The 185,270-nt window shown below is 60.7% G+C and carries 184 protein-coding genes, 2 tRNA genes, 1 other RNA gene and 1 pseudogene (1 of these 188 cut by a window edge); 91 read left to right on the top strand and 97 right to left on the bottom strand.

Going from position 1 to position 185,270, the window contains the following annotated elements:
* Together ACR0J1_RS04780 and mgtE are read right to left on the bottom strand one after the other, a co-directional pair.
* On the bottom strand, positions 1–211 hold the 5' end (the start) of the coding sequence (locus tag ACR0J1_RS04780; protein ID WP_480730984.1) for a 5-formyltetrahydrofolate cyclo-ligase. Its footprint begins 362 nt before the window's first position; only the first 211 of its 573 coding nucleotides appear in the window; its start codon is at positions 209–211; its stop codon lies beyond the left edge, outside the window.
* The gene (mgtE, locus tag ACR0J1_RS04785; RefSeq protein ID WP_480730986.1) at positions 208–1,602 is read right to left on the bottom strand and encodes a magnesium transporter; all 1,395 of its coding nucleotides are present in this window, start codon (positions 1,600–1,602) and stop codon (positions 208–210) included. The genes ACR0J1_RS04780 and mgtE overlap by 4 nt, the downstream gene beginning before the upstream one ends.
* Before the next feature lie 139 nt (positions 1,603–1,741).
* On the opposite strand from mgtE, the gene guaD reads away from it, so the two are divergent.
* Positions 1,742–3,031: a guanine deaminase gene (guaD, locus tag ACR0J1_RS04790; RefSeq protein ID WP_480730987.1), complete on the top strand. Its 1,290-nt coding sequence runs from the start codon at positions 1,742–1,744 to the stop codon at positions 3,029–3,031.
* Between the two features lie 67 nt (positions 3,032–3,098).
* On the opposite strand, the gene ACR0J1_RS04795 is transcribed toward guaD, so the two are convergent.
* From ACR0J1_RS04795 to ACR0J1_RS04805, 3 genes are all read right to left on the bottom strand, one after another.
* Entirely contained in the window at positions 3,099–4,433 is a 1,335-nt protein-coding gene (locus ACR0J1_RS04795) for an 8-oxoguanine deaminase (protein ID WP_480730989.1), read from the bottom strand.
* A gap of 113 nt (positions 4,434–4,546) precedes the next feature.
* Positions 4,547–5,338 (bottom strand): histidinol-phosphatase, encoded by a 792-nt coding sequence (gene hisN, locus ACR0J1_RS04800; RefSeq protein ID WP_480730991.1) that lies wholly within the window; start codon positions 5,336–5,338, stop codon positions 4,547–4,549.
* A gap of 45 nt (positions 5,339–5,383) precedes the next feature.
* Positions 5,384–5,755, bottom strand: coding sequence for a helix-turn-helix domain-containing protein (locus ACR0J1_RS04805; protein WP_480730992.1), 372 nt, complete (start codon positions 5,753–5,755; stop codon positions 5,384–5,386).
* A 326-nt stretch (positions 5,756–6,081) separates the two neighbouring features.
* On the opposite strand from ACR0J1_RS04805, the gene ACR0J1_RS04810 reads away from it, so the two are divergent.
* Positions 6,082–7,041, top strand: a complete 960-nt coding sequence (locus ACR0J1_RS04810; protein ID WP_480730994.1) for an NADPH:quinone oxidoreductase family protein — start codon at positions 6,082–6,084, stop codon at positions 7,039–7,041.
* Here ACR0J1_RS04810 and ACR0J1_RS04815 read toward each other — a convergent pair.
* Positions 7,028–7,912, bottom strand: coding sequence for a LysR family transcriptional regulator (locus tag ACR0J1_RS04815; protein ID WP_480730996.1), 885 nt, complete (start codon positions 7,910–7,912; stop codon positions 7,028–7,030). The genes ACR0J1_RS04810 and ACR0J1_RS04815 overlap by 14 nt on opposite strands.
* Before the next feature lie 127 nt (positions 7,913–8,039).
* Here ACR0J1_RS04815 and ACR0J1_RS04820 point away from each other — a divergent pair, with 127 nt between their 5' ends.
* From ACR0J1_RS04820 to ACR0J1_RS04830, 3 genes are all read left to right on the top strand, one after another.
* Positions 8,040–8,258: a DUF1127 domain-containing protein gene (locus ACR0J1_RS04820; RefSeq protein ID WP_480531086.1), complete on the top strand. Its 219-nt coding sequence runs from the start codon at positions 8,040–8,042 to the stop codon at positions 8,256–8,258.
* A gap of 173 nt (positions 8,259–8,431) precedes the next feature.
* Positions 8,432–9,169, top strand: coding sequence for a Bax inhibitor-1/YccA family protein (locus tag ACR0J1_RS04825; protein ID WP_480531084.1), 738 nt, complete (start codon positions 8,432–8,434; stop codon positions 9,167–9,169).
* Positions 9,170–9,237: 68 nt separating this feature from the next.
* Positions 9,238–9,717 carry an N-acetyltransferase family protein gene (locus tag ACR0J1_RS04830; protein WP_480730999.1) on the top strand — a complete coding sequence of 160 codons (480 nt, stop codon included), beginning with the start codon at positions 9,238–9,240 and terminating at the stop codon, positions 9,715–9,717.
* A 56-nt stretch (positions 9,718–9,773) separates the two neighbouring features.
* On the opposite strand, the gene ACR0J1_RS04835 is transcribed toward ACR0J1_RS04830, so the two are convergent.
* Both ACR0J1_RS04835 and rpmG read right to left on the bottom strand, forming a co-directional pair.
* Positions 9,774–10,280, bottom strand: a complete 507-nt coding sequence (locus tag ACR0J1_RS04835; protein WP_480731001.1) for a hypothetical protein — start codon at positions 10,278–10,280, stop codon at positions 9,774–9,776.
* Positions 10,281–10,466: 186 nt separating this feature from the next.
* Positions 10,467–10,634 carry a 50S ribosomal protein L33 gene (rpmG, locus tag ACR0J1_RS04840; protein WP_005630270.1) on the bottom strand — a complete coding sequence of 56 codons (168 nt, stop codon included), beginning with the start codon at positions 10,632–10,634 and terminating at the stop codon, positions 10,467–10,469.
* Between the two features lie 352 nt (positions 10,635–10,986).
* Between rpmG and ACR0J1_RS04845 the strand changes: the two genes are divergently transcribed.
* Positions 10,987–11,319, top strand: a complete 333-nt coding sequence (locus ACR0J1_RS04845; RefSeq protein ID WP_480731002.1) for a GYD domain-containing protein — start codon at positions 10,987–10,989, stop codon at positions 11,317–11,319.
* A 10-nt stretch (positions 11,320–11,329) separates the two neighbouring features.
* On the opposite strand, the gene rnpB is transcribed toward ACR0J1_RS04845, so the two are convergent.
* The 5 genes from rnpB to gatC form a co-directional block, all read right to left on the bottom strand.
* Positions 11,330–11,723, bottom strand: an RNA gene (gene rnpB, locus ACR0J1_RS04850) — RNase P RNA component class A.
* A gap of 125 nt (positions 11,724–11,848) precedes the next feature.
* Positions 11,849–12,559 carry an N-acetylmuramoyl-L-alanine amidase gene (locus ACR0J1_RS04855; RefSeq protein ID WP_480734632.1) on the bottom strand — a complete coding sequence of 237 codons (711 nt, stop codon included), beginning with the start codon at positions 12,557–12,559 and terminating at the stop codon, positions 11,849–11,851.
* Positions 12,504–13,208 (bottom strand): hypothetical protein, encoded by a 705-nt coding sequence (locus ACR0J1_RS04860; protein WP_480731007.1) that lies wholly within the window; start codon positions 13,206–13,208, stop codon positions 12,504–12,506. Before ACR0J1_RS04860 ends, ACR0J1_RS04855 begins: the two co-directional genes overlap by 56 nt.
* 41 nt (positions 13,209–13,249) lie before the next feature.
* Positions 13,250–14,737 carry an Asp-tRNA(Asn)/Glu-tRNA(Gln) amidotransferase subunit GatA gene (gene gatA / locus ACR0J1_RS04865; RefSeq protein WP_480731009.1) on the bottom strand — a complete coding sequence of 496 codons (1,488 nt, stop codon included), beginning with the start codon at positions 14,735–14,737 and terminating at the stop codon, positions 13,250–13,252.
* Between the two features lie 3 nt (positions 14,738–14,740).
* The gene (gatC, locus tag ACR0J1_RS04870) at positions 14,741–15,028 is read right to left on the bottom strand and encodes an Asp-tRNA(Asn)/Glu-tRNA(Gln) amidotransferase subunit GatC (RefSeq protein WP_480731011.1); all 288 of its coding nucleotides are present in this window, start codon (positions 15,026–15,028) and stop codon (positions 14,741–14,743) included.
* 209 nt (positions 15,029–15,237) lie between these two features.
* Between gatC and ACR0J1_RS04875 the strand changes: the two genes are divergently transcribed.
* Together ACR0J1_RS04875 and ACR0J1_RS04880 are read left to right on the top strand one after the other, a co-directional pair.
* On the top strand, positions 15,238–15,396 hold the full coding sequence (locus ACR0J1_RS04875) for a hypothetical protein (RefSeq protein ID WP_480731013.1): 159 nt from the start codon (positions 15,238–15,240) through the stop codon (positions 15,394–15,396).
* Positions 15,397–15,550: 154 nt separating this feature from the next.
* Entirely contained in the window at positions 15,551–16,114 is a 564-nt protein-coding gene (locus ACR0J1_RS04880; RefSeq protein ID WP_480731015.1) for a DUF4202 domain-containing protein, read from the top strand.
* Here the strand turns inward: ACR0J1_RS04880 and ACR0J1_RS04885 are convergent.
* Entirely contained in the window at positions 16,111–16,761 is a 651-nt protein-coding gene (locus ACR0J1_RS04885) for a ceramidase domain-containing protein (RefSeq protein ID WP_480731017.1), read from the bottom strand. The two genes, ACR0J1_RS04880 and ACR0J1_RS04885, sit on opposite strands and share 4 nt — an antisense overlap.
* Before the next feature lie 57 nt (positions 16,762–16,818).
* Between ACR0J1_RS04885 and ACR0J1_RS04890 the strand changes: the two genes are divergently transcribed.
* The 3 genes from ACR0J1_RS04890 to ACR0J1_RS04900 are packed head-to-tail and all read left to right on the top strand — an operon-like array spanning position 16,819 to position 19,651.
* Positions 16,819–17,511, top strand: a complete 693-nt coding sequence (locus ACR0J1_RS04890; RefSeq protein WP_480731019.1) for a metal-dependent hydrolase — start codon at positions 16,819–16,821, stop codon at positions 17,509–17,511.
* Positions 17,511–18,686 (top strand): M24 family metallopeptidase, encoded by a 1,176-nt coding sequence (locus ACR0J1_RS04895; RefSeq protein WP_480731021.1) that lies wholly within the window; start codon positions 17,511–17,513, stop codon positions 18,684–18,686. Before ACR0J1_RS04890 ends, ACR0J1_RS04895 begins: the two co-directional genes overlap by 1 nt.
* The gene (locus ACR0J1_RS04900; RefSeq protein WP_480731023.1) at positions 18,683–19,651 is read left to right on the top strand and encodes a nuclear transport factor 2 family protein; all 969 of its coding nucleotides are present in this window, start codon (positions 18,683–18,685) and stop codon (positions 19,649–19,651) included. The genes ACR0J1_RS04895 and ACR0J1_RS04900 overlap by 4 nt, the downstream gene beginning before the upstream one ends.
* 4 nt (positions 19,652–19,655) lie before the next feature.
* Here ACR0J1_RS04900 and ACR0J1_RS04905 read toward each other — a convergent pair whose 3' ends face one another.
* A complete protein-coding gene (locus tag ACR0J1_RS04905) occupies positions 19,656–20,105 on the bottom strand; it encodes a nucleoside deaminase (protein WP_480731025.1) in 450 nt (149 codons plus the stop codon).
* Positions 20,106–20,166: 61 nt separating this feature from the next.
* On the opposite strand from ACR0J1_RS04905, the gene ACR0J1_RS04910 reads away from it, so the two are divergent.
* The 15 genes from ACR0J1_RS04910 (at position 20,167) to ACR0J1_RS04980 (ending at position 37,007) form a co-directional block, all read left to right on the top strand.
* Positions 20,167–20,982 carry a pseudouridine synthase gene (locus tag ACR0J1_RS04910; protein ID WP_480731027.1) on the top strand — a complete coding sequence of 272 codons (816 nt, stop codon included), beginning with the start codon at positions 20,167–20,169 and terminating at the stop codon, positions 20,980–20,982.
* Positions 20,983–21,157: 175 nt separating this feature from the next.
* Positions 21,158–22,072 carry a 5-bromo-4-chloroindolyl phosphate hydrolysis family protein gene (locus tag ACR0J1_RS04915; protein WP_480731029.1) on the top strand — a complete coding sequence of 305 codons (915 nt, stop codon included), beginning with the start codon at positions 21,158–21,160 and terminating at the stop codon, positions 22,070–22,072.
* Positions 22,073–22,102: 30 nt separating this feature from the next.
* Positions 22,103–23,293: a toxic anion resistance protein gene (locus ACR0J1_RS04920; protein ID WP_480731030.1), complete on the top strand. Its 1,191-nt coding sequence runs from the start codon at positions 22,103–22,105 to the stop codon at positions 23,291–23,293.
* Positions 23,294–23,307: 14 nt separating this feature from the next.
* Entirely contained in the window at positions 23,308–24,264 is a 957-nt protein-coding gene (locus ACR0J1_RS04925) for a DUF2927 domain-containing protein (protein ID WP_480731032.1), read from the top strand.
* A 22-nt stretch (positions 24,265–24,286) separates the two neighbouring features.
* Positions 24,287–25,435 carry an SPFH domain-containing protein gene (locus tag ACR0J1_RS04930; RefSeq protein WP_480731034.1) on the top strand — a complete coding sequence of 383 codons (1,149 nt, stop codon included), beginning with the start codon at positions 24,287–24,289 and terminating at the stop codon, positions 25,433–25,435.
* 34 nt (positions 25,436–25,469) lie between these two features.
* Positions 25,470–26,561, top strand: a complete 1,092-nt coding sequence (locus tag ACR0J1_RS04935) for a TFIIB-type zinc finger domain-containing protein (protein WP_480731036.1) — start codon at positions 25,470–25,472, stop codon at positions 26,559–26,561.
* Between the two features lie 56 nt (positions 26,562–26,617).
* The gene (locus ACR0J1_RS04940) at positions 26,618–27,286 is read left to right on the top strand and encodes a nitroreductase (RefSeq protein ID WP_480731037.1); all 669 of its coding nucleotides are present in this window, start codon (positions 26,618–26,620) and stop codon (positions 27,284–27,286) included.
* Positions 27,287–27,317: 31 nt separating this feature from the next.
* Positions 27,318–27,755 (top strand): D-aminoacyl-tRNA deacylase, encoded by a 438-nt coding sequence (gene dtd, locus ACR0J1_RS04945; protein WP_480731039.1) that lies wholly within the window; start codon positions 27,318–27,320, stop codon positions 27,753–27,755.
* Positions 27,755–28,858 carry a glycerate kinase type-2 family protein gene (locus ACR0J1_RS04950; protein WP_480731041.1) on the top strand — a complete coding sequence of 368 codons (1,104 nt, stop codon included), beginning with the start codon at positions 27,755–27,757 and terminating at the stop codon, positions 28,856–28,858. The genes dtd and ACR0J1_RS04950 overlap by 1 nt, the downstream gene beginning before the upstream one ends.
* Positions 28,859–28,903: 45 nt before the next feature.
* Positions 28,904–30,898 (top strand): CocE/NonD family hydrolase, encoded by a 1,995-nt coding sequence (locus tag ACR0J1_RS04955; protein WP_480731043.1) that lies wholly within the window; start codon positions 28,904–28,906, stop codon positions 30,896–30,898.
* 125 nt (positions 30,899–31,023) lie between these two features.
* Positions 31,024–32,610 (top strand): ABC transporter substrate-binding protein, encoded by a 1,587-nt coding sequence (locus tag ACR0J1_RS04960; protein ID WP_480731045.1) that lies wholly within the window; start codon positions 31,024–31,026, stop codon positions 32,608–32,610.
* Positions 32,611–32,625: 15 nt separating this feature from the next.
* Complete coding sequence (locus ACR0J1_RS04965; protein ID WP_480731047.1) at positions 32,626–33,582, top strand: ABC transporter permease; 957 nt, start codon at positions 32,626–32,628, stop codon at positions 33,580–33,582.
* Entirely contained in the window at positions 33,579–34,394 is an 816-nt protein-coding gene (locus ACR0J1_RS04970; RefSeq protein ID WP_480731049.1) for an ABC transporter permease, read from the top strand. The genes ACR0J1_RS04965 and ACR0J1_RS04970 overlap by 4 nt, the downstream gene beginning before the upstream one ends.
* Entirely contained in the window at positions 34,391–36,028 is a 1,638-nt protein-coding gene (locus ACR0J1_RS04975; protein ID WP_480731051.1) for an ABC transporter ATP-binding protein, read from the top strand. Before ACR0J1_RS04970 ends, ACR0J1_RS04975 begins: the two co-directional genes overlap by 4 nt.
* 142 nt (positions 36,029–36,170) lie before the next feature.
* Complete coding sequence (locus ACR0J1_RS04980) at positions 36,171–37,007, top strand: alkaline phosphatase family protein (protein WP_480731053.1); 837 nt, start codon at positions 36,171–36,173, stop codon at positions 37,005–37,007.
* Positions 37,008–37,049: 42 nt separating this feature from the next.
* Here the strand turns inward: ACR0J1_RS04980 and ACR0J1_RS04985 are convergent, their stop codons facing one another.
* From ACR0J1_RS04985 to ACR0J1_RS05005, 5 genes are all read right to left on the bottom strand, one after another.
* Positions 37,050–37,718, bottom strand: a complete 669-nt coding sequence (locus ACR0J1_RS04985) for an HAD family hydrolase (RefSeq protein WP_480731055.1) — start codon at positions 37,716–37,718, stop codon at positions 37,050–37,052.
* A 132-nt stretch (positions 37,719–37,850) separates the two neighbouring features.
* Positions 37,851–38,774, bottom strand: coding sequence for an alpha/beta hydrolase (locus ACR0J1_RS04990; RefSeq protein ID WP_480731057.1), 924 nt, complete (start codon positions 38,772–38,774; stop codon positions 37,851–37,853).
* A 15-nt stretch (positions 38,775–38,789) separates the two neighbouring features.
* Positions 38,790–40,679 (bottom strand): acyl-CoA synthetase, encoded by a 1,890-nt coding sequence (locus tag ACR0J1_RS04995; RefSeq protein WP_480731059.1) that lies wholly within the window; start codon positions 40,677–40,679, stop codon positions 38,790–38,792.
* A gap of 158 nt (positions 40,680–40,837) precedes the next feature.
* Positions 40,838–42,658: an ABC transporter transmembrane domain-containing protein gene (locus ACR0J1_RS05000; protein ID WP_480731061.1), complete on the bottom strand. Its 1,821-nt coding sequence runs from the start codon at positions 42,656–42,658 to the stop codon at positions 40,838–40,840.
* 142 nt (positions 42,659–42,800) lie between these two features.
* Positions 42,801–42,874, bottom strand: a tRNA-Gly gene (locus tag ACR0J1_RS05005).
* Positions 42,875–43,051: 177 nt separating this feature from the next.
* On the opposite strand from ACR0J1_RS05005, the gene ACR0J1_RS05010 reads away from it, so the two are divergent.
* Both ACR0J1_RS05010 and ACR0J1_RS05015 read left to right on the top strand, forming a co-directional pair.
* Positions 43,052–44,695 (top strand): hypothetical protein, encoded by a 1,644-nt coding sequence (locus tag ACR0J1_RS05010; RefSeq protein ID WP_480731063.1) that lies wholly within the window; start codon positions 43,052–43,054, stop codon positions 44,693–44,695.
* Between the two features lie 123 nt (positions 44,696–44,818).
* Positions 44,819–46,708: a PhoX family protein gene (locus tag ACR0J1_RS05015; RefSeq protein WP_480731065.1), complete on the top strand. Its 1,890-nt coding sequence runs from the start codon at positions 44,819–44,821 to the stop codon at positions 46,706–46,708.
* Positions 46,709–46,766: 58 nt separating this feature from the next.
* Here the strand turns inward: ACR0J1_RS05015 and ACR0J1_RS05020 are convergent, their stop codons facing one another.
* Together ACR0J1_RS05020 and ACR0J1_RS05025 are read right to left on the bottom strand one after the other, a co-directional pair.
* Positions 46,767–47,324 carry a tetratricopeptide repeat protein gene (locus tag ACR0J1_RS05020; RefSeq protein WP_480731067.1) on the bottom strand — a complete coding sequence of 186 codons (558 nt, stop codon included), beginning with the start codon at positions 47,322–47,324 and terminating at the stop codon, positions 46,767–46,769.
* Between the two features lie 31 nt (positions 47,325–47,355).
* Positions 47,356–47,841, bottom strand: a complete 486-nt coding sequence (locus ACR0J1_RS05025; RefSeq protein ID WP_480731068.1) for an Lrp/AsnC family transcriptional regulator — start codon at positions 47,839–47,841, stop codon at positions 47,356–47,358.
* A gap of 103 nt (positions 47,842–47,944) precedes the next feature.
* On the opposite strand from ACR0J1_RS05025, the gene putA reads away from it, so the two are divergent.
* Together putA and ACR0J1_RS05035 are read left to right on the top strand one after the other, a co-directional pair.
* A complete protein-coding gene (gene putA / locus ACR0J1_RS05030; RefSeq protein WP_480731070.1) occupies positions 47,945–51,343 on the top strand; it encodes a bifunctional proline dehydrogenase/L-glutamate gamma-semialdehyde dehydrogenase PutA in 3,399 nt (1,132 codons plus the stop codon).
* Positions 51,344–51,385: 42 nt separating this feature from the next.
* Positions 51,386–52,129, top strand: coding sequence for a rhomboid family intramembrane serine protease (locus ACR0J1_RS05035; protein ID WP_480731072.1), 744 nt, complete (start codon positions 51,386–51,388; stop codon positions 52,127–52,129).
* A 37-nt stretch (positions 52,130–52,166) separates the two neighbouring features.
* Here the strand turns inward: ACR0J1_RS05035 and ACR0J1_RS05040 are convergent, their stop codons facing one another.
* Complete coding sequence (locus ACR0J1_RS05040) at positions 52,167–52,952, bottom strand: inositol monophosphatase family protein (RefSeq protein ID WP_480731073.1); 786 nt, start codon at positions 52,950–52,952, stop codon at positions 52,167–52,169.
* Between the two features lie 85 nt (positions 52,953–53,037).
* Positions 53,038–53,943 carry a LysR family transcriptional regulator gene (locus ACR0J1_RS05045; RefSeq protein WP_480731075.1) on the bottom strand — a complete coding sequence of 302 codons (906 nt, stop codon included), beginning with the start codon at positions 53,941–53,943 and terminating at the stop codon, positions 53,038–53,040.
* Positions 53,944–54,038: 95 nt separating this feature from the next.
* Between ACR0J1_RS05045 and metF the strand changes: the two genes are divergently transcribed.
* Both metF and ACR0J1_RS05055 read left to right on the top strand, forming a co-directional pair.
* Positions 54,039–54,905, top strand: a complete 867-nt coding sequence (metF, locus tag ACR0J1_RS05050; RefSeq protein ID WP_480731077.1) for a methylenetetrahydrofolate reductase [NAD(P)H] — start codon at positions 54,039–54,041, stop codon at positions 54,903–54,905.
* Positions 54,906–55,107: 202 nt separating this feature from the next.
* A complete protein-coding gene (locus tag ACR0J1_RS05055; RefSeq protein WP_480731079.1) occupies positions 55,108–55,758 on the top strand; it encodes a DnaJ domain-containing protein in 651 nt (216 codons plus the stop codon).
* A 55-nt stretch (positions 55,759–55,813) separates the two neighbouring features.
* Here the strand turns inward: ACR0J1_RS05055 and ACR0J1_RS05060 are convergent, their stop codons facing one another.
* Complete coding sequence (locus ACR0J1_RS05060; protein WP_480731081.1) at positions 55,814–56,332, bottom strand: YHS domain-containing (seleno)protein; 519 nt, start codon at positions 56,330–56,332, stop codon at positions 55,814–55,816.
* A 245-nt stretch (positions 56,333–56,577) separates the two neighbouring features.
* Here ACR0J1_RS05060 and yghU point away from each other — a divergent pair, with 245 nt between their 5' ends.
* Complete coding sequence (gene yghU, locus ACR0J1_RS05065) at positions 56,578–57,453, top strand: glutathione-dependent disulfide-bond oxidoreductase (protein ID WP_480731083.1); 876 nt, start codon at positions 56,578–56,580, stop codon at positions 57,451–57,453.
* A 12-nt stretch (positions 57,454–57,465) separates the two neighbouring features.
* On the opposite strand, the gene ACR0J1_RS05070 is transcribed toward yghU, so the two are convergent.
* Together ACR0J1_RS05070 and ACR0J1_RS05075 are read right to left on the bottom strand one after the other, a co-directional pair.
* Entirely contained in the window at positions 57,466–58,254 is a 789-nt protein-coding gene (locus tag ACR0J1_RS05070) for an SseB family protein (protein ID WP_480731085.1), read from the bottom strand.
* The gene (locus ACR0J1_RS05075; protein WP_480731087.1) at positions 58,247–58,834 is read right to left on the bottom strand and encodes a uracil-DNA glycosylase family protein; all 588 of its coding nucleotides are present in this window, start codon (positions 58,832–58,834) and stop codon (positions 58,247–58,249) included. Before ACR0J1_RS05075 ends, ACR0J1_RS05070 begins: the two co-directional genes overlap by 8 nt.
* A gap of 210 nt (positions 58,835–59,044) precedes the next feature.
* Between ACR0J1_RS05075 and ACR0J1_RS05080 the strand changes: the two genes are divergently transcribed.
* Genes ACR0J1_RS05080 through ACR0J1_RS05095 form a run of 4 tightly spaced genes read left to right on the top strand, consistent with a single transcriptional unit; the run spans position 59,045 to position 63,605 of the window.
* The gene (locus ACR0J1_RS05080; RefSeq protein ID WP_480731089.1) at positions 59,045–59,704 is read left to right on the top strand and encodes an ABC transporter ATP-binding protein; all 660 of its coding nucleotides are present in this window, start codon (positions 59,045–59,047) and stop codon (positions 59,702–59,704) included.
* Positions 59,682–61,253: a KpsE/RkpR family capsule polysaccharide export protein gene (locus tag ACR0J1_RS05085; RefSeq protein WP_480731091.1), complete on the top strand. Its 1,572-nt coding sequence runs from the start codon at positions 59,682–59,684 to the stop codon at positions 61,251–61,253. The genes ACR0J1_RS05080 and ACR0J1_RS05085 overlap by 23 nt, the downstream gene beginning before the upstream one ends.
* Positions 61,254–61,259: 6 nt before the next feature.
* Positions 61,260–62,093, top strand: coding sequence for a 3-deoxy-8-phosphooctulonate synthase (gene kdsA / locus ACR0J1_RS05090; RefSeq protein ID WP_480731093.1), 834 nt, complete (start codon positions 61,260–61,262; stop codon positions 62,091–62,093).
* A gap of 15 nt (positions 62,094–62,108) precedes the next feature.
* Positions 62,109–63,605 carry a phosphomannomutase/phosphoglucomutase gene (locus ACR0J1_RS05095; RefSeq protein WP_480731095.1) on the top strand — a complete coding sequence of 499 codons (1,497 nt, stop codon included), beginning with the start codon at positions 62,109–62,111 and terminating at the stop codon, positions 63,603–63,605.
* Positions 63,606–63,633: 28 nt separating this feature from the next.
* On the opposite strand, the gene ACR0J1_RS05100 is transcribed toward ACR0J1_RS05095, so the two are convergent.
* Complete coding sequence (locus ACR0J1_RS05100; RefSeq protein WP_480731097.1) at positions 63,634–65,562, bottom strand: AsmA family protein; 1,929 nt, start codon at positions 65,560–65,562, stop codon at positions 63,634–63,636.
* Positions 65,563–65,655: 93 nt separating this feature from the next.
* On the opposite strand from ACR0J1_RS05100, the gene rimO reads away from it, so the two are divergent.
* Positions 65,656–67,053 carry a 30S ribosomal protein S12 methylthiotransferase RimO gene (gene rimO, locus ACR0J1_RS05105; protein WP_480731099.1) on the top strand — a complete coding sequence of 466 codons (1,398 nt, stop codon included), beginning with the start codon at positions 65,656–65,658 and terminating at the stop codon, positions 67,051–67,053.
* A gap of 4 nt (positions 67,054–67,057) precedes the next feature.
* Here rimO and ACR0J1_RS05110 read toward each other — a convergent pair whose 3' ends face one another.
* On the bottom strand, positions 67,058–67,414 hold the full coding sequence (locus ACR0J1_RS05110) for a diacylglycerol kinase (RefSeq protein ID WP_480731100.1): 357 nt from the start codon (positions 67,412–67,414) through the stop codon (positions 67,058–67,060).
* 133 nt (positions 67,415–67,547) lie between these two features.
* Entirely contained in the window at positions 67,548–67,736 is a 189-nt protein-coding gene (locus tag ACR0J1_RS05115) for a hypothetical protein (protein WP_480731102.1), read from the bottom strand.
* Positions 67,737–67,952: 216 nt separating this feature from the next.
* On the opposite strand from ACR0J1_RS05115, the gene ACR0J1_RS05120 reads away from it, so the two are divergent.
* Positions 67,953–68,195 (top strand): CDGSH iron-sulfur domain-containing protein, encoded by a 243-nt coding sequence (locus ACR0J1_RS05120; RefSeq protein ID WP_480731104.1) that lies wholly within the window; start codon positions 67,953–67,955, stop codon positions 68,193–68,195.
* Between the two features lie 6 nt (positions 68,196–68,201).
* Here ACR0J1_RS05120 and ACR0J1_RS05125 read toward each other — a convergent pair whose 3' ends face one another.
* From ACR0J1_RS05125 to ACR0J1_RS05145, 5 genes are all read right to left on the bottom strand, one after another.
* The gene (locus ACR0J1_RS05125) at positions 68,202–68,459 is read right to left on the bottom strand and encodes a DUF6455 family protein (protein WP_480731106.1); all 258 of its coding nucleotides are present in this window, start codon (positions 68,457–68,459) and stop codon (positions 68,202–68,204) included.
* A 9-nt stretch (positions 68,460–68,468) separates the two neighbouring features.
* Positions 68,469–68,729 (bottom strand): DUF6455 family protein, encoded by a 261-nt coding sequence (locus ACR0J1_RS05130; protein WP_480530977.1) that lies wholly within the window; start codon positions 68,727–68,729, stop codon positions 68,469–68,471.
* Positions 68,730–68,745: 16 nt separating this feature from the next.
* Entirely contained in the window at positions 68,746–68,997 is a 252-nt protein-coding gene (locus tag ACR0J1_RS05135; RefSeq protein WP_480731108.1) for a DUF6455 family protein, read from the bottom strand.
* 64 nt (positions 68,998–69,061) lie between these two features.
* Positions 69,062–69,436: a YigZ family protein gene (locus ACR0J1_RS05140; RefSeq protein WP_480731110.1), complete on the bottom strand. Its 375-nt coding sequence runs from the start codon at positions 69,434–69,436 to the stop codon at positions 69,062–69,064.
* Complete coding sequence (locus tag ACR0J1_RS05145; protein WP_480731112.1) at positions 69,436–70,137, bottom strand: M48 family metallopeptidase; 702 nt, start codon at positions 70,135–70,137, stop codon at positions 69,436–69,438. The genes ACR0J1_RS05140 and ACR0J1_RS05145 overlap by 1 nt, the downstream gene beginning before the upstream one ends.
* 120 nt (positions 70,138–70,257) lie before the next feature.
* Here ACR0J1_RS05145 and ACR0J1_RS05150 point away from each other — a divergent pair, with 120 nt between their 5' ends.
* The 3 genes from ACR0J1_RS05150 (at position 70,258) to ACR0J1_RS05160 (ending at position 71,917) form a co-directional block, all read left to right on the top strand.
* Positions 70,258–70,506, top strand: coding sequence for a hypothetical protein (locus tag ACR0J1_RS05150; protein WP_480731113.1), 249 nt, complete (start codon positions 70,258–70,260; stop codon positions 70,504–70,506).
* Positions 70,507–70,643: 137 nt separating this feature from the next.
* Positions 70,644–71,222 (top strand): nitroreductase family protein, encoded by a 579-nt coding sequence (locus ACR0J1_RS05155; RefSeq protein WP_480731115.1) that lies wholly within the window; start codon positions 70,644–70,646, stop codon positions 71,220–71,222.
* Complete coding sequence (locus ACR0J1_RS05160; protein WP_480731117.1) at positions 71,219–71,917, top strand: EI24 domain-containing protein; 699 nt, start codon at positions 71,219–71,221, stop codon at positions 71,915–71,917. Before ACR0J1_RS05155 ends, ACR0J1_RS05160 begins: the two co-directional genes overlap by 4 nt.
* A gap of 3 nt (positions 71,918–71,920) precedes the next feature.
* Here the strand turns inward: ACR0J1_RS05160 and ACR0J1_RS05165 are convergent, their stop codons facing one another.
* Together ACR0J1_RS05165 and mce are read right to left on the bottom strand one after the other, a co-directional pair.
* Positions 71,921–72,196 (bottom strand): DUF1467 family protein, encoded by a 276-nt coding sequence (locus ACR0J1_RS05165; protein WP_480731119.1) that lies wholly within the window; start codon positions 72,194–72,196, stop codon positions 71,921–71,923.
* 5 nt (positions 72,197–72,201) lie between these two features.
* Positions 72,202–72,606 carry a methylmalonyl-CoA epimerase gene (mce, locus tag ACR0J1_RS05170; protein ID WP_480731121.1) on the bottom strand — a complete coding sequence of 135 codons (405 nt, stop codon included), beginning with the start codon at positions 72,604–72,606 and terminating at the stop codon, positions 72,202–72,204.
* Positions 72,607–72,742: 136 nt separating this feature from the next.
* Here mce and ACR0J1_RS05175 point away from each other — a divergent pair, with 136 nt between their 5' ends.
* Positions 72,743–73,459 carry a response regulator gene (locus tag ACR0J1_RS05175; RefSeq protein ID WP_480731123.1) on the top strand — a complete coding sequence of 239 codons (717 nt, stop codon included), beginning with the start codon at positions 72,743–72,745 and terminating at the stop codon, positions 73,457–73,459.
* A gap of 174 nt (positions 73,460–73,633) precedes the next feature.
* Here the strand turns inward: ACR0J1_RS05175 and aspS are convergent, their stop codons facing one another.
* The 4 genes from aspS to ACR0J1_RS05195 all read right to left on the bottom strand — a co-directional run bounded on the left by aspS (position 73,634) and on the right by ACR0J1_RS05195 (position 77,885).
* Positions 73,634–75,409 carry an aspartate--tRNA ligase gene (aspS, locus tag ACR0J1_RS05180; RefSeq protein ID WP_480731125.1) on the bottom strand — a complete coding sequence of 592 codons (1,776 nt, stop codon included), beginning with the start codon at positions 75,407–75,409 and terminating at the stop codon, positions 73,634–73,636.
* Between the two features lie 78 nt (positions 75,410–75,487).
* A complete protein-coding gene (locus tag ACR0J1_RS05185) occupies positions 75,488–76,159 on the bottom strand; it encodes a CPBP family intramembrane glutamic endopeptidase (RefSeq protein WP_480731127.1) in 672 nt (223 codons plus the stop codon).
* Positions 76,156–76,803, bottom strand: a complete 648-nt coding sequence (locus ACR0J1_RS05190) for an aminotransferase class IV family protein (RefSeq protein WP_480731129.1) — start codon at positions 76,801–76,803, stop codon at positions 76,156–76,158. The genes ACR0J1_RS05185 and ACR0J1_RS05190 overlap by 4 nt, the downstream gene beginning before the upstream one ends.
* Complete coding sequence (locus ACR0J1_RS05195) at positions 76,758–77,885, bottom strand: aminodeoxychorismate synthase component I (RefSeq protein WP_480731131.1); 1,128 nt, start codon at positions 77,883–77,885, stop codon at positions 76,758–76,760. The genes ACR0J1_RS05190 and ACR0J1_RS05195 overlap by 46 nt, the downstream gene beginning before the upstream one ends.
* Positions 77,886–78,062: 177 nt before the next feature.
* Between ACR0J1_RS05195 and carB the strand changes: the two genes are divergently transcribed.
* From carB to ACR0J1_RS05210, 3 genes are all read left to right on the top strand, one after another.
* Positions 78,063–81,407, top strand: a complete 3,345-nt coding sequence (gene carB / locus ACR0J1_RS05200) for a carbamoyl-phosphate synthase large subunit (RefSeq protein ID WP_480731132.1) — start codon at positions 78,063–78,065, stop codon at positions 81,405–81,407.
* Positions 81,408–81,646: 239 nt separating this feature from the next.
* Positions 81,647–82,771, top strand: a complete 1,125-nt coding sequence (locus tag ACR0J1_RS05205) for a beta-ketoacyl-ACP synthase III (protein ID WP_480731134.1) — start codon at positions 81,647–81,649, stop codon at positions 82,769–82,771.
* 113 nt (positions 82,772–82,884) lie between these two features.
* A complete protein-coding gene (locus ACR0J1_RS05210; protein ID WP_480731136.1) occupies positions 82,885–83,610 on the top strand; it encodes a hypothetical protein in 726 nt (241 codons plus the stop codon).
* 114 nt (positions 83,611–83,724) lie between these two features.
* On the opposite strand, the gene ACR0J1_RS05215 is transcribed toward ACR0J1_RS05210, so the two are convergent.
* Positions 83,725–84,186, bottom strand: a complete 462-nt coding sequence (locus ACR0J1_RS05215) for a hypothetical protein (RefSeq protein ID WP_480731138.1) — start codon at positions 84,184–84,186, stop codon at positions 83,725–83,727.
* Between the two features lie 358 nt (positions 84,187–84,544).
* On the opposite strand from ACR0J1_RS05215, the gene ACR0J1_RS05220 reads away from it, so the two are divergent.
* Positions 84,545–85,123: a thymidine kinase gene (locus tag ACR0J1_RS05220; protein WP_480731139.1), complete on the top strand. Its 579-nt coding sequence runs from the start codon at positions 84,545–84,547 to the stop codon at positions 85,121–85,123.
* On the opposite strand, the gene ACR0J1_RS05225 is transcribed toward ACR0J1_RS05220, so the two are convergent.
* The 5 genes from ACR0J1_RS05225 to ACR0J1_RS05245 form a co-directional block, all read right to left on the bottom strand.
* Entirely contained in the window at positions 85,120–86,070 is a 951-nt protein-coding gene (locus ACR0J1_RS05225) for a 2-hydroxyacid dehydrogenase (protein WP_480731141.1), read from the bottom strand. The genes ACR0J1_RS05220 and ACR0J1_RS05225 overlap by 4 nt on opposite strands.
* Positions 86,070–86,408, bottom strand: coding sequence for a tRNA-binding protein (locus tag ACR0J1_RS05230; RefSeq protein WP_480731143.1), 339 nt, complete (start codon positions 86,406–86,408; stop codon positions 86,070–86,072). The genes ACR0J1_RS05225 and ACR0J1_RS05230 overlap by 1 nt, the downstream gene beginning before the upstream one ends.
* Positions 86,401–87,216 carry a pyrroline-5-carboxylate reductase gene (proC, locus tag ACR0J1_RS05235; protein WP_480731144.1) on the bottom strand — a complete coding sequence of 272 codons (816 nt, stop codon included), beginning with the start codon at positions 87,214–87,216 and terminating at the stop codon, positions 86,401–86,403. Before proC ends, ACR0J1_RS05230 begins: the two co-directional genes overlap by 8 nt.
* A gap of 32 nt (positions 87,217–87,248) precedes the next feature.
* Positions 87,249–87,749 carry a type III secretion system chaperone family protein gene (locus ACR0J1_RS05240; RefSeq protein WP_480731146.1) on the bottom strand — a complete coding sequence of 167 codons (501 nt, stop codon included), beginning with the start codon at positions 87,747–87,749 and terminating at the stop codon, positions 87,249–87,251.
* A 310-nt stretch (positions 87,750–88,059) separates the two neighbouring features.
* Positions 88,060–88,308 carry an accessory factor UbiK family protein gene (locus ACR0J1_RS05245; RefSeq protein ID WP_010441801.1) on the bottom strand — a complete coding sequence of 83 codons (249 nt, stop codon included), beginning with the start codon at positions 88,306–88,308 and terminating at the stop codon, positions 88,060–88,062.
* Positions 88,309–88,405: 97 nt separating this feature from the next.
* On the opposite strand from ACR0J1_RS05245, the gene lgt reads away from it, so the two are divergent.
* The 4 genes from lgt (at position 88,406) to ACR0J1_RS05265 (ending at position 92,620) form a co-directional block, all read left to right on the top strand.
* Positions 88,406–89,290: a prolipoprotein diacylglyceryl transferase gene (lgt, locus tag ACR0J1_RS05250; RefSeq protein WP_480731148.1), complete on the top strand. Its 885-nt coding sequence runs from the start codon at positions 88,406–88,408 to the stop codon at positions 89,288–89,290.
* Complete coding sequence (locus tag ACR0J1_RS05255; protein WP_480731150.1) at positions 89,287–90,354, top strand: class I SAM-dependent methyltransferase; 1,068 nt, start codon at positions 89,287–89,289, stop codon at positions 90,352–90,354. The genes lgt and ACR0J1_RS05255 overlap by 4 nt, the downstream gene beginning before the upstream one ends.
* Positions 90,351–91,109: a peptidoglycan editing factor PgeF gene (gene pgeF / locus ACR0J1_RS05260; protein WP_480731151.1), complete on the top strand. Its 759-nt coding sequence runs from the start codon at positions 90,351–90,353 to the stop codon at positions 91,107–91,109. The genes ACR0J1_RS05255 and pgeF overlap by 4 nt, the downstream gene beginning before the upstream one ends.
* Positions 91,110–91,837: 728 nt before the next feature.
* Positions 91,838–92,620, top strand: coding sequence for a Hint domain-containing protein (locus ACR0J1_RS05265; RefSeq protein WP_480731153.1), 783 nt, complete (start codon positions 91,838–91,840; stop codon positions 92,618–92,620).
* Between the two features lie 118 nt (positions 92,621–92,738).
* On the opposite strand, the gene ACR0J1_RS05270 is transcribed toward ACR0J1_RS05265, so the two are convergent.
* Positions 92,739–93,239, bottom strand: a complete 501-nt coding sequence (locus ACR0J1_RS05270) for an Lrp/AsnC family transcriptional regulator (RefSeq protein ID WP_480731154.1) — start codon at positions 93,237–93,239, stop codon at positions 92,739–92,741.
* A 227-nt stretch (positions 93,240–93,466) separates the two neighbouring features.
* Here ACR0J1_RS05270 and trxB point away from each other — a divergent pair, with 227 nt between their 5' ends.
* The 4 genes from trxB (at position 93,467) to ACR0J1_RS05290 (ending at position 98,547) form a co-directional block, all read left to right on the top strand.
* On the top strand, positions 93,467–94,408 hold the full coding sequence (trxB, locus tag ACR0J1_RS05275; protein WP_480530923.1) for a thioredoxin-disulfide reductase: 942 nt from the start codon (positions 93,467–93,469) through the stop codon (positions 94,406–94,408).
* Between the two features lies 1 nt (position 94,409).
* On the top strand, positions 94,410–94,868 hold the full coding sequence (locus ACR0J1_RS05280; protein WP_480731156.1) for an RES family NAD+ phosphorylase: 459 nt from the start codon (positions 94,410–94,412) through the stop codon (positions 94,866–94,868).
* Between the two features lie 72 nt (positions 94,869–94,940).
* Positions 94,941–96,626 (top strand): adenylate/guanylate cyclase domain-containing protein, encoded by a 1,686-nt coding sequence (locus tag ACR0J1_RS05285; protein WP_480731158.1) that lies wholly within the window; start codon positions 94,941–94,943, stop codon positions 96,624–96,626.
* A gap of 202 nt (positions 96,627–96,828) precedes the next feature.
* Positions 96,829–98,547 (top strand): bifunctional sulfate adenylyltransferase/adenylylsulfate kinase, encoded by a 1,719-nt coding sequence (locus ACR0J1_RS05290; RefSeq protein ID WP_480731160.1) that lies wholly within the window; start codon positions 96,829–96,831, stop codon positions 98,545–98,547.
* A 72-nt stretch (positions 98,548–98,619) separates the two neighbouring features.
* Here the strand turns inward: ACR0J1_RS05290 and ACR0J1_RS05295 are convergent, their stop codons facing one another.
* The 3 genes from ACR0J1_RS05295 to ACR0J1_RS05305 form a co-directional block, all read right to left on the bottom strand.
* Positions 98,620–99,498, bottom strand: a complete 879-nt coding sequence (locus ACR0J1_RS05295) for a PhzF family phenazine biosynthesis protein (RefSeq protein ID WP_480731161.1) — start codon at positions 99,496–99,498, stop codon at positions 98,620–98,622.
* An 87-nt stretch (positions 99,499–99,585) separates the two neighbouring features.
* On the bottom strand, positions 99,586–99,810 hold the full coding sequence (locus ACR0J1_RS05300; protein WP_480470554.1) for a DUF1150 family protein: 225 nt from the start codon (positions 99,808–99,810) through the stop codon (positions 99,586–99,588).
* Between the two features lie 5 nt (positions 99,811–99,815).
* Positions 99,816–100,229, bottom strand: coding sequence for an Hsp20 family protein (locus tag ACR0J1_RS05305; RefSeq protein ID WP_010441788.1), 414 nt, complete (start codon positions 100,227–100,229; stop codon positions 99,816–99,818).
* 165 nt (positions 100,230–100,394) lie between these two features.
* On the opposite strand from ACR0J1_RS05305, the gene ACR0J1_RS05310 reads away from it, so the two are divergent.
* The 4 genes from ACR0J1_RS05310 to ACR0J1_RS05325 all read left to right on the top strand — a co-directional run bounded on the left by ACR0J1_RS05310 (position 100,395) and on the right by ACR0J1_RS05325 (position 102,991).
* Positions 100,395–100,619, top strand: coding sequence for a YdcH family protein (locus ACR0J1_RS05310; RefSeq protein ID WP_480731163.1), 225 nt, complete (start codon positions 100,395–100,397; stop codon positions 100,617–100,619).
* Between the two features lie 64 nt (positions 100,620–100,683).
* Positions 100,684–101,169 (top strand): 5-(carboxyamino)imidazole ribonucleotide mutase, encoded by a 486-nt coding sequence (gene purE, locus ACR0J1_RS05315; RefSeq protein ID WP_480731164.1) that lies wholly within the window; start codon positions 100,684–100,686, stop codon positions 101,167–101,169.
* A complete protein-coding gene (locus ACR0J1_RS05320) occupies positions 101,166–101,921 on the top strand; it encodes an NAD(P)-binding domain-containing protein (RefSeq protein ID WP_480731166.1) in 756 nt (251 codons plus the stop codon). The genes purE and ACR0J1_RS05320 overlap by 4 nt, the downstream gene beginning before the upstream one ends.
* 2 nt (positions 101,922–101,923) lie before the next feature.
* Positions 101,924–102,991: a 5-(carboxyamino)imidazole ribonucleotide synthase gene (locus ACR0J1_RS05325; protein WP_480731167.1), complete on the top strand. Its 1,068-nt coding sequence runs from the start codon at positions 101,924–101,926 to the stop codon at positions 102,989–102,991.
* A gap of 65 nt (positions 102,992–103,056) precedes the next feature.
* Here ACR0J1_RS05325 and ACR0J1_RS05330 read toward each other — a convergent pair whose 3' ends face one another.
* The 6 genes from ACR0J1_RS05330 to ACR0J1_RS05355 all read right to left on the bottom strand — a co-directional run bounded on the left by ACR0J1_RS05330 (position 103,057) and on the right by ACR0J1_RS05355 (position 108,843).
* The gene (locus tag ACR0J1_RS05330) at positions 103,057–104,208 is read right to left on the bottom strand and encodes an alpha-D-ribose 1-methylphosphonate 5-triphosphate diphosphatase (RefSeq protein ID WP_480731169.1); all 1,152 of its coding nucleotides are present in this window, start codon (positions 104,206–104,208) and stop codon (positions 103,057–103,059) included.
* Positions 104,205–104,978 carry an alpha/beta fold hydrolase gene (locus ACR0J1_RS05335; protein ID WP_480731171.1) on the bottom strand — a complete coding sequence of 258 codons (774 nt, stop codon included), beginning with the start codon at positions 104,976–104,978 and terminating at the stop codon, positions 104,205–104,207. Before ACR0J1_RS05335 ends, ACR0J1_RS05330 begins: the two co-directional genes overlap by 4 nt.
* A 16-nt stretch (positions 104,979–104,994) precedes the next feature.
* Complete coding sequence (locus tag ACR0J1_RS05340; protein WP_480731173.1) at positions 104,995–105,849, bottom strand: DMT family transporter; 855 nt, start codon at positions 105,847–105,849, stop codon at positions 104,995–104,997.
* Positions 105,850–106,029: 180 nt separating this feature from the next.
* Positions 106,030–107,673, bottom strand: coding sequence for a chaperonin GroEL (gene groL, locus ACR0J1_RS05345; RefSeq protein ID WP_480731175.1), 1,644 nt, complete (start codon positions 107,671–107,673; stop codon positions 106,030–106,032).
* Positions 107,674–107,727: 54 nt separating this feature from the next.
* Entirely contained in the window at positions 107,728–108,015 is a 288-nt protein-coding gene (locus ACR0J1_RS05350; RefSeq protein ID WP_480731177.1) for a co-chaperone GroES, read from the bottom strand.
* A 153-nt stretch (positions 108,016–108,168) separates the two neighbouring features.
* On the bottom strand, positions 108,169–108,843 hold the full coding sequence (locus ACR0J1_RS05355) for a DUF2161 domain-containing phosphodiesterase (RefSeq protein ID WP_480731179.1): 675 nt from the start codon (positions 108,841–108,843) through the stop codon (positions 108,169–108,171).
* A 91-nt stretch (positions 108,844–108,934) separates the two neighbouring features.
* On the opposite strand from ACR0J1_RS05355, the gene ACR0J1_RS05360 reads away from it, so the two are divergent.
* From ACR0J1_RS05360 to ACR0J1_RS05390, 7 genes are all read left to right on the top strand, one after another.
* Positions 108,935–109,915 (top strand): TraB/GumN family protein, encoded by a 981-nt coding sequence (locus tag ACR0J1_RS05360; RefSeq protein ID WP_480731181.1) that lies wholly within the window; start codon positions 108,935–108,937, stop codon positions 109,913–109,915.
* A gap of 99 nt (positions 109,916–110,014) precedes the next feature.
* A complete protein-coding gene (locus ACR0J1_RS05365) occupies positions 110,015–110,935 on the top strand; it encodes a manganese-dependent inorganic pyrophosphatase (protein ID WP_480731183.1) in 921 nt (306 codons plus the stop codon).
* Between the two features lie 230 nt (positions 110,936–111,165).
* Complete coding sequence (locus ACR0J1_RS05370; RefSeq protein WP_480731184.1) at positions 111,166–112,041, top strand: HAD family hydrolase; 876 nt, start codon at positions 111,166–111,168, stop codon at positions 112,039–112,041.
* A 101-nt stretch (positions 112,042–112,142) separates the two neighbouring features.
* Positions 112,143–112,586 carry a MaoC family dehydratase gene (locus tag ACR0J1_RS05375; RefSeq protein WP_480731186.1) on the top strand — a complete coding sequence of 148 codons (444 nt, stop codon included), beginning with the start codon at positions 112,143–112,145 and terminating at the stop codon, positions 112,584–112,586.
* Between the two features lie 61 nt (positions 112,587–112,647).
* The gene (locus ACR0J1_RS05380) at positions 112,648–113,580 is read left to right on the top strand and encodes a bifunctional riboflavin kinase/FAD synthetase (RefSeq protein WP_480731187.1); all 933 of its coding nucleotides are present in this window, start codon (positions 112,648–112,650) and stop codon (positions 113,578–113,580) included.
* On the top strand, positions 113,577–114,050 hold the full coding sequence (locus ACR0J1_RS05385; RefSeq protein ID WP_480731189.1) for a YcgN family cysteine cluster protein: 474 nt from the start codon (positions 113,577–113,579) through the stop codon (positions 114,048–114,050). The genes ACR0J1_RS05380 and ACR0J1_RS05385 overlap by 4 nt, the downstream gene beginning before the upstream one ends.
* The gene (locus ACR0J1_RS05390; protein ID WP_480731191.1) at positions 114,050–115,084 is read left to right on the top strand and encodes a threonine aldolase family protein; all 1,035 of its coding nucleotides are present in this window, start codon (positions 114,050–114,052) and stop codon (positions 115,082–115,084) included. Before ACR0J1_RS05385 ends, ACR0J1_RS05390 begins: the two co-directional genes overlap by 1 nt.
* A gap of 85 nt (positions 115,085–115,169) precedes the next feature.
* On the opposite strand, the gene ACR0J1_RS05395 is transcribed toward ACR0J1_RS05390, so the two are convergent.
* Entirely contained in the window at positions 115,170–115,772 is a 603-nt protein-coding gene (locus ACR0J1_RS05395) for a DsbA family protein (protein ID WP_480731193.1), read from the bottom strand.
* A 108-nt stretch (positions 115,773–115,880) separates the two neighbouring features.
* Between ACR0J1_RS05395 and ACR0J1_RS05400 the strand changes: the two genes are divergently transcribed.
* On the top strand, positions 115,881–116,900 hold the full coding sequence (locus ACR0J1_RS05400; protein WP_480731194.1) for a ribose-phosphate pyrophosphokinase: 1,020 nt from the start codon (positions 115,881–115,883) through the stop codon (positions 116,898–116,900).
* 172 nt (positions 116,901–117,072) lie between these two features.
* On the opposite strand, the gene ACR0J1_RS05405 is transcribed toward ACR0J1_RS05400, so the two are convergent.
* From ACR0J1_RS05405 to ACR0J1_RS05435, 7 genes are all read right to left on the bottom strand, one after another.
* Complete coding sequence (locus ACR0J1_RS05405; protein ID WP_480731196.1) at positions 117,073–117,423, bottom strand: H-type lectin domain-containing protein; 351 nt, start codon at positions 117,421–117,423, stop codon at positions 117,073–117,075.
* Between the two features lie 111 nt (positions 117,424–117,534).
* Complete coding sequence (locus tag ACR0J1_RS05410; RefSeq protein WP_480731198.1) at positions 117,535–117,945, bottom strand: F0F1 ATP synthase subunit epsilon; 411 nt, start codon at positions 117,943–117,945, stop codon at positions 117,535–117,537.
* Positions 117,946–117,957: 12 nt separating this feature from the next.
* On the bottom strand, positions 117,958–119,382 hold the full coding sequence (atpD, locus tag ACR0J1_RS05415) for a F0F1 ATP synthase subunit beta (protein WP_480731200.1): 1,425 nt from the start codon (positions 119,380–119,382) through the stop codon (positions 117,958–117,960).
* 20 nt (positions 119,383–119,402) lie between these two features.
* A complete protein-coding gene (locus tag ACR0J1_RS05420; protein WP_480731202.1) occupies positions 119,403–120,278 on the bottom strand; it encodes a F0F1 ATP synthase subunit gamma in 876 nt (291 codons plus the stop codon).
* Positions 120,279–120,293: 15 nt separating this feature from the next.
* Positions 120,294–121,832, bottom strand: coding sequence for a F0F1 ATP synthase subunit alpha (atpA, locus tag ACR0J1_RS05425; RefSeq protein ID WP_480731204.1), 1,539 nt, complete (start codon positions 121,830–121,832; stop codon positions 120,294–120,296).
* Complete coding sequence (locus ACR0J1_RS05430; protein ID WP_480731205.1) at positions 121,833–122,393, bottom strand: F0F1 ATP synthase subunit delta; 561 nt, start codon at positions 122,391–122,393, stop codon at positions 121,833–121,835.
* 301 nt (positions 122,394–122,694) lie between these two features.
* Positions 122,695–123,429, bottom strand: coding sequence for a class I SAM-dependent methyltransferase (locus tag ACR0J1_RS05435; protein ID WP_480731207.1), 735 nt, complete (start codon positions 123,427–123,429; stop codon positions 122,695–122,697).
* A 61-nt stretch (positions 123,430–123,490) separates the two neighbouring features.
* Between ACR0J1_RS05435 and gloB the strand changes: the two genes are divergently transcribed.
* The gene (gene gloB / locus ACR0J1_RS05440; RefSeq protein ID WP_480731209.1) at positions 123,491–124,258 is read left to right on the top strand and encodes a hydroxyacylglutathione hydrolase; all 768 of its coding nucleotides are present in this window, start codon (positions 123,491–123,493) and stop codon (positions 124,256–124,258) included.
* A gap of 173 nt (positions 124,259–124,431) precedes the next feature.
* On the top strand, positions 124,432–126,756 hold the full coding sequence (clpA, locus tag ACR0J1_RS05445) for an ATP-dependent Clp protease ATP-binding subunit ClpA (RefSeq protein ID WP_480731211.1): 2,325 nt from the start codon (positions 124,432–124,434) through the stop codon (positions 126,754–126,756).
* Positions 126,757–126,807: 51 nt separating this feature from the next.
* On the opposite strand, the gene ACR0J1_RS05450 is transcribed toward clpA, so the two are convergent.
* The 3 genes from ACR0J1_RS05450 to ACR0J1_RS05460 form a co-directional block, all read right to left on the bottom strand.
* Positions 126,808–128,508 (bottom strand): peptidoglycan -binding protein, encoded by a 1,701-nt coding sequence (locus ACR0J1_RS05450; protein ID WP_480731213.1) that lies wholly within the window; start codon positions 128,506–128,508, stop codon positions 126,808–126,810.
* 3 nt (positions 128,509–128,511) lie between these two features.
* Complete coding sequence (locus tag ACR0J1_RS05455; protein ID WP_480731215.1) at positions 128,512–129,690, bottom strand: biopolymer transporter ExbB; 1,179 nt, start codon at positions 129,688–129,690, stop codon at positions 128,512–128,514.
* 68 nt (positions 129,691–129,758) lie between these two features.
* Entirely contained in the window at positions 129,759–130,289 is a 531-nt protein-coding gene (locus ACR0J1_RS05460) for a gamma-glutamylcyclotransferase (protein ID WP_480731216.1), read from the bottom strand.
* 67 nt (positions 130,290–130,356) lie between these two features.
* On the opposite strand from ACR0J1_RS05460, the gene ACR0J1_RS05465 reads away from it, so the two are divergent.
* The gene (locus ACR0J1_RS05465; protein WP_480731217.1) at positions 130,357–131,358 is read left to right on the top strand and encodes a DUF2125 domain-containing protein; all 1,002 of its coding nucleotides are present in this window, start codon (positions 130,357–130,359) and stop codon (positions 131,356–131,358) included.
* On the opposite strand, the gene ACR0J1_RS05470 is transcribed toward ACR0J1_RS05465, so the two are convergent.
* The 4 genes from ACR0J1_RS05470 to ACR0J1_RS05485 all read right to left on the bottom strand — a co-directional run bounded on the left by ACR0J1_RS05470 (position 131,355) and on the right by ACR0J1_RS05485 (position 135,652).
* On the bottom strand, positions 131,355–132,173 hold the full coding sequence (locus ACR0J1_RS05470; protein WP_480731218.1) for an extensin-like domain-containing protein: 819 nt from the start codon (positions 132,171–132,173) through the stop codon (positions 131,355–131,357). The genes ACR0J1_RS05465 and ACR0J1_RS05470 overlap by 4 nt on opposite strands.
* Positions 132,170–133,090, bottom strand: a complete 921-nt coding sequence (locus ACR0J1_RS05475; protein ID WP_480731220.1) for a prephenate/arogenate dehydrogenase family protein — start codon at positions 133,088–133,090, stop codon at positions 132,170–132,172. Before ACR0J1_RS05475 ends, ACR0J1_RS05470 begins: the two co-directional genes overlap by 4 nt.
* On the bottom strand, positions 133,087–134,172 hold the full coding sequence (gene hisC, locus ACR0J1_RS05480; protein ID WP_480731222.1) for a histidinol-phosphate transaminase: 1,086 nt from the start codon (positions 134,170–134,172) through the stop codon (positions 133,087–133,089). Before hisC ends, ACR0J1_RS05475 begins: the two co-directional genes overlap by 4 nt.
* A gap of 64 nt (positions 134,173–134,236) precedes the next feature.
* Positions 134,237–135,652, bottom strand: a complete 1,416-nt coding sequence (locus ACR0J1_RS05485; RefSeq protein WP_480731223.1) for an aminotransferase class V-fold PLP-dependent enzyme — start codon at positions 135,650–135,652, stop codon at positions 134,237–134,239.
* Positions 135,653–135,753: 101 nt separating this feature from the next.
* Here ACR0J1_RS05485 and ACR0J1_RS05490 point away from each other — a divergent pair, with 101 nt between their 5' ends.
* Positions 135,754–136,215, top strand: a complete 462-nt coding sequence (locus tag ACR0J1_RS05490; protein ID WP_480731225.1) for an Lrp/AsnC family transcriptional regulator — start codon at positions 135,754–135,756, stop codon at positions 136,213–136,215.
* Between the two features lie 125 nt (positions 136,216–136,340).
* Here the strand turns inward: ACR0J1_RS05490 and rpsD are convergent, their stop codons facing one another.
* From rpsD to ACR0J1_RS05505, 3 genes are all read right to left on the bottom strand, one after another.
* Entirely contained in the window at positions 136,341–136,961 is a 621-nt protein-coding gene (gene rpsD, locus ACR0J1_RS05495; RefSeq protein ID WP_480731227.1) for a 30S ribosomal protein S4, read from the bottom strand.
* Between the two features lie 215 nt (positions 136,962–137,176).
* Positions 137,177–137,629, bottom strand: a complete 453-nt coding sequence (locus tag ACR0J1_RS05500) for a hypothetical protein (protein WP_480731229.1) — start codon at positions 137,627–137,629, stop codon at positions 137,177–137,179.
* Positions 137,630–137,827: 198 nt separating this feature from the next.
* Positions 137,828–140,110: an adenosylcobalamin-dependent ribonucleoside-diphosphate reductase gene (locus ACR0J1_RS05505; protein ID WP_480731231.1), complete on the bottom strand. Its 2,283-nt coding sequence runs from the start codon at positions 140,108–140,110 to the stop codon at positions 137,828–137,830.
* A 115-nt stretch (positions 140,111–140,225) separates the two neighbouring features.
* Between ACR0J1_RS05505 and ACR0J1_RS05510 the strand changes: the two genes are divergently transcribed.
* The gene (locus ACR0J1_RS05510; RefSeq protein WP_480731233.1) at positions 140,226–140,657 is read left to right on the top strand and encodes a DUF1489 family protein; all 432 of its coding nucleotides are present in this window, start codon (positions 140,226–140,228) and stop codon (positions 140,655–140,657) included.
* Here the strand turns inward: ACR0J1_RS05510 and hisG are convergent.
* The 3 genes from hisG to hisS are packed head-to-tail and all read right to left on the bottom strand — an operon-like array spanning position 140,654 to position 143,925.
* Complete coding sequence (hisG, locus tag ACR0J1_RS05515) at positions 140,654–141,349, bottom strand: ATP phosphoribosyltransferase (protein ID WP_480731235.1); 696 nt, start codon at positions 141,347–141,349, stop codon at positions 140,654–140,656. The two genes, ACR0J1_RS05510 and hisG, sit on opposite strands and share 4 nt — an antisense overlap.
* Positions 141,346–142,434: an ATP phosphoribosyltransferase regulatory subunit gene (locus tag ACR0J1_RS05520; protein WP_480731237.1), complete on the bottom strand. Its 1,089-nt coding sequence runs from the start codon at positions 142,432–142,434 to the stop codon at positions 141,346–141,348. Before ACR0J1_RS05520 ends, hisG begins: the two co-directional genes overlap by 4 nt.
* Before the next feature lie 3 nt (positions 142,435–142,437).
* The gene (hisS, locus tag ACR0J1_RS05525) at positions 142,438–143,925 is read right to left on the bottom strand and encodes a histidine--tRNA ligase (RefSeq protein ID WP_480731238.1); all 1,488 of its coding nucleotides are present in this window, start codon (positions 143,923–143,925) and stop codon (positions 142,438–142,440) included.
* 135 nt (positions 143,926–144,060) lie between these two features.
* On the opposite strand from hisS, the gene ACR0J1_RS05530 reads away from it, so the two are divergent.
* Positions 144,061–144,255 (top strand): SlyX family protein, encoded by a 195-nt coding sequence (locus tag ACR0J1_RS05530; protein WP_480731240.1) that lies wholly within the window; start codon positions 144,061–144,063, stop codon positions 144,253–144,255.
* A 14-nt stretch (positions 144,256–144,269) separates the two neighbouring features.
* On the opposite strand, the gene ACR0J1_RS05535 is transcribed toward ACR0J1_RS05530, so the two are convergent.
* The 4 genes from ACR0J1_RS05535 to dnaE form a co-directional block, all read right to left on the bottom strand.
* Complete coding sequence (locus ACR0J1_RS05535) at positions 144,270–145,175, bottom strand: hypothetical protein (RefSeq protein ID WP_480731242.1); 906 nt, start codon at positions 145,173–145,175, stop codon at positions 144,270–144,272.
* A 126-nt stretch (positions 145,176–145,301) separates the two neighbouring features.
* Positions 145,302–145,643: a hypothetical protein gene (locus ACR0J1_RS05540; protein ID WP_480731244.1), complete on the bottom strand. Its 342-nt coding sequence runs from the start codon at positions 145,641–145,643 to the stop codon at positions 145,302–145,304.
* Between the two features lie 29 nt (positions 145,644–145,672).
* Positions 145,673–145,882: a YMGG-like glycine zipper-containing protein gene (locus tag ACR0J1_RS05545; RefSeq protein ID WP_480731246.1), complete on the bottom strand. Its 210-nt coding sequence runs from the start codon at positions 145,880–145,882 to the stop codon at positions 145,673–145,675.
* An 86-nt stretch (positions 145,883–145,968) separates the two neighbouring features.
* Complete coding sequence (gene dnaE, locus ACR0J1_RS05550; RefSeq protein WP_480731248.1) at positions 145,969–149,469, bottom strand: DNA polymerase III subunit alpha; 3,501 nt, start codon at positions 149,467–149,469, stop codon at positions 145,969–145,971.
* 342 nt (positions 149,470–149,811) lie between these two features.
* Here dnaE and xdhA point away from each other — a divergent pair, with 342 nt between their 5' ends.
* The 7 genes from xdhA to ACR0J1_RS05585 all read left to right on the top strand — a co-directional run bounded on the left by xdhA (position 149,812) and on the right by ACR0J1_RS05585 (position 159,230).
* On the top strand, positions 149,812–151,209 hold the full coding sequence (gene xdhA, locus ACR0J1_RS05555; protein WP_480731250.1) for a xanthine dehydrogenase small subunit: 1,398 nt from the start codon (positions 149,812–149,814) through the stop codon (positions 151,207–151,209).
* On the top strand, positions 151,206–153,608 hold the full coding sequence (xdhB, locus tag ACR0J1_RS05560) for a xanthine dehydrogenase molybdopterin binding subunit (protein ID WP_480731251.1): 2,403 nt from the start codon (positions 151,206–151,208) through the stop codon (positions 153,606–153,608). The genes xdhA and xdhB overlap by 4 nt, the downstream gene beginning before the upstream one ends.
* Entirely contained in the window at positions 153,608–154,543 is a 936-nt protein-coding gene (xdhC, locus tag ACR0J1_RS05565; RefSeq protein ID WP_480731253.1) for a xanthine dehydrogenase accessory protein XdhC, read from the top strand. Before xdhB ends, xdhC begins: the two co-directional genes overlap by 1 nt.
* On the top strand, positions 154,540–156,057 hold the full coding sequence (locus ACR0J1_RS05570) for an ABC transporter ATP-binding protein (RefSeq protein WP_480731255.1): 1,518 nt from the start codon (positions 154,540–154,542) through the stop codon (positions 156,055–156,057). The genes xdhC and ACR0J1_RS05570 overlap by 4 nt, the downstream gene beginning before the upstream one ends.
* 63 nt (positions 156,058–156,120) lie before the next feature.
* Positions 156,121–157,203 (top strand): ABC transporter permease, encoded by a 1,083-nt coding sequence (locus tag ACR0J1_RS05575; RefSeq protein ID WP_480731257.1) that lies wholly within the window; start codon positions 156,121–156,123, stop codon positions 157,201–157,203.
* Between the two features lies 1 nt (position 157,204).
* Complete coding sequence (locus ACR0J1_RS05580; RefSeq protein ID WP_480731259.1) at positions 157,205–158,125, top strand: ABC transporter permease; 921 nt, start codon at positions 157,205–157,207, stop codon at positions 158,123–158,125.
* Positions 158,126–158,156: 31 nt separating this feature from the next.
* Positions 158,157–159,230, top strand: coding sequence for a BMP family ABC transporter substrate-binding protein (locus ACR0J1_RS05585; protein WP_480731261.1), 1,074 nt, complete (start codon positions 158,157–158,159; stop codon positions 159,228–159,230).
* A 96-nt stretch (positions 159,231–159,326) separates the two neighbouring features.
* Here ACR0J1_RS05585 and ACR0J1_RS05590 read toward each other — a convergent pair whose 3' ends face one another.
* From ACR0J1_RS05590 to ACR0J1_RS05600, 3 genes are all read right to left on the bottom strand, one after another.
* Positions 159,327–159,968, bottom strand: a complete 642-nt coding sequence (locus ACR0J1_RS05590; RefSeq protein ID WP_480731262.1) for a hypothetical protein — start codon at positions 159,966–159,968, stop codon at positions 159,327–159,329.
* A 111-nt stretch (positions 159,969–160,079) separates the two neighbouring features.
* The gene (locus ACR0J1_RS05595) at positions 160,080–161,312 is read right to left on the bottom strand and encodes an HlyD family secretion protein (RefSeq protein WP_480731263.1); all 1,233 of its coding nucleotides are present in this window, start codon (positions 161,310–161,312) and stop codon (positions 160,080–160,082) included.
* 3 nt (positions 161,313–161,315) lie between these two features.
* Positions 161,316–161,732: a hypothetical protein gene (locus tag ACR0J1_RS05600; RefSeq protein WP_480731265.1), complete on the bottom strand. Its 417-nt coding sequence runs from the start codon at positions 161,730–161,732 to the stop codon at positions 161,316–161,318.
* Between the two features lie 171 nt (positions 161,733–161,903).
* On the opposite strand from ACR0J1_RS05600, the gene ACR0J1_RS05605 reads away from it, so the two are divergent.
* The 3 genes from ACR0J1_RS05605 (at position 161,904) to ACR0J1_RS05615 (ending at position 164,029) form a co-directional block, all read left to right on the top strand.
* Complete coding sequence (locus tag ACR0J1_RS05605) at positions 161,904–162,971, top strand: NAD(P)/FAD-dependent oxidoreductase (RefSeq protein WP_480731267.1); 1,068 nt, start codon at positions 161,904–161,906, stop codon at positions 162,969–162,971.
* Positions 162,968–163,621 carry a DUF938 domain-containing protein gene (locus ACR0J1_RS05610; RefSeq protein ID WP_480731269.1) on the top strand — a complete coding sequence of 218 codons (654 nt, stop codon included), beginning with the start codon at positions 162,968–162,970 and terminating at the stop codon, positions 163,619–163,621. The genes ACR0J1_RS05605 and ACR0J1_RS05610 overlap by 4 nt, the downstream gene beginning before the upstream one ends.
* 72 nt (positions 163,622–163,693) lie before the next feature.
* Positions 163,694–164,029: a carboxymuconolactone decarboxylase family protein gene (locus ACR0J1_RS05615; protein WP_480731271.1), complete on the top strand. Its 336-nt coding sequence runs from the start codon at positions 163,694–163,696 to the stop codon at positions 164,027–164,029.
* A gap of 273 nt (positions 164,030–164,302) precedes the next feature.
* On the opposite strand, the gene ACR0J1_RS05620 is transcribed toward ACR0J1_RS05615, so the two are convergent.
* From ACR0J1_RS05620 to ACR0J1_RS05635, 4 genes are all read right to left on the bottom strand, one after another.
* Positions 164,303–166,810, bottom strand: coding sequence for a GcvT family protein (locus ACR0J1_RS05620; RefSeq protein WP_480731273.1), 2,508 nt, complete (start codon positions 166,808–166,810; stop codon positions 164,303–164,305).
* A gap of 138 nt (positions 166,811–166,948) precedes the next feature.
* Positions 166,949–168,175 carry a hypothetical protein gene (locus ACR0J1_RS05625; RefSeq protein ID WP_480731274.1) on the bottom strand — a complete coding sequence of 409 codons (1,227 nt, stop codon included), beginning with the start codon at positions 168,173–168,175 and terminating at the stop codon, positions 166,949–166,951.
* An 82-nt stretch (positions 168,176–168,257) separates the two neighbouring features.
* A complete protein-coding gene (locus ACR0J1_RS05630) occupies positions 168,258–169,655 on the bottom strand; it encodes an FAD-binding oxidoreductase (protein ID WP_480731276.1) in 1,398 nt (465 codons plus the stop codon).
* A gap of 18 nt (positions 169,656–169,673) precedes the next feature.
* Entirely contained in the window at positions 169,674–170,660 is a 987-nt protein-coding gene (locus tag ACR0J1_RS05635; RefSeq protein ID WP_480731278.1) for a 2-hydroxyacid dehydrogenase, read from the bottom strand.
* A 137-nt stretch (positions 170,661–170,797) separates the two neighbouring features.
* Between ACR0J1_RS05635 and ACR0J1_RS05640 the strand changes: the two genes are divergently transcribed.
* Positions 170,798–171,319 carry an SH3 domain-containing protein gene (locus tag ACR0J1_RS05640; protein WP_480731280.1) on the top strand — a complete coding sequence of 174 codons (522 nt, stop codon included), beginning with the start codon at positions 170,798–170,800 and terminating at the stop codon, positions 171,317–171,319.
* Positions 171,320–171,322: 3 nt separating this feature from the next.
* On the opposite strand, the gene ACR0J1_RS05645 is transcribed toward ACR0J1_RS05640, so the two are convergent.
* Positions 171,323–171,832, bottom strand: coding sequence for a ferritin (locus tag ACR0J1_RS05645; RefSeq protein WP_480731282.1), 510 nt, complete (start codon positions 171,830–171,832; stop codon positions 171,323–171,325).
* A 341-nt stretch (positions 171,833–172,173) separates the two neighbouring features.
* On the opposite strand from ACR0J1_RS05645, the gene ACR0J1_RS05650 reads away from it, so the two are divergent.
* Positions 172,174–172,248, top strand: a tRNA-Gln gene (locus ACR0J1_RS05650).
* 103 nt (positions 172,249–172,351) lie between these two features.
* The gene (locus tag ACR0J1_RS05655; RefSeq protein ID WP_480731284.1) at positions 172,352–173,695 is read left to right on the top strand and encodes a sodium-dependent transporter; all 1,344 of its coding nucleotides are present in this window, start codon (positions 172,352–172,354) and stop codon (positions 173,693–173,695) included.
* Positions 173,696–173,903: 208 nt separating this feature from the next.
* Here the strand turns inward: ACR0J1_RS05655 and ACR0J1_RS05660 are convergent, their stop codons facing one another.
* Positions 173,904–174,275: a helix-turn-helix domain-containing protein gene (locus ACR0J1_RS05660; RefSeq protein WP_480731285.1), complete on the bottom strand. Its 372-nt coding sequence runs from the start codon at positions 174,273–174,275 to the stop codon at positions 173,904–173,906.
* Here ACR0J1_RS05660 and ACR0J1_RS05665 point away from each other — a divergent pair.
* Positions 174,184–175,440: an acetate/propionate family kinase gene (locus tag ACR0J1_RS05665; protein ID WP_480731287.1), complete on the top strand. Its 1,257-nt coding sequence runs from the start codon at positions 174,184–174,186 to the stop codon at positions 175,438–175,440. The two genes, ACR0J1_RS05660 and ACR0J1_RS05665, sit on opposite strands and share 92 nt — an antisense overlap.
* Positions 175,441–175,506: 66 nt before the next feature.
* Here the strand turns inward: ACR0J1_RS05665 and ACR0J1_RS05670 are convergent, their stop codons facing one another.
* The gene (locus tag ACR0J1_RS05670; protein ID WP_480731288.1) at positions 175,507–177,003 is read right to left on the bottom strand and encodes a glycosyltransferase family 39 protein; all 1,497 of its coding nucleotides are present in this window, start codon (positions 177,001–177,003) and stop codon (positions 175,507–175,509) included.
* A gap of 525 nt (positions 177,004–177,528) precedes the next feature.
* Here ACR0J1_RS05670 and ACR0J1_RS05675 point away from each other — a divergent pair.
* The 4 genes from ACR0J1_RS05675 (at position 177,529) to ACR0J1_RS05690 (ending at position 181,272) form a co-directional block, all read left to right on the top strand.
* On the top strand, positions 177,529–178,176 hold the full coding sequence (locus tag ACR0J1_RS05675) for a Crp/Fnr family transcriptional regulator (protein ID WP_480731290.1): 648 nt from the start codon (positions 177,529–177,531) through the stop codon (positions 178,174–178,176).
* Positions 178,177–178,243: 67 nt separating this feature from the next.
* The gene (locus tag ACR0J1_RS05680) at positions 178,244–178,444 is read left to right on the top strand and encodes a YgaP family membrane protein (RefSeq protein ID WP_480731291.1); all 201 of its coding nucleotides are present in this window, start codon (positions 178,244–178,246) and stop codon (positions 178,442–178,444) included.
* Entirely contained in the window at positions 178,441–179,058 is a 618-nt protein-coding gene (locus tag ACR0J1_RS05685) for a rhodanese-like domain-containing protein (protein WP_480731292.1), read from the top strand. The genes ACR0J1_RS05680 and ACR0J1_RS05685 overlap by 4 nt, the downstream gene beginning before the upstream one ends.
* A gap of 156 nt (positions 179,059–179,214) precedes the next feature.
* Positions 179,215–181,272, top strand: a complete 2,058-nt coding sequence (locus tag ACR0J1_RS05690) for an adenylate/guanylate cyclase domain-containing protein (protein ID WP_480731294.1) — start codon at positions 179,215–179,217, stop codon at positions 181,270–181,272.
* 49 nt (positions 181,273–181,321) lie between these two features.
* Here the strand turns inward: ACR0J1_RS05690 and ACR0J1_RS05695 are convergent, their stop codons facing one another.
* The 5 genes and pseudogenes from ACR0J1_RS05695 to ACR0J1_RS05715 form a co-directional block, all read right to left on the bottom strand.
* Positions 181,322–182,074, bottom strand: a complete 753-nt coding sequence (locus ACR0J1_RS05695) for an outer membrane protein (RefSeq protein ID WP_480731296.1) — start codon at positions 182,072–182,074, stop codon at positions 181,322–181,324.
* A 135-nt stretch (positions 182,075–182,209) separates the two neighbouring features.
* Entirely contained in the window at positions 182,210–182,539 is a 330-nt protein-coding gene (locus tag ACR0J1_RS05700; RefSeq protein WP_480731298.1) for a hypothetical protein, read from the bottom strand.
* 53 nt (positions 182,540–182,592) lie between these two features.
* Positions 182,593–184,095, bottom strand: a pseudogene (gene tnpC / locus ACR0J1_RS05705) (IS66 family transposase).
* A gap of 100 nt (positions 184,096–184,195) precedes the next feature.
* The gene (tnpB, locus tag ACR0J1_RS05710) at positions 184,196–184,519 is read right to left on the bottom strand and encodes an IS66 family insertion sequence element accessory protein TnpB (protein ID WP_480731299.1); all 324 of its coding nucleotides are present in this window, start codon (positions 184,517–184,519) and stop codon (positions 184,196–184,198) included.
* Between the two features lie 239 nt (positions 184,520–184,758).
* Entirely contained in the window at positions 184,759–184,935 is a 177-nt protein-coding gene (locus ACR0J1_RS05715) for a transposase (protein WP_480731301.1), read from the bottom strand.
* Between the last annotated feature and the right edge of the window lie 335 nt (positions 184,936–185,270).

Consider the following 185,270-nt stretch of genomic DNA (forward strand, 5'->3'; position numbering starts at 1 on the left):
AGGCTGCGGCCTCGGCCATGGCTGGCAGCGGGTCGATCTCGGTGCGGATGGGCATGTAGCCCGAGATCGGGACGCCGCGGTGCCCGGCGAGAACCTCGGACAAACGTCCCGCCGCGCCTGGTGGCCGCGCATCAAAAGCTGCTTTGCGGCGAGCAAACGCAGCTTTACGCGCGGCTGCTTTGATTTCAGTCAGATCAGTCGTATCGGTCACAGTAGCACCACGCTGGCCAGCCCCAGAAAGATGAAGAACCCCATGACGTCCGTTGTTGTGGTCACAAAGGTCCCCGACGCCAGCGCCGGGTCAACGCCCAAACGGTCCAGCACCACCGGTACTACCGTACCGGCGAAGCCTGCGATGATCATATTCACGACCAAGGCCGACCCGATCACGACACCCAGCAGTGGTGAGTCGAACCACATCATGCCCACGGTGCCCAGCACGATGGCAAAACAGAGACCGTTCAGCATCCCGACCAGAAGTTCCCGCCGAATGACCCGGCCTACGTTCGAACCCGTCAGGTCGCGCGTCGCAAGCGCGCGGACGGCAACGGTCAGCGACTGTGTGCCCGCGTTCCCACCCATCGACGCAACAATGGGCATCAGGATCGCCAGCGCCACGAGTTGATCAATTGCCGCCTCGAACTGCGAAATCACCAGCGACCCACAGATCGCCGTGACCAGATTGACCCCCAGCCACGGCAACCGCCGCCGGCTGGTCGCCGCCACACTGTCCGAGATCGAGCTTTCGTCCGAGACACCGGCGAGGCGCAGCATGTCCTCTTCATACTCCTCGTCCAGCACCACCATCGCATCGTCGATGGTAATGACACCCACCAGCCGACCGTCGCCATCCACGACGGGGGCAGAGATCAGGTGGTACTGATTGAAGGCATAGGCCACATCCTCTTCGTCCTGATCGACGGGGATGGTGTGCAGTTCCTCATCGGCGATGTCATGCAACAGCACCTCGCGGCGCGCGGCCATCAATTTGCCCAGCGTCACCTGCGCGACCGGTTTCAGGCGCGGGTCGACCATGATGACATAATAGAACTGCTCGGGCAGATCATCGTTTGAGCGCATGAAATCAATGGCTTGACCCACGGTCCAGTGTTCGGGAGCCATGACGACTTCGCGCTGCATGAGGCGACCAGCCGAGTTCTCGGGATAGGACAGTGCCTGTTCGGCGGCGACGCGCTCGGAATCCTCCAGCGCGTCCAGGATGGTTTCCTGCTGCGGCTCTTCGAGATCTTCCAGCAGGTCGACCACATCGTCGCTTTCCATGTCCCGGACGGCCTCGGCCAGAACGTCGGGTTTCAGAACGTTGATCACCTCTTCCCGGACGGATTCGTCCAGTTCCGACAGGATATCGCCGTCGAATTCCTTGTCGTAAAGGCGGATCAGCCGCGCGCGGTCATAGGGGTTGATCTGTTCCAGAAGGTCGGCGATGTCGGCGGCGTGCAGCGGCTCCATCAACTCGATCAGCTTGTCACGATCCTCGACATCCAACGTATAGAGGATGGCCGCAACGGCCCGCGGATCCAGCGCATAGGCGTGCTCATCCCGGGGCTGATCGTGTCCGGCTTCGTCGATGCCTGTGGTCATGCTCTGCCCCTTCGTTCCGCGCGATTGCTTCTTGATAGAAGAAGCAGCTACCGGAAAACAATGACAATGCTTGGATTTACCCGCAAGTTTCGCGCCCCTATGCTGCAGAGCGGTCCCAAACAGGCGGAGAACAGGGTAAATGGCGCAAAAGACGCTTCTGAAAGGGCATGTACTGAGCTTTGACGGATCGCCCTTCGAAGGCGAACCGACCGAGGCGGCCACCGTGCATGAGGCACTGGTGATCGAAGACGGGCGCATTGCGGCGGTGGGCACGGCCTCTGACCTTTTGCGCGCGCATCCTGAGGCCGAGGTGACCGACTATGGCAGCCATCTGATCATGGCGGGCTTTGTCGATCCGCATGTGCATTATCCGCAGACTGCGATGATCGCCAGCTGGGGCAAACGTCTGATCGACTGGCTGAACAGCTATACGTTCCCCGAAGAGATGAAATTCGGCAACCCCGTCTATGCCGCGGAGATCGCCAACCGTTATCTGGACCTGACCGCCGCCCATGGCACCACGACGATGTGCAGCTTTTGCACCATTCACCCCGAGAGCGTTGATGCGTTTTTCTCGGCGGCCCAAGCGCGTGGCCAGCGGGTGGTGGCGGGCAAGACCTGCATGGACCGCAATGCGCCCGAGGGGCTGCGGGACACCGCGCAGACGGCCTATGATCACTCAAAGGCCCTGCTGGAAAAATGGCACGGGGTCGACCGGCTGTCCTACGCAATAACGCCGCGGTTTTCGCCAACATCGACGCCCGAGCAGCTGGAGGCGATGGGCGCGCTGTGGGGCGAACACCCCCAGTGCCTGATGCAAACCCATCTGTGTGAACAGACGGACGAAATCGAATGGGTCCGGTCCCTTTTTCCCGACGCGCGGGACTATCTGGACACCTATGAGCAGTTTGGACTGCTGCGCAAAAATGGGCTTTACGGCCATGTCATCCATCTGGAGCCGCGCGAGCGGGACCGGCTGCGCGAGATGGAGGCGGCGCTGATCCATTGCCCGACCTCGAACACGTTCATCGGCTCGGGCCTGTTCGACATGGAGGGCCTGATGCGCGAGGGCCATCGCGTGGGGTTGGCCACCGACACCGGCGGCGGATCCAGTTTTTCGATGTTGCGGACGATGGCGGCGGCTTATGAGATCGGGCAGTTGCGGGGGGCTCCGCTGCATCCGGCGCAGCTGTTGTGGTTGGGAACCGTTGGGTCCGCCCACGCACTGCATATGGACGATTGCATCGGCAATGTCGCGGTGGGAATGGAGGCGGATCTGGTTGTGCTCGATCTCGCCTCCACCCCGGCGATTGCGCAGCGCGAGGCCCATGCCGATCACCTGTGGGAGGCCGTGTTTCCCACCATCATGATGGGCGATGACCGGGCAATTGCCGATGTCTGGATCGGGGGAAGAGCGCGTCTGGGTTGATGGGGGAATGGGCCTGCGGCCCATGCCTCCGGCGGGGATATTTATGGCCAGATGAAGGGGATCCTGCTTAGTCTGCCAGCCTTTCAGCCAGTCGGTTTTGGATTTCGATTGTCTTGGGCAGGTCGATTGTGGTGATCTGGCCGTCACGGACGATCTGGCGGCCTTCGACGAAGAGGTGTTTGACCAGGGTTGGGCCTGCAAGCAGCAGCGCGGCAGGGTCCCAGCTGCCGGCAGCTTCGATACCACGAATGTCCCATATGGCGACGTCGGCGCGTTTTCCTGGCACCAGACGGCCGCAATCGGGGCGGTTCAGCACATCTGCGCCGCCGCGAGTGGCGATTTCGAGCGCCTCGCGGGCGGACATGGTATTCGCGCCGTTGGCAACCCGTTGCAACAGCATCGCCTGACGCGCCTCGGCCATCAGATTGCTGCTGTCGTTGCTGGCAGAGCCGTCGACACCCAACCCAACTGGAACGCCCTGATCGAGCATCGCGCGGATCGGGGCGATGCCCGAGCCGAGACGGCAATTGGAGCAGGGGCAGTGGGCGACGCCGGTCCGGGTGCGGGCGAAAAGATCGATCTCGGAACTGTCCAGCTTGACACAATGGGCGTGCCAGACGTCCGAACCGGTCCAACCGAGGTCTTCGGCGTATTGGCCGGGGCGGCATCCAAAGTTGGCTTGCGAATAGGCAATATCTTCATCATTTTCAGCCAGATGCGTGTGCAGCATCACACCCTTGTCGCGCGCCAGTAGCGCCGTATCGCGCATCAAATCACGACTGACCGAGAAGGGTGAGCATGGGGCGAGCCCGACACGGCACATTGATCCGTCGGATGGGTCGTGGAAGGCGTCTACGACGCGGATCATGTCGTCAAGGATGGCCGCTTCGGACTCGACCACCGTGTCGGGCGGCAGGCCGCCCTTGCTTTCGCCTATGCTCATCGCGCCACGTGTGGGGTGGAAGCGCAGGCCGAGTTCAGCGGCGGCGTGGATCGTATCGTCGAGCCGCGCGCCGTTTGGGTAAAGATAAAGGTGATCAGAACTGAGCGTACAGCCCGACAGCGCCAGTTCCGCAAGGCCGATTTGAGCCGAGACAAACATCTCCTCCGGGCCGAAGCGCGCCCAGATCGGATAGAGCGTTTGCAGCCAGCCGAACAGCAGCGCGTCCTGCCCGCCGGGAACCGCGCGGGTGAGGGTCTGGTAAAGGTGGTGGTGGGTGTTCACTAAGCCGGGGGTCACCACGCAGCCCGAGGCGTCGTGGACCTCTCCGCTGGTGGTCAGGTTTTGGCCGATTTGGGCGATTTCTCCATCGCGGATCAGCAGATCAGCGCCCGAAAGCTCTTGCCGCGTGTCGTCCATGGTGACGATCACATCGGCGTTTTGGATCAGGATTTCCGTCATTTTCGCACTCCCGCACAGGCCCGTCTCATGCGTGAAGTGCGGGGCTGGTGGAAAACGGGCGCAAGAACCAGCCGGGTATAGTTTAGGGGCGCCGCAGCCGTGCGGCAAGTCGGTCAATAGTCGCGCAGGATCTCGAGCGCTGCAGCGTGGAGTTCGGGGGTGGCGGCGGCCAGTGCGCGCCCGCCCTCATGCGCGGGGTTGCCCTGCCAATCGGTGACGATGCCGCCTGCGGCTTCGATCACCGCGATTGGGGCTTGGATGTCATAAGCGTTCAGGCCGGCCTCGATCACCAGATCAATCTGCCCGGCCGCCAACAGCGCATACGCATAGCAGTCCATTCCATAACGTGTCAGTTTCGCTTGCGATGACACCGCGCGAAAGGCCTGCCCTTCGGCCTCGGTTCCCACCTCGGGAAAGGTTGTGAAGACAACCGCCTGATCCAGCCTGCGCGTATCGCGGGTGCCCAGTCTGGATCGACCCAGCGGACCTTTGACAAAGGCCTGCCCGCCGCCGCCAACGAACCGCTCACCGATATAGGGTTGATCGATCACGCCCAGCATCGGGCCAGTTGCCGTGCTCAAGGCAATCAGAACGCCCCAGGTCGGGGTGCCGCTGATAAAGCCACGCGTACCGTCGATCGGGTCCAGAACCCAGACACGCCCACTTGTACCGGCGCTCTGACCGAACTCTTCACCGAAAATGCCATCATCCGGGCGGTGTTTGGCCAGAACGGCGCGCATGGCCTGTTCCGCCGCGCGATCCGCAACGGTGACCGGATCAAACCCGCCATCGAGCTTGTTGTCGGTTTCCAGATTTGTCTGACGGAAAAAAGGAAGAATGGCCGCCCGCGCTGCGTCGGCCATTTCTTCGGCAATCTCTAGGTCGCTTGGTGGGGAGTGCTGCATGGCTTACCCGTGCGTTTACAACCCCGCGAAGTCAAGTCGATTATCTCAGGCGACGTCGCTGAGCACGCGCGCCAGTTCGAACAGGCGGCGACGTTGATTTTCCGGGATCGCGTAATACGACCGCACGAGATCGAGCGCTTCTTTGTCGCCCATCAAATCTGCGGGAACCGATTTCTTGTCAGCGTCAGATTTCTGCACTTCTTCCAGACCTTCGAAGAAGAAGCTGACCGGAACATCCAATGCCTCGGCGATATCCCAAAGGCGAGACGCGCTGATCCGGTTGGCACCTGTTTCGTATTTCTGGATTTGTTGAAACTTGATACCAACCTGCTGCGCCAACTGCTGTTGGGTCATGCCAATCAGCCAGCGGCGATGCCGGACGCGTTTGCCCACATGGACATCGACGTGATGGGTCATTGGTAGTCTCCTTTACACAAACACCTGTCCGGGAAAACGCGACAACAGCCGTCTCCGCCAAGTTAGCGGGTCGCTGCTTAAGAACTCCCTAATTCGGATCGTGCCCCCCGAACAGCACCATAAGGCAATATTGCCGCATTGGAATTTTTTTTCAAGCGGGTTGAGTGACCGAATGCCGACAGGGATTTGCGGTTGTGCGGCCTGACAAGAGCAGTGGAGTTTCTAGCGCGGAAACAGTCGCAGTCTGCTCCCGGCGGCCTCCGGGTTTGGAATTGACAAGCCTGCGCCGGGCACAGCTTATGTGCTCAGCAAACCGGAGAGCATTGATGCTGGCATATCGAATAGAGTCCAAGGGCGCCCCGGCAAAGCTGTGCGAAATCGACCCGCCCAAGCCTTCGGACGGCCAGATTCGCGTGGCGATTCACGCCTGCGGCCTGAACTTTGCCGACCTGCTGATGCAGAAGGGCACGTATCAGGACACACCGGATGCACCTTTCACACTGGGCATGGAAACCGCCGGGATTATTGAGGAAATTGGAAACAATGTCGCGAATCTGAGCCCCGGGGATCGCGTTGCGGTCTTTTCCGGTCAGGGCGGTCTGGCCGAATCGGGTGTATTCGATGCCGAACGCGCGGTCCTCCTGCCCCCGTCCATAAGTTTCGAGGATGCCGCTGCGATCCAGATCGCCTATGGCACAAGTCATATCGCGTTGGAACACAGGGCGCGTCTGCAGCCGGGCGAAACGCTTCTGGTGACGGGGGCTGCGGGTGGGGTCGGACTGACTGCGGTTGAAATCGGCAAGCTGATGGGCGCAACGGTAATTGCGCAGGCGCGCGGTGCCGACAAGCTGGCTGTGGCACAGCAAGCCGGAGCCGATCATCTGGTCGACGCGGGGGAGGATCTGCGCGAACGGGTTCTTGCGCTTGGCGGGGCGGATGTCGTCTATGACGCGATTGGCGGCGACGTGTTCAAGGCCGCCTTCCGCGCGACAAACCCCGAAGGCCGCCTGCTGCCGATCGGCTTTGCCGGCGGAGAGGTTCCGCAAATTCCGGCCAATCATCTGCTGGTCAAGAACCTCAGCGTGATTGGCGTTTATCTGGGGGGCTATCTGAAATTTCGCCCCGCCGTCGTCCGCGACAGTTTCAGTACCCTGTTCCAGTGGCACAGAGACGGACGGATCAAACCCCATATCAGCCATGTTCTGTCGCTGCGGGATGTCGAGCGGGGGCTGGATCTGCTGCGTGAACGCAAATCCACCGGCAAGGTTGTGATCAGGATGCGCTGACCACCTTGAGCGGCTGCCCGCCGGGGCGTGCAAAGTTCTGCCTGATCAGGCTGGCCAGTTCGGCCACATATTCCTCGCGCACACGCTCGGCCCCATAGAGGTTGATGAACTGCGCGGGCAGATCCGGCAGGGCACCAGCATGGTCGATCAGTTCCTGATGGCTGGGCTGCGTGCCTTCCAGCAGGACACCCACCGCCAGATCCGCACTGACCGTGGCCTCGACGGTGCGGTCCGAATCGCTGTCGATGCTCATGTCCCACTCGATCCCCGCATCATCCAGCGCCGAGGTGGCGACCGTCCGGAAGATGCAGTTCCGGCAGAAGCCCAGCCGCAGCGGTCTTTGCCGCCAAGCCGACCCGTTCAACGCCCCGACCCAACGCAGCGGCATATGGAGCAGCGTTTCCGCACCCTCACCCGCACCGGATTCGGTTGTGACGATCAGGTCGAACGCACCGCGCGCAAATTCGTCTTTCAACTGCCGCGTATTCGAGGTGACAAGATTGACCCGGACGCGCGGAAAGCTGGCGTTGAACCGCTGTAGCACGCGCGGGATGAACGGATGCACCACGTCATGCGGCACCCCCAAAGCCACCTCACCCTCAAAGGCCTGATCGGTCAGACGGCCCATCACCTCGTCGTTCAACGCGATCATACGCCGGGCATAAGCCAGCAACTGCTCACCCGAGGCGGTCAGGGCGATGGTGCGGCCTGATCTGTCCAGCAATTCCAGCCCCAGCAACTCTTCCAGACGCTTGAGCTGCATCGAAACCGCCGATTGGGTCAGATGCAGGAACCCTGCCGCCCGTGTCACGCCGCCATGATCAGCAACCGCAACGAACGAGCGCAATGTGGTGATGTCCAGATTTCGCATCTTCACGATTCCTTATGGATTCCGTCAAAAACATTCATTTTCAAAATATGTCAGACTACGCCATATAGATCAAGGAAATTGATTGAAGCACCATGTTTCATCAGAAAACCAGGAAAGGGTAAATGTCATGACCCATATCGTCATTCCAACTTCTCATCACGCGCCCCGCTTCTCGGTGCTGCAATGGGTGCACAACATGCTGAGCCTGGCCCGCCAACGACGCGCGCTTGCAGGCCTGGATGACCGGGGGCTTGAAGACATCGGCATCACCCGCGCCGAAGCGCATACCGAGGCGGCGCGGCCGCCGTGGGATGCGCCCGACAACTGGCACAAACACCTTTACTAATTCAAAAAAACCGACAGTTTGGCGACCTTTTTGCCCGGGTCGCCAAATTTACTGACAGTTTTGCTGAGTTTTGGGCGTAAAACTCTTGAAACGAGGGCTCCACTCTCCGATATTTGCTAAGAAACCGGCCTGCTATCACGGGCTGCACACAGAATATTGAAGGGAGACCCTTTATGGCACAATTCGACACGATCCGGACGGCGTCTGGTGCGCGCGCTGCCGAGATTGATGAGGGCCTGCGCGCCCACATGAACAAAGTCTATGGCACCATGTCCATCGGCATGCTGATCACCTTTGCGGTGGCCTGGGCCGTTGGCACCAGCCCGCAGCTGCTGTCGGTGTTTCGCGATCCGGTGACGCTGAGCCCCAACATTCTGGGCTGGATCGTCATGTTCGCCCCGCTGGGTATGGTTTTCGCCTTTGGCGCCGCCATCAACCGCCTGTCGGCTGCCGGCGCTCAGCTGTTCTTCTATGCCTTCGCTGCCGTTATGGGCCTGTCGATGAGCTGGATTTTCGTCGCCTTCACCGGCATCTCGATTGCACAGGTGTTTCTGGTAACCTCGATCGCCTTCGCGGGCCTGTCGCTTTATGGCTATGTCACCAAGAAGGACCTGTCTGGCATGGGCACCTTCCTGATGATGGGCGTGATCGGCCTGATCGTGGCGATGGTCATCAACATCTTCCTGCAGTCACCTGCGATCATGTTCGCGGTCTCGATTCTGGGTGTTCTGATCTTCGCGGGCCTGACCGCCTATGACACGCAGAAGATCAAGACAACCTATCTGCAGATGGCCCATGCGGGCGATCAGGAATGGCTGGGCAAGGCCGCCATCATGGGCGCGCTGAACCTGTACCTGGACTTCATCAATATGTTCATGTTCCTGCTGCAGCTGCTTGGCAACCGCGAATAACGCGGGCGCATATCACAAGCCACAGGGCGGGTCCGAAACGACCCGCCCTTTTTTTATGGATACCAGTAATGACCATCACCAGACTTTGCCCCGCTCAGGCCGATCGCGTTTTGCCGCTGCTGCATCAGGTTCATGATCTGCACCGGCAACACCAGCCCGAACGCTATGCGCCGCTACCTCCGGACGCCGAGATGGCCGCTTTTCTGGAGAGCTGGCTCAAGCAACCTGATCTGTTCGGACTGATCTATGAGGAGAGCGGCGCGGTGCTGGGCTACGCGGTCTATGAGATCGAGCGCAGAGACGCCTCGCCGTTCCGTCGGGCAGAGATTCGGGCGATGGTGCATCAGATCAGCGTCGACAACCGCCACCACCGACGCGGGATCGGTACGGCCTTGATGGCAGAGGTGCGGGCGCATTTGCAGCGCGAAGGCGGGCAGGTTGTGGCCGCCAGCTACGCGATTTTCAACACCTCGTCTGCCGGCCTTATGGCCAGAGCTGGACTGCGTCCGGTGATGAGTTTCGCAGAGTGGCGGGCGGATGGCGCATAACAAAAAACCGCCCGCCGCAGAGGCAGGGGGTCTAACCTGATCTGGGTTTTGCTGGATCAGCTGCAGTTCAGTGGAACCGCAAAGCCGGAACTGCGCTCGGACGATCCTTTGCGGAACACATCTCCGGCGGGCAAGCAACCCGTGAAGCGTTCGGTCTGATTGCCAAAGGCGGTGCCAATTGAATTGTCGACCTTAGTGCTGTTATTCGGCGTCCGCAGCACGCCGAACAGTTGCCCGTTCACACTTACGGTGCTGAGGAACAGGTTAGTGCTGCTACCTTCCAGCAGAACGGCACTAGTGTCGGTACGACCGCCATTGTCGATCGCGACCCCGGCCACTTTGCCCGGCTCGGTCTTGTCGGACGAGACCTGAACCGTCGGCAATTCGGCCAGCTCTGCCGGAATATTGGTTGCGCGGGGGGCGAAAGCCACGGCACCTTTCACGTCCGAAACGGTACGCGGTTCTCCGTCGATGCCGGTAAAGCCGACACCTTCGCGGTTGAACGGGTCTTCGCAGGCTGACAGGGTCAGAACGGCAAGGGCGGGCAACAAGATTTTTTTCATGGCGGTCAACATTTTGGAAAGCGTTGCTGAAGCGTAGCGGCAGGGGATGCGAAAAAGCAAGCCGCTGCCCGAAAGAACACCCGCAGGGCTGATGCGCCCCTGCAACGCCTCGGATCCGGGCCGCACAACGAAAAAGGACCCTGCCTGAGGCAGAGTCCTTGTTCTGATCTTGGATCAGAAGGCAGATTACTTGATCTTGCCTTCCTTGTACTCGACATGCTTGCGAGCGACCGGATCGTATTTACGAACGGTCATTTTCTCGGTCATGGTGCGCGCGTTCTTTTTGGTCACGTAGAAGTGGCCCGTGCCCGCGGTCGAGTTCAGACGGATCTTGATTGTCGTCGGCTTCGCCATGGTTATCTCCTGCGTCCGAAAAGGCAGGGGCCTTTCGGTTGAATCCTTATGAGCGTGCGCTTTTACCTGCTCGCGCGCCCGAGTCAACCGGAATCGGGCCATTCGGCAAACAATTCACGGCACCCGCCGCGGCGACCGGTTTGGCGCGATCACGGGTCTGTGATAGGGTGCCCAAAATTCGCAGGCCTCTCACGCTCGCCCCTGACGGCGAGGGCCTCGCGCACCAACCGCTCACATCAAAGTTTTGACCGGACGCACCACCGACCGGCGTCGTTTCGCGTTTGCGCGCGGGAATGGCCCTGGGACCGGCCGGAGCACGGGTCCCCATAACAGAGTTCAAATGGAGGTACTCATGCCAATTTTCATCACCTACGCATCCTATTCCGAGGCCGGCGTCAAAGGGATGCTGAAGAAGCCGGCGGACCGGACGGCGCCGGTCAAGGCGCTGCTGAAGAAGGTCGGCGGTCGGCTTCTGGCCTTCTACATTACCACTGGGGATAACGATGTGGTCGTCATCAGCGAGGTCCCGAACGACACTGATGCGGTGGCCGTCGGCATGGCCGTTGCGGCCTCGGGCGCGGTGTCCCGGATTGAGACCGTGTGCGCCTGGAAGGCCAAGGACTTTGCTGCCGTTGCTAAAAAGGCCGCCAAGCTGACCGGTGCCTATACACCACCGGGCCGGTGATCGGAGACAATTGCGCGGAGGGCCTGTAAGCCGGATCCTGTTCCAGGGTTGCCCCCTTCGATGACCATTCCTCTAGGCCGCGCATTGCTGCGCGGCTCGAGCTGCCAACCCGGTCCCTCTCGGCCAAGGCGAGCCTAGCGGCGGTATCGGCTTGCACCGACCGGCCCGCGCGGGGACCCTATTCGGCATTGCTCCCGGTGGGGCTTGCCGTGCCACCGCTGTTGCCAGCGGCGCGGTGGGCTCTTACCCCACCGTTTCACCCTTGCCACACGCATGTGGCGGTCTGATTTCTGTGGCGCTTTCCGTCGGGTTTCCCCGCCCGGGCGTTACCCGGCACCGTTGCCTTGTGGAGTCCGGACTTTCCTCTCGGGTCTTGCGACCCCAGCGGCCATCCGGCCCTCCGCGCGAAGGGTGGGGTATGCGTTGGATCAGGCGGCGTCAAGGGTGGTTGGGGTGGTGAAGGGGCCAGCCCCTTCTTGGCCTGCAGCCAATTCATCCCCGGGATATTTTTGGCCAGATGAAGCTTGGATCAAGTTTGGTCGTGGGTCGGGCCGAGTACCTTGAGGTCATCTGGGTGTATCGGCCCGGTGGCCCAAGGGCGATAGCGCAGGCGGGTGGTGGCTAGGAGTGTGGTGTCATCCGTCGGGGCGGTGTAGCCGCGGGTTTCGGCGAGGGTGCGGAGGGTTGTGTCTGTTGGGGCTTTGGTGCCGCGTGGGGCGGCGAGGTTTTGGCGTTCCAGTCTTTGCCAGTCAAACCGGGGGCCGGGGTCGGATTTGCGGCCCGGGGCCATGTCGGAATGGCCGATCACGCCTTCAGTGGGGATGATCCAGCGGCGCATGATCTGAGGCAGCAGTTGTTCGAGCACCCGCATTTGTGGTTCGGAGAATGGGTGATCGCCGCGATTGTCCAGCTCGACGCCGATCGAGCGGGAATTTATGTCGGTTTGTCCGTGCCACTCCCCTGCCCCGGCGTGCCATGCGCGGTCTTCCTCGCGAACGAGTTGCCAGAGCGTACCGCCGCCGCCGATAAGGTAATGCGCCGAGACTTCAGGACCGGGATCGCAGAGCCGTTCGAGGGCGGCAGAAGCGCTCTCCATCGCGGTATAATGGAGCACGATCAGCGAGGGTTTCAGCCCATCCCGGCGGGGGCCGAAATTAGGAGATGGGTGCCAGATCGGCGAGAGCTCAGTTGTTGACGGCACTGCGGAACGCGCTGGGGTCCCAGCCGCAAGCGTAACCATCACCATCGGGGTCGAGCCCCTTGCGGTCACGCTGCGGGCCGCCGTTCGATAAGAACTCGATCTGGGCCTGATCGGGCGAGGCGAATTGGGCGCAATTGCGTTCGGCCTTGGCCTGCAGGTTGAACCCGGCGCGGCTGTAAAGCTGGGTGCCGACGGGGTTTGAGGTGCTCAGCGCGTATTGCACGATATTGGGCTGCCCGTCCGCGCCGCGCTGGGGCACAGCCGTGGGGGCGACGACCTCATAGGTTTGCCGGTTTTGCTCGATCCGAGCGGCGTCATCATTGATGCTGCGGCGGTTCGAGACGGCCTCGAAATCCTGCTCGTCCGAGATGGCGGTGTTGTTGATCGCGGTCAGAGGTGCGGCAGGCGCGGCCTGGTCAGAGGTGTTTGCCAAGGCAATAGCCGTCTGGTTTGCGATATCCGATGCGTCGCCCACCGGCGCGCCATCAACCGTTCCTTGTGCCGAAAGCGGTTGCTCCGAGATTGCCTCGGGCGGCAAAAGCGGGTTGCCGGCCAAGCCCTGCCCGGCCAGCTGCGCCTCGCGCTGCGCCTGATATTCCGGCGTATTGAAACCGGTTCCCGAAACGGGGGCAACGGTGTCACAGGCCGCAATCAACCCAAAGGCCGGGATCAGAAGCAATTTGCGCATATGGCTGCTCCGGTTGTCTGTTGCTGTATCGGGCCCGAGGCTTACCACCATTTGCCGGGCTTGGCCACAAACCCCGCAGCACTTTCCAGCGCATAGGCGGTGTTGAGCAGATCGCCCTCATCCCATGGGCGCCCGATCAGCTGCAGACCCAGCGGCAGGCCCTGCGCGTCCAGACCCGCGGGGACCGAGATGCCCGGCAGACCGGCGAGGTTGACCGTCACGGTGAAGACGTCGTTGAGGTACATCTGAACCGGATCGGCCTCGGTCATCTCTCCCAACCCGAACGAGGCGGACGGCGTCGCCGGGGTCAGGATCGCGTCGATGCCAGCGGCGAACACGTCCTCGAAGTCTTTCTTAATCAGGGTGCGGACCTTGCGGGCGCGGTTGTAGTAAGCGTCATAGAAGCCTGCGGACAGAACATAGGTGCCGATCATGACACGACGCTGAACCTCATGACCGAAGCCTTCCGCGCGGGTCTTTTCGTACATCTCTGTAATGCCGTCGCCCTGCGCCAGATGCGCGCGGCGGCCATAGCGGACACCGTCATAGCGGGCGAGGTTCGAGGATGCCTCGGCGGGTGCGATCACGTAATAGGCAGGCAGCGCATATTTGGTGTGCGGCAGCGAGATGTCGACGATCTCGGCCCCGGCGTCTTTCAGCATCTCGGCCCCATCGGCCCACAGCTTTTCGATCTCGGCGGGCATGCCGTCCATGCGGTATTCCTTGGGGATACCGATTTTCTTGCCCTTGATGTCGCCGGTCAGCATCGCCTCGAAATTCGGGACGGCGAGTTCGGTGCTGGTGGAATCCTTGGGGTCATGGCCGCACATGGTTTCCAGCATGATCGCCGCGTCGCGCACGTTCTTGGTCATCGGACCGGCCTGATCCAGCGAGGACGCAAAAGCCACGATGCCCCAGCGCGAACACCGGCCATAGGTCGGTTTGATCCCGGTGATGCCGACAAAGGCGGCGGGCTGGCGGATCGAGCCGCCGGTATCGGTGCCGGTGGCGGCCAGACACAGGTCGGCGGCCACGGCCGAGGCCGAACCACCCGAAGACCCGCCGGGTGTCAGTTGCGCGTCGTCATTGCCGCGCCGCCACGGGCTGACGGCATTGCCGTAGGTCGAAGTTTCGTTGGACGAGCCCATCGCGAATTCGTCCATGTTCAGCTTGCCCAGCATCACCGTGCCCGCATCGGCTAGTTGCTGCGATACGGTGGATTCGTATTCCGGCCTGAACCCTTCAAGAATCTTCGACGCCGCCTGCGAGGGCACGCCCTTGGTGCAGAACAGGTCCTTGATGCCAATGGGCAGGCCGCACATCGAGGGCGCGTCGCCCGCCTTGATCCGTTCATCGGCGGCTTTTGCACGCTCCAATGCGATTTCGGGCGTCTTGTGGACGAACGCGTTCAGCGCGTCGGCAGCGTCAATGGCCGTCAGGCAGGACTCGGTCAACTCGACCGAGGTCACATCGCCCTTGCGCAGCGCGTCGCGAGCTTCGGCCAGGCCCAGTTTGTTCAGATCGCTCATGTCTTACTCCACCACTTTGGGGACGGCAAAGAACCCTTCGCGCGCGTCAGGGGCGTTGGCCAGAACCTTGTCCTGCTGGTTTCCGTCGGTGACCTGATCCTCGCGCCGTTTCAGGCGCATCGGCTCGACCGAGACCATCGGTTCGACGCCGTCAATATCGACCTCGTTCAATTGTTCGATGAACCCAAGAATGGTGTTGAACTCGGATGCCAGCGCGGGCAGCGCGTCATCCTCGACCTTGATCCGGGCCAGTTTGGCCACCTTGGCGGCGGTGCTTTGGTCAATCGACATGGGAACCTCATATACGCTTAAGAAGGGCGTTTACCCGTCTGCCGCGGTACCCGCAAGACCGGTGCGCGCATGGGCGTTTCAATTCGCCTTTGCCATTATCGAATAGCCGACATGCGAAAAAGTAAACTAATTAGTTCATCTTGTCCTTGAAAAATCAAACTGAACGGTTCATTTCATAATAGTGCAACACGCAAAACCGGAGAAATCCAATGAAAACCTTCGTGACTGCCCTTGTTTTGTCTGCAACCGCGCTGGCCGCCCCGGCCATGGCGCTGAGCTTTGACATGAACCCTCTGACCCGGACCCTCACTTTCCCCGAACCGGCGCCTGAGCCTGCGACCAAGGGCCTGTCCAAGGCGGGCAAGTAACCTTGCCTGACGCGCCGGATCAGCCTCCTCACCCCCTCACCTGATCCGGCGCGTATGCAATTGACTGCTGCACAGGCAGCGACAAGCCGTTAGCATGGTTCCGAAAATCAGCCGAACCGCCCGACGCAGTTCAGGTAAGCCAACGGAGCCAAGTATGAGCACTCGCAAGCAAGTCGTTCTGGACGCAATCGATGCGGCCAACGCGGAGGACCCCAACTTTGAGGACGGCCAGCCCGAAGCGCTGCTATATGGCCAGCGCATGAGCGCCGAGCTTGACCGGCTGTTCCCTGACGCCTCGGACGCACTGCAGATCGCCGCGCGCGGGCAGCATGTCGAGCGCTGGAAGCTGAAGCGGACGGAATACCCCGAAGGCCGCGCGGGCTATCTCGCTTGGCGCAAGGCGCAGGGAGTGTTTCATGCCGGGGTGGTCCGTGGCCTGATGGAACAGGCCGAATACGGTGCGGATCAGATCGAAGCCGCCGAGCAGATGCTGCGCAAACAGGGAATCAAGCGCAACCCGGAGGTTCAGGCGCTTGAGGATGTGATCTGTTCCGTATTCCTGAAATGGTATTTTGCACCCTTCGCGGCCAAGCATTCGGCCGAGAAAATCCAGCGCATCGTCGAAAAAACCGCCGTCAAGATGTCAACCGAAGGGCGCGCCCGGGTTCTGGACGAGTTCGATCTGCCCGATCATCTAGCGGCGGCGTTCCGCGACTAGGCGCGGCGCATCAGGTGCCGCCGATAGACCTCGATCATCCAGCCGAGCATCGTTGCATTCAGGATGTGCCACATGAAGTGCGTACCCATCGGCAGGCGGGTGCAAGTCGGCTCATCCAGCGCCCGGAAGGTGATCGAGGCGATCAGGATCATCGCTCCGATCGCTAGCCCGGCTGCCGTTTCCGGCGTCTTGCGGCGTAGCAAGGCGGCATAGATGAGAATCAGCAAGGGCACCGGCGCGTAAGCGGCTGAGCCCCCCAGCCCGGGCACCCATTGGAACATAGGAATGGTCAAGGCAGCGTAGGGAAAGAACAGAGCGGTCAGTCCAAGCGCGTATAACGGCCGCAGCCCCCAGACATCGCGGTTCACGGCAAAAACATAGATCAGGATGAACAGCAGGATCGGGGCGACATCGGCCAGCGCGGCCCAGACCTGCGCATGGGTGTGAAAGAGAAAGCTGCCAACCCCGATCAGCGCCAGCACCGCCACCAGAGCCATTGCCAGCGGCATCCCCTGCCCGCGCACACGCCGCCACATGATAAACGCCGCGACCAGAAACGCGGCGTTGGTCACTGCGTTTACCGGCTCGGCCCAATAGGCGGGCGACAAGCGCTCGCAATAGCCATCGATTTCCTGAGTCCAGTCCATGGATTTTTACATAGCCGATGCTAGGGTGGCTCCAAGTCTAAAATGGGAGGGGTCTTCATGAATATCATCTGGCTGGGGCATGGTAGCTTTCGCATTGAAACCGCAGGTCAGGTTCTGCTGATCGATCCATGGCTGACCGGCAACCCGGTCCTGCCCGAAGATCAGCACGATGCGGCGGTGTCAGGCGCGACGCATATTCTGCTGACCCACACCCATTTCGACCATGTCGCCGATGTGCTGCCGCTGGCCAAACACCTGAATGTGCCCGTCGTCGGGCAGTACGACCTGATGGGATACTGGGCCGAGGCCGAAGGGATCGAGACCGTCGGCTTCAACAAGGGCGGCACGGTTGATCTGAACGGGGTGAAGGTCTCGATGGTCCCGGCCTCTCACAGTTCGACCTTTTCCACGCCGGATGGCTTGCGCGCGAGCGGAACCGAGATCGGTTATATGATCGCCTCCGAAGGTCATATGGTCTATGTCTCCGGCGACACCGATATCATGGCGGATATGGAGTGGATGGGGGACTACTATAAACCCGACATCGGCATCCTGTCGGCGGGCGGCCATTTCACCATGGACATGAAAGGCGCGGCCTACGCGGCCAAACGATACTTCAACTTCAAGACGCTAATCCCCTGCCACTATCAGACTTTCCCGATCCTTGAAGAGACGGCAGATGCGCTGAAAGACGCCCTGCCCGGGGTTGATGTGATCGAGCCTCAGGTCATGCAGGCAATCACGGTCTAATGCCGGCCTCGGACTTCAGCGCTCAGGAATATGCGGACCGGATCAGCAAGACCCGCGCGGCCATGGCGGGGAGCGGGATCGAGACTCTGCTGGTCACCGATCCGTCCAATATGGCTTGGTTGACAGGGTATGACGGGTGGAGCTTTTACGTGCCCCAAATGGTGATCCTGCCAGCCCAAGGCACGCCGCTTTGGTGGGGCCGGACGCAGGACAAAGCGGGTGCGGCGCAGACGACGTGGCTTGATCCCGCAGACCTGCTGGATTGGCCCGAGGAGCATGTGCAGCATCCCGATCACCACCCGGTTGATGCGCTTGTGCTTGCCCTGCGCGAACGGGGCTGGACCTCGGGGCTGGGGGTCGAGATGGACAATTACTATTACTCGGCGACCAGTCACCGCATTCTGGAATGCGCCTTTGGAACCGACACCCTGAGTGATGCAACTGGTCTTGTGAACTGGCAGCGCGCCGTCAAAAGCGACGCCGAGATCGGGATGATGCGCAAAGCGGGCCGGTTGACCGCTCATATGCACGGCGTTCTGCGCGACGCGTTTCGCGAGGGGCTGCCGAAAAACCAACTGGTTGCCGAAGTTCAGGCGGCAGGGATCGTAGGCTTACCCGGCCTCGCCGGCGATTACCCCGCGATCGTACCGATTGCGCCCTCGGGCCAAGAGGCCTCGGCCTCGCATATCACCTGGAATGACCGCCCTCTAACGCGTGGCGAGGCCACCTATTTCGAAATCTCGGGCTGCTATCGCCGCTATCACTGCCCCGCCAGCCGCAGCCTGTTTCTGGGTGAACCACCCGACGATATCCGCCGCGCCGAAACAGCGGTGCTGACCGCCATCAACGACGCGCTGAGTATCGCGCGCCCAGGCATTTCCTGTGAAGAGGTTGCGGCTTGTGTCTATGACAGCTTCGCGCGCGCCGGGTATGTCAAAGCCAACCGGACCGGCTATCCCATCGGGCTCAGCTATCCTCCGGATTGGGGAGAACGCACCATGAGCTTGCGACCCGGCGATACCACCGAATTGCGCGAAAACATGACCTTTCACCTGATGCCCGGCCTATGGACAGCGGATTGGGGGCTGGCCATCACTGAGAGCTTCGTGGTGACGCCGGACGGTGGAAAACCACTGGCGGACATTCCCCGCGATCTTGTGGTGAAACCCGCGTGACCCAACTCATCCGCCCTTCGCCCGAATTGGTCGCAGTGGTGCGGCGCTGGAACGATGCAGTTCATGACAAGGACGGCGCGGCGCTGTTCAATATGCTGTCGACCTCGGAACACTTGCGCTATCAGGGATCAGCCGATGACGAATTCTGGTCTGGCCCGCTATTTCGAAAGGGCTTTCCCGACCACGTGGCCGAAATCCCGGAGTATGACTGGCACGAACACACGCTTGAGGCGTTTGAATGCGGCGCGGTTGGCTGGGCTCATTGCGTTGCCACGTTGCGCTTTGACAATACCGCAAATGCCATGGTGCACAGGTTTACATTTGTTCTGCACCTAGAAGACGGCGTGTGGAAGATGGTGCATGTCCATGTCTCGAATCCGACCCCCAATCTGGAAAAAATGGGCGTCGAGCACGAAGCGCTGGACGCTTTGGTCGCAGCCGCCCGCGATGGGTTTCGGCAGGATCAACGCGAAGGCATGGCGTCGGTCATGTTTACCGATATCGTCAATTCTTCGACCATTGCCGAAAAGCTGGGGGATCGCGTCTGGACCGATACCATCCACAAGCATTTCGAACTGGCGCGAAGTGTGATGGAGGCGCAGGGCGGAACGTTGGTGAAATCACTGGGGGATGGAACCATGTCCAGCTTTCCCTCGGCTCGTGCGGCGTTGATGGCTGCCGCCGAACTGCAGCGGCACAATACGGCAGAACCAAGCGAGCCACCCCTACGGATTCGCATCGGGATACATACCGGGGACGTCATTCAGACCGATGACGATTTCTTTGGAACAGTGGTGAACAAGGCGGCGCGGATTGCAGCAACCGCCGCCCCGGGCGAGGTCTGCCTTTCTGATGCGACCCAGCTTATGGCGGGCGGTCAGGATGATCTGACTTTTGGCGGTCCCAGAATGGTCACGCTGAAAGGCCTGCCCGGCGATCACACGGTGTACAGCCTGACGTGGTAGCGCGCTATCGCCGCCCAGCGAAGAACGCCTTGAGCAATTGCTCGGCCTCCTCCGCCCCGATTCCGTCATAGATTTCGGGCGTATGATGCGCCTGTGGGTGCGAGAACACCCGCGCGCCATGGGCGACCCCACCGGATTTCGGATCGGAGGCCCCGTAGTAGATGCGCCGGATGCGCGCCGCCGCCAGCGCCGCCGCGCACATGGCACAGGGTTCCAACGTTACGTACAGATCGTGATCAGGAAGACGCTCGGACCCGGCCGCGGCGCAGGCCGCACGCAGGGCCAGAATCTCGGCATGAGCGGTGGGGTCGTTCAAGGCGCGGGTGCGGTTGCCATCTGCTGCAACAACGCGCCCGTCCGGCGCGACAATCACCGCACCGACAGGCACCTCGCCCCGGTCTGCTGCCGCTTTCGCCTGCTCCAGCGCCAGTTTCATGTGGGATCTGAACTCCATGCCTCTGACTGCCTCAGAAACCTGCCTTTCGCAAGCCGCCGGGATGCGTTATGGCCGGAGGATGACAAAGCCCCCTCCTCCTGGCGACCGGATCGCCAAAGTGCTGGCCCGCGCCGGCGTCGCCTCGCGCCGCGAGGCCGAGCGCATGATCGAAGCCGGTCGTGTGGCCTTGAACGGCAAACCCATCAGCAGCCCGGCGCTGAATGTGACCGCCAAAGACAAGATCACTGTCGACGGCAAGCCGGTGTCCGAGCCGGAGCCCGCGCGCCTGTGGCTATATCACAAGCCACCCGGTCTGGTGACGACCGCCCGCGACGAAAAGGGCCGCAAGACGATCTTTGATGACCTGCCCGAGGATATGCCGCGGGTGATGAGCGTCGGGCGGCTTGACCTGAACTCGGAAGGGTTGCTGCTGCTGACCAATGATGGCGGCATCAAGCGCAAACTGGAACTGCCCTCGACCGGGTGGCTGCGAAAATACCGCGTGCGGGTCAACGGACGGCCCAAGGACGAGGATTTTGAACCGCTGCGCAAGGGGTTGGTGATCGACGGAGAACGCTTTCAACCCATGACCGTGACGCTGGATCGTCAACAGGGGGCGAATGCCTGGCTGACCATCGGCCTGCGCGAAGGCAAGAACCGCGAAATTCGCCGCGCCATCGAAGATATCGGCTATGTGGTGAACCGCCTGTTGCGTGTGTCTTATGGCCCGTTCCAGTTGGGTGATCTGAAATCCGGTGCGGTCGAGGAAATCCGTCGCCGGGTCATGCGGGATCAACTGGGTCTGGAAGCAGAGGATGGCCAGAAACCACCTGCCAAACGCCCCGCCCGGCCACAGCGCAAAAGACCGGCAATCGGCAAGAAATCTCGCAAGTGATGCGGGTTATTTAACCTTCCCCCTAGCGCCAAGCCCGCGCATCGCCTAACTTTTCTGTGACAGCCACAGTTGGGGGGCACCATGTCCGGGACCGGAGTGCAAAAATTGGCCTATGCGGCCCTGTTGGTGCTGCTGTTCGGTGTCTGTACTGGCCTGCTGGGGGGCTTGTAAGGACATGGCCAAACGGTACGGCGGCAAATTCAGCCCTCAGGGCGACGCTTCCCCGGAAGAGCAGCCCACGCGTGGCCAGTTCGATGGCGCTCGGGTCGAGCCTGCCGGTGCGCGGGCGAACATCCTGTTCCTCCCGGCGATCCCGCTGGTGTTTCTGTCCCTGAATGATGGCGCCATCGGCATGACCATCGGCTTGGTCGCCGCCGGGCTTCTGACCGCAGCAGCGTTCCTGCTGCGCGAAGGATTGCGGGCCGAAGCGGCCTATAACGCGCGCCGCACCGCGCGCAGACCCGCCTTTCCGCGCAAGATATTTTCCAGCGTTCTGACGGGGTTGGGTGCCGCTCTGGCCTCATACCGGACCGAGTTTCTGGACGCCGAGACCGCCGCGCAGGCCAGCCTGCTGGCCCCGATACTGTTTGGCGTCGCGGCAACAGTTTTGCACTCCATCTCGTTCGGCCTTGATCCGATGAAAGACAAAGGGATGGAGGGCGTCGACACCTTCCAGCAAGACCGTGTCGCACGAGTCGTTGAGGATGCCGAGACCCATCTGACCCAGATGACTGACGCGATCAAACGCGCAGGTGATCGTCGGATCGAAGCGCGGGTGGAACGCTTTCAGGACACCGCCCGCGATCTGTTCCGCACGGTCGAGGAAGATCCCCGCGATCTGGCTGGGGCCCGGAAATACCTGACGGTTTATCTGCAGGGCGCGCGCGATGCGACGGTGAAATTTGCAGATGTTTATGCCCGCACCCGCGATGCGCAGGCGTTGAAAGACTACACTGCGCTGCTGGACGATCTGGAACAGAATTTCGCGGCGCGAACGCGAAAAATGCTATTGGATGACCGCAGTGATCTGACGGTTGAAATTGATGTGCTGCGCGACCGGTTGCAGCGCGAAGGCGTCCGGTTGGACTGACCGGCCACTATTTGAGCGAGGATTATCCCCATGTCCGATAACATCAAGAACAAAGCCGTCGAGGCCGAGACGCTGGTGCAGGAAGTCACCGCCGTAGCCCTGCCCGAACCACAGGCCGAAATCGTTCTGCTTGAGGATGCCGACGAACCCGTTGGCGCGGAAATCCGCAAACGGATGAATGAGATCGACATGGACAATACCAACTCGATCGTGTCCTTCGGGTCTTCGGCACAGGCCGAGCTGCAGGAGATCAGTCAGGCTATGCTCGCTGATGTGCGCAACAAGGATGTGGGGCCTGCGGGCGACAGCCTGCGCAATATCGTGACCACGATCCGCGGCTTCTCGGTCAGCGAACTGGACGTCCGGCGCGAGCGCAGCTGGTGGGAAAAGCTGTTGGGTCGCGCTGCACCCTTTGCCAAGTTCACGGCGCAGTATGAGGATGTTCAAAGTCAGATTGACCGGATCACTGACGATCTGCTGGGACATGAGCACACGCTTCTGAAGGACATCAAATCGCTGGACCTTCTGTATGAAAAGACGCTGGAATTTTATGATGAACTGGCGCTCTATATCGCGGCGGGCGAGGAAAAACTGACCGAGTTGGACAGCCAGGACATCCCGGAAAAAGAGGCCGAAGTGCAGGCCGCGCCCGAGGACCAACAGGTGATGAAAGCGCAAGAGTTGCGCGACCTGCGCGCCGCCCGCGATGATCTGGAACGCCGGGTGCATGATCTGAAACTGACCCGTCAGGTGACGATGCAATCTCTGCCCTCGATCCGTCTGGTGCAGGAGAATGACAAGTCGCTGGTGACCAAGATCAACTCGACACTCGTCAACACCGTGCCGCTGTGGGAAACGCAATTGGCGCAAGCCGTCACCATCCAACGCAGCGCCGAAGCAGCGGCGGCGGTACGCGATGCCAATGATCTGACCAATGAGTTGCTGACCTCGAACGCGGCCAATCTGCGCGAGTCGAACAAAGCGATCCGCCAAGAGATGGAGCGTGGTGTGTTCGATATCGAGGCCGTCAAACAGGCCAACGCGGACCTGATCGGCACAATCAACGAAAGCCTGGCGATTGCAGACGAAGGCAAAGCCAAACGCGCCGCAGCCGAGGAAGAGTTGCAGAAGATGGAAACCGAACTGCGCGATACGCTCGCCGCAGCCAAGGCGCGGCAGGACGGGACCGGCGATAACGCCGGGACGGCTGTCCCCGGATAAAGGAAAAGACGGGCGTGCGGCCATCACTCAGAATCAATTGCGCACTGCTTGGCCTCTCGCTGCTGGTGTTGGCCGGTTGCGACGCGGCGTTGACAAGCTCGGTGGTACCGGAACCCCGCCCGGCGCAGCCGGAGGGCCCGGGAAACACCTATGTCGCACCGTCAGCAGCGAGCCTTGATCTGGCGCGGTATTACCAGGGCGTGCAGAATAACCTGCTGACACGCGGGTTGCTGCGCACTGATGGCGGCGGCCCGGATACGCCCTATGACGCCGATGATCTGGCACGCAATTTCGAGGCCATCGCCTTCTATAGCGAATACCCCTCGCAAAACGTCTCGGCCGGTGCGCGCCGGACCAGCCGTCAACTCAGCCGCTGGTCGAACCCGGTACGTATCAAACCCGAATTCGGCCCCTCGGTCGCGCCAGAAGTTCGACAGCTCGACGCGGCCCAGATCGGGTCCTATGCCAATAGGTTGTCGCGGCTGATGGATCATCCGATTTCGACCGTCAGCCGCAACGCTAACTTTCACGTCTTTGTCGCGGGCGAGGATGACACGGCCTATGTGCAGGCGCGGTTGCGGCAGTTGATCCCGGGCATCGGGCAGGCACAGCTTGATCTGTTTGATAAGCTGCCCCGGTCCTTCTATTGCTTCGTCTTTGCCTCGGCCTCAGTCGGGTCGCCCCAGACCTATACGCGGGCGGTCGCGCTGATCCGGTCCGAACATCCCGATCTGGTGCGGCTCAGCTGTATCCACGAGGAAATAGCGCAGGGGCTGGGCCTTCCGAATGACAGCCCACAGGCGAGGCCCTCGATCTTTAACGATGATGACGAGTTTGCCCTGCTCACCAGCCATGACGAAAAGCTGCTGACCATCCTTTATGACCCGCGCCTGCAACCCGGCATGAGCGCGGATGAGGCCCGCCCGGTGGTCCGCATTATTGCACGCGAATTGATGGGGCAGTCGCTCTGACCCCGAGAACAGGAGAAATCCAATGGGAATTTTTGATTTTCTAACCGGCGAATTCATCGACGTCATCCACTGGGTCGACGACACCCGCGACACGATGGTCTGGCGGTTCGAGCGTGAAGGCCACGAGATCAAATACGGCGCCAAGCTGACGGTACGCGAAGGTCAGGCTGCGGTCTTTGTGCATGAAGGGCAACTGGCAGACGTGTTCACCCCGGGTCTTTACATGCTTGAGACCAACAACATGCCGATCCTGACGACGTTGCAGCATTGGGATCACGAGTTCCAGTCGCCGTTCAAGTCTGAGGTCTATTTCGTCAACACGACCCGGTTCAACGACCTGAAGTGGGGCACCAAGAACCCGATCATGCTGCGCGACCCCGAGTTCGGGCCGACCCGTATCCGTGCCTTTGGCACCTATACGGTGCGCGTCAAGGATGCGGCGAAGTTTCTGGTCGAAATCGTTGGCACAGATGGTGAGTTCACGATGGATGAGATCAGCTTTCAGATCCGCAACATCATCGTGCAGGAATTCAGCCGCGTCATCGCCGGGTCGGGCATCCCGGTTCTGGACATGGCCGCCAACACCGCCGATCTGGGCAAACTGATTGCGGCTGAGGTCTCGCCCGTTCTGGATGGCTACGGGTTGGAGATGCCTGAATTCTATATCGAAAATATTTCGCTGCCGCCTGCGGTCGAGGCGGCGCTGGACAAGCGCACCTCGATGGGGCTGGCCGGAGATCTGGGCAAATTCACCCAATACTCAGCTGCCGAGGCCATGACGGCGGCGGCCAACAACCCCGGTCAGGGCGGCGGCATGGGCGCGGGTCTTGGCATGGGGATGGGCATGGCGATGGCACAACAGATGTCGAACATGGCAGCGGGTCAGCCGAGCAGCCCGTGGGGCAGTTCCGCCCCCGCTGCCCCACAACCTTCGACGCAAGCGGCACCGCCCCCTCCTCCGCCGGTTGAGCATGTGTGGCATATCGCGGTTGATGGGCAGACCAGCGGGCCGTTCTCGAAAGCCAAGATGGGGCGCATGGCCGCGGACGGAGAGCTGACGCGCGACACCCATGTCTGGACCGCAGGGCAAGACGGTTGGAAAAAAGCGGGCGACGTGCAGGAACTGGCGCAACTGTTTACGATACTGCCGCCGCCGCCGCCGGGGGCTTGATCTGACCGCCAGGAACCAGAGATCGGGGGCAGGTATGGCCAAAGACGAACACCGCTTCCCCTGCGACCAATGCGGGGCGGATTACCGGTTCAACCCCGGTGACGGAACGCTGACCTGTGATCATTGTGGTCATTCCGAACCCATCGGTGCGGGTCCCTGGGGCGGCGCGAGCCTACGCGAGCTGGATTTCGACGCGGCCATAGCGGAACGTCTGCCGGACAGCGAGATCGAAGAAACCCGCGTTCTCACTTGCCCGAATTGCGCTGCGCAGGTCGAGTTCGACCCGAACACCCATGCCGCCGAATGCCCGTTCTGCGCCACCCCGGTCGTGACGGATACCGGTGTGAGCCGTCATATCAAGCCGCGCGGCGTGCTGCCCTTTGCGCTGGATGAGCGCAGCGCGCATAAGGCGATGGGCGACTGGCTGGGGCGGCTTTGGTTCGCTCCCAACGGGCTTAAGGAATACGCCCGCAAGGGACGCAAGATGCAGGGCATCTATGTGCCCTACTGGACCTTCGACACCGATACCAAGTCCAGCTATCGGGGTGAGCGCGGCGTCGTTTATTATGAAACCCGGACCGTCATGCGAGATGGGAAACGCGTGCAGCAGCGGGTGCCAAAGGTGCGATGGAGCCCAAAATCTGGACGCGTGGCACGGTTCTTTGATGATGTGCTGGTTCTTGCCTCTCGGTCGCTGCCCAAGTCCTACACCGACGCGCTGGAGCCTTGGGATTTGCCCGCGCTGGAACCCTATCAGCCAGAGTACCTGGCCGGGTTCCGGGCCGAAGCTTATACCGTTGAACTCCAGGAAGGATACACCGAGGCACGGGCGCATATGGCTCGCGTAATCGAGCGCGACGTGCGTTTCGACATTGGCGGTGATCGCCAGCGTATCCATGCGGTTGATACGGATGTGCGCGATGTCACGTTCAAACACATTCTTCTGCCGGTCTGGATGGCGGCCTACAAGTATCGTGGCCAGACCTATCGCTTTGTGGTCAACGGGCGCACCGGGCGCGTTCAGGGTGAACGGCCATGGTCCGCGATCAAGATCACCATCGCGGTTGTGCTGGGCCTTCTGGTTGCCGCGGGCGTTGGGTATCTGGTGGCGACCGGCCAGCAATAGCCTTGCGCATCGCGCGCCCTGACGTCATCTTCGCCCCGATCAGACCGGAGGCCCCCGTGACATTCACAGCGTTGAACCAGTTGCTGCACGCGCGCCATTCCTGCCGTGCGTTTCGCCCCGATCCGGTGCCGCGTGATCAGATCGAACATATCGTGGCCAGCGCCAGCCGTGTGCCCAGCTGGTGCAACGCACAGCCGTGGCAGTTAACCATAACCAGCGGGACAGAGACCGATGCGTTCCGCACCGCCCTTCTGCACGAGGCGACCAGCGGCGCGCCCGCACCAGACCTGCCCTTCCCGACCGGCTATTCCGGTGTTTATCAACAGCGCCGCCGCGCCTGCGGATGGGCGCTGTATGACGCGGTGGGGGTCGAGAAAGGCGACCGCGCTGGATCGGCCCGGCAGATGATGGAGAACTTCGCGCTGTTCGGTGCCCCACATTGCGCGATCCTGTCCAGCCCGGCAGAGCTGGGCGCTTACGGCGCCATGGATTGCGGAGGGTTCGTGACAGCGTTCACTCTGGCCGCTCAAGCCTTGGGCGTGGCCACCATCCCGCAGGCCGCAGTCGCGTCGTATGGCCCGTTTTTGCATCGCTATTTCGACATCCCCGATGATCGCCTGATCCTGTGTGCGATTTCGTTCGGCTATCCCGACCCCGACCACCCCGCCAACGCGTTTCGCACCGAACGCGCTGAGGTCAGCCAGATCATCGACTGGCGCGACTAAGCCAGCCAATCAACAAGCGAGAAACCAGACCATGCGCGCTTTGCTTCAACGAATTTCCCGGGCCTCGGTGATCGTCGACGGCTCAGTCATCGGTCAGTCGGGACCGGGATTGATGATCCTCGTCTGCGCGATGCAGGGGGACGGTGATGCTCAGGTCGAGCAACTTGCGAAAAAGGTCGCAAAGCTGCGGATTTTCAAGGACGACGCGGGGAAGATGAACCGTTCTATTCTGGACGTTGGAGGCTCGGCGCTGGTGGTCAGCCAGTTCACTCTGGCGGCGGATACGTCGCGGGGCAACCGACCCGGATTTTCCGCAGCCGCCCCGGCAGCTGAGGGCGAACAGTTGTACGAGGCTTTTGCCCGGAAACTCGCGGCTTTGGGTATTCCAGTGGAAACCGGAGCATTCGGTGCGGATATGGCAGTAGAACTGGTCAACGATGGGCCGGTTACGATTTGGATGGAAAGCTGATGCAGGCGTCTCAACTGGCTTTGGAATTCTGGCGTGCTGGCGTTGCAGCCGTTGACGGCTATCGCGCAACGCTGGAGGCCACGCAAGATATGGACCGCCCCAACCAGATTCTGGCCGTGGGCAAAGCCGCAGGCGCGATGGCACGCGCAGCGGCGGAACGGTTCGGCGATGTGCCCGCTCTGGTCGTGACCAAGGATGGCCATGGCGACGGGCTGCCAGCGCATCTTCGCGTGGTCGAAGCATCGCACCCGGTTCCCGATGCCCGTTCACTGACCGGGGGCCGCGCGCTGCGCGAAGCCGTTGAGGGCATGGCACCGGGCAGCCATGTGCTGCTGCTGGTTTCGGGCGGGGCGTCGTCTTTGGCCGAGGACCTTGTGCCCGGGAAAACTCTGAATGATCTAGCCGCGCTGAACCGTCAGCTACTGGCCGATGGGCTGGATATCGGCGCAATGAACGCGGAACGGCGCAAACTGTCCCGGATCAAGGGTGGAGGGTTGTTGTCGCATTTCTCTGGGGCAAAGGCGACGGTTCTGGCGATCTCGGACGTGCCCGGCGACGATCTGGGCGTGATTGGGTCCGGTATCGGATCGCTTCCGGACGCGCCTGCGTTTGCGGCGCAGACCTCGATCATCGCATCCAACGCCCACGCGCGCGACGCAGCAGCGCTGGCGGCGCAGCGGGCCGGGCTTGAAGTTCTGGCCAATGAAGAGGCGCTGCATGACGACTATCTGACCGTCGCGACCCGCATCGGCGCGCGGCTGCGTCAGATGCCCAACGGCGTGATGGTGTTTGGCGGAGAGCCCACGGTGGTTCTGCCCGCCACCCCCGGCCGCGGCGGGCGCAATCAGGCGCTGGCGCTGGCTCTGGCGCGTGAGATTGCCGAGCACCCCGGATTGACCGTGATCGTCGGTGGCACCGATGGCACCGATGGGCCAACCGATGCCGCCGGGGCCATCGTGACCGGAGCCACATGGAAACCAGAGGCCGAGGATTATCTGCAGCGCGCCGACAGCGGCAGTTTTCTCGACGCAGCGGGCGCGTTGTTGATCACGGGGCCGACAGGAACCAATGTCATGGATCTGGTGATTGCAATCCGGGACTGATCTGACATCTTGGCCGGGTCCCTTTTCGGCCCGGAGATCAGACACATGGCGCAGTCCCCCAACACACTTCGCGAGATTGAGGACGTCGCCGATATGGGCATCACCATGCCCGACGGCTGCCGCCTGTCGGCGCGGGTCTGGCGGCCTGTCGATGCGCTCGACCACCCGGTTCCCGCGATTCTGGAGCACCTGCCCTATCGCAAACGCGACAGCACCGCGACCCGTGACGCGCTGACCCATCCGTGGTTCGCCAAGCGCGGCTATGCCTGCATCCGCGTCGATATGCGTGGGAACGGCGACAGCGACGGGCTGATGGAGGACGAATACACCCAACAAGAGCTGGATGATGCCGTCGAGGTGATCCGCTGGCTGGCCGATCAGCCATGGTGCAATGGCTCGGTTGGGATGATGGGGATCAGCTGGGGTGGGTTCAATTCCCTGCAGGTCGCGGCGATGCAACCTGAGGCCCTGAAAGCGATCATTACGCTGTGTTCGACGGCGGATCGATATGCCGATGATATCCATTACAAAGGCGGCTGCCTGCTGAACGAGAATCTCGGCTGGGGGGCGACGATGTGGTCCTATTCCTCGCGCGCGCCGGACCCTGCGTTGCGGGACAACTGGCGTGATCTCTGGCTGAAGCGGCTAGAGAATGAGCCCTTCCTGCCCTCGGTCTGGCTGCGCCACCAAGCGCGGGATGCCTATTGGCAGCATGGCTCGGTCTGCGAGGATTTCAGCGCCATTCGCGCCGCCACACTGGCAGTCGGCGGCTGGGGGGACTCCTACAAGAACACTGTGCCTTTGCTGGTTGAGGCGCTCGATGCTCCGGCAAAAGGGATCGTTGGCCCTTGGGTGCACAAATACCCGCATTTCGCCGTGCCTGAGCCGCGCATTGGCTTTCTGCAAGAAGCGCTGCGTTGGTGGGATCATTGGCTGAAGGGCGAGGATACCGGGGTTGCGGATGATCCCGACTATCGCGCCTATGTCATGGACGGTGTGCGGCCCGCACGCTGGTATAATGAACGACCGGGGCGATGGATCGCCGAGGCAGACGGGGCAACCTCACACCTGCCCACAACCACACTGCGCCTGACGGACGATGGTCTGAGCGGCGATGGGCCGCTGGATACGCGCATCCGGTCGCCGCACACCTGCGGGATGGAGAGCGGCGAGTATTGCGCAATCTGGCTTGGCCCCGACATGCCCGGTGATCAGCGGGGCGACGATGCTTTGTCGGCCTGTTTCGACAGCCCGCCTTTGGAATCAGGTACCGAGATCGTCGGCGCACCGAAAATCCGACTGCGCCTGAGCGCCGACAAACCACAGGCACAGATCGCGGTTCGGTTGAACCATATCCACCCTGACGGAGCCTCGACCCGGATCACCTATGGCGTGCTGAACCTGACTCATCGAGACAGCCACGCCGAACCAGCTATCCTGACGCCCGGAGAGGTTTATGACATTGAACTCGATCTTGATCACATCGCCTATCGTGTGCCTAAAGGTCATCAGCTGAGAGTGGCCGTTTCAAGCGCCTACTGGCCCCTGATCTGGCCTTCGCCGGAAACCGCCGAACTGCATCTGACCAGAGGAGAGATTATCCTGCCAACCCGCGAACCGGGCCATGGCGACGAATGCGCTTTTGCCCCGCCAGACGCCGAAACGCCGCGCCGGGTCACCACCCTGCGCGAGGCACAGAATACCCGGCGGGTCGAGACCGATATGAACACCGGCCAGACTCACCTGATTATCGAAGATGACTTCGGCAAGCTGCGTGACGAGATGCACGGGCTGGTCACCGGCAGCACCGCGTTCGAGAAATGGTCGATTCACCCTGACGACCCCCTGTCGGCACGCGGCGAATGCCGCTGGACACAGGAAATGCAGCGCGACGATTGCCAATTACGTACCGAGACCAGTTGCGAAATGTGGTCGGATGCCTCGCATTTTTATCTGCGGGCCGATATCAACGCTTATGAAAACGGGACTGCCGTGTTTTCGAAATCCGTCGAGGACACCATCCCGCGCAACCAGATGTGATTTTCCGCACGGCCCGACCGGACATTAAACCTTGCCCGGTGGCCCGAAATGCGCGTAACTTGACTCGTGCGTCAATAAAAAGCCCGCCAACGGGCAGACCATCCAACCAACTGGGAGATATCCGGATGAACGAACAACTCACTCACATGGCCGGTCAGGTCACAGCCGGAAAGCTGACCCGCCGCGAATTCATGGGGAAAGCGGCCGCTCTGGGTGTATCCGCGGCGATGGCCAGCACCATGTTTGCCGATGCAGCCCGCGCGGCTGGGCCCAAGAAGGGCGGCGACCTGAAGTTCGGCCTGCAGGGCGGCGAATCCACCAACTCGCTGGATCCGGCGACCTATGCCAGCTCGGTTCCGTTCCAGAACGGCAAACAGTTCGGCGACACTCTGGTCGAGGTTGCCCCCGACGGCACCATCGAGCCGCGCTTGGCCGAAAGTGTCGAAGGTAGTGCCGATGCGAAGGTCTGGACCTTCAAGCTGCGTCAGGGAGTCGAGTTCCACAACGGTAAGACCATGACCAGCGAGGACGTGCTGAAAACGATGCAGCGCCATTCGAACGAGGATTCGAAGTCCGGGGCGCTTGGCATCATGAAGGGCATCGAGTCGATGAAGGCCGATGGCGACAACTTCCAGGTCACATTGACAGAACCCAATGCCGACCTGCCCTACCTGATGGCCGATTATCACCTGATCGTGCAGCCCGATGGCGGCATGGACAACCCCGGCGCGGGCATCGGGACCGGTCCCTACAAACTGGAGGTGGACGAGCCCGGCGTGCGCCACCTGTTCAGCAAGTTCGAAAACCACTGGAACAGCGATTTCGGGAACTTCGACAGTGTCGAGGTTGTTGTGATCAACGACGCGACGGCCCGGACGGCTGCACTGCAATCCGGTCAGGTTCACGCGATCAACCGGGTTGAACCGAAAGTGGCTGACCTGCTGGGCCGTTCGCCCAATCTGACAGTGCATTCCACCGCCGGTCGCGGGCACTACGTGTTCATCATGCATTGCGACACCGCACCGTTTGACAACAATGAACTGCGCACCGCGCTGAAATACGCCATCAACCGCGAAGAACTGGTGGACAAGGTGTTGCGGGGCTATGGCTCGATCGGGAACGACATGCCGGTCAACGCGGCCTATCCGTTGTTTGATGAGACCATCGAACAGCGCGAATTCAGCATCGAAAAGGCCGCCGAGCACTACAAGAAGTCCGGCCATGATGGTTCGCCCATCGTGCTGCGTGTGGCCGATGGCGCCTTCCCGGGTGCGGTCGACGCAGCGGCACTGTTCCAGCAGACGGCAGCTCAGGCGGGCATCCCGCTTGAAATCAAGCGTGAGCCCAATGATGGCTACTGGTCCGAGGTCTGGAATGTGCAGCCCTTCTGCGCGTCCTACTGGGGTGGTCGTCCGGTCCAGGATCAGATGTACGCTACCGCCTATCTGTCGACGGCAGACTGGAACGACACGCGCTTTAAGGTGCAGGCCTTCGACGATATGCTGTTTGCGGCGCGCGCCGAACTGGACTCGGAAAAGCGCAAGGGCATCTACAGCCAGATGGGCCGCATGGTCCGCGACGAAGGCGGCCTGATCTGTCCGATGTTCAACGATTTCGTCGCTGGTATCAGCAATCAGCTGGACGGTTGGGAAACCGACCCGACGCAAGAGATGATGAACGGTCAGGTCTCGCGCAAGATGTGGTTCGTGTAATACGGGCCACGGATAATGCATCCTATCATCAAACTGGTTTCCCAGCGCCTCGCGCTGGGACTCCTTTTGCTGTTTGGCGCTTCGGCCCTGATCTTTGGCATGACCGAAGCCCTTCCCGGAGACGCCGCGCAAGCCGTCCTGGGGCAGTCCGCAACCCCCGAAGCCCTTGCCAACCTGCGCGAAGAGATGGGCCTGAACCGCCCTGCCCTGACCCGCTATTTCGAATGGCTGGGCGGTATCGTTCAGGGTGATCTGGGACAATCCCTGACCAACAAGCTCGACATCGCCGAATCCATCAGCGGCCGTCTGAGCAACACGCTTTTCCTGGCCTTCTGGGCGGCCATCGTGTCGGTCCCGCTGGCCATTTTCCTCGGTCTGCTGGCGGTGCGCTATCGCAACCGCTGGCCCGACAAGCTGATCTCAGCGGTGACGCTGACGACCATTTCGATCCCCGAGTTTCTGATCGGTTACGTGCTGGTCTACTTCATCGCTGTCAAACTGGGCCTGTTCTCACCGCTGGCGATGATCAACGACAGCATGTCGCTGGGGCAAAAGCTGAACTCGATTGCCCTGCCCGTTCTTGTGCTGACCATGGTGGTTCTGGCCCATATGATGCGCATGACGCGGGCCGCGATCCTGAACGTGATGCAGTCGGCCTATGTCGAGACGGCGGAACTGAAGGGCCTGAACAACTTCAAGATCATCTACCGCCATGCACTGCCCAATGCGGTCGCGCCCATCGTCAACGTGGTGATGCTGAACCTGGCCTATCTGGTTGTCGGCGTTGTCGTGGTCGAGGTTGTCTTCGTCTATCCCGGCATGGGGCAGTACCTTGTGGATCACGTCACTAAACGTGACGTTCCGGTGGTTCTGGCCTGCGGCGTGATCTTTGCCGCGATCTATATCGGGCTCAACATGGTCGCTGACATCGTTGCCATTCTGGCCAACCCGAGGCTGAGGCATCCGAAATGAAGAATATCCCAATCTCTGCAATGATCGGGCTGGGCTTTACCGGCTTGTATTTCTTCATCGCGATCTTCGCGCCTCTGCTGGCCCCTTACGGCATGGCCGAGGTGGTCGGCGACGTGTGGGAGCCGTCAAGCTCGCAGTTCTGGCTGGGCACCGACAACATTGGCCGCGATCTTCTCAGCCGCATGATCTATGGCGGGCGCACAACGATCTTCATCGCAACAGCGGCAACGATCCTCAGCTTTGTCACCGGCTCGATCCTGGGCTTTCTGGCCGCCGTGCTGGGCGGCTGGGCCGATCAGGTCATGTCGAGGACAGTGGATCTGATCATGTCGATCCCGACGCTGATCAGTGCCTTGGTGGTTCTGGCCATGGTGCCGGTGACTATCCCGGTTCTGATCATCGTCATGGGCCTGCTGGATTCGACCCGTGTCTATCGTCTGGCCCGCGCGGTCGCGGTGGACATCGCCGTGATGGACTATGTCGAGGCCGCCAAGCTGCGCGGTGAAGGCCAGTCGTGGATCATATTCCGCGAGATTCTGCCCAACGCCCTGTCGCCGCTGGTCGCGGAACTGGGGCTACGCTTCATCTTTGCGGTTCTCTTCGTCTCGACCCTGTCGTTCCTGGGCCTTGGCGTTCAGCCGCCGCTGGCGGACTGGGGCGGCATCGTCAAGGAAAACAAGGACGGCATCGTCTATGGCATCGGCGCGGCACTTTATCCCGCTGTCGCCATCGCCACGCTGGCGATCTCGGTCAACCTTGTGGCGGACTGGGTTTTGAACCGCACCACATCGCTGAAAGGAGGCCGGGGATGAGTGATACCCTTCTCAAGGTCCGCGACCTCAAGATCGGCGCGACCGTCTATCCGCCGGGTGAGAAACCCCATGACATCGAAATCGTGCACGGGGTCAGCTTTGACCTCGAACGCGGCAAGGTGTTGGGGCTGATCGGCGAATCCGGGGCCGGGAAATCGACCATCGGTCTGGCGTCCATGGCCTATGGCCGGGGTGGTGTTGAAATCACCGGGGGCGAGGTCTGGGTCAATGGGCGTGATATTCTGAAAACGTCCCAAGGCGATATCCGCAAACTGCGCGGGGGTGAGGTCACTTATGTGTCTCAGTCCGCCGCGGCGTCCTTCAACCCGGCCAAGAAGATCATGGATCAGGTGGTCGAGGCCGCGGTCGAACAGAAGAAGTTCAGCCGCAAAGAGGCCGAGGCCCGCGCCCGTGAGCTGTTCGCCAAGCTGGGTCTGCCCGACCCGGACAATATCGGTGAGCGATACCCGCATCAGGTCTCGGGCGGGCAGTTGCAACGCTGCATGACGGCGCTTGCCTTGTGCCCTGAACCCGATCTGGTGGTGTTTGATGAACCCACCACGGCGCTGGACGTGACCACGCAGATCGACGTTCTGATGGCCATCAAAGAGGCCATCGCTGATACCGGCGTTGCCGCGCTCTACATCACGCACGACCTGGCGGTCGTGGCGCAGGTGAGCGACGACATCATGGTGCTGCGCATGGGCGATATGGTCGAATACGGGACCACCGATCAGATCATCAACAACCCGCAAGAGGACTATACCAAGGCGCTGGTCTCCGTCCGATCCATCGAGCATGAAGAGAAGCAGCCCACGCCCGAACCGGTGCTGCAGGTCGACGGCATCACCGCACGCTACAAAGGACTGAATTTCGACGTGCTGCACAACGTCAATGTCGAGCTTCATCCGGGACAGACACTGGCGGTTGTGGGCGAATCCGGCTCGGGCAAATCCACATTGGCGCGGGTGATCACTGGGCTGCTGCCGCCCCGCGATGGTGAGATCACATTTGCCGGGCGCAAGCTCAGCCCCGATCTGAAGGGCCGCACCCGCGAGGACCTGCGCGAGTTGCAGATGATCTATCAGATGGCCGATGTGGCGATGAACCCGCGTCAGACCGTCGGCACCATCATCGGCCGTCCGCTAGAGTTCTACTTCAACATGCGCGGCGCGGAAAAGCGCAAGCGGATCATCGAACTGCTGGATGAGATCGAGCTGGGCGAGAAGTTCATGGATCGCTATCCGGCGGAACTGTCCGGTGGTCAGAAACAGCGTGTCTGTATCGCCCGGTCGCTGGCGGCCAAGCCCAAGATGATCATCTGTGATGAGGTCACCTCGGCGCTGGACCCGCTGGTGGCGGATGGCATCCTCAAGCTGCTGCTGGATCTGCAGAAGATCGAGGATGTGGCCTATCTGTTCATCACCCACGATCTGGCCACGGTGCGCGCCATCAGCGACAGCATCGCGGTGATGTATCAAGGCCGCGTGGCGCGGTACGGGTCGAAATCGCAGGTGCTGAGCCCGCCATTTGATGACTATACCGACCTGCTGCTCAGCTCGGTCCCCGAGATGCATCTGGGTTGGCTGGAAGAGGTCGTCGCCCATCGCAAGATGGAAAGCGCCGGGAACTGATCCCCGCGCGGGACGGTTTCATGAAACTTCGAAATCCCGGCACATCGGTGTCGGGATTTTGCCATTCGGGACGCGAACAGGCAGCCGTTGGGCGGCGAATCTCATAGGGTCCCGGGAAGTACGAATTCAGAGAGGCCGTGCCATGGACCGCAAACTTCTTCTCATTGTCCTCGACGGCGTCCCATGGCGCAATTTCCGCCGTCTGTTCGGTAATCTCGAAGGCTGGGTCGACAGTGGTGAGGCGCAAGTCTGGAAGTTGCGCGCGGTTCTACCGTCGACCTCGGCCAGTTGCTACGCCTCGATCCACACCGGGGTCTCCCCGCAGGAACATGGTTGCACCGGCAACGGCAATGTCTTCCGCCTGAGCCATAAGGACGTGTTCAGTCAGGTGCGCGAGGCTGGCGGCGTGACCGGGGCCGTCACCCACAGCTATTGGTCGCAATTCTTTAACCGTCACCCCTTCGACTATGTGCGCGACGTGGAATATGACGAGCCCGAGAGCAAGACTATCAACCACGGCCGCTTCCACTCGATGACCGGGTACAACGTGGCGAACCAGATGACGCCTTGCGACGTAGACCTATTCGCCTCGCTCACCAACCTGTGCCTGCGCTTTGGACTGGACTACGGCATCCTGCACAGCTGCACGCTGGACAGCATGGGGCATCGGTTCTTTCATGATTGCCAAGAGATGGACCACGCCTGTTTCGTGATGGACGAGATGCTGGCCCCCTTTATCCCCCGCTGGCGGCAATTGGGGTACGAAGTGATCGTCACCGCCGACCACGGTCAGGACGAACGCGGCCACCACGGCGGGCGTGGCGCGCTGCAGCAGGAAACGGCGCTGTATTACTTCGGGGACGCGGAGGGCCCTGAGGCGGATGCGGTGATCGATCAGTTGCAACTGGCACCGACGATCCTGACACGGATGGGGGCACCTGTGGCGGGGACGATGAAGGCGGAACCGTTCTTGCGCTGAGGGAACATTCAGTTCAGTTGCATTGCAGAGAAGGCGTCCTGATCAAACAGTTTCTTGCGCGTCAATGAGGCCTATTGAAACCGCGCCGCTTAACAGGTCCGGAGCAATGAGGTGACCCAGAGACCTCAGTTCCTTCGACGGGGAAATCAAGTCAGGAACCTGAACGGTCGTGGCACCTGAAGCGACGGCTGCACGTGTTCCCGTGTCACTGTCTTCGAAAGCAACACAGTCTGAGGCGAGATATCCAAGTTGCATTGCCGCCTTTTGATAGACTTCGGGGTCCGGCTTAAGCCGCGTGACCATATCCCCACCGATCACAAAGTCGAAATATGCAAACAGCCCGGCCGATATTAGGTGCGCACCAGCTGTCTCGACATCCGTCGAAGTTGCAACAGCCAAAGGATGCCCCTTGCCGGAAAGCAATTCTAAGAGCGCAAGAGCGCCATCTTTGACAGGAATCTCATACGCAAGCGCAGCATCAATTCTCCGGTCCCATTCTCTGTTGAACGTATCAAACCCAACCTTGCCGCCAAGGCTGCCGCGAATAATGCGATCCGGTTCGTCCCCCCGCAGTCCAACACATCGCAGAAATGTCTCAGGACTTTCAGACAATGAGAAAGCCCGCCTCGTCGCAACAAAGCAATCAAGACAGACTCTCTCAGTATCCAACAGAAGACCGTCCATATCAAAAATCACTGCAGGCAAAGTCATCAATGGACCATCCATCATACAAGGGAACTTAGAATTTCTGGTCACTTCGTAAACAATCTACTTTCCAAGGCCTTAGAGCGATCTCGACAAACCGTTGGCGACCCAGAAGTAACTCTTGCTTGGACACTCACACTATTCGTATGACCAAATCCCCTGCCCCAGTGCTTCGATCGCGACGGATATCCGCTCAAAGCTGTCTGCGGCGCGGCTGACGGTTGTCCGGGCGCGCAGATAGCCGTGGATCAGGCCGGGTTCGTTGATCCAGTGTGCCTGCCCTCCGGCGGCGGTGATCTGGTTGCAATAGACGGGACCGTCATCGCGCAGCGGATCGCAATCGGCAGTAATAACCACCGTTGGGGGCAGGCCCGAAAAATCGCTGTCCTGCAAGGGTGCAAAGCTGGGGTCGTTGCCAGGCGCATCGCCTCCCCCTCGGAGGGTTTGGTAAAACAGCACATCATCGCGCGTCAGCATCGGGGCGTTGGCGTGTTCGAGATACGAGCCCTGCCCCGTGTCTCCGCCCAGCCCCGGATAGATCAAAACCTGCCCGAGCACATCGCTCAGGCGCCTGCGGCCATGATGCGCAACGGCTGCGGCAAGGTTGCCGCCTGCGCTGTCTCCGGCCAGTACCAATGGGTCGCCGAATTCCTGCACAGCCCAGTTCACGGCTGCCCAGCTGTCCTGAAACTGCGCCGGGTGAGTGTGTTCCGGGCACAACCGATAGTCCACCGAAACGACGCGGTATCCTGTTTGCGCACAGATCTCGGCGCAGACATCGTCATGGCTGTCCAGACCACCGACGACGAACCCTCCGCCGTGGAAATAGATGACGCTGCGGGTTGGATCGCCTGCGGAATAGATGCGGACGGGTACGCCATCTGCGTCGCTGTCCTGCGCATCAACCCCCGGTGGCCGGGGTTGGCGGAAATCCTGACACATCACGTCATAGACGCGGCGTTGATCTTCGATGGACATCCCGACCGCGTCGTCGGGATAGCTTTCGGCGGTGCGACGTATGAACGCCCAGGTTTCTTCGTCGATCAGGCGTTCATAGTCCATTGTTCCTCCCGAGGATTATTCAGACCACTCCCACGGCCGGGTGAATGACCCCAGCACCTTGGCCACATCGTCCTCGGAAGACCCGTTCGCGTCAAGCTGAGCAACAAGGCCGCGTTTCTTGTCGTCAATGACCGAAACGACGCGGGCCGCGACGCCAGCGGTTTCCAACGCGCCGTTGTAGATGCGGGTGATCGCCTGTTTGCGCAGGTCCGGCTTGAACACCTTGCCCACCGCAGTTTTAGGCAATTCATCCAGAATGGTCATGTGCTTGGGTTGAGCCGCACGTTCATGCACGTGGACCTTGCAATACTCCATCAACTCTTTTTCGGTGGCCGAAGCGCCCTCAATCAATTCGACGAAAGCACAGGGCACTTCGCCGGAATGCGCGTCGGGCTGGCCGATGGCACCGGCAAAGGCGACGGCTTCGTGACCCAGCAACGCCTCTTCAATCTCGGCAGGGTCGATATTGTGGCCGCCGCGTATGATCAGGTCCTTGGCGCGACCTGTGATCCACAGATAGCCATCCTCGTCAAACCGGCCCAGATCGCCAGTGCGCAAGTATTTGTCGAAGTGATAGAGGTTCGTGTTCTTGTCAGCCTCGGTATAGGTGTTGCCTGGGTAGACACCGGGGTTCGAGATGCAGATCTCGCCGATCTCGTCAGCGCCGCATTCCTTGGGTCCGTCCGGTCCGTCCTGCAGGATTTTGACATCCGTATAGGGGAAGGGAATACCGATCGAACCGATCTTTTTCTCACCATCCACCGGGTTGCAGGAGACCAGACAGGTGGCCTCGGTCAAGCCATACCCTTCGACGATCGTTACACCCGTGGCCTCTTCGAAGCGACGGAACAGTTCGACCGGCAGCGGGGCCGAGCCCGAGAAAGCGGTTTTCACGCTTGAGATATCGGCATCCACCGGGCGCTGCATCTTGGCTGATATCGCGGTGGGCACCGTGATGATGAATGACACCTTCCATCGCTCAATCAGTTTCCAGAAATTGTCGAACACCCCATCGCCGCGATACCCCGCTGGCGTCGGGAAGATCACATGCGCACCCGAGGACACAGCCGCCATCACGATCACATGCACCGCAAAGACGTGGAACATCGGCAACGGGCACATGATCACATCGTTTTCGTCAAACAACAGCGTCTGACCCAGCCATCCGTTATAGATCAGGCCCGAGTATTTGTGTTGCGCCACTTTCGGCATACCGGTCGTGCCGCCGGTGTGGAAGTAACACGCGACGCGGTCTTCGGTACTGTCCTCGAAATTCAGTGTTTTCGGCTGCTTATTCAACTCGACATTGAAGCTCTTGTAGTCCGCATGGGCCAGTTTTTCCTTGTCGCCCATCTTGGGTCGCAGGAACGGGACCAGCCAGGATTTGGGCGGCGTCAAATAGCGGTTCAGGTCAATCTCGAGGATGGTGTTGACCCTAGGCGCGTGGCGCACGGCCTCTTCGACCTTCTGGGCCACGTCCGTCTTGGGGAAGGACTTCAGCGTGACCACGACCTTCGCCTTCGTCTCACGCAGGATCGCCGCGATCTGCTCGGGCTCAAGCAGCGGGTTGATCGGATTCACGATACCTGCAACCGCACCGCCCATCATGGTGACCAGCGTCTCGTTACAATTGGGCAGCACATAAGCCACCACATCCTTTTCGCCCACACCCAACGAGCGGAACAGGTTCGCAGCCTGATTAACCTGCCCCAAAAGCTCGGACCATGTCAGCGTCTCGGCCTTGTCGGTCGGACCGGACAGCAACTGAAAGCTGATCGCCTTGTGGTTCGGGAACTTACCCGCCGTCCGAGACAACAACTGATGGAACGTGGTGGGCACGTCCCGGTCTTCCCACGCCATCTCCTGCTCGATGCGTGCCCTGTCTTCGAATCCCACAAAGGCCATGTGGCTCCTCCCCTGATCTCTCCCGTGTTTTGCACGGGCTTGTTTGTCACCTCCAAGATGGAAGCAAAACACAGCACGCGCAAGCAAGGGCTTAGCGATCAGGTCAGGTAAAATGTAGAATGACGCTACGGCGAAACGAGATGTGCCGGAGCGTCACTTTATTCTGCTGCCACCCCATCGGTGAATTGCAGACGTGCCAACCGCGCATAGAGCCCGTCCTGTGCCACCAGATCATCATGGGTGCCCTGCGCCACGATGCGCCCAGCCTCAAGCACGATAATCCGGTCGGCTTTCTTCACGGTCGCCAAACGATGGGCTACGATCAGGGTTGTTCGCCCGGCCCGCATGGTGTCGACGGCGCCTTGAACCGCACGCTCACTTTCCGCATCCAAAGCCGAGGTCGCCTCGTCCAGCAGCAGTACCGGCGCGTCGCGCAGGATGGCCCGCGCGATGGCGATGCGTTGTTTCTGTCCGCCAGACAACATCACCCCGCGTTCGCCAACAAAGCTGTCATAACCTTCAGGCAGGGCCGCAATGAAGTCGTGCGCTGCAGCCGCGCGTGCGGCGGCTTCGACCTCGGCATCCGAGGCGTCAAGGCGGCCAAAACGGATATTCTCGCGCGCCGAGACGGCAAAGATCACCGGGTCCTGCGGGACCAGCGCCATGTGTTGGCGAAAATCAGCGCGGTTCAGACTGCGCAGGTCCAACCCGTCAAGGCTGACCTGCCCCGCGTCGGGGTCATAGAACCGTTGGATCAACTGGATCACGGTTGTCTTGCCCGCGCCGGACGGGCCGACAAAAGCCACGGTTTCCCCCGGTTTGATCTGCAGCGAGAACTGATCCAGCGCCACGATGTCGGGGCGCGCGGGATAGTGGAACGTCACATCGTCAAAGCGCAGCTCGCCGCGCAGGGGCGCAGGCAGGGCTTTGGCTTGTGACGGATCGTTGACCGTGTCCTGTGCGTTCAGCAGTTCCACCAGACGCTCGGTGGCCCCCGCTGCACGCTGCAATTCGCTCCAGATTTCCGACAAGGCGGCGACCGAACCCGCCATGATGATCGAATAGATCACGAACTGGATCAGAACGCCTTCGGTCATGATCCCGTTGCGCACATCATTCGCGCCCATCCACAGGACACCAACAATGCCCGAGAAAACCAGAAAGATCACAATTACGGTCAGCACAGCCCGAGTATGGATGCGGCGCAGAGAAACTTCGTACGAAGTTTCTGTCATCGCGGCGAACTGGGTTCGGCTGGCCTGTTCATGGGTAAAAGCCTGCACGGTCTGAACCGCGCCCAGCGCCTCGCCCGCATTGCCCGATGAGGCGGCGATCCAGTCCTGATTTTCCCGGCTGATCACCCGCAACCTGCGCCCCAACACCAGAATCGGAACGATAACCACCGGGATCAGCAACAACACCAGCCCGGTCAGCTTGGCCGAGGTCAGCAGCATAAGCACCAACCCGCCCACGAACATCAGAAGATTGCGCAAGGCGATCGACACCGATGAGCCCAGCACCGACTGGATCAGGGTGGTATCGGTGGTGATGCGGCTCAGGACTTCTCCGGTCATGATGCGTTCGTAAAACTCGGGGCTCATCCCGATCACGCGGTCAAACACGGCCTTGCGGATGTCGGCCACCACACGCTCACCCAGCCGGGTCACCAACGCATAGCGGATGCCCGTGCCGATGGCGAGGATACCGGCGATGCCGAGGGCTGCCAGAAAGTACCAATCCAGCAGTTCTCCGTCTTCGATGCGGAAATTGTCGACCACGCGACGCACGGCCAGCGGCAGCGTCAGCGTCATGCTGGCCGTCAGGATCAGCGCCAGCGTCGCGCCGATCATCAGCAGCCGGTAGGGCTTCATAAACGGCCAAAGCGATCTCAGGACGCCGATTTTCTTGGATGCGGCCCGTTCTTCATTGGCGCCGGGCGCCGGTGTGTTCGCTGGACTGGCGGAGCGTGTTCTTGCCATGTCTGGCCCTTGTGTCGTGGTCGTCGCCCGGATCAGGCATCAATCCACGCTTCTTGGCGGCACAGGCCCCTGGGGTCAAGCTTTGGGCGCAAATCGGGCCATAATCCGGGCCTTTTGACGCAATCATCTTGTGGAGAAGGACTGGAGCGGGCGGCGGGAATCGAACCCGCGTCATTAGCTTGGAAGGCTAAGGTCTTACCACTACACAACGCCCGCTCAGCACTAGGGCTGACTATTCCATGCGCCAGCAGGCGTCAAGAAGCGAAATCACCCGTTTGCTGGGTTTTGCCGGCGCGGGCTTTCCCGCCTCCGACAGCGATCACGAAAAGGTGTTATGGTGCAGTAATCCGCGCGCCAGTAGCGCATCGGCGGATGTATTGTGGGGGATTTGAGATGACTGACTTTAACCTCGGCACATATCGCCGTGCCATTACCACGTCTTCAACAGACGCTCAGCAGCAATTCGATCAGGGGCTGATCTGGCTGTTCGGCTACAATCACGAAGCGGCTGCCGCTTGTTTCGAAAAAGCTATCGAACATGACCCGGGCTGCGGCATGGCGCATTGGGGTGTCGCCTATGCCATTGGCCCCAACTACAACAAACCATGGGAATTTTTCGAACCTGACGAGAGGGTGGCAACGCTTGAGCGGGCCCATAAAGCCATCGCCGACGCCATGGCCCTGCGCAGCACGGTCACACCGGTCGAGGCTGCAATGATCGAGGCGATCTCGCACCGTTTCCCCACCGATCCCGCGATCGAGGATTACGGTCCGTGGAACGACGCCTTTTCGGATTCGATGCGCAAGGTTTATGCCGATCATTCCGGCGATCTGGACGTTGCTGCGGTCTTTGCCGAAGCCATGATGAACCGCACACCCTGGCAGCTCTGGGACCTCAAGGGGGGCGTCCCGGCAGAAGGGGCCTCGACAACCGACGCGCAGGCGGTGCTCGAAACGGCGTTCGACACCCTGCCCGGCGCGTGGGATCATCCCGGCCTGCTGCATATGTACATCCACCTGATGGAGATGTCGCCGACCCCCGAAAAGGCGTTGCGGCATGGCGACCGGCTGGTCGATCTGGTGCCCGAAAGTGGACATCTGGTGCATATGGCCACGCACATTGATGTGCTGTGCGGCGACTATCAGAACGTCGTCTGGCGCAATCACCGCGCGGCCCAGGTCGACAAGAAATACGAGGCGATGGCGGGGGGTGAGAACTTCTATACCGTCTACCGCGTCCACAACGTGCATTTCGAGGCTTACGGTGCCATGTTCCTCGGCCAGCCGGACAAGGCACTGGCTGCGTCCGAGGAGCTGATGCGGATGCTGCCCGACAACGTGGTCCGGTTCTTTCCCGACCTGTTCGAATCCTTCTATGGCAAGAAAATCCACGTCATGGTCCGGTTCGGCATGTGGCAGCAGATACTGGACGAACCGATGCCAAAGGACGCGGAACTTTATAGCTATACCGCCGCCGCCATCCATCAGGCACGCGCCGTGGCGATGGCCAATCTGGGCCGCGAAGCCGACGCCAGGGCCGAGCGTGAACGGGCGGTTCAGGCCCGCAAGGCCGTGCCCGAAAGCCGTCTGGTGTTCAACAACACTGCCGACGATGTTCTGCTGATTGGTGAGGCGATGATGGATGGTGAGATCGCGTTCAAATCCGGCGACCAAGAAGGCGGTCTGGCGCATCTGCGCCGCTCGGTCGAACTGGATGACAATCTGGTCTATGACGAGCCCTGGGGCTGGATGCAGCCCACCCGGCACGCCCTCGGCGCGCTGCTGATGGAGGCCGGACAGTTCACCGAGGCCGAGGCGGTCTATCGCGCCGATCTGGGGTTGGACGACACGCTGGCCCGCGCCTGTCAGCACCCGGGCAATATCTGGAGCCTGCACGGCCTGCATGAATGCCTTGTCCGCCGCGGTGAAGATACCGAGGCCCGCCACATCAAGCTGCAACTGGATCAGGCCGCCGCGCGGGCGACGGTGCCGATTCACGCCTCATGCTATTGCCGCAGCAAGGCGCAGGCTGCCTGACACCGCATGGGTCAAGCGATAAGCCGCTTGGCCCATGATCCGATCCCGCCGGCTGTTATTCTCCTGTCATATTTCCGCCCTAGATGGTCCGAAAGTTTCACTTCAGACAGCGCGGAGCTATCCATGACCGACATCGACCCCACCACATTGTCCGCAGACGATTGGGACGAACTGAACTTCCCCCGCCCCAAAGAAAACGACTTTGACCGCGTGGTCGAAAGCGCCATCTCACGCCGAGGGTTTCTGGCCGGTGTTGTGGCCTTTGGTTCGGGTGCTGCGGCCATGGGCGCGGGCCTGATGGGCTCGACCTCGGCGCAGGCACAGGCAGCGTCGCGCTTTGCCTTCACCCCGATCCCTGCCCAGACCGATGGCACCGTGCATGTGCCGGAAGGCTATGAGTGGAAGATGCTGATGCGCTGGGGCGATCCGCTGTTTTCCGAGGCTGATGGCTATGATCTGACCGATGGCGGCACGGTCGAGAATTCGGACAAGGTCTTTGGTGAGAACACCGACGGGATGGAGACGTTCTCGTTCCAGGGTCGCGAGTTGATTGCGATCAACCATGAATATCCGAACCGAAAGATCAACCTGCCTGCCACGCAGGAAGGTGTACCCGCAAACGCCGGAGACGTCCTGAAATTCCAGAACATTCAGGGCGTCACAGTGATGGAGATCGCGGAAGGCCCCGAAGGCTGGTCCGTGGTGAAAGACAGCCCCTTCAACCGCCGCATCCACCACAACACCCCGATGAAAATCGTCGGCCCCGCCGCCGGTCATGATCTGCTGAAGACCGAGGCCGACCCGACCGGCACCGCCTCGCTGGGTACGATGAACAACTGCGGTTCGGGCAAGACACCGTGGGGTACCTATCTGACCTGCGAAGAGAACTTTAACGGCTACTTTGGCTCGTCGGACGAAAACGCCAGCTATGACCCCAAGGTCGCAGACGGCATGAAACGCTATGGCATCAAAGCCGAAAGCTGGAACGGGTATGAGTTGTTCGATCCGCGCTTTGACACCTCGAAAAACCCCAACGAGCCGCACCGTGCGGGCTGGATCGTTGAGATTGACCCGACCAAGCCGGACAGCACGCCCGTCAAGCACACCGGTCTGGGCCGTTTCAAACACGAGAATGCCGAAGTCGCTCTGGCTGCCGATGGTCGCGTCGTTGTCTATATGGGCGACGATGAACGTGGCGAATACCTCTACAAGTTCGTCTCGAACGCGGCCTATGCCCCCGGTGTCGACACCGAGGCGCTGCTGAACGACGGCACGCTCTATGTTGCGAAGTTTAACGACGACATGAGCGGCGAGTGGCTGCCCCTGACGCCGGAAACCACGGGTATGGAGGCCGCTGAGATCCTGATTTTCACCCGCATGGCTGCATCGGCGGCGAGTGGCACCACCATGGATCGCCCGGAATGGGTGGCCTCAAGCCCTGTCGCGGTCGAGGCCTATTGCTGCCTGACCAACAACAAGAACCGTGGTGTAAAGCCGAATGCGGGTGGCGACGATACCTCGGCCAACGGCCCCAACCCGCGCGATGCTAACAAATACGGCCAGATCGTGCGCTGGCGTCCGGCACAGGATGATCACGCTGCCACCGGTTTCGACTGGGATCTCTATGTCATGGCGGGCAACCCGACCGTGCATTCGGACGACAAGGCCGGATCGGCCAACGTGAATGAGGGCAACCTGTTCAACTCGCCCGACGGTATGGCCATCGATTCAACCGGTCTGGTCTGGATCCAGACAGACGGCAATGACGACAACGAGGAAGACTTCGCAGGAAACGGCAACAACCAGATGCTGGTTGGCGACCCCGTGACCGGCGAGATCGTGCGCTTCATGACCGGCCCGAACGGGTGCGAGGTCACTGGTCTGGCATGGTCGACCGACCTGCGCACGATGTTTGTCGGCATCCAGCATCCGGGCAGCAACTGGCCCGATGGCGGCACACCACGTTCGTCTGTGATTGCGATCAAGCGCACCGATAACGGGCTGGTTGGCTAAGCACTTTGCATCTTAGGACGCCCCTGAACGCTGGTTCGGGGGCGTCTTTCGTTCCGGGTCAGATGTCTTCTCCCGGCGGATCAAGCAGACCACCCGGCGCAAGCAGCGCGCGTTCGGACAGCCACGGGTTCAGCTCAAGTGCATAGGTCAACGCCTCCCGCGCCTCCTCCAACCGCTTCAGCCCCAGCAACGACAACGCCCGCCCGCTGAGCGCGGCCACATGGTTCGGCGATAGCGCAATCGCCCGGTCTAGATCGACAAGGGCCGCGCCGTAATCCTGCTGCAGATAATAGGCAAACGCCCGCTGGTTATATCCTTCGGCAAAGTCGGGGCAGTAGGCGACCAGAGCGTCAAACTCGGCCAGCGCACCGGCCAGATCCCACGCCTCGCGCAGCGCCATGCCGCGATCCAGCAGGGTTTGCGACCGCGCATCCGGCGCATCAGTCCACAACTGCCACATCTGACCGGAAATACCCCGCGCCTCACCCTCGGTCGCCGCCCCCTGAGCCTGCGCGATCAGGGCGTCGATGCCCGAGATGTGATCCGGGGCCGCCGGACACTCGGCCGCGGCCTGTGCGGCAGCAACCATAAGAACAAGAACGGATGCAAGTTTCATCCCCTCTAACCTGATCCCCGAAATGTTCAGGTCAACTGCTTTCTAGCGGCCCCAGCAACCCGGCCTCTTTCACCGCCTCCATCGCCACGAAGGTCGACGTACTGGCCACATGCGGCAGGGATGAGATTTTCTCGGCCAGCACAGCGCGGTATTCCGACATAGAACGCGTACGGATTTTCAGCAGATAGTCGAAATTCGACGCGATCATATGCGCTTGTTCGATCTCGGCGATGCGGCGCACGGCAGCATTGAACTCGGCCAACGCCTTTTCGCGGGTATCGGTCAGGCGCACCTCGACAAAGGCTACATGGTCCAGCCCCAGACGGATCGGATCCAGCATGGCGCGATAGCCGGTGATGACCCCGTCAGCCTCAAGCCGCTTGAGCCGCGCTTGCGTGGGCGATTTCGACAGCCCAATCCGGCGCGCCAAATCAGCCACCGAAATCCGGCCATCTTCGGCCAGCGCCATCAGGATCGCCTGATCGAAACGATCCAAGCCAGATAAGTCCTTTTGCACTCCATACCTCCCAAAAATCAGTTCATACGACCAGAAAAGCCGAAATTTCAGGCCGTTCTCCTGCTGAGCGATAGATATATTAGGCAAAACCTCCGGAGTACATATGTCACACAGTCTGCGCACCAAAATCGACACTCAAACCTATGTCGACCCAGCCACCGTTCTGGACGCCCTGATCGCTCAGGCCGATCTTGCGCCAGCCGACCGCACGGCCATCTGCGCGGCCGCGGCCCAGTTGGTGCGTGACATCCGCTCCAGCACCTCGCCCGGCATGATGGAGGTGTTTCTGGCTGAATATGGCCTGTCCACCGACGAAGGCGTTGCGCTGATGTGTCTGGCCGAAGCGCTGTTGCGGGTGCCCGATGCCGATACCATTGATGCGCTGATCGAGGACAAGATCGCGCCCTCGGACTGGGGCAAGCATCTGGGGCAGTCATCGTCGTCGCTGGTGAACGCCTCAACCTGGGCGCTGATGCTGACGGGGCGGGTTCTGGACGAAGACAAAGCCTCGCCCGTCGGCGCGCTGCGCGGTGCGATCAAGCGTCTGGGTGAGCCGGTGATCCGCACCGCGGTCAGCCGCGCGATGAAGGAAATGGGTCGTCAATTCGTGCTGGGCGAAACCATCCAGTCAGCCATGAAGCGCGCCAAGGGGATGGAGGATAAGGGCTACACCTATTCCTACGACATGCTGGGCGAGGCCGCCCGGACCGAGGCCGACGCCGCCCGCTATCACCTGTCCTATTCCCGCGCCATTGCCGCTATTGCCGAAGCGTGCATCCATAAGGACATCCGCGAAAACCCTGGCATCTCGGTCAAGCTGTCAGCGCTGCATCCGCGTTATGAACTGGCGCAAGAACAGCGGGTGATGGACGAACTGGTCCCTCGTCTGCGCGCGCTGGCTTTGCTGGCTAAGGCGGCGGGCATGGGCCTGAACGTCGACGCGGAAGAGGCCGACCGCCTGTCCCTGTCGCTGCAGGTCATCGAAGAGGTCATGGCCGAGCCTGCGCTGGCAGGTTGGGACGGGTTCGGCGTCGTCGTACAAGCCTACGGCCCGCGCGCCGGGCTGGTTTTGGACACGCTCTATGAGATGGCTGAACGTCATGACCGCAAGCTGATGGTGCGGCTGGTAAAGGGCGCGTATTGGGATACCGAGATCAAGCGCGCTCAGGTCGAAGGCGTCGATGGGTTTCCGGTCTTCACCCAGAAAGCTGCAACGGATGTGTCTTACATCGCCAATGCCCGCAAACTGCTGGGCATGACCGACCGCATCTATCCGCAATTCGCCACCCATAACGCCCATACGGTCAGCGCCATCCTGCATATGGCCGATGACCAGCCCTTCGAATTCCAACGCCTGCACGGGATGGGCGAGACCCTGCATCAGATTGTGCGCGATCAGCAGACCTCACGCTGCCGCATCTACGCGCCTGTCGGGGCGCATCGGGACCTGCTGGCCTATCTGGTGCGGCGTCTGCTGGAAAACGGGGCGAACTCGTCCTTCGTGAACCAGATCGTGGATGAGGACGTCGCCCCCGAAACCGTCGCCGCCGACCCGTTCGTGTTGGTGCAGACACCCGCCGCGCCGCTGCCAACCGGGCCCGAGCTGTTTGCGCCTGAACGCCCGAACTCGAAAGGGTTCGATCTGCACCACACTCCTACGCTGGACCGGATCGACGTCGCGCGCGATGCGTTCCGCGCCCATCACTGGTACGCGCGGCCCTTGTTGTCCGATGACGCCCAACCCTTGGCTGATGTCCCGGTAATCAACCCCGCGCAACCGCAGGACCGCCCCGGCTCGGTCGCCGCAGCCAGCCCCGAGGATGTGGAACTGGCACTGGCCAGCGCCTGCCCGTGGCAAGCCCCGGCTGCGTCCCGCACCGCCGCGCTCAATAAGGCCGCTGATCTGTATGAGGCGCATTTCGGTGAACTGTTCGCCCTGCTCGCCCGCGAGGCCGGAAAGTCCCTGCCCGATGCGGTGGCCGAACTGCGCGAAGCGGTGGATTTCTTGCGTTATTATGCGGCCAACATTCCGGCCGCCAAACCCGCCGGGATCTTCACCTGTATCAGCCCGTGGAACTTCCCGCTGGCGATCTTCACAGGGCAGATTTCGGCGGCACTTGCCACCGGTAACGCCGTGCTGGCCGCCCCGGCCCCACAAACGCCGCTGATCGCGTACCGCGCTGTCCAGTTGCTGCACGAGGCGGGCGTTCCGCGCGATACGCTGCAACTGTTGCCCGGCGGTCCGACTGTGGGCGCGGCGCTGACATCGGACGGGCGCGTCTCGGGCGTGGCCTTTACCGGCTCGACGGCCACAGCTTTGAAAATCCGCTCGGCCATGGCCCAGCACATGCGCCCCGGTACACCGCTGATTGCTGAGACCGGTGGCCTGAACGCCATGATCGTCGACAGCACCGCCCTGCCGGAACAAGCCGTACAGTCGATCATCGAAAGCGCATTCCAGTCCGCAGGTCAACGCTGCTCGGCCCTGCGCTGCCTCTATCTGCAGGAGGACATCGCCGAGGACGTTCTAACCATGCTGCAAGGCGCAATGGACGCCCTGAACGTCGGTGAGCCGTGGCTGATCTCAACCGATTGCGGCCCGGTCATCGACGAGCAAGCCCGACAAGGCATCGCGGATCACGTCGCCAAAGCCCGCGCCGAGGGTCGGGTTCTGAAAGAAATGCCCACACCACCCGAGGGCACGTTCATCGCGCCCACCCTGATCGAAATCCCGGGCATCTCGGCGCTGGAACGCGAAATCTTCGGCCCGGTGCTGCATGTCGCGCGTTTCAAGGCGCAGGAGATCGACAAGGTCATCGCAGATATCAACGCCACCGGCTATGGCCTGACCTTCGGCCTGCACACCCGCATCGACGACCGGGTCCAGCATGTGACCGAGGCCATTCACGCGGGCAACATCTATGTCAACCGCAACCAAATCGGCGCGATCGTGGGCTCTCAGCCCTTCGGTGGTGAGGGTCTGTCGGGCACAGGCCCCAAGGCAGGTGGACCGAACTACATGGCTCGGTTCTGTGCGCCGGATCGGCAGACAAGTTCGACGAACTGGGAAACGGGCGCAGAACCCGGCGCCCCTGAGGGCCAGCCCGCCCCGCCGCGCACCCAGACTCTGCCCGGCCCCACCGGGGAATCGAACCGCCTTACGGAATACGCCCGCGCGCCGCTGTTGTGCATGGGCCCGGGCGCAGAGACCGCGCAAGCGCAGGCCGATGCGGTCAAGGCTCTGGGCGGGACGGCGATCCGGATGACCGGGGCGCTGGATTTGCACCGGCTGGAAAACCTGACCGGATTTGCGGGCGTTCTGTGGTGGGGGGACGACGACATCGCCCGCCAGATCGAACAGCATCTGGCACGGCGCGATGGCCCGATCATCCCGCTGATCCCCGGCAAACCCGACCGCGCGCGGGTTCTGGGCGAACGTCATGTCTGCGTCGACACCACCGCCGCCGGAGGCAACGCCGCCCTTTTGGGAGGTGCGGCATAACCGGACCTTGACGCTGGGCAGTGAAAAGCCCAGCGTCGCGCCATGTTTCCGATCCGTGACCATAACCCCTCGGGGCGTACTCCGTTCGTTGTTTACGCCCTGCTGGCCGCCAACATCCTGATCTTCCTCAGCTATGTGGGGATCATGGAGGATGCACGGCTGCTCAGCCGGTTCTATTTCGACTATGCCGTCATTCCCGCGCGTATCTCGGACGGCTTTGCGCTTGAAACGCTCGTCACCTCGATGTTCCTGCACGGGGGGTGGATGCATCTGGCCGGAAACATGCTGTTTCTGTGGATATTCGGCGACAACCTCGAAGACGAGATGGGGCACCTGCCGTTCCTGCTGTTCTACCTGCTGGCCGGTGTCGGTGCGGGATTGATCCATGTGGTCTCGGCCCCAGGTTCTGTGGTTCCCACGATCGGAGCATCAGGCGCGATTGCCGGGGTGATGGGCGGCTATCTGCTGCTGTTCCCCAAGGCGCGCGTGGATATCCTGCTGATCCTGATCGTCTATTTCCGCGTCTTCACCATCCCTGCTTTTGTCATGCTGGGCGTTTGGCTGGGTCTTCAGTTCATGGGCAGCCTGTCCAGCGACCCCGATCAGGGCGGCGTCGCCTATTGGGCTCATACCGGAGGGTTCTTTGTCGGGCTGATCCTGTGCATTCCGCTATGGTTGAAGCGCGGCGGGACCGAGTTCTGGAATCGCACGCACGGCCATCCGCCGCATCCCGAGCACAAATACAAACTGTCCCCGTCGCGCATCCCGAAAGTGCCCCGACGCTGACGCGCCGGAGAGAGGACCGCGCACGGACCCGGGCGTATCAGCCCCGGATCACCTTGGCGAAGTTTTCAAAGATGGGTTCGTTGGCGCAGATCAGTTCGCCATCCTCTAGCACGCTGCCCTCGGGGTTCAGCGCCTGAACAAAGCCACCGGCCTCTTTGACGATGATGATCCCGGCGGCGACGTCCCAAGCGTTCAGGCGACGTTCCCAAAAACCTTCGTAACGACCGGCGGCCACGTATGCCATATCCAGCGCCGCAGCCCCCCAACGGCGCACGCCGGCGCAGGTCGGCATCAGCCGCGCAAGATCCTGCAGGGTAGCAGGCAGGTCTGACCGACCGCCAAAGGGCAGCCCGGTTGAAAAGATCGACTCGATCATGCGGTGGCGGCCAGACACGCGGATGCGGGTGTCATTCATCCACGCCCCTTCGCCCTTTTCGGCAAAGAACATCTCGTCCTTGGCGGGGTCATAGATCACGCCCGCGACGATCTTGCCCTTGTGCTCCAGCGCGATGGAGATCGCCCAATGCGGCAGACCGTGCAAGAAGTTGGTGGTGCCATCCAGCGGGTCCACGATCCAGCGGCGGGTCGGGTCCTCACCATCCTGGCCGCCGCCTTCCTCGCCCAGCCAGCCATAGGTCGGACGCGCGCCAAGCAATTCTTCTTTCAGGATGTTTTCGGCGGCGATATCGGCCTTGGACACAAAATCGCCCGCGCCCTTCATCGACACCTGCAGATTCTCGACTTCACGGAAGTCCTTGACCAGAGACCGCCCCGCTTTGCGCGCGGCCTTGATCATGATGTTGAGATTTGCGCTGCCAACCATTGTTTCTGGGCTCCTGTCCGGTCAAGCTGCGCGTATACTGCTGCAATTCAGCATTGCCAAGAGCAATGATTCACAAGACCCCCCGCTACTGGGCCTGCAGCTTGCGTGCCTCGGTCCGGGCCAGCTTTACCAGCTCCTGCACAAAGGGTTTTTCAAGATCTTCGCGGCGCACCGCCGCATAAAGCCTGCGGGTGATCCCCTCTTTGGTCAGGGGGCGGGTGACATAGTCCGAGTTGTATTTCACTTCGCGCACCACCCAGTCAGGCAGCACCGAGATGCCGCGGTTCGAGGCCACCAGCAGCAGGATCACCGCGGTCAGCTCGACCTGCCGGATCGTGGCCGGCTCGACCCGGGCGGGGATCAACAACTGGCTGAACACGTCCAGACGAGTGCGTTCCACCGGATAAGTGATCAGGGTCTGGCCGCGGAAATCCTCGGCCTCGACATAAGGTTTTTCTGCCAAAGGGTGGGACGAGGCCGCGACGAAAACGGCATTGTAGTCGAACAACTCCACAAACTCGACGCCCGGCAGGTCCTCGGGGTCGGATGAGATCACCAGGTCAACTTCTTCCTTCTGCAGGGCGGGCAGCGCGTCGAATGCCAGACCAGGGCGGATATCCACATCCACATCCGGCCATGACTTGCGGAACCCCTCGAGCACCGGAAACAGCCATTCGAAACAGGCATGACATTCAATCGCGATGTGCATCCGTCCCGTGCGGCCATCGCGCAGCGACGAGAACTCGCTCTGCATCGCCTCGACCTGCGGCAGGATCTGATCCGCCAACCGCAACAGGCGCTGACCGGCTGCAGACAGCTTCATAGGCTTGGATCGCCGCAGGAACAGCTCGACCCCGGCCTGATCCTCTAACCCCTTGATCTGATGGCTCAGCGCGGATTGCGTGATGTTCAGCTGGTCCGCGGCGCGGGCCAGCCCGCCGCATTCGTGGATAGCCTTGATCGTGCGCAGATGACGGAATTCGATATGCATATCTCATGCAACTCATGTTGTTCTTGAATAATATGAGTTTGTCTCACAATGCATCTGGTGGCACAAGTGCAGAAACGACAGATACAGAGGCCCCGATGACCCAGCCTGAAATTTCATTCGAATTTTTTCCGCCCCAATCGCTAGAGGCCTCGTTCCGTCTTTGGGACACCGTGCAGACGCTGGCCCCGCTAGAGCCCCGTTTTGTATCGGTCACCTATGGCGCGGGCGGCACAACGCGCGAGTTGACGCGGGACGCGGTTGCGACGCTGCATAAGTCATCGGGCCTGCCGGTTGCTGCTCATCTGACCTGCGTCGACGCCACGCGGGATGAGACACTGGCCATCGCCGATGCCTTCGCCGCCGCCGGGGTACGCGATATTGTGGCCCTGCGGGGGGACCCGCCGAAAGGCCAGGATCAATTTGTGCCGCACCCCGACGGGTTTGCAAACTCTGTCGAGTTGATTTCTGCACTGGCCGAGACCGGGAAATTCAATATCCGCGTCGGTGCCTACCCGGATATCCACCCCGAGGCGCAATGCGCGCGCACCGATGTGGACTGGTTGAAGGCCAAGCTGGATGCCGGCGCAGACGAGGCGCTGACGCAGTTCTTTTTTGAAGCTGAGACCTTTTTCCGCTTCCGCGATGCCTGTGAAAAGGCGGGCATCGACAAGCCGATCGTGCCTGGCATCCTGCCCATCGAGAACTGGAAAGGTGCGCGCCGCTTTGCCCAGCGCTGCGGCACGCGTATTCCAACCTGGATCGAAAACGCCTTTGACAAGGCCCTTCGCGATGACCGCGAAGACTTGCTGGCCACCGCGCTGTGCACCGAGCTCTGTTCCGATTTGATCGACGGGGGCGTGGACAAGCTGCATTTCTACACGCTCAACCGTCCCGAGCTTACCCGCGACGTGTGTTTTGCTCTGGGCATTACACCCCGGACCGATCTGCAGAACGTGGCCTGAGTACCGGCCCGACGACGCGGGACGACAAAACAACTTTTGCAATCGGCGGCGATGTGATCATCGTCGCCGTATCTGTTTGAGGACAATCGCGACAGCCACCCAAAAACTGTTGCACAGCCCAGCACTAATACACGGTAAAATTTGACAAAAAAGTGACCGACGGCAAACTGGGATCAGTGTAGTTCTAACGAGTATTTTGAGTATGCAGCCAGTGAGCAAAATTCAGGCTCGGGCCCATGCCTTGCGGGTGCTTGGCCTATCGCAAAATGCGGGTGCCGACGAGATCCGCGCCGCGTGGCGAAACATAGCCTTTCACGACCATCCCGATCACACCGACGGAGATCACTCGGGCTTTGCGCGGGCCAAGGCCGCATATGACCTTCTGCGCAAAGAGGGGCTGACACGCAAAGGCCCGGCACAGCCGCGCCGGCCCCGTCTTCGGAAACGGGTTATCGATCTGGCCGCGGCCGACATCGAAGCGTGCCGCGAACTGCTGAACCCCGAACGAGCCTTAAGCGATCTGTCGGATGCCGATGGTAACGGGGCAGGCAGACCGTCCGCAGAATCCGACCATGTGCCCGAAGCGATCGGGTGTTTCGGACGTGATCTGACCTATTTCGTCGCCACCTCGGTCTGCGAAGGGCCCAACCGTGTGGCCCTGCCGACATCGGTCCTGACCAGTGGCCGCAAATCCGATACCGAAATTCTCTCGTTCCAGTCCAAAAGTGCGGGCTCGGGCGAGATCATCGTGCCCGACCCAATCCGAGAACGGAAATTCCCCGGGGCAAGAAGCGTCAGAATACGCTTTGAGGCGGATCAGACCATGCGCGATACGTTCGAACTGGCGGGGTAAGGGGCCGCCTCAGAAAAACCCGGCCAGATTGGCCGGGTTGTCCATTTCCACCGGGTCAGTTCGCGATCGGACCTTCCGATGTGAACTTGGGGATGACGCTGGTCGAGGCCGCGTCGGGTTCGATCCCCGGCCAATTCCCTTCGGCAAGGTTGATGTTGCCGGGGATATCCTCTTCGAAGAAGCCGACAACAACATCAGTGATGTTCAGATACAGCTTGTCATCCACGATCCGCCAGAGGTTCGGGTTGGCCGGAACCTTGCCACCGCGCGACACACCATAAGCACAATGGCCATCGTATTGCGGAGCGTAATAGGCAGGGTTCTCCAGGAATTTGTCGCGGTTTTCTTCCGACGCGAACGCCCATGTCGCGCCGTTATAGTCGGCAGTGATGTCGGCGCGTCCGCGCACCGCGTCGGGCTGTGACTGGCCGACAGGGGCCTGATCCAGACTGCGATAGGCAACAACGTCATATCCCGACACGGCAAAGCCGGTGCCGTCCACATATTGATCGCCGGCGAAGGCGGGCATCGCAAAGGCCATCGTCGCGGCAAGGGTCAGCGCAAAGCGTTTCATGTGATTGGTCCTCATGTCCTTACAGTTTCCGGGAACCCGGGCTTGTTGGGTCTGCTCAGACAATAGGCGATTCTGCCCCGGCGCGAAGGCCCGCTCGCGCCGCTGTGACATCGCCGGGCGATTCGTGAGCCGAACCGCGCCGAATGTTACAAAGATCGCCCCGCCTCCGGGGTTGGACTTTGAGTTCTGCAATATTAGCTGTGGGGACAACGGCCCTTAGGCCGGTTCTGAAGGAAAGGCATGAGATGAGCGAACAATCCACCTATACCCCTCCGAAGGTCTGGACATGGGACAGCGAAAGCGGCGGGCGCTTTGCCAATATCAACCGCCCCATCGCCGGAGCCACACATGACAAGGACCTGCCGGTCGGCAAGCACCCGATGCAGCTGTATTCGCTGGCCACGCCCAACGGCGTCAAGGTCACCGTGATGCTCGAGGAGTTGCTGGCGTTGGGCCATGAGGGGGCCGAGTATAACGCCTGGCTGATCAACATCGGTGAAGGCGATCAGTTCAGCTCGGGCTTTGTCGGGGCCAATCCGAACTCGAAAATCCCGGCACTTTGGGATCGGTCGGGCGACACCCCGATCCGCGTGTTCGAAAGCGCTTCGATCCTGTTCCATCTGGCCGAGAAGTTCGGCGCGTTCCTGCCCGCAAGCGGACCTGAACGCACCGAGGCGATGAACTGGCTGTTCTGGCAGATGGGCAGCGCGCCCTATCTGGGCGGCGGCTTTGGCCATTTCTATGCCTATGCCCCCGAGAAGTGGCAATACCCGATTGACCGCTTCGCCATGGAGGCCAAGCGTCAGCTGCATGTGCTGGATCTGGAATTAGCAGAGAAGCGCTATATCGCCGGTCCCGACTATACCATCGCCGATATGGCGATCTGGCCTTGGTACGGGCAGCTGGTTCTGGGCCGTCTCTATGACGCGGCGGAGTTTCTGGACGTCGAAAGTTATGAAAACGTCATGCGTTGGGCCAAAGAGATCGACGCCCGCCCGGCGGTTCAGCGCGGCCGCATGGTCAACCGCGCCTTTGGCGAGCCGCACACGCAGTTGCACGAACGTCACGACGCTGGCGATTTCGAGACTCGCACGCAGGATAAGCTGGCTCCGGCGGATTAACCGCTTCGGCGACTATTTCAGAATGGGGGGCCGTTCGGGATCAGAACCCGGAGCGGCCCTTTCCATTTGCGGGGCCTGCGGTTGCGGCAGATCGAACCGCAGCCCGACCTTCGCCAGCGCAGCGGCGGCAGGGTCATCCGGCGCGAAGAACCCCACATCCAGCGCCCCGGCTTCGATGCCCGAGAAGGTCAGAGCCTCGGATACCGCACGGGCCAGCGCGGGTTGCGCACCTTCGACCGCAGCGACAAAACCCAGCAGATGGCCCTGACCGCCATCCTGCGTTCTGGTCCCCACCAGAAACGCCGCAGCGGCTAGCCCGGCAGCTGTTGCCAGTTTGGTATCCAATGCAGTCAACAAGATATCGGGCAGGCCCGCAGGCTGCGTGAACTCCGCCAACCGTTGCTGCACTTCTTCGGGGCTGTGCTGCAGCGTATCGGCCAGCCAAGCCAGTGCCTCAGACGGGATCAACATCGAGGATGGCGCGGCCTCAAGGTTCAGCCCCAGCCCGATCCCCTGCCCCGACAGCATCGTCGACAGAACCCGACCCGAGAGCGCCACATAAGGCACCGGACGGCCTGCAAACCGCGCCAGCCGTTCCTCGAGGTCAAAGGCCAGCACAAAACGCCCGTCTGCCACGTCGAATAACTCGGGTGTGATATTCTCGTCGCGCGCCTCCTCGGCCAGCATCAGGAACAGTTCGCTATCGGCAAGCCGTTCGAAGAACCGCAACCGCGCGGCATCGTCCTGCGGAGAGGCCTCCATCGCGGCATGGGCGGCGTCCAGCGCCGTGGTTTCAGCCATTCATCACCTCTTGCACCCGGGCGCGCAGGACCGGCAGCAGGTCGGCCTCGAACCACGGGTTCTTCTTCAGCCAAGCCGTATTGCGCCACGACGGATGAGGCAAGGCAAAGACCCGCGGCGCATGGTCCCGCCAGCGGCTGACGGTCTCGGTCACGGGCGTCTTGGCCCCAAGGTGATACTTGTGCGCATGACCTCCCACCAGCACAGTCAGCGGTACGTCCCCAAGCTCGGCCATCACCTTGTCATGCCAGGTCTTTCCGCAGATCGGCGGCGGCGGCAAATCCGCCTTGCGGGCGTTGTAGCCGGGAAAGCAGAACGCCATCGGAACAATCGACACGCGGTCCCGATCATAAAAGGCGGCCTCGTCCACCCCAAGCCAATCACGCAGACGATCCCCTGAGGGGTCGGTGAAGGGCCTGCCGGATTCGTGCACCCGCGCGCCGGGGGCCTGCCCTGCGATTAGAATGCGGGCTCCGGGGCGGAACCATGCCACCGGGCGCGGCTGGTGCGCGGTTTCGGTCTGGGCAAACTTGTCTGCACAAATACGGCAGGCGCGGATATCGTCGATCAGTGAAGTCATGCGGCCATCAGGCGCTGCAAATTACACTGGGTCAAGGCGGCGGGACCCCACGCCCCTGCCGATATCAAGTGCGCGCTGCAACACTTCGTCGTCATGACCCCGGATGCGCATTGATCATTTGTTTCATATTTCGACATAATGTGGCCAACATGGATCGGTAGCACCCACGCTTTCAAACCGACAAAACTTCGAGCGATCTACAGGCCGCGCATGCTGGAATTTGACAATGTCAGCAAGTCCTTCTGGACCGGAACCCGCCGCAAGGTGATTCTGGATCGAGTATCGTTCCGGGTCGAACTTGGCACCTCGTTGGGCGTATTGGCCCCCAATGGCACCGGCAAGACCACCCTGATCAACATGATGGCGGGGCTGGAAAAACCTGACGAAGGTGTGATCCGGCGTGACTGCCGGGTGTCGTTCCCTATGGGCTTCACCGGCGGAGTGGCCAAGCGGCTTTCAGCCTTGGAGAACGCGCGGTACATCGCAAAGATCTACGGCATGGACCCCGATTATGTCGAAGCCTACTGTAGCTGGCTGTGTAATCTGGGTGAATATTTCAACCAGCCGCTGGGCACCTATTCCGCCGGGATGCGGGCGCGGTTCACCTTCGCGCTGATGCTTGCGCTGGATTTCGATATGTATCTGATTGACGAAGGGATGCCCTCGACAACGGATGTGGAATTCAACAAGAAGGCCGGGGATATTCTGCAGGAACGCCTGCGCACCACGACGCTGGTGATTGTCTCGCACAACCCTGCGGTGCTTGAGAAATTCGCGCGGCAGGCGGCGGTGCTGCTGGACGGCCAGCTTTATATGTTTGAAACCTTGGAAGAGGCGAAGCAGCTTTATGACTACCAAACCCAAGGCTAGGAAATATAACCCTGACCGCTCTCCCAGCGGCGAGGGCACGGCAGAGGCGCGCGCCGATGCTATGGCCCGTATCCGCGCGGCAACGCAGACGCCCGAGGCGGCGAATGATCCGCAGCCGGGAACCGAGTTGGAGGCCATCAAGCAAGAGGGGCTGACCGGCCGCCAGCTGCGCGTGGCGCGACGCTTGGCGCAGAAGAACGGCTTGGCGGCAACCTCGGACTATGACGCGGTGCGTCTGCTGCGTCTCAAGGGGATCGATCCGTTTCAGCGGGCCAATCTGCTGGACCTGGCCGCGGTCGAACCCGCGGGACAAGGCGCGCAGGACAATATCAAGATCCAACTGCCCCAGACCGCCAAAGAGTCGCAAAAGAACCTGCCCGGACCCGAACTCAGCCCGGCTCAGCGGCGTGAATTTGAAATCGGCAAGATTCAGAAGGACATCGCGCGCAGGCGTCGCCGCAAGCTGATGGGGCTGTTTGCGCGGCTGGCCGCCTTTGTGCTGCTGCCCACATTGATCGTGGGCTTCTATTTCTACCGTATCGCAACCCCGATGTACGCCAGCGATTCCGAATTCCTGATCCTGCAGGCCGATGGCGGACCGGGCAGTATCGGCGGGCTGCTGGCGGGCACTCAATTCGCCACGACGCAGGATTCGATCTCGGTCCAGTCGTTTCTGGAATCGAAAGAGGCACTACTTCTGCTGGATCGCGACGCGGGCTTTACCGATGTGTACAAACAGGACTGGATCGACCCGATCCAGCGTCTGGCCCCGGACGCAACGCTGGAAGATGCCTACAAGACCTTCAAGCGCATGATCACGATCGGATATGACCCAACCGAGGGCGTGATCAGGATGGAGGTCGCCGCCCCTGACCCGGCGACTTCGACCTTGTTTTCCGAGCGACTGATTTCCTACTCCGAGGACAGGGTGAACTCTCTGTCCGAGAAAAAACGCGAAGACCAGATGCGCGACGCAGTTGAGAGCTTTGAGGCTGCACAAGACGCCCGCAGGCAAGCACAAGAGGACTTGATCGAACTGCAATTGCAAGGTGCGATTCTGGACCCCGAAAGCGTAATCGCCAGCCTGCGCGGACGCATTGATCAGGTCGAGGTCGAGTTGCAGGACAAGGAACTGCAACTGGCAGCGTTATTGGACAACTTGCGCCCCAATCAGGCCAAGGTGGACGGCACCCGTGCAGATATCGCGCGTCTGGAAGCGGTGCTGGAAGAGCTGAATGCCGAGATGCTGGATGTTTCCGCAGGCGAAAACTCGCTGGCGCGGTTGAGCGTGCGCATTCAGATGGCACAGGCCGATCTGGTGGCCCGGGACATGATGCTGCAAACCGCTATGCAGCAAATGGAAGCGACCCGGACCGAGGCCAACCGCAAGGTGCGCTATCTGACCGTCTCGGTGAACCCGGTTCCCAGTCAGGAACCCAGCTACCCGCGCAAGTTCGAAAATACGATTTTGGCTTTCCTGTTATTTGCTGGTATCTACCTGATGATCTCGCTTACCGCGTCGGTCCTTCGTGAACAGGTATCCTCGTAAAGACCCATGAAACATATAAAAATCGCCGACCTGACGGTTGGCAACGATCTTCCGCTGACCATCATCGCTGGCCCCTGCCAACTTGAAACTGCCGATCACGCCCAGATGATCGCAGGCACCATGAAAGAGGCCTGCGACGCCGCTGGCGCGCAGTACGTATTCAAGGCGTCCTATGACAAGGCCAACCGCACCTCGCTATCGGGCAAGCGCGGCATGGGTATTGATGCCGGGCTGCAGGTTCTCGGCGATATTCGCAAGACGATGGGCATCCCGGTTCTGACCGACGTTCATACCGAAGCTCAGTGCGCGATTGCGGCCGAGGCCGTCGACATTCTGCAAATCCCGGCGTTTCTGTGCCGCCAGACAGATATGCTGCTGGCGGCGGGCAATACCGGCAAAGCCGTGAACGTGAAGAAGGGGCAGTTTCTGGCCCCGTGGGAGATGCCCAACATTGTCACCAAGATCGAAAGCACCGGCAATCAGAACATCCTACTGACCGAGCGCGGGACTTCGTTTGGCTACAACACTCTGGTTGCAGATATGCGTTCGCTGCCGCAGATGGCGAAGACGGGTTATCCCGTCGTCATGGATGCGACCCACTCGGTGCAGCAGCCCGGCGGTCAGGGCGGGTCCTCTGGCGGCCAGCGGGAGTTTGCGCCGGTCATGGCGCGGGCGGCGGTCTCGCTGGGTGTTGGCGCTCTTTTCATCGAGACGCATCAGGATCCCGACAGCGCGCCCTCGGATGGGCCGAACATGATCCCGCTGGATCAGATGAGCCATCTGATTGACACATTGATGCGCTTTGATGCCCTTGCCAAAGAAAACCCCATCCAGATTTAACGATTGAGATTTGTAATGACCAAACCCCTTGCCGAGGTGACCCCGAACACCTGGAGCTTTCTGCGCGACCCGATGATCAAACCCACCGGCTTCCGCGAATACGACGCGCGCTGGAAATACCCGGATGAGATCAACCTGCCGGGCATGACCGCCCTTGGTCTGGGTCTGGGCACCCAGATGCACAAACGCGAGATCGAACCGGTGATCGCGGTGGGCAATGACTATCGCGACTATTCGCTGTCGATCAAAAACGCGCTGATCGTGGGGCTGATGCAGGCCGGTATTCAGGTCAAGGATATCGGCCCGGCGCTCAGCCCAATGGCTTATTTTGCGCAGTTCCATCTGGATGTGCCCGCAGTCGCGATGGTCACCGCCAGCCACAACCCGAACGGCTGGACTGGCGTCAAGATGGGCTTTGACCGCCCGCTGACCCACGGCCCGGATGAGATGTCGGAACTGCGTGACATCGTCCTGAACGGTGAAGGGGTCGCGCGCCCGGGTGGGTCCTATGAATTCGTCGACGGCGTAAAAGAAGCCTATATCGAAGATCTGGTCGGTGACTTCAAAATGTCTCGCCCGCTGAAGGTTGTCTGCGCCACCGGCAACGGCACCGCCGCCGCCTTTGCACCAGAGATCTTTGAACGTATCGGCGTTGAGGTTGTGCCCAGCCACACGCAGCTGGACTATACCTTCCCCAACTACAACCCCAACCCCGAAGCCATGGAAATGCTGCACGACATGGCCGACACGGTCAAAGCCAGCGGCGCCGATCTGGCGTTGGGGTTCGACGGTGACGGTGATCGCTGCGGCGTCGTGGATGATGAAGGCGAGGAGATTTTTGCCGATAAGGTTGGCGTCATCATGGCGCGCGATCTGGCCAAACTGTATCCAAACGCGACCTTTGTCGCGGATGTGAAATCCACCGGCCTTTTTGCCAGCGACCCCGAGTTGAAGGCACGTGGGGTCAAGGCCGATTACTGGAAGACCGGCCACAGCCATATGAAGCGCCGGGTCAAGGAAATTGGCGCGCTGGCTGGGTTCGAGAAATCCGGTCACTACTTCTTGGCCGAACCGGTCGGACGCGGATATGACTGCGGTATGCGTGTGGCGGTGGAAATCTGCAAGCTGATGGATCGCAACCCGGATCAAAGCATGTCGGACCTGCGCAAGGCGCTGCCCAAGACCTGGTCGACCCCCACCATGTCGCCCTATGCCGCCGATACCGAGAAGTACGATATTCTGCAACGGTTGGTCGACAAGCTGGTCGCAAAGGCCGACGCGGGAGAAACCCTCGCGGGCCGCGCGATCAAAGAGGTCGTCACAGTCAACGGCGCGCGGGTCATTCTGGACAATGGCAGCTGGGGGCTGGTGCGCGCGTCGTCCAACACCCCGAACCTTGTTGTGGTCTGCGAAAGCAGCGAGAGCGAAGCCGAGATGCGCGCGATCTTTGCCGATATCGACGCTGTGATCCGCACCGAACCCGGCGTTGGCGACTACGATCAGACGATCTGATGATGCGGGGGCGTGATACGCCCCCGCATCAATCCCCGCCGAACAGCTTCAGAAGGCCTTTCTTGGCCTCGTCCTCAAGCTTCTTCTTCAACGCATCCTCGACCTGTTCCGTGTCGGTGATGGTCGTATCCAGCTCGTCACCGACCTTTTTCAGAACTTTGCCTTTGGCGTCATCTTCAAGGTCCTTGAGCTTACCCTCTGCCGCCGCCTCGATGACCTTGGTGAGGTCAGGTTTGATCGACGGGTTGCTCCATGGCCCCACGATCCGCACCGGGACCGAGATGCCCTGACCGGAATTGGCCCGCAGGGCGACGGGGGTGAAAAGATAGTCGATGTCCCGCGCGCCCAGTCCGACACGGCCTGCACCATCGGCTCGGAAATTGTCCAACTGCATCAGCAGATTGTTATTTGTCAGATCGCCGTTTTGCATCGTGAAACTGGCCGTCAGGCTGTTGAACACGGTCGTCCCGCCCGAGCCCTTACCCCGGCCCATCAACCGGTCAAGATCGAGCCCCGAGATCACGCCCTTGCCCACCGCGATACTGCCCTTCCCGCTGAGCGAGCGCATGATCTGATCCTCGGTCTGCCCGACGCCCAGAAACTCCAGCGTGCCCGAGCCCGTGCCGGATAGGCGCGTGATATCACCCAAGGTGGTCAGTGCCTCTTTGATGTCGATATTGTCGGCCTTGATATTGCCGCCAACCGACAGACCATTGCGATTATTGGCCACGACCTGCCCGTTCAACTGCCCGGAAAACAGCGAGGCCGGCTGCATCCTGAGCACCGCGCGCGACCGGTCGAGTTCAAGCGTCAGGTCGCTCTGACCAAACTGCATCCCCGGCACCGAAATCGAGTCGGCCTGCAGCCGGATGGTCCCATTGGCCAGCGCCAGAAACGACGCATCGATCGGCTGTTTTGACCATTTGTTCGACCCCGAACCACTGCCCGACGCGCCCTCGCCTGCGACCTTCGACAGATCAAGGCCCCCGGCCTTGAGGCGCGCGGTGATCTGCGGTGGATCTGCGATCTGGATATCCGCCTCTCCGTCTAGCCGATTACTGTCGAGCACGGTGGTCATATCGCGCAGCGAAATCCGACCATCGCTGGTATAGGTCATCTGCCCCGAAACCGAGGCCACCTGCCCCAGCCCCTCGGGCACCTGCACACCGCCCTGCCCGAAGGCTGTCAGCATCTTGTGGGTGTCGCGTGCTGTGACCGTAGTCTTGCCATCCATTTCTCCGGCCAAATTCACCCGACCCGAGAACTGAACATCTCCGCCCGGCGCGGTCAGGCTCAGGTCCAGCGGTGTCGCTACCCCGCTCGAAAAGGCAGGCAAATCGGGGATTGTCAGGTCAACCTCAACCGCACCGCCGGGCACGGGCATACTGGCCTGCATCTGCATCGGATCGGTGATATCCGGCCAGCGGGCGGACAGGTCGACATTGGCGAAATCCATGCTGACCGCGCCGTTTTCAAGGTAAATCAGCCGAGCTCCGGTCAGTTCCAGCCGTTCCAGCGTGATCGGGCGACTCTCGACCGCTTGCGCCGATACACCGGAGACGTCCGAGTTTCCGGGCTGGTGCAGCTCCCAATTCCCGCGCCCGTCGGTGCGTTCAAGTCGAAGAACAGGGCTTTCGGCCAGCACCCGTTTGATGCGGATGTCGCCGGACATCAAGGCAGCGGCATCAATCCCCACGGCCAGACTTTGTGCGCTGACCATCGGCTCGGACCCGGCCCAGGGGGCGTTGCCGAAGGTGACGGGACCCGTCTCCATGCCCAGAACCGGCCAGAACGACAACCGCACATCGCCCGACAGGGTCAGGTCACGGCCTGTCTGCGCCTTGACCTGTTCCGCCAGAATGGTCGCCAGCTTGTCACCCGGCATCAGCAGCAACGCGCCAATTACCAACCCGAAGGCCGCAACCAGAAGAAAAACAATACGAATGAGCCACTTCATCGGTCTGCCTTTCCGGCTTATCTGCTCTACTGCAAGTCAGCCCTGTGCGGGCGGCATTTGCAAGGGGAAGCTTTCCCCTCTATATGCCCGGCCATGAGTACGAACCCGCCAAACCTCCGCCCTGATCTGGCCCCTTCGGTGCAGATCACCGAAACGGCCCGCCGCGGCCAGCCCACCCTTGGGATGGTGTCTTTGGGATGCCCCAAGGCGCTGGTCGACAGCGAGCGGATTCTGACCCGGCTGCGCGCCGAAGGATACGGTATTTCGCCGGATTATGCCGGGGCCGATGCCGTGATTGTGAACACCTGCGGGTTTCTCGACAGCGCCAAAGCTGAATCGCTCGAAGCCATTGGCGAGGCGCTGGTCGAAAACGGCAAGGTCATCGTGACGGGATGTCTAGGGGCCGAGCCTGACTATATCCGTGAACATCATCCGCGCATTCTGGCGGTCACGGGGCCGCACCAGTACGAACAGGTGCTGGATGCCGTCCATGCCGCTGTGCCGCCCGACCCGAACCCATATGTCGATCTGCTGCCCGCCTCGGGCGTCAAGCTGACTCCGCGCCACTACAGCTATCTCAAGATTTCCGAGGGCTGTAACCACAAGTGCAAGTTCTGCATCATCCCCGATATGCGCGGCAAGCTGGCCAGCCGTCCGGCTCATGCGGTGCTGCGCGAGGCAGAGAAACTGGTGGATAATGGCGTGCGCGAATTGCTGGTGATCTCGCAGGACACCTCAGCCTATGGGCTGGATCGCAAATACGATGTGAACCCGTGGAAAGACCGCGAGGTGCGCAGCCACATCACCGATCTGGCGCGCGAACTGGGCCAGTTCGATGCCTGGGTGCGGCTGCACTATGTCTACCCCTACCCTCATGTGCGCGAGTTGATCCCGCTGATGGCGGATACGGGCTGCAATGTGCTGCCTTATCTCGATATCCCGTTCCAGCACGCCCATCCGGATGTGCTGAAACGCATGGCGCGCCCGGCGGCTGGGGCCAAAACGCTGGATGAGATCGCGGCATGGCGGGCCACCTGCCCCGATATCACCCTGCGCTCGACCTTCATCGTCGGCTATCCCGGCGAGACCGAGGCCGAATTCCAGACCTTGCTGGACTGGATGGATGAGGCGCAACTGGATCGCGTCGGCTGTTTTCAATACGAAAACGTCGATGGCGCCCGGTCAAACGACCTGCCCGATCACGTCCCAGCCGAGATCAAGCAAGAGCGTTGGGATCGTTTCATGGAAAAGGCGCAGGCCATTTCCGAGGCGAAGCTGGCCGCCAAGGTCGGCCAGACACTGGACGTGATCGTCGATGAGGTCGATGACGAGGCCGCAACCTGCCGCACCAAATCCGATGCGCCCGAGATCGACGGAAACCTGTTCATTGACGAGGGGTTCGAGGGTCTGAAGCCCGGCGACATCGTTCAGGTCGAGGTGGATGAGGCCGGGGAATACGACCTGTGGGGGCGTCTGCTGCCCAAGACCTGAGCGCTCAGAGCAACCCGACCAGCGCAAACACCCACGCAACACCCGCAGCGATAGCTGTCAGCGCAACCGCAGCACTGGCAGCATCCTTGGCTTGCCCGGCCAAAGGGTTCTGTTCGGTAGAGGTATGATCAACCGCACGTTCGATGGCGGTATTGAACAGCTCCGCAACCAGAACCAAGACGCCCATGATCAGGATCAGAGCCCGATCCGTCGGGCCCAATGGCAACAGAAAGGCAAGTAAGACCGAGATCAGATTGGCCCACCCCCAGCTGCGAAAAGAATATTCATCGCGCCACGTGGCGCGCAGGCCCTGCCAACTCCAGCGGGTGCGGTCGCACAGGCGGTTGAAGAAATTGCGCATATGTCTTTCCGGTCGAAACTCTGCCCCTCAGGTTCAGTGACGGCGACAGAAAGGCAAGAAAAAACCGCCCCCAAGGGCGGCACCCATGCGGCAGAAATGCAGACGGCCCCAACCGGGACCGTCTGCGAATGGCTTATTGGGTCACCGGATTACAGACAGTCTGACCCGCTTCGGTGGTGGCCAGCTCATAACCCGCCGCACAGCTGGGCGTGCCGAACTTGTCATAATCGGGCTGGATGTAGACCGGGGTCGGTTCTTCCTGCTGCGAGCACGCAGTCAGAACAACAGCTGTGGCGCAGATGGCAGCAAATTTCAGTTTCATGTCCGTCAATCCTCTATTACTTTTCTGATATTGCCCAATTTTTCGGGGCCAGTATCAGAATAAGACCAAGAGTTTCATCTGGCAACCGTGTCGATCACGTTGCCGTGATTAAAGGCGAAACAACGCTGGCGGCACGACCCTGCGGATGCGGGCTACCCTTTTGTCTGGCCTGCCCTAAACTCAAGACCTGACATCAGCCAATGACGGAGAAGCCAAATGTCAGACGCGCCAATCATCGCGCAGAACGCCCCCTTTCCGGTCGAAGTCACCGAGGGCAAGACCTATTTCTGGTGCGCCTGCGGCAAATCCCAGCGCCAGCCCTTCTGCGATGGGTCTCACAAGGACACCGGATTCGAACCCGTGAAATACACCGCCGAGGCCAGCAAGAAAGTGTTTTTCTGCGGCTGCAAGCACAGTGCAAACCCGCCGCTGTGCGACGGATCGCACAGCAAGCTCTGACCGGTGTTACACCAGTTCGTTGAACGCCTGCGCATTAGCGCAGAAATCGGGCGCGGCGGTGGCGCTTGCCTGTTGTGAGGCCAACCAGATCAGGCATCGTTCATTGCAACCCGATGCGCGGCAGCGCGTGACCATCTGGGCATAATCATGCTCTGTCAGCTTGCCCTCGGCCATTGCCTCGGTCAGCGAAACGCCCATGCAGCGCGCCACAGATCGCGTCAGCCAAAAGTGCTTCTCGATCTCGCCAAGCGGTATCTGTGCCATCTGTTCACCTTACGTGTTTCCGGCTTTCAGCGCGGCGAACCGGGCCCGGTTGGGGCAGGTGCACGGCGCCTGTTCAGCGGTTTCATTCTCATTCAGCCAATCGGGACAGGCCCGGGCCCATTCACATCCACGGCAGAGGGCGACCATTTCGGCCCATTCCTCTTGTGTCAGCCGTCCTTCGCGATGCGCTGACACGATGTCGGTTCCGGTCACCCGGCCCATCCGCAGGACCAGACGAAGATGAGTCATGATCTGTCCCAATCGCGGCATGACGGCACCTTTCCCGTTACGGCATCAGCCTGTTCAACAATTCCTGGTTGCGGCAATATTCCGGCGCGCGGACCGCGTCTGGTTTTCCGGCCAGAAACGCCTCGCAATGCCCCGGATTTGCACATTCCGTACAGCGAAGGACTGCATCCGATATCTCGTCCAACCGCACCGCCCCGCTGATGGAAGCCTCCTGCAGATCAACACCCAGCGCTGTGGCCATCTCGTCGACAAGGCCTGCGTGATGTCGCAGCTTTTTGCGGTGGGACATACGGTTTCCTTTCCCCTGCACACGTGCCGGGAACCTAACCGATTTGGCCAACGCCCCCCTTGACTCAGGTCAATGCCCGGCCCGCGAGGTGATCAAGATAGGCCCGCGTCGCATCCTGCACCCGGCGGAAGCGATCACCGCCCAGTTTCTTGCCGCCATACCAGCGGGTTACGATGATGACGTGATCGGACAGTTCGGCGCGTTCCATCATCCGCAGGATCACCATCGCCGCGCCGGCCTCGCCATCGTCGGCCTTCAGCGCACCGGTCGGCAAGACGGCGGCCCATGTATTATGGGTCGCCTTCGCGTAAGCCTTGTCAGATTTCAGCGCGGCCAGAACCGCATCCACCTCGGCCCGGCTGGTGGCGCGCGCGCCTGTCACGGCATATTTCGAGCCGCGATCGCTCAGCACCACGCCCAGTTGAGTCAATTCGGTCATTATTGCGGACCCAACTGTCGGGCGGTCTGCAGAACCGCCTCGACCCGTTTGGCGTTGGGCGGGTGTGTAGCCAGAAAGCGATCCCCGGGATCCGGGATGCGCTGAAAGAAATTCATGCCGGTCAGCGGATTATACCCTGCCGAATAGGTGATAACCGTGCCCAGCCGGTCCGCTTCCAGCTCGAACTCTCGGGAATAGGTCTGCGCGCCGACCTTGGCGCCCAGTTCCTGCGCCCGCTCGACCCCGGCCGCATCCTGCCCCTGATTGCGGGCCAGTTCGCCAAAGATGCGGGCGCTGTCCTTGGCGTTCTGGGCCTGCCGGGCGATGTGGCCCAGAATGTGATGCGCCGCCTCATGCCCCATGACAAAGGCCAGCTCGTCCGCGTTCTGCGCCGAGCGGATCATCGGTTGGGTGAAAATGATCAATGGACGGCCATCCTCGTCCACGGTCTGAAACGCATTTGCCGGGGCGCGGGGGTCGAGATCGACCAGAATGACAAAATCGCAATTGGCCGAACGCGCCCGGCGGCGACATTCCCGGCCCGCCGCCTCGCCAACAGCGCGGCTGACTTGTTCAAAGCTGCGGGCGGTGGCCTTCTGGTCGGATGACGATGGCTGCCACCTCTCAGCCGGAACAGCCACAAGCGAGGGGGACTCGCACGCCGCCAGCAACAATACCAGCATCAAGGCAAGACGGCGCATTCGGGTTCCTTTCAGTCACTTTGACCGCAGGCAACCATAGCGCGGCTTGTCGGGGTGGGCCACATTGGATTCCGTCGCTGCCGGGTTGCATTACGGTCTCGTGATCGGCAGTCTGCGGATATGTTTTCTATTGAGCACGAATTCGACTCGACGGTCATTACGCTGGTGGATGAAGGCCCCAAGCCTTTACAGGAAGATATTGTGATCAACAGCTTCGCCGAATGCGTCACGATCGAGCAATTGGACCCCCGCACCGATCAGATCCAGAAAATCACCCTGTCACCCGAACAGGTGCGCGATCTGGCAGCAGCGCTGGACCTGCCCGAAGGCGTCTATCAGATACGCGAGACCGACGGCCCAAGGGAATAATCCCTCCGAGGCACCTGGACACCTGATCCCAGACGGTATTTCCGATTGAATTTGTCACCCTTTCGGGGGCAGTTTGCCCTTGAAAGAGGACGGCAGGTCTCCGACATACAGACCGCCCATGTGAAGGAAATTAACATATGTCTCTCAAGAACCAAGCCGCGCTGGATTTCCTGCACGCGCGCCGCTCGCGACCGGCCAAGACTTTGGTGGCTCCTGCCCCGACCCGCGACGAGTTGTTTCCGCTGCTCACCGCCGCCGCACGCAGCCCGGATCATGCCAAGCTGGAGCCCTGGCGGTTTGTCGTGATCGAAAAGGGCGCCATGCCGCGCCTGGCAGAATTGACCGAGAGCCGTGGTCAGGCGCTCGGCAAACCCCCGGAAGAGATTGCCAAGGCCCGCAGTCAGTTCGACATGGGGCATCTGGCTGTGGCAGTCATCGAAGTGCAGAAACCTTCGGACAAGGTGCCAGCGATCGAGCAGACCTATTCGGCCGGGGCTGCCTGCCTGGGCCTGCTGAACGCAGCTCTGGCTGCGGGTTGGGGGGCCAATTGGCTGTCCGGCTGGCAGGCCCATGATCGCGCGTTCTGCCGGGATGCCTTGGGTCTGGCGGACAACGAACGCATCGTGGGCTTTGTCCACATTGCAACCGAGAGCAAAGCCCCGCCCGAGCGCCCCCGCCCCGATGTCGCCGCCCTGACACAATGGGTTTCCGAATGATCATCATCCAGTCCTTCCTACAGGCGCTGGGCCAGATCGGAGATCCCCGGTTCCGCAAAGTGCTGCTGCTGGGTGTTGGCCTAACCTTTGCGCTGCTGGTGGCGGCCTATGCGGGGTTTCTATGGCTGATCAACGTGTTGGTCGGCGAGCAAGCCACCCTGCCGATTCTCGGTGAGGTGACATGGCTGAACGACCTGCTCAGTGTATCATCGTTCCTGCTGATGATGGTACTGTCGGTGTTTCTGATGGTGCCTGTCGCTTCGGCCATTACCTCAATGTTTCTGGACGAAGTGGCTCAAGCCGTTGAGGACAAACACTATGCTGGTTTGCCGCCAGCGCAACGTATTCCGTTCGGTGACGCGTTGCGGGACACGCTCAGCTTTCTTGGCGTGCTGATTGTGGCCAACCTTCTGGCGCTGATCCTCTATGCGTTCTTCACACCGTTTGCGCTGTTTATTTTCTGGGGCATGAACGGCTTTCTGCTGGGGCGAGAGTATTTCACCCTCGCCGCTATGCGCCGGTTGGGGCGCGAGGGCGCGCGAAAGCTGCGGGCAAAACACAGCATGACCATCTGGGCTGCGGGTACCCTGATGGCCATTCCTTTATCGGTGCCGCTGGTGAACCTTCTGATCCCGATCCTCGGGGCTGCGACGTTCACTCACATCTACCACGGGCTATCGGGGCCGCGGGCCTAGGCGCTAGTTGCGCGGTTCCAACTGGTTCAGCCAATCGAAATCGCGCACCGAGATCACGCCTGAGATGATGATCCCTGCGATGATCGCCCACAGGATCACCGTGATACCAGTGGTGATCCAGAGCTTTTTCTTCATGTGATGCACTTCCGGCGCACCCGCATGGGTGCCCGGAACGATATCGCCCAGATCACCCTGCGTCTTGATCCGCACCGGCAGCACGACCAGCAGGGTCAAGAACCAAATGACTGCAAACAGAACCAGCGCGGCCGTGATCGTCATCTGCGTCAGACCTGTTCCAGTTCAACAAGGCAACCGTTGAAGTCTTTGGGGTGCAGGAACAAAACCGGCTTGCCGTGGGCGCCGATCTTGGGCTCTCCGGTTCCCAGCACGCGCGCTCCGGTCTCTTTCAGATGGTCGCGCGCGGCTATGACATCCTCGACCTCATAGCAGACATGGTGAATGCCACCGGCGGGGTTCTTTTCAAGAAACCCGTTGATCGGGCTGTTTTCGCCCAAGGGATACAGCAGTTCGATCTTGGTATTGGGCAGTTCGATGAACACAACGGTGACCCCGTGATCTGGCTCATCCTGCGGCGCGCCGACCTTGGCACCCAATGCGTTGCGATACTGGGCCGAGGCGGCCTCGAGATCAGGCACCGCGATGGCAACATGGTTGAGACGACCGATCATGAAGCTCTCCTTCCGTTCTGCGTTGCAGCGGTTATGCGGGCTGTCCGGTGAAAGGGCAAGTGCGCCAAAACGCGCGTTAACCCTGTATTAGCCGGAAGTTCCTAGCGTGAGGCATCTGCTAATCAGGAGTTCTGCCATGGACGATTCGGGACCATTCACCGCTCCGGCGCTGGCCACCAAGATGCGGCCGCTGCTGGGTCAGACGATCCTTGTGGTCGAAGACAGCCGCTATGCCTGCGATGCAATTCGATTGATGTGCCTGCACAGCGGCGCCCGTATCCGGCGGGCGGATTGTCTGCAATCGGCGCGGCGGCATTTGCAAATCTACCGCCCCTCGGTCCTGATCGTCGATATGGGGCTGCCGGATGGATCGGGGGCCGATCTGATCGCCGAACTCACCCATGTGGTGCCGCGTATCAGCGTTATACTGGGGTTGTCGGGTGACGATAACGCAAAATCGACCGCGATGCGCGCGGGGGCCGACGGGTTTATGGCCAAACCGCTCAGCTCGGTCGGGTATTTCCAGAAAACCATCCTTGAACTTCTGCCCGAAGACCGGCGCCCCGGCGGGCTCGAGGCCGTGCGGGACGAGGTCGTCTATCCCGATCCGCTGGCTTATCAGGATGACATGGCCCATATCGCCGACCTGCTGACGGGTCCGACCGATCAGCGCACATTCGACTATGTCGCGCAGTTTCTGCAAAGCGTAGCGCGGGATGCACAGGACACGGTACTGGCCGACGCAGCGCGGCAACTTACACAATCGCGGATGCAGGGCGCGCCAGTGACGGCACAGGCGGCACGGGTCGCCGGGCTGGTACAGGAGCGGCTGGAACGGCAGGAGGCGATCTGAAATGCTGACGGCCTATTTCGTGACAGCAAGCCTTCTGTGCATCTGGGTTTATCGTCAGACCCGCCTGACGGCGAAAGGCATCCGCAGCAATCGCCGGGACATCGCAAACCCGCTGGAGTGATTACTACGGCCGCCCCAAAACGAAAATCGCCCGCACAGGGCGGGCGAGTTCGATCAATCTTGCGGGATAATACGCAGGCCCAGCTCCATCAACTGATCCGAGGTCGGATCAGAGGGCGCGTCCATCATGAGGTCTTCGGCGCGCTGGTTCATCGGGAACATCATGACCTCGCGGATGTTGGCTTCATCGGCCAGCAGCATCACGATCCGGTCGATACCAGCCGCACAGCCCCCGTGCGGCGGGGCACCGTAGTGGAAGGCGTTGAACAGGGCACCAAAGCGGGATTTCACCTCGTCTTCGCCGTAGCCAGCCAGCTCGAAGGCTTTCAACATAATCTCGGGCTTGTGGTTCCGGATCGCGCCCGAGACCAGCTCGTAGCCGTTGCAAGCCAGATCATACTGATAGCCGCGCACGTCCAGAGGGTTACCGTTCAGCGCTTCCATCCCACCCTGCGGCATCGAGAACGGGTTGTGTTCGAAATCGATCGCGCCGGTTTCTTCATCTTGCTCGTAGATCGGGAAATCGACAATCCAGGCAAAGGCAAAGCGGTCTTTCTCGGTCAGGCCAAGCTCATCGCCGATCACGTCGCGCGCCTTTCCGGCAACCTTCTCAAAGGCCTTGGGCTTGCCGCCCAGGAAGAACGCCGCATCACCCACATCCAGCCCCAGTTGCTGACGGATCGCCTCGGTGCGCTCAGGCCCGATGTTCTTGGCCAAAGGCCCTGCGGCCTCTCTCCCTTCGCCCTGATCGCGCCAGAAGATGTAACCCATACCGGGCAGACCCTCTTTCTGGGCAAACGCGTTCATGCGGTCGCAGAACTTGCGGCTGCCCCCCGTTGGCGCGGGAATGGCACGGATTTCGGTGCCGTCCTGCTCCAACAGCTTCGCGAAAATCGCGAAGCCACTATCGCGGAAGTGGTCAGAGACCACTTGCATTTTGATAGGATTGCGCAGGTCGGGCTTGTCGGTGCCGTACCAAAGGGCCGCGTCCTTGTAGGAAATCTGCGGCCATTCCTGATCGACCTTCCGGCCCCCGCCGAATTCCTCGAACACGCCGGTCAGAACGGGCTGGATCGTGTCGAACACGTCCTGCTGCTCAACAAACGACATCTCAAGGTCGAGTTGGTAGAAGTCGGTCGGCGAGCGGTCAGCGCGCGGGTCTTCGTCGCGGAAGCACGGCGCGATCTGAAAATACTTATCGAAGCCCGACATCATGATCAGCTGCTTGAACTGCTGCGGAGCTTGCGGCAGCGCATAGAACTTGCCCGGATGCAGACGCGAGGGCACAAGGAAGTCCCGCGCGCCCTCGGGCGACGAGGCGGTAATGATCGGCGTTTGATACTCGCGGAACCCCTGATCCCACATGCGTTTGCGCATGGATGCCACAACGTCGGAGCGCAGGGTCATGTTCTGCTGCATCGCCTCGCGGCGCAGGTCCAGATAGCGATAGCGCAGGCGGGTTTCCTCGGGGTATTCCTGATCTCCGAAGACCATCAGCGGCAGTTCGTCGGCGGCGCCCAGCACTTCCAGTTCGCGCACATAAACCTCAATCTCGCCGGTCGGCAGTTTCGGGTTCACCAAATCCGCATCGCGCGCTTTGACCGTTCCGTCGATGCGGATACACCATTCAGAGCGCACCTTTTCCAGCTCGGCAAAGGCGGCGCTGTCGCCGTCGCACAGAACCTGCGTCACGCCGAAATGGTCGCGCAGGTCGATGAACAGCACGCCGCCGTGATCTCGGACCCGATGCACCCAACCGGACAGGCGGACGGTTTCACCGACATTGGCGGCGGTCAGAGCGGCGCAGGTGTGGCTGCGATAGGCGTGCATGAAAATATCCCTTCGGGCGCAGAATTCGTCGCGCCGATACACCCTGTCAGGCTTGGAAAGTCAAGGCAGGTCGGGCGGTCAGAACGGTCTTTGCACGTTGCCGGAATAGAAATAGACCCCCAGACCGGCGGCAAAGATGATATTGCCCGCAATCGCATGCAACAGAACCGCGTACAGGAACGACCCGCGCTGGCGATAGGCCCATGCAAACAGCAACCCTCCGGCGAATGTCATCGCAGCGACGATCCAGCTCCAGTACATCAGATGCGCCAGCGAAAACAGCGTTGCATTCCAGAGATATGCAGGCCGCCCGTCGGGCAGGATCGCGTGGTAGCGGCGGAAGAACAGCGTGCGAAACAGCAGCTCTTGCGGTAGGGCCGAGGCCAGCGGGTAGCCGATCCAGATGAACACCAGTAACTCGGGCCGGTGTTTCAGCAGCCCAAAGGCCGCATCGGGTCGCGCGATCAGCACAAGCGCCGAACAGAAGGCCGCCATCGCAATCGTGAACAGCAAGACCTCGGCCCAGGACCAATTGCGCCAACCATAGCGCAGCTCGGCCCAGGAAAAGCCCGGCGTATTATGCAACAGGATGATGCCCAGCCCGGTGAACGCGAAGAGCGAGGGGAACATCCAGTCGGGCGGGAACAGCACCGCGATCAGAATCGGGACGGCGATGTAGAACAGCCCGAATTCCAACCTCAGCCGCTGGGCCTGTGTCGGGCGTGAGGCCCAGTCGCTTTGTCTACTCACGGTGTTACAAGCTCCGCCCGGATCAGTCCCCGCAGTGAATTGCCGACATGCATCGTTTGCGCGTTTTGCAGATCGGTCAAAGTCAGCACGGTTTCGGTCGCGACCTTATGATCCAGCATTTCCTGCCTCAGGACCCCGGGCAGAACCCCGCTGGACAATGTTGGCGTCAGGCGACGGCCATCGGGCATATCAAGAAACAGGTTGGTGATCGTGCCCTCGCACATCTCATCCCGTTCATTCAGGAACAGAAACTCGTCGACACCTTTGGGCAAAGCCGCCCGCGCTGTATCATAGACCACGCGGCGAGTGGTTTTGTGGCGCAACCAGATATCCGTCGACGATAAGCGCTGCTCCGCCACGCTTACCCGCCAGTGCGACGGGTTTTCAGCAAGTGCTCCGGTGGTCAGCGCAAAACTCCCGCCTGCGTCCAGCGTCAGGCGACAGCGCAGCGGGACATCGCCCGACGCGCCGCGCAATGCCCTCAGCGCCGCAGCCCGGTCGAAGGCAATCCCGAAGGTCTGGGCAGAACGCGCCATACGCGCCAGGTGCTGATCCAGCCGAACGAATCCCTGCCCTGGTCGAAAGGCAAGCGTTTCGATCAGGCGGAAATCAGGGTCAGCTGGTGGGCGAAGCGGGCCTTCCATAGCGCCTCCTCATATTCCGATGGGGCGGTGCTGTCCCAGACGAGGCCGCCGCCCACGTTCAGGGTCGCCTTGCCGTCTTCGACCATGAGGGTGCGGATGGCCACGTTGAATTCGGACCGCCCGTCTGGCGCGGCCCAACCGATGGTGCCGCAATAGACATCGCGGGGCCAAGGTTCGAGCTCCGACAGAATCTCCATCGCGCGAATCTTGGGCGCACCGGTGATCGAGCCGCAGGGAAACAGCGCCGTCAGGATATCCGACAGGCCCACCCCAAGGTGCAGCTGCGCCTGCACCAGAGAGACCATCTGATGAACGGTGGCATAGGTTTCCACCTTGAACAGCTCGGGCACCTTGACGGACCCGGCCAGCGCCACGCGGCTGATATCGTTGCGCAGCAGGTCGACGATCATCAGGTTCTCGGCCCGGTTCTTTTCGTCCGAGGTCAGAAACGCGCGGCGACGTTCATCTTCGACCGGGTCTTCGCTGCGCGGCTGGGTGCCCTTCATCGGGCGGGTTTCGATCCGGCCCTCGGCATCGGTGCGGAAGAATAGTTCGGGCGAGCGGCTCAACAGGTCGGGTAGCCCGTCTTGCTCGACCAGCGCACCGTGGCCCACGGGCTGACCCGCAGCCAGCGCGGCATAAAGCGCGACACTGTCACCGCTGACTTCGAGGTCTATGGGGAAGGTCAGATTCGCCTGATAAATATCGCCCGCGCCGATAGCGTCATGCACCGTGCGAAAGGCGCGCGTATAACGCGCCTCGTCCCAGCGGGGTTGAAACGCGCTCACGCCGCCGGTGTCGGCAGACAGGCCAACGCGATCAGGCTCTCCAAACACGCCAAAGCACAGCAGCGGCAACCGACGCCCCGCGGGTAGGCGCTCCGCCAAACGCGGCTCCAGCACATAGCCCAGTTCATAGCTTGCATATCCGGCCAGCCATGCCCCATCCGCACGCGCTTGATCCAGCGCCGCCAGAGCCTGGGGCACCTCCTCCGCCTGATCCGCGCGGATGATCCGGGAGGGACGGTCAAACCGGGTACCACGCCCGGCTGGTCCTTGATCGAAACGAATACGCAAGTGCATCCTCATCTGCCGTGCTGCGCGATATAGAGGATACGCCAGCAGGGGAAAGGGGGGAAAGCGGCAATTTCACCCTTGTTTCCGATACCTCTTGCACCTTTTCGCGCGGTCCCTATAACGCAGGACAATTTGGGCGCTGGGGCGGTGCCCTGACTCGCGGACAATCGAAGGAACAAGGCCATGCCGAGAAGAACCGACATCCAGTCGATCATGATCATCGGGGCGGGGCCCATTGTTATTGGTCAGGCGTGTGAGTTCGACTACTCGGGCGCTCAGGCCTGTAAGGCGCTACGCGAGGAAGGCTACCGGGTCATTCTGGTGAACTCGAACCCCGCAACGATCATGACCGATCCCGGTCTGGCGGACGCCACTTATATCGAGCCGATCACGCCCGAGGTGGTTGCCAAGATCATCGAGAAAGAACGCCCGGACGCCCTGCTGCCCACCATGGGCGGGCAGACCGGGCTGAACACTTCGCTGGCGCTGGAAGAGATGGGCGTGTTGGACAAGTTCGGGGTCGAGATGATCGGTGCCAAGCGCGACGCCATCGAGATGGCCGAGGATCGCGCCCTGTTCCGCGAGGCGATGGACCGGCTGGGTATTGAAAACCCGAAGGCCGAGATTGTGACAGCCCCCAAGGACGACACCGGTAAGAAAGACCTCGACGCCGGGGTGGCGCTGGCTCTGGACACGCTTGAAACCGTGGGCCTGCCAGCCATCATCCGTCCGGCCTTTACGCTGGGTGGTACTGGCGGGGGCGTGGCGTATAACCGCGAAGACTACATTCATATTTGCCGCTCGGGCATGGATGCCTCGCCCGTTGGTCAGATCCTGATCGACGAAAGCCTGCTGGGCTGGAAAGAATACGAGATGGAGGTGGTGCGCGACACCGCCGACAACGCCATCATCGTCTGTTCTATCGAGAACGTGGACCCAATGGGCGTGCACACGGGTGACTCGATCACCGTGGCGCCTGCCCTGACGCTGACCGACAAAGAATACCAGATCATGCGCAATCACTCGATTGCCGTGCTGCGCGAGATCGGGGTCGAGACCGGCGGCTCGAACGTGCAATGGGCGATCAACCCCGTCGATGGCCGTATGGTCGTGATTGAAATGAACCCGCGCGTGTCGCGCTCGTCCGCGCTGGCGTCCAAGGCGACCGGTTTCCCGATTGCCAAGATCGCCGCGAAACTGGCCGTGGGCTATACTCTGGATGAGCTGGACAACGACATCACCAAGGTCACGCCCGCCTCGTTCGAGCCGACCATCGACTATGTCGTGACAAAAATTCCGAAATTCGCCTTCGAGAAATTCCCGGGCTCGGAACCCTACCTGACCACGGCGATGAAGTCGGTGGGTGAGGCGATGTCCATCGGCCGCACGATCCACGAATCGATGCAAAAGGCGTTGGCCTCGATGGAATCGGGTCTGACCGGGTTTGATGAAATCGAAATCCCCGGCCTGAATGTAGGCCTCTGGGACGAGGCCGACGACAACGCCGCTGTCATCAAGGCGATCAGCCAGCAGACGCCGGACCGGCTCCGCACCATCGCGCAGGCGATGCGTCACGGTCTGACCGACGACGAAATCTTTGGCGTTACCAAGTTCGACCCGTGGTTCCTTGCGCGCATCCGCGAGATCATCGAGGCCGAGCGTCAGGTGCGCAAAGATGGCCTGCCGGTCACCGAAGACGGCATCCGCAAGCTGAAAATGCTGGGCTTCACTGACGCGCGTCTCGGCAACCTGACCGGTCGCGACGAAGCCAACGTCCGCCGCGCCCGCCGCAATCTGGGCGTCAATGCAGTCTTCAAACGCATCGACACCTGCGCCGCCGAATTTGAGGCACAGACGCCATATATGTACTCGACCTACGAGGCCCCGATGATGGGCGAGGTCGAATGCGAGGCGCGGCCGAGCGACCGCAAGAAGGTCGTCATCCTCGGCGGTGGCCCGAACCGGATCGGTCAGGGCATCGAGTTCGATTATTGCTGCTGTCACGCCTGTTTCGCGCTGACCGATGCGGGGTATGAGACCATCATGGTCAACTGCAACCCCGAGACCGTCAGCACCGACTACGACACCTCGGACCGTCTGTATTTTGAACCGCTGACCTTTGAGCACGTCATGGAAATCCTGACCACCGAGCAGGAAAACGGTACCCTGCACGGCGTCATCGTTCAGTTCGGCGGCCAGACCCCGCTGAAACTGGCCCACGCGCTTGAGAATGAGGGCATCCCGATCCTCGGCACCACGCCCGACGCGATTGATCTGGCCGAAGACCGCGAACGGTTCCAGGCGCTGGTCAATGAGTTGGGCCTGAAACAGCCCAAGAACGGCATCGCCTCAACCGACGAACAGGCGCTTGAGATCGCCGAAGAAATCGGCTTTCCGCTGGTCATCCGCCCCTCTTACGTGCTGGGCGGACGTGCGATGGAAATCGTCCGCGATATGGATCAGCTGAAACGCTATATCGCCGAGGCGGTGGTGGTTTCGGGTGATAGCCCCGTGCTGCTCGACAGCTATTTGTCCGGCGCAGTCGAACTGGATGTCGACGCGCTCAGCGACGGAACGGATGTGCATGTCGCAGGTATCATGCAGCACATCGAAGAGGCGGGCGTACACTCGGGCGACTCGGCCTGTTCGCTGCCACCCTATTCGCTCAGCCCCGAGATCCTGGCGCAAATCGAGGATCAGGCGCATAAACTGGCCCGCGCGCTGAATGTGGTCGGTCTGATGAACGTGCAATTCGCGGTCAAGGATGACGAGATCTATCTGATCGAGGTGAACCCCCGCGCCAGCCGCACCGTGCCTTTCGTAGCCAAGGCCACCGACAGTGCCATCGCCTCAATCGCCGCGCGGGTGATGGCGGGCGAACCACTGTCGAACTTCCCGCAGCGTCCCGCTTACAACAAAGAACAAGACCACAAGGTCGTCGACCAGATGACACTCGCCGACCCGAACATGCCGTGGTTCTCGGTAAAAGAGGCGGTGCTGCCCTTCGCCCGCTTCCCCGGCGTCGATACGATCCTCGGCCCCGAGATGCGCTCGACCGGTGAGGTGATGGGCTGGGATCATGACTTCCCGCGCGCCTTCCTCAAGGCACAGATGGGGGCGGGCATGGTGCTGCCCGCGGCCGGTCGTGCCTTTGTGTCGATCAAGGATGCCGACAAGGGGCCTGCGATGCTCGAGGCCGCACAGACGCTGTCGGCGCAGGGCTTTTCGCTGGTTGCAACACGTGGCACCCAAAGCTGGCTGGCGGCGCAAGGTGTAGCCTGTGACGTGGTCAACAAGGTCTACGAAGGCCGCCCGGATGTTGTCGACATGCTGAAGGACGGCCAGGTGCAATTGGTGATGAACACCACCGAGGGCGCACAGGCGGTCGAGGACAGCAAGGCCATTCGGTCCATCGCGCTGTACGACAAGATCCCCTATTTCACCACGGCCGCTGGGTCCCACGCAGCAGCGCTCGCCATCAAGGCGCAGGCCGAGGGAGAGGTTGAGGTTCAGTCGCTACAGGGCTGATCTGAAAGCAAACGAGACAAGCCCCGGTCGCTGACCGGGGCTTTTTTTGTGTCGTCGACGAAGCCCCTTCTGGCGTCGGGAAAACCGGCAGACTTCGCACTCAGGGCAAGCGTCGACCGGCATGGGGCTCAACCTATAAAAACGTCACGCCCACAGGGTTGCATTCCCTTAGGTCAAGACACCTTGATCAAAACCCACCGGGACTGCATTTTGTGCAGATCATGAAATCAGGACCCGCCATGTATACTCCTGCCATCACCGGAACCGGTGTCTATACACCCGAAAATGTCATCACCAACGCCGAGTTGGTCGAGGCCTTCAACGCCTATGCCGACCGGGTTAACGCCGAGAATGCCGATGCGATTGCGGCAGGGCAGATGGAGGCGTTGGAGCATTCCTCGGAAGAGTTCATTGTCAAGGCGTCAGGGATCGAAAACCGGTACGTCATGGACAAGGCCGGCGTGCTGGACCCTGAAATAATGCATCCGTCGCTACGGCAGCGCAGCGATGACGAACCGGGGATCATGACCGAAATGGCGGTGGATGCGTGCCGCAAAGCGCTGGCGCAGGCCGGGCGGTCGGCGGATGAGGTCGATCTGGTGATCTGCGCCGCTTCTAACCATGAACGCGCCTATCCGGCGATTGCGATCGAAATACAGGATGCGCTGGGGATCGATGGGTTCGGGTTCGACATGAACGTCGCCTGTTCCTCGGCCACGTTCGGCATTCAGGCGGCGGCTGATATGATCCGGTCAGGCTCGGTCCGAGCGGCGCTGGTGGTCAACCCCGAGATCTGTTCGGGACATCTGGAATGGCGCGACCGCGATTGCCACTTCATCTTCGGCGATGTGGCGACCGCAACGCTGGTGGAACGTCTGGACGATGCCAAGGGCCCACATTTCGAGATCATCTCGACCCGCTGCGCCACCGCGTTTTCCAACAACATCCGAAACAATAACGGTTTTCTGCGCCGGTCACGCCCCGATGGAGTCGTCGATCGCCGCGACATGCAGTTCATGCAGAACGGGCGCAAGGTCTTCAAGGAAGTCCTGCCCATGGTCAGCAAGCATATCAGCGACCACATGGATGCCGAAGGCGTGGCCAGTAACGATCTGAAACGCCTGTGGCTGCATCAGGCCAATAAGACCATGAACGATTTTATTGGCAAGAAGGTTCTGGGTCGCGAACCCGAGCCGGGCGAACAGCCCAACATCCTGCAGGACTATGCCAACACCTCGTCGGCGGGGTCGATTATCGCCTTCTCGAAACACTCAGATGACCTGAGCGACGGCGATGTCGGGCTGATCTGCTCGTTCGGGGCGGGCTACTCGGTTGGCTCGGTGATCGTCAAACGGCACGGATGACCGCTTTCTCAAGACTTCTTCAGACAGCCTAAACCGCTTCTTCATCTCAGGGACCCACATCGGGATCGGATGCCCAGCGCATTCGAGTGATGTAGCCGAGGGAGCACCCTGTTATGCAGCGAAATACACGTGTTGGAATGGCCGCGCTGGTTGCCGCGCCGTTTCTTGGGTTCATGGCGACCGAGGCCGCAGCGGCCGAGCCGCAGGTCTGCACCGTCAACACCGCGAGGGCGGCTGCAAACGAAGGCGACTACGGTACGCTTTGCGGCTGCTCGCAAGTGACGCCCGGGTTCGTTTCCTATCTGCAGAAGCGGACGGATTTCGACTCCATCGTGCAAAACACCGCGACGCAATGTGTGGGGCTGGCGGAGCTTCTGACCGATCTGCCGACCGCTTCGATCTCGGACAGCAGCCGTGGTGAAGATCGCAACAGCGATCTGCCCTCGGGATCGTCGGGATCAAGCAGCGGTGGAGGCTCCGGCAGCGACGGAAGCAGCCCCCCGAGTGACGGAGGCGATCCCGGCAACGGCTCTGATCCCGGTGATGGCGGCGATCCAGGCGACAACAACGATCCGGGCAATGGCGGCGGCGGCGGCAAGCCCGGAGACGGCGGCGGCAAGCCCGGCGGTGGAGGTAAACCCGGCCATGGCGGCGACAAGCCCGGCAAAGGTGGCGATAAACCGGGCAAAGGTGGTGGCAAAGGCGGCCACGGCGGGGATAAGCCGGGCAAAGGCGGCGGCAAAGGTCACGGCGGTGCCAAGGGTAACAACGGCGGTGGCAATGGTGCCGAGGGGGCCAGCCCCGGACGCGGCAAAAACGCCAATGACGACGAAAGCTGACCGGGGTCAATACCCCCGCAGGACAAAACGGAAAGGCGACCCGCGGGTCGCCTTCTTTGTCTCAAAACCTCTGGTGCCTGATCAGGTCGCCGCGGTGCAGACCGGTTTGCCGCGTCAGCTGACGCTTTCTTCTTCCAGATGCAGCTTCATTTCGATCAGGACCTGCTGCAACATGCTGGTTTCCTTCAGCAGGCGCTTGGCCTCGTTCACAGTGATGATGCCATCCTCGATGGCTGACTGATATTCGGTCATCAGCATCGCAAACCGTTGACTCAGCGCGATGACATCCGCATTCACCCCACCGGTGCGCGGGCTGTCCGAATTGCGGCCATCATAGGACAGCGAGATATTCTTCAGCTCGGCCAGCGCAGCGGTAACGTGCGGGTAGGTTGCGGCATTTTCCAGACGCGCGACGGCATCGACCGGCATGAACCGATCGGCGTGTTCGGCATTGTCGGAATAGTACCGCCCCAGCGTCGCCTTGGACTTTCCGGTGATCTCGCACGCCGCCTCGATTCCGACATCTTTAACCAATGCCTCGGTATGCTTCTTCAGATAGGCCCCGATATCCGCCATTTTGCTACCCTTGTTACCTGCGCTCCTGCCTCCCTGCCTGTCCGTGCCGGGGGAAAGGGAAGGGAAAGTTCCCATATCCGAGTCATAATTGAAATGCCATTAATTGACTATCCCTCAGAATTGCGGGGATTTTGTGAGTGAGTGGCGGCCGTTCGTGCCGGTAATGAGTGAAGGCAGGGCATCATTTCAGCCCTGTGGTGTATAGGCCCCATGTAGGCCGACGACGCCGCTGTTGAGGGCGCGGGGCTCTCCATCCCCAAGAGCATCTGCTCGGCCCCGGCAGCCGCAATGGCGGCGTCGCTTTCATTTGCGCATTGATGCTCTTGCCCATGTCGTTTGCGGGATTTAGACCGACGCCATGGCAAAGCTGTATTTCAACTATTCCACCATGAACGCGGGCAAATCGACCGTATTGCTGCAGGCTTCGCACAATTATCGCGAGCGCGGCATGAACACCTATCTGATGACGGCGCATATCGACGGGCGCGCCGGTGCGGGGCGGATCGCCTCGCGCATCGGGATTTCAGAGCAGGCCGACACGTTCCGACCCGATGACGACGTTTTTGCCATGATAGAGGCGCGCCGCGCCGAGGGGTCGATTGCCTGCGTCTTTGTGGACGAGGCGCAGTTTCTGTCTGAAGATCAGGTCTGGCAACTGGCCCGGGCGGTGGACGACCTGAAAGTGCCGGTGCTTGCCTACGGGTTGCGCGTGGATTTTCAGGGCAAACTGTTCCCCGGCTCCGCCGCCTTGCTGGCACTGGCAGATGAAATGCGCGAGGTCCGCACCATCTGCGAATGCGGACGCAAAGCGACGATGGTGATTCGTCAGGACGAAAACGGCAACACCATTACCGAAGGCGCACAGGTACAGATCGGCGGGAACGAGACCTACGTCTCGCTTTGCCGCAAGCACTGGCGCGAGGCGGTCGGGGCCTAGACCGGGTTGGGCAGAGGCCGCCCAGCCGCAAAGGCTGCTACATTGTCCAGCGCCATATGCCCCATATCGGTGCGCACTTCTTCTGTCGCAGTGCCCAGATGAGGCAGCAGAGTGACGTTCTGCATATCACGCAGGGCCTGCGGCACCGTGGGTTCGAATTCGTAGACGTCGAGCCCGGCACCTCCGATCTGACCGGCCTGCAGGGCCGCGATCAGGGCGGCCTCATCCACGACCTCGCCGCGCGCGATATTGATCAGGATGGCCGAGGGGGCCATGGCCTCAAGCACCTGCGCATTGATCAGGTGCCGGGTCTCGGCCCCTCCCGGAACGGCAACGACAACAAAGTCCACCGCTGCAGCCATAGTCTTCAGGTCCGGAATATACTCTGACGCAAAATCCAATTGCTTGGGGCTGCGGGATTGATAGGCGACGCTCATGCCAAATCCGAAGTGACAGCGCCTTGCAATCGCCTGACCGATGCGTCCCATGCCGACAATGCCAACACGCTTGCCCGAGACATGATGGCCCAGCATCTGCGTCGGGTGCCAGCCTTGCCATTGGCCTGCACGCACCAGCCGCTCGCCCTCGCCCGCGCGGCGGGCGGTGGACAGCAGCAGGGTCATGGCGATGTCGGCCGTGGCATCCGTCACCGCGCCGGGCGTGTTGGTGACGGCAACGCCAGCAGCATGGGCGGCGGCGGCGTCGATATGATTGTAACCGACGCCGAAATTGGCCAGCAGCTTGCAGCGCGGTTCAGGCACCTGCGCAAATATCTGCGCTGAGAACAGGTCTCCCAGCGTGGGCACGACCACATCAAATTCGGTCAACGCGCGCAGCATTTCATCCTGCGTCAGCGGCAGGGTTTCATCGCGAATCTCTACATCGAATTCGGCGCGGGCGCGGGCTTCGACAGCGGTGGTCATCGGTCGGGCGATCAGCAATTTCATCAATGCATCCTTCCGCCGATTGGAACTTCGCCGTCGGGACCGATCAGAACGATCTCTCCGTTTTCATCGGGCAGGCCCAGCACCAGAACCTCGGACATGAACTTGCCGATCTGTCGCGGAGGGAAATTGACCACCGCCATCACCTGTTTGCCCACCAGCGACGCGGGATCGTAATGCGCCGTGATCTGGGCCGAGGTCTTACGCTCGCCAATCTCTTCGCCAAAATCGATCCACATCTTGATCGCAGGTTTGCGGGCCTCAGGGTAAGGCTCTGCGCGGATCACCTCGCCCACGCGAATGTCGACCTTGAGGAATTCGTCAAATGTAATCTCACTCACGAGACAACTCCTTGGAGCGGTTGGTGGCGGCCTGAACGGCGCGGTGCAGCAGGTTGGGAAAGCCCTGTTCTTCGTGCATCAGCACCTCAAGCGCGGCCTGCGTGGTGCCGTTGGGCGAAGTTACGTTGACCCGCAACTGCGAAGGGTCTTCATCCGCGGCCATCGCCAGAGCCCCGGCCCCGGCCACGGTGGATTTGGCCAGCTTCATCGCCAGATCATGCGGCAGACCATGCGCCTCACCGGCCTGTGCCAACGTTTCGATCAGGTGGAACACGTAGGCCGGGCCTGAACCGCTGACGCCGGTGACCGCATCCATCTGCGCCTCATCATCCAGACGCACCGTTTCACCTATTGCCGACAGCAGGTCCTCAGCCAGCACTATATCCGCGTCCGAGGCCTTGGCATTCCCGACAAGCGCCGTGATCCCCTGCCGTACCGCCGCAGGCGTGTTCGGCATGGCGCGGATGATCGGAGTATCCGCTCCCAACACGTTTTCAAAAGTAGCCAGAGAAGTGCCTGCGGCGACTGAGATAAACAGGCTGCCACCGCCACCCAGCGCCTGAATGGCAGGCAGGGCTTCGCCCATCATCTGGGGTTTTACGGCGACAAGAACCACCGCCGGAGATTCGGGCAGCGCAGTGTTGATGTTGACGCCCTGTGCCTTCAGCCAGTCCGAGGGATTGGGATCAATGACCCAGACCGAAGCTGCGGGCAGCCCATGATCCAGCCAACCCGCCAGCATCGCCGAGCCCATCTTGCCGCATCCCAGCAGTACAAGGCCCTGTTCCGCAACCCGCGAGATATTCATGATGCCCCTCCCCTATGGTTCGGGGCAAAGGTTTACGCGCGGCCGTAGGCCTCTGCAATGGCGACTTGCATCGCCTCTTCGGGGGTACGGTTGCCCCATGTGACCAGTTGGATTGCAGGGTAATAGCGCTCGGCGCTCAGCACGGCGGCGTTGATCATTGTATCAATCTGCTCGGGGCTGGCCGTCTGACCACCCGACAGAACCAGGCCATAGCGGTAGACCATCAGTTTCTGATTGGCCCAGTAGGTGAACGCCCCGGCCCAGCACTGATCGTTCATTTTGTTCAGAAGCTCATAAAGCTGGGTTTCACGCTCTGCTGGGGGTTCCATTTCAAACGAACACACCATGCGCAGGGTCTCGTCATAGTTGGACCAGGCCAATGTAATCGAATAGGTGCGCCACTGACCTTCCACGGCCATGGCAATCTGATCATCCCCGATCCGGTCAAAATCCCAGTCGTGATGTTCCGCAAGATGTTCAACAATGTCGATCGGATGAAGGTCTTCTTCGAGATACTGCTCGGAAAGGGCCATAATGCCACCTCACTAATCTCTAGCATTTGGGGCTGGCAGCGCCCCAGCGCTAGTTGCCTGCTCTACAAGCCGGGCTTCCCCAGTCTGTCTATACTAAATATGGTGCGATGTGGGTGGGTGTCTGACAACCCCCATTTTTGGGGATAACAGCAATAAGTTGTGGACAGTTGGCAACGCAGACCAAAATATTGTCGTCGATTGCAGCTTTGCCTTGATTAATTCTTACAGGGCGGCAAAATTCACCTCGCCGCGCAAGCCGGGTGTGGAATGCGCGGTTCATATCCCGAACCAAAATCGAAAATTTCAGGCGTTACTTGTCCAGCTTCGCCTCAAGCGCCGCGATACGCTGTTCCAGCGCTGCATTCTCTTCGCGCGCTTTCTGAGCCATGGCGCGGACGGCATCGAATTCTTCGCGGGTGACGAAATCACGGTCAGCCAGCCAGCGATCCATCATCGATTTCATCGCATTCTCGGCCTCTTCCCGCGCCCCTTGCGCCACGCCCATGGCGTTGGTCATCAGTTGAGACATATCGTCCAGAATCTTGTTGCGGGTTTGCATGGGCTTTCTCCGATTTCGCGATTGCCCTCTATATGGGTAAAGAATGGCCCGGGCTCAAGGTTGACTTGCCCTGCTAACCCCGGGCAATGAGACGCACATGCAGGCTGTTCTGAATTTCCCCGATCTGTCGCCCGAATTGTTCTCGATCTCGCTGTTCGGGATGGAATTCGCACTGCGGTGGTACGCGCTGGCGTATATCGTCGGCATCCTGATCGCGTGGCGCATGGCGCTGATGGCGCTGCGGCGGCCTGCGTTGTGGTCCGGCCAGACGCCACCCATGAAGCCTGAACAGCTTGAGGATCTGGTCACCTGGATCATCCTTGGCGTGATTTTGGGCGGGCGTCTTGGATTTGTTCTGTTCTATCAACCGGCCTACTACCTGTCGCATCCGATTGAGATTCTGATGGTCTGGCAGGGCGGCATGGCGTTTCACGGCGGGCTGCTGGGCGTGGTGATCGCAACCTACCTCTATGGCAGGCGGCACCAGATTCCCATTCTGTCGCTGGCCGATCTGGTGGCCCACACGGTGCCGCCCGGCCTGCTGCTGGGGCGGTTGGCCAACTTCACCAATGCCGAGTTGTGGGGACGTCCCAGCGACCTGCCGTGGGCCGTGATCTTCCCCGGCGCGGCGGCTCAGGATTGCCCCGGGGTGATCGGGCTGTGCGCCCGCCACCCCTCGCAGCTTTACGAAGCCCTACTTGAGGGGCTGCTGCTGGGCGCGCTGCTGATCTGGCTGGCCCACCGGCGCGGAGCCTTCAAAAAGCCCGGCCTGATCATGGGCGTCTTTCTGGCGGGCTATGGCGCATCGCGGTTCTTGGTCGAGTTCTTCCGCCAGCCCGACGCGCAGTTCATCTCCCCCGGAAACCCGCTGGGGCTGGCGTGGCAGATTGGAGGCTATGGCCTAACCATGGGGCAGTTGCTGTCCCTGCCGATGATCGCGCTTGGGCTGTGGTTCGCTCTGAGAGCCCGGCGCGCCACATGAGCCTGAAGGACCATCTGCTGGCACGTATCCAGAATGATGGCCCCATGACCATCGCCGACTACATGGCCGAGTGCCTGCTGCATCCGGTCCATGGTTATTACACAACGCGCGACCCGCTGGGCCCGCAGGGTGATTTTATCACCGCCCCGGAAATCAGCCAAATGTTCGGGGAACTCATCGGCCTGTCGCTTGCACAGATTTGGCTGGATCAAGGTCAGCCCGCGCCTTTCGCGTTGGTTGAGCTCGGCCCCGGACGGGGTACGCTGATGGCCGATATCTTGCGCGCCACACGACAGATTCCGGGCTTTCACGATGCGGCGCGGGTCACGTTGCTTGAGGCCTCCCCTACCTTACGCGACATTCAGGCGGACACGCTGAACGTCTATGCACCACACTGGATCACCCACATCGGCGACTTGCCCGACCTGCCGCTATTTCTGGTCGCCAACGAGTTCTTCGACGCCCTGCCTATCCGCCAGTTCCTGCGCGATGAAACGGGATGGCGCGAGCGGTTGGTGGGCCACGAGGACACAGCACTGACCTTTGGCCTTGGCCCCCGGGCACCACAATCGGCGCTGGAAGACCGCCTGTCTGACACTAGTGACGGCGATCTGGTCGAGCTCTGCGCCGCCGCCATTCCCATTGTCAGCCGGATTGGGGCGCAAATCACCCGAAACAGCGGGGCCGCTTTGATCATCGACTATGGCGACTGGGTATCGCTGGGGGACACGCTGCAAGCGGTGCAGGCGCATAAGGCCGTTGCCCCGCTGGACACGCCGGGTCAGGCCGACCTGACCGCGCATGTGGATTTCGAACCGCTGGCCAACGCGGCTCGCGCCGCCGGATGCGCATATTCGCGGCTGACACCGCAGGGCGTGTTTCTGGAACGATTGGGTATCACCGCGCGGGCACAATCCCTTGCCTCGGCGCTGAGCGGGCCTCAGCTTGAGACGCTGATCTCGGCACATCGACGGTTGACGCATCCCGATGAAATGGGAAACCTGTTCAAAGTACTGGGCCTCTATCCGCCACACGCCGCGCCACCACCGGGACTGGAACCATGACGCTGGAAATTCTGACCTCCGACATTCTGTCCCCGGTTCGCCACGGGTTCTTCAGCCGCCGGGGTGGTGCGTCTTCGGGCATCTTCGCAGGGCTCAACTGCGGCCCCGGGTCTTCGGATCTGGCCGAGGCGGTTGCCCTGAACCGTAAACGCGTTGCCAGCGCGATGGAGGTCACTCCCGAGGCGCTGGTCGGAGTGCATCAGGTGCATTCGCCAACCGTGATCACCGTCGACGCGCCGCTTTCAGGCGACAAACCCAAGGCTGATGCCCTAGTTACGGCCACCCCCGGACTGGCCCTGACGATTCTGACCGCCGACTGCCAGCCGGTTCTGTTTGCCGACCCTGACGCAAATGTGATCGGCGCGGCCCATGCCGGTTGGCGTGGCGCACTGGACGGTGTGCTCGAAGCGACGCTGGACGCGATGGAGGCGCTGGGGGCGCAGCGCAAGAACGTTTCCGCCGTCATCGGCCCTACCATTTCGCAACGCGCCTACGAGGTTGGCCCCGAGTTTCTAGACGATTTCCTCGCCGCCTCACCGGACAATGCGCGTTTTTTTGCAAATGGACAGGGCGATCGGATGCTTTTCGACCTGCCCGCCTTTGGCCTGCACAAGTTGCGTGAGGCGGGTGTCGGTCAGACGGAATGGACCCGTCATTGTACGTATTCCGACCCTGACAGATTCTATTCATACCGGCGCACCACGCACGCCAATGAGGCCGATTATGGTCGCCTGATTTCGGCGATCCGACTGTAACAGCGGACCGAAATAAGGCAATTCTGCCCCGTTTTCGCCACAATTTTTGTGTTTACCTGAGTCAGAATCGTAGCAATTTTTCGCTGGTACTCAGTTGGTTACCCATTTTCCTGGCACCATGAGGCTGGCTAAGCCAACAAAGAGGTGTCTCAAACCTTCATTTGTCCTCAATTCATCCCGGATCAGCCTTACGGGTGCCGCAAATCCGCGTCAGGCTGGGATTATAAACGGAAACCGGGGCATCAGGCCCTGTTGAAGCAGGACAAAGAAATGAAAACGAAATCACGCTTTCTCAATGCCGTCTTTGCAGCGGTCAGAGATCAGGAACCTGAAATGCCCTGGAAGCGGGTTTCAAGCCATTCTGTCAGAGTCGCGCGCCGTCTGGCCGCCCGTCGCTAACAGATAACCCCCACGAGACCAGCTGCCGGTCTCGCAGGGCAAGACGCATACCGGACGAGGCTCCGGTCCGGTGTGCGCGGTCGCAGATGGGTTTGCGGCCATGGTTCGGAGTGTGTCTGCAGCAGGCAATTGCCGCCTGCGTTTAACGAGTTTGTCTTGGGGGGTCATGAACTTGGCCGAAATACTGTTGTTTTCTCTCGCGGCGTGGGGCCTGTTCGGTGCCCGCCCAGCGTTTGCCCATATTGTTAAAGACAAAGAACAAGGTCGTCCGACGGGACTGCACGGGGGTTCAACCCGTTCGGGCGAATTTTAGAGGGGACGGAATACAAATGGCTATTCCAAATTCACTGGCCCGCGCGGCCAGAAACGCGGTCGGAACGTCCGCACTGCTGCGCGATGCGCCGCGTCCGACGACAGCACCCAAAGCGCAGCTGCGACGCTATGAAGTCAGCACGTTGCTGGAAAACGGAGATGTTGCGCAAACGCGTCACATCGCCCCGGCCCTGCCAATGTTCGAGGACGCCTTCTGCGCCTTCACACGCGGCTCATTGGTCGAAACACCGCAAGGTCCGATGGCAATCGAAGACCTGCTGCCGGGCGATGAGGTTCTGACCCAGGATGGCACATCTGAAACCGTGCTGTGGAAAGGATCGGTCACGTTGATCCCCGGGCGCGAGGATTCGCGGGGGCGGACCCGCCCCTTGACCCGGATCATGGCCGATACGTTCGGAATGCAGAAACCCATGTCGGGCGTCATCGCAGGCCCTGCGGCCCGGCTGCTTGGGGCACCCGCGCATCTCCGGCACCTGAATGACGGTCAACCGATCCTGACGCCGGTGCATGAATTCCAGGATGGGATGGGTGTTATCGAAACATTGCCGCCTACGCCGGTGGAATTGTTTCACATCTGTGTCGCCCGCCATTCGGTCATCCGCGTGGATGGGCTGCAGTTCGAGACCTATCATCCGGGCGTAAACGCGGTGCGGATGATCAGTCACTCTTTGCGTTCGGTCTATCTGAATCTATTCTCACATATCGAATCGCTGAATGATTTCGGGCCGTTGCTTCTGCCGCGTTCCGGAGATGGTGAGGTAGACGCGATTACGGCATAAACCGTTAACGATTACTGCAAATGTGGGGGCATCATGCAGATATTACTTAGTTGGGTCTTCTCGCTGGCTGTGGCAGCCCTGTTGCCACCGTGTCCTGCGGGCCAGAACACGTCCAGGCTCAGGCGGTCCGGTTCATCCGGTCTTCCAGCACGTCAAATGGCACGCCTGGCTCGTCTTTTGCGCCTCGGATAACCAATGAGGTCTTGACGCTGGCCACGTTCGGCGTGGTCAGCAGATCGCCGGTCAAAAACTGCTGAAAGCTGCTCAGGTCTGGGGCGACGCATTTCAGGATGAAATCCACCTCGCCGTTCAGCATGTGGCATTCACGAACCAGCGGCCAGTCCTTGCATCGGGATTCGAACGCGCTGAGCTCGGATTCGGCCTGGCTTTCCAGCCCGACCATGGCGAAAACCTGAACCTCAAAGCCCAGTTCGCGGGAATTGACCTCGGCATGATAGCCGCGGATATAGCCCGATTCTTCCAGCGTGCGCACCCGCCGCAGGCAGGGCGGGGCCGAGATTCCAACACGCTTGGCAAGTTCCACATTGGTCATACGACCGTCGGCCTGTAGCTCCGCCAGAATTTTGCGGTCGATTTCGTCCAGCCGGGTTGTGACCATCGAATGCTCCTGAGTTTTCAGTTCTTATACCAGCAGCACCGGCAGGCGCAATAATATTTCACACCTGCGCAATATTCGTCATTTTGGATGTACATTAGGCCGCGCGCCCCCACCGGGAAACGCAAATCCGGCTTACGGCATGAAGGGGCTTTAAGCGCCGCCCTGCGGTCGCTATATCGATCCGCACTGGACGCTTGTCCGGACGAGCAGATTGAGTTGGGGGTACCATGGCCGAAACACGACACACCAAGGTTCTGATCATCGGATCGGGACCGGCCGGATATACTGCGGGCGTCTATGCCAGCCGCGCCATGCTGGAGCCGATTCTGGTACAAGGGATCGAACCCGGCGGACAACTGACCACCACCACTGAGGTTGAAAACTGGCCCGGTGACACCGAGGTGCAGGGCCCCGATCTGATGGTGCGGATGCAGGACCATGCCAAGGCAATGGGCTGCGAGGTGATCGGCGACATCATTAGCGATCTGGACCTCAGCCAGCGCCCCTTCACCGCAAAAGGCGACAGCGGCACCGTCTACACGGCGGACGCGGTGATTCTGGCCACGGGCGCGCGCGCCAAATGGCTGGGCCTGCCGTCCGAAGAGAAATTCAAAGGCTTCGGCGTCTCGGCTTGCGCCACCTGCGACGGGTTCTTCTATCGCGGGCAGGAGATCGTGGTCATTGGCGGCGGCAATACGGCGGTCGAAGAGGCCCTGTTCCTGACCAATTTCGCCAGCAAGGTCACGCTGATCCACCGCCGCGACGAATTGCGGGCCGAGAAGATCCTGCAGGACCGGTTGCTCAAAAACGAAAAGATCGAACCGCTGTGGTTCCACGAACTGGATGAGGTCGTCGGTACCGATGCCCCGCTGGGCGTGGAAGGCGTGCGGGTCAAGAACGTCAAAACAGGCGAGATCACCGAGATCCCTTGTAAGGGCGTCTTTGTAGCCATCGGTCACGCGCCTGCAAACGAACTGGTCAAGGACACGCTGGAAACCCATATGGGCGGTTATGTGGTGACCAAGCCGGGCACCACCGAGACCTCGGTTCCAGGTGTTTTCGCGGCCGGGGACCTGACCGACCACGTCTACCGTCAGGCCGTCACCAGCGCCGGGATGGGCTGCATGGCCGCGCTGGATGCGGAACGGTTCCTGGCGGAGAACGAGTGACATGATCACGGAATTCTCCGGCTCGGTCTGGAGAATTCTGTTTCGCTCTCGCGCAGACGCACCGCTGGCCCCTGCCCGCGCGCCCGAGGGCCGATTCCATCATTCCGGCCAGTTCGCACTTTATGCCTCGCTGAGTGCCGAAGGGGCCGGGATCGCCATTCGACGCTATGTTCAGGCCAGCGACCCGGCGCGGATTATTCGGCGGTTCCAGGTCTCTGGTGCTCGGATGATGGATCTTCGCGGACGTCCCGAGGTGTCGGTGGTCTGGCAGGACGCGTGGGATCTTGGGCATCCCTCTCCAACATGGCGATATTCCGACCGGGCCCGCGCGCAAGGCGCGGACGGGTTGCTCTACAGCTCACGGTCCCGCCCCGACCTCAGCCATCTGGTACTGTTTGACGGGCGGCCCGGCCTGATCGCTCCCGCAGGCCCAGCCTGTGACTGGCTCCCTGAAAGGTGACGCGCGCCGCCTTGACCGCAAGGCAGCGCCCAGTCAGGATCGCCCAAGGCAAGGCGAAGAACGGGTGAGCTTTTGGATAACGCTCTTTGGCGCGGCGGGTGGATAAGCCGGCTCAGGATCGCAAGCGGTCTGGTGCTGTTCGTCTTTGCGTTTTTTCATTTCATCAATATCGGCCTGGGCCTGTTTGATACTCATCTGCTGCACGCGATGCAGGATGGGCGCAAAGCCGTTTCGCGGCATGATTTCATCAGTCTGGCCCTCTATGTCTCGCTGCTGGTCCATGCCGGGCTGGCACTGGTTTCGATCGCGCAGCGCCGCACCTTGCGGATGCCGCTCAGTGTGGCGTTGCAGGTGGTCCTGGGGCTGCTGATACCGCTGCAACTGATCGCGCACCTGATTCAGACCCGATATGCCCACGAAGTTTACGGGGTGAATGACGAGATGGGCTATATCATCCTTCTGATGTGGCCCAGCACCGCCATCTGGATGCAGAGCCTGCTGCTGTTGCTTGTCTGGGTGCATGGTTGCATCGGTCTGCATATGTGGCTGCGGATGACGCGATGGTGGCGCAGCGCAGCGCCCTATCTGATCGGTCTTGCGGTGTTTGTCCCCGGCTTCGCGCTGGCGGGTGTCCTGACCGAGGGGCGGCGCATCTGGGCTGATTTCGCCGATCCCGACCTGCGCGCGCAGTATATCGAGTACTACAACTGGCCCTCGCCCGAGGCGTTCCAGTCCATGTTCACCGTCAAGGACAATACGCTGATGGTGTTCTGGGCGGCTCTGGGGTTGACCGCCGTGATCTATCTGGGGCGCAAGCTGTGGCGGCGGCGACACTCGGTCCGCATCCGGTATGTAAACGGCCCCGAGGTGGTTTCGGAAAAGGGGATGACCCTGCTTGAGATGTCGCACGCCAACGGTATCCCACACACCGCCTTGTGCGGCGGTAAAGGCCGCTGCACCACCTGCCGGGTGATCGTCGCAGAGGGTGCCGACACCCTGCCCCCACCGACTGATATCGAGGCGCGCAGCCTCAGGGCTGTTGGTGCCCCCGAGGGAACAAGGTTGGCCTGCCAGATGCGCCCCACCGATCCGATGACGGTTTTTCGCGTCTTCCGCCCAGACGGTGCGCGCAACCGGGCCCATGCCAGTCAGGGGCAGGAACGGCAGTTGGCGGTCCTGTTTCTGGATATGCGCGGCTTTACAGCCCGAACCGCCGGGCAGTTGCCTTACGACATCGTCTTCTTACTGAACCGCTTTTTTGATGCAATCGTGCCCGCAATCACCGCACAGGGCGGTATTGTCGACAAATATATGGGCGACGGCCTGCTGGCGATGTTTGAAACCGCTGATGCCGCAAGCTCGGCCCGCGCAGGGCTGAATGCGGCGGCCGATGTGGGCCGCGCGCTGGAGCGTTTCAATCAGCAGCTTGAGGCCGAAGGCAGCCCGCCGATCCGCATTGGCATGGGGCTGCATCTGGGTGATCTGGTTCTGGGCGAGATCGGCGCGGCGAAACACGCCCCCCGTACGATCATTGGTGACGCCGTGAACGTCGCCAGCCGGCTGGAGGGCGAAACCAAGGCGCTGCGCGTCGAACTTCTGGTATCCGACGATGTCCTGCAGGCAGCGGGGCTGCAGTGTGACCCCGCTAAACTGTGCGATTTCCGGTTGCGCGGCGTCACCGCGCCCATCCCGGCCCTGCCGGTCGAGCGCGCCTCGGAGGTTGAACACCAGATCACACAGCAGGAACAGATCGCCTGAAAACGGGACCCTCGGCCGCCTCGATCAGGATTTTCGCCGCGATTGGATCGAGAAACTAGAACAGTTTTCCAATCGCAGGAAAAACCGCACATATCGTTCTTTGTTTCCGCCCACCTCTGGACTTCGCCTGCGGACCGGGGCAAATGCCCATGTAAACACCCCTGAAACACAAGCAAAACACAACCGCTCCAAGAGTTTTCCGATGACGATGCTAGCCAATCTGGCCCCGATCCCCGAACTATATGTCTCATACGAGTCCGCCCAGAAACTGAAGGTCGAGGCCGCCGACCTGACCAGTTGGGACCTCAGCCCGCGTCAGATCTGCGATCTGGACCTGCTGATGAACGGCGGTTTCAACCCGCTCAAAGGGTTCCTGTCTCAGGCCGACTACGACAACGTAGTCGACAACATGCGCTTGGCCGACGGTACGCTGTGGCCGATGCCGATCACGCTGGATGTCAGTGAGGATTTTGCCGAGACGATCGAACTGGGTCAGGACATCGCTCTGCGCGACCAAGAGGGCGTGATCCTTGGCACCATGACCGTGACCGACCGCTGGACCCCCGACAAGGCGCGCGAGGCCGAAAAGGTCTTTGGCGCCGACGATCAGGCCCATCCGGCGGTGAACTATCTGCACAACGTTGCAGGCAAGGTTTATTTGGGCGGCCCTGTGGTCGGCATCCAGCAACCCGTTCACTATGACTTCCGCGGGCGCCGCGACACGCCGAACGAGTTGCGCGCGTACTTCCGCAAGCTGGGTTGGCGTCGCATCGTCGCCTTCCAGACTCGCAACCCGCTGCACCGCGCGCATCAGGAGCTGACCTTCCGCGCTGCCAAGGAATCCCAGGCCAACCTGCTAATCCACCCGGTTGTCGGCATGACCAAACCCGGTGACGTGGACCATTTCACCCGCGTGCGCTGCTATGAGGCAGTGCTTGACAAATACCCCGCCTCGACCACCTCGATGTCGCTGCTGAACCTGGCGATGCGCATGGCGGGCCCGCGTGAGGCGGTCTGGCACGGGTTGATCCGCGCAAATCACGGCTGCACCCACTTCATCGTGGGTCGCGATCATGCCGGCCCGGGCAAAAACTCGGCCGGGGAAGATTTCTATGGCCCCTACGACGCGCAGGACCTGTTCCGCCAGTTCCAGGACGAGATCGGCGTTGAGATGGTTGATTTCAAACATATGGTCTATGTGCAGGAACGTGCGCAGTATGAACCGAATGACGAAATTCTCGACAAAGAGAACGTGACGATCCTGAACATCTCGGGCACCGAACTGCGACGCCGCCTGTCGGAAGGTCTGGAAATTCCCGAATGGTTCAGCTTCCCCGAAGTTGTGGCCGAGTTGCGCAAGACTAAACCACCGCGCAGCCAGCAGGGCTTTACTGTTTTCTTCACGGGTTTCTCGGGCAGCGGCAAATCCACCATCGCCAACGCGCTGATGGTCAAGCTTATGGAGATGGGCGGTCGTCCCGTAACGCTGCTGGATGGCGATATCGTGCGGAAAAACCTGTCCTCGGAACTGGGCTTTTCGAAAGAGCATCGCGATCTGAACATCCGCCGCATTGGTTACGTCGCTTCCGAGATCACCAAGAATGGCGGCATCGCCATCTGCGCGCCCATCGCGCCCTATGGCACAACCCGCCGCGCCGTTCGGGAAGAGATCGAACAGTTCGGGGCCTTCTGCGAAGTCCACGTCGCCACCAGCATCGAAGAATGCGAACGCCGTGACCGCAAAGGGCTGTACAAGCTGGCGCGCGAAGGCAAGATCAAGGAATTTACCGGAATCTCAGACCCCTATGATGTGCCGGAAAACCCCGAACTGCGGGTCGAGACCGAGAATGTCGAGGTCGACAACTGCGCCCATCAGGTGCTGCTGAAACTGGAAAGCATGGGCCTGATCGCGGCATCCTGATCGCCAAATACGCAAAAACAGCAAAGGCCCGCGGAGTTCCGTGGGCCTTTTCATTTCACATATCCGGGGCGTTCAGTCTGGCAGACAGACCTCTCCGCGCATCAGGACATATCCGCGCCCTGCAACCCTGACCCCTGTGATCCCATCCCGCGGCCCCACGCGCGAGACGATCGCCTGCCCGGGGCGGCCCATATCATGCCCCTGCTCGGCGACGAACCTGTCCTTGCCCATCAGACCGTGTTTCCAAAGATAGGCCGCCATCGCGCCAGTGGCGGACCCAGTGAACGGGTCCTCGGGCGGGCTGGGCGGTGCCATCAACAGGCGCGAAAATGTGTCGCCCGTCGCGGTTACGCCCTGAAGGGTAACCAGAAACGGCTCGGCCATGTCATTGCCGGAAAAACCGGCTTTTTCGGTGATTTGACCAAGCACCGAGGTATCCAACCGTGCAGCGCGCAACGCTGTGTGATCGCGCAGGACAGTTATGCAGAAGGGCAGCCCGGTCGACACAAATTGCGGCGGGCTGATTATATCCTCTGGCGACAGGCTGACGGCTGCGGCGACCAGATCAACGGGAACATGATCGCCAAATTGCGGCGCGACCTGCGTCATCTCGATCTCATCGCCGTTGAGCTGGATCGACACAACGCCCGCCCCGGTCTCTAACGTCAGAGCGTCGCCCTGAAACAGACCGCGTGATCGCATTGCGGCGACGGTGGCAATGGTCGGATGCCCGGCAAACGGGATTTCTCGGCTGGCAAGGTAGTAACGAACCCGGATATCGGCCACATCGGACGGCCCGGTGAAGGTGCATTCCGCCAATGAGGTTTCACGGACATAAGCCATGCAAACCTCGTCCGAGAGCCCCGCACCGCCAAACACGACGGCGCATCCATTGCCGCCAAAGGGGCGGTCGGAAAAGGCATCGACCCAATCGAATTCATACCAGCCCATGCGCGTCCTCCAACAAAAAAAGCGTCGCCGCATGTTTCACCGGCAACGCATCAATTGTCACGTCATTTAGGCTGAACGCGGGGCCGTCTAGTGTACGGCCACCGGTGACAGATCATGTTCACGCGCCAGCACAAAAGCCAGCTTGCGGTCGGCAACAAGCGCCAGTTGCTGCCCGTCGGAATCGTGAACCGCATAGAGCTGGTCCAGATCACCCGCTTGCTCGCGCAGATCGCGCGGCAGGTCGGCCACTTCGACGGTTTTCACATAAACGATCCGATCCCCTTCGGCGTTGATCTCAATTGGCGTATTCATAGCTCTTACCCCTTCTTGATGTTGATCGTTTGCACCACGGTTTCCGGCACGGCGCGGGTCAGGTCCACATGCAGCAAACCGTTTTCCATGATCGCCTCGCCCACCTCGACCCCGTCAGCCAGCACGAACATGCGCTGGAACTGGCGTGCCGCGATGCCGCGGTGCAGGAAGATGCGCCCCTCGCTGTCGTCGCGTTGACGGCCCCGGATCACCAGTTGGCGATCCTCGATGGTTATCGACAGGTCCTCTTCCGCGAACCCGGCCACGGCCAGGGTGATGCGATAGGAAAAATCCGAGGTCTGCTCGATATTATAGGGCGGGTAGCCTTCATTACCGGCCTTTGCAGACCGTTCCAGAAGACGTTCCAACTGCTCGAACCCCAAAAGATGCGGGTATGAGCCCAAGGTAAGTTTCGACACGTATTTTCGTCCTTCATTGTCAAAGCGACGTATTCTGCGGCCCCATCATCGGCAACCGCGTGGTATAGAATATGGGAAGATACAGGGATGTCCACAAGGGCTGGCCGGATAAACCCTGACACACTATCTTGTGCAACAAGCACTACTTGAAACACTGAGTCGCCCATGAACGCGCCCACCGATCTTTCGATGAAAACCGACGAAGTCCTGCGTGTGGAACTGGAGGTTTTTCGCCGCCAACACCGCGATCTGGACGAAGCGATTGCGGCCTTGCATGACAAGAGCACGGCGGATCAGCTGACCCTGAAGCGGTTGAAAAAAGAGAAACTGCGGCTCAAGGACATTATCCGCCTGATCGAAGACCGTCTGACCCCCGATATCATCGCCTGACGCATTGCCTCGGAACCGGATTTGGCTATAGTGCGCGCTCTTTCCGAAGGCAGGGGCAAGACGGATGAGCGACGTCAAAGTAGGGATCATCATGGGCAGCGAGTCGGATTGGCCCACGATGAAAGAGGCAGCCGATATTCTGGATGAATTGGGCGTGGCTTACGAGGCGCGCATCGTATCCGCGCATCGGACACCCGACCGCTTGTGGGACTATGGCAAGACTGCAGTTTCACGCGGTTTGCAGGTGATCATCGCCGGAGCCGGAGGGGCCGCGCATCTGCCTGGAATGATGGCATCGAAAACACGGGTGCCGGTGATCGGCGTACCGGTGCAGACGCGGGCGCTGTCGGGCGTGGATTCGCTCTATTCCATCGTGCAGATGCCCAAGGGCTTTCCGGTCGCGACCATGGCCATCGGATCAGCCGGTGGGGCGAATGCTGGCCTGATGGCGGCGGGCATCCTGGCGTTGCAGGACGTGGCCCTGGCCGACCGGCTGGAGGCCTGGCGCGAGGCCCTGTCAGCCTCGATCCCCGAGGAACCACAGGGATGAGTCGTATCGGCCTGATCGGCACCGGCCACATCGCGGCTCCGATCGCACGGCTGATGGCTGCAAAAGGTCATGACATCCATGTCACCGAGCGCAATGCAGAGGTCTCGTCGGCCCTGCAGGCAGAGCTTGGGGGCGGTGTCGGCACCCCTCAGCAGGTAATCGACGCCTCGGATATCGTTTTCCTCTGCCTGCGGCCTCAGGTTGCAGCAGATGTGCTGACCCCGCTGACCTTTCGCGCGGATCAGCAGATCGTTTCGGTGATGGCCGCGGTGTCAGAGGCGCAGCTTTCAACCCTCTGCGCACCTGCGTCGGATTTCGTTCAGACCATTCCACTTGGCTTTTTGCAGAGCGGTGGTTGCCCTCTGGCCGCCTATGGCAATGATCACCTGCTGGCCGATCTTTTTGAACCCGAAAACCCCGTGGTGAGGGTCGCGGATGAGGCGGCCTTGAACGCCCATTTTGCCATCTGCGCCATGGTGCCCGGCCTGCTGGACCTGATGGCGACAGGGGCCGACTGGCTGGCCAGTCAGACCGGCGACAAGGACGGGGCGGAGTTTTATACCACGCAGCTTATGTCGGGCTTTCTGGCGACAATGCATAAGGGGCAAGCTGGTCAGTTGGCAAAGGAACGCGACGCGCTGGCGACCGAGGGCACGCTGAGCCTTCAGATGACGGATACCCTGCAGTCCGAGGGGGCGCATGATTCGTTGCGCGCCGCTCTGACCGCGATTGGCAAACGATTGGAGACGTGACGATGGCAGATATGCTCACCCCCGGCGCAACGATCGGGATCTTGGGCGGTGGTCAGCTCGGTCGGATGCTGTCAGTTGCGGCGGCCCGGCTGGGGTTCAAGACCCATATTTTTGAGCCCGGCGCCAACCCGCCCGCCGGGCAGGTGGCCGATCGCGTCACAACCGCTGCCTATGATGATGCGCAGGCGCTGAAAACCTTCGCGGATGCGGTCGATGTCATCACCTATGAGTTCGAGAACATCCCGACGCAGGCGCTGGACATCCTTGAGGCACACCGCCCGATCCGCCCCGGACGCGAGGCCCTGCGGGTCAGTCAGGACCGGCTGACGGAGAAAAACTTCCTGCAAGGGCTGGGTCTGAAGACCGCCCCGTTTGCCGACATCACGGATCTGGACAGTCTGCGGATTGCGGTCGAAGAGATCGGCACACCCGCCATCCTGAAGACCCGGCGTTTCGGCTATGACGGCAAGGGGCAGGCACGGTTGCACGCGCCTGAGGATGCCGAAACTGCACTGGCCGATATGGCTGGCGCGCCTGCGGTTCTTGAGGGGTTTGTGGAGTTCACCCATGAGGTCTCGGTCATCGCGGCCCGGGGGTTGGACGGTCAGGTGGCCTGTTTCGATCCCGGCGAAAACGTGCATCGGGACGGGATTCTGCACACAACCACGGTTCCGGCGCGCCTGTCTCCGGCGCAACGGACCGATGCGGTGCTGCTGGCAGCCAACATCCTGAACGCGCTGGATTATGTCGGCGTCATGGGGGTTGAGCTATTCGTCACACCGCAGGGCCTGATCGTGAACGAGATCGCACCACGGGTGCATAACTCGGGCCATTGGACGCAGAATGGTTGCGCCGTGGACCAGTTCGAGCAGCATATCCGCGCCGTCGCGGGTTGGCCTTTGGGCGACGGGCAGCGGCATACCGACGTGGTGATGGAAAACCTGATCGGTCACGATATGGACCGCGTGCCTGATCTGGCGCGCGAGCGCGACGTGGCGCTGCATCTCTATGGCAAGGCCGAGGTCAAGGCGGGCCGGAAGATGGGGCATTTTAACCGGGTTTTGCGCTGAGAGATCGCGCTGGCGCGCGATGCCTCCGGCGGAAGTATTTTTGAACAGAAGAAGAACTGGCGCGCTCAGGCCAAGAAGCGCGTCGCGATATCGCCGGACATATAGCTGACGCGGCCTGCGGCCAGCGTTGCGGCGACGCGGTGGGTGGTGGCGTCGAGGATCACCAGATCGGCGCGTTTTCCTTCGGCCAGCGTGCCCCGGTCGGCCAGCCCCAACACACGAGCCGGACCAGACGAGACCAGCGCCCAGGCACCTGTCATATCCAGAAGGCCCGTTTTCGCCAGCATCAGCGCGGCGCGGCGCGGGCTCGGGTAATGATAGTCCGAGGCCAGCGCATCGCACAGCCCCATTGCAATTAGGTCCAGCGCGCTGGCGTTCCCCTTGTGCGAGCCTCCGCGTACGGCATTCGGCGCGCCAAGAATGATGTGATCTCCGGCGGCCCGGGCGGCCTCGGCGGCTTCGAGCGTTTCGGGAAACTCTGCGATCGATGCGCCGCGCTGCCGCCACCATGCGCGGGTTTCAGCGGTGGCATCGTCATGGCTGCCCATACGGACGCCCTGCCGGGACAGGTCCGCACACAGCGCCGTAAGCGCGGACGGAACTTCGACCTTGCGCGCGTGCATGGCCTGTAACATCGCAAGATGCGCCTCGGGGCTGCGCCCCGCCTTCAGCGCCTGCCCGGTCAGGCGGGGCGGTGTGCGACCTTGCGCCAGCCGGTCATGCGGCAGGTGGTCGTTGAAGACCACGTAAGGTATCTGCCAGTTGGCCACGCGGTCGGGCAGGCCCTGGTAGTCGTCCAGCATATGGGTTTCAAACCGCAACTGCGGGATCAGGTCGGTCACAACGTCGTCTTTGACCGAGGCGATAGCATCAAAAACCTGACCGGCGAAATCCGGGCCGCGCACGCCGCCCTCCCAACTGTAGAACTGCGCCAGAATAGCCGTCGTAATTCCATTGGCAGCCAGTTCCGCCTCGACAGCCAGAATTCCCTGATCCATCTGCTTCATGGCCCCGCGACGGGGTGCGATGTGGCGTTCAAAGCCGTCCCCGTGCAGGTCGACGATGCCGGGCAGAACGATGTAGCCTGACAAATCGATCTTCCGATTTGCCCGTTCAGTCCTGATGGTGCCGTCGGCGATGGTCAGGTCGGTATTGGTCATCCCCCGATCCGGCAACAGAATCTCTGCCCCGGTGAAGGTCAGTTCCAGTCTGCTCATTGCGAGGGCTCCGACGCGGGTTCCGAGCAGTCCTGCCCGATGCAGATCTGGTCAATGATATCCTGCACCCCATCGAGCCACGTGATCTCGGGGTCGAACCGGCCGAATTCGATGAAATGAAGGGTCTGCGCCATGACCTGGGGGTTGTTCATCATGAACGTGTGCGTCACCGGCAGCACGATATGGTCCGCCATGCCCTCGACCTTGGTCGTCTCGACCGAGACCTTTCCGTCATCCGGGCCATCAATCAGCGATGAAAACAGCGGGTTCAGAGAGTTTTCGCCCGCGATCACGCCCAGTTCGAAATCCACCGGCGGCAGCTTGCGCGGAATGCCCTCGGGGCCGGTGCCCAGCGCCAGCCCGGCCGGGCCGTTCAACAGGCCGAACACCTCCCACGCGCCCAACTCGTCGACCAGTTGGCTGCCCTGGTTGGGCGGGCCCAACATGACGACGCGACCCAGGTTCTCGGGGTGGTGTTCTTGCAACCAATAGCGCAGCAGGACGCCGCCCATCGAATGCGCCACCACGTTCACCGTCTCATCGCCGCAGGCTGCGAAGGCGTCCGGCAGGGTCTGGTTGGCGAGATCCGGGATCGGCAGATCGGTCGACGGATAACCGGGGCGCACAACCGAATACCCATGGGCCTTGAACAGCTGATCCATGACGGAAAAGGACGCCTCGGTACGGGCAAGCCCATGCAGCAGGATCACGCATTTGGCCTGCGCTGCGGCAGGGACGAGGAATAGGATCAGGGCGAACAGAAGTCTCATGCGCGCCAGATAAGGCCTATCGCCGCGCGATGAAAGCCCCCGGGCGTAGCACGGCCAGCGCAATCCCGCCCAGAACCAGCCCCGCACCTAGCAACAGCCTCAGACTGGCCGTCTCACCCAAAAGCGCGACGCCGGCGGCGATGGCGATAACCGGCACGCTTAGCTGCACAACCGCGGCGACAGCGGGTGTCAGCCGGGGCAGAACCCGGTACCAAAGCGCATAACCCAGCCCCGAAGTCACGCCGCCCGACAAAGCAGCCAACATATACCCCGCGCCTGTCATGTGCCAATCGCCCACCATTGCGAACAAGACCAGCGCTGTGGCTGGCAACGCCACGACAAAATTGGCCGCAGTCCCGGCCAGAGCATCCGGCTCGGACCTTCCAACTAACGAATAGACGGCCCACCCAACCCCGGCAGTCGTCATGAACACGGCCCCCACCGGATTAACCTGAACCGTGCCCGACGGCCACAGGACATAGGTCAATCCCGCCAGAGCAATCCCCGCCCCCGCCAGTTGACGACCGGTCGGGGCAGTGCCGCGCAAGGCGGTCGCCGCGAACATGGTGATCTGCACCACTCCGAACAGGATCAACGCCCCCAGCCCGGCATCCAGCGTCAGATACGCCACCGAAAACCCGATCATATAGAGAGACAAAGCCCCAGCCCCCACAACCCGTCGCCTGTCGCGCAGCGGCATGGCCCCGCCCCGCGCAAAAACCAGGGCCGCCAGTACCAACGCTCCCGAGGCCACCCGCACCACCGCAAAACCGGCTGGATCGCTGGCACCGCTGTCAATCGCCAGCCGGTTCAGAATCGAATTCGCCGCAAAGGCGCACATGGTCAGGGCGGTCAGCAGAAACAGTCGCATATCAACGGCATAGCGATTTCAACCGAGTTTGCACACTCACTTTCCTGCAGGCAGAAACACTCCGACCTTCTTCTGTTCAAAAATACTTCCGCCGGAGGCATGGCCGCGCAGCGGCCATTCCAAACGAAACGGGGCCGCCCGAAGGCGACCCCATCCGTAAGCACAAAGGGCTTAAGCAGCTTACATCATGCCGCCCATGCCGCCCATGTCGGGCATGCCACCGGCAGGTGCCGCGCCTTCTTTGGCGGGCTTGTCGGCAACCATCGCTTCGGTGGTGACCAGCAGGCCAGCAACCGACGCCGCGTCTTCCAGAGCGGTACGGACAACTTTGGCCGGATCGATCACGCCGAACGAGAACATATCACCATATTCTTCGGTCTGCGCGTTGAAGCCAAAGGCAGCGTCAGCGGATTCGCGGACCTTGCCCGCAACAACCGCACCGTCAACACCTGCGTTCTCGGCAATCTGACGCAGAGGCGATTCGATTGCTTTACGAACGATGTTGATACCAGCGTTCTGGTCGGGGTTTGCACCTTCCAGAGTTTCCAGCGCTTTACCGGCCTGAACCAGCGCAACACCACCGCCCACAACGACACCTTCCTGCACAGCAGCGCGGGTCGCGTTCAGAGCATCGTCCACACGGTCCTTACGCTCTTTCACTTCAACTTCGGTCATGCCGCCGACGCGGATAACAGCAACACCGCCTGCCAGTTTGGCAACGCGTTCTTGCAGCTTTTCACGGTCGTAGTCCGACGAGGTTTCTTCGATCTGAGTGCGGATCTGAGCAACACGTGCTTCGATCTCGGCCTTCTCGCCAGCACCGTCGACGATGGTGGTTTCGTCTTTGGTGATTTCAATTTTCTTGGCGGTACCCAGCATGTCCATGGTGACGGACTCGAGCTTCATGCCCAGATCTTCGCTGATGACCTGACCACCGGTCAGGATTGCGATGTCTTGCAGCATGGCTTTGCGGCGATCGCCGAAGCCCGGTGCTTTGACAGCAGCAATTTTCAGGCCGCCGCGCAGTTTGTTGACAACCAGAGTCGCCAGCGCTTCGCCTTCAACGTCTTCTGCGATGATCAGCAGAGGCTTCTGCGATTGGATCACCTGCTCGAGCAGCGGAACCATCGGCTGCAGCGAGGACAGTTTCTTTTCGTGCAGCAGGATCATGCAGTCATCGAGCTCTGCGATCATCTTGTCTGCATTGGTGACGAAGTAAGGCGACAGGTAGCCACGGTCGAACTGCATACCTTCGACAACATCGGTCTCGGTCTCCAGACCTTTGTTTTCTTCGACGGTAATAACGCCTTCGTTGCCAACCTTCTGCATCGCGTCTGCGATCTGCTGGCCAATCTCGGCTTCGCCGTTGGCCGAGATGGTGCCGACCTGTGCAACTTCTGCCGAGTCTTTGACTTCGCGCGAGGCGTCTTTGATGCCTTCGACAATCTTGGCAGTTGCCAGGTCGATGCCGCGCTTCAGGTCCATCGGGTTCAGGCCAGCTGCAACCTGCTTGAGACCTTCGCGAACGATGGCTTGTGCCAGAACGGTCGCGGTGGTGGTGCCGTCACCGGCTTCGTCATTGGTGCGGCTGGCGACTTCTTTCACCATCTGCGCGCCCATGTTTTCGAACTTGTCTTCCAGTTCGATTTCCTTGGCAACCGAAACACCGTCTTTGGTGATGCGCGGTGCGCCGAAGGATTTGTCCAGAACCACGTTGCGGCCTTTGGGGCCCAGGGTCACTTTGACAGCGTCGGCCAGGATGTTCACGCCTGACAGCATACGGTTACGGGCATCGGTGTCGAATTTGACGTCCTTAGCAGCCATATTGTCTCTCCTTGAGAAAATGTAGTGAAATGAAGATCAGAGGAAGCGCGCGGCTTACTCGATGATCCCCATAATGTCGCTTTCTTTCATCATCAGCAGCTCTTCGCCGCCAACCTGAACCTCGGTGCCCGACCATTTGCCGAACAGGATCTTGTCGCCAGCTTTTACAGCCATTGCGATCAGCTCGCCGCTGTCCTTGCGCGCGCCTTCGCCGGTTGCAACAACCTCGCCTTCGCTGGGCTTTTCTTTTGCGCTATCGGGAATGATCAGCCCGCCTGCGGTTTTTTCGTCGCTTTCGGTACGGCGAACCAGCACGCGGTCATGAAGCGGTTTCAATGCCATCTTTGCAGCTCCTTGGGCTCAAAGTTTGTTAATCCTCCCCTCGCCGACCGGCGAGGCGTTAGCACTCATGCTTATCGAGTGATAACGCCGCATAGCTAGGGAGTCCAAATCCCCGAGTCAACAAGCTGTGAAGGATTTTTCCGGCCTTGGGCCTCAATCAGGCTGATCCCAGCTATAGGCCCAGTGCTTCAGGCCCTCCTGCCCGGCTTCGGTCAGGCAATAGACACCCTTGTCGACCTTGTCGAACCAACCATAGTGATTGTCATACATCACCCGGGTTGCTGTACTTACACCTGTGGCATGTGCGACCGCAGCGCCCTTGGTCGCGCCGTGCTCGGCCAGATGCGCGGCACATTTCAGCGCATCCTGACGGTAGGCGGTCACGATCCCATGCCGGGTCGCGCCACCTGCATTCGGATCGCCCTGCAGCCGCTCAAACTCGCGCAGCAGGCGCATGGTTCGGGTCTTGCTTTTGCGCGGCGCGTAAGGCCCCGGATCGCATTGCACCTCGACCACGCCATCTGCGCGCACGGTGATCAGCCCCAGACCCAACCGGCGGCAGAGTGCCAGATTGTCCTTCAACGCCCGACGCGCGCTGCGCCCCGTGGGTTTGCATACCCCAAGATAAACCTGATCGGTAACTTTCAGCCGCGTAATCGCCTGATGAAACAGCGCGAGACTGAACCGTAGTTTGAGTTCGACGATGACCGGATCTGCACCATCGCGCATAGCTACGATGTCAGCGGCGCCAACCTCACCCTTAACGGTATAGCCCTGCCGTTCCAGCAGGGCTTTGATCGGGGGGTATAGGTCCTGCTCGCGTTTCATGCCGCCATGCTATGCGGTTTCACACGGATTGCCAGCCGTCAGACACAAAGATAAGCCTTGTGCCAGACGCTTGCCCCACGAAAGAGACCCAATGCGCCTTATCAGCCTTTGCCTCGGCCTTCTGCTACCCCTCGCCGCCCACGCCGCTTGCGACGGGCGCGACCTGAGGCTGGACCTATCGCCCGAGATCAGGGCCGAACTGGACCAGACCGTCAGCGCAATTCCCTTCCCTGAAGGCAATCACTGGATTGCGCGAAAGGGCGAAACGGTTCTGCATCTGATCGGAACCCTGCACACCAATGACCCGCGCATGGGGGCGGTGATCGACCGGCTCACCCCGACCCTCAGCACCACCGATGCCTTCTATTTCGAAGTCACACAGGCCGAGATGGATGCGTTCGAGCGTGATCTGGCCAATGATTTCAGCCCGGTTCTGATCACCTCGGGGCCCACGCTGATTGACCTGATGCCCGAGGAAGACTGGGCCGCGCTCTCTGCCACGCTGGCCGAACGGGGCATCCCGGGCTGGATGGCCGCCAAGATGCGCCCGTGGTTCCTAAGCATGATGCTGGGCATCCCGCCTTGCCTGATGGACACGCCCGATTTCGACCGCGGTATGGACACCCGCCTGACCGAACTGGCCGAACAGCACGACATTCCGCAATTCTCGCTTGAGCGTATCGACGACCTGATCGCCATGTTCGACAGTCACTCGCTTGAGGAACAGGTGGCCTCGCTGACCAGACTGGCCGGCGCATTGCAGGCCGGCGATGATCAGATGATCACCATGGCCAACACATATCTCGACGAACAACACGCCCTGATCATCGAGCTTGCCAAGCTGCAGGGCCTTGAGGCATCCGGGTTAACGCCCGAAGAATTTGACGCCGAATGGCAAAGCTTCGAAGATCAGCTCTTGGTGCAACGCAACGCCAATTGGATGAAGAAGATTCTGGGCCTGAAAGATCAGACAGTCGTGATCGCGGTCGGAGCCGGGCATCTTAACAATGAGTACGGGTTGCTGAACCAGTTGCAGAACGCCGGATACACGTTGGAACGCGCCCCGTTCTAAGATTTCAGACCAAGGGTCGCAGCAGGTCGGCTTGCGGGTGACAAGCACGATTGACCGCCCTATAAGGCGCGCAAATCCACATTCCTTCAAGGCGCAGACATGACAATCCAAGTTCTTGGTCACAAATCCCCTGACACCGACTCGACCGGCTCGCCCATCCTCTGGGCCTGGTACCTGAACGAGATCAAAGGCGAGGCAGCCACTCCGGTTCTGTTGGGTGAGCCCAACACCGAAGCCAACTTCATGCTGCAACGCTGGGACCTGCCCAAGCCGCAGATCATCGAAGACGTGGCCGAGGGCGCTCCGGTTGTCATCGTCGACACCAACAACCCCGCGGAACTGCCAGCCAGCATCAACAGTGCCGATATCCGCGCCATCATCGACCACCACAAGCTGGTCGGCGGCCTGGAAACCAAAGGCCCGATTGATATCACTGTGCGCCCCTTGGCCTGCACGGCAACAATCATGATCGACCTGATCGGTGAGGATGCAGCCAAGATGCCCGACGCCGTCAAAGGCGCCGCCCTGACCTGCATCCTGTCGGACACTCTGGAATTCCGCTCACCCACCACCACCGCGCATGATCGCGCCGTGGCCGAGAAACTGGCCGCCGATCTGGGACTGGACGTCTCCTCCTATGCTGCGGATATGTTCGCAGCAAAGTCTGACGTGTCCTCCTTTTCGGACGCCGAACTGATCCGTATGGACAGCAAGGAATACGAGGTCGACGGCACCAAATTCCGCGTCTCGGTACTGGAAACCACCGCACCGGGCGTCGTGCTGGACCGCAAGGACAGCCTCGCTGCGTCGATGGTTGACGTTGCTGCGGAGGACGGCGTGGATCAGGTCCTGCTGTTTGTCGTAGACATCCTGAACGAAGAAGCCACCTTGCTGGTGCCCAACGATCTGGTGAAAGGCGTCGCCGAAAAGAGCTTTGGCGCATCCGTCGAGGGCGACGCCGTCGTCCTGCCCGGCATCATGAGCCGGAAAAAGCAGATTATCCCGAACCTCAAAGTTTGATCCCAATCCCAAAGGCGTCCCAGGCGGACGCCTTTTCTATTTGCGAGGCTCTGCCTCGCGCTCCGGGATATTTATAGCCAGATGAAGGACGGATCCCCTGCTTCATCTGGCCCTAAATATCCCGGGGGAGACGCGGCTTGCCGCGTCGGGGGCAGAGCCCCCTCTGGCCAAACGGGGCAGGCTCTGCCATAGGCTTGGATATCTCGCAGCCAATGTCACATGAGGGGCCTATGACCCGGATCATCTCTTCCCTTGCCGAAATTTCAAACAACTACAAAGCGCTATTCGTCGATCTTTGGGGCTGTGTTCACAACGGTATCACGGCATATCCTGAAGCCGTTGCCGCCTTGCAAGCATATCGGCACTCGGGCGGAATTGCCGTGCTGGTGACGAACTCTCCGAAGCCGCGCGCAGGAGTGGCCGAACAGCTTGCGCAGTTCGGCGTCCCCAAGGATGCCTATGACACGATTGCAACCAGCGGCGACTCGGCGCGGTCGGCGATGTTTCGAGGGGCGGTGGGCGAGAAGGTCTACTTCATGGGCGAGTGGCAGCGCGACGCAGGTTTCTTTGAACCCCTGAAAATTCTGGATCATCCAATTCACATCGAGCGCGTGCCACTGGATGAGGCAGAAGGCATCGTGTGCTGCGGCCCGTTTGATCCGATGGCCGATCCGGCGGTGAACCGGCCCGACTTTCTGTATGCCAAGCAAAAGGGCATGAAACTGCTCTGCGCCAACCCCGACATTGTCGTGGACCGGGGCGAGACCCGGGAATGGTGTGCGGGGGCGCTGGCGCGGCTCTATACGGATATGGGCGGTGAAAGCCTGTATTTCGGCAAACCCCACCCTCCGATCTATGATCTGGCGCGTCGCAGGCTGACGGCGCTTGGCGTCGATATCGGTGATTCCGAGATTCTGGCCATCGGGGACGGCCCCCAAACCGATATCACGGGCGGGATGGGCGAAGGGATTGACACCCTGTTCATCACCGGCGGGCTGGCGGCAGCAGAGACCAAGACGTCGCACCACCCGGATGAGGACGCGCTAAGACACCACAATGAAAAGGAAAATATCAGTCCAACCTTTTCAATCGGCAGGTTACGCTAGTCAGAAAAAACTTGATTTTCTGCAGTTGCGAAGCAATAAAGTTGCCGAAGGGTGACTTTTGATGGTCTTTTGTTGCCCGCAAGATCTCAAACGAGGGAAGCATGTTGGACAACCTTCCGCGCGGAACGATTTGTATCGAAGACATCGAAATGGGCATGTCCCGACACCTGCGCAAGGTGGTGACGGACGAGGATATTGAGATGTTTGCCCAGGTCTCAACGGACCGCAATCCGGTGCATCTGGACGATGATTATGCCCGAGATACGATTTTTGAGGGCCGGATCGCGCACGGCATGCTGACTGCGGGACTGATCTCGGCCGTCATCGGCGAGCAGCTGCCCGGTCATGGTACCGTCTATATGGGGCAGTCGCTTAAATTCCTCGCCCCGGTGCGCCCCGGGGACATGGTCTATGCCGAGGTCAAGGTGATCAACATCGACTTTGCCAAACGCCGCGTGAAACTGGATTGCCACTGCGCCGTCGATGGCAAGAAGGTATTAGTAGGCGAGGCGATGGTGCTGGCCCCAAGCCGCAAGTTCGACTGATCTCGCAGCCACCCCCGATCTGCAGCTTGAACCTGCCGTGCAGTCCCGCTAGGCAATCTTCATGCAGATCATACGTGACTTTCAGTTTGTCGAGCCGGAAGACCAGGGTGCCAGCGTCGCCATCGGGAATTTTGACGGGGTTCATCTTGGGCATCAGTCGGTCATTGAACTGGCGCGCAGGGCAGACCTCCGGGCCCCGCTGGGCGTTCTGACCTTTGAGCCGCATCCGCGTGAATATTTCGCGCCGGACGCCCCGCCCTTTCGTCTGATGCGCGGTAATGCCCGCGCGCACCGGCTGCAGAAACTGGGTGTTCGGAAGCTCTATGAACTGCCATTCAACGCGGCTTTGGCTGGGCTAACGCCCGAGGAATTTGCGCGCAACGTGATTTGCGACGGGCTGGGATTGGCGCATGTGGTTGTTGGGGCCGATTTCTGCTTTGGCAAAGGGCGCAGCGGCACGCCTGAGGACCTGCAACGGTTCGGTGAAAGGATGGGCTTTGGTGTCACGATTGCACCGCTGATGGAACGGTCGGAGAATGTGGTCTCGTCCACCGCGATCCGGACAGCCTTGTCTGAAGGCCGACCGCGCGATGCCGCCACGATGCTGGGTCACTGGCACCGAATTGAAGGTGAAGTCGTGGGTGGCGAACAGCGTGGCCGCGAGTTTGGCTTTCCGACCGCCAATATGTCCATCGAAGGGCTGCATCCGCCCAAATTCGGCGTTTATGCCGTGCTGGTGGACGTTCTGGATGGCCCGCATCGGGGCAGTTATCATGGTGCCGCCTCGGTCGGGACACGCCCGATGTTCCATGGCGAAATCCCCAATATCGAAACGTTCCTGTTCGATTTCTCCGGCGACCTTTATGGCGCGACGCTCTCGGTGGCTCTGGTGGACTATCTGCGCCCTGAGATGACGTTCCACGATCTTGATGGGCTTATTGCACAGATGAACGAAGATTGCGCCCGCGCCCGCGCGCTTTTGGCGGCCCAATGACCAAAGACCCCATCGACCGCGGCGGGCTGGCCCCGCGCTTCTGGGAGCGTAAGCCGCTGCAGAAGATGAACCCGCGAGAGTGGGAGGCGCTGTGTGATGGGTGCGGCAAATGCTGCCTGAACAAGCTAGAAGATGAGGACACGGGCGAGGTTGCCCTGACCTGTGTCGCCTGCCGCCTGCTGGATGACGAAAGCTGCCGCTGCACTCAGTATGACATCCGGCATCAATTCGTACCCGAATGCATCGTGATGCGCCCCGACAACATCGACAACCACGCCTATTGGCTGCCACAGACCTGCGCCTATCGGCTGTTGTGGGAGGGTAAGCCTCTTTACGACTGGCATCCGTTGATATCTGGTACGCCGGACAGCGTTCATGCCGCTGGCGTATCCGTGCAGGGGCGCACCGTGTCTGAATTCGAGACCCCCATGGAAGAATGGGAAGATTACATCATCGAGGAGCCGAGCTGATGCATTTTGCCTCTGACAATTCCGGGCCCGTTCACCCCGAAGTTCTGGTTGCGCTGGCCGAGGCCAATGAGGGCTATCAAATGGCCTATGGCGCGGATGTGCTGATGAACGAGGTGCGTGATCGGATACGGGGGCTCTTTGAGGCCCCCGGCGCGGCGGTGTATCTGGTGGCGACAGGAACGGCGGCAAATTCGCTGGCTTTGGCCACGCTATCACAGCCATGGGAGACTGTGTTCTGCTCTCCGGTCGCGCATATCCACGAAGATGAATGCAATGCGCCCGAGTTCTACAGCGGGGCGAAGCTGACCCTTGTACCCGGCGGCGACAAGATGACACCCAACGCGTTGCGCCGATCCATCGAGGGCGAAGAGACCCGAGGTGTGCATGGCCCGCAACGCGGCCCGGTTTCGATCACGCAGGTGACCGAGCGCGGGTCGGTATACACGCTGGAAGAACTGCAGGCGCTGTGCGGGGTGGCCAAGAAATTCTCGCTTCCCGTTCATATGGATGGGGCACGGTTCACCAATGCCCTGGTCGCGTTGAACTGCTCTCCGGCCGAGATGACGTGGAAATCCGGTGTTGATGCGGTCAGTTTCGGCGGCACCAAGAACGGATTGATGGGGGTCGAGGCGGTTGTGTTTTTTGACGAAAGCAGGGCCTGGGAGTTTGAATTGCGCCGCAAACGCGGAGCGCATCTGTTTTCCAAGCACCGCTATCTGTCTGCGCAAATGGCGGCCTATCTGCGGGACGATCTGTGGCGGCGCTCGGCGCGGCAGGCGAATGCCAGCTGCGCCCGTTTGGCAGAGGGTTTGCGCGCGGTCGGGGCAAGTTTCCTGCACGAGCCGCAGGCTAACATAATCTTTGTCCGCTTCCCTCGCCGTCTGCATCGCAAGCTGCATGAGGCAGGCGCGGTTTATCACCTGTGGGGCGATACGCTGGATGGTCCGGACGAGGATGAGATGCTGGCATGCCGTCTGGTTTGCGACTGGTCTACGCCGGCAGATCAGGTCGATCGGTTTTTGTCCTTGCTTTAGGCGATTGGGGGCTCTGCCCCCGGCCCAGCCCTGCGGGCTGGGCTCCCCCGGGATATTTCTGGCCAGATGAAGCAGGGGATCTGCTCTAGTCTCTGAGCGTTGCGAGGTGGCGGTCGAGGTCGTCCAGGCGGTCCTGCCCCCAGAACCTCTGATCATCGGGCGTGATATAGAAGGGGGCGCCGAATACGCCGCGGTCTACGGCTTCTTCGAGATTGGCCGAATAGGTCTCAGCGCCAGTGAGCAGGCCGCTGTCAGCCAGGTTCAGGTCAAACCCGGCCCGGGCCAGGCAATCACGGATCACGCTGTCCTCGGCGATGTCTTTCTCTTCTGCCCAGCAGGCGCGCAGGAAGGAATGACAGAGCTGTCCCACATCGCCCGACCCGTCCTGAATGGCCGCGATGATCGCATAAGACGAGGGCGCGGCGTTGGTTGGCCAATGCGCAGGCTGCAGGTTGAAAGCCATCCCCAGATTTTCTGACCGACGCAGCAGTTCCTGTGCGCGGTATTCGATGCGCGATATATGGCGATCCTTGGGCGGGGTGCCCCCGGTCCGGCTGAACAATCCCATGATGTCCAGCGGCTTGTAGTTGATCGTCGCCCCGTGTTTGGCCGCGACCTCCTCTAGCCGCGTGCCCGCCAGGTATGTGAAGGGCGATAGTGTCGCAAAAAAGTAGTCAATCTGGGTCATCTGCACTTTCTCCGCTGCGTTGCCTTTGCGGGACTGTAGACCCGTGCTAAGCGGTGTGACCATCACGAATCTGTCATATTGCCATTGCTGCCCGGGGATAATCAGCCGATGCCGACACTTCACGAACCCAAGCTTATCGCTGGGAACGCCAATCTTCCGCTTGCCGAAACCATTGCCCGCCGCATGAGCCTGCACCGCGGCGTCGATCAGGGTCTGGTCGATGCCCGGGTCGAACGCTTCAATGATGGCGAGATTTTCGTCGAGGTTTTCGAGAACGTACGCGGTGAGGATATGTTCATCATCCAACCGACCTCGAACCCGGCCAATGACAACCTGATGGAGTTGCTGATCATCGCCGACGCCCTGCGCCGGTCCTCAGCGCAGCGGATCACGGCAGTGATCCCCTATTTCGGCTATGCCCGTCAGGATCGCCGCACTAAAGCCCGCACGCCCATCAGCGCCAAGCTGGTGGCCAACATGCTGACCGGTGCAGGGATTGAACGTATTCTGACCATGGACCTGCACGCGGCCCAAATTCAGGGCTTCTTCGATATGCCGGTCGACAACCTCTATGCTTCACCGATTTTTGCGCTGGATGTGAAGAAGCAGTTCAAGGATCAGATGGATGATCTGATGGTGGTCTCGCCCGATGTCGGCGGCGTGGCGCGCGCGCGGGAACTGGCCAAGCGCATCAACGCCCCGCTGTCGATTGTTGACAAGCGCCGCGAGAAAGCGGGCGAAGTGGCCGAAATGACCGTCATCGGGGATGTGAAAGGCAAGATCTGCCTGATCGTCGATGACATCTGCGATACCGCGGGGACGCTGTGCAAAGCAGCTCAGGTGCTGGTCGACAATGGTGCGAAAGAGGTGCATTCATATATCACCCATGGCGTCATGAGTGGCCCTGCAGTTGAACGCGTGACGAAGTCCGTGATGAAATCTCTGGTTCTTGCCGACACGATCCAGCCAACGCCCGAGGTGGCAAAAGCCCCCAATATCCGCATCGTTCCGACCGCGCCGATCTTTACCCAGGCGATTCTCAATATCTGGAACGGCACAAGTGTCTCATCGCTGTTCGAGGATAAGACGCTGACGCCGATCTATGAGTCGCTCTACCATATGGACTAATCCAGAGCGGGCGTCTCGCGCCCTGCCCTAAGATAGTTTCCAAATCGCAGAGCTATCTGCACAGCGGGCCTGAAACTTTGAAAGTTTCAGGCTCGGTTTCTTTTCAAGAAACCGTTTACCGTCGATCCCGGAAATTATCAGAAAACATCGGCTGTCTTGCGGTGTAACCGGGTTAGGAAATCACCCAGTCATCCTCATGAGCCAGTTCACCGATTGCCGTCCAGGCAACCCGGATGCGCGCAATCCGCGTGTCGGACCACGTACGAAATACGGCGTCAAAGCCAAGCGACGTGATGTTCTCAGCCTGTATCTCGGAACGCATGGCCGAGGATGTATCTACATCCCAGAGCGACACACCGATCTGCACAACCGGAACCGACCGGAACGCCTCGCTGAAACGAATGGTCGAACGCCGCTCACGCGGTCCGTCACCGGTCCACATTTCCCCGCCATCGACGAAATCCGAGAATAGGACAGTCTCGCCCTGATCAATTCCGATGGGATGGGTGTGAAACTTCTTCATTTTGTCGTCTTTTCATTCAATTCCGGCAGCTTACCCCGCGCCTTTGACAAAATCACGACAAAAAAACGGCCCCGCAATGCAGGGCCGTTTCGGATTGATTAAACTGAACCCTTACAGGCTCATATGTGTCCCAAGGGCTTCCATGTCGGCCAACAGTTTGGCGGCATCGTCGACGATGGACTGATCTTCGCTCGCCTTTGCCGCTTCGTGCGAAGCGCGGGCCTCGGAGATCAGGTCGTCCAGATGAGACCGGGTCACTTCACCAACCGGTATGGCCTTTTCAGCCAGAACCGACAGGCTGTCGCCGTTGATCTGGGCAAACCCGCCGGTGACCAGGTATTCGCTGGACCCTGCGGGTGCCTCGACCTTGAGCAGACCGGGGCGCAGCGTTGTGATGGTGGGGGCATGATCGGGCATCGCCGTCATGTCCCCGTCCGCGCCGGGAATCTGGACCGCGGTGGCCTCAAGCGAAGCTAGGCTTCGCTCGGGGCTGACGAGGTCGAATTGCATCGTGTTTGCCATCAGGTGTGCTCCTTAGGCGGCTTCTGCGGCCATCTTTTCCGCTTTGGCGATCACGTCGTCGATACCGCCAACCATCAGGAAGGCCGCCTCGGGCAGGTGATCGTATTCGCCGGCCACAACGGCCTTGAACGACGAGATGGTGACATCCAGAGCAACCTGAACGCCGGGCGAACCGGTGAAGACCTCGGCCACGTCGAACGGCTGCGACAGGAAGCGTTCGATCTTACGGGCACGGGCCACGGTCAGTTTGTCTTCTTCCGACAGTTCGTCCATGCCGAGGATGGCGATGATGTCCTGCAGCGACTTGTAGCGCTGGAGGATCTGCTGAACGTCGGTCGCAACCTTGTAGTGCTCTTCGCCAACGATGGCCGGGTCAAGCAGACGCGAGGTCGAGTCGAGCGGGTCAACGGCGGGGTAGATACCCTTTTCCGAGATCGCACGGTTCAGAACGGTGGTCGCGTCGAGGTGCGCAAACGAGGTCGCAGGCGCAGGGTCGGTCAGGTCGTCCGCAGGAACATAGATCGCCTGCACCGAGGTGATCGAGCCCGCTTTGGTCGAGGTGATGCGTTCCTGCAGGGCGCCCATGTCAGTGGCCAGCGTCGGCTGATAGCCCACAGCCGAAGGAATACGACCCAGCAGAGCCGAAACCTCGGAACCCGCCTGCGTGAAGCGGAAGATGTTGTCGACGAAGAACAGAACGTCGGTACCGGACTGGTCGCGGAACTGCTCGGCCAGGGTCAGGCCGGTCAGAGCAACACGCGCACGTGCTCCCGGAGGTTCGTTCATCTGACCGTAAACCAGGGCCACTTGGCTTTCCGACAGGTTGTCGGGCTTGATCACGTTCGATTCGATCATTTCCCAGTACAGGTCGTTGCCTTCACGGGTCCGTTCACCAACACCCGCGAACACCGAGAAGCCCGAGTGCACTTTTGCGATGTTGTTGATCAGTTCCATGATCAGAACGGTTTTACCAACGCCGGCACCGCCGAATAGGCCGATCTTACCGCCTTTTGCGTAGGGGGCCAGCAGGTCAACAACCTTGATGCCGGTCACCAGGATCTCGGACTCGGTCGACTGTTCGTCGAACTCGGGGGCGTCCTGGTGGATGGCGCGGGTCTCGGTTGCCTCAACCGGGCCCTTTTCGTCGATCGGCTCACCAACCACGTTCAGGATGCGGCCCAGGGTGGCGTTACCAACCGGAACCGAGATCGGTGCACCGGTGTCGGTGACGGCCTCGCCGCGGACCAGACCTTCGGTCGCGTCCATCGCGATGGTACGGACGGTGTTTTCACCCAGGTGCTGAGCAACTTCCAACACCAGGCGCTTGCCGTTGTTGGTGGTTTCCAGCGCGTTCAGAATTTCAGGCAGCGCGTCGTCGAACTGCACGTCGACGACGGCCCCGATGATCTGTGTGACTTTGCCTTTTGCATTCGCCATGTTTCGTCTCCGGTATGTCTCTACAGCGCTTCGGCGCCGGAAATGATTTCAATCAGCTCGTTGGTGATCACGGCCTGACGCGAGCGGTTGAACTGGATCGTCAGCTTGTCGATCATTTCACCCGCGTTGCGTGTCGCGTTGTCCATCGCGGACATCCGTGCACCCTGTTCAGACGCTCCGTTTTCGAGCAGAGCCGAGAAGATTGCGGTCGCAACCCCCTTGGGCAGCAGATCGGCCAGAATGGCCTCTTCGCTGGGCTCGTAGTCGAAAACGGCACCGCTGTCGTCACCCTCGGTATCCTCGAACGAGGCGGGGATGACCTGCTGTGCCGTGGGGATCTGGGTCACAACGTTGACGAACTTCGAGTAGAAGATCGTGGCAACATCGAACTCACCCCCATCAAAGCGGGACAGCACGTCTTTTGCGATGTCCTGCGCGTTGGAATATCCAAGACGCTTGACCTCGCTCAGGTCGACATGACCCACGAACAGATCGCCAAAGTCACGCTTAAGCGCGTCGCGGCCTTTCTTGCCGACGGTCAGAACCTTGACCGTCTTGCCTTTGCCGCGCAGCTCGTCCGCCTTTTGGCGGGCCAGCTTGGCGATGTTCGAGTTGAAGCCGCCGCACAGGCCGCGTTCAGCTGTCATCACAACCAGCAGATGCACATCATCACTGCCCGTACCACGAAGCAGCTTGGGGGCGCTGTCGCTGCCCCCGACTGATGCTGCCAGCCCCGCCATCACGGCATTGAACCGTTCGGCATAAGGGCGCGAGGCTTCGGCAGATTCCTGGGCGCGGCGCAGTTTTGCAGCCGCGACCATCTGCATGGCCTTGGTGATCTTGCGGGTCGATTTGACCGACTCGATCCTGTTTTTAAGGTCCTTAAGATTTGGCATATGCCCGCCTCTCCCTTAAGCGAAGGTTGCGGCGTATTCGTCAATCGCAGCCTTGATCTTGTCGGAAGCGTCGCCCTTGATCTTGGGATCTTCGTTGGTGATCCAGTCAAGCAGGTCGGCGTGCTTGCCGCGCAGATGCGCCAGCAGGCCAGCTTCGTAACGGCCAACATCGGACACTTCGATCTTGTCAAGGTAGCCGTTGGTACCGGCGAAGATGACGCAGACGATTTCCGCGTTGGTCAGAGGCGAGTACTGCGGCTGTTTCATCAGCTCGGTCAGACGCGCACCACGGTTCAGCAACTGCTGGGTCGCGGCGTCGAGGTCCGACCCGAACTGCGCAAACGCAGCCATTTCGCGGTACTGAGCCAGTTCCAGCTTAACCGGACCGGCGACCGACTTCATCGAGTTGGTCTGAGCCGAGGAGCCCACACGCGAAACCGACAGACCGGTGTTCACGGCAGGACGGATGCCCTGATAGAACAGTTCGGTTTCAAGGAAGATCTGACCGTCGGTGATCGAGATCACGTTGGTCGGAATAAACGCCGAAACGTCACCACCCTGAGTTTCGATGACCGGCAGAGCGGTCAGCGAGCCAGCGCCGAAGTCTTCGTTCAGCTTCGCCGAACGCTCCAGCAGGCGCGAGTGGAGGTAGAAAACGTCGCCGGGATAGGCTTCACGTCCGGGCGGACGGCGCAGCAGCAGCGACATCTGACGATAGGACACGGCCTGTTTCGACAGGTCATCATAGATGATCAGCGCGTGGCGGCCATTGTCACGGAAATACTCGGCCATCGCGGTTGCGGCATAGGGTGCCAGGAACTGCATCGGTGCCGGGTCGGACGCGGTTGCGGCCACAACGATCGAGTATTCAATCGCACCGGATTCTTCCAGTTTCTTCACTAGCTGCGCAACGGTCGAACGCTTTTGACCGATGGCGACGTAGACGCAGTACAGCTTCTTCGACTCGTCGTCGCCAGCCGCTTCGTTGTACACTTTCTGGTTCAGGATCGCGTCCAGAGCCACGGCAGTCTTACCGGTCTGACGGTCACCAATGATCAGTTCCCGCTGGCCACGGCCGATCGGGATCATCGCGTCAACCGATTTCAAGCCGGTTGCCATCGGCTCGTGCACAGATTTACGCGGGATGATGCCAGGGGCTTTGACGTCTGCAACGCCACGCTTGGAGGCATTGATCGGGCCTTTGCCGTCCAGCGGGTTGCCCAGACCGTCAACAACACGGCCCAGCAGCTCGTCACCGATCGGAACGTCCACGATCGAGTTGGTGCGCTTGACGGTGTCACCTTCTTTGATGTCACGGTCGGACCCGAAGATAACAACACCGACGTTGTCGCTTTCCAGGTTCAGCGCCATACCCATGATGCCACCGGGGAATTCGACCATCTCACCCGCTTGCACGTTGTCCAGGCCGTATACACGGGCAATCCCGTCACCGACGCTCAGCACGCGGCCGATCTCGGCCACTTCGGCTTCCTGACCAAAATTCTTGATCTGGTCCTTCAGGATTGCAGAAATCTCTGCAGCTTGGATTCCCATTTATCCGACCTCTTTCATTGCATTCTGTAGGGAGTTCAGCTTCGAACGGATCGAGGTGTCGATCATTTTCGAGCCCACTTTAACGACAAGACCGCCGATGAGGCTTTCATCCACGGTCGCATTGATTGTCACGGTCTTGCCCACACGCTCGGACAGCGTTTTGGACAGTTTATCCAGTTGCGTCTTGGTCAGCGCCTTGGCCGAGGCAACATCGGCGGTCACTTCGCCACGCTCTTCGGCCAGCATGTCGCGCAGAACCTCAATCAGGTTGGGGACGACGAACAGACGCTGTTTCTGTGCCATCAGCGCCAGCGAGTTGCGCAGCACCGGGGACAGGCCCATCTTGTCGGCGATTGCGGTAATCGCGCCTTCCTGCTCAGCCCGCGATACCAGCGGCGATGCGATCAGGTCGCGCAGATCGGCACTTTCGTCCAACGCAGCGGCCAGATCGGTGATGCCGGTTTCCAGACCCGCAAGGTCCTTGTTCTCTTTGGCGATCTCGAAAATCGCGGTGGCATAGCGCTCGGCGATGCCTGTGGAAATCGAAGCTGGTTCGGACACGTCCACCCTTCCGATATTTGAGGCCCCGAATTCGCGTTGCGGCAGCTACGCCGGGGCGTGAGGAAACCCCGTCCTTGAAGGGCGGGGATCAAAATCACCGGGGATGTAGCAGAGCCTTTCCAACCTCGCAATATGCTATAGCGGTAACAGACTTATCCACAAACCCTTAACTTTCAAATACTTACGCCAAGTGCGACCCTTTGGACCGGTTGGGGCAGTTGAAAAATGTTACGAATATGCAGGTTTTTGCGATTCCTGTGACTTTTTTCCCGCATTTTTACCGCCTCGAGGGCACATATTGTTATGCAGGCTTCAACAGGCCATCCAATGCCTTGATCGGGCGTTTCGCGGCATCTTTGGTCACGCTCCCGCTGGGTGGACGGACCAGCTTGCTGACCTCGACCATCAGAACGCCGCCGGCCATGATCGTCGGGATGCGCTGGCCTGTTTTCTCGATCAGGTTGCCGGATTTCAGCCAGAAGCGGCGGAACGACGGGGGCAGGTAGAGCGCCGAGCAATGGCTTTCGGGAACGAAATGATGCGCCCGTAGCAGCTTTTCGAGCTGGGTCATCGAATAGGGATGGCCAAAGCCAAACGGCGTGCGGTCGGACCGCGACCACAGCCCGGCTCGGTTCGGCACCACAAACAGCGCCCGACCGCCCGGCCCCAGCACCCGCCAGCATTCCTTGAGCACCATGCTGGGACGTTCCGAGGTCTCAAGCCCGTGCATCACCACCAGCTTGTCCACATGGCCGGTCTCGATAGGCCACAGCGTCTCTTCGGTCAGAACCGAGACATTGGGCATCCCCGCAGGCCAAGGCATCACGCCCTGCGGGCCGGGCATCAACCCGATAACGCGGCGCGCATCGGCCAGATAGGGGCGCAACAGCGGCACCGCGAATCCGAATCCGGCCACCGTCTGTCCTTTGGCCTCGGGCCATAGGTCAACCAGCCGCCCACGGATCGCGGCCTGCGCTGCACGGCCCAACGTGCTGCGATAGTAAAAATTCCTCAAATCCTGCACATCAAGATGCATTGCGGACACCCGGTCAATCGGCTTAGCTGGGCGCAGTCTAGCAATGAAAGGGTAAAAGGCCATGCCTCTTGAGATCATCACCATCCCCTGCCTCAGCGACAACTATGCCTTTCTTGCCCATGACCCCGCTAGCGGAGAAACCGCGCTGGTCGATGCCCCCGACGCGACCCCCATTCTGGCCGAACTGGACGCGCGCGGCTGGACGCTGAGCCACATTCTGCTGACCCACCACCATGACGACCACATCGCCGGAGTGCCCGCCATTCTGGCCCGCCACCCCGCACAGGTCTTCGGAGCCAGTGCCGATCAGCACCGACTGCCCAAGCTGGACCGCGCCGTGGCCGAGGGCGACAGCTTTGCAATCGGGGCCGAGACAGTGCGGGTGCTGGATGTCTCCGGCCATACCCTTGGCCATATCGCCTTTTACATGCCCGACACCGGGGCGGTTTTCACTGCCGACAGCCTGATGGCACTGGGATGCGGCCGCCTGTTCGAAGGCAAGGCGCCGCAGATGTTTGCCTCACTCAGTAAGCTTGCGGCCCTGCCCGACGAAACAATCGTGTGTTCGGGGCATGAATACACGCAGTCAAACGCCAAATTCGCCCTGACGGTGGACCCCGACAACCCGGCCCTGAAGGACCGCGTGGCCGATATCGACCGCGCCCGCGCCGCCGGAAAGCCCACTGTTCCTTCCACTTTGGCACTGGAAAAGGCCACAAACCCATTTTTGCGTGCAAATGACCCGGCGATTCAGGCGCACCTGGGCATGACAGGGGCTGACCCGGCGTCAGTTTTTGCCGAAATCCGCGCCAGAAAAGACCGGTTTTAGGCAGGTTAGGCCCCTCTTCACGGCCACGGTCACAGGAAATTAGACTGTCAAGTGCAAGAAAACCCTTGAAGCCGCGCCGGGATCAACCAAACTCTAATAGTATGAGGACATGGTTTGGATGGGGATCCGGCCGACGCCTGCCCCCTTCCTGCCCAATACAGAGGAGCACCCGCGTGCCTTCATTCTCGAGCACACTGGAACAAGCCATTCACGCGGCCCTTGCGGCGGCGAACGAACGGCGACACGAATTCGCAACGCTGGAGCATCTGCTTCTGGCGCTATTGGAAGAGCCCGATGCGGTGCGCGTCATGAAAGCGTGCAGCGTCGACCTGGATGAATTACGCCGCACCCTGGTCGAATTCATCGACGAGGATCTATCAAACCTCGTCACCGATATCGACGGGTCCGAAGCCGTTCCCACGGCGGCCTTCCAGCGTGTGATCCAGCGGGCTGCGATCCATGTCCAAAGTTCGGGCCGAACCGAGGTAACCGGAGCCAATGTGCTGGTGGCGATCTTCGCCGAACGCGAAAGCAACGCGGCCTATTTCCTGCAAGAACAGGACATGACCCGCTATGACGCGGTGAACTTCATTGCCCATGGCGTCGCCAAAGATCCAGCCTATGGCGAAAACCGTGCCGTAACTGGCGCGGATGAAGTCGAAGACGAGGTGCAGGCCCAGTCCGGAGAGTCGGACCAGAAGGAAAGCGCGCTTGGAAAATACTGCATCGACCTGAACGCCAAGTCGCGGGCCGGGGATGTCGATCCGTTGATCGGTCGCTCGGACGAGGTGGAACGCTGCATTCAGGTGCTCTGCCGCCGCCGCAAGAACAACCCGCTGCTGGTCGGTGATCCGGGCGTTGGCAAAACCGCCATTGCCGAGGGTCTTGCGCACAAGATCGTCGCGGGCGAGGCCCCCGATGTGCTGTCGGAAACCACGATCTACTCGCTCGACATGGGCGCGCTGTTGGCAGGCACCCGCTATCGCGGTGATTTCGAGGAACGGCTGAAAGCGGTGGTGACCGAATTGGAAGATCATCCCGACGCGGTACTGTTCATCGACGAAATACATACAGTGATCGGTGCCGGTGCCACCTCGGGCGGCGCTATGGACGCGTCGAACCTGCTGAAACCAGCCCTGCAGGGCGGCAAGCTGCGCACCATGGGCTCGACCACGTATAAAGAGTTCCGTCAGCATTTCGAGAAAGACCGCGCGCTGAGCCGCCGATTCCAGAAGATCGACGTGAGTGAGCCCTCGGTCGAGGACAGCGTAAAGATCCTGCGCGGCCTGAAACCCTATTTCGAAGAGCATCATGCGATCAAATACACCGCAGATGCGATCAAGACCGCTGTGGAACTGTCGGCGCGTTACATCAACGACCGCAAGCTGCCGGACAAGGCCATCGACGTGATCGATGAGGCCGGTGCCGCGCAACATCTGCTGGCCGAAAGCAAGCGCCGCAAGACCATCGGCGTGAAAGAGATCGAGGCCGTCGTTGCCAAGATCGCGCGCATTCCGCCGAAGAATGTCACCAAGGACGATGCCGAGGTTCTGAAAGACCTTGAGACCTCGCTGAAACGGGTGGTGTTTGGTCAGGATGAGGCGATTGAGGCACTGTCCAGTGCGATCAAACTGGCCCGCGCCGGCCTGCGTGAACCCGAGAAGCCCATCGGCAACTACCTGTTCGCCGGCCCGACCGGTGTGGGTAAGACCGAGGTTGCCAAACAGCTGGCCGATACGCTGGGTGTCGAGCTACTGCGCTTCGATATGTCGGAATACATGGAGAAACACGCGGTTTCCCGTCTGATCGGCGCGCCTCCGGGCTATGTCGGGTTCGATCAGGGTGGCCTGCTGACCGACGGTGTGGATCAACACCCGCATTGCGTGCTGCTGCTGGATGAGATCGAGAAAGCACATCCGGACGTGTTCAACATCTTGCTGCAGGTGATGGACCACGGTGAGTTGACCGACCACAACGGCCGTACGGTGAACTTCCGCAACGTGGTCCTGATCATGACCTCGAACGCGGGCGCGCAGGAACAGGCCAAGGCCGCCATCGGCTTTGCCCGTGACCGTCGCGAGGGCGAGGATACCGCCGCGATCGAACGCATGTTCACACCGGAATTCCGCAACCGTCTGGACGCCGTGATCTCATTCGCGCCGCTGCCGAAAGAAGTGATCCTGCAAGTGGTCGAGAAATTCGTCCTGCAGCTTGAAGCGCAATTGCTGGATCGCAACGTGACCATCGACCTGACGCCCAAAGCCGCCGAATGGCTGGCAGACAAGGGCTATGACGACAAGATGGGCGCCCGCCCGCTGGGCCGCGTCATTCAGGAACACATCAAGAAGCCTCTGGCAGAAGAACTTCTGTTCGGCAAGTTGGCTAAGGGTGGAGTGGTGCGTGTCTCGGTCAAGAAAGGTGATCTGAACCTTGAAATTCTGGGACCGGACCAGCCTCGCATTCCGGGTGATAAACCGCCGCTGCTGACAGCGGACTGATTTAAAGACCTTGGAAGACAACAGCGCCCGCCCTTCGGCGGGCGTTTTCGTTTAGCGCTCGGTCAGTTTCAGCTCAATCCGGCGGTTCTGCGCACGCGCTTCGGGGGTGTCCGCGGGATTGACCGGCTGGAACTCCCCAAATCCGTTGGCCGCGAGCCGGTTGGGCGGGATACCTAACGCATCAACCATGAACCGCACCACCGACAGCGCGCGACCCTGGCTAAGCTCCCAATTGTCGCGATACCGCCCACTGCCCGCCAATGGTACGTTGTCCGTGTGCCCGTCGACGCGAATGACCCAATTCAGACCCTCGGGGATTTCCGCAGCGACGGTTCGCAAAATCGCGGCCACTTTGGCGACCTCCTGACGGCCCTCGGCGGATAAGGTGGCAGATCCAGTATCGAACAGCACCTCAGACGAAAACACAAAGCGGTCGCCTTCGATACGTACGCCTTCCTGATCGCCCAGCACATCGCGCAGTCGCCCAAAGAATTCGGACCGGTAACGCTGCAAATCCTCGGCCTGCGCGGTCAGTTCCTGATTTTGACCAGCCAGCTCTTCGGCCTCGGCCTCAAGCCGGACGCGCTCGGCCTCTTCCAGCAGGCGGCGGCGGCGCTCTTCCGAGGCCGCACGGGCGAGGGCCGCATTCAGATCCTGCCCCAGCGTCTGGATCTGGATCTCTGCCGCTGCGTTGCGGTCTTCATAGTCATCCAGCAACGCCTGCAGCGCCCCCAGTTGATTGCGCAGGGCCGACATCTGCTGGTTCAACAAGGCCGTCTGACGCTGGGCCTCGGTCGAGATTTCCTTTTCCGACGCCAGCGCGCCTTGCGCCACGGCGAGCAGCGCCGCGCGCTCTTCGGCCAGCGATCTCTGCGCGTCTGCCTGCGCCTGGGCTTGCGTTTGCGCATCCAGCGCTGCCTGTAGCTGAGCCTTCAATTCTTCAGGGTTGAGCTCGCCAAACTGCTGCTCAAGCGCGGCTTTTGCGGCTTGCGCGGCGGCCAGCAGGGTCAGTGTCTCTTCGGCCTCCCTCCGCTGCGCCTCAAGCGCCAGTGTCATGGCGGTCAGTTCGGCATCCGCATCCTGCAACCGGTCGCGCAGAGTTTCGGCGGCCGCGGCTTCCGCAAGACGGGCCGCTTCTTCATCAGTCAGTTGCTCGGTCAGTTCCGCGATCTGCGCCTCTTGCGACGCACCAGTGTTTTCAAGGTCCGCGACCAGAGCCTCAAGCGCCTCGCGACGCGCGGCAGCCAAGCGCGCCGCCTCGGCCTGAGCGTCAATTTCACTTCGGCTTTGCGCTAGGGCAAGGTTCAAAGCATCCTGTTCGGTCAGCAGTTCGTCACGCTGCTGCAACAGCGCCTCCTGCTGGGTCACCAAGGCGGCGATGTCATCCCGCGCCCGTTCCTGATCCGCCAGCAGGGCGGCAACTTGCGCCTCGAAACCCGTGATGCGGGATTGCGCCTGTGTCAGTTCGTTCTCGACCTGCCCTAGTGTCGTATTCAGCGTGCCCAAACGCGCCTGAAGGCGGCTATTTTCGCGTTCTTCCAGACCCAAAGCACCGGCCAGCGCCGCGACTTCATCTGACAATGCGGTCAGTTCGTCCTCTTGCCCCGAGATGGTTTCGCGCAGCACGAACTGGACGATCATGAAGATGGTCAGCACGAAGGTCAGAACCATCAAAAGCCCTGTCATCGCATCAACGAAGCCGGGCCAGACAGAGCCCGAGAATCGTTGACCGGTGCGACGCGACAGGGCCATCTTTTATTCCCCGTCCGACGGCGTGCGCACAGCCCCGCGCGGCAGCGTCAGGGCCTTGACCAGCAGTTCGAAATCCTTGCGCAGCTCGTTCATGCTGTCCTGGCGACCCGCTGAGATCTCTTCCAGAATCCGCAGCAACTGCACGTCCATCGACCGCAGGCGCATGCGGCTTTCGGCATCGATCCCCTCACCCGCGCCATGTTCGCGCATGTGATCCAGCAGCGCGTCCTGTCCCAGCGCCACACGTTCCAGCGCGGCGGCCACGCCCTCGGTCTGGGCTTGCCGCTGGTTCATGTCGGTGATCGCATCCACAAGATGGCCCAGCTTGGTCGAGGCCTCGGTGCGATCCTGCTCCTGTGCCGAAAACAGGTCCTGCAGCGCGTCCATCTGTTCCGACATGGCATCCAGCACGGGCGTCAGCACCGCCAGTTCCGCGCCGCCTTCATCCCCCGCCGCAAAACCAACACGGGTGATCGAGGACAGCCATTCTTCTAGCTCGCGATAGAATCGGTTTTGGCCGTGGCCTGCGAACAATTCTAGCAGGCCGACAATCAATGATCCGGCAAGACCCAGCAGAGACGAGCCGAAGGCAACGCCCATACCCTGCAATTGAGCCTCAAGCCCGGTCATCAGGCGGTTGAAGACGGCCAGACCTTCCTCACCCTCCTGCGGGTTCAGGCTGCGAATGGTGTCGACGATGGCCGGGACGGTGGTCGCCAGACCAAAGAACGTGCCCAATAGGCCCAGATAGATCAGAACATTGGTGATATAACGCGTTATCTCGCGCTCTTCCTCGACCCGCTCAGCAACGGAATCCAGGATCGACCGGGTGGAACTGGAACTGATCTGCGACCGCGCCCCGCGTGCCCGCAACAGCGACGCCAAGGGGGCCAACAGTTGCGGCGGACGCACGTCGTCGCGTTCGACCCCACCCACAAATGCCTCAATCCAGCGTACCGAGCCGATCAGTTGTGTCACCTGCAGGAAACAGGCCGCCACGCCGATCACAAAGACCAGCAGGATGAAGCCGTTCAGATACAGGTTGGCCTGAATCACGGGCAGCACGTAAGGCAGCGCCATAAACACGCCAAGGCCCGACAGCCCGATTGCGATCAGCATCATGAGGATTTGACGGATCGGCTGCGAGAAGTGCGGTCTCACGCCTTGTTGTGCCTGCGCCATGCGCGTGGCTCCCGGTATTGTCTGCTCTGGACTGAACCTATCGAAGTTCAGGGCATGACGCCAAGGGTTTATGCGCCGAGGGCGCGCACCCGTTGCGACAACCACTCAAGGTCGGGGTCATGCAGGCCGATCTCGCTCAGATGTGACGCGGTGTTGTAGAGGTATTCGTCGTTTGGACCACGCCCGCCAACCGCGTGTGCGATGATCTGGGCCTGCTCTTCCAGTGGTAGGCCACCGCAATACTGCACATGATGCGCGTCGATCACGTATGTCACCGCGTTGACAACCTCACCCGTGTCCAGATGCACGTCCAGCATCCGTTCAAGATAGGCGGATGAGATCAGTTCGCGTTCGCGCAGTTCTGCCAGCGTTCGGTCTTCATGCCCAGCCTCAACAGCAAGCGCCAGACCGGTGCAGCGGGCCTTGGGCTGTTCGTCGAGGGCCAGCACCAGTCCGGGCTCTTCCTCGGTGCCGCGATGGTGGATCGAGCGCATGCAGAACGACCGGGCATAGCCGTGCAACGTGGCGCTCTCGCTGCGGGCCACCGGAAAGCCGGGATTCCACAGCAACGATCCATATCCGAAAACCCACATCGTCATAGCTCTGGTCCTTGCCCGTTTGGCCCTGTAAACACCAAATCCGAGGCAGGAAAAAGGGCCATTCATCATGCGGCGTCTGATACGCGTACTTGTGTTCATTGCCCTCGCGTGGAGCGCCTATTGGTTTGTCGCAGGCTACGGGCTGCGCAATGCCATCACCGGATGGTTCGATCACCAGCAGGAACTGGGCTGGCAAGCCGATTATTCGGATGTCGCCACTGCCGGGTATCCGCTGCAGCACATCACGCGCCTGAACAATCCCGCGCTGGCCGATCCGGTGAACGGAACTGCCTGGAGCGCCGACTGGATCGAATTCGAAAGCCCCGCCATCTGGCCCGGTCGTCAGATGTTGCGCTTTGCCAGCACGCCACAGCGACTGTCCTATTTCGACCAGACCACCACCGTTCAGGCCGAGGGGATGCAGGCCGAACTGCATCTGCAACCCGGTGTCGCGCTGGTGCTTGAACGGATGGCCCTGACCGCCGGGCGCTGGCTGATCTCGGATGAGCAGGCCCCGCAGGCTGGCGGGCAAAGCCTCAGCCTGATCATGGCGCAATCCGGAACGCCCGAAAGCTACAGCATTACCGCAAAGGTCGACGGCTTCACGCCGGGCGACGAGCTGCGGCGGCTGATGCGCTCGGCCTCGTCGCTGCCGCAGTCGTTTGAGACACTGGAACTGGACACGTTCATCACCTTCGACAAGCCATGGGATCGCAGTGCCCTTGAACAAGGTCGCCCACAACCGGTCGCGATTGATCTAAGGCTGGCCGAGGTGAAATGGGGCGAGCTACGGCTGTTCGCAACCGGCGAACTGGACGTTGACGATCAGGGCATTCCCACCGGAGAGATCGCGGTCAAGGCCGAGAACTGGCGTGACATGGTTGCCATGGCGAACGCCGCCGGGGCACTGCCCGATCAGGCGGTGGATCCGGTGACGCGGGCGCTGGGGTTCATGGCCGGTCTTGGGGGCAATCCCAACGCGCTGGATTTGCAGCTGAACTTCCGCGACGGGTTTGTGGCTTTGGGGCCGCTGCCCTTGGGCCCTGCCCCACGGCTGATCCTGCGTTAACGGCAGTAGGGGCCGGTGCGATAGCGAGCCGTATCCAGATGGAAATGATCCCGGTGATACCGGTCCGAGTTTGGTCCCAGCACTGTCCCAAACGGCCCGCAGGCCCCGCGCCAGACCTTGACCAACTGCTTCTGCGAAGGGTTTTTGCGCCATCCGTCCAACACGGTCACCATCTCTCCGTCCGCCATACGGAACCCCGAGATATCGATGGCCCGCCCCTTGCCATGCTCAGATATCCGCGCACCCTTGCGGTTGTTCCGGGTTCGGCAAGCGTAGTGCGCCGCCACCTGTAGCTCGACCACGGGACCGCGTCGCTTGAACGTGGGCTTGACGGTCTTGTCGACCCATTTGTTCAGTGCCTTCGCCGTGCCGCAATCCATAGTCGACGGGCGGCTCAGTTTCACTCCGCCGACCGAAGTGATCTGCACCGCATCTTTGATCCCGCAGGCTTTGATCTTGCCATTCACGCGACCCACCGGCTTGCCCTGAATATCGATATCTCCGCATACCGAGGTCTTGCGCAACTTGCGTTTCTTGAACAGAATCTGTTGTTCCATTTCATCAGATCGCGGATAGGGCCGGATTGAATTCTCCGGGCCCAGCAACGGCGAGTCTGCCGGTCGAATAGCTGCCGCCGTTACCTGCGGTGAGACAGGTCGCAATGCGGGACGTATTTTTGCCGGCACGATGATCGTGCTCGTGTCAGACGATGTGGGGCGCTTCAACGGGACAAGAGAGGTTTCGGGCGCGGCCGCATTCAGATGCGTCGCCAGAATGACGAAACCGATCGCAAGACAGCCGCTCAACCCTCTCATGTGGATGTTTTCCCCCGCCCAAAATCCGGCGCGTCCGTGTCCTGCCCCGCGTCGATGATGCCGCGGCGGATGGCACGGGTGCGGGTGAAATAGTCAAACAGCTGCTCTCCGTCACCGGTGCGGATCGCCCTTTGCAGTGCAAAGAGTTCCTCGGTGAAACGGCCCAGAATTTCAAGCGTCGCGTCCTTGTTGGTCAGGAACACATCGCGCCACATGGTCGGATCCGAGGCCGCGATCCGGGTGAAATCCCGAAAGCCCGCCGCTGAATACTTGATGACTTCGGTATCCGTCACCCGCCGCAGATCGTCGGCAACACCAACCATGGTGTAAGCGATCAGGTGTGGCGCGTGTGACGTCACCGCCAGCACAAGGTCATGGTGATCGGCATCCATTTCATCGACATTCGACCCCATGCCTTCCCACAGCGCGCGCAGACGGGCGATGGCGTCGGGGTCCGATCCTTCGACCGGCACCAGCAAGGACCAGCGGTTGTCGAACAGCTCGGCAAAACCGGATTCCGGCCCGGAATGCTCGGTCCCGGCCAGCGGGTGGGCGGGGATGAAATGCACGCCTTCGGGGATATGGGGTGAGACAGACTCGATCACATGACGCTTGACCGAGCCTACATCAGACACTGTCGCACCCGGCTTCAGAACCGGTGCCATCTGCTCTGCAACAGCGCCCATCGCACCAACGGGCACACAGAGCACGACCAGATCGGCGCCTTCAACGGCCTCTTGCACCGTGTCGCACACGCGGTCGCACAGGCCGATGCGGCGTGCGGTTTCACGGGTTGCATCCGAGCGGGCATAGCCGGTGACCTCTCCGGCCAGCCCTGCGCGTTTCATTGCCCAGAACATGGACGAGGCGATCAGGCCCAGCCCGATCAGCGCCACGCGGTCGTAAATCTGGCTCATGCAGCGCCCCCTTTGAACGCGGTAATGGCTGCAACCACGCGGCGGCAGGCCTCTTCATCGCCCACGGTGATCCGCAGCGCATTTGGCAGGTTGTAGCCCGCAACCCGTCGCACGATCAAACCCTGAGTTTTGAGATAGTCATCGCAGGCCTCCGCCTCGGCCTGATCGGCAAAACGGGCAAGGATGAAATTGGTGCAGGACGGGTCCGAAGGCACACCAATCTTAGCCAATTTTTCCGACATCCAAACCCGCAGACGTGCGTTTTCGGATTGGCAAAATCGCAGGTAGTCTTCATCCTGCACCGCAGACTCAGCCGCCGCCAAGGCGGTCAGCGACAAGTTGAACGGCTGACGCACGCGGTTCAGCACATCGATGATTTCTTTCGCCGCATACCCCCAGCCCACGCGCATCCCGCCAAGGCCGTACACCTTGGAAAACGTCCGGGTCATGATCACGGTCTCGAACCGATCAGCCAGCGCAGCCCCACCGTCGAAGCCATCGACGAACTCGGCATAGGCCCCATCCAACACCATCAGGCAGTTGCTGGGCAGAGCATTGGCCAGACGCTCCAATTCGGCCTCAGAGATCATGGTCGAGGTCGGATTGCCCGGATTGGTCACGAAAACGATCCGCGTCTTGTCGGTCACAGCGCTTAGGATGTTATCCACATCCACTTGCCGATCCCGCTCGGGCACCATCACCGGCGTGGCCCCCGCCATGCGCGCGATGATCGGATACATGGAAAATCCGTGTTCGGTGTAGATCACCTCGTCCCCCGGTCCGGTATAGGCCTGCGCCACGAATTGCAGCACCTCATCACTGCCCACTCCGCAGATCAGACGGTCGGCGTCCAGCCCGTGCCGCCGCGAGATCGCGCCCCGCAGGCTGGCATGGTCGGTGCTGGGATAACGATGCAAGGTCGCGGCACTATCGCGTACCGCTTCAATCGCCTTGGGGCTTGGCCCGAACGGATTTTCATTCGAGCTGAGCTTGATGACCTCGGCCACCCCGGCCACATGAGACTGACCGCCCTGATACAGCGCGATGTCCATAATGCCGGGTTGAGGTATGGGTTTGGTCATGAGGGGCTCCGTTCCTTGCGCCCCTCATACCCGTCTCAACGGGTTGAGAAAAGTGGCAATTCCCTCAGGCCGCCTTGAAGCGGGCCGTCGCCGGATCGGCGTTGTAGAACGGCGCGAATTCCTCGGTCCGGCGGGACAGGTCATTGACGCTGTCGATGATGAACTGAACCGTCTCTTCGCTCATGAGATACGAGAAATTCAGACGTACCCAACCGGGTTTCTTCATCTCTTCCCCAGCGGACAACGCCGCATGCAACTGCTCCGAGGTTTCGCGATCAATCCCCAGCAAACGGTGCGCATAAGGCCCCGCGCAGGCGCAGCCTCCCCGCGCCTGTATCCCGTAGATATCGCTGAGCATCCGCGTAAACAGCTGCTGATGCACGGGCTGCCCAGCACTGTCCCGTACAAGGAATGAGAAGATCGGCAAGCGATGCGTATTCTCAGTGCCCAGCAAGGTCAGGTGCGGATTGTCCGACCAGCCCTCGATTGCCATTCGATTGTAAAGCGCCTCGCGCCGGGCGATCTCATCCGTTCCGACCGCATCCTTGACCATAAACGCCAGCGCAGCGCGGATGTCTCCGATAACATTGGGCGTGCCCGCCTCTTCCCGCGTCGCAAGATCGGTACTGTAATCATGCCGCCAGGGCGAGACAAAGCTAACGGTCCCCCCACCCGGCCAGCTTGGGCAGCTGCGTTGCACCGCTTTCTGATTGACCACCAGCACCCCGGACGCCCCCGGCCCGCCCGGAAACTTGTGCGGAGAGACCACGATCGCATCCTTCCGCGCGCCGTCCGCCCCCATATCCATCGGCAGGTACGGCCCGCCACCAGCATAATCCCAAACCGCCAACGCCCCATGCGCCTTCAGCAGCCGGGTCACCGGATCCGGATCAGTGATAATACCCGTGACATTGGAGGCCACCGAGAACGACCCGATCACCAGATCAGCACCCGCGTGTTCGACCAAGGCCGCCTCAAGCGCCTGCATATCCAGCCCGCCTTGCGCTGCTTCGGGGATCTCCACCACCTCAGCCTTGCTCTCTCGCCATGGCAAGATGTTTGAGTGATGCTCATACGGCCCGATCAGCACAACCGGTCGGTCAGCCTCTTGCACTCCCAGCAGGCTGACCAACCGGTTGAGACCCGCAGTAGCACCGGACCCGGTGAAGATCACCGCATCCTCTTCCCTGGCACCAACGATACGGGCGATCTCAGCCCGCGCCTCACGGCGTAAACGGGTCATATACGACCCACAATAGGAGGCTTCGGTGTGGCTGTTGGCATAAAACGGCAGCACGTGTGCTGCCACAAAATCCTCAACCTGCCGCAACGCCCGGCCCGAAGCGACGTAGTCCGCATACACAAGCGGTACGTCCTTGTTCAGCCCGGGGATCAAGACCCCCTCACCGATCAACCCATCGCGCAGAGTATTTCCGTGAGCTGCAGATTGAATTTCCGCGCGAAAAATGGACAAGGTCATTGCAAACTCCGTATTGCTAAACTCAATGTGATTGATACGGAGCGCGAAAACCTCACCTATTTTTGTATCATATCCTAGTTTTTTGTGTCATATGATCTTTCATGGCAGATAAAATCGATCAAATAGACAAGCGCGTCCTGAAAGAGCTGCAGAAAGACGCCACGCTGTCCCAACGCGAGCTGGCGGATCGGGTTGGCTTGTCCCAGAACGCCTGCTGGCGACGACTGAAGGCACTAAATGACAACGGGGTACTGCAAGGCTCGTCAGCACGGATCGCGCGCGAGAAGCTGGGGCTCAACCTCGTGGTCTTTGTCATGCTGCGCACCCGCCATCATTCGGCCGAGTGGTTGCAGGCCTTTCGCAGCCATGTTCTGACCATACCCGAGGTGGTAGATTTCCACCGCATCGGCGGCGACTATGACTATCAACTCAAGGTCGTCACGCAGGACATGACCTCATATGACAAGGTCTATCAACGCCTGATCGAAAAGGTCGAACTCGACAGCGTGACCTCCTACTTCGCCATGGAGGCCATCGCCGAAGGCCGCCCCCTCCCAATCTGATCCAGATCTTCATCTGGCCAAAAATATCCCGGGGGTGTCGCACAGCGACGGGGGCAGAGCCCCCATCCAAACAAAAAAAGACCGCGCTGAAAGCGCGGCCCTTGTTTTCTCGATATCGGCGAAGATCAGTTCTTCGCGTAGAATTCAACAACCAGGTTCGGCTCCATCATCACGGGATAAGGCACATCGCCCAGACCCGGAGCGCGCACGAAAGTCGCTGTCATTTTCGAATGATCGGCGTCGATGTAATCAGGCACATCACGTTCAGCCAGCGCAACCGCTTCCAGAACAACAGCCAGTTGCTTGGACTTGTCGCGCACTTCAATCACGTCGCCTTCTTTGACGCGGTAGCTGGGGATGTTGACCCGCTTGCCGTTCACTTTGACGTGGCCGTGGTTCACGAACTGACGCGCAGCAAACACGGTGGGGACGAACTTGGCGCGGTAAACAACGGCGTCCAGACGGCGCTCCAGCAGACCGATCAGGTTTTCACCGGTGTCGCCTTTGACACGCTCAGCTTCAGCATAGATGCGGCGGAACTGCTTCTCGGTCAGGTCGCCATAGTAACCTTTCAGCTTCTGCTTGGCGCGCAGCTGCAGACCGAAGTCCGACAGTTTACCCTTGCGACGCTGGCCGTGCTGGCCGGGGCCGTATTCGCGACGGTTGACCGGGGATTTCGGACGACCCCAGATGTTTTCGCCCATCCGGCGGTCGATTTTGTACTTGGCAGACGTGCGTTTGGTCACGGCTGATCTCCTTCGTTTAGGTCGAAGGCGCTCCCCTGCTAAGGAAGTAAGCGCCTACTATGAAGGGCGTTGTCCTCTTGAGGTTTCCCCCATGACAGGCATCCCCTTGCGGGGGCCACCAACACCAATGAAGCCGCGCTTATATCCGGGCCGGACGCAGAGTCAACACAGCACGGCACCCAATCGGGAAAAATCCGGCATTGAGGGATAAAGGCCTATTCGGCGGCGAACGCAACCGCGCCGGGCAGCGCCTCGGGGGCCTCTCGACCTACAGATGGGAATGCGACGATCTTGTGATCATCCTCGCGACCGACACAGACGGGTTCGATCATCTCGGGGGCCGCGCTGATCCAGAACTCCTGCCCTGGTGCAGGGCACCCTTCTGCAAAAATCAGCATCGGCGTGGCCTCGCCCGCGACACGGATCACTTCGGCAACAAATCTCTGTGCCCCGTTGGAGAATTCAAGCCTGGCGCAATCGTCAATCGCCAGCCCCGCACTGGTCACCTCGGCGCGCGCGGCCAAAAGTGACGCAGAGCTGACCTGTTGCACGCCTTGGCCTTCCTGCACCGCCAGCGTCACACCGCGTCCACGCCACGACCATGCCGCGCCAACCAGAAAATCGGCAAGAGGCGCTGCCTCCAGCCCGTCGACTTCCGTCTGAGTCAAAGATATGGCTATCTGACCGTTGAAACCGGTTCTCATCTACCCGCCCGCACTATTACACATCCCACCTGTAACGCGACCTGTGTATCAACGATAAAATGGGCAGAAAAGAGACCGAATTGCAGCATTCACAAAAATGTTGCTTAGGAACAAGATCAGATTGAGACCTCGACGGGTGCGCGCACCATCACTGCCGCTGGGTCACCCGCATTTCGAATGTCCGCAACTGCGGCAGGTCATGCACCCCTCGATCATCACCATGTCAAACTGGCCGCAGGAAGGGCACGCCTTGCCACGCGGAGCGTCCATGTTGACCACCTGAGCCTGCGGGTCGGATTTCAGGCCCATACCCTCGCCTTCCAGAAAGCCGATATTGATCATGTGCTGCTCGATGACCCCACCAATCGCGGCCAGAATCGACGGGATGTACTTGCCCTTCACCCAGGCCCCGCCGCGCGGATCGAACACGGCTTTCAGTTCCTCGACTACAAAGGACACATCCCCGCCCCGCCGGAACACCGCCGAGATCATCCGGGTCAGCGCCAGCGTCCAGGCATAATGCTCCATGTTCTTCGAGTTGATGAACACCTCGAACGGACGCCGCCGCCCACCGATGACGATGTCGTTGATCGTCAGATAGATCGCATGTTCGCTATCGGGCCATTTCAGCTTGTAGGTCGACCCTTCCAGCGACTGAGGCCGGTCCAGCGGCTCGGACATATAGATGACGTCGCCGCCATCGACTTCCTGCGGCGCATCCGCGCTTTCACCGGGCGCTTTATCGGCGCTCTCGGAAACGGTCAGCACCGAGCCGGTCACGTCATTGGGGCGGTACGTGGTACAGCCCTTGCAGCCCTGATCCCAGGCCTGCATGTAGACATCCTTGAATGCGTCGAAACTGATATCCTCAGGGCAGTTGATCGTCTTGGAAATCGAACTGTCGATCCATTTCTGTGCCGCCGCCTGCATCTTCACGTGATCGGACGGGGATAGCGTCTGCGCATTCACGAAATAGTCCGGCAAACCCGTATCGCCGAACTTGTCGCGCCACATCTGCACGGCATAGTCCACCACCTCTTCCTCGGTGCGCGAGCCATCTTTTTGCAGCACTTTCCGCGTGTAGGCATAAGCAAAGACTGGTTCGATCCCCGAAGACACGTTCCCGGCATACAGTGAAATCGTCCCCGTCGGCGCAATCGAGGTCAGCAGCGCGTTACGGATACCGTGTTCGCGGATCGCGTCGCGCACATCGTCATCCATCTGCTGCATCGTGCCACTGGCTAGATATTTCTCGGCGTCAAACAAGGGGAACGCCCCTTTCTCCTTCGCCAATTGCACCGACGCCAGGTACGCGGCGCGGGCGATGCTATGCAACCAGCGCTCGGTCTGACGCGCCGCCTCGTCGGACCCATAGCGCAGGCCCAGCATCAGCAGCGCATCGGCCAACCCGGTCACGCCCAGCCCGATGCGACGCTTGTCCTGCGCTTCGGCTTCTTGCTCGGCCAACGGGAATTTCGACGCGTCCACCACGTTGTCCATCATCCGAACCGAGGTTGCGACCAAGTCCTGCAGCGCCTCTTCATCCAGATGCGCGGCGTCCTCGAACGGCTCTGCCACCAGACGCGCCAGGTTGATCGACCCCAGCAGACAGGCACCGTAGGGCGGCAGAGGCTGCTCGCCGCAGGGGTTCGTGGCCGCGATGGTCTCAACATAGCTCAGGTTGTTGGCCGCATTGATCCGGTCGATGAAGATCACACCCGGCTCGGCATAATCATAGGTGGCCTGCATGATCTTATTCCACAGATCACGGGCTTGAACCGTGTGATAGACCTTGCCATCGAACGCCAGTTCCCACGGTCCGTCGGCCTTGACGGCTTCCATGAACGGGTCCGTCACCAGCACCGACATATTGAACATGCGCAAGCGCGCGGGGTCGGATTTGGCGGTGATGAATTGTTCGATATCCGGATGATCGCAGCGCATCGTCGCCATCATCGCCCCCCGGCGCGAGCCTGCGGACATGATCGTGCGGCACATGGCGTCCCACACATCCATGAACGACAATGGCCCCGAGGCATCTGCCGCAACCCCTTTCACATCTGCGCCACGCGGGCGGATGGTCGAGAAATCATAGCCGATCCCGCCGCCTTGCTGCATCGTCAGCGCGGCCTCTTTCAGCATGTCGAAAATACCGCCCATGCTGTCGGGCACAGTTCCCATGACGAAACAGTTGAACAGGGTCACCTGACGCGCAGTCCCCGCCCCTGCGGTGATGCGACCGGCAGGCAGGTATTTGAAATCTTCCAGCGCGGTATAGAACTTGTCCTCCCAATGCGCCGGGTCCTGTTCGACCCGCGCCAGATCACGCGCGATGCGGCGCCACGTGTCCTCGACCGTCTGGTCAATCGGCGTGCCATCCGCCTGCTTGAAGCGGTACTTCATGTCCCAGATCTGCTCGGCGATGGGGGCGGCAAAGCGGCTCATTGGTGATTCCCTGTGCTGAATGAGATCGCCAGCCTAGCACCCACTAAACCTTGATGAAAGCGAATACAGGACTACAATATCAAGCAAGGCCTTGGGACGACTCTGTGGGAAAGCTGTGGATAAGTACGTAAACCTGATCAAACTGTCGGTCGGCTCGGAAAGCGTCGAAACGCTGCTGGCCTGGCAAGACAGCCGCAGGCCGCTGTATGAGGACGGCTGCCCGCGCCACGTCACCCGGATGTGGCCCAAGCGCGAGGCCGAGATTCTGAATGGCGGATCAATTTATTGGGTGATCAAGGGTGTCGTGCAATGCCGCCAGCGCATCCTGCGGCTGGACGAAGTGCGTGGCGAGGACGGCATCCGCCGCTGCGCCATCGTGCTGGACCCCGAAGTGCATCGCACCCAAACCGCCTTGAAACGCCCGTTCCAAGGCTGGCGCTATCTGAAACCCGAGGATACCCCCGCCGATCTGCCCAAGGGTCGCGCGCAAGACGATGCCCTGCCCGACGACCTGAACCGCGCGCTGGCGGAAATCGGAGTGCTCTAGGCGGCCCCCAGCCGATCCATGATCTCGGACAGAACCGCCTTGTCTGCGGCCTCATAACCTGCCACCCGGCTGCGCCACAGCGTCGCCTGCGAGCGCAGGATCAGCCCGTCTGAAAGCGGCCTCAGGTGGTTGGCGCGCAGGGTTTCCCCGGTCGAGGTGATGTCGGCAATCGCCTCGGCGGTTTCGTTCACCACCGTGCCTTCGGTCGCGCCCTGACTGTCGACCAGCGTGTAGTCGGCGACCCCGGCATCGGTCAGAAACTCGCGCACCAGCCGGTGATATTTGGTGGCAATCCGCAGCCGATGCCCATGGGTCCGGCGAAACGCCGCCGCGGTCGCATCCAGATCGCCCAGCGTTTCCACATCGACCCAACAGGCCGGGGTGGCGATAATAAGATCGGCCTGCCCGATCCCCAGTTCGGCAATGCTTTCCACCTGCTGTTCCCAACGGGGCAGTTTTTCATGGACCAGATCAATGCCGGTAACGCCCAGATGAATGCGCCCGGCTGCCAGTTCGCGCGGGATTTCCCCCGCCGATAGCAGGATCAGCGAGACCCCGTCGATCCCCTCGACCTTGCCCGCATATTCCCGGTCCGAGCCGCTGCGCGACAGGGTGATGCCGCGCTTGGCGAACCATCCAAAGGTCTTCTCCATCAACCGGCCCTTCGAGGGCACGCCGAGTTTCAGGCTCATCGCGCGCCCTCCTCAATCTCCAGCATCAGGTCGGGGCGGATCACGCCGCCGACGGCGGGGATTTCGGCCCCCTCCCCCAACTGCCGTGTCAGCGCATCATAGCGCCCACCGGTGGCGATGGGCGGCAAATCGGGGCGGCGTTCAGCATAGAAGCCAAAGACGAAGCCATCGTAGTACTCCATCGAGGTACGGCCATACGAGGCTTCGAAATCCAGCCCCGCCGTATCGACCCCGCGCGCCTGCAACGCGGCGATCCGCGCCTCAAGCCGGTCGAGCGCCGGGTTGATCTGCGGCAGGTCCACCGCGATATCCCGCAGATGTTCCAGCGCGAAGGGCATCGTCTCACGCACCGTTAGCAGCGACTCCAGCCCGGCCATCTCGGTATCCGAAATCGGCGGCGTCTCGCGGTCTTCGCGCAGGATCGCAATCCGTTCCTCGATCTCAGCAGCCCGGCGTTTGCCGATCATCGGCGCGTCAAACGCCATCGGATCATCGGCATCCAGCAGCGCGGTGCGGCTGGCCGGGTCCGCGACGCGCCCGGCAAAGCGGTCCAGCAAAACGCGGAACCGGCGCGGACGCCAGAGATGCCGCATCAGCGCCTCTTTGCGCCGGTCGGACGTGCGCAAGCCTTGAATGGCTGCGGTCAGAATACCGATATCCCCGGTCGCTGCGCGCAGCGGCAGGCCGCGCAGTTGCAGGGCAAATAGCGAGAACACCTCGGCATCCGCCCCGGCCGGATCGTCACGATCGAACACCTCGTATCCGACCTGAACATATTCGTTGGACCGGTCCGGATCATGCTCCTGCCGCCGGAAGACCTCGCCCGAATAGGTATAGCGCGCCGGCTCAGCCCCTTCGTGCATGTGCATCTGCACTACGGGCAGGGTGAAGTCGGGGCGCAGCATCTGCTCGCCCCGTAGCGCATCCGAGGTGACGTAGGCGCGCGCGCGGATATCCTCGCCATAGAGATCCAGCAGAGTGCCTGCGGGTTGCAGCAGCGGCGTATCGACCACCTGCCCCCCTGCGGCTTCGAACCGGACGCGCATCATCGCGGCGCGGGCCTGTATCTGGGAACGGTTGGGCATCGCTCAGTCCTGACTGTCCAGAATTTCGCGCACTTTGGCGACCAGATCACCGCGCGGCACTTCGAACTGGCTGGGGCGTTCTTTCCATTCCTCAAGCGTGGCGCTTTCGGCGATCTTTGCGCCAAGGATGAGGTCCTTGATTTGCACGATCCCGTTGGCCCTTTCATCGCCGCCTTCGATCACCGCAATGGGTGAGTTCCGCTTGTCCGCATATTTCAGCTGATTGCCGAAGTTCTTGGGGTTGCCCAGATAAACCTCAGCCCGGATACCCGCGTTGCGCAGTTCGGCAACCATGGCCTGATAGTCGGCCATCCGGTCGCGGTCCATGACCGTCACGACGACAGGACCCGTCGTCTGCGCGGTGATCCGGCCCTTCTCACGCAAGGCGGCCAGCAGGCGGTCCACGCCGATTGAGATACCGGTTGCGGGCACTTCCTGCCCGGTGAAGCGTTTGACCAAATCGTCATAGCGACCGCCGCCCGAGACCGACCCGAATTGCCGCTTGCGGCCTTTTTCGTCGAAAATCTCAAAGGTCAGTTCGGCCTCATAAACCGGGCCGGTGTAGTAGCCGAGGCCTCGGACGACCGATGGGTCAATCTCGATCCGGTCCGCGCCATAGCCGCCTGCATCCAACAGCGCACCGATCTGTTCCAACTCGGCAATCCCGTCCGCGCCAATCTTGCTGTCGCCAACCGCAGCACGCAGATTGGCCAGAGTCCCGGCGGTATCAGCGGCCTTCGAGGTCAGGAAAGCAATCACCGGCTCTGCCTGATCGTCGCTCAGACCCACCCCGTCGATAAACGCACCCGAGGCATCCAGCCGGCCCTTGGTCAGCAGCTCGCGCACACCGGCCTCGCCCACCTTGTCGAACTTGTCGATGGTGCGCAGGACATTGTCGCGGGCAGCGAGGTCTTCGCCCAGCCCCATCGCCTCAAGCACGCCGTTCAGAACCTTGCGGTTGTTGACTCGCACCAGATAGTCGCCGCGCGGGATGCCAACAGTCTCCAGCGTGTCCGACAGCATCGCGCAAATCTCTGCATCCGCAGCCATCGATGCCGTGCCCACCGTATCCGCATCGCATTGATAAAACTGACGATACCGCCCCGGCCCCGGCTTTTCGTTCCGCCAGACCGGACCCATCGCATAGCGGCGATAGGGCGTTGGCAGGTCGTTGCGGTGCTGCGCATAGACGCGGGCCAGAGGCGCGGTCAGGTCATAGCGCAGGGCCATCCAGTCGCCGTTGCCGCCTTCGTCAAATTCCTGCCACGCAAAGACGCCTTCGTTCGGGCGATCCACGTCAGGCAGGAACTTGCCCAGCGCTTCGACGGTTTCAACCGCGCTGCTTTCCAAAGCGTCGAACCCATAGTGATGATAGACACCCGCAATCGTCCGCAGCATCTCTGTGCGCTGCGAGACTTCCTGGCCGAAATAGTCGCGGAACCCTTTCGGCGTGACGGCCTTGGGGCGGGGCTGTTTCTTGGGCTTGGCCATGTGGGGCGTCCTTGGGGCTTAGTGTTCCGCGCGCGGTCTATCCCATGGCCCGCATCGGGGCAAGCGCGGCGCGCGGTTTCTCTGGTCATAGGGGCACTTGGCCGCTATGACCGGCGCAAGCACAGGAGCCCCCGAATGCAGCATCTGGAAGAACAGATCGCCCACCTGACCCGCACCGTCGACGAGTTGAACACGATCGTCACCCGGCAACAGGACGAGATCGACCGCCTGACCCGCCGCGTTGAAATGCTGTTCCTGCGCGAAGCAGAACGCGCGCAGGAAGGATCAGGCGGAATCGTCTACGGCGACGAACGCCCGCCGCATTACTGAACACCATCAGCCTGTCACGTCAGGCTAAGGATCTTGCGATGTTCCAAACCGGTCATTGACCAGTCCATTTTGCCACGCGCACGGGCTGCAAACCCGTCCAGAGCATCGCCGAGTTGATCATCGAACCAAAGCGCCAGCGCCGTGCGCGGCAGCATGGCCTTGTTGTGCTGTGATGCGGTAACGAAGGTGCCCCCTTTGCCATCCGGTTCCAGCGTCACATCAAACTCACCATCCGTCAGACGCCGGTTCTTCGCGTTTATGTTGCCTGAAAAGCGATAGTGGTAGTGGTTCGGCGCCTCGCTTTCCAGCACGGTATGACGCTGTTGCTGGAAAATGGACGGCCCCATCAGGTATGAGATATCGAAACTGTCCGGCTCATCAGGGACCGGCCGGGCGTCATGCAATATCTGTTCCCAATTCGCCTCGGGGCCGCACTCAGCAAGCGCAAAGGCGGGCCAGACCTCATCAATCGGTCGCCGGACGCGTACGCGACGCCTGGACTTCCAGTCCAGACGAAAGCGTAGCCCGTCGAGTACGGTGCCGTAAGTGATGGCGATGAACGTCAGCAGCAACACAAGCATTATGATGCCCGAAGAAGCAGCAGGCAGGTTGAATTGCTCAACCAAATGCTCTGCAGGCTTGAGGGTGCCGTTCAGCAAAAGCCAGAATGATACCAGTTCAACCATCATGCGAAAACGTCGGAAGATCAGAACAAACAGCGCAAGACCTGCAAACACCAGGCCGCTGACCAGCAAAGCAGTCAGACCAAGCGCCAGCCACGTGATGAGCGGACCCGAGACCGCAATCATCTCGGCAAACTGTCCTTCAAATTGCTCCCAACCCTCTGCGATGCCACTCAGCATCAGGAAAACCGTGCCAAACAGCAATCGGCGGCGTTGTCGGTAAATCAGTCGAAACATGCTTTGCATACTTAAGTAGTCGTTCTCAAAGCAGTTTATCGTTCAGGATGTTGTCCGGAATAAGACAGCCCCGGCCTTCTCGGAAATACTCAGGCCGGGGGAAGGCAGCTTCAACGGGCTGCGCGATCACAACCCCAGCGTCGATTTGACTGCGTTGTCGACCACACCGCCCAAAAGGGCATTCTTGTCCGCAGCGCAGCCCTCGGATAGCGCAGCTATGAAGGTCTCGCGCAGTTGGGCTTTTTCTTCGTCCGTGGTCGCATGATCTTCGATATTGATCTGGCGATTATACAGGGACAGAGCCGTCATTTTTTCAACAACGGCCACCACAAAGGCTTCGTCGCCATCCGCTTCTTCAGCGATCGACGCGCAGGTATAGTGCATTACGGGCAAGGCATCCTGAACCATCTGTTCGGCTGCATCATCTGCGAATGCGGCGACCGGCAGGATCAAAGAAAGGCCTGCCAATGCTGTTTTCCTCATCATCTTCATCGCGCTCACTTCCAGTTATGTCCGATGATTGCCCCGGCCACCCCACCGACAGCTGCGCCCTTCCCGTCTCCGATCAAAGCGCCGACGCCGGCACCGACCAACGCGCCCGTAACGGTCTTTTTCTTCTTGTCGTCCGCATGAACCGCCGTGGTCAGCACCAGCATACAAGTTGCAGCGACCGTCAGCGTCTTGAAAACAATACCTGAATTCGTCATTTCGGGACCCTCCTGTGAAATGACCTGAGAGGTTGTACTTTCAGCCTAGCCGGGCACACCGCTTGTGGCAACAAAGCGGTGGCGAGTCAGATTTCCTCGACCGACATCACGCCATCCAGCGATTTGATCGCACCCTTGATCTGCGGATTGATGGGGAAGTCCCGGCCAAGATCCATCTCGACGTCGCCGGGCAGCGCAGGGTCCAACAGACACAGATGGATCGGCCCCTTGCCCGAGCCTTTGGCCGCCGCGCCCGCATCCTCGAGCACCTTGGCAACAGTCGGCAAGACCTCTGGCTGATCTAGATAGATGCGCAGACCCGTCGCTCCGGCCTCGGCCACAACCGCGTCGACCGGACCGACCGAGCGCCCCAACAGCTTGAGCTGATCTGCCTCCATCGTCGCCTCGGCGGTCAGAACCACCTGCGCTCCGGTTTCCAGAAACTCGCGCGATTTTTCCAGCGTTTCCGAGAACAGCGTGACCTCATACGCACCGGTCGGGTCAGACAATTGCGCAAAGGCAAAGCGGTTGCCCCGGGCCGATTTGCGTTCCTGCCGCCCGGCGACGACGCCCGCCATTTTGGCGATTAGCGGTCCTGAACGTGCCTTTTCCGTCACCTCATCCAGCGTCAGAACCTTTTTGCGCTTGAGCGCGGGCATGTAATCGTCCAGCGGGTGGCCGGACAGATAGAAACCGATGGCCTTGAATTCCTCGCTCAGCCGTTCCGCTGGCAACCAGTCGGGGCTCGGCGACAGGCGCGGTTCAGGCAGGTCGTCGCCCGCCTCGCCGAACAGCGAAACCTGGTTCGAGTTGCGTTGTTCGTGAATCGCGCCCGAATAGCCCACCAGCGCATCAAGGCTTTCAAACACCCGACGGCGGTTTCCGTCCAACTGATCAAAGGCCCCCGAACGCGCCAGCATCTCGAGCGGGCGCTTACCGACCTTCTTGAGGTCAACCCGGCGGGCAAAGTCATAGAGGTTGACGAACGGTTTGCCCGCTCGCCCCTCGACGACCAAATTCATCGCTTCGACGCCCACGTTTTTCAACGCGCCCAGCGCATAGACCAGTTCACCGTTCACCACATCGAAGGTTGACTGCGATCGGTTCACGCAGGGCGGTACATAGGGCAGTTCCAACCCTTTGCGGACCTCTTCGAAGTAGACGGCCAGCTTGTCGGTCAGGTGGATATCGCAGTTCATGACACCGGCCATGAACTCGACCGGATGGTTCGCCTTCAGCCAACCGGTCTGATAGCTGACCACCGCATAGGCCGCCGCATGGGATTTGTTGAAGCCGTAGTTGGCGAACTTGTCCAGAAGGTTCCAGACCTCGGTCGCCTTGGCCTCATCCACATCGTTCTCGGCGGCGCCCTTCAGGAATTTGGGCCGCTCGGCATCCATCGCCTCTTGAATCTTCTTACCCATCGCGCGGCGCAGCAGGTCCGCGCCCCCAAGGCTATAGCCCGCCATTTCCTGCGCGATCTGCATCACCTGTTCCTGATAGACGATGATGCCTTGCGTCTCGTCAAGAATATGGTCGATGGACGGGTGCAGCGTATCGCGTTCGCTGAGCTTGTTCTTGACCTCGCAGAACTTGGGGATGTTCTCCATCGGGCCGGGTCGATACAGCGCGACGAGGGCAATAATATCCTCGATACAGTCAGGTTTCATCCGCTTGAGCGCATCCATCATGCCCGAGGATTCCACCTGGAACACCGCAACCGTCTTGGCCGCCGAATAGAGTTTATAAGTCGCCTCATCGTCCAGCGGGATAGCGTTGATCTCGTTCACGGCGCCTTCGGCGGGTTCATAAAGCTCGGTGCCGTCCGGTGCGATGTGAAGGTCGCGTCCGGATTTGAAGATCAAATCCATCGCGTTCTGGATCACGGTCAGCGTCTTCAGGCCCAGAAAGTCGAACTTGACCAACCCGGCCTGTTCCACCCATTTCATGTTGAACTGGGTCGCGGGCATGTCGGATCGCGGGTCCTGATAGATCGGCACCAGCGCATCCAGAGGCCGATCCCCGATCACCACCCCTGCCGCGTGGGTCGAGGCATTGCGCAACAAGCCTTCGACCTGTCGGCCATAGGTGAGCAGCCGGTCGACCACCTCCTCGTTGCGGGCTTCTTCGCGCAGACGAGGTTCGTCTTTCAGCGCCTTTTCAATAGAGACGGGCTTGACCCCCTCAACCGGGATCATCTTGGACAGCCGATCCACCTGCCCGTATGGCATCTGCAGCACCCGCCCGATATCGCGCACGGCGGCCTTCGAAAGCAACGCGCCAAAGGTGATGATCTGCCCCACCTTGTCGCGCCCATATTTCTGCTGCACGTAGCGGATCACCTCTTCCCTGCGATCCATGCAGAAGTCGATATCAAAGTCGGGCATAGAGACCCGCTCGGGGTTCAGGAAGCGTTCGAACAGCAGCGAATAGCGCAGCGGGTCAAGGTCGGTGATCGTCAGCGCATAAGCCACCAGCGAGCCCGCACCCGAGCCCCGCCCTGGCCCCACTGGGATATCCTCGTCCTTGGCCCATTGGATAAAGTCTGCAACGATCAGGAAGTAGCCGGGAAACCCCATGCCCTCGATGATGCCCAGCTCGAAATCCAGCCGTTCCTGATACTCCTCAGGTGTCACTGCATGGGGGATCACTGCGAGGCGTTTTTGCAGGCCTTCATTGGCGATTCGACGCAGTTCCGCGACCTCATCATCGGCAAATTTTGGCAGAATTGGATCGCGGCGATAGGCCATGAAAGCGCAGCGGTGCGCGATTTCGACCGTATTCTCCACAGCCTCAGGCAAGTCAGCGAACAGAGTGACCATTTCCTGCTGCGACTTGAAATAATGCTGTGCGGTCAGACGGCGGCGGCCCTCCTGTTGGTCGACATAAGCCCCCTCGGCAATACAAATCAGCGCATCATGCGCCTCATACATATCCGAAGTCGGGAAATAGACGTCATTGGTGGCGACCAGAGGCAGGTTCTTGGCATACGCCATCTCGACATGCCCACGCTCGGTCAGGCGTTCGGCCTCGGGCTGACCATCCTCGCCGGGGTGACGCTGCAACTCGATATACAGACGATCCGGGAACATCCCAGCCAGCCGATCCACCAGAGCCTCGGCCGCCGGGCGCTGCCCCTGCTGCAGCAACATCCCCACCGGCCCTTCCGGCCCGCCGGTCAGGCAGATCAAACCGTCGGACCTCTCGGCCAGCTCATCCAACGTGACCTGCGGCAACTGCCCGCCCTTGTCCACGTAAAGACAGGTGCTCAGCTTCATCAGGTTCTCATACCCGGCCTCGGACTGCGCCAGCAGTACCAGCGGCGCGGGCGCCTTGGCCTTTTCTCCCGGCTGCGCCTGCACAAACGCCAAATCAACCTGACAGCCCATGATCGGCTGAATACCCGCACCACTGGCGGTCACGGAAAACTCCAACGCCGAGAACATCGAATTGGTGTCCGTCACCGCAACGGCAGGCATCTCGGCCTTCTCGCACAGACCCGGCAGCTTCTTCAGCCGCACAGCGCCTTCCAGCAGAGAATATTCGGTGTGAACGCGGAGGTGAATGAATCGAGGGGTACTGCTCATACCCCTACGCTATCCCAGCCAGAGGCGCTGCAAAAGCGTGAACCGACGCTTTGGGATGCTCAAAAAATCAGCTCTGATTATTCGGCTTTTCCAGAAGGTGCTTCGGAAAGCGACAGACCCGAAAGACAAAAAATACTTTAGTTTCAGACGACTGAATGTCAGACATGCGCGACATTTCATCGCTTGCGCGGTGTAATGGTGCATTCCGCAGGCAGTTTTTCTTGCCAGATCGGCTGCGCTGTTTCTAACATCAACCGGCAAGCAATTCGCCCGCCACTCTTTCTACGTCGCATCGAAGGAGGGCCCAACGGGCACAACAGGGTAACGCGACGGGTTTCTCGAATGAACATCACGTTTCTTCTGAACGGAGAGACAGTGGAACTGGCGGATGTCGATCCGACAGCAACCCTGCTGGATTGGCTGCGCGAGGATCGCGGCCTGACCGGCACCAAGGAAGGCTGCAACGAAGGCGATTGCGGGGCCTGCACGGTCATGGTCACCGAAGACGGCACGGCCAAAGCCTTGAATTCCTGCATCCTCTTCCTGCCGCAACTGCACGGTAAAGCGGTCCGCACGGTCGAAGGAGCCAGCGGCCCCGATCAAGAACCACATCCGGTGCAACAGGCGATGGTCGATCTGCACGGCTCACAATGCGGCTTCTGCACACCGGGCTTTATCATGTCGATGGTTGCGGGCCACGCCAATGGCGCAACCGACCATGACAACCAGCTTGCAGGCAACCTGTGCCGCTGCACCGGCTACGCCCCGATCATCCGCGCCGCCAAAGCCGCCGAACCCCACCCGGTCCCTGAATGGGTGACCAACGACCAATCCTTCTCTTGTTCAAAAATACCTCGGGGGGAGGCCGAAGGCCGGGGGGCAGAGCCCCCCTTTCTGCCCGAAACCGCCGACGAACTGGCCGCGCTTTATACGCAACACCCCGACGCCACTCTGATTGCCGGAGCGACGGACGTGGGGCTCTGGGTCACCAAACAACTGCGCGACCTCGACCCGGTGATTTTCCTTAGCCGCTGCGATGACCTCAAGGACATCACGATCACCGACAAAGAAATCCGCTTTGGAGCGATGGTCGACATGAACCGCATGGGCGCAGCGTTAGCGGACCACCACCCCTCCTACGCCGAGATGATCCGCCGCTATGCCAGCGTTCAGGTCCGCCACGCGGCCACCGTGGGCGGCAATATCGCCAATGGCTCACCGATCGGAGACAACCCGCCCGCCCTGATCGCGTTGGGCGCAACCCTGCATCTGCGCAAGGGCGACGAACGGCGACAGATTCCGTTGGAGAAGTTCTTCGTCGACTACGGCAAACAGGACCGCGCGCCAGGTGAATTCGTCGAGGCCGTCAGCTTTCCGCGCCAACCCGACCGACTGAGGGTCTACAAGCTCAGCAAACGGTTCGATCAGGATATCTCGGCCGTCTGCGGCTGTTTCAATATCACCGTTTCGGGCAGCACCGTCACACAGGCGCGCATCGCGTTTGGCGGCATGGCGGGCATTCCGAAACGGGCAAGCCACGTAGAGGCCGCACTGACTGGCAAACCCTGGACGCGCGAGACAATCGACGCCGCGCTGCCTGCCTTTGCCAAGGATTACTCACCACTCACGGACATGCGCGCCTCGGCCACCTACCGTCTGGAAACTGCCAAGGCGATGCTGAAACGCTATTTCCTTGAAGATCAGGGCGACGTGACCAACGTGCTGGAGGTGTTGGCATGAGCGTGTCCAAACCCCTCCCCCACGACGCGGCCCCACTGCATGTCTCCGGCTCTGCGCGGTACGTGGATGACATTCCGACCCCGAAAGGATCGCTGCATCTCGCCTTCGGCCTCAGCCCGATTGCCAAGGGCAGGATCACCGCGATGGACCTGTCAGCGGTCAAATCTGCCGACGGTGTTGTCATGGTGATAACAGCAGACGACCTGCCCTTTGCCAATGACGTTTCCCCGTCCATTCATGACGAACCCCTACTGTCGGACGGCACGGTCCACTATATCGGCCAGCCGGTGTTTCTGGTTGTCGCCACCAGCCATCTGGCCGCCCGCAAGGCAGCGCGACTAGGCAAGATCGACTACGCCGAAGAAACCCCGATCCTGACCGTCGAAGACGCTCTGGCCGCCGATAGCCGGTTCGAAGACGGCCCGCGCATCTACGCCAAAGGCGATGCCGACGCAGCCATTGCCGGCGCGCCGCATGTGATCGAAGGCACATTCGAGCTAGGCGGGCAGGAACATTTCTATCTGGAAGGTCAGGCCGCTCTGGCCGTGCCGAATGAGGGCGCGGATATGCTGGTGCATTCCTCGACCCAGCATCCGACTGAGATTCAACACAAGGTGGCGGATGCCCTGGGCGTTCCAATGCACGCCGTTCGCGTCGAGACCCGCCGCATGGGTGGCGGATTTGGCGGCAAGGAAAGTCAGGGCAACGCATTGGCTGTTGCCTGTGCCGTGGCGGCTCGCGCGACTGGCAAAGCCTGCAAGATGCGCTATGACCGCGATGATGACATGATCATCACCGGCAAGCGCCATGCGTTCCGGATTTCCTACAAGGCCGGGTTCGATGAGAACGGGCATATTCAGGGTGTTTCCTTCTTGCACCACGCGATTTGCGGCTGGGCGCAGGACCTGTCTCTGCCCGTCGCCGACCGCGCGATGCTGCATTCGGACAACGCCTACCTTCTGCCCAATGCGCGGATCGAGAGCCACCGGCTGAAGACCAACACCCAATCCGCCACCGCCTATCGCGGGTTCGGCGGCCCTCAGGGCATGGTCGGGATCGAGCGGGTGATGGACCACGCCGCGCATGCGTTGGGGCTGGACCCGGTCGAACTGCGCCGACGCAACTACTATGAGCCCGCTCACAAGACTGCTGAGGCTGCACCGGCGGAGAAACCATTAGGTCATCCCGACCCACATGAAGACCTGACAAGCCGCGGCGCAGTTGAGATGGGCGACGCGCCCGTGCGCCCTTTGCCCACAGGCGGCAACACCACGCCCTACGGTATGGAGGTCAGCGATTTTGAGCTGCACGGCATGACCGAAGCGCTACTGAAGACCAGCGACTATGCCGCGCGGAAAGCCGCCATCGCGAAATGGAATGCCGAGAACAGCGTGATCAAAAAGGGCATCGCTTTCTCTCCGGTCAAATTCGGGATTTCCTTTACGCTGACCCACCTGAACCAGGCGGGCGCGCTGGTGCATGTATACCAAGACGGTTCAGTCCACCTGAACCATGGCGGTACCGAGATGGGACAGGGCCTGTTCCAGAAGGTCGCCCAAGTCGCGGCCTCGCGGTTCGGCATCCCATTGGAGATGGTCAAGATCACCGCCACCGACACTGCCAAAGTGCCGAACACGTCGGCCACGGCGGCGTCCTCGGGCAGTGACCTGAACGGGATGGCGGTAAAGGCCGCCTGTGACACGATCCGAGGCCGGATGGCCGACTATCTGGCCGAACGGCATCAGGCCGATCCATCGGCGGTCACATTCGCGGACGGCCAGGTTTCAATTGGTGAAGCGCGCTATACCTTCGCCGAAGCCGCCGCGTTGGCCTATCAGGGCCGTGTCAGCCTGTCAGCAACCGGGTTCTACAAGACCCCCAAAATCGAATGGGACCGGATCGCAGGCCGAGGCCGTCCGTTCTTCTACTTCGCCTATGGCGCATCCGTCACCGAAGTGGCGATCGACACTCTGACCGGCGAAAACCGCATCCTGCGCACCGACATCCTGCATGATGCAGGCGCATCGCTGAACCCGGCACTGGATATTGGGCAGGTCGAAGGTGGCTATGTGCAAGGTGCGGGCTGGCTGACGACCGAAGAACTGGTTTGGGATGGCCAGGGCAATCTGCGCACGCACGCGCCCTCGACCTACAAAATCCCCGCCTGCTCGGACCGGCCTGACATCTTCAACGTCGCGCTTTGGGATGGCCAGAACCGCGAGGACACGATCTATCGCTCAAAAGCGGTGGGTGAGCCGCCCTTTATGCTGGGTATTTCGGCCTGGCTGGCTCTGTCGAATGCAGTTGCCGCCTGCGGCTCCGCCTACCCTGCGCTGGACGCGCCTGCGACGGCTGAAGAGGTCTGGCGCGGTGTCCAACGGATGAAGGGAGACATCTGATGGGATTTGACGTGGAGGCTTTGAGGGAGGCGGTCAAAACCCACGGACGCGTGGTCCGCGTTGTCATCGCCGGAATCAAAGGCTCGTCCCCGCGAGAGGTGGGCGCTGCAATGCTGGTCTGGCCCGAAGGCCAGAGCGGCACCATCGGCGGCGGTACGCTGGAGTATCAAGCAGCCGAAGCCGCGATGTCCCAAGCGACCCCGGCGCGCCTGACCCATCACGCGCTTGGTCCGGATATGGGCCAATGCTGCGGCGGCGCTGTATCGCTGCTGAGCGAGGCCTATGACTGGGACACCGTCAACGCGCTAGACAACACTGTGATCGCGCGCGCTCCGTCCGGCGGAGACATGCCCCTGTCGGTCAAACGGCTGCTGGCGTCGGCGCGCAGTCAGGGCATCGCGCCCGAGCCGCAACTGGTCGACGGTTGGATGATCGAGCCAGTCCACAAACCGACCCGCGACCTATGGATTTGGGGCGCAGGCCACGTCGGTCGTGCCTTGGTCGATGTTCTGGCACCGCTGCCTGATCTCGCAATCACATGGGTCGATACGAGCTCTGAGCGTTTTCCCGATACTGTCCCCACCGGAGTGACCGTTGTTCCAACGGCCAGACCTACTGAATTGGTGCGCCATGCGCCGACGGATGCCGAGCATCTTGTGCTGACTTATTCGCACACTCTGGATCTGGAGCTGTGCAACCGGCTGCTTTCGCATGATTTTCGCTTTGCGGGACTGATCGGCTCGGCTACGAAATGGGCGCGATTCCGGTCGCGGCTTGCGGCCCTGGGACACTCTCCCGAGCGGATCAGCCGGATTACCTGCCCGATCGGCGATCCGGGCCTGGGCAAACACCCGCAAATGATCGCCGTCGGCGTCGCCGCGCAGCTCCTGCGCCCGGCCCGGCAGACAACGTTGAAGAAGGACCTGAGCGCGTGACCACTCCACTTTTGAGCCTTCAAGGGCTGACCAAAGCCTATCCCGGCGTCGTGGCCAATGATCAGGTGTCTTTTGACATCGGCGAAGGCGAGGTTCACGCCTTGTTGGGCGAAAACGGCGCTGGGAAGTCCACGCTGGTCAAGATGATCTATGGTCTGGTGAAACCCGACAGCGGCACGATGCTGCTGCGCGGGCAGCCTTTTGCCCCACCTGAACCCCGCGCGGCGCGTGGCGACGGGATTGCGATGGTATTTCAGCATTTCTCGCTGTTCGATGCGTTGAACGTCGCCGAGAACATCGCGCTGGGGATGGAAAACCCGCCTCCTATGGGCGATCTTGCCTCGCGTATCCGGGAAGTGTCAGAAACCTATGGCCTGCCGCTGGACCCCTATCGCACGGTTGGCGATCTGTCTGCCGGAGAGCGGCAGCGGGTCGAGATCATTCGCTGCCTGCTGCAGGACCCGAAGCTGTTGATCATGGATGAGCCAACGAGCGTGCTGACGCCTCAGGAGGTCGATATCCTTTTCGAAACGCTGAACAAATTGCGCTCCGAGGGCACGTCGATCCTGTATATTTCGCACAAGCTGGAAGAAATCCGCACGCTTTGCGATCACGCCACGATCCTGCGGTTGGGCAAAAATGTAGGCGAGTGCGTTCCGGCTGAGACCTCGGCGCGGGATATGGCCGAGATGATGGTGGGATCGAGTCTGCAGACACCTGAGCGTTCGGGCCGTGAGTTCGGTGAGATCGCGCTGGATGTCAGCGGATTGTCGGTGCCCTCGCCATCCGAGTTTGGGACGGCCCTGAAGAACGTCCATATGACGGTCCGCAAGGGAGAGGTGCTGGGCATCGGTGGCGTCGCCGGGAATGGGCAGGACGAACTGCTGGGTGTTTTGTCGGGGGAAATCACGACAGCCGCCGACGCCATCAAATTCCAGGGGCAGCCGATTGGCAAACTCGGACCGACCGCGCGCCGCAAGCTGGGCGTTCTGACTGCGCCCGAAGAACGATTGGGCCACGCTGCAGCGCCGGATATGAGCCTGACCGAAAATGCCTTCTTGACCGGGTCGGTCCGGGAAGGGCTGGAGAGCAACGGCTTCCTCAAATGGGCCGAAACCAAGAGTTTTGCTGAGAAGATCATCAGCGTTTTTGACGTCCGGACGCCGGGACCCGAGAACGCAGCGCGCTCGTTATCGGGCGGGAACCTGCAGAAATTCGTGATCGGTCGCGAGGTGTTGCAAAACCCCGATGTTCTGGTGGTGAACCAGCCGACCTGGGGGGTGGATGCCGCCGCCGCGGCCTCGATCCGGCAGGCTATTCTGGATCTGGCGGCCAAGGGGACAGCAGTCATCTGCATTTCGCAGGACCTCGATGAGTTGATGGAAATCTCGGACAGTTTCGCAGCCCTGAATGAAGGGCGGCTGAGCGCACCACGCGAGACCACCGGTCTGACAGTGGACGAGATCGGCCTGATGATGGGTGGCGCCCATGGCATGGAGGTTGCGCATGTTTGAGCAGTCGCGTCGCCTTCGGCGAGAGTATTTGAAAAAAGATGAAGTCGGGCGGGGGATGCGTAGATGATTGTGTTGGAGAAACGGCCTCAGCCGTCGAAGGCGTGGTCATATGCGACCCCTTTGGTGGCGGTGATTGCCACGATGGTGTTTGGTGGCATTCTGTTCGCCATTCTGGGTAAGAACCCGGTCGAGGCCATTGGCACCATCTTCTGGGAACCCTTGTTCGGCGAGTTCGCGTTCTATTACCGCCCGCAACTGCTGGTCAAAGGCGCGCCTTTGGTGCTGATTGCAATCGGCCTGTCGCTGGGCTTTCGCGCAGGCATTTGGAACATCGGGGCCGAGGGGCAATACATCATGGGCGCCATCTTTGGTGCCGGTGCCGGCTTGGCCTTTTACCCTCTGGACGCCTGGTACATCTTTCCGATCATGGTGATTGCCGGGGCCTTTGGAGGTTGGCTGTGGGCAATGATCCCCGCCTTCCTGAAGGTGCGGTTCGGAACCAACGAAATCCTCGTGTCCCTGATGCTGGTCTATGTGGCCGAGCAGATGCTGGCCTCGGTTTCGCTGGGGTTGCTGAAAAACCCCGAAGGCTTTGGCTTTCCCGGCTCGCGCAACCTGCAGTCCTACGACAGCGCGCATAATGCCGAGTTGATTGCAGGGTCTGGGATGCATTGGGGTGTCGTGACGGCTCTGATCGCGGTGATCTTTGCCTATGTCCTGCTGAACCGGCATATGCTGGGTTTTCACATCCGCCTGACAGGCGAAGCGCCCCGCGCGGCCAAGTTCGCAGGTGTGAACCCGGCCCGACTGATCCTATTCTGTCTTGGCCTGTCCGGCGCTCTGGCCGGTCTGGCGGGGATGTTCGAGGTCTCGGGGCCTTCGGGCGTGGTCAGCATCGACTTTAACGTGGGCTACGGCTTTACCGCGATCATCGTGGCCTTCCTTGGCCGCCTTCATCCGGTGGGCATCCTGTTGGCCGGTGGTCTGATGGCGCTGACGTATATTGGCGGGGAAATCGCGCAGTCTCAGCTGGGTCTGCCTGCCGCCGCCATTCAGGTGTTTCAGGGGATGCTTTTGTTCTTCCTGCTGGCCTTTGATCTTCTGACAAACTACCGCATCCGTGCGGCCCGTAGCGAGGTAGCGTGATATGGACCTTGGTGAAATCAATCCCGTCCTTCTGGTCGCCTCGCTGATGGTGGCCGCAACCCCCCTGCTGCTGGCTGCGATCGGAGAGCTGGTCGTCGAAAAGGCAGGCGTTCTGAACCTCGGCGTTGAGGGGATGATGATCGTGGGCGCAATCAGCGGTTTTGCGATCTCAGTCGAGACCGGCTCACCCTGGCTGGGCTTTATTGCGGCGGCGATCGGCGGCGCAGTTCTGTCGCTGCTGTTTGTGCTGTTGACGCAAGTCGCATTGGCCAATCAGGTAGCAAGCGGGCTTGCGCTGACCTTGTTTGGCCTCGGCTTCAGCGCCTTGATGGGGCAGAGCTATGTTGGGGTTAAGCCGCCCAGCATGGGGGACATCCATATCCCGGTGATCAGCGGCATTCCGGTGATCGGTCCCATCCTGTTCCAGCATGACCCGATCCTCTATGTCGGTATCGCACTGACGGCGGCGGTCTGGGCGACGCTGAAATACACCCGCGTCGGTCTGGTCCTGCGGGCGGTCGGGGAAAATCACGACGCGGCGCACGCGCTTGGGTACAAAGTCATCAAGATCCGCATCATGGCGATCCTGTTTGGCGGCGCCTGCGCGGGCCTGGGTGGCGCTTACATCAGCCTGATCCGCGTGCCCCAATGGACCGAGGGCATGACCGCCGGTGTCGGCTGGATTGCACTTGCGCTGGTGGTGTTCGCCAGCTGGAAACCATGGCGTGCCTTGCTGGGGGCCTATTTGTTCGGCGGCATCACCGTTCTGCAGCTCAATTTGCAGGCAGCAGGCGTTGCTATCCCGGTCGAGTATCTGGCAATGTCGCCCTACATCATCACGATCCTTGTGCTTGTGATCCTTTCGGCCGACAAGAGCAGCGCACCTGCCGCATTGGGCCGGACCTTCCATGCCTCGCACTAGGGGCCAACTGTACCAAATTGGGGAGTAACACATGAAATTCACTACACTTCTGGCAAGCGCCGCCATGGCGCTGGGTCTGGCCTCGGGGGCCATGGCCCAAGACAAGACCAAGGTCGGGTTCGTCTATGTTGGCCCGGTGGGCGACGGCGGCTGGACCTATGAGCACAACAAGGGCCGTCTGGCCGTCGAGGAAGAGTTCGGTGACAAGGTTGAAACCGTCTTTGTCGAATCCGTGCCCGAGGGCCCGGACGCTGAACGCGTGATGACTCAGATGGCGCTGGAAGGCGCGGACCTGATCTTTACCACCTCGTTCGGCTATATGGATCCCACCATCAACGTGGCCAAGAAATTCCCGAACGTGAAGTTCGAACACGCGACCGGGTACAAGACCGCCGACAACGTCTCGGTCTATTCCGCGCGTTTCTACGAAGGTCGCGCCGTTCAGGGTCACATTGCGGGCAAGATGACGGAATCGAACATCATCGGTTATATCGGGTCCTACCCGATCCCCGAAGTGATCCGTGGCATCAACTCGGCCTATATCCACGCCAAGAAGGTGAACCCGGATGTCGAGTTCAAGATCGTTTGGGCCTACACTTGGTTTGATCCGGCGAAAGAGGCTGACGCCGCCACCGTGCTGATCGAACAGGGCGCGGACGTGATCCTGCAGCACACCGACTCGACCGCGCCGCAGGCGGCCGCGCAAGAGGCGGGTAATGTCGTCACCTTCGGTCAGGCGTCTGACATGAGCGAATACGCGCCCTTCCCGCGCGTCAGCTCGATCATCGACAACTGGGCGCCCTACTATATCGCGCGTACTCAGGCCGTCATGGACGGTACATGGGAAACCGTGAACACCTGGGACGGCATCCGCGAAGGCATGGTTGAGATCGGCGAGATTTCCGACCGCGTTCCGGCGGAGGTCAAGGAAGAGGCGCTGGCCATGAAGGCCGCCATGGCCGCGGGTGAGTACCACCCCTTCACCGGCCCGCTGAAAAAGCAGGACGGCAGCGACTGGCTGGCCGAGGGCGAAACCGCCGATGACGGTACGCTGGCGGGCATGAACTTCTATGTCGAAGGGCTGGAAGGCGAAATCCCGCAGTAAGCGGACCCCCGTTAACCAAGAAGGCCCGCGTCTTACGCGGGCCTTTTTTGTCTTTGCTCCACAGCCGTCAGCGGCAGATCACCAAACAGGCTTCGCTTACTCCGCCTCGGGCGTGTGGCCGTAATACTCGTAGGTCCGCCGCAGAATCTCGGCATGCAGCCGGATGATATCCGCCCCGTCCTGTTCCGTCCGAAACTGACCGCTTTCGTCCAGGCTGGCGATCGAGATCACGCCCGACATAAACTCGATCCCCGCCTTGTTGATGGGGCACAGCATCATCGCACCGTCCCCCTGTATCTCACCATGTCCGCCTGACTTGACCGTGCCGGGACCGGGCAGCCCGCCATATCCGCCCGTCAGACCAACCGCTGCAAAGCCCGCCGGAGCAATCGGCACGGTGACCCCGGCGCTCGACTTGGCCTGATACCGGATCACATATGCCGCCTTCGCCTGCAGAGCGTTCAGGTTCAGATGCCTAAAATTCGTCGATGCCAGCTGCAAAGGATAGTCCAGCTGCGTGTCGACAAAGGCGATGGCACCGGCCAGACCAGCCTGATCCAGCTCATCAACATATTCCGTCGCAACCTCGCGGATCGCGCGGTGCATGGACTTCTGAAGCTTCGGATCGGTCACAACCTGATTCCACTGTGCGACCTGCGCGTTTGCCGCGCCCATCCCCGCCACCTGCAGCGTCATCACGGCGGTCATCAGAACCGCCAGCCGATTTACAATTCCCATTGCCTCTGCTCTCCCTGTGATTGCGCGCCGGTTTGTCCGGCGCGCTACAGGACAGACTATGAGTGCAATCAAGCGCCGCGTAAATCCTGCGGCGCATTAAGAATTGCAGGATCAGTGGCCGCTCAGCACCAGCGTATTCACCGGCATCAGGATCAACCGCAGGCGTAGCCCTGCCGCATGAACCACGCCAATCGTGTCGACCACATGCAGGAACGCACCTTCCCAGAACCCCAGATCCTCATGCTCCAGCCGTTCATGGTTGTCGGTATAGACATTGGCCAGACAGTTACTGCCGGGCGGCAGATCGTCGGTCGTGTTCTTGTAGAGCGGTTCCAGATACACAAGGATCGAACCCGGAGTAGTGTTGTTCTGAACATCCCGCAGATCGTCCGAAGGCCGGAATTGACCCGAAGGGATCACGTCCTGCACTTCGACTACAACAACCGGGATTACGGTGAAGGGTTTGGTCATGCAGCCCAGCTCGCCAATCATACCCGGCTTGATGACCTGTGCGGACAGTTGGTTGAAAGCGGCCTGAAACCGGTCGCGGCCCAGGTTTGAGGGCACCAGAATGCCGGCTGGGCGCAGCAGCGGGCTGACATAGTCACCGACCTGCAGGCCGAATTGTTCAATCCGGCCAGTCACACCGGCATTGATCACCGTCTTATCCAACTCGGTCAGAGCCGCATCCAGCTGTGCGTTTGCGCTGGCCAATTGCGCCGGGATCAGTTCTTCGATCTGCTGGACGACAGCGGCCCGCTGCGACTGAGCTGCAACCACCTGCGCCTCACGTTCCTCCACAAGGTTCTCAAGCCGTTCGATCTCGGCCAGGCGCACCGCGCTGGATCCTTCTTCGCGCAGGGTGGTGTTGCGTTCCAGATCCTCCAACGCCTGATCCAGAGACGCCCGCGCGCCTGCGATCCCGGCATCAGCTTCGGCCAGATCGGTCTCGGCCACTTTCAACGAGGCCTGAACCTGCGCGATCTGCGCATGGGCGGCCTCGACCTGTGCCGTCTGACTGAAATCCTCGATCCGAAAGATCGGCTGCCCGGCGGTCACCTGCTCATTGTTGCGCACATAGACCTCGGACACGCGCCCACCCAGTTGCGGCAGGATCGTGACGGTCCGGAAATAAGACGCCGCGGTCGAGCTGGACGGGTGGAAATAGAACAGCGTGGTAATCACCGTCAGCGCCAGAATGGCGCAGGTCGTCAGACCCCAGCGCAGTTCGTACCACATGGTGAACAGCGTGATCTCATGCCCGATCCGCTTGCCTTGCACAAAGCGGCGGAACAGATAGTCGGGAAGCACCGTAATCAGGGCGCACAGCATCGTCTCAATCATGGTTCAGTGCCCCTGTGCCGCTGTTTCGGTGGGTTCGACCTCGGGCTCCGGTTCGGGCACGGGATCAGCCTCGCGCCCCGGGGCCAGCGATCGGATCGCGTCGGCAATCGACCGCAGCGGAGCGGCAAAATCGGGGAACTGGAAGCCCGCGACCAGAACGGCAGCGACCCAGAAAATGCCGTTATGGGTGAACAGCGCCAACAGGGCCAGAATGCCAACCAGCTGAAACTGCGGATGATTGGTCTCGTGCGCCATCTTTTCCGGAATGGAATGCAGCGTGAAATAGGCGACCCCGATCAGCACCACCATACCGACGGTGAAAACCAGCATGAAGGTGAACAGAAAATCGCTGCCATCTGCCTGCACGATGTAGGACGGGATATGGCCCGTAGCCATGGGGTGAAGGTCTGCCGTATCCACGTCTGTCTCCGAATCCGTTGTTATCAGCACTAAAAGCAGGCCACTGGCTTGCGATCAAGGTCCCATTACCTTCTGCTTGAGGCTTTTCGCACGGGCCTCCTCATGCAATGGTCGGTCGGTGACGCAAATTCAGACATCCACGCCCTCATGCCCGGAGGCCAGACACCAGCGATGATCGACTTTCTTGTTATCGGCGGCGGTATTGCCGGGCTGAGCACAGGCGCACGCCTGTCCGCGCACGGCACAGTTACGGTGCTAGAGGCCGAAGACGCGCTCGGATACCACAGCTCGGGCCGCTCTGCTGCGATGTTCGAACAAGGCTATGGGCCGCCTTCGGTTGTCGCGCTCAACAAGGCCAGCGCGGCTTTCTTTGAAACGGGCGGCTACCTATCGGCCCGCGGTCTGATGCTGATCGGCGCGACCAATCAGGCAGAGCAGTTCCGACAGGACGTCGCCGCGCTTGGGGTACATCAGATCTCTCTCGACGAGGCCCGGCAGCGGGTGCCTATTTTGAAGCCTGAGGCTTTGGGCTTTGCGGCACTGAGCGAAGCGGCCTACGACATCGATACGGATCGGGTTCTGCAAGGGTTCGCCCGTCAGATCCGGCATAGCGGAGGGACTATCCTGACCCGCCAAAGGGTCAGAACCATCCGGAAATCCGGCCACTGGGTGGTCGAAGCGACCGAGGTTTTCGAGGCCCGGCATGTGGTCAACGCGGCGGGCGCTTGGGTGGACGAGATCGCGCGGATGGCCGGAATACCCCCCATCGGGATCGTACCCCGCCGCCGGTCGATGGCGCGTATCCCCGCGCCCGGGGGGCACGATCTGCGCGCCTGGCCCATGATGCTGGGTGTCGGAGAAAGCTGGTACGCAAAGCCGGACGCGGGAAAGCTGCTTGTCTCACCTGCCGAGGCGGACCCGACAACGCCCCATGACGCCTATGCCGACGATCTGGTTCTGGCCGAGGGTGTGGCCCGGTACGAAGAGATGGTGACCGAACCAGTGACCCGGGTCGAGGCGAACTGGGCCGGCCTGCGCAGTTTCGCCCCCGATGGCACGCTGGTGCTGGGGCCTGATCCGACCGATCGATCCTTTATCTGGTCCGCCGCACAAGGTGGCTACGGCTTCCAGACCGCCCCTGCCGCGGCACAGCTGGTCTCGGACCTCGTGACGGGTACAGCCCCGGATATCGACCCCCACAGCGTTGCTGCGCTGGCGCCTAAAAGGTTACGCACATGAACAACCGCAAGCTTCCATCAAATGCCAGCGTCGCAACCGAAGGCGAAGACGGCAAACTGATCGCGCCCGCTGCCAGCCGCAATTCGGCCGTCCTCTGCGACCTTCTGGCCCGTGTCGCGCCCCGGTCGGGCAACGCCCTTGAACTGGCCAGTGGCACCGGGCAGCACATTCAAGCCTTCGCGCAACAGCTGCCCGATCTGCACTGGCAGCCCAGCGAAATCACCGATGAGCGCCGCGCCAGCATCAGCGCCTACACCCAAGCGCTGCCGAATGTCGCAGCGGTCACGCATCTGGATGCCACCGCAACGGGCTGGCACACCGATTTTGGCGAGAAGGACCTGATTGTGCTGATCAACCTACTGCACCTCATCAGTTGGTCAGAGGTCCAAACTTTGGTCCACGAGGCCGCGTTGACGCTGAACCCCGATGGGCGGCTGGTGCTGTATGGCCCCTTCATGCGCGCGGGACAGCTGACAAGTGACGGAGACCAACGGTTCCATGATGCGCTGATCCAACAGGACCCCGAAATCGGCTACAAAGACGACGCCGACATGCGCGCGCTGCTGCAGAATAACGACCTTGAATTGATCGAGATCGCCGAGATGCCGGCGAATAATCTGGCCTTTGTTGCAAAACGACCCTCCACCTGATCGAGATCAAGGTCGCTCCCCGCCTTCCTCATTCATATGCGATTAATGATATGTATTGAGAAGGACACTTCCATGACCTGGCAGGACACTTTGACCAAGACCCGCAAGGGTCTCCGTAACCTCAACGGCGCAATCCCGGACGCCACGCGCGCCTTTGGCGCACTAGGCAAATCCGTCAAGGAAGGCGGTACGCTGGACTACAAGACCAAGGAATACATCGCATTGGGCATGTCTATCGCCATCCGGTGCGAACCCTGCATCACGCTGCATACCGAAGCGCTGGTCAAGGCCGGAGCAACCCGGGAAGAGGTCTCAGATGTGCTGGCCATGGCCATCCAGATGGGCGGAGGCCCGTCGATGATGTATGCCGCCAAGGCGCTGGAGTGTTTCGACGAACTGAGCGTTTGAAACCGGAAAAGCCTGCTCACGCAGGCTTGCCTCCGGCGGAAGTATTTTTGAACAGAAGAAGGAACGGTTTCTTAACCCTTCTCGGCGCAGAATGGCATTGCGGTACAGGCGGAAGCGCCGATGGCCGTAACAGGAGAAGGCCCCCTTGCCAAAAGCAAGGGGGCTGGATCTTTTGACCAGCCCCCGCTTCTTCTGTTCAAAAATACTTCCGCCGGAGGCATGTGCCGCCACGGGCGGTGCATTTCTTGCGCACCGCCCGCAACCTATCGGAGGTTAACCGTCCTTGCGGATGGTTTCGTTCTTCGGGTCGTAGGGGCTGTCGCAGGTCACGACCGCATCCCACAGCTTGTCCTGAATCTTGACGTTCAGCTTGGTGCCCTCAACGGCCAGTTCGGGCGTTACATAACCCATGCCGATGGATTTTTCGAACGCCACCGAGTAGCCGCCCGAGGTCAGACGACCAACGCGCTGACCTTCGGGCGTGTAGAGCGCCTCGCGGCCCCACGGGTCGGCATCGTCCGGCCCGTCGATCAGCAGGGTGCAGCACTTGAAGCGCACACCTGTCTCTTCCAGCTTGGCCTTGCCGTAGAAGTCTTTCGACAGGTCGACAAAACGCGGCAAGTCGGCTTCCAGCGGGGTCGCGTCGCGGCCCAGTTCGGTGCCGAATGCGCGATAGGATTTCTCCTGACGCAGCCAGTTCTGAGCGCGGGCGCCGACCAGTTTCATATCGTGCTTCTCACCAGCTTTTTCCAGCAGGTCGAACAGGTAGTTCTGCATCTCGATCGGGTGATGCAGTTCCCAGCCCAGCTCACCAGTGTAAGCCACACGGATTGCGTTGACCGGGCACATGCCCAGTTCGATCTGACGGGCCGACAGCCACGGGAAGCGCTTGTTGGAAAGTGCGGTTTCCGGATCGGCGTCCTTGATGACTTCTTTCAGAACGCCGCGCGACTTGGGCCCGGCGATGGCGAAGACGCCCCACTGAGTGGTCACGTCCTGGATTTCGATGTAACCGAACTCCTCCATCTTGTCTTCGGCCGCCTTGCGCAGGTAGTCGGCGTCATACTCGGTCCAGGCACCGGCAGAGACGATGTAGTAATTATTCTCGCCATTGCGGACGATGGTGTATTCGGTGCGGGTGGTGCCGTGCGAGGTCAGCGCGTAGGTCAGGTTGATACGACCGACCTTGGGCAGCTTGTTGCAGGTGAACCAATCCAGGAACTGGGTCGCACCGGGGCCTTTGACGACATGCTTGGTAAAGGCCGACGCGTCGATCAGGCCAACGCCTTCGCGGATCGCTTTGGCTTCTTCGACGGCGTACTGCCACCAGCCGCCACGGCGGAACGAGCGGGCGTCATGGTCGAAGTTCTCAGGTGCGTCGACCGGGCCAAAGTAGTTGGGACGTTCCCAACCGTTGACCCAACCAAATTGCGCGCCACGCGCTTTCTGGCGGTCATAGGCCGGAACGGTCCGCAGCGGACGGCAAGCTGCGCGCTCTTCGTCGGGGTGGTGCAGAATATAGACGTGCTCGTAGCACTCTTCGTTCTTGCGGGCCGCGAATTCGGTGGTCAGCCAGTTGGACGAATACCGCTTGGGGTCCAGCGAGGCCATGTCGATCTCGGCTTCGCCATCGACCATCATCTGAGCCAGATAATAGCCGGTGCCGCCCGCGGCGGTGATGCCGAACGAGAAGCCCTCGGCCAGCCACATATTGCGCAGACCCGGAGCCGGACCAACCAGCGGGTTGCCGTCGGGGGTATAGCAGATCGGGCCGTTGAAATCGTCCTTCAGGCCGGATTCAGCGCAGGACGGCACGCGTTCCGCCATGGCCATGTACTGATCGGCAATACGATCCAGATCCAGCGGGAACAGGTCAGCGCGGAAGCTGTCCGGCACGCCATGTTCGAACTGCGCAGGAGCGCCATGTTCGTAGATGCCCAGAATCCAGCCGCCGCGTTCCTCGCGGGCGTAGGATTCGTTGTCTGCATCCCGCACAACGGGGTGTTCGGGGTTGCCCGCTTCGCGCCATTTGACCAGCTCGGGGTCTTTGTCCATGACAATGAACGTATGCTCGACCGGGATCGCGGGCATCTTGATGCCCAGCATTTTCGCGGTGCGCTGCGCATGGTTGCCCGATGCGGTCACGACATGCTCGGCGGTGATCACCACCTGCTCTTCTGATGGGACGAGGTTGCCGCCTTTTTCGACCATCTTGGTGCAGGTGACTTCCCAGTGGGTGCCGTTCCAGTGGAAGGCGTCGGCCTGCATCTTGCGAACGATATCCACACCGCGCTGACGGGCACCCTTGGCCATCGCCTGAGTCACGTCGGCCGGGTTAATGTAACCATCCTCGGTGTGATAGATCGCGCCTTTCAGGTCCGAGGTCTCGATCAGCGGCCAACGTTCCTTGATCTGCTCGGGGGTCAGCCATTCATACGCAACGTCACAGGTCTCGGCGGTCGACGCATAGAGCATGTATTCGTCCATACGCTCTTGCGTCTGCGCCATGCGCAGGTTGCCGACGACGGCGAAGCCTGCGTTCAGGCCAGTCTCTTCCTCAAGCTGCTTGTAGAAATCGACCGAGTACTTATGGATGTGGGTCGTCGCATAGGACATATTGAACAGCGGCAGCAGGCCAGCTGCGTGCCAGGTCGATCCCGAGGTCAGCTCATCGCGTTCGATCAGCATCACATCGTCCCAGCCTGCCTTGGCCAGGTGATAGGCAATCGAGGTGCCGACGGCGCCACCGCCAACGACCAGTGCTTTGACTTGGGTTTTCATAGCCGGGTGTCTCCCCCTTGAATTCAGTTGACACCATATGGCGCATTTGCGGCCCCGGGCGCGACATTCATCCGACCAGTGATATAAAAAAAACGACCCGCAAATGCCGCAGGTCGTCCTTTGTCGTTGTTTGATGACTCAGTTGTCGCCGATCGAGCACCGTTTGAGCGAGCCGTTCATGTTGCAGGACGACGCGCCTGCGCCCCCCTTGCGCACCCGCACTTCGCCCGCCCTTGCAACCTTGGTGCCGCCGCCCGAACCGAACTTGGGCAGCTTGTCCATCAGCCCGCGCAGAAACCCCTTGCCTTGCGGTGCAGCTGCAGCCTGACGCTGGTCCGAGCGCAGCAGCATCTCAAGCGCCTTGCCATGGGCCATTTGCAGGTTGTCCTGATTTTCAAACACCTTGCCACCGGTGATATCGGCTAGACCCTCGGCATCGAAATCCGCAGCGACCAGCGTGTTCAGCATCACCGCGCCCATATCCATGTTTTCGAGCTTGTCCTGAGTCGTACGCTCTTGCATCAGCTTCATCTCTTGATAAAGCCGATGGCTCTTGTCCGCCATCTCGGCCTGCTGTTCGAGCGCGATATCGATGCCCTGCCCTGTTGCGGGCGAGGGGTATTGCAGCAGCGCATTCAGCGCCGCCAGATCAATTTCGGCCAGCAACGCGCGTATGGTTTCGTCGCTTGCGTTGCTGTGCAGCCGGATCACGATCTCTTCGTCAAAGCCGATCCGTCCCTTGATCTTGCGCACGTCACTCTCGGCCGAGCGTCCCGAGATATCTTCGCGCACCTCGACAAACGGAACGCCGTCGAGAACAGCAAACCCGTCCTTAAGCTCCATCGCGTTCATGAAGTTGGCCTGACGTCCCAGGGCCAGTCCAACCAGCGTGTTGCGCGGCTGCTTGCGCTTGAACGCGATGTCAAGCCAGAGGATCTCATTATCTTTGACATAGACATAGCTCGTCTCGGCCAGCTTGCGGATAAGGCCATCCCGACCAGCATTTGACAAGCGCTGCAATTCGGCCTGACTGGAAATCGAGCTGATCAGCGGCGTTAGTTGATACCCAGACAGCACCGTCTGAACCGGTGCGCTTTCTGTTTCGGTCAGGCCGTGGCGACTCCACCCGGCGGGGGCCGAGGGCAAGTGGGGTTTCGATCCCTCATCCCACCGCGATTTCCGGTCGCGTTCGACCTTCTTGGCGACCTGTTCGGCCTTGTACAGGCCAAAGCGGTCGTTGACCGTGTCTACATATCCGCCGAACGACAATCTGCCTTCGGCCTTCTTGTCCTGCTGGGAATAGTCCAGCCCCGCGATAACCAACCCAGCGATCAGCAAAAACCCTATGAAACGCAACGCGCCCATGAATAACCTCGGAATCAAAACCTGCTCTTGCAGAGGTCAATCACACAAGATTGAGGCACCGGTATGGCCTAACCATTGATGGTCAGAGAATCTTGCCGGGGTTCATGATGTTGTCAGGGTCCAGAGCCGCCTTGATTGCCGACATATAAGTCGTGGCCGCGCCAAGTTCCTTGACCAGATAGGGGCGCTTGCCCTGACCGATGCCATGCTCGCCCGTGCAGGTGCCGTCCATCGAAATCGCCAGATCGTTCAGCCAGCCGACAAATTCCTCAGCCGCTGCGACTTCGGCCGCGCTGTCCATGTCGACCAGCACCAACGTATGGAAGTTCCCGTCGCCGACATGACCCACGATCGGTGCCAGCAAACCCAATTCCTGCGCCTTGTCCTGAGCCGTTGTGACGCATTCGGCCAGACGCGAGATCGGTACGCAGACATCGGTCGATATCCCGCGCGCACCGGGGCGCAGCTGCAGGCTCGCCCAATACATATCATGCCGCGCCTGCCACAGCTTGTTGCGTTCCTCGGTGGTTGAGGTTGCAGCGAAGTCCGTGCCGCCAAACTCCTCAGCGATCTGGCCGAAGGTCTCGGCCTGCTCGGCGGCACCTGTCTCCGAGCCATGGAATTCGAGCAACAACAGCGGCGTTTCCGGCAGGGTCAGCCCGGAATAGGCATTGGCCGCACGGACAGACATCTGATCCAGCAGTTCGATCCGGGCGACAGGAATGCCGTATTGGATCGTCATCATCACCGCCTGACAGGCCGCATCAACCGATGGAAAGGAACACCGGGCCGAGCTGATCGCCTCGGGAATGCCCTGCAACCGCAACGTGATCTCGGTGATGATGCCCAGCGTGCCCTCGGCCCCGATCAGCAGGCGCGTCAGGTCGTACCCCGCCGAGGATTTGCGCGCCCGGTGACCGGTGCGGATGATCTGCCCGTCGGGCATAACGGCCTCGAGGCTCAGCACATTGTCCTTCATCGTGCCATACCGCACCGCGTTGGTGCCCGAGGCACGGGTCGCCGCCATCCCACCCAACGAGGCATCAGCCCCCGGATCGATGGGAAAGAACAACCCCTGATCGCGCAGATGCGTGTTCAGTTCGGTGCGGGTCACGCCGGGCTGCACGGTGCAATCCAGATCGCTGGCATTGACGGCGAGAACCCTGTTCATCTGGCTCAGATCCACCGACACACCCCCGGCGGGCGCATTAACATGCCCTTCAAGCGAGGTACCGGTTCCAAACGGGATCACGGGCACCTTATGCGCGGCACAGGTTTTGACGATCTCGGCAACTTCTTCGGTCGAGTGTGGAAACACCACGGCATCCGGGCTCTGGTTTTCGATCCAGGTGGTGGTGTGGCCGTGCTGTTCGCGGATCGCCCCACCGGTTTGCAGCCGATCCCCGAACCGCTGCTTCAGTATCCCCAAAGCCGTTTCGATCCCGGCCTCATTCCGTGGCAGAGTGGATGCCTGCACCATCGTCTTTCCCCTTCCGGCCTAAAGCATCGCCGGTACAACCTGATCCGGTGGCCGGTGGCCATCTTCAAAGGTCTTGATATTGATGATCACCTTCTCACCCATCTCGATCCGGCCTTCCAACGTGGCCGAGCCCATATGCGGCAACAGCACCACATTCGGAAGTTGCCGCAAACGCGGGTTCACATCTGTGCCGTGTTCATAAACGTCCAGCCCCGCGCCCGCGATCTCACCTGCGCGGATCATCCGGGTCAGCGCATTCTCGTCCACCACCTCGCCCCGCGACGTGTTCACGATCACAGCCGAGGGCTTCATCAGCTTCAGCCTCCGCGCGTTCATCAGATGGAAGGTCGATGGCGTCGAGGGGCAGTTGATCGAGATGACATCCATCCGCGCCACCATCTGGTCCAGACTGTCCCAATAGGTGGCCTCAAGCTCTTGCTCGATCTCGGGGCGCAAGCGGCGCCGGTTGTGGTAATGCACTTGCATCCCAAACGCACTGGCGCGCCGCGCCACGGCCTGCCCGATCCGACCCATGCCCAGAATGCCCAGACGACGCCCGCCAACCCGGCCGCCCAGCAACGCGGTCGGCGCCCAGCCTTCCCAGTCGCCCTTTTGCATCAGGCCCAGCCCCTCGGGGATACGCCGCGTCACAGATAGGATCAGCGCCATCGTCATATCGGCGGTATCGTCCGTCAGCACACCAGGCGTGTTCGAGACCAGAATGCCCCGCTGCCGCGCCGTCGCCACATCGATGTTATCAACCCCGGCCCCGTAATTCGCGATCAGCCGCAGGTTTTCACCCGCTTGTCCCAGAATACCACCGTCGATCATATCGGTAATGGTTGGCACCAGCACATCGGCCTCTTTGACCGCCGCAACCAGCTGTTCGCGCGTCATGGGTGTATCGTCGTCGCGCAAGCGCACGTCGAACAGTTCACTCAACCGGGTTTCCACTGCCTCGGGCAACCGTCGCGTAACGACAACACTCAGACGTTCTCTTGGCACCTCAGCCCTCCTACCGCTTTGCAAACAGTCGCGCGCCATGGCATCGTGGCGCAGGATGACACGGGGCACAAGAACCCCATGGGCCAAAGGCCCGACCTTTTTTCGAAACACGGTCAACAGGCAGTAAGAGCAGGCAATTGAGTGTCAGGGTTTCAGTAAAACGCCATTTGCTGGCGATACTTGCCGTATTTGTCTTTGCGTTTGCCGCCGTTGCCGCAGCAGCACAGGACGCGCGCGGTCCTGTCACGAATCTGCCGCTGCCACGCTATGTCTCGATGAAAGCGGCCGAGGGCAATGTCCGCCGCGGCCCCTCGCTGACTCATCGAATCGACTGGGTGTTCAAGCGGCGCGGTATGCCGCTGCAGATCACGGCGGAATACGGCAACTGGCGCAAGGTGCAAGACCGCGACGGTGCCGGGGGGTGGGTTCACTATGCCCTGCTATCCGGCGTGCGCACGGTGCTGATTGAATCCGATATGCTGCCGGTCTATGCCAGCCCCGACCCCGGATCACAGGTCAACGCACATTTCGAAACCGGCGTGGTGGCCCGGCTGGGCACCTGCACCGCTGACTGGTGCCAAATCTCGGCAGGCGGGTACCGCGGCTGGACCCTCAAGAGCAACCTCTGGGGGGTCGACGCCGCCGAGATCCGGGAATAGCCTCTATTCTTCCGCCTCACCGTCCCCGCGCTGGGACAGTTCCTGATCCAGAAGCAACAGGTTCCAGCGGTCATCCCCGGCGGCCTTTGCCTTGTTCAGAATGGACGCGAACAAATCCTCTTCTTCGATCTGTTCTGCAAGGAACCAGTTCAGCATGTTCTGGGTGCTGTATTCCTTCTCGGCCTGCGCCAGCTCGAACAGAGCATTAATCTGCCCCGTCACCACCTGCTCGTGCGACAGAGCATGTTCCAGCACATCGACGGGCGACGCGTATTCCGTTTGCGGTTTGGCAATTCCGTCCAGATGAATGCGCGCACCGCGCTTGGCAACAAAGTCGAAGATCCGCATGGCATGCGTCTCCTCTTCGGCCGAATGGCCCCGGAACCAACTGGCAAATCCCGGCAATTCCTGCGCTTCGAAATAGGCGGACATCGCAAGATAGGTGTATGACGCGTGCAATTCGTTATTGATCTGATTGTTCAGCGCCTCGGCGACTTTCTGATTCAGTTTCATGGTGTACTCCTTGGAGCTGGATGCGTGCGGTTCGAACATAGTATCGGAAACTTCGGCACTCAACGCCTGACTCTGATATTTTCGACTTAAAAACATGATCTTATGAAGATTTGGATGTGAATGACTTTCAATCTCACCTATCGCACCCGTTGCTCGGCGCGCGCAGCCAAACCTGTCAGCCACCGACCTTCGACTGCACCACCAGCCGCAGCGCCGAAGCGCTCGGCCCCCTAAAACACGCGGATTTCCCCGGCCTCGAAACGTTCTGGAGATTGATGTCACTTTTGTCCAAAAAAGCCCTTGAACCCTGAAACCAACAGTCGTAGATAGCCGCTCATCGTTGGGGTGTAGCCAAGTGGTAAGGCAGCGGTTTTTGGTACCGTGTATCGTAGGTTCGAATCCTACCACCCCAGCCAATCACACCCCCAATAGATGTCTTGTGCTTAATAGTTCAAAACGCGGACGAATCCTGAGATGCCGACTGCGTTCTATTCGAGTGCATCGCTCTGGACAAAAAACATGAACACATCGCATGAAAACTGGGGCTCTCGCGTTGGATTTATTCTGGCCACCGCGGGATCTGCCATCGGCCTCGGGAACATCTGGAAATTCCCTTACATAGCGGGTGAGAATGGAGGGGCCGCCTTCATAATCATCTATTTGGGGATCGTGTTCACAATCGGCCTTTCGGTGATGTTGGCAGAAATCGCCATCGGGCGACGCGCCCAGACCGACGCCATCCACGCATTTGCCAAGCTCGGGAAGCCCGGATGGTCTTTCATCGGTGTGCTGGGGGTTTTGACGGCGTTTGTTGTCTTGTCTTTCTACTCTGTCGTCGCAGGCTGGTGCATCGCATATGTGGTCAAATCCGCCAGTGGCGCGTTTTCGGGCATGGATGCCGCAGAGGTTGGGGCAGCATTCGGCGCGTTTGTCGGATCGCCTGTGACGCCAATCATTTATCACGGCATTTTCGCAGCGCTGACCATCGCCGTTGTCATCGGAGGAGTCTCGGGCGGGATTGAGAAGACAAGCAAGGTTCTGATGCCGCTGTTCTTCGTCATCCTAGTGGCTTTGGTCGTGCGGTCGATCACGCTTCCCGGTGCGGAGAAAGGTCTGGAATTCTTCCTCGCACCCGATTTCTCAAAGGTCTCGGCGACGACGATCATCGCGGCTCTGGGGCAAGCTTTTTTCTCGTTGTCGCTGGGCATGGCGGCCTTGTTGACATTCGGGTCTTATGTCGGCAAGGACATGAACCTTGGCAAGTCCGCGGTTCAGATCACGGTTCTGGATACCTTGGTCGCCATTCTGGCCGGGCTTGCCATCCTGCCCGCCGTCTTTGCCATCGGCATGGATCCCGCCGCGGGGCCGGGCCTTACATTTGTGACTTTGCCGGCGGTCTTCAATTCGATGCCCGGCGGATATGTGTTCGCCATTATCTTCTTCGTCCTGTTGACCATCGCGGCCCTGACATCTTCCGTGTCGATCCTTGAAACGGTTGTCGCGTTCTTTGCGAACACGGGCTTGTCCCGCAGAACTGCCGCCATTGGGGCGGGGACTGTCGCGTTTCTGGCCGGAATTCCGTCGTCTCTGTCGGTCGGCATCTGGAGTGACGTTCACTTCATCAAGGGTCAGGGCTTTCTCGATTCAGCGAGTTGGCTGACGGACAAGCTGCTACTACCGATCGGCGGTCTGCTAATTTGTATCTTCGCCGGTTGGATCATGGGCCCGATTGCACTTCGGGAGGTGGCCGGAGATGGCAAGCCGGGCATACTGGCCCGGGCTTGGTTGTTCATTTTGCGCTTCATTGCCCCTGCGGCGATCCTGTTGATCCTCGTGAGCGGGCTAGAGCTTGTAACCTTCTGACAGGTCCAGAAAGCCGATGGCCGCGCAGTATTGGGATCGTCAGCTCTCTAAACTGTCCCGCCGCGGCTCGAACCGATCCGATTTCCAGTCCACGGTGGCTGCGACGAGCCGACGCCTTTTCTGTTGTCAAATCGGCCTGAAGTCACATTCGCGTCCTTGCGCCAGCCTCGGCAATGGCGTCGGCGGTCGTTGGGAGTGGTAGGCGGAGTCAGGGTGCCACCGCCGATTGTCGCGACTGTGAACCGCCGCTGCCGTTTCGTCGGCGGTATTCGGACGGAGAGATACCGACCTCTTTCTTGAAGGCCTTACAGAAATAATTCGCATCGCTGAATGACAGATCCAGTGCAACATTGCCGATTGGCAGTTTGCTGCGGATCAGAAGCTCTTTGGCTTGCTCGATCCGTCTGTCCTTGACATAGGCAACGAAGGTCGTGCCCGTCTCTTTGTGGAACAGGCGGCTGAGGTAAAAGAGGCTGAACGGCCCCTTCGTGGGTGAACAGGTCCCGCAGGCTTTCGCGGGCCAGATCAAGGCATCCGCGATAGTCGCCCTGGTCCACCAGACCCGCGATCCTGTCGGCAATCGTCTCGGCGGCTTTGACCGGAGCTGGGGTTGCCTGTTCCAGGCATTCGGACAGGGCGCGCAGCAGGGCCTGCGTGCGGATAGGCTTGAGCAGGACCAGTCCGGCGCCTTTGAACTGATGATGCGCAACCTTCTGCACCCCAGGATCGGCGCCATCTCATCGCGCGATGAAATCGCAGCAATCGGCCACCGCATGGTGCATGGCGGCCAGGAATTCGTCAAAGCGACCCTTGTGGACGATAAGGTCATGGCTAGGCTGCGGGAGTGCATCGAGCTTGCACCACTGCACAACCCGGCCTGCGTCGCCGGGATCGACGCCGCCCAGCGGATGTTCCCCGAGGCGCCCAACGTCGTCGTCTTTGACACCGCGTTCCACCAGACCATCCCGGCGCAAGCGCATGTCTATGCCCTGCCCCACGAGTTTTATGCCGAACACGGCATCCGCCGGTACGGCTTTCACGGCATCTCATGCCGCTATGTCAGCCGCGTCGCCTCGAACATTCTGGGCCGCAAGATCGAGGACCTGTCGATGGTGGTCTGCCATCTGGGCAACGGGGTGACGATCAACGCGGTTCAAGGCGGCCGGTCCGTCGACACCAGCCTGGGCTTCGGAACCTTCGGCGGTATCCCCATGGGCACCCGATCCGGCGATTTCGACCCGGCCATCATCTTCCATCTGGTCAACAAGATGGGCATGTCCCTGACCGAAGTCGAAAAGCTGTGCTACAAGAACAGCGGCCTGCGGGGCCTGTCCGGCGTCAGCAACGACATGCGCGACATCATCGAACGCGCCTCGGGCGGGGATGAACGCTGCCAGCTTGCACTTGAGGTGTTCATTTACAACTGCCGCAAAACCATCGGGGCCTATGCGGCGGCCATGAACAAGCTGGACGCGCTGGTGTTCACCTCCGGGATCGGCGAAAACAGCGCCGAGATCAGATCCCGCATCTGCGCTGGTCTCGAGATTCTGGGCATCCGGATCGAAGAACGCGTCAACGAGATCGCGGGCCCGCAGATCCCCAACATCACCGCCCCGGATGCGCGGGTGGCCACCCTTGTCTTTCCCACCGACGAGGAAGAGTTGATCGCCTATGACGTCAAGCAATTGACCGGAAACATGCCCCGCAAAGACGCGGTCGAAGCACCGCAACCCGTTCTGGCATAGGCCCGACCGGGCGGCGGACATCCTTGTTCGCCGTCCATCACGCGAGCGCCCCGAACATGCCCCGCTCTAGACCTGATCCGCCCCGCCCGGGCTTCGTCGCGCCGAGCCGATCAGCAGCCAACAGACCGTCGCGGCAAGAAGAATTCCCGCCGCCAAACCAGCGCTGAGAACAGCCAGCACCCACGCAGGCTTGGCCTCGCGGACAGCAGACAGAAACCCGCCATGCTTCACGGCAAAGTCGGACCGATGGTAATATTCTAAGAAATAGCCATCAGCCATGAACAGGGCCTGCAACACCAGAATCAGTATAGTGATCAGGCACAGCAGCGCGCGACTGGGTGAAAAGGCCATCAATGCGACCAGCGTCGCAGTCACCGGTCCCCAGAGATAAGGTAGCAGAAAGCGGGCGTCAGCCGGTGGCAACACGCCCGTGTGCGCCAAAACCTGAAGGCCGACAAAGGCCAGCACAAATGTAAACACAAGAACGCGCCGAAAATCTGCAAGCACAGTCTCTTCCGCCGCCGCTCGCTGGCCCGGGCGGAAACACAGCACGATCCCAGCAACAACCAGCGCGGAAACGATCCAGAAGGGCGGCGCAAAAAGAACAGCTCTGAGAGCGCCCGGATCGAACATATAGAACGTATACTGCCCCGAAAGAACCAGCCCGGCGGTGGCGAGAAGCCCAGAGTCCATCAAGTTGCCATTGAACCGGCCAAAGAGGGACAGCGTTGCCATGCTATTTTCTGCCTCATGACCTGCAAAAGTCGCCGCGAGATGGAGAAATGTAGGAATAAGCAGCACGACCCCGAGGGCGCAACTGAAGGCAACGTAATACAGAAAGCGGGGGTTCCTTCGGTGATGCAGAAAAGCAAAGGCTGCAGGCAAAAGCAGAAGGACCGTTGTCGTCTTTGATGCCGCCGCTCCGCCTAGTATCAGCAGAAGCAGCGTAACCCGTCCCGGACTCAGGCCGCGCAGCAGCAGGGTCAGCGACACATAGACAGCGGCCACCCCAAAGAACTCCGCAAAAACATCGTTGCTGACCTGTGTCACGACCACAAGCCGGCCCGGTGCCAGAACAAAGATCGCCGTTGCACAACTCACCAGCCAGCGGTTTCGGGGAAAGAGCCGGTCCATTGTCATGAACAGCAGCGCAACCGAAAGCGTTGACACAACAACGGATACAGCCCTCAGCAAAAACAGGCGGTCTGTATGCGTTGGCAGCGAAAGTGCCCGTGAGATCAGCGCATAGCTGGAATAAAACAATGCCGGTTGATGGCCCTCATAGCTGATCCCCTCAAGTCCCCAGTGGGCCGGGTCTGTGGAATCAGGCATGGGCCAGTCCAGCTTTGACCAGCGTTCGCCAGCAACCATCTCGGCGGCCAACGACGGGGTCAGGAGGTCGCTCGCGATGTCGGGCACGCCCCGACCGGTGGCAAGGCGATCTACATAGTCATAATGATGAGGTTCATCGAGCTTGCCCCAGGAGGGCATGAGCATGGCAACGCTCATCGCGTAGGAAAAATAGGCGAACAGCAAAACTCGAAGCGTCAGGCTGGAAATCATAACTTCTTTCATCAATTGTTAAGTAGTCAGGTCAATCATCTGTCGAAATTCGCGCCCCTGCGAAACGCCTTGCATCGCTTGCGCCCAAAAGCATCGGGTGGCCAGCGTGATTGCTGCCCGGCGTCGATAAGAACCAATTGTCACTTCCCCTTCTAGGCAGAAGCCCGCAATCTGATTTCACGCCCGCAGCCTGCACAGACCCGAAGGCCCGATCAAGAGAAACCGCACCCGTCGCGCATGTGTTGCGGTAGTTGCAGATGCATTGGGACCACAAGAACACAAGGTGGTACCCGTAACACCGCCACATCAACCCCGGGTTCATGTGCCGTGTACCTCAAGGGCCGCAAGACCACAGCGCAACCCTGTTTCGATGCCGCAAGCGTCCGGCGGCTAAGGTCATGAGTGACGCGTGCGGTTGTGGCCGATGTTCGGGAAACGCTCCGCCGGGCGGCTCTGACGGACTTGTTGGTTTTGCGCACCGCGCCAGCTGCTAAGATATGCCGCGCAATCAACGGGGATGACGCTATGACCATAGCGAACTGGAGTGACAGCCTGCTGGATCGGCTTGAAGACGTGGGGACGCGGCTTCGGGTGGCGGATGGGGCGGCGCTGTTTGCGCCCGGGGCCTATGGCGAGGTGTTTCTGATCGTGCGGTCGGGCACCGTTCGGGTCGAACAGACCAGCCCCTCGGGGCGAACCGTCGTGTTGTATCGGGTCGGGCCCAATGACAGCTGTGTCATGACCACGTCCTGCATGTTGTCCGACATCCCCTATGCCGGCTACGGCTATGCCGAGGGCGACGTGACCGCGCTGGCGATTGCCCGCCCGCAGTTCAATGATCTGCTGGCTAGGGATGCCGCATTCAGGGCCTCGGTCTTCGCGGCGTTTTCCCAGCGGATTGTCGAGCTATCCGACGTAATCAACGACCTTCTGATCAATCGCATGGATCAGAAACTGGCGGGTTGGCTGGCCGAACAAGGCAGCGACGGGGCAGAGATCCGTATAACTATAACGCATCAGCGGATCGCAACCGAGCTTGGCAGCGCCCGCGAGGTCATGTCGCGGCTTTTGAAAGACTTTGAGCGCCGCGGCTGGGTCCAGCTAGAGCGCGGCAGCATACATCTGACCGACCGCGCGGCGCTCATGCATTTTGCCAGATCCGAGCTTTTGTGACCGCGTTACATAAAGCGCGATGAAAATCTGCGATTCTCCGACCGGATCAGGAAAAGGAGATTCCGATATGCAATTCTCATCCAACGTTGGCTCGATCGATCGTCTGTTGCGTCTGGTGCTGGGCGCGGGGCTGGTTCTGCTTGCGCTGACCGGAACCATCGGCGCTTGGGGCTGGATCGGCATGGTCTTTGTCGTCACCGCCTTCGTCAAATTCTGCCCCATCTACGCGATGCTGGGCCTGTGCACCGACAAGAAAGCCGAACAATGAACGCCCCCGCCCCTCGCTCGCGCCGGGCGGTTCTGAAGCTGGGCATGGCTGGTGCCCTGATCGGTCCGGCGACGCTGGCAACGGCGCAAACCGACGTCGTGACGGGGATCAATCCCGCAAAACTCAAGGACCGCCAGCGCACGCCGCTTGGCCTGTATCTCAGCCCGACCGACGCGCACAGCGCGCTGCGCGCCAATCCCGATATTCTGTTCGTCGATGTCCGCGATCCGATTGAAATATCCTTTGTCGGGCATCCCGAAGGCCTGGACAAGATCATCCCCTTGGGCGTGGTAACACATCAGATTGACCCCGGCAGCGGACAGTATCGCATGGTGAACAATCCCAATGTGGTAGCTGAATTCGATGATCTGCGCGCCCTGCACGGCAAATCCCGGGATGCGACCATCTTTGTCACATGCCGATCCGGCGCGCGATCTGCCGTCGCGGTGCGGATGCTGGCGCAGGCCGGATATACGAATGTCTGGAATCTTGTGGAAGGCTTTGAGGGCGACAAGGATGCAACCGGCGCCAGAACGGTGAACGGATGGCGAAATGCCGGACTGCCGTGGGGCTATACCCTTGGACCCGGGGTGGCGTGGACCCTGCCGGCATAGACCTGTGGCCATCCCGCCCGGGTTCGGCACCCGCGCGGGATTTGTTAACGCACCTTAACAGTTGCGTGAGATTTCGGCAGCGCAGCAAAGTAACCTTTGCGCTGCCGCCTGTCTCAATTCAATACTGCCTTACCTGTCGTAATTTACGGAGCATTCATGCGGGTTAGCGTCGGCATCGCTGTTTCAATGCTGGTTGCCCTTTCCATCGGCGTGTCGACGTTCATCGTCCATTCGCTGTGGTGGACAACCGCGCGCGACAACAGCCGGATGCTTGCAGCCGAGATCAACAGCCAGATTGCCAACACCGTCCGCATCGAGGTCGGCGTGACGCTCCGATCCGCCGAGGCCGCCTGGGCTGCGGTGCGCACGATCTTTGTTCAGAACGTGATCGCAACGCGGCAGGCGGATAAGCGAGAGTTTGTCTTTCTGTCGCAATTGCAGGCGCAGCCCAATATCTCGTGGATTTTCTTCGGCTGGCCGGACGGAAACTTCTTTGCCTCGCACCGATTGGGCGATGGCGGGCTCGAAATGGTCGAGATCGACAAGAACATCCGCGACCGGATGCTGCGGACCGATCGCTACATCTTCATCCCCGGCGACATCCAGTTCGAAGAGCGCAACTTTTCCGAAACGACCTATGACCCGCGGGATCATGCTTGGTTCGACAACTTCATGGGGCTCGAATCTCAGGGCTGGATCGAGGCAAGGGATCTGCCGGGCAGCAACAAGACAGTGTACGCATTTGCCGGCCCGGTCGACGTGAACCGGCGGCGTCAGGGCGTTTTGGCCGTCGCCATCGAAACCGACCGCCTGTCACGCTTTCTGGCCACGCTGCATCCGGGGGAGTTCGGGGCTGCCTTCATTCTGGACGCCGACGGCAAGGTGATCGCCGTGCCCGATGCGCAGGCCGACGAGGTGACGCCCGCGCGGATGGGGGCCGGAGAGCTTTACGAGGTCGCCATGATTTCGGGCGAGCAGCTATTGGGCCATCCCGAAGTCAACACCCCCGGCAGCCAGACCACGCGCGTGGTGATCGGTGGCGTTCCTTATGCGGTGGCGTTGACGCCTCTGGGCTTTTATGGCTGGCGCGTCGCCACGGTCATCCCTGAATCGGCGTTCCTGTCGGGCATAGATAAAACACTGATAAACCTTCTTTATATCCTTGTCGGCGTTGTCGTCGTCGCCACAGGGCTGGCGATCTGGCTGGTGCGCCGGGTGGTCGCCAACCCGCTGGCGCGCATCGCCGAGGACCTCAGCAGGATCGAACGTTTCGATGTCGAGCAGATATCACGACGCCCCTCACGACTGGCCGAGCTTGCAAACCTTTCGGCCGCGACGGCCAGTATGGCCGCAGGGCTAGCCGCCTTTCGCAAATATGTTCCCACCGATCTTGTCCGAATGCTGGTCGCCGAGGGGATCGAGACGCAGCCCGGTGGCGACATCAAACCGATTTCGGTGCTGTTTTGCGATGTCACCGGGTTCACCGGATTGTCGGAAAAGCTTGGGCCTCGGATCGTTCAGTTGATGGAGCCATTCTTCAGCGCCGCATCCGAGGCCATTGCGCGCCATGATGGCACCATCGACAAGTTCATGGGCGACGCGGTCATGGCCTTCTGGGGTGCGCCGCGCGAAGATGCCAACCATGCCGAAAACGCCTGCCGCGCCGCACTGGATCTGGTCGCTGCCGTCGAGGAGGCAGGCATCACCGATGACGCAGGCAATGCGCTGCAGGTCCGGATCGGGCTGAACAGTGGCGAGGCGCTGGTCGGCAATATCGGGTCCGAGCAGCGGCTGAATTACACCGCAATCGGCGATGTCGTGAACGTGGCCAGCCGTCTGGAAGGGGCCAACAAGGATTACGGCACTCTGATCCTGATCGGCCCCGAGACGCGCCGCGAGGCCGGCGCGTCTATCATCGCGCGGGAACTGGATACGCTCTCGGTCTTTGGCCGGAGCAAAGAGCTGGTCGTCTATGAGCTGATCGCGATGGCCGATGGCTCTGACGGCTCGCAAATGTGGATCGAAGCCTACGAAAAAGGGCTTGCGCAGTATCGCGCCGGCCAGTTCGATCAGGCTGTGGCGGCGTTTGAGGCCGCGGCCAAAACCCGCGGCGGCGACCCCGCCTCAGAGATCATGATCGGCAGGATCACCGCCCTGCAGCATGAACCTCCGTCTGATGACTGGCGTCCTGTCACGGTAGCTGACAAGAAATGATCGCGACTGCTGACCAGATGCATTGAGACCAGATTGTTCGCCGCCCCTCTCAGAACCGGTAGGTAGCACCCAGCAACGGCCCGGACTGATCGAATGTGAAGTCGTTGCCGTCGATGTCGTGATCAAACGAGATATAACGATATCCACCCCGGATCAGCCATCTTTCATTGATCGCGTAATCGGCCGTCAGCAGAACCTGCCAGGTTTCGCCGCCGCTGCGGAACCCGCCGTAATCGACAAACCCGGTGCCCGACCACCTATCCGAAAAATCAACGCGCGCGCGAACGCCAAGAACCGGGTCGATCCAGTCATCATCAACCGTTGTCGTCCCCCCGGTTACGGTGCCGGACCGCAACCGGAACTCTGTTTCGGTGCTGAACCATCTGAACCCGCCCAGCAGATCGACCCGAACAGCCTGCTCGGGCAGGATCTGATAGCCGACATAGCCGCTCAGATACTGGGTCTTGAACGAGGTATCCAGCCCCGAGAACGCCGGCCCGGGCGTATCGTTACCGAAAGACAGGTTGGTGTACACGTAGTCCGCCAACAACGTCCAACGCCCATTTGTCGCCGAAAAGGCCCCCATGAACGCCAGATCAAGATTCTCGAGCGCATCCGAAAAGCTGAGATTGGCATCAAGCGACCCCCGGGACGTATCCAGAGACATATCCGTTTCCGGCATGAACAGATAGATCGACGCCTCGTAACTCCAGTCAGACTGCTGCGCCACGGTCTGGCTTGCAAAGGTCGCGGGCAAAAAGACCCCAAGAGCAAGCGTCACCCATTTGGTTGTTGCACGCATTTCTTCCCTTTCCGCCTTGGCGCGGTTTAGTCGAGCCAAGCTTAATTGATCTTATTGCCACGGCCAGACTTATGTAAGCGGTTCCTTTGCCCCACTTATTGAGAACAACATAGCTGTATAGGGGTTTCTCACGGTTTAGGGCGTCTCTGGGGTCAGAGCTGAAGAAACGTCCTTGTCAAATATGCACAGCTGATCACCGGGTGATAGATAGTTTTTTGTGACGCCGAGTATTTCGGGAACAATACGCCATCTCTGCGCAATGTCAGTGGAAGCTGGTTTATTGAAGTGCGTGAGGTTGAGGGTCACTTTGCAGTCGATTACGTTGCCATCTAACTTTTTGATCTGGGCTTTGAATGTTTTTGGTGTTTCAAAACCATCAGTTGCCGGGAAGTCTGGAACAACTACCAATCTTCCATCGCTCAAAGCAAAACAATCTTCAATTTGCAAAATTGCTATAGCAGTCATCTATGGTTTTCTTGCCCCCAGTTTTAGACAATCAGTTGAGTGCAGAATTGGATTCATTTGACATCGGATGCCCACGGTAGCAGCTCTTCGCTCCGGCTTTGTTTGTGTCCTTGCACAATGCAGTCAACACGCTCGTCAAATAGCCATGCGGCTCAATACCATTCAGTTTGACGTCTCGATCAGAGAGGCAAGGATCGCCCAGCTCTGAGCTCCGGTCTCATGTCCAGCGAAGAGTGCGTTTTTGGGGTTCAGAGCGATAGGACGGATGGTCCGCTCAACGCTGTTGGAATCCAGTTCCACGCGACCATCTTTAAGGAACACGGTCAGGCCACCCCAATGTTTAGCAATGTAGCTCAGGACCTCGCCGATGGGCGACTTGGCAGAGATGCGGGCGCGTGTTTCCCGGAGCCAGATCTCCATCTGATCGATGATTGGCTTGAGTGTTCCTGCCGCGCTGCGCCCCGAGCATCTGGGCTTTGACCTCTGATTTCTTTTTCGATGCGGTAGAGTTCCCGGATCAGTGCGATACCGTCATCGGCAATCGGGGTGGTTTTCCCGGACTTGGCTACGTCAAAGAGCTTACGGCGGGCATGCGCCCAGCAGTGCGCCAGTTGGATCGCGCCTTCCTGCCGTTTGAGCAGGCGGTTGTATCCAGCATAGCCGTCAACTTGCAGGGTGCCGTTAAAACCTGTCAGGATTTGCTTTGCATATTCACCTGCGCGGCCCGGTGCATAGGTGAACGCCACGCCGGGCGGATCTTCCCCGCCCCAGGGCCGATCATCGCGGGCGAGCGCCCAGAAGTAGCCGGTTTTGGTCTTCTTGCGACCGGGGTCGAGGACCGGGGCGACTGTCTCATCCATGAACAGTTTGGTTGACCGTTTCAGATCAGCCAGCAGCGCATCATAAACAGGGCGCAGCTCGAACGCGGCCCGACCAACCCAGGCGGCCAGGGTCGAGCGATCCAGATCAATGCTTTGCCGAGCGTAGATCTGAGCCTGACGATATAGTGGCGTGTGATCTGCGTATTTCGAGACGATTACGTGCGCAATAGTGGCCTCGGTCGGCATCCCGCCAGGTATCAAACCCGCTGAAGCAGGTGCCTGATTGATACCGTCTTCGCAGGATCGGCAGGCATACTTGGGGCGGCGTGTCACGATCACGCGGAACTGGGCCGGGATGATACCGAGCCGCTCACTGACATCCTCGCCAATGACATGACGTTCGGAGCCGCAGTCGCAGACCGTGCTTTCCGGTTCGATCACCTCTTCGATGCGCGCCAGATGTTTGGGCAGCGATCCCCGGTTGCCCCGGCGCGGTCGAGGCTTTCGCCCGATCAGGCAGTCATCGGCTTCATCCTCAGCGTGAAGTGCGGCCTGCGCCGTCTCGATATCTTCCAGCGCCAGTTCGAACTGCTCCGGACAGACCTTCTCGGACCTGGCGCCAAACAGGGCGCGTTTGTAATCAGCGACCAGTTTTTCCAGCTGAGCAATGCGCTCTTCTTTGCGGATGAGGGCACCAGCCGGCCGATAAGCCCGAGACTGGGCGGCAAGCACCATCGCCTTCAGGGCATCAATGTCATCAGGAAGATCACCCGCGCATCATGGCGTCGATTTACCACGCCCATCCAGCGGATGCCCCTGCAAAACAGGGGCCGAGTCACTCCGCCGCAGTCGGTGGACGGGCCTCCAATACCTTCGCTTTCCGCCAGTCCAATCCGTCAAACAGCGCCTCGAACTGAGCATGGTTCAGCGACATCAGACCATCCCGGATCGCGGGCCAGGTGAAGGTCGCTTCCTCAAGCCGCTTGTAGGTCATCACCAACCCTGTGCCATCCCAATACAGAGGTTTCAGCCGGTCGGCACGCTTCGAGCGGAACACAAACACAGTCCCGGTAAAAGGCTCCTTACCCAGCTCGTTCTGCACCAATGCCGCCAGCCCGTCATGACCCTTACGGAAATCCACAGGCTTCGTCGCGACCACGATCCACACCCTGTTCGACGGAAAGATCATGCGACCCCGTTCAACGCGCGAACAATCTCCGCGATCCGTTCCGACGGCGTGGCCGCATCCAGTCGAACCACAACATCACCACGCAGCAGATCCAGTGTCGCGGCCGCCGACGAAATCTCAGGAACAGGCTCCGCTGCCACAACCAAAGGTACAAAGTCGGGCTCCTCCGCAGTAGGCAAGACCAACCGACCATCCTTCGCCTCGCGTCGCTATGCTGACAGGTGATTTGGCCGCATATCATACCGCCGCGCTATCTCACTCACTATCGCCCCATCAACAAGCGTTTCCGTAACAATCCGTGCTCTCAGATCACGAGGCCAGCGTCGATGGCCCCGCGGGCCGACTACTACATCAATGTCATTGAGAAACGACGTTGAGTGCTCCATTGAGAAACTCCCTGAAAACTATCACTCAGGCTCGAATCTCAAATCGCAGAACAAAACAAAAGGTGGGGCTAAAGCACCGCTTACAGACTTATTGCATTTGGGCGGATCTCAACGGAACTCTAGTCAGTTCGGTTGATTGCTGAGTTCTAAGAAAACTTGGACCAGCTTCAGGTTGACGAGTAGAGTTCACGGATCGAGGAGCTTGTTAAGCTATGAGCCTGACGAGGTTTGATCGTTAAGCAAACAGTCCAGTGGACTGTTTGTAGATCGAACGGGCTGTATTGGGGTTTTCTGACGCTGGTTGCGGGAGTAGGATTTGAACCTACGACCTTCAG

This window comes from Ruegeria sp. CJ3 (genome assembly GCF_056536725.1).

Bases quoted from the DNA above. Each gene is read 5' to 3' on its own strand.
- gatA (WP_480731009.1), bottom strand. From the start codon at position 14,737: ATGAGCGATCTGAACAAACTGGGCCTGGCCGAAGCTCGCGACGCGCTG.
- ACR0J1_RS05035 (WP_480731072.1), top strand. From the start codon at position 51,386: ATGTTTCCGATCCGTGACCATAACCCCTCGGGGCGTACTCCGTTCGTT.
- hisN (WP_480730991.1), bottom strand. From the start codon at position 5,338: ATGCAGCACTCCCCACCAAGCGACCTAGAGATTGCCGAAGAAATGGCC.
- trxB (WP_480530923.1), top strand. From the start codon at position 93,467: ATGGCCGAAACACGACACACCAAGGTTCTGATCATCGGATCGGGACCG.
- guaD (WP_480730987.1), top strand. From the start codon at position 1,742: ATGGCGCAAAAGACGCTTCTGAAAGGGCATGTACTGAGCTTTGACGGA.
- ACR0J1_RS05605 (WP_480731267.1), top strand. From the start codon at position 161,904: ATGATCGACTTTCTTGTTATCGGCGGCGGTATTGCCGGGCTGAGCACA.
- ACR0J1_RS05160 (WP_480731117.1), top strand. From the start codon at position 71,219: ATGATCATCATCCAGTCCTTCCTACAGGCGCTGGGCCAGATCGGAGAT.
- ACR0J1_RS05325 (WP_480731167.1), top strand. From the start codon at position 101,924: ATGGCAGATATGCTCACCCCCGGCGCAACGATCGGGATCTTGGGCGGT.
- ACR0J1_RS05700 (WP_480731298.1), bottom strand. From the start codon at position 182,539: ATGACTGCTATAGCAATTTTGCAAATTGAAGATTGTTTTGCTTTGAGC.
- ACR0J1_RS05535 (WP_480731242.1), bottom strand. From the start codon at position 145,175: ATGTTTCGACTGATTTACCGACAACGCCGCCGATTGCTGTTTGGCACG.
- ACR0J1_RS05355 (WP_480731179.1), bottom strand. From the start codon at position 108,843: ATGAAACGCGAGCAGGACCTATACCCCCCGATCAAAGCCCTGCTGGAA.
- ACR0J1_RS05320 (WP_480731166.1), top strand. From the start codon at position 101,166: ATGAGTCGTATCGGCCTGATCGGCACCGGCCACATCGCGGCTCCGATC.
- ACR0J1_RS04875 (WP_480731013.1), top strand. From the start codon at position 15,238: ATGAAAACCTTCGTGACTGCCCTTGTTTTGTCTGCAACCGCGCTGGCC.
- ACR0J1_RS05670 (WP_480731288.1), bottom strand. From the start codon at position 177,003: ATGATTTCCAGCCTGACGCTTCGAGTTTTGCTGTTCGCCTATTTTTCC.
- ACR0J1_RS05370 (WP_480731184.1), top strand. From the start codon at position 111,166: ATGACCCGGATCATCTCTTCCCTTGCCGAAATTTCAAACAACTACAAA.
- xdhB (WP_480731251.1), top strand. From the start codon at position 151,206: ATGAGCGTGTCCAAACCCCTCCCCCACGACGCGGCCCCACTGCATGTC.
- ACR0J1_RS05450 (WP_480731213.1), bottom strand. From the start codon at position 128,508: ATGGCCCTGTCGCGTCGCACCGGTCAACGATTCTCGGGCTCTGTCTGG.
- ACR0J1_RS05695 (WP_480731296.1), bottom strand. From the start codon at position 182,074: ATGCGTGCAACAACCAAATGGGTGACGCTTGCTCTTGGGGTCTTTTTG.
- metF (WP_480731077.1), top strand. From the start codon at position 54,039: ATGACCCAGCCTGAAATTTCATTCGAATTTTTTCCGCCCCAATCGCTA.
- ACR0J1_RS05545 (WP_480731246.1), bottom strand. From the start codon at position 145,882: ATGACGAATTCAGGTATTGTTTTCAAGACGCTGACGGTCGCTGCAACT.
- ACR0J1_RS05380 (WP_480731187.1), top strand. From the start codon at position 112,648: ATGCAGATCATACGTGACTTTCAGTTTGTCGAGCCGGAAGACCAGGGT.
- ACR0J1_RS04825 (WP_480531084.1), top strand. From the start codon at position 8,432: ATGGCACAATTCGACACGATCCGGACGGCGTCTGGTGCGCGCGCTGCC.
- xdhA (WP_480731250.1), top strand. From the start codon at position 149,812: ATGAACATCACGTTTCTTCTGAACGGAGAGACAGTGGAACTGGCGGAT.
- ACR0J1_RS05210 (WP_480731136.1), top strand. From the start codon at position 82,885: ATGCAGCGAAATACACGTGTTGGAATGGCCGCGCTGGTTGCCGCGCCG.
- ACR0J1_RS05385 (WP_480731189.1), top strand. From the start codon at position 113,577: ATGACCAAAGACCCCATCGACCGCGGCGGGCTGGCCCCGCGCTTCTGG.
- ACR0J1_RS05680 (WP_480731291.1), top strand. From the start codon at position 178,244: ATGCAATTCTCATCCAACGTTGGCTCGATCGATCGTCTGTTGCGTCTG.
- ACR0J1_RS05615 (WP_480731271.1), top strand. From the start codon at position 163,694: ATGACCTGGCAGGACACTTTGACCAAGACCCGCAAGGGTCTCCGTAAC.
- ACR0J1_RS05155 (WP_480731115.1), top strand. From the start codon at position 70,644: ATGTCTCTCAAGAACCAAGCCGCGCTGGATTTCCTGCACGCGCGCCGC.
- hisC (WP_480731222.1), bottom strand. From the start codon at position 134,172: ATGACCAAACCCATACCTCAACCCGGCATTATGGACATCGCGCTGTAT.
- ACR0J1_RS05205 (WP_480731134.1), top strand. From the start codon at position 81,647: ATGTATACTCCTGCCATCACCGGAACCGGTGTCTATACACCCGAAAAT.
- ACR0J1_RS05265 (WP_480731153.1), top strand. From the start codon at position 91,838: ATGGCTATTCCAAATTCACTGGCCCGCGCGGCCAGAAACGCGGTCGGA.
- ACR0J1_RS05375 (WP_480731186.1), top strand. From the start codon at position 112,143: ATGTTGGACAACCTTCCGCGCGGAACGATTTGTATCGAAGACATCGAA.
- atpD (WP_480731200.1), bottom strand. From the start codon at position 119,382: ATGGCGAATGCAAAAGGCAAAGTCACACAGATCATCGGGGCCGTCGTC.
- ACR0J1_RS05530 (WP_480731240.1), top strand. From the start codon at position 144,061: ATGCAGCATCTGGAAGAACAGATCGCCCACCTGACCCGCACCGTCGAC.
- ACR0J1_RS05465 (WP_480731217.1), top strand. From the start codon at position 130,357: ATGCGGCGTCTGATACGCGTACTTGTGTTCATTGCCCTCGCGTGGAGC.
- ACR0J1_RS05685 (WP_480731292.1), top strand. From the start codon at position 178,441: ATGAACGCCCCCGCCCCTCGCTCGCGCCGGGCGGTTCTGAAGCTGGGC.
- dtd (WP_480731039.1), top strand. From the start codon at position 27,318: ATGCGCGCTTTGCTTCAACGAATTTCCCGGGCCTCGGTGATCGTCGAC.
- atpA (WP_480731204.1), bottom strand. From the start codon at position 121,832: ATGGGAATCCAAGCTGCAGAGATTTCTGCAATCCTGAAGGACCAGATC.
- ACR0J1_RS04975 (WP_480731051.1), top strand. From the start codon at position 34,391: ATGAGTGATACCCTTCTCAAGGTCCGCGACCTCAAGATCGGCGCGACC.
- ACR0J1_RS05040 (WP_480731073.1), bottom strand. From the start codon at position 52,952: ATGGTTGGCAGCGCAAATCTCAACATCATGATCAAGGCCGCGCGCAAA.
- ACR0J1_RS05410 (WP_480731198.1), bottom strand. From the start codon at position 117,945: ATGGCAAACACGATGCAATTCGACCTCGTCAGCCCCGAGCGAAGCCTA.
- gloB (WP_480731209.1), top strand. From the start codon at position 123,491: ATGCCTCTTGAGATCATCACCATCCCCTGCCTCAGCGACAACTATGCC.
- ACR0J1_RS04805 (WP_480730992.1), bottom strand. From the start codon at position 5,755: ATGACCCATCACGTCGATGTCCATGTGGGCAAACGCGTCCGGCATCGC.
- ACR0J1_RS05630 (WP_480731276.1), bottom strand. From the start codon at position 169,655: ATGGTGCAGGCATCCACTCTGCCACGGAATGAGGCCGGGATCGAAACG.
- rpmG (WP_005630270.1), bottom strand. From the start codon at position 10,634: ATGGCGAAGCCGACGACAATCAAGATCCGTCTGAACTCGACCGCGGGC.
- ACR0J1_RS05145 (WP_480731112.1), bottom strand. From the start codon at position 70,137: ATGCGCCGTCTTGCCTTGATGCTGGTATTGTTGCTGGCGGCGTGCGAG.
- ACR0J1_RS05470 (WP_480731218.1), bottom strand. From the start codon at position 132,173: ATGAGAGGGTTGAGCGGCTGTCTTGCGATCGGTTTCGTCATTCTGGCG.
- ACR0J1_RS05485 (WP_480731223.1), bottom strand. From the start codon at position 135,652: ATGACCTTGTCCATTTTTCGCGCGGAAATTCAATCTGCAGCTCACGGA.
- ACR0J1_RS05675 (WP_480731290.1), top strand. From the start codon at position 177,529: ATGACCATAGCGAACTGGAGTGACAGCCTGCTGGATCGGCTTGAAGAC.
- ACR0J1_RS04820 (WP_480531086.1), top strand. From the start codon at position 8,040: ATGACCCATATCGTCATTCCAACTTCTCATCACGCGCCCCGCTTCTCG.
- ACR0J1_RS05075 (WP_480731087.1), bottom strand. From the start codon at position 58,834: ATGACTTCACTGATCGACGATATCCGCGCCTGCCGTATTTGTGCAGAC.
- ACR0J1_RS04995 (WP_480731059.1), bottom strand. From the start codon at position 40,679: ATGGCCTTTGTGGGATTCGAAGACAGGGCACGCATCGAGCAGGAGATG.
- ACR0J1_RS05190 (WP_480731129.1), bottom strand. From the start codon at position 76,803: ATGGAAGGCCCGCTTCGCCCACCAGCTGACCCTGATTTCCGCCTGATC.
- ACR0J1_RS05365 (WP_480731183.1), top strand. From the start codon at position 110,015: ATGACAATCCAAGTTCTTGGTCACAAATCCCCTGACACCGACTCGACC.
- ACR0J1_RS05120 (WP_480731104.1), top strand. From the start codon at position 67,953: ATGTCAGACGCGCCAATCATCGCGCAGAACGCCCCCTTTCCGGTCGAA.
- mgtE (WP_480730986.1), bottom strand. From the start codon at position 1,602: ATGACCACAGGCATCGACGAAGCCGGACACGATCAGCCCCGGGATGAG.
- gatC (WP_480731011.1), bottom strand. From the start codon at position 15,028: ATGTCGATTGACCAAAGCACCGCCGCCAAGGTGGCCAAACTGGCCCGG.
- ACR0J1_RS05575 (WP_480731257.1), top strand. From the start codon at position 156,121: ATGATTGTGTTGGAGAAACGGCCTCAGCCGTCGAAGGCGTGGTCATAT.
- ACR0J1_RS04810 (WP_480730994.1), top strand. From the start codon at position 6,082: ATGCTGGCATATCGAATAGAGTCCAAGGGCGCCCCGGCAAAGCTGTGC.
- carB (WP_480731132.1), top strand. From the start codon at position 78,063: ATGCCGAGAAGAACCGACATCCAGTCGATCATGATCATCGGGGCGGGG.
- ACR0J1_RS04950 (WP_480731041.1), top strand. From the start codon at position 27,755: ATGCAGGCGTCTCAACTGGCTTTGGAATTCTGGCGTGCTGGCGTTGCA.
- ACR0J1_RS05460 (WP_480731216.1), bottom strand. From the start codon at position 130,289: ATGACGATGTGGGTTTTCGGATATGGATCGTTGCTGTGGAATCCCGGC.
- ACR0J1_RS05420 (WP_480731202.1), bottom strand. From the start codon at position 120,278: ATGCCAAATCTTAAGGACCTTAAAAACAGGATCGAGTCGGTCAAATCG.
- ACR0J1_RS05620 (WP_480731273.1), bottom strand. From the start codon at position 166,810: ATGAAAACCCAAGTCAAAGCACTGGTCGTTGGCGGTGGCGCCGTCGGC.
- ACR0J1_RS05310 (WP_480731163.1), top strand. From the start codon at position 100,395: ATGAACGCGCCCACCGATCTTTCGATGAAAACCGACGAAGTCCTGCGT.
- ACR0J1_RS05300 (WP_480470554.1), bottom strand. From the start codon at position 99,810: ATGAATACGCCAATTGAGATCAACGCCGAAGGGGATCGGATCGTTTAT.
- ACR0J1_RS05360 (WP_480731181.1), top strand. From the start codon at position 108,935: ATGCGCCTTATCAGCCTTTGCCTCGGCCTTCTGCTACCCCTCGCCGCC.
- kdsA (WP_480731093.1), top strand. From the start codon at position 61,260: ATGAAACATATAAAAATCGCCGACCTGACGGTTGGCAACGATCTTCCG.
- ACR0J1_RS04980 (WP_480731053.1), top strand. From the start codon at position 36,171: ATGGACCGCAAACTTCTTCTCATTGTCCTCGACGGCGTCCCATGGCGC.
- aspS (WP_480731125.1), bottom strand. From the start codon at position 75,409: ATGCACGCCTATCGCAGCCACACCTGCGCCGCTCTGACCGCCGCCAAT.
- ACR0J1_RS04960 (WP_480731045.1), top strand. From the start codon at position 31,024: ATGAACGAACAACTCACTCACATGGCCGGTCAGGTCACAGCCGGAAAG.
- ACR0J1_RS05520 (WP_480731237.1), bottom strand. From the start codon at position 142,434: ATGCCCAACCGTTCCCAGATACAGGCCCGCGCCGCGATGATGCGCGTC.
- ACR0J1_RS05085 (WP_480731091.1), top strand. From the start codon at position 59,682: ATGACTACCAAACCCAAGGCTAGGAAATATAACCCTGACCGCTCTCCC.
- ACR0J1_RS05335 (WP_480731171.1), bottom strand. From the start codon at position 104,978: ATGAGACTTCTGTTCGCCCTGATCCTATTCCTCGTCCCTGCCGCAGCG.
- ACR0J1_RS04895 (WP_480731021.1), top strand. From the start codon at position 17,511: ATGCCGGCCTCGGACTTCAGCGCTCAGGAATATGCGGACCGGATCAGC.
- ACR0J1_RS05455 (WP_480731215.1), bottom strand. From the start codon at position 129,690: ATGGCGCAGGCACAACAAGGCGTGAGACCGCACTTCTCGCAGCCGATC.
- ACR0J1_RS04915 (WP_480731029.1), top strand. From the start codon at position 21,158: ATGGCCAAACGGTACGGCGGCAAATTCAGCCCTCAGGGCGACGCTTCC.
- ACR0J1_RS05505 (WP_480731231.1), bottom strand. From the start codon at position 140,110: ATGAGCCGCTTTGCCGCCCCCATCGCCGAGCAGATCTGGGACATGAAG.
- ACR0J1_RS05080 (WP_480731089.1), top strand. From the start codon at position 59,045: ATGCTGGAATTTGACAATGTCAGCAAGTCCTTCTGGACCGGAACCCGC.
- ACR0J1_RS05215 (WP_480731138.1), bottom strand. From the start codon at position 84,186: ATGGCGGATATCGGGGCCTATCTGAAGAAGCATACCGAGGCATTGGTT.
- yghU (WP_480731083.1), top strand. From the start codon at position 56,578: ATGAGCGAACAATCCACCTATACCCCTCCGAAGGTCTGGACATGGGAC.
- ACR0J1_RS05590 (WP_480731262.1), bottom strand. From the start codon at position 159,968: ATGGGAATTGTAAATCGGCTGGCGGTTCTGATGACCGCCGTGATGACG.
- ACR0J1_RS05165 (WP_480731119.1), bottom strand. From the start codon at position 72,196: ATGACGATCACGGCCGCGCTGGTTCTGTTTGCAGTCATTTGGTTCTTG.
- pgeF (WP_480731151.1), top strand. From the start codon at position 90,351: ATGACGCTGGAAATTCTGACCTCCGACATTCTGTCCCCGGTTCGCCAC.
- ACR0J1_RS05140 (WP_480731110.1), bottom strand. From the start codon at position 69,436: ATGACCGAATTGACTCAACTGGGCGTGGTGCTGAGCGATCGCGGCTCG.
- ACR0J1_RS05015 (WP_480731065.1), top strand. From the start codon at position 44,819: ATGACCGACATCGACCCCACCACATTGTCCGCAGACGATTGGGACGAA.
- ACR0J1_RS04890 (WP_480731019.1), top strand. From the start codon at position 16,819: ATGAATATCATCTGGCTGGGGCATGGTAGCTTTCGCATTGAAACCGCA.
- purE (WP_480731164.1), top strand. From the start codon at position 100,684: ATGAGCGACGTCAAAGTAGGGATCATCATGGGCAGCGAGTCGGATTGG.
- ACR0J1_RS05130 (WP_480530977.1), bottom strand. From the start codon at position 68,729: ATGCCGCGATTGGGACAGATCATGACTCATCTTCGTCTGGTCCTGCGG.
- ACR0J1_RS05645 (WP_480731282.1), bottom strand. From the start codon at position 171,832: ATGAAACTGAATCAGAAAGTCGCCGAGGCGCTGAACAATCAGATCAAT.
- ACR0J1_RS05290 (WP_480731160.1), top strand. From the start codon at position 96,829: ATGACGATGCTAGCCAATCTGGCCCCGATCCCCGAACTATATGTCTCA.
- ACR0J1_RS05715 (WP_480731301.1), bottom strand. From the start codon at position 184,935: ATGGAGCACTCAACGTCGTTTCTCAATGACATTGATGTAGTAGTCGGC.
- ACR0J1_RS04965 (WP_480731047.1), top strand. From the start codon at position 32,626: ATGCATCCTATCATCAAACTGGTTTCCCAGCGCCTCGCGCTGGGACTC.
- ACR0J1_RS04955 (WP_480731043.1), top strand. From the start codon at position 28,904: ATGGCGCAGTCCCCCAACACACTTCGCGAGATTGAGGACGTCGCCGAT.
- ACR0J1_RS04930 (WP_480731034.1), top strand. From the start codon at position 24,287: ATGGGAATTTTTGATTTTCTAACCGGCGAATTCATCGACGTCATCCAC.
- ACR0J1_RS05595 (WP_480731263.1), bottom strand. From the start codon at position 161,312: ATGATTGAGACGATGCTGTGCGCCCTGATTACGGTGCTTCCCGACTAT.
- hisG (WP_480731235.1), bottom strand. From the start codon at position 141,349: ATGAGCCTGAAACTCGGCGTGCCCTCGAAGGGCCGGTTGATGGAGAAG.
- ACR0J1_RS05610 (WP_480731269.1), top strand. From the start codon at position 162,968: ATGAACAACCGCAAGCTTCCATCAAATGCCAGCGTCGCAACCGAAGGC.
- hisS (WP_480731238.1), bottom strand. From the start codon at position 143,925: ATGGCCAAGCCCAAGAAACAGCCCCGCCCCAAGGCCGTCACGCCGAAA.
- ACR0J1_RS05115 (WP_480731102.1), bottom strand. From the start codon at position 67,736: ATGAAACTGAAATTTGCTGCCATCTGCGCCACAGCTGTTGTTCTGACT.
- ACR0J1_RS05100 (WP_480731097.1), bottom strand. From the start codon at position 65,562: ATGAAGTGGCTCATTCGTATTGTTTTTCTTCTGGTTGCGGCCTTCGGG.
- ACR0J1_RS05010 (WP_480731063.1), top strand. From the start codon at position 43,052: ATGACTGACTTTAACCTCGGCACATATCGCCGTGCCATTACCACGTCT.
- ACR0J1_RS05220 (WP_480731139.1), top strand. From the start codon at position 84,545: ATGGCAAAGCTGTATTTCAACTATTCCACCATGAACGCGGGCAAATCG.
- ACR0J1_RS05135 (WP_480731108.1), bottom strand. From the start codon at position 68,997: ATGTCCCACCGCAAAAAGCTGCGACATCACGCAGGCCTTGTCGACGAG.
- ACR0J1_RS05475 (WP_480731220.1), bottom strand. From the start codon at position 133,090: ATGAGCCAGATTTACGACCGCGTGGCGCTGATCGGGCTGGGCCTGATC.
- dnaE (WP_480731248.1), bottom strand. From the start codon at position 149,469: ATGAGCAGTACCCCTCGATTCATTCACCTCCGCGTTCACACCGAATAT.
- ACR0J1_RS05435 (WP_480731207.1), bottom strand. From the start codon at position 123,429: ATGCATCTTGATGTGCAGGATTTGAGGAATTTTTACTATCGCAGCACG.
- ACR0J1_RS04990 (WP_480731057.1), bottom strand. From the start codon at position 38,774: ATGGACTATGAACGCCTGATCGACGAAGAAACCTGGGCGTTCATACGT.
- ACR0J1_RS05655 (WP_480731284.1), top strand. From the start codon at position 172,352: ATGAACACATCGCATGAAAACTGGGGCTCTCGCGTTGGATTTATTCTG.
- ACR0J1_RS05405 (WP_480731196.1), bottom strand. From the start codon at position 117,423: ATGAAGAAGTTTCACACCCATCCCATCGGAATTGATCAGGGCGAGACT.
- ACR0J1_RS04885 (WP_480731017.1), bottom strand. From the start codon at position 16,761: ATGGACTGGACTCAGGAAATCGATGGCTATTGCGAGCGCTTGTCGCCC.
- ACR0J1_RS04910 (WP_480731027.1), top strand. From the start codon at position 20,167: ATGACAAAGCCCCCTCCTCCTGGCGACCGGATCGCCAAAGTGCTGGCC.
- ACR0J1_RS05280 (WP_480731156.1), top strand. From the start codon at position 94,410: ATGATCACGGAATTCTCCGGCTCGGTCTGGAGAATTCTGTTTCGCTCT.
- ACR0J1_RS04815 (WP_480730996.1), bottom strand. From the start codon at position 7,912: ATGCGAAATCTGGACATCACCACATTGCGCTCGTTCGTTGCGGTTGCT.
- ACR0J1_RS05045 (WP_480731075.1), bottom strand. From the start codon at position 53,943: ATGCATATCGAATTCCGTCATCTGCGCACGATCAAGGCTATCCACGAA.
- ACR0J1_RS04905 (WP_480731025.1), bottom strand. From the start codon at position 20,105: ATGGAGTTCAGATCCCACATGAAACTGGCGCTGGAGCAGGCGAAAGCG.
- ACR0J1_RS05225 (WP_480731141.1), bottom strand. From the start codon at position 86,070: ATGAAATTGCTGATCGCCCGACCGATGACCACCGCTGTCGAAGCCCGC.
- ACR0J1_RS05150 (WP_480731113.1), top strand. From the start codon at position 70,258: ATGTTTTCTATTGAGCACGAATTCGACTCGACGGTCATTACGCTGGTG.
- ACR0J1_RS04935 (WP_480731036.1), top strand. From the start codon at position 25,470: ATGGCCAAAGACGAACACCGCTTCCCCTGCGACCAATGCGGGGCGGAT.
- ACR0J1_RS05060 (WP_480731081.1), bottom strand. From the start codon at position 56,332: ATGAAACGCTTTGCGCTGACCCTTGCCGCGACGATGGCCTTTGCGATG.
- groL (WP_480731175.1), bottom strand. From the start codon at position 107,673: ATGGCTGCTAAGGACGTCAAATTCGACACCGATGCCCGTAACCGTATG.
- ACR0J1_RS05240 (WP_480731146.1), bottom strand. From the start codon at position 87,749: ATGGCCCTTTCCGAGCAGTATCTCGAAGAAGACCTTCATCCGATCGAC.
- ACR0J1_RS05390 (WP_480731191.1), top strand. From the start codon at position 114,050: ATGCATTTTGCCTCTGACAATTCCGGGCCCGTTCACCCCGAAGTTCTG.
- ACR0J1_RS05400 (WP_480731194.1), top strand. From the start codon at position 115,881: ATGCCGACACTTCACGAACCCAAGCTTATCGCTGGGAACGCCAATCTT.
- ACR0J1_RS04830 (WP_480730999.1), top strand. From the start codon at position 9,238: ATGACCATCACCAGACTTTGCCCCGCTCAGGCCGATCGCGTTTTGCCG.
- lgt (WP_480731148.1), top strand. From the start codon at position 88,406: ATGCAGGCTGTTCTGAATTTCCCCGATCTGTCGCCCGAATTGTTCTCG.
- ACR0J1_RS05580 (WP_480731259.1), top strand. From the start codon at position 157,205: ATGGACCTTGGTGAAATCAATCCCGTCCTTCTGGTCGCCTCGCTGATG.
- ACR0J1_RS05255 (WP_480731150.1), top strand. From the start codon at position 89,287: ATGAGCCTGAAGGACCATCTGCTGGCACGTATCCAGAATGATGGCCCC.
- ACR0J1_RS05245 (WP_010441801.1), bottom strand. From the start codon at position 88,308: ATGCAAACCCGCAACAAGATTCTGGACGATATGTCTCAACTGATGACC.
- ACR0J1_RS05395 (WP_480731193.1), bottom strand. From the start codon at position 115,772: ATGACCCAGATTGACTACTTTTTTGCGACACTATCGCCCTTCACATAC.
- ACR0J1_RS05295 (WP_480731161.1), bottom strand. From the start codon at position 99,498: ATGGGCTGGTATGAATTCGATTGGGTCGATGCCTTTTCCGACCGCCCC.
- proC (WP_480731144.1), bottom strand. From the start codon at position 87,216: ATGAATATCTCGCGGGTTGCGGAACAGGGCCTTGTACTGCTGGGATGC.
- mce (WP_480731121.1), bottom strand. From the start codon at position 72,606: ATGATCGGTCGTCTCAACCATGTTGCCATCGCGGTGCCTGATCTCGAG.
- ACR0J1_RS04985 (WP_480731055.1), bottom strand. From the start codon at position 37,718: ATGACTTTGCCTGCAGTGATTTTTGATATGGACGGTCTTCTGTTGGAT.
- ACR0J1_RS05125 (WP_480731106.1), bottom strand. From the start codon at position 68,459: ATGGCACAGATACCGCTTGGCGAGATCGAGAAGCACTTTTGGCTGACG.
- ACR0J1_RS05350 (WP_480731177.1), bottom strand. From the start codon at position 108,015: ATGGCATTGAAACCGCTTCATGACCGCGTGCTGGTTCGCCGTACCGAA.
- ACR0J1_RS05020 (WP_480731067.1), bottom strand. From the start codon at position 47,324: ATGAAACTTGCATCCGTTCTTGTTCTTATGGTTGCTGCCGCACAGGCC.
- ACR0J1_RS04845 (WP_480731002.1), top strand. From the start codon at position 10,987: ATGCCAATTTTCATCACCTACGCATCCTATTCCGAGGCCGGCGTCAAA.
- ACR0J1_RS05490 (WP_480731225.1), top strand. From the start codon at position 135,754: ATGGCAGATAAAATCGATCAAATAGACAAGCGCGTCCTGAAAGAGCTG.
- ACR0J1_RS05095 (WP_480731095.1), top strand. From the start codon at position 62,109: ATGACCAAACCCCTTGCCGAGGTGACCCCGAACACCTGGAGCTTTCTG.
- ACR0J1_RS05000 (WP_480731061.1), bottom strand. From the start codon at position 42,658: ATGGCAAGAACACGCTCCGCCAGTCCAGCGAACACACCGGCGCCCGGC.
- ACR0J1_RS04880 (WP_480731015.1), top strand. From the start codon at position 15,551: ATGAGCACTCGCAAGCAAGTCGTTCTGGACGCAATCGATGCGGCCAAC.
- ACR0J1_RS04835 (WP_480731001.1), bottom strand. From the start codon at position 10,280: ATGAAAAAAATCTTGTTGCCCGCCCTTGCCGTTCTGACCCTGTCAGCC.
- ACR0J1_RS05110 (WP_480731100.1), bottom strand. From the start codon at position 67,414: ATGCGCAATTTCTTCAACCGCCTGTGCGACCGCACCCGCTGGAGTTGG.
- rimO (WP_480731099.1), top strand. From the start codon at position 65,656: ATGAGTACGAACCCGCCAAACCTCCGCCCTGATCTGGCCCCTTCGGTG.
- putA (WP_480731070.1), top strand. From the start codon at position 47,945: ATGTCACACAGTCTGCGCACCAAAATCGACACTCAAACCTATGTCGAC.
- ACR0J1_RS05690 (WP_480731294.1), top strand. From the start codon at position 179,215: ATGCGGGTTAGCGTCGGCATCGCTGTTTCAATGCTGGTTGCCCTTTCC.
- ACR0J1_RS05195 (WP_480731131.1), bottom strand. From the start codon at position 77,885: ATGCACTTGCGTATTCGTTTCGATCAAGGACCAGCCGGGCGTGGTACC.
- ACR0J1_RS05270 (WP_480731154.1), bottom strand. From the start codon at position 93,239: ATGGTCACAACCCGGCTGGACGAAATCGACCGCAAAATTCTGGCGGAG.
- ACR0J1_RS04855 (WP_480734632.1), bottom strand. From the start codon at position 12,559: ATGGTTACGCTTGCGGCTGGGACCCCAGCGCGTTCCGCAGTGCCGTCA.
- ACR0J1_RS04970 (WP_480731049.1), top strand. From the start codon at position 33,579: ATGAAGAATATCCCAATCTCTGCAATGATCGGGCTGGGCTTTACCGGC.
- ACR0J1_RS05625 (WP_480731274.1), bottom strand. From the start codon at position 168,175: ATGGGCGCGTTGCGTTTCATAGGGTTTTTGCTGATCGCTGGGTTGGTT.
- ACR0J1_RS04920 (WP_480731030.1), top strand. From the start codon at position 22,103: ATGTCCGATAACATCAAGAACAAAGCCGTCGAGGCCGAGACGCTGGTG.
- xdhC (WP_480731253.1), top strand. From the start codon at position 153,608: ATGGGATTTGACGTGGAGGCTTTGAGGGAGGCGGTCAAAACCCACGGA.
- ACR0J1_RS05330 (WP_480731169.1), bottom strand. From the start codon at position 104,208: ATGAGCAGACTGGAACTGACCTTCACCGGGGCAGAGATTCTGTTGCCG.
- ACR0J1_RS05055 (WP_480731079.1), top strand. From the start codon at position 55,108: ATGCAGCCAGTGAGCAAAATTCAGGCTCGGGCCCATGCCTTGCGGGTG.
- ACR0J1_RS05070 (WP_480731085.1), bottom strand. From the start codon at position 58,254: ATGGCTGAAACCACGGCGCTGGACGCCGCCCATGCCGCGATGGAGGCC.
- ACR0J1_RS05340 (WP_480731173.1), bottom strand. From the start codon at position 105,849: ATGCGACTGTTTCTGCTGACCGCCCTGACCATGTGCGCCTTTGCGGCG.
- ACR0J1_RS04860 (WP_480731007.1), bottom strand. From the start codon at position 13,208: ATGCGCAAATTGCTTCTGATCCCGGCCTTTGGGTTGATTGCGGCCTGT.
- ACR0J1_RS05585 (WP_480731261.1), top strand. From the start codon at position 158,157: ATGAAATTCACTACACTTCTGGCAAGCGCCGCCATGGCGCTGGGTCTG.
- ACR0J1_RS04795 (WP_480730989.1), bottom strand. From the start codon at position 4,433: ATGACGGAAATCCTGATCCAAAACGCCGATGTGATCGTCACCATGGAC.
- ACR0J1_RS05175 (WP_480731123.1), top strand. From the start codon at position 72,743: ATGGACGATTCGGGACCATTCACCGCTCCGGCGCTGGCCACCAAGATG.